Origin of the sequence: Brucella grignonensis, assembly GCF_002252505.1 — a bacterium.
Classification (GTDB): domain Bacteria; phylum Pseudomonadota; class Alphaproteobacteria; order Rhizobiales; family Rhizobiaceae; genus Brucella; species Brucella grignonensis.
In genome coordinates, this window is sequence record NZ_NNRL01000165.1 from 57,672 (window position 1) to 228,034 (window position 170,363).

A 170,363-nucleotide genomic window follows, 5' to 3' on the forward strand; every position below is an offset into this window, starting at 1 on the left:
TTAGGCATCGAAGATGCTTATCGCGATTATTTTATCTGCCTGCGGCCTGCTGCGCAAAGACATAGCTGTCATAGGTATATTCTGCGACACGGAACCACTCGAAGCCTTCGTCACGGAATTTTTTCCAGCTTGGGTAAATTTTGGCCCATGCTGGATTTTTCTCGTTGTACTCCGCGTAGAGTTCGAATGCGACCTTGTAGGCGGCATCCAGAACGTCTCGCGGAAGCGGTTGAAGCTTCACGCCCTTCGACACCAGCGAACGAATCGCAGCGGTGTTCTTCACGTCATAAAGCGAGATCATGTTCTGGGTCGCAGCTTCGGCAGCCGTATTCAGTGCAACCTTGTATGGCTCCGGCAGGCTTTCATATTGCTGCTTGTTGATGAAGAAGTGTACCGAAGCGCCGCCTTCCCAGAAGGCCGGGTAATAATAATATGGCGCGATCTGGTAGAAGCCGAGTTTCTCGTCATCATAAGGACCGACCCATTCGGCCGCATCGATGGTTCCGCGCTCCAGCGATGGATAAATGTCACCGCCCGGAAGCTGTTGCGGAACGACGCCGAGGCGCGACATGACCTCGCCAGCCACGCCCGCGATACGCATCTTCAGGCCCTTCAGATCCGCAAGGCTTTTGATTTCCTTGCGATACCAGCCGCCCATCTGGGCCGCCGTGTTGCCGCCGACGATACCGACAATGCCATAATCGGCAAGGAAAGCATTATAAAGCTCGTTGCCACCGCCATGATAGAGCCATGCATTCTGCAGGCGTGTGTTCATGCCGAAGGGAATAGCCGTCCCAATGGCGAAGGCCGGGTTCTTGCCGGTGAAATAATAGCCGCACGTATGCGCCATTTCGACCGTGTTGGCCTGAACCGCATCGATGGCCTGCGGGCCAGGCACGATTTCACCGGCCTGGAATACCTGAATCTGGAACTTGCCTTCTGTCATCTTTGAAACGGCATTGGCCATATAGACTGCACCGCCGTAGATCGTATCCAGATTGTTCGGGAAGCCCGAAGTCAGACGCCAGCGCAGCGTCGGCAACTCCTGCGCGATTGCCGGTGTTGCGAGTGCCGCTCCACTTGTGGCAGCGGCAGCGCCGATTGCGGCACCCTTCGTCAGAAATGTGCGACGGCTCAAATCCTGTTTCATGTGTTTCCTCCTAAGATTGTTCTGGTTTATCAGGACTTACGCAATGCTCGTTTTCCCCTCATTGCGCAGGTTTTTGCTGTTGGTCTTTGTCCTGTCCGAAGCTCGGCTGCGGAGAACCGAAAGACGGCGCGGGCAGAGGCTCAGTTGACGGCGAAGGCGCTCCGAAAGGTGCGGGTGCTGCGCCGAACGGATTGCCGCCGCCAGCATCTGGCATTGGCACATTGATCTGGATCGATGCCGGATCGGCCTGCGGATGGCCGCTCTTGTAGTGGGTGACGATGCCCGGGAAGCTGATGATGATGCCGACCATAACAAGCTGGATCAAAAGGAACGGGATCGATCCCATGTAGATTTGGCCCGACGTCACCGGCTGGATAGTCGCGCCTGTGACCTTGTCCTTATAGGGGCGGGATGGAGCGACCGAACGCAGATAGAAGAGCGAAAAGCCGAAAGGCGGATGCATGAACGATGTCTGCATATTGACCGCCAGCATGACGCCAAACCACACCAGATCGATGCCGAGACTGTCGGCCACCGGCGCCAGAAGCGGGATGATGATGAAGGCCAGCTCGAAATAATCGAGGAAGAAGGCCAGAAAGAACACCAAAAGATTGGCGACAATCAGGAAGCCGACTTCACCGCCGGGAATGGACGTCATCAGGTGTTCGACCCAGATGTGACCGTTGACGCCATAGAAGGTGAGCGAGAAAACGCGTGCACCGAGCAAAATGAAGATAACAAATGACGAGAGTTTCGCAGTCGCGTAGAGAGCGGAAGTCAGCATCGGTAAGTTAAGGCGGCGGTTGATGATAGCGAGAAGCAGCGCGCCGACCGCCCCCATCGCGCCACCTTCTGTCGGCGTTGCCAGGCCAATAAAGATTGTTCCAAGGACAAGAAAGATCAACACAAGCGGCGGTACCAATGAGAACACGACACGCTGAACGAGCTTCCAGCCCCTCAATGTACGAGCGTGCACCGGTAGCGCGGGAACAGTATTGGGTCGCAAGATCGACATGCCGACGACGAAGGCGCAGTAAAAGCCGACAAGCAACAGTCCTGGGACGAGCGCGCCCTTGTACATATCGCCTACCGAACGTCCAAGCTGGTCGGCGAGAACAATGAGGACAAGGCTGGGAGGGATGATCTGCGCCAAGGTTCCGGACGCTGCAATTGTCCCGGCCGCGACTTTCCGGTCATAGCCATAGCGCAGCATGATCGGCAGGGAAATGAGACCCATGGAAATGACAGAGGCTGCAACCACGCCGGTCGTTGCTGCCAGCAACGCACCGACAATAACCACTGCAAATGCGAGCCCCCCGCGTACAGGTCCGAAAAGTTGTCCGATCGTATCGAGCAAATCTTCCGCCATGCCGCTTCGTTCCAGAACAAGCCCCATAAAAGTGAAGAATGGAATGGCAAGCAATGTCTCGTTCGACATCTGCCCAAAGATGCGATCGGGAATTGCGCCGAACAGATTGACCGGCAGCAGGCCCAGTTCGATGCCGATGAAACCGAAGACGAAGCCGACAAAGGCAAGGGCAAACGCGACGGGATAGCCCAACAGGAGCACGGCTACCAGCGAGAGAAACATGAGGGGAGCGAGATTTTCCGCAAGAAATGCAATCATGTCCATTCCCCTCAGAGCGACTGCGCTTCGGCATCTTCAACGGCGACCTTGTCCGGGATCTGCCCTTGTAGGATGGCGATACGCTTGATGAGTTCGGATATGCCTTGTAGTGCCAGCAGGCCGAAGCCGATGGGAATTAGAATCCAGACCGGCCAAAGCACCAATCCGCCTGTATTGTTGGAGGTTTCTCCACTGGCCAGCTTCGCCTCAACGATTGGCCATGAGAGATAGATTGTGATGAGGCAGAATGGCAGAAGAAAGAAAACCGTACCGAATATCTCGACTAGCAACTGGGTTCGTCGTGAATAGCGACTGTAGAGAAGATCGACCTTGACGTGTTCGCTATGCAGCAGCGTGTAGCCTGCGGCAAGCAGAAAAACCGCGGAGAACAGATACCACTGCGCCTCGAGCCACGCATTGGAACTGACGTTGAAAAGTTTGCGAGAGACAGCATTGATGGCACTTATAAGAACCGCCACAAGTATTAACCAGGATGCTGATTTTCCGATGAAATTATTGGCCGCGTCAATGGCGCGCGACAACGCCAGCAAAACTGACATCGCTCCTCCCCTTCTTTTCCGCCTCCTCAAGCGGTTTTGGAGGATACTATGATCGAGGACTCATCGCGGCAAGACGACGATAGACCAAAGCAACAAAGCTATACCCACTAGTGGGTAAGCAAATTGTTGGTTGGGGATGATTAAAGCGACGAGAGGCTCAGTCTGTTTTCAATGACATAGCGTGTGAGACCAGCGGTGCTGGCAATTCCGAGCTTCTTCTTGATATTTTTGCGATGTGTTTCAACCGTTGCTTCTGAAATACCCAGTCTGGTCGCAATCTCACGATTGCTGCCACCTTCTGCAACCAGTACCAGCACATCGGCTTCGCGCGCGGACAGCCCTTCAGATTTTTTCTCGCCTCTTTCCAAAAGCGCTTCGGAAACGCCTGAAGAGAAATATGTGCCTCCAGATGCAACGGCATGAATTGCCGTGACAATTTCTGTTGTTGAGACATCTTTCAAAACATAGCCTGATGCACCACGCATAATAGACGTGGAAATGTATTCGCGGCTGTCATGCATGGACAACATGAGGATACGAATACCGGGCAGTTGCTTCTTGAACAGTTCGATCGCATCGATACCGTTGAGAAGTGGCATATTGATATCCATCAACACGACATCGGGATCAGCCGATGACGCAAGCTCCAGGGCGGCGCGAGCATTTGCAGCGGCACCAACTATTTCAATATCTTCATAGGTTTCAAGAACCGCACGTAAACCGTCCAGAACCAGAGGATGATTATCGACCAGCAATACGCGAATTTTACATTCGTTCGTCATGCGACTCCTGCTTCCGGCCTTTTTTCTGTGACCGATTTCGGCAACTGTGCAGTGAGTTGCGTACCATTTACGCCTGTTTCAACCAAGAGCACACCGCCAAAATGTGCCATACGTTCCTGCATATTTCGCAAACCCAATCCCGATAGTCCATCCTTCAGATCACGTGCGGTGAAACCGTTGCCGTTGTCGGTAATTGTCATTGTTATTTTACCTTTTAGGCCGCGAAGCCGGATGTCGACCTGGTTGGCACCTGAATGCCGCTCAATATTGGTAAGAGCTTCCTGTACAACCCGATAAAGCGCGGTGCTTGGTTCCGGTTTCACCATTTCGCTCAGGCCACTCGCTTCAAAATGTGTCTCTATACCGGTGCGTTCTGAAAAATGGTCGCAAAGTGCTCTCAAAGCGACCGTCAGTCCCAGGTCATCCAGAATACGCGGACGCAGATCATGAGAGAGACGGCGCACTTCTTTAATTGCTCCGTTGAGGGCGTCGGATGCTTTTTCGATTGCCTGTGGAGCTCCGCTACTCGCTGTTCCGACCTGACGACTTGCAAGATCGATGGCATAACGCACCCCTACGAGGTTCTGCGATATACCGTCATGTAGTTCGCGTGCCAGGCGTGCTCTTTCTTCTTCCTGTGTATCGATGATGCGCTGTGCCAGCTCTTTAAGTTTGGTGTCGGCCATTCGCCGTTCCCGCAAGTTAAGCAACATGCAGGTAGCGAAGACGAGCATCACTGCTGGGACTGCAATTAGGCTGACGACCAGGAATGTTGTGCGGATATTGGCCCGGAAATCCGCATTTGCTGCTGCGGTTTGTGCGTAGACGTCATCGAGATAGACGCCCGTTCCGAGCATCCATTTCCATTTATCCAGACCCACAGCGAAAGAAAGTTTATCGGCCACCTCGGCACTGGAGGGCTTTTCCCATTTATATTGATGCAGGCCACCTCCTTCTTTTGCTTTATCAATGAGATTGGCGATGACGCGATCGCCGTCCGGATCAACGAGATTGAGCCAGTTGTGCCCCGGACGAAACAATTGGCGCGGATGAACAACGTTGTTGCCGTCATAGTCATAAACGAAAAAATAGCCATCACGGCCATAGTCAAGCGATGTGAGGATCGCCCGCACTTTTTCCATTGCTTCTGTATCGTCAGGACCGGCGTCTTCATAGATTTTCTGAATGGACGACAGTGCGAGATTGGTAAGGTTCAGCAGCTCGGTTTCCTTGGCCTTCAGCATATTCTTCTCAAAAGTAGCAATGCTGCTTTGTACAAGCTTTGCTGACTGCCATGTGATGAAGGCAGTTACGGTGAGAATAGCCACGATAAGCGGCACGATTGCCAATGCAACGATCTGGTAACGTAGCGTCAAGTCTGAGCCTCCGACTTCATCGCAGATGACATTAGCTTTAGATTGCTGTCACGTTAAGCGAAAGAGGAGTAATACCAAAATTCATTGAATGAAACTCATGGACTTTGGTTAAGCCCGAGTGGCGCTTGAACTTTATCAAGGCGTGATGCGTTAGCATCTTAGCGCCTTGGTATAACTTGAGTATATTTTCCAAAAGTGAAAACTGGTTTTGGGACGAGGAGCGGTTGTCCGGTTGCGTCAATTTCAGTATCGCCGTTGGTAACACCGGCAAAGTATGTCGGCCACGCTGGGGCCAAACGTATGGATTGGCCCGCGATCCATACGCCTCTACTCGTGTAACTGCTCAGCAGTGAGCGTTGCGGAGCCAGTCGGCGAGTGAGCGGCGGCTGCCGGAGCGGCCGCGCATGGCTTCGGCCGCGCACATAGAGTTGAGTACGGCCTCCTGTGTAGATTCGGTTGCTGCACGAAACAGAATATCGATACGGTTTTCGTTAAGTGCTGTGAAACGAACGATATCATTTGGTTCATCATGGTCGAACGATACAGCCGTTGAAAATCCAACAGCTATGTCTCCGCTACCATGCCCCCAAAAGGCACCAAGCCGCGCCAGGCCAGCGCCGCAACGGCGCGTGACACGTTTTAACTGGCGATGTTCCAAGGGAACATCGGTTGCAAGAACGAGAATGACAGAGCCTTTTTCCGGTTGAGGCTGGGCTTTGGGGGAAGGCATGCGTCCGTCCGGTAGAACCAGATCACCTGCACGGCCAAAATTGGTGAGTGCCAATACACCCAGATGATAAGATTTACCGTCAAGTTCGAACTGGCGCGAAGATGTGCCAATGCCTCCCTTGAAACCAAAACAAGTCATGCCTGTTCCAGCCCCGACATTACCTTGAGTAACTTCGGAACCTGAATTTTTCAGCGCCAGACGCGCATGTTCTTCGGTAACCGCCATTGCCTGAATGTCGCTGAGAGGTCCGTCATTGCATTCAAGCACAACCGGATTGACGGTTGCTGTGGTGCGGCCAATATCGGGATTGATCGCAATTGCATCACGGATCAATGCATTAGCACAGGTCCCCACACCGAAGGTATTTGTGAGGAGGATTGGAGTTTCAAGAGTTCCCAATTCCTCGATTTGCAACAGACCCGTGCTTTTGCCGAAGCCATTGATAATATCGCAGGCAGCCAGCACCTTACGGCGATACATGTTCCCGCTATGCGGGATGATAGCAGTAACGCCTGTATTGATATCACCCTCGCGCAACGTATGATGGCCGACACGTACGCCCGGCACATCGGTGATGGCGTTGTTTGCACCTGTCGGCAAAATGCCACAAACGATGCCGAAGTCGCGTGCCATATCAGTCATTTTTGTTCCCGAATCTCGTCTTTTCCTAAAGGCGTCCAGCTTCTATAATGCGTTTGAGGAATGCCTGCGTACGTTCACCCTGCGGATTGCCGAAAATCTGCGAAGGTGGGCCTTCCTCATAGACTTTACCGCTTTGCAGGAAGCAGACCTTGTCTGCGACCTCGCGGGCAAAGCCCATCTCATGGGTGGCAAGCACCATGGTCATGCCTTTTTTGGCCAGATCACGCACGATATCAAGCACTTCTGATACGAGTTCAGGATCAAGTGCCGAAGTAATTTCATCCAGAAGCAGAAGTGTCGGATCCATCAGAAGGGCACGCACAATGGCCACACGTTGTTGCTGACCGCCAGAAAGACGGTCGGGGTATTCCTTCGCCTTGTGATCAAGGCCAATGCGGGCCAGCAATGCCAGCCCCTTTTCTTCGGCTTCTTTGAGGGGCATACCGAGAACTTTAGTCGGGGCCAGCGTCACATTTTCCATCACCGTCATATGAGGAAACAGGTTGTATCCCTGAAAAACGATGCCGATCTCGCGACGCAACAAGTCAAGATCGACGCCCGGACCCGTGACCCGGTCACCATGGAGACGAATTTCACCTTCATCGATCGTTTCCAATCTATTGATGCACCGCAGCAGAGTAGATTTTCCGCATCCGGAGGGACCAATCAGGCAAACCACCTGATGTTCCTCGATGTCGAGAGAAATGCCGGATAGCACTTCCAGTGTACCATAACGCTTATAGGCCTTATCAATTTCAATCAGTGCCATTTGTCTGGTCCTTTCTCACATGCTCGAACGTGTTTTCCGACGATCCCGTTCGATCAGACGATCGACGAAACGCGCCTGCGGGATGGTGATCAGGATGAACAGAATGGCCACCGTGGTGACGGCTGAGAGATTGAAATAGTTGCTGGCGATGATCTTGGACTGGTTGAAGGCGTCGATGGTGCCGATGATGGCCACCAATGCAGTATCTTTTTGCAGGCTGATACAGTTGTTCATAAGTGGAGGGATAATCCCACGCACTGCAAGTGGAATTACGACATAGCGCATCGTGCGCGTATAAGAGAGGCCAAGCGAACGGGCTGCCGCAATCTGGCTTGGGTGTACGCTTTCAATGCCTGCCCGGTAGACCTCCGACGTATAGGCGCCGTAGGTCAGCGTTAGCGCGATAATCGCATAGGAAATTGAAGACAGATCCCTGATGATCGGCAGTCCTGTCAGTGGGAGGCCGAACCCAATGAGATAGATGGTTATGATGGCGGGCAGACCGCGGAAAAGATCGCAATAGAATGTTGCAATCACGCGGATAGGTCTGCCAGCCTTACCCGGCAGCGTTCGTGCAATCGCTATGACCAATGCCCAGACAAGGATCAACAAGGCCGCAATGAAGAAGATAATGATATTCGTGCCAAAGGCCTTGAGCACAGTGCCAGAGGATTTCACTATAAGACTGACGTCGAAGAACGTGCGGCTGACGGCTGCGTCATTGGCGATGAGGAACCATGCGCTTGCGCTGATGATCAGCAATGCGACAGCATAGGAAATAGCTTGCCAGGATATATCCGATGCCTGAGCGCCGAACGCCCGTCCCTGATAGATATCGGTATTGTTTCCGGCCTTGCTGGATAGTTGAACGGCCCGCCAGGCAAACCAAAGGACGCCAAGCGGAGCAGTAAGAATAGCCAAGCTGGCCGCAATAACCGGTGTTGAAGACCAACCCTGGCTTATTGTGTAACTGGCAACACTATATGCGGTTTGTGCCATCGCCAGAAAGGTGAGGAACGAAAAGGCAAAAGCAAACAGAGATCGCCCACCATGGGTGCGGACCTTGTTGCGGTCGCGCCATTGTTGGGCGCGTTGCGCGCTGGCTTCAGGTGCCAGATGGGACATGACTTTACTCTCGATGAAACAGGTCAGGGCCTCGCTTTATTCACCGCCGGATATGCATCCCGAAGAGTAAGAAACGGCTTTCGGGATGCGTGTCAAAACGAACAGTTAGAACACTCATCTGATTCATTCAGATCAAAACATGCCCTATATGCGGTGTACGAAGCAGAAACCCTCACTTGACCAGGGTCGTATTTGAATATTGACCGGGCTGCAGCCCTAACGCCAAGTTGCAGCCCGAAAGATCGGTAGTTTACGGCTTCCAGAGTGGGATATTATCCGGAGATGTACCCCATGACGGTAGCAAGTAAGCTTCCTCAAGCTTCTTGAGCGTACCATCCTTGTGCATGTCTTCGATCAGCTGGTCGATGACTTTGCCGTTCGGCGAACCCTTTGGATAAATGCCCGCGGTCTCACCGCTCGATTCATATTTACCCACCACAGCGAGCCTGCCGTTGGAATTGTGTGCCTGGCCGAGCGTGATCGACAGATCGGTCATGACAGCATCGACCTTGCCTGCCGCGAGTGCGGTAAACATGGATGCGGTATCGTCAAAGACGTCAAGGCTTGCGACTTTGAGCGTGTCTTGTGCGAAAGGAACGAGTGTTGTTCCTGCTTGTGTACCCACCTTAACCGCTTTGATATCGGCTTCAGTCACAGGCTTATCGGCACGCGCCGCGACACCGTAGCCCGAATTCATGTAAGGCGCAGAAAAGTCTACAACTTTCTTGCGTGGCTCTGTAACGGAAATCAGCGCCAGAGCGATGTCATAGTCCTTATTCTGTCCTGCTACGATGGAGTCAAACGAAGCATTGACCAGTTTTACTTTATCGAGGCCCAGACGATGGGCAACATTAACCGCCATGCAGAATTCATAGCCATCTTTGATCGTATCCGGCGTGTCGCCATTAAACTGACCGACTGCAGGCAGATTGATGATGACCGTGAACTGGCCGGCTACTGCCGGCTCTATCTTCGCGGTGCCTTTTTCGCCGATCAGCGGACAGTCACCATACCCCTCAGTGGCGGCAGATGCCGTGCTGGCATAAGTTATGACGGCGGCACTTGCAAAAAGTGCTCCGTAAGCGGTTTGTTTGAAAAGTTTTTTTATTGTCATATTCCCCTCTTTTTATCCTTTGTTTGAAGGTTACTGTTGAAAAACAGGCTCACTCCCGGTGCGTGCGAGGTCCAGATAGACTTGCTGCAGACGACGTGTGATCGGCCCCGGTTCACCGTCTCCGATTGTATGATCTTGGATGCCAATGATCGGCGTTACAAAGCTCGAAGCGCTGGTCAGAAATGCTTCCTTTGCACCCTTCGCCTCATCGACTGTGAAAAGACGTTCTTCGATGCTGAGATGCTGTTCTTTGGCTATTTGCAAAACCGCCCGGCGGGTGCAGCCCGGCAAAATTGCATGCGAGTTTGGGCGGGTGATCAGCACATTCTCGTTGGTGATTATGAAAGCAGTCGACGAACCGCCTTCCGTGACGAAACCATCCTCAACTAGCCAGACCTCATGGTAGCCCTTGGTCTTGGCTTGCTTCTTGGCCAGCACCTGCGCCAAAAGCATCACGGTTTTGATGTCGCGGCGCGCCCAGCGCGTGTCGAGGGCAACGTCAACGCGCACACCATTGAGAACCGAAGGAGAGTTGGCGAGGTTTTTTGCCTGTGTCAACATGACGAAGTTCGGCTTCATGTTGTCGGCGTAAACGAAGTCGCGCTCGGCTTCGCCGCGTGTAACCTGCATATAAACGACGCCCTCATGCAGAGCGTTACGGCGGATCAGTTCTATTTGAGCTTTGCGAATGTCGTTGAGCGATGCAGGAAGCGGAATGCCTATCTCCTTCACCGAACGTTCAAGGCGTGCGAGATGCAGATCATTGTCTACCAGGCGCCCGTCGAGAACCGCACTGACTTCATAAATTCCGTCACCAAAGAGAAAGCCGCGATCAAAAACCGAAATTTTTGCCTCGCTCTCCTCTACGAAGGCTCCATTCAAATAAATTACCCTAGCCAAAACACGCCCTCGGACATTTCATTTTTTGTTGAGGGTGACGGTAAGTAAAAAGAATTTGGCAGGCCAATGCTATGTTTTGCAATCACTATGCAAAAACTGCATAACACATTTTAATGGCGATAGTTTGCTCAGAGATTTCTCTGTAGTGATGCTGTAAAGCCGAAACTTAAAGTGCGGGGCAGGTCGAAAATGGAACTGAAATGGCTTGAAGACTTTATCGCGCTTGCAAATACGTCGAGCTTTTCGCGCGCCGCTGATACACGCCATGTTACGCAATCTGCATTCTCGCGTCGTATCAAGCAGCTCGAACTCTGGCTTGGAGTGACGCTTGTCAATCGGGCAGTTTTTCCTGCAGAGCTTACAAAAGAAGGCAGGACCTTTCTGCCCATTGCGCAGGATGCCGTTCGGCAGTTTTACAACACACGCAAGGCGCTTCAGCCAAATCGTGAAGTCAAAAACCCGGTGATCACTTTCTCTGCTCTACACACATTGACGGTTACTTTCTTTCCGCAATGGCTCAAGCAGATCGACAAGGAAATTGGCACTGTACGCTCGCGGCTCAGTCCAGATCGGGGAGGGTTCGAAGATAACATCGCCACACTCACCGAAGGTGAGGTCGACTTTCTTCTCACCTATGCGCATCCGTCTGTGCCTATACTCATTGATCCTCAGCAATTTCCATCAATCGTGTTGGGTACTGACAGATTGATACCTGTTTCACCCCCTTCAGAATTTGGTCCAATGCTGGATCATGCAATCGCTAGCGGTGAGGCATTGCCTTATCTGAGTTACGGCGATTTTTCATTTTTCGGGGCGGCACTTTCACAAAAATTCCTGGTTGGACCCGATTTCAAACGACGGGTGATGCACGAGAACACGATCTCCATCGGGCTGAAGGCAATGGCGTTGGCGGGATGGGGAATGGCGTGGCTACCTGAAAGCCTGATTTATGACGAGATGCAACGTGGAGAACTGGTGCGTGCTTCCACGGATTCCTACTGGGACCTCACCGTTGAAATCCGCATCTATCGTCACGATACTCCCCTTCAAAATCACGCTGAAAGCTTCTGGGAATTCCTGTGCGCAAAACGTAAGTTTATTTCAGAGCAGGGAACTTGATACGCAGCACCCGGATGTTTGGCAAAAGACCTCTAAGGTTCGGATAGTGGGTGATCGTAAGTCCAGCGTGTCGCAGAATTTCGGTTTCAAACCAGCTTTAGTCTCAGATCTCGGCTGAATTGTTAATGATCGATTGTCGAAGTCAGCTTCGCATTGACCCTTCATAGCGTTGTCATCTAAGCAACGCTGCGTTCCTCTGGGGATGGCTGGTGCTGGGGCGCAAACTGATCATACTTGTCCGAAAGCGCGTATGAAGAAACCACAAGGAGAGCCGCGTGAAGGGGAATAACGTATTTGCTTTGCGACATATCTGGTTGCATGCATTTGTGCTGCTGATCATTTCTATTTCAGAACTGATAGGCATCCAAAAATTATCCATCGGTATTGGTGCTGTCATCTTTTTGCCTATGCTTTACGCATTTGCTTTAGGTGTCGTCTTTAATCCCAATATTCTTAAGGCAACCGGCAAAGTCCTGAAGTCGGATTCGGTTAAGCTTTCCGGCACAATGATCACCATTGCCATCATGCCGTTTATTGCCAAGTTTGGCACAACGGTTGGCCCGCAGATTGAAAACATCATCGCTGCCGGTCCTGCTCTGGTTTTGCAGGAAATTGGTAATTTGGGCACCATCGCGTTGGCGTTCCCGATAGCGGTGTTTGTGCTGCGTATGGGACGTGAAACCGTCGGCGCAACCTATTCCATCGATCGTGAGCCAAATCTGGCTTTGATTGCCGATAAATACGGACTTGATAGTCCTGAAGGTGCCGGTGTGATGGGTGTTTATGCGACCGGTACTTTGATTGGTACATTCGTTTTCGCTCTGCTACCACCAATCGTTCACAGCTTCGGACTGTTCGATTTCCGCGCGCTTGCCATGTCATGCGGCGTGGGTTCAGGCAGTATGCTCGCCGCCTGTACTGGCGGGTTGGTCAGCGTAATTCCGGAACAGAAGGATCTGATCCTGGCTTTGGCCGCAGCCAGCAATATTCTTACTTATGCGACGGGTCTCTATGTGGGCTTGTTCGTGGCGCTGCCTTTGACGGAATGGCTCTATAAGAAGTGCCGTCCTGAAGAATATCGCGATGCTGCATAAGGGGACGAGAATATGACTTCCGATTCTATGAAAAACAAAATCGACACTCTGACCCTGTCCGTTGAGACGACTGATGAGCGTAAGATTGATATCGTCGAAAATGCACTGCTGCTGATAATCGCCTGTTTTCTCGGGTTGGTTGCCAACTGGATTGGCACCGGTGTTACACCGGTACAGGCTCTGCCTGGCATGGCGATTCTTTATGCAGCGTCCATCTTTGGTTTGATGCTGGCCCGCTTCATGCCATTTTATCTGCCAAGCGTTGCATGGGTTTCGCTGATTGCCATCATCATCACCATTCCGGGTGTGCCGGGAGCTGATTACGTTGTGGCCAAAGTCGCTGACCTGAACTTCCTGGCATTGGCGACGCCTGCGCTTGCCTATGGCGGTCTGGCACTGACCCGCAACGAGTTTGAGATCGCCCGCCGCTCGGGCTGGAAGATCGTTATCGTTGCCATCTGCGTGATGATCGGTACTTATCTCGGCTCAGTTATTGTCGCGGATCTGACATTGCGTATAACGGGATAAAAGGTTTCCGGGGCAGGTTCATGAACCTGCCCCGGTTAGATGTCTCACATAGGGAATATTCATATGGCTGTTTTTCTGTCAGAAGCCGATGTCGCGGAGGCGCTTGCATGGCGGCATGATTTACACCGTCATCCTGAATTGGGTTTTGAGGAAAATCGTACAGCCGGCTTTATTGCTGAAAAGCTCGTGCAATGGGGCTTTGCCGTCAGGACGGGCTATGCCCGAACGGGTGTCATTGGTAGTTTGACGCGTGGTACATCCAAGCGCTCCATTGGTATCCGTGCTGATATGGATGCATTGCCGATTGTCGAGAAAAGCGGCGTGACCTATGCCTCGCAGACGACAGGAAAGATGCACGCCTGTGGGCATGACGGGCATGTAACAATGGCTCTTGCCGCCGCGAAAGCAATCAGTCAGCTCGAATTTGACGGCACAGTGCATTTCATCTTTCAGCCAGCGGAAGAAAACGAGGGTGGCGGCCGCGAAATGGTTCGTGAGGGGCTGTTCACAGATTTTCCCGTTGATGCGATCTATGGTCTGCACAATTGGCCAGCGCTTGATGTGGGGACATGTGTGGCACGCGACGATGCCATGATGGCGGCGTTTGGCACGTTTGAGATCGAAGTCACAGGCAAGGGTGCTCATGGAGCCATGCCACATGAAGGGGCTGACCCTGTGGTTGCAGCAGCTCAGATCGTTACTGCTTTGCAGACCATCGCCAGCCGTAACGTATCACCGCTTGAATCCGCTGTTGTTTCCGTGACGCAGATACATGGTGGCGACGCCTGGAATGTCATCCCTGAGAGTATGACGATCCGTGGCACTTCACGCTGGTTTTCCTCTGAAGTCGGGGCCACGATTTCTCGCCGTATGCAAACGCTGGCAGCATCGATTGCAGAAGGTTTCGGCTGTCGCGCGCGTCTCACATACGAAGAACGCTATCCATCGACAATCAATACAGCAGAGAATGCCCGCAAGATACGTGAACTGGCTGCTTCGCCGGGCCTCGGTCTTAAGGTACTTGATGTGGCACCAAGCATGGCTGCGGAAGATTTCGCGTTTATGCTCCAGGAAAGCCCGGGATGCTATTTCTGGCTTGGCAGCCGCCGTGATGGAGATAATCCGGGCCTGCATTCACCTTATTACGATTTCAACGATGCGCTTTTGCCAATAGGTGCCAATTTCTGGATCAAGCTGGTCGCAACTGAACTGTCTCCGGAGTAATGATCGTGTTGCGATATCCGGGATGCGTGTTGACCAATGGTGGCTGCTGAGCAACATACCGGTATGGAAACGCTCGACGCTAAAGAATTACGTATGTTCATAGCGGTGGTCCGGATCGGTTCGATCCGGGGTGCCGCCGAACACATGAACGTCGCGCCTTCGGTGGTGAGCCGCCAGATTGCGGATACAGAACGCAATATCGGCTTGCCGTTGTTTGAACGCAACGCGCGCGGCATGGCTTTGACCGAAGCGGGTGAACTAGTTCTGGAACATAGCAGGCGGGTTCTTGAAGAAAGCAGTCTTTTGACGGAGCAATTGGGGCTCCTCAAAGGCGTACAGCAGCGGCGTGTCCGTATTCTGTGTGGAGAGGGCTTTCTGGCTGATGTACTTGAGTATGGACTTGGCTCTTTTGTAAAAGTTTACCCCGACGTTCAGTACGATCTGCAACTTGGCAGTACCGAAAGTGTTCTTGATGGTATTGCCAATGGCGATGCGGATATTGGTATTGCTTATAATCCGCTGATGGATACGCGGGTTCGTTCTCTGGCTATTTCACGACAGCCGCTGTGTGTAGTGACGCCGCCTGAGCACCCATTGCTGAAAAAAGACCAGCTGCGTCTCGCTGACTGTGCGGGCTTGCCCAATGCGCTTTTGCGCCCGGGGCATGGCATCACGCAATTGGTCACGCGTGTTGCCGCTGATCGCGGTTTTGCTATTGCCCCCTTGGTGGAAACGACATCAATCGATGTTCTGCGACGGTTTGTGATTGCTGGCCTTGGCATATCTTTTCTGCCTCGCTTTGCAGTATCCACCGAGCTTGCGCGTGGCGCGGTCGGAATACGCGAACTGTCGGACCCGCCATTAGCTGAAGCGAGTGCACATTTGATGGTGCGCGCACGCCGCCGCCTGCCGCTTTCGGTTGAACGCCTTAGCGGTTTCCTTGCTGGTAGCATGGCGGCGTTCAAGTAAAATATCCGATCGACTGTTGCTTGCGATGGGACGCTGCGTTGTTCGCAATCCGGCTATGCGCTGCCCCCCATAGGTGCGAGCTTTCCTCCATTGAATTTTGACTGGCCCCGGCCGGTTTGATAAAAATGGAGATGCGGAATGTCGCTACAAGAAAAACCGGTGATTGGCGTTGTGGGCCTCGGCAGTATGGGGCTGGGCATGGCGCAGACGCTTGCGGCGAAAGGGTTTGCGACGCTGGGTTTTGATTTGTCTGCCGAACGTAAGGTACTAGCGGAAAAGGCGGGCGTAACGCCGTCAGACACGCTTGATCTCCTGTTTGAGAAGTCGAACTTTCTTGTGTTCTCCCTGCCAACGGCACGCGATGTTGAAAACGTCGTCAATGCGCATAGTCATCTGTTGGCAAGTGCCGATCGCGGTCGCGTGATCATTATCGACACGTCCACATCCGAACCCGATGTAAGCCGCGCGCTTGCGGCCAAGCTTGATGCCATGGGACATGGGTTCCTTGATGCGCCCGTCAGCGGTGGACCGGCTGGTGCGGCCTCAGGTAAATTGACCATGATGATTGGTGGCAGCGATGCCGATCTGGCGCTCGCCCAGCCCGTGATCGAAACCATGGCCGCCAAAGCACTGCATGTCGGCCCAAGCGGTGCCGGTAATGTCGCAAAACTCGTCAATAATCTGTTGGCGGCTGCGCATATGGTGACCACCAGCGAGGGGCTGAAACTGGCACTTGCTGCCGGAATAAGCCCGGAATCCGCATTGCGCGTGCTGAATGCTGCCTCAGGAAAGTCCATGATAAGCGAGGTCCATTTCCCGACCTGGGTAATGAACGGCCGGTTCGATAGCGGCTTTTCGATGGGGCTGATGCGCAAGGATGTTCGTCTTGCCCAGGAAATGGCCGTGCGCACTGGTGCGGAAAACCCGCTGACATCGGTTGTAGCAAAGCTTTGGGCCGGTGCCGATCACCTTAAAGACAGTGATGATTTCACCCGCATGGGTGCGTTTCAGCCTGAATCCTCCAAATAATGAGCAATATGATGACCCAACCAATTGACCCACAGGTACAGGCCGCCCGCATCTCCGAGATTTTCAAAGGCTTCTTTCCAAAGGGTGAAATAGGCAGTTTCGTAAACGGCGCAATAATCGCAGGTAGTGGTGCTGATCAGTACCTCACCGATCCCGCGACCGGCAAGATCTTCGCTTCGTTTAAGGACGCAGACCAGTCGATCATCAATGCCGCTATGGATAGCGCTTCCCGTGCTCAAAAAGAATGGATGTCGCTAACCGCGTCAGCGCGCGGTCGTGTGATGAACGAAATCGCCCGGCGTATCCGCGAACATGCCCCTTTGATTGCCGAAATTGAAAGCCGCTCCGCAGGTCGTCCGATCCGTGACATTCGTGGCGAGGCCGTACGTGTCGCCGAAATGTTTGAATATTATGCCGGTTGGTGCGACAAGCTTTACGGCGATGTTATTCCTGTTCCGAGCAGTCATCTCAATTACACTCGGCACGAGCCAATTGGCGTTGTCACACAGATTACGCCGTGGAACGCGCCACTTTTCACCGGCGGTTGGCAGATTGCGCCGGCAATCTGTGCAGGCAATGGCGTCGTGATCAAACCATCTGAACTAACGCCTCTTTCCACGCTCATTCTTGGCTTGATGTGCGAGGAGGGTGGGGCGCCGCGTGGGTTGGTCAACGTTATCGCGGGTCAGGGACCAACTGCGGGTCAGGCTGCAGTTTCGCATCCGCGCACCGGTCTCGTCGTTTTTGTTGGCTCGGCACAGGCAGGTTCAGCCATCGCAGCAACGGCCGCCAAAAATGTTGTTCCCTGCATTCTCGAGCTCGGTGGTAAGTCTGGGAATATCGTATTTCCGGACGCCAATATTGAGCGCGCAGTTATTGGCGCACAGTCGGCAATCTTCAGCGGTGCCGGGCAGAGCTGCGTTTCGGGCTCACGCTTGTTAGTGCATCGTTCTATCCATCAGCAGTTTGTAGAGCGCTATGCCGATGCGGCAAACCGGATCGTTGTCGGTAATCCATATGACGACAATTCACATATCGGTCCGATTAACAACGAACGCCAATGGTCAAAGATCGATCAGATGGTGCGTGACGGCGTATCCGACGGTGCTGTTCTTGCAGCAGGTGGTAAAAAGCCTGAACAGCTCGAGGAAACAGGTGGCTATTATTACGCCCCCACGATCCTCGACCAAGTTGATCCGGCAATGACGATCGCAAAGGAAGAAGTGTTCGGGCCGGTTGTTGCTGTGATGCCTTTCGATGATGAAGCAGAAGCGATTGCTCTTGCCAATGACAATCCTTATGGGCTTGCTGGTGCCGTATGGACAGAAAATGTAGCGCGCGCCCATCGGGTGGCTGCAAATGTGCGGGCAGGCACCTTTTGGATCAATGGCTACAAAACCATTTCGGTGATGTCCCCATTTGGTGGTTTCGGGCGTAGCGGTTACGGGCGCTCAAGTGGCAAGGATGCGTTGATGGCCTATACGCAGGCCAAGAGCATCTGGGTTGAAACGGCAGAAAATCCTGCCGTGACTTTTGGTTATTCGCCCGAAGCTTAAAGCGCATATGCTTGCGTTCAATTAACAGAAAAGGTGATGATAAAGAGTATCGGAGCAACACAGTACGCTTTATCATCATCCGAAATCTGATCTTTATTGTGTTATAAACTCCTCATTTTGTGCCGTATACATTTGTCCTGTGAACATGAGATTCAGCTGGTCACCGACTTGAGATAAGTTCAGTTGCTTTCTCTGCGATCATAAGGACCGGTGAGTTGGAATTTCATGACACACTCTTTGGTTTGATGGATACATCGACAACGCACGGCCGCTCATAGCCCCGTTTAATGTTCTCATACATACGCTTTTAATGGGGAGTATTGCTTCTTAGCTTCTGCTCCGCATAAACGAAGGCTGCATTGATCAGAACCGCAAGTGCCGCCACGATGAAGCCACCTTGCAGAACGAATGCCGTATTGCCGGATAGAAGTCCTGCAACGATGACTTCGCCAAGTGTGCTTGCCGCAACGGTTGAACCAATGGTTGCGGTAGAGAGCGAAATAATCGCAGTGAGGCGTATACCCGACAAAATCACTGGTAGTGCAAGCGGCAGCTCAACATTGAACAATAATTGCCGATCGGTCATGCCCATGCCGCGACCTGCATCGATCACAGATGGTTCAAGCTCAGTGAGACCAGTCAGTGTATTTTCAAAAATAGGTAGCAGGCCATAGAGTAATAGAGCGATGAAAGTCGGAACTGAACCAAAGCCGAAGATCGGCACGGCGATGGCCAGAACGGCGACAGGCGGAAAGGTCTGTCCGATATTGGCGATGGCGCGCGACAGTGGCAGGAATTCGCGTCCGCTGGGCCGGGTGGTCAAAATGCCGAGCGTTACTGCAATGATCGTCGCCGTCAACGTTGTGATCCCGACCAATGCCAGATGGTTGATGGTGAGTGTCAAGAGTGAATTCTGCGTGTAGATGGCCGGTGCATTATCACGGGTAAACGGTGCCAGCCAGCTCTGAAACCATTCAGACTTTAAAATGAAAATGCAAAGAATTCCCAGCAGTCCGGTTTTCAGAACTGTTCCCAGTTTCATGCGACCCTCCGGGCACGGTTTTCAATTGCTGTGCGGGTGATGCAGCCAACGATCTCACCGTTGCGGCTAACGGGCAGTGCAGGGCGACCTGACCACAGGCTGGTGCCAAGTGCTTCGCGCAGCGATGTGTCGCTGGATATTGCTTCGCCTTCGGCTTGACCCGGTTCAATGAGACCATCGACTGTTTCAAGCGATAACAGCCGGAATATGCGGTCGCTGCCACCACCGAGCAGGGCATGAACAAACTCTGTTGTAGGCTGGGTGATAATTTCTTCCGGTGTCGCATATTGCAGCAATTTACCCTCATCCATCACGGCAATGCGCGAGCCAAGCCGGATCGCCTCTTCCATATCGTGGGTTACGAGAACAATGGTGGTACCGTAATGCTTCTGGATGGCCAGCAGATCTTCCTGCGCCTTGTCACGGATTATTGGGTCGAGCGCACCGAATGGCTCATCCATCAAAAGGATGGCTGGATTGGATGCCAAGGCGCGGGCGACACCGATGCGTTGCTGCTGACCACCTGAAAGCTCATGCGGCATGCGATCACGATAGATAGCCGGGTCGAGATGAAACAGCGATAGCAATTCATCGACACGAGCAGAGGTTTTGGCCTTGCCCCATCCGAGGAGATTGGGGACAGTTGCGATATTCTCGGCGATGGTGCGGTGTGGAAACAGTCCGTGATCCTGAATGGCATAGCCGATACCACGGCGTAGAATATGAGGTGGCAGTTCGCGGTTGTCTTTGCCGTCGATCTTGATAACGCCACGGCTTGGTTCAACAAGGCGGTTGATCATGCGCATCAGCGTTGTCTTGCCCGCTCCGGACGTGCCTACAATGACCGCCACATCGCCTGCTTCGATTGCCAGTGAGACATTGTCGACGGCAATTTGTGTGCCGTAGACACGTGTAATGTTTGAAATCTCGATCATCGGACGGGTTCCAAATTCTGGTGGCCGCGGCTGATTTCAATCAGCGCGTCTAGCAAGATGGCGGCGAAGGATGCCATTGCAACGGTTGGCAGAGCTCCGAGCAGCACCAGATCGGTGGCTGTCTGGGCGATCCCCTGAAAGACGAACATGCCAAGACCACCGCCACCGACGAGACCTGCAATGACCGCAAGACCGATATTCTGCACGAGCACTATACGGATACCGGTAAGGATCACGGGGAAGGCCAGTGGTAATTCTACTGAGAACAGGCGTTGACGGCAGGTCATACCCATACCACGGGCTGCGTCCACGATGGACGGCGATACACGATCGAGACCTGTAACGGTTGCTGAGACGATGGGCAAAAGCGCATAAGCGACAAGCGCAATAAATGCGGGTGTGGGACCGATGCCGGCAATGCCGAGCGCAGCCGCGCCTGGCATATTAGCGCCAACCCATGCAAGGGGGGCGATCAGCGCGCCAAATAGCGCCATCGAGGGAACGGTTTGGATTACATTGAAAAAAGACAAAACCACATCGCGGATTCGTTTAACGCGATGGATTACGATGCCGATGGGAGTGGCAATGATGAAGGCAGCGATCAGCGAGCCCACCGCCAGAAAAGCATGAGTACTTAGTGCGCGCATGAATGTGCTACGGCGGGAAGCATATTCCTTGAAAATGGAAACATCGTTCCAGACGCCGCTATAGAGCAACACACCGAGCAAAAGAACGAAGATACCGAGTGCTACCAGCCGTGACGGGGGCCTTAAATGTAACCGCACAAGCGTGTCACCGATGGCAAGTGCCAGAGCAAAGACCATCAGCCATAAGCTGCCGCCAGGCGAAACACGGGCGTAATTATTGCCAGTTGGTGTAAGATAGGTCGCGCTCCAGCCAATGGAGATGGCCAGCATGATGAGAGTGATGACCAGAATTCCAAGCCGGACGCCAGACTTCGACCGCAGCGCCATGATGAGGGCTGTACCGAGTGCCAGCACGATTAAGACAAGCGCCTGCAACAAAGGCAAGGCATTCCATATATAGACCGGCGCAGTTGCTGCGATGCGATTGGGACGCACGAGAGCAAAAGGTTGGATGAATATTGCAGCAATGATGATGAGCGCAATAACCAATCCCAGCCTGTCGAAGACAAAACTTGATGGAGAAGCGGTGGCATGGTCTGCGGTGAATTGCATGATGCGTCCTGTTCGCCAGGAGTTCTGCTGGCTTAACGTCCGGATATGCGCGGCGCCGGTCCAGCAAGCCGTATGCGAATAGACCCTGCCGGAAATTCTAAAACATCCGGCAGGAGAAGGGATTACCTGATGAAGCCTTTGGAGGTCAGGTACTCGCGAGCAACGTCAGTTGCAGGCTCGCCACCGACCTGGACGCGACCGTTGAGTTCCTGAAGGTTCTCAAGAGAGAAGGACTCAAATACCGGTTTTAGCAGTTCAGCAATTTGCGGATTTTCCTTCAGCACTGCTTCGCGAATAATTGGGGTCGGTAAATAGACGGGCTGCACACCCTTGTCGTCTTCCAGCACCGTAAGATTAGCAGTTTCGATGCCGCCATCGGTGCCATAGACCATGGCCGCATTGGCGCCTGAGGTTTGCTGTGCAGCTGCAGCGATTGTCGCTGCCGTGTCACCCCCAGAAAGCGTGATCAACTGATCAGGTTTGAGGGTGAAACTATATGCCGTCTGGAAGGCGGGCAAGGCCGTAGCTGAACTTACAAATTCTGACGATGCTGCAAGCTTTACCTCACCGCCAGCGTTCACATATTTACCGAAATCAGTCAGGGACTTCAGATTGTTCTTTTCTGCTACATCGTGGCGCACAGCAATTGCCCATGTATTGTTGGCATTGGCAGGCGTTAGCCATACAATCTTGTTAGCATCATAATCGAGCTTCTTGGCTTCTTCATATCCTGCTTCAGCCTTGTTCCACACAGGCAGGTCGCCTTTGTTGAAGAAGAAAGCAGCATTACCGGTATATTCAGGATAAATGTCGATTTGGCCTTGCAGAATAGCTTCGCGCACGATCGGCGTCGCACCAAGCTGGATCTTGTCGACAACAGGTATGTTGTTCGCCTTAAGAACCAGCAAGATAATGTTTCCCAACACGCCGCCTTCGGTGTCGATTTTGGAGCCGACAACAACGTCGGCAGCCAAAGCAGAGTTGGCAACAGTCACCATGCCGGCAAGTATGCCGACTATCATCAGTGATTTTCTCATGGTTATGTTCTCCCACACAGTCAGACACTGTTTGAGGTTCAGGCTAGTTTAAAACACTGGGAAGGGATATACCCATGTTCCGAACTAAGGTTGTCTCAACAAGCGCCTGATTGTCAGAATACGTCAATTGCTTCGTCTACTCACTCTGAAACGTGGGAAAATTTCCATTGTGAGATAGTCTTCATTGAAACTCGAAATATGCACCAGAGCGGGACGGTTGAGGAATTCAACGGTATTGTTTCGGAAGGTCAGCAAATCATCGCTGCGCAATTCACGCAGCATTCTATTAATATGTATCGGCGTGAGTCCAAGAGCATCGCCCAGCTCGGATTGCGTGAGGGGACAGAAAAAACGTTCCTCATTTCCTGTTCCGTTCAGTCGCGCACGATGGCCCAGCTCCAGCAGGAGATGGGCCACCCGAACAAGAGCGCTGCGCCGTCCGATACTGATAATATGTTCCACAAGGATGGCGCGTTGCCGAGCCATCAGTTCCATGAAGGTCATGGCGAGGCGCGGCGATTTTGCGAGAGATTCTGTGAGATGGTCGAGAGAAAGCTCAAAGACTGCGAGTTCAGTGACTGAGATTAAAGTATAATAGTTAAATCCGATTCCGGTTCTAAAGCCGAGAAAGTCGCCTTTCATCGGAAAGTCGAGGATCTGACGATCACCATCTGCGAGATCACGATAGATGCAGCCCCATCCGCCTCTGATGACGTGGAGAGAGTTTGCCCAGTCGCCCTGGCTGCTGACAACCGTATGCGGCGCGTAAGTTTTCATGGACACTGGAAGTGCGCTAAGGATGCCGAAATCGTTCTCCTCAAAGACTGCACCAATTGGCGGGTTTTCGAGGAAATGGCGAAATGTTTTTGCGTCGTCAATCATGACCGCCATTGGCACATATCCGCAGAAGTGATGGTTTGCCTGATTCTCGCGCCTTCCGATTTCGTAAGGGGCGGGCGTTCTGGCGTTCTATAGATAAGTGTCGGGGAGCATATCTGTTTTGGCAAGGTAGTAATCTCTACCACTAATTGCGTAGATGTCAGAGCTTTTACTAAACCATATTTCCCACAAGTGCTTAATCTAGGTTAATGACATTGTGATAAAATTAGGGCACTCTTTTAATCAATAAAAGCAAAAATAAGAATTGATTACGGGGTTAATAATATATCTCGCTGAAATCAAAAACAGGCGGCCGTTGCGCTTCAGTCATCGTGACGCGAATACGAAAGAGCTGTGCGCATAATTCGGATTTGAGGGCGAAAAAATGAACGTTTCTCCGCATTTCAATGGTGTAAACAGTGAAATAAGAAATAGTAGTCAGGTTGTATCTAAAGATGTATCAGTTAAGTCGGAAGATTCTTTCGATAGTTTGCTGCCATTACTTGTAATAATCGACAACCGTGCGTTGGATCGCGAATGTCTGGCGCATGGACTAACCAACCATAGCATCGAAATGTCGATCGCGACATTCAGTTCCTTCGAACAGTGGCAGCATCAACGTCGCGGACGTACTGTTAGTGCTGTGCTCTTCAATATAGGTGGCCAGAAAGTTTCGGATCCTGCCGTGGGCAATTATTTGAACCGCATTGTCAACGATTGTGCACCGGCGCCGGTCATCATTTTGGCGGACAAGGAGGAAATTTCTCAGGTCCTCAAGGCACTCGATCATGGTGTACGGGGCTATATTCCAACATCCGTCAATGTGAATGTATGTGTGGAGGCTTTGCGGCTGGCAATGGCCGGCGGAACCTTTGTTCCAGCAAGCAGTGTGCTTGCTCTTCGACACGCGACAGATCCGAATTCGCATCGGCTTCAGCCTTTGGGGGGAATGTTTACCCAGCGCCAGGCGGAGGTTGTTAATGCGTTACGTCGCGGCAAGGCGAACAAGATCATCGCCTATGAACTCAAACTTCGGGAAAGCACAGTTAAGGTTCATATTCGTAACATCATGAAGAAACTGAAGGCGTCTAATCGCACAGAAGTTGCCTGCATTATCAACGAACTGTTCCCGTCGGAAACATCCTTTTCCGACATCCAATAATTCCTCACGAATTTGGGAAAACAGTTTCGTCACAACGCAGAGCCTTTTCTCATAAAGGAGACTTTTTGTGATTATCTCCGACGTTTCATCAGGAAACGCGCGGCAGCCATTGGCTGACCTGCTCGAAACCATAAAACGCAGAAAAACATTGCTTATTGTACCGGTCGTAGCAGGGGCTTGCATTGGGTTTGCAGGCTACCTGACTGCGCCTGTCAGTTATGTTTCGGAATCTGTGCTGGTGCTTGATATGCGACGCGTGCAGGCGCTTCCAAATGAGAGTGCTATCACCCCCCTACCTCAAGACAGCCCAGTTCTTCGTTCTGAACTCGACATCATCAGCTCACGCATGATGGCCCGCAAGGTCATCGATATTCTGCAAGCCGATAACATCGTCGTGCCGACGGAGTTCCGTTCGCGCACTGTGCTTTCTTCTGTATCCGATAGTGTGACGCGGGAGCGCGAAGCACGCGATGTTGACCCCGCAGCACGTGAACGTCAGCGGATCGATCTTTTGCTTTCGCGGTTACGCGTGAATAACGACGGTCGATCATACACGATATTCATTTCATATCGTGCCTCCGACCCTGTTTATGCGGCAAAGGTCGCCAATGCATTCGTTACGGCCTATCTTGAACATCAGATCGATGTGCAGCAATCGGCAGCACGTCGCGTTAGTGAATGGCTTGGTGAGAAGCTCGTTACGTTGCGTAGTGGTCTTGAAGACGCTGAGCGTGCTGCCGAAGATTTCAGACAAAAGTCGCGCCTCGCTGGAGAACCAGGACAGATTAGTTTTCAGGCGCAACGTGTTGCCGCATTAAACACTGAAATTGTTGCGGCAACTGGTGCGGTATCGCTCGCGGAGGCAAGGCTTCGCACGGCGGAGTCTTTGAAAACAAATAATGAAGCGCCGGCAATGACCGAAGTGTTGGCTTCACCAGCGATCCAGACACTTCGCAATGAACAAGCGCGTGTCGAGCGCCAGCTTGATGAACTGAGATCCAATGGTGCTTTGAAAAGTGCGGAAATTCCTGTTCTCACCGCTGAGCGGGAAGCGCTCAAGCAACAGATCTCAGCGCAGGTTGATGAAATCACAAAGAGTCTCAGTAATGAAATCCAAATTGCCCGACAACGCAGGATAGGGCTTGAAGAAGCCCTCAAAGCTGCAGAAGCTGAACTTGGAGACGCCAATCAAGCTCAAGTCAAAGCTGTGCAACTTGACCGTGAAGCCAATGCCAGCAGAACAGTCTATGAGAGCTATCTAACCCGCTATAAGCAGCTTATTGAACAAGACGGGATCGCTGCGCCTGAAGCGCAAATGATCTCTGCTGCAGAGCCAGCAATGGCCAAAGCGAGTCCTAATCTGGCAAATTGGCTGTTGCTCGGTTTGGGGCTGGGTGGACTGGTCTCGATCCTGGGCACGGTTTTGAGAGAAACATTCGATAAAATTCGTCCTGCTCAGACGGCATCATTCATTCTTCCGGGAATTCCTGCAGCGACCCTGCTTCCATTGGCGCGCCAACTTACAGTGCCAATGCTCGTCAATCGTGGGCTCGATCCAGCCAGCGCTTTCGGACGCGCTATCAAGTCAATTCACGATCGATTGCGGTTACTGACACGTGGGCGGGATTCCCTTGCTCTTTCGGTCGTGTCGCTGACCGATACTGAAGGAAAAACCCTGCTTATTACAGCATTGGCACAACAGTTCGCCGCATCGGGAGTGGCTGTCGCTGTCATTGATGCAACAAACCGGCAGTCAAGGCTTTCAGAGGCATTCGGACTTCCTGAAAGTGAATATGGTATTGCGTCTTTGGGTCGGGTTCTGCCGGGTGCATCTCTCATACACGATCACAGTTCAGGAATAGATATCATAACTCCGGGAAAGCAGTTGCAAGAGGGGGAATGGCTTGCAGACCTCATTGCCCAACTTCGTGTTGATCATAAAATTATACTCGTAGATCTACCAGCAGTGCTGGAGGACAAGCGCTCGCTTCTTTTATCCCGAGCCACTGATACCGCACTTTTAGTGGTTCAACCGGATCGGAAGGATCAGCATGCAAACCTGGCGCTTATACAAACAATGGCGTCTTTCGGACGCAAGCCAGCGCTTGCAGTCGTCAACCAGGTTTCGACCTCCTATCGCAACTGGATCAATCTCGCTGTCGCGTTTTGTCGTTCGAGTGCCGGAAAAGCCAGCAGGTTGCTGCGAGCGGTAACTGCGCGACGCAATCAAACCGTGACTGACAAAGCGCAAGATCAGGCGTGAGGCAATAAAATGGTTTACCGGCATAATCACTTCCGTTTGAGTTACCACTTTAAAGCAGCGATGTTGTCAGGATTGATCGCTGTTGGGGTGGCGAATGGGGCCTTGGCACAAGGGCAGGCTTATCTCGTCAGTCCCAATGATGTTTTGCAGGTCACAGTTTATGGTCAACCATCCCTGACGGGCCTTTATCCGGTCGATGTGGATGGCAATATTGGCTATCCAGTGGTGGGCAACATCAATGTCGGCGGTCTGACACCGCCGCAAATCAGCGAAAAGATTGCCAGCTCGCTGTCAGAACATATACCAGGTCTGACTGTGACTGCCGTGATTAATCAGTATGCGCCCGTATTTATTGTCGGCGATGTAAAAGCACCCGGCAAGTATGAGTTTCGCCCGGGAATGGTGGCACTTGAGCTCATGGCTTTGGGCGGAGGAGCCGGAAAAGGTGAGGCGCCAGCAGTCACAGCCGGTATGCAATTAATTTCTGCGCAACAAGAATATGCTGATCTGCAAATGCAGATCACGACGACGAATATCCGTAGGGTCCGTCTCCAGGCTGAACTTAATGGAACGGAATTCAAGTATGAGTTACCGGATTCCACACCGGCGAATAAACAGGCTGCAGCGCTCAGTCAGCATATGTTAGAGGGCGAAAAGACACTTTTCGATGTTCGTCGTAATAATCTTGCTGCCGAACGTCAGGCACTGGAAGCGCAGTCAGCAAGCTATGGAGATGAAATCCAGACACTCCAGCAGAGCATCAAACTTCATGATACTGAAATCCAGCTTCTGCAGGAGAATGTCGATTCAAGTAAGTCACTTGTCGACCGTGGGCTGGCTGCAAAGTCCAATCTTCGTGATATGGAGCGCGATCTTTCTGCAACACGGCGTGATGCGCTGGAATTGGGATCGTTTCTGGCGCGGGCAAGGCAGAATCAACTCGCCGTACAACAGCGTATTGCCAATCTTGAGGAGGTTCGCAAAAGCGAAGCCGCTGGAAGTTTGCAGGAGCTCGATCTCAATATTGCCCGTATGGAGTTGCGCAGCAATGCCCAACTTCAAACAATGGCCGAAATCGCCAAATCTTCAGGCAATATTTCTTCATCTGATATGCGTCAGAAACTGGTTTTCACAATCAGTCGGAATGTAAATGGTACATTTGAAGACATTGTCGGTAACGAACGCACGGAGATCAAGCCCGGCGATATTTTACGTATCGAGTTGGACATGAGTAAAATAACGGGTTCACCTTCGTAAGTGTAGCCTACCAAAGATCCCAAATAAGAAGGGCGCCTCCCATAAACTGGAGGCGCCCTCTAATTGTTGTAACCACGGTTGAGCGTCGTTGCTCAAGCTGCCACTGGTGCAGTAATGTTTTGAACCCAGTTCCGATAAACCTCCCTTATGCCATCATGGAGACGGATACGTGGTTTCCAGCCAAGCGAATGCATCAGTGAGGTATCGAGGAGCTTACGCGGTGTTCCATCTGGTTTGCTTAGATCATGTACGAATGTGCCTTCAAATCCGACGACGTTCGCGATCGTCAGAGCGAGTTCTTTGATCGATATTTCTTCGCCGGTACCGATATTTACCGGTTCAATGCTCTCGCTGAAGCGCAACAGATGTACACAGGCATCAGCAAGGTCATCGACATGCAAGAATTCGCGCAATGGGGTACCACTTCCCCACAGCATGATATGATCATTGCCATTGATTTTCGCTTCGTGAATGCGACGCATCAGTGCTGGCAATACATGGGATGTATGAGGATCAAAGTTGTCGTTGGGCCCATAGAGGTTTGTCGGCATGGCGGTCATAAATCGATTACCGAATTGACGAGAACACGCCTGAGCGTATTTGAGGGCCGCGATCTTCGCGATTGCATAGGCTTCATTGGTTGGCTCTAATGGTCCAGTCAACAATGCTTGCTCATGCAAGGGTTGAGGAGCATCCCGGGGATATATGCAACTCGACCCCAGCCAAAGCAGGCGTTCGACATTTGATAGATGTGCGGCGCGAATAACGTTTATGCCAATGGTCAGATTGTCGTAGAGAAAGTCTGCCGGGTATTGTGAATTGGCCAGAATTCCACCAACACGAGCTGCGGCCACAATAACGACATCGGGTTTATGATGGGCGATATATTGCTCTGTCGGACTTTGTCGTGTGAGATCAAGATCGCTATGGGCTATACTGATGACCTCACAGTCTATAGATTGAAGTCTTCGCAATATTGCCGACCCCACCATGCCGGTATGGCCGGCAACGAAAACTTTCTTTCCCAAAAGCGAGTAGACTGCACGAGGCGTTTGATCAGCCGTAGAAGTCATTGCGTCCAGCCTCCCGCATAATATTGCGCAAATCCCAGTCGACCATTTCGGTGACAAGATTTCCAAATCCCGTCGTATGTTTCCAGCCAAGCCTGTTCTGCGCTTTGGATGCATCGCCTAACAGGAAATCAACTTCGTTGGGACGAAAATAGCGGGGATCTATTTCGATCAGACATTTACCCGATTTTCGATCGATTCCGATTTCATTGACTCCGTCACCGTTCCATTCGATCTGTTTATCGACAGCATTAAATGCCAGCTCGACGAATTCTCGCACGGTGTGTGTTTCCCCCGTGGCAAGAACATAATCGTCGGCTACATCTTCCTGCAAAATCCGCCACATTCCCTCGACATAATCGCGCGCATGACCCCAGTCACGACGAGCGTTAAGATTGCCAAGCCGTAGCTTCTCCTGAAGCCCTCGTTCGATTGCTGCAACTGCGCGCGTGATCTTGCGCGTGACGAAGGTTTCCCCGCGCAGAGGACTTTCATGGTTGAATAAAATGCCATTGGAGGCATGAAAACCATATGCCTGACGATAGTTGACTGTTGTCCAGTAGGCAAAAAGCTTTGCAGTCGCATATGGGCTTTGTGGGGCGAATGGCGTTTGTTCACTTTGTGCGTATGGTGAGCTGTTTCCAAACAGTTCTGATGTTGAAGCCTGATAAAAGCGACATGTGTTGCCAAACCCCAGAATGCGTATCGATTCAAGCAATCTCAATGTGCCGAGCGCATCTGTATTCGCGGTATATTCGGGCGTTTCAAAACTGACCTGAACGTGGCTTTGTGCACCGAGATTATAAATCTCGTCGGGGCGGACTTCCTGAATAACGCGGCAGAGATTGGTCGCATCTGTCAAGTCGCCAAAATGCAGGCGAAAGCGGATATCCTCTTCATGCGGGTCCTGATAAAGATGGTCGATGCGTGCCGTATTGAATGAAGAAGACCGCCGCTTGAGGCCGTGTACCCGATAGCCTTTGTTGAGCAGTAGCTCACTTAAATAGGCGCCATCCTGTCCTGTCACGCCAATGATGAGAGCTGTCTTTTCCTGCAAGGTCTTCCCTCCGGCCAGAATTGAATACAGCCATGATAGCGATTTAGATGTCCAACTAAACGGCTTCAAAACGGTAATGCAGACACCAAGTATCCCACTTCGGATAAGCATCAATTCGCATTGAACATGCCCTGTTTAGACAAAAGAGGTAGGCCTCTCGCCCGCTGTCTGTGTTCCCTATGCCATTGGGCTCCTTGCGACATTGGAGATGGTGTTGCCATCCTGATCAAAACCCGATCGAGCTATGGGAAATCAAGATCATGCGTGTGGTTCTGGCAAACAGGTACTTCTATCCCGATCAATCCGCGACGAGCCGGATGGTGACGAGCCTGGCACATGAACTGGTGCGCGAAGGTGTAGAGACCACCGTGGTTGCCAGCCGCAACTACCACGAAAATGGCAAACCTGTTTTACCCGCGCGCGAAACAATCGAGGGTGTCGATGTCCACAGAATATGGACGTCTGGCTTCGGTCGTAAGAAACTTGCAGGTCGGGCAATTGATTATGCAACGTTTCACCTCTCGGCTGCTGCATGGTTTGCTGCCAACGCAAAAAAGGACGATATATGCGTGGTCTGTACTGATCCGCCACTCCTTTCCGTTTCTGCCGCACTACCTGTTCGGTTTCGACGTGCGCACCTCGTAAACTGGGTTATGGATCTGTTCCCCGAAACAGCCATCGAACTGGGACTGATGAAACACCAAAATGTATCCGGCAGACTGGCTGTTGCATTACGCAACTGGTCGATGCGCCAATCCGCACTTACGATTTGCCCGATAGACAAGATGGCGCGTTATTTGTCTGAAAAAGGCATACCTTCTGACAGTCTGGCAGTGGTTCATCACTGGGCAGATAAAAACGAAATCCTGCCCGTGAACCGTGAAGAGAATGCGTTGCGCAACTTATGGGGACTGGGTGAAAAGTTTGTCATTGGTTATTCCGGTAATTTTGGTCGAGCGCACGAGTTCTGCACCGTGCTTGATGCGGCAGAACAGCTTCAAACGAATTCGGATATCGTTTTTTTGATGATTGGTGAGGGACAACAGCGTGCCTATGTCGAACAAGAAGTAAAGCGACGCAAGCTATCGAATGTCGTCATGAAGCCTTTCCAACCGGTGGAGCAGCTTTCAGAAAGTCTGGGAGCTGCAGATGCTCATTTGGTGTCACTGAAACCTGAACTTGAACATTGTATCGTGCCGAGCAAATTCTACGGTGTTTTAGCAGCTGCGCGCCCGACAATTTTTATTGGCGATCCTGACGGCGAGATAGCAACCGTTGTACGTGATTTTCACTGCGGCTTGTCGATATGTCCGGGTGAGGTCGAGATGCTGATTAGCTCGATCCTTTTGTTGCGAAACTCACAGCTCAATCGCAACACGATGGGAAACAATGCGCGTTATCTTATGGAAACCGCCTATTCGCGCGAATTTGGTGCGGCCGTCTGGCAGTCAGCAATAGGCCGAATAGTAAGGAAAGGCCAGCTCTCGGCAATGCCCGTTCTCGACCGGCAGTTTCATGTGGAGAAAATGTGATGGAAGGCTCTTTTGTCGTAAGCCAATTGGGCGCGCGAATGCATTATGCGGTGCCTCGCATATTCGCAGATCATCAGAGGCTCGCACATTTTTATACTGATATTTGCGCCTTGCAGGGATGGCCGAATGGGCGGGTGAGACCTTTGGTAAGCTGGTCGCCGCCAAGGGCTTTCATGGTGCAAGCGGGGTCTATGCGTTCAGTGGAGAAGCACTTGAGCTTTTGAGCGCGGCAAAAAAACAGGGTCTTTGGACAGCGGTTGAACAAATGATTGCGCCGCGTGGCGTTGTCGATCAGTTGGCCTGTGAAGAGGAAGTTCTAAATCCAGGCTGGCAAGTATCGGCTACTGACGATGTGAATGCCGTAGCCTTTGCCGCAAGGGAAAAGGCTGAATGGCAGATTGCAGATGCCGTGATATGTCCGTCGGATTTTGTTGCAAAACACGTGATAGAAGCAGGCTGTGCGGTCGAAAAAGTGGTCGTAGTGCCCTATGGTGTCGATGATCGCTTTTCGATCTGTCCGAGGGCACGTAAGCCGGGACCATTGAGGGTTTTAACCGTTGGAGCGGTGGGGCTTAGAAAAGGCTCACCCTATGTCGGCGAGGTCGCGCGAAAGCTCAATGGACAGGTTCAGTTCCGCATGGTTGGGCCAGTCGATATTCAGCCAGAAGCGTATGAACAGCTTAAAAAAGCTGTCGAGCTGACAGGTCCAATACCGCGCAGCGAAATGCGATCGCAGTTTGAATGGGCGGACGTCTTCTATCTTCCCTCATTGTGCGAAGGATCGGCAACTGCCTGTTACGAGGCTCTCGCCGCAGGTCTTCCAGTGATCTGTACTGAGAATACCGGGAGCGTTGTTCGCCACGGAATCGACGGATACATCGTCCCGATCCGTGATGTTGATGAAACCGTCGAAATCCTTCGCTGGTTTTCGGATAGTCCTACGACACTGTTCAGGATGAGTGAGAATGCACGTGAAAGAGCGAGCGATTTCACCGTTTTGCGCTACGGCGAACGATTGGTCAAAGCCTTGTCACAACTCTCGATGGGTGAAACATCATGAAGATCGTCCACGTTATTGGGTCATTCGACCCGGCTAAAGGCGGACCACAAGCGGTCGTCGTTCGTCTTGCTGCAGCTCAGGCATCTCTCGGGCATGACGTGACTATAGTCAGTTATAGTGATGATGAGATCAATTATCGTGCTGTGAAAGCCACGGCTGCGATACCCGGTTTCGGTAGGGTGCGGACATTACTGCTTGCAATGCCCGATATGCGTGAGAAATTTTTGGGTAGTCGCGCCGCAAAAGCAATGTCCCCCCTTATACGCTCGGCAGATTTTGTACACATTCATGGTGTGTGGGAAACCAATTTGCTGAGAGCGGCAATGCTCTGTCGTCGCTATTGTGTTGCTTACTGCATATGCTGTTGTGGCATGCTCGATGTTTGGAGTATGCAACAAAAGGCCTGGAAAAAGAAACTCGCATTGAAGCTTGGTTTCCGCAAAATGCTTGATGGAGCAGCGTTTATCCAGGCGCTCAATCAAGATGAGATTGAGCTGATGCGACCGTTGGGCTTGAAGCCTCCATCAATTATCATCCCAAACGGAATATTTCTCAGTGAAATAGAGGGAAGTGAGGGTATCAGAACTGGCTTACCCGATCGTCCTTATGTGCTTTTCTTGTCTCGATTGCATTATAAAAAGGGCCTCGACATTCTGGCCGATGCATTTCGACAGATTGCTTCCCTGTTCCCCGAAGTGGATCTCGTGGTAGCAGGGCCCGATGGTGGGGCGGAAACAGAGTTTCTAAAAACCATTCGTGAGGCTGGTCTTGAAGATCGTGTGCACGTGACGGGTGGTCTTTATGGCGATGCTAAGATCAAGGCGTTGAAGAACGCTGCCTGTTTCTGTCTGCCCAGTCGTCAGGAGGGCTTTAGCGTTGCAATTACTGAAGCGCTTGCCTGTGGTGTTCCAGTTGTCATCACTGACGCTTGCCATTTTCCTGAAGTCGCTGATGCGAATGCCGGTGTCGTATGCACCCTATCTCCGGGAGCAGTCGCAGCGGGGCTCATTCATATACTGGAAGATCCTGAGCGTGCCGGTCAAATGGGCATTGCCGGGGCGCGTTTGGTACGTGAGAATTACACTTGGCCACGAATTGCCCTTCAAACTGTCGATGCCTATCAGACATGGCAACGTCCTGGGGCTGGGGTGGTCTCCGTTCAGGATGCTCTGAAAACGATCACTGTGACTTGAGAGCTCTTTCCGGCATTCAGGGCGCCAAATTGAAGAAACTGGCGCTCCGATCCATATTCTCGCTTCTTGGAATGCGCTCTAAATATTTGTTTTAACGCGCATCTTTGTCCGAAAACCGTTTCACACTTTTCGGGATACGCTCTAAGCTAGTTTTCGTCTTGGACGTATTGGTGTCGCTGGATTGCCAGCATAAACCATCCATGGTTCCATATTTCGGAAATTGACTGCCCTTGCCCCCAATACGGCACCTTCCCCCACATTTACCCCAGGTCCGACAAAAGCTTCTGCAGCTATCCACGCACAAGGCCCGATGACAATCGGAGCTGCAGTGAGCGGGAAGTCGTGCTGATCGATATTGTGGCCTGCGGTGCACAGATGGGCACGTTGCGAGACGATGGCATAAGGAGCCAGTGTGACTTGCGCAACGTTATAACAAAGAACCCCCGGGCCAAGTGACGAATGGGCGTCCATGACAAGGTTTCCTGGCCACCATATCCGGGCGCTACCGCGAACAATGGCGGTTTTGTGAATTTGGGCACCGAATGCCCGCAATATCATCGCTCGCCAGCGCCACAGGAAAGAAGGTGTCCATGCCGCCAGAGAAAACCATGTCAGCTGCCAGAAGAGACGCTGAAGACGGTGTGTTAATGTGAAGGTTGCTCCGCCCTCCATTGGACGGGAGGAGCCCTTCCGTCCATTTATGGTGATGTGAGAATCTGATCGCGATGTAATAGACATCATTCCCATCCTTTACATAAATTGAGGGATGCGCGGATTGCGTTGCAACGGTGTCGGCAGACCCACTGACTGATTGCGTATGCGGCAAAGCGATAGAACAGGTACCAGGAAAATCGCCATATGAATCCAGACCGGAATAACCCAGTCGGTTTGATGCGATATTGCATGCATGGCTGGCACGATCGATAATATATAGACCAGTTGCCCCAGCATTTCGCCAGCCATCGCAGTTTCCCAAAGCCTACGCATTATCCACGCAAGAAGCAGAAACTTGAAAGCGCCAAAGTACCAGAATGAAGCAAATGCATCGACCAGTCCGGTTTCGGTCGTGCCTGTCGAAGGATTATAGTCACGGCTTGGTTTGGGCGTGTTGAACTGAAGTGAATCCTTCAATTTCGAGCCGACGAGCTGCGCTGGGACAAAAGTGAAGATCACGCGGTTCCAGTGAAATTTGCCGTAATCAAACTCCAGTCGTCTGTCGATTTCATCGATACGCTGTACCGCATTACGCATTTCGAGACCGCCGCGCTCCAGCGTTTCATTGAAATTTTCTGCATAATCGATCTGCATAATGTCATCGAGTACAAAGCCTGAAGCTGCGCGCGTAATCTGGCGATAGTCGCCCATGCTTGTCATCAGAAATGTCCCCGCGAGAATGCCAAGCGACATGAGAATACGCGGCACAACAAACCGACGATAGAACCAGAAAGCGAGCAATATCATAAGCAAAAGCTGAATTGCCTCTGCACGCTTTCCCGTTACGAGAATGCGGTCGAGATAAAAAACCAGATCAAAAGCGATAATCGCCAACACGGTCCATGAAGGCCGGCGTGCAAAGCACAAAAGGGCGATTGCGAGGCCATAGGGCATAAGCTGTGCAAAGAAGAGATAGACAACGGGAATGCCTGTCATCTGCATTCCGATTGAAACATCACCGGGCAGGCGACTTAAAAGAAAATAGAAGATTGCACCAAATGCCGATAATCCTGCTGCAGCCCAGATTAGGCGGCGTTCACTAAAGCTCATGCTAAGAAAGCCGATCGGCTTCCTGGTCATACGCCAACCAAGTGCCAGCATTGCGAGCGATAGAATTCCCATAAACATTGTCTTGGCGTAAGCACCCGATGGTAGAAACTGGTCATGCACCAAAGCCGGGATCTGTGGCAGCAGGAAACCAAATGTCATTACGCCAGCAAGAAAAGGAAACTGGTACATACGTTCTGCGCGAAACAGCAGCCCGCCTGCCAGAAAGCATCCCACAAGGCCGACAAAAATCCAGGTGAGCGAAATGTTCATGGGCTTTTACCATAAGGCGCGCAAACGCTGGAGAGGGTAGGGGAGGAATTGTCCGGAACCAGATCCCATGGGAAAATGCGGCCAGACACCAGATACCAGCCTAGTTTCACATATTCTTTTGCCACAAGCTCGATATCAGCAGGGGTTGTAGGAAAGCCTGTTTGTTTGCCATCACCCCCAATGGGCGAAGAACTGAAATGCATTTGCGGGCAGGCTGCGCGAAAGCTCGCTATTGCACGACGCGAATGATACCAGTTCGTAACAATCAACGCTTTTCTTGCCTGAATTTCACGCATGACAGGCACGGAATAATAAGCGTTTTGCCAGGTGCTGCCCGATTGGCATTCTACGAGGATTGCGGATGGATTCACGCCGTCACGAACCATTATCTGCTTATTGAAAAGGCAATCGCCATCGCCAGTAATCAGAATAAGTGGTGAGCGGCCTTCTTTCCAGAGGCGCGCTGCCTGCGCTGCCCGTGGTGGTCCATCGCCACCGGGAACAACAATAACATCAGCTTTAGTGCCATCATCCTGCAATGTCAGAACAGGTTCTGAATAAAACATTGCAGCCAACCCGAAGAGAACGGCACAGGGCAGGAAGATCAATAACATCATACCATATGCCGCTCTGGTTCTTTATTCTCCAGCCCATGGCGAACCGGTGCGCTGTCCAACTCGACGCTTTGATTGCGACGCCGCTCTTCCATCTTGATAACGATCATGAATTCATAAGCAGCGAGAAGTCGGCAATAAAGATAACCGGGCTTTCCATCAAGGAATCCTCCACGCACCAGATACATGTAAAGAAAGCGCAGGGATGGCCTGAATGGCATGTGATAGGAAAGGGATTTTAGCGCTCGTCTGCGCCTCTCTGGCGCAGAGGATATTATGCCACCCCAGTCAATCTTTCGTTCAAGCAGACGGCTGGACGAAAGATCAGCTTCGGCCGAAGAGTAACGATTGTGCTTGTCGTACCAGGCCTCGAGGCCTTTATTGAAACTGTAGTGAATGAAATGCGACTGTAGAGCGCCTTCTGGGCCACCGCTTGCACGCGAATGTACTGAGCGTTCAAATCGAACGCGATCGGGACGCACCAAACGAGTGATCCATGTGGGATAAAGGCTCGCATGTTTTATCCAGCGCCCCATGAACATGTTTTTGTAGCGTGCTTTAAAGAAAACTTCGGGCCGGGTTGGATCTGATGCTATTGCCAGCATTTCATCACGCAGATCCTCAGGTGTTATCTCATCGGCATCCGGAGTGTAGACCCAATCGTGTTTAAACTTTATTTCAGTTAGTCCATACATTCGCTGTCGGTCTTCGGTATCGTAAGGCCGCTGAAACACACGCGCGCCTGCAGCTTTTGCGAGCTCGACCGTGCGGTCGTCACTGAATGAATCGAGTACGACGATATCGTCACACCAATCCAGCGAGGCCAGGCAGGCTGGTAGATTGATCTCTTCATTCCATGTCATGATAAGAACTGATACGTTCATGAAGTTGCCCCTGGTAGAGTCACGTTTGCTTTTGGTGCTTGAGCTGGCTCTGCTGCTGTTGCTTTAACAACAGGACGCAAACCTCTGTTGGTGTGCAGGACGAACAGCGTGTGTGCAATTGCCGGGATGACGAGTGCTATAAGCATTGACCAGGCGGGTATTCCCAGTCGTATCGCAATATAGGCTATGGCGCCTGCCAGGAAATTGAGTGCCATAATGGCCACGGCGGTTTGGCCTGCAGATAATCCCACGTCGATGAACAGATGATGCAAATGCTGCCTATCAGGAGAGAACGGGCTTCGACGTGCTGCAAGGCGACGCACGATGAGGCTGAGTGTGTCGATCACTGGAACAACAACTACCCACAGCACGATCGGAAAGGCTATTTCAGCATGCGTATTTGTGAGAATTAGGATTATTCCGGCAAGTGCCGCACCAAGAAAAGTGCTGCCACCGTCACCGAGAAAGAGGCTGGCTTTTGCACGCCAGCGATGCCGCATGTTGAACAGGAGAAAACCGCTGCATGCGGCAGCCAGAGCCAGTGTCTGTAAACCTATACGGTTTTCGCCAACCCAGAAGCAGATAGCTGCCAGCCAAAAAAAAGCCGCGGCACTCGCTGAACCCGCAAGACCGTCAACGCCATCACTCATATTGATGGCATTCACGAGGCCGACCACGAAAGCGAGCGCGATAAGCAGGAAAAGAGGCCCCACCAGAACTTCCCCTGGAATTTCGGTTGCTGGGAGGAGTGTGCTTTGTGTTTCACCTACAACAAGACTGAGATGGATCTGTGTTAATCCAGCAATGCCGATAATCAGGAATGCAGCAATCACTTGCATTGCAAGGCGCGGCGCGACGGGAAGATCAAATCTGTCATCCAGAACACCGGTTGCAAGGATCAGGAACAGGCCTGGCAACAAAGCTATGGCATTCGCTGAACCTGCCAAAGATGGGGTCAAAGCAACCGCGACTAAGAATGACAGAAAAACCGCGATCCCCCCACAAAGAGGGACATTCCCATCATGTCTCTTTCGGGCGTCGGGGATGTCGACAAGATACCACTCGCGAGCGAGCCCGCGAAACCCTAAGCAGAATAATACTGATAAGGTGAAAGCCAGAAGCGTGATGCAGAAAAGACTGATCATGTCTCCTCCCAGGCGCGGGTAAAAATTAGAACTTGCTAGATTTTTACCGGCTCACGCACGCACCGACGACTTGGCTATAGAGCGTGCACCATACTCCTTTCAGGTCAGGACCTAACACCAACGTTGACGTTTCCCGTTGGCTGCAAACGGTTATCCTTACATATTAGAATGAAACGCGGCCCATTGCCGTTCTGTTCAGGTTGTCCGGGGGGATAAAATATCTTGAAAGAACACAAGCAGCTTACGACACAGTCCGAAACACTTAACACGGTATCGGATCGAAACACGCTTTGCCTGAACTCCCGAAGAGGAGCAGATGATGAGCGGTAGCCGACGAGGCATTCTTATGGCCGCGCTGGAGCAGTATGCTGGCCTGCTGTTTAATTTCCTGACAGTCATTGCAGTCTCCCGCTTTCTCGGCCCGGCAGAAACAGGTGCGGGTGTAGTAGGGCTGAGTATCGCGGCAATTGTCTTTTCTTTACGGGAGTTTGCCAGCCCTGAATTTCTGATCCGGATTGAAAAAGTCCAGGACCACGACATCAGGACTTCGATGACCTTCCTCATGATTGTAACACTGCTGCTCTCGGCCGGACTTTATCTGGCACGAGAGTATTTTGCGGCATCTTATCATGATCCGTTGTTACTGATGTTCCTCGATATCACCATCATCGCGGCAATCGTCGAAAGCATCTCATTACCGGTCGTTGCATTGTTGCGACGTGAAATGGCATTTGGCATGCTCGCCAGAATTCGCACCGCCGGATCTGGTTTTGGAGCGGCTGTAACGATTGCAATGGCTACCTGTGGCTTTGGGCACATGTGTTTTGCTTACGGGTTGCTTGCCAGTGCGTTGATGACAACGGGTTTGGCGATGACAATCTACCCACTTGGACGCCTGTTGCGTCCCTCTTTCGCCAGCTTTGGTGTAGCCTGGAAGTTTGGAATTTATCTCGGCGGCAATGCGGGGCTGAACAAGATATGCGAAACGTTTCCTCAACTGATGCTTGGGCGTTTCATGCCGATTGCATCTGTTGGCATATATAATCGTGCAAACACTGTAAGCGGATTGCCTGATCGCGTTTTTCTTTCTGCGGTCTTCACTGTGGCATTTCCCATGCTTTCGGCGCATGTTCGTGCAGGCGGTGATATCAGCCGCGCCTATATTCGTGCTTTGTCTTATATTTCAGTCGTTTACTGGCCTGCACAGGCCTTACTGGCACTTTTGGCCTATCCCGCTGTTCATATCATTTTGGGGCCGGGATGGTCTGAAGCAGCGCTCATTGTTGCCATCACAAGCCTTGCAAGCCTGTTCTGGTTTCCGGTCATTCTGACCTATCCCCTTCTCATGGCGCTTGGTGCGAACCGCGAGGCTTTCGTTTCCAATTTCATTTCAAGATCGGTCGCCACGATTATCTTGTGTCTTGCGGCATTTCACGGATTGCTTGCTGTGGCGTTGAGCCAGTTCATCAGTCTGCCTTTTCAGATGATTGTGGCCATTCTTTATGTGCGAAAGCACGTGAATTTTTCCTATCGGGTGCTGACCAAGGAACTGATGAAGAGTGCGCTTGTTACTATATTTGCGCTTGCAGGCCCGCTTATCATGGTGGCCGCGGATGGATTTAATCTTGATATGCACTGGATGAGGGCGGTTATCACTGGGGTAGTGGCTGTCGCTGGCTGGCTCTTGGCGTTGTTTGTAGTCCGTCACCCGTTCAGGGAAGAGCTTATTCCGATTTTCAGATGGTTTTTTAGTAAGTTCGCACGCAGTCTTGGTTGGTCGCGACTGCCGCGATCAAACCTATCCGAACCAGCGGAATGAGACAGGTTATGCAGACGCGCTTTACCGATCAGCCAACTGTCGACGTTATGATACCCAACTATAATTACGGTCATTATCTGCTCGAATGCGCAGATAGCGTGCTATCGCAAACAGGTATCAACGTCCGTTTGCTCATCATCGACAACGCATCTAAAGACAATAGCGCAGCTATAGCGCGTGATCTTGCTGCGCACGACAAGCGCGTCGAACTGTTACTAAGATCAAAAAATGCTGGGCCGCATGCGTCTTTTAATGAAGGTATTGATTGGGCGCGGTCCGAGTATTTTCTTATACTATGCGCTGATGATTTGCTTGCACATGGAGCATTATCTCGAGCCGTCCATGTGCTTGAGCAATGCCGTGACGCGCATCTTGCATATGGGGCAACCCAAAAAATCTCAAAAGATGAAAAGCGTCCCCAAAGACCCACGATTGCAGGCGATGGGCGATGGAGTATCAGCTCTGGCACTGATTTTATTGAACTTGCATGCAAACATGCTTTCAATCCGGTTGCCGGGCCGACGGCGGTCGTTCGCACATCGGCTCAGAAACAGGCCGGATATTATCGCCGAACACTGCCGCATACCGATGATCTTGAGATGTGGTTGCGTCTGGCGTTGCTTGGGAATGTTACTTCGACTGAAAGCGTTCAAGCTTATGCCCGCGTTCATTCGAACAATCAGTCGGCCACGGTGGCAGGAGTCATGCACTGGAATCGGGAGTTTGAAGCTGGATTTCGCTCATTCTTTGAGAATGATGGCCGCGATATGCCACAGGCCAAACAATATCTCGCGGCAGCGTGTGATTGCCTTACCAAACGCGCTTATTGGTCAGCATGGTCAAATCTTGTCAGACGCGAAGAAGGATCTGTATCCCTGATGGCCTTTGCGCTTAGGAGGCATCCCCTGATGGCCTTGATGCCACCTTTCGACTATTTGTTTCAGCGCCGCCGCCGACTTTCCCCGTAATGGCCTGTAGAAGTTGAGATCAGCTTATTTTCTGGAGAAGATGGACGCGTAAGACTTCTTCTTGTTTAGCAAGTCGCTCGCGATAGATCTCCACACCAGCTTTAACGGCTTTGACGAGTTCTTCTCTGCGAGAAAACATACTATCGATCTGAGTGAGTAATGTTTGCGGGTTAAAGCTCTCAATGTGATGACAAAATTCACCCAGGCCGGTATCATTTAAAAGCGCATCGTTCTTACGGGCATAACCAACTGAAATTGAAGGCCTGCCCATAGAGAGAGAGCAAACGATGTTATGATATCGGCTGGCAACCACGATATCCGTTTTTGCAATTTGCTCCATGAGGTTCTTCAGAGAAGCAACGGGCTCGAAAATAACATTCCTTAAATTGGGCGCGCGTATACGTTTTTGCAGATCATAAACGGCTTCAAGATCGCCCATATCACCGGTGAGAAGGCGCACCTGTCGTCCCTCCAGAACGAGTTCGTCGATCAGCTCGGTCATCTTGTTGAGATAACTATTGTAAATCGCGGCACCATCGGCAGCCCGCTTTTTCCAGCCTTTATATGTCATAATGCCCAGACCGATCCGCTGATCGCCACTGTTGCGTAATTCATCTTCAACAACAGGAAGCGCAAACGCGATATCCGCACTGACAACGTCCTTTGCAACGTCCATGTGCAAGGATTTCATAAAATCGTATGAAACCTGATCGCGATAGGAACGGTAAACGGCCATCATCGACGCTTTGCGAACGAAAAAGCGACTGAGTGGATGGGTGACAGGTCCTGCGCCAATGGAAATGAAAGCAAAACGCGCGCCCGTCAATCTTGCCGCTACAGACCAACGCAGAACTGCGAATGGCCAGCCAAACGGATCCTCGTTGAAGTCATCAAGAATACCGGTGCCAGGAACGATGATGAGATCAATTCCTTGAGCAAGTGACATAGCACCCAAAAAGCCGGTAAGGCGGCGCGGAAACTGTAAGAGAACTTTATTGATCAGCCTGATGAACGCATTGTCCGATGCAGGCTGCCCAACCGGAACCGCGTCTATTTGGAATCTCTCACTAACGATTTCAGGTCTGGCGCATATACAGATGAGTTGGGCGCCAGGGCATGTGCGTTTCAATAGTTGCAGCATTGCTTCAAGGGATCCGTCATTGCCGGTATTGCCAGAACCGAACTGACCGAAAAGACCTATTCTCATACAAGTGTCTCCAGCTGCATTCACAAGCTAAGCCGGTATATGTTTTTATGAAAATTGGCAGAAGGGTGAACACCATCCTCTAATGTATGAAGGGATATACCCCTCATAGACAAATGCGCTGCCGAGCAATTTCGTTACACTGGCAAGCGGTATATCAAACGCCCCCCGATATACCGGAATAAGGCTTCGAGGGATTTTTCCCTCGAAGTCTTGGCCTTTGGGCAGCGGGGTTGTGATCATGAAATGTGCTTACTTTGTCCGTCCACATATCGGCGGGACCTACTCTGTATTCACGCGCCTGTGCTCGTCACTTCGACAGTCCGGGATTGAATTGCGGTGGCTGGCTGCAGGAGCGGCAGGAGAAACGATCAGTTTTCCACCTGCGGGTCAGGGGCTAAGTGATGCGCTGCGAAAAGGCGATGCAATTGATCCGATGGGTGTGCTGGATGAGGAAACACGTGCCAGGCGGATGATTGCGTTTTTACGTGAGAACAAATTCAACGCGGTGTTTGTAAACGTCCTGTCCAGTCGCTTTGAAACAAACCTGGTGCGATATCTGCCAGATGACATTTTGCGTGTTATGATCGTGCACAATATCACTCCGGGAACTTATGCAGCCGCTCGCGCAATTCGCGATCATGTTCATGCGACGGTCGGCGTATCAAAACGTTGCCGGGATGATCTGATCAACCATTATGGCTTTGATGCCGCGCATACGATGGTTATCCCGCATGGCCTGAGCAAGGATATTCTTGCCCCGCAGATCGTCCCGCAGCGGGATGAAAATGCGCCTTTACGTCTGCTTTATTTGGGGCGTATCGAGGACAATTCAAAAGGTGTGTTCTGGTTGCCCAATATTCTGCGTGAGCTAAAATGCGACTATCATCTGACTGTCGCGGGTGACGGTCCGGATTTGGTTCAACTGCGCCATCGACTTGAAAGTTTCCGTGAGAAAGTAAGTTTTACGAGTTGGGTCGCACCATCAGATGTTCCTCGGCTTGTCAGTCAGCACGACGTTATGGTTATGCCATCGCGTTTTGAGGGATTTGGCCTTACTTTAATTGAAGCAATGAGCCAGGGTTGCCCTGCAGTCGTTTCGAAGATCGCGGGCGTGACCGATACAATTGTCACGGATGGTGAAGATGGTCTTTTGTTTCCCGTTGGAGATTTCAGACAAGCCGCCCGTCATATAGATCTTCTTGCAGACAATAAGCAGTTGAGATTGGAAATGGCTCAGGCTGCTGTCCGTAAAGTCGCGGTAGCATTCAATAATGATCTGGCAGGGCAGGCTTATGCAGGGCTTCTCGAAAACCTGATGCAGAACCGGCCTGCCATCGCACAACCTTTAGCGCTCTCGCAATGGAAAATGCCGAACGCTTTACATTCAAGCCTGCGAAGTCGGCTTCCCAAACCAGTCAAGAACTGGCTCCGACAGATGCGAGAGCGCCTCAACACAGCCTGGTCCACAGTGTGATCGTCAAAACTGGTAATTAGCAAAGGGACAAGGTCATGAACCTTTTCACATCCCGGTTTCGCAATTCGCAATTGCTCAGAAGTAAGGCCCATACCCTCATACCGGGCGGATGTCATACCTATGCCAAAGGTGATGATCAGTATCCGGTCTTGGCGCCGGGTTTCATACAGCGTGGTTCCGGCTCGCATGTATTCGATGTCGATGGAAATCAATATATTGAGTACGGAATGGGCAACCGTGCCGTAGGGCTCGGACATGCCTATCCGCCGGTGCTGCATGCGGCGCGTGATGCGTTGCAGGACGGTTGCAACTTTACACGCCCCAGCGCAATTGAAATTGAATGTGCGGAGAGTTTCCTCGAGCTGATCGAGGGCGCCGAAATGGTGAAATTCTGCAAGGACGGATCGGATGCCACCTCTGGAGCTGTGCGTCTGGCGCGCGCTTATACCGGCCGCGATATGATAGCATGTTGTGCGGATCACCCGTTTTTCTCAACTGACGACTGGTTCATCGGAACGACGAAAATGAATGCGGGTATTCCTGCATCGGTGTCAGCTTTGACGACCACTTTTCGCTACAATGACATTGCGAGCGTAAAAGCGTTGTTCGAAAATTATCCGGGTATGATTGCAGCGCTAATTCTTGAACCCGCGCGGATGGATGAACCTCAAGATAACTTTCTGCATGAGGCAAAACGGATTGCCCATGAAAATGGTGCTCTCTTTATCCTCGATGAGATGATAACGGGCTTTCGCTGGCATATGCGCGGCGCTCAGAAGCTTTATGACATCGAACCTGATCTATCTTGCTTTGGCAAAGCTTTGGGAAATGGCTTCGCAATCTCGGCACTTGCGGGGAAAGCTGAATATATGCAGCTCGGCGGGCTTACCCAAACCGACTATGCCCGCGTATTTTTGCTTTCAACCACGCATGGGGCCGAAACGCACGCTATGGCGGCTGCAATTGCCACCATGAAAGTCTATCGCGATGAGCCTGTCATTGAACGGCTTTACGAGCAGGGTCGAAAGCTTGTCGAAGGGGTCAATACGGCGATTTCAGTCCATGGATTAGAAAACAATGTTCGCTTGGTCGGACGCCCTTGCTGCCTGGCTTACGCTACTCTCGACGAGAATGGACAATCCTCTCAGGCGTTGCGGACACTTTTCCTTCAGGAGACCATCCGGCGCGGTGTTTTGATGCCGTCTCTGGTTGTAAGCTACACGCACAGTGATACGGACATTGCACGTACAATCGACGCAATTGATGGAGCGCTTGGCGTTTATGTTCGAGCTCTCAATGATGGCGTCGACAATTATCTCACTGGCCGCCCGTCGCAGGTGGTGTATCGCCGATTTAACGATGCGCCATCATATCCACCAGCAACGCGATGATGCTGTCGCGATTAGGCTTAATCTTGGGTTTTCTGCTGCTTCTGACAGGAATGGTTCGAGCCGAAAATGCTTTTCCGATCAGAGTAAGCCAGGATCATCGTATTTTTGAAGATGCTCAAGGTCGGCCGTTTTTGTTGCAGGGTGACACGGCATGGTCGTTGATCGCGGAGCTGAAGCGAGGCGATGTCGAAACTTATCTGGCTGATCGCAGCAAGCGCGGCTTTAATGCTATTCTGGTCAATCTGATTGAACATCAGTTTTCAAGCAATCCGCCAAGGAATGCCTATGGGGAATTGCCTTTCGCAAATGAGGCCTTTGGTGCGCTTAACCCGAAATATTTTGATCATGCTGCCTGGACAATTGAACAGGCCCAAAAGCTTGGGCTGGTGGTCTTTCTTGCTCCTGCATATCTTGGGGTAAACGGTGGTGATCAGGGCTGGTTCGCTAAAGCACAAGCTGCGGGCCCTGACAAAATGGAAGCTTATGGCAAAGCCATCGCGCAACGGTTCTCTAAATTCCCCAATATCGTTTGGGTGTTGGGCGGCGATTTTGATGCGCCGGATCGAGCACTGGTATCAAAACTTGCAGACGGAATCGCAGCAATTTCTCCCCAGGCGCCGCAGACCGTTCATTCGGGCCGCGATACAAACACGAATGAGATCTGGAAAGATCAGCCTTGGTTTGCGATCGACACGGTCTATACATATAATGACGTTCACAAAACGATCCTGGATCGCAGTAAATCAGACACGATGCCCATAATCCTCCTTGAAGGGGCCTATGAGTATGAGCGTGAGACGACTGCGCGTATGATACGCCGGAATGCCTATGGTGCGCTTTTAGGCGGTGCAGCCGGGCAATTTTTTGGAAATAACCCCATCTGGCATTTTTCAGGCCCGGGCGTCTTCACCTCGGATCAAAGCTGGCAAGAAGCACTGGCCAGTCCCGGAGCGCAGTCTATGTCAGTCATGAAGGCTTTTTTCGATAAGATACCATGGTCACAACTGAAGCCAGATCGAGATAATGAAATTTCCGACGTTGCGCAAAGCTATGCGGCAGCTTTGCCAGATCACAGTCTGATCGTCATCTATGGTGATGCTGACGGATTTAAAGTGAACCGAAGTGTTATTGGCAATGGTCAAATGGCTTTATGGGTTGATCCTGCGTCTGGTAAATTTCTCCCGTCAAAGGCACCAGAATTCGACCCAGAATTCGACAATGAGTTTGGCATTTTTCCGGCACCGGCGGACCGCAAAAATGTAAACAACAGCGACTGGATTTTATTGATCGGTGGTTCCGAACAGTTGCAGATCATTCAAAAGAAGTAGCCTCCACTACTTTTCGCTTCCTCATTCAACGCTTGTCCGAAGCAAACATGCCTTCGTTTAACTCGCCGCTTCCGATGAGGCCCGTTACCTTGAAACCATCATTCAGCTGAGGAACCGGACATGAAGGTACTTGTTACAGGGCATCAGGGCTATATTGGATCGGTGATGGTGCCGACACTGGTTAATTTGGGGCATGATGTTTCAGGCTATGACGTTGGCCTATATCAGCATTGTCATTTCGAAGAAGGCGGCACGATTATCAATGTGCCGACGATCCGCAAGGATGTGCGTGATGTGTCTCCACGCGATCTGGAGGGTTTCGATGCTGTTATTCATCTGGCGGCGCTGTCCAATGATCCGCTTGGCAATCTCAATGAAGAGCTTACCTATGAGATCAACCATCATGCCAGTGTGGCTATGGCGAAAGCGGCAAAATCAGCTGGTGTTGCCAGGTTCTTATTTGCATCATCGTGCAGCAATTACGGCATCAGTGACGCAGATTTAATTGATGAAACCGGAGAGCTTAAACCCGTCACTGCTTACGGACGCTCCAAAGTCAGGGCCGAGCAAGAGATACGAGCATTGGCAGATGCCAGTTTTTGCCCGGTATATCTGCGACCGGCGACCGCCTACGGCGTTTCGCCGTTCCTGCGTTTCGACATTGTGCTGAACAATCTGGTTGCCTGGGCAGTTACCAAGGGGCTTATCTACCTTAAATCCGACGGTACACCTTGGCGGCCGATTGTGCATATTCGCGATATCTCGCGTGCGTTTAATGCGGCAATGGAAGCACCGCGTGAAAAGGTCTTCAATGAATCTTTCAATGTGGGTTCGACAGAACATAATTACCGCATCCGCGATATCGCTGGCATTGTTGCAGACAATGTTCCTGATTGTCGGATCGAGTATGCAGACGATGCAGGCCCCGATACGCGTTCGTACCGGGTTAGCTTTGAAAAACTGGCGCGCGTTTTGCCGGAGGCCAAGCCGCAATGGGATGCGGTCGCAGGGGCACAGGAGCTTCTGGCTGCGTATAGTCGGTCTTCATTGACATTGGAGGAATTCGAGGGGCCGCGGTTTCAGCGTATTGCCCATATTCGCAAGCTAATTGCCCAAGGTGTGCTGGATGCCAATCTGCGTCGGGTAGATGAACAGCCGCAACCGCTTCTGGCAACTGCATAATGGACAACAGGTTGGGCAGCCCGCAAATTGAAGATTCTCAGGTGCATTCTTCCTCTGGAAGGAGCATTTATGATCTCGCTTCACGGCTCTTCCCAATTTGCCGTAGTCTCACTGGTGATGGCGTGCGCGAAACGCTCGCCATCGTCGGTGAGCATTTGCCTTTAAAAATTCATAGAATTCCAACTGGTACGCAACTTTTCGATTGGCAGGCACCGCAGGAGTGGGTGATCCGGGACGCCTACATTATGGATTCTGCCGGTCGGCGCGTTGTAGACTTTGCAGAGCACAATCTGCACGTAGTCAATTTCAGTACGCCGGTGCGCAAGAAGCTTACGCTCAACGAACTAAAAGAACACATACACACACTGCCTGATCAGCCCGATCTAATCCCCTACCGCACCTGTTATCATACGGAAGCTTGGGGTTTCTGCATGACGCATAATGCGCTTATGCAGATGAAGGAACCGACCTATGAGGTGGTGATTGATGCAGAACGGCGCGACGGTTCTCTCATTTTTGGTGAATTCATCCATCAAGGCGAATCCGAAGAAACCTTCTTGCTTTCAACTCATCTTTGCCATCCTTCCCTTGCCAACGATAACTGTTCAGGAATAGCGCTGCTTACCCGCTTGGGTGAAGCATTGAAGTCGCGAAAGACACGTTTCACATACCGGCTTTTATTCGGCCCTGCGACTTTCGGGGCGCTTGCTTGGCTCAAACAGAACGATGAGAATCTGGACCTTGTGAAGCATGGCATCGTATTGTCGTGCGTTGGCGACGGCGGCGGCCCCAACTATAAGCGCAGCCGCAGTGGCAATTCGGAAATCGATCGCATCATGACGCAAGTTTTGGAAGGTTCTGAACTTCCTGAAGCAAAACTGCATGATTTCTGGCCATACGGATATGACGAGCGTCAGTTTTGTTCTCCGGGTTTCAATCTGCCGGTTGGTTTGTTTCAGCGCAGTCTTTATGGGGAGTTTCCTGAATATCATACCTCAGCCGACAATCTTGATTTCATCAAACCCGAATATCTGGAGCAGTCTTATAATCTTATTATTCAAGCGATTGAGGTTGCAGAGCGTAACTGGACGCCGCTCAATATGTCACCAAAGGGTGAGCCGCAACTTGGTCGTCGAGGCCTTTACGGTAATACCGGAGGGGATCGAAATGCGGCTAAGAATGCGATGGCTATGTTATGGGTGCTCAATCTGGCCGACGGCGATCATTCGATCCTTGATATGGCTGAACGTTCCGGGTTGCCATTTGCACAATTAGCCGATGCTGCAGAACGGCTTCGTGATGCCGGTCTATTGACGGCAATTTAAGTTCAAAATGTTTGAATCAAATTTGGCGGTTAGAGGAGAGGCCAGTTTCTGTCTTTTTCCGATATGACACTTGGCTTATCGGGCCATGGAATCCCTAGAGCTGGGTCATCATGTCGTAATCCTGTTGCGAAATCAGGTGCGTAGGGACGAGATATCATGTAGCGAAGCAGCACATCGTCTGTGAGCGTTTGAAAGCCATGGGCACAACCTTCAGGAATGTAGAGCTGTACGCCATTTTCCGACGATAACTCCAATCCGGCCCAACGTCGATAGGTAGGTGAATTCGGTCGCAAATCGACAAGAACATCCCAGATTACACCTTGTAAACATGTCACAAGCTTGGTCTCAGAGTGTGGTTCATTTTGATAGTGCAGGCCGCGTAAAGTTCCTTTTTCCCGGGAGAAAGAGAGACTGTGTTGTGGGAAATCTGTTTCCATTTCCCGTTCGGCAAATGCGCTCTCGCAATAGACGCGCGTGAACCACCCCCGCTCATCTTCGAGCTTCTCTGGTTCAACGGACCATGCACCGTCTATATTAAGCGGGGTAAATCGCATCACGCGCCTCATATCACTGCATATGGCCATTCTGACAGTTCCATGTTTGGGGAATAGTATCGTTTTCGGGGCAGCGGACCGGCCCTAAGATTAAGGTCCAGCTACCTAAAAGGCGTAGTGATGTACCCCATCATCGACATTGGGTGAGGTTAGGGGGATTGTCCGGGATCAATTGACGGATGGTGGGGGCGCTCAATGGTATGTATGGCTCGCCCCTCATTACAGTCTCGGAAATACTGATCAAACTTAGTAATTTTGATCATCCGGCATTGAGCGGAATTCAAACCCACATACCCGTAAGGGACCGAGCAGGGCGAGGTATATCGTATGACCATCCAAACGCCGGGCATATCGCGGAGTGCAGGCATGGCTCGAGAGCAGGCAGGTTGCCGTTTGTGCGGGACACTTCTCAAACACACATTTGTGGACCTAGGCATGTCTCCGCCTTGTGAGAGTTTTCTCACTGTGGAACAACTTGATCACATGGAGCCGTATTATCCGCTATATGCTTTTGTGTGCGACCATTGTTATTTGGTTCAGCTAAAAGAATATTTCAGTCCTGCCGATATTTTCACCGAATATGCCTATTTTTCTTCTTACGCTACAAGCTGGGTCAATCATGCCCGGATCTATTGTGATGAAATTACTGAAAAACTGGGCCTCAATGGAAATAGCTTCGTTGTTGAGATTGCAAGTAACGACGGCTATCTGCTTCAGCATTTTCTACCCAAGGGTATTCCAATTCTGGGCATTGAACCCGCTGCCAATGTAGCCAAAGCCGCGATTTCCAAAGGCGTGCCCACCCGTATTGACTTCTTTGGCTCGGCTCTTGCAGCGCAAATGGTTGGGGAAGGCGGAAAGGCTGATCTCATCATCGGAAATAATGTTCTGGCACAGGTGCCAGACCTCAATGATTTTGTTCGGGGTATGCAGCTTCTGCTAAAGCCCGAAGGTGTTATTACGCTTGAGTTCCCACATCTCGCCAATCTGATCGAACAAAACCAGTTCGATACCATATATCACGAACACTTCTCGTATTTTTCACTTCTGACGATCCGCTATATGGCCCATCGTCACCATCTCAAGGTAATTGACGTTGAAGAGGTGCCGACGCACGGCGGTTCACTCCGTGTTTATCTCGCTCATAATGCCAGCAAACGAAAGGCGGGACCACGCGTTGCAGCACTTTTGAAACGCGAACAGACATTCGGTCTCAATGAAATTTCCACATATGAACAATTCTCGGAAAAAACACGTCGTACAAAACGGGATCTGCTGTCGTTTCTGATCGCTGCAAAAAATGCGGGTAAACGTATCTGTGGTTACGGAGCGCCTGGGAAGGGCAATACGCTCCTTAACTACTGTGGAATAGGAACTGATTTTCTGGATTTCACAGTTGATCGCAACCCGTACAAACACGGTCGTTTCACTCCCGGTATGCATATTCCAATCTATGATACCTCAATGATTGATAGCTATAAGCCTGATTACATTCTGATCCTGCCCTGGAACTTCAAGGATGAGATTATTCGTCAGATGCAGCACGTGGTCGAATGGGGTGGAAAGTTCATCATACCCATCCCGCATGTCACATTGATCGATCCAGCATTACTCACAGAGGAGCGCTAGATTATGAAGGTCGTTCTTTTCTGCGGTGGCCTTGGTACGCGAATAAGGGAATACTCAGAAAGTGTTCCCAAGCCGATGATCCCGCTTGGTCACCAGCCGATCCTCCATCATGTCATGGAGTATTATTCCGACTACGGTCATAACGACTTTGTTTTGTGCCTCGGATACAAGGCAAATGTGGTCAAAGACTTTTTCCTTAACATACGGCCGCAAACATTTGCGGATTGTGTGGTTTCCGATGGTGGGCGTAATGTTCGCTTGCTCGAAGAGGTCGATCGCGACTGGAGCGTGACTTTGCTCGATACGGGTATCTGGCGCAACATCGGTGAAAGATTGTGGAGTGCACGATCACATGTCGAAGGCGAGGATATGTTCCTCGCAAACTATAGCGACGGCCTCAGTGATGTCGACCTCGACGATATGACCGATCGTTTTCGAAAGAGTGGTAAACTGGCATGTTTTCTGGCTGTCCGCCCGCCGTTGACATACCATCTTGCCGACATTGCAGAAGGTGGCGATGTCCGCGCTTTTAGAACTTCCAACACGTCTGATATCTGGATAAATGGCGGTTATTTCCTTTTCCGCAAAGAGATCTTTGATTACATGCGCGAGGGTGAGGAACTTGTGTTGGAGCCGTTCAGCCGCCTGATCGCCGATAATCAGCTTATGGCCTATAAATATGAGGGTTTCTGGCGTTCGATGGACACGCTACGAGATTGGCAGACTCTCGAAGATATGGTCGAGAAAGGGGACATGCCTTGGAAAAAGCACAAGACAGAAATTAGGGCAGCCAACATCGCGATCGCATTATGATTGATCTGTGTTCCCTGACGCAACTTGGCAGACCGCTCAGACTGCTTTGTTTGGGCGCGCATTCAGACGATATCGAGATTGGATGCGGAGGAACGCTCCTTAACTTGATCGAGATGGGAATCCCTTTAGAGGTAGACTGGTGCGTTTTGTCGGGAGGAGGAGATCGGCGCGCAGAAGCGGAAGCTTCAGCGGATGATTTTCTTGTTGGGGTACAAAGAAAAAGAATTCACTTGAAGGATTTTGAAGACAGTTACTTTCCTGCTCAAAGCAGAGCCATCAAAGAATGGTTGATAGGGTTGCGCAGCACAAACCAGCCGGATCTTGTTTTTACACATAGCCATGGGGATGCTCATCAGGATCACCGCATGGTCCGTGAGCTCACATGGAATATTTTCCGTGACCAATTAATTCTGGAGTATGAAATTCCCAAATGGGACGGCGATTTGGGGCGACCAAATGCTTATGTTGCATTGTCAGCAGCGGTACTGGAAAAGAAGGTTGAGCTGCTGATAAAAAACTTTGGCACTCAACGATCCAAAGACTGGTTTGATCGGGAAACTTTTCGCGGAATTGCGCGTTTGCGTGGGATGGAATGCCGCGCCCCTGAAGCATATGCGGAAGCATTCTATGCGCCAAAGGTCAAAATCTTTTAAGATCAATGAGATTGAGCATGAGTTTTGCCATGCGGTCGGGCTTTGATGGAACACGAATGATCGTGACAGGCTACGCAGTCTTCAATCGCTTAAAGATCAGTTCTCCAATGGGGATGGCTGATGTGGCGGCCGGTGAAGGCGCATTGCACACATGCAAGCTGCGTTTCGTTTGCAAAAATTTGAAGTCGTGAATGAGATGCCCTGAATTGGACACCGCCTGCGCTCTTATACCTGCTCGGTAAGGAAGCAGGTCATTGGCTTGAAGTGCAGGGCAATATTTTCGACATTTATCAAGATAGCTTGATTTAAAGACGCTATCCTTCACTTCCTGAATGCCGGACCGCAGATTTTGCGAGATGACTTTCCAAAATCCGGGGAAGCGCGTGTAAGTCATGATGTCATTTAAACTGGCCGAAAATTTCGCATAGCCTTCCCGTGAAAGCCCGAGGACGGCGTTTGGTCCCACGGTCAGGCTCCCGTCCATCATTGGAGTGAGATGGATTCCAAGAAACGGCATTGACGGATCAGGCACTGGATAAATCATCCGTTCGACCAAATTATTCAGCTCCGGTTTGAGCGCATAGTATTCACCCCGAAACGGTACAATTTGAAAGTCGATTTTCAAACCAGAACGCTGCGCCAGGCGATCGGCCTGAAGCCCGGCGCAGGCAACGATGTATCGGCTTTCCCAGACACCTTTGTTGGTATGAACACGTATGCAATCGCTGCGTTCTTCTACAAAACTGACATCTGTGCCCAAAATGATTGTAGCGCCGCGCGCTTTAATCAGTTCGCCCATTGCTCTGGAAACAGCCCGATAATCAACGATGCCGCTTTGTTCAACCAAAAGAGCTTTTAGCCCGGTGACGGCCGGCTCCATTTCGATTAGTTCGGATTGACTGAGCATCCGACAATTTATTTTGTTGGCTCCGGCATTTGCCTCAAGCCCATTGAGGCGTTGCAGCTCAATGTCATTGGTCGCCACGACCAACTTGCCCGGTGTTCGATACGGGATATCATGGGCCTCGCAAAATTGTTTTGTTGCTCGTTCCCCGGCCCGACAAAGTTCAGCCTTCAGGCTACCGGGCTGATAATAAATGCCCGCATGAATGACACCACTATTGTGCCCGGTTTGGTGAGAGGCGAGAGAGAGCTCTTTTTCAAGGAGGAGAATGCGTGCGTTTGGTTCACTCCCGGTGATTGCCAGAGCGGTTGCCAGGCCAACTATTCCACCCCCAACAATACAGTAATCGAACATATTCAAGCTCAATATTATTGCCACACGAAACTCACGTGATTAGTCACACAACCACTCCGAAGCGTCAACTGAACTTCTGCTTTACTTCAATATGCCTGTTTACCTCGTTGGTATAAAGGCGTGAGTGGTTCTGCTTTCTCAAGTACTCTTTCGTCGATAATCCAAGGCACGTGCAGATTTTCTTGCGACCCAGCGTGACGGTGGAGCACCCAACGAGCTTGCACGACGCTGCATTGAAGAATTTGGAGCCTGACATGCGACTTTCTTCAAAAACCAGTCTAATCCTTCAATGGGAAAGTGAAAGGTATGGTGCTTGCAGATGGTCACAAACAGGAACGATCTTTCTGATCTCTCGGTATTTCTGCTGATTGTGAGATATCGGAGTTTCCGAAAAGCTGCCGATCAACTGGATTTATCCGTATCTGCACTTAGTCATCGAATGAAGGCGCTTGAAGCGCGTCTTGGAGTAAGATTGCTTAACCGGACCAGTCGGAGCGTTGCTCCGACTGCGGCAGGTGCGGTATTGGCCGATAAAGTTGCCGCCGGCCTTGATATTATTAACGGCGGTATCGAAGAACTGCAGGGACAATTCAGTGGCATCGCGGGGAGCGTGCGCATTAACGTGCTCAAGGACGCTGTTCCGCTGTTGCTTCAATCTGTCTTGCCCGTTTTCCGTGAACGTTATCCAAACATTGAGCTGGAAATTGCCGCTGATGATAACTTTCTTGATGTTACAGCGGAAGGTTTTGATGCTGGGCTCAGATATGCTGGCTCTATCCCCGAGGATATGATCGCGGTTGCGATCAGTGAACCGTTAAATTGGGTTGCGGTGGCCTCCCCAGCCTATCTGACGCGTGCTGGACATCCCAAACATCCGGCTGAGCTAATGAGCCACAACTGCATCAGGATAAGAACGGGGCGAGGTCAGATTTTTCACTGGGAATTTGATCGCGGGGACGAGAGTTTACAGATTGATGTTCCTGGCTCGCTGATTTCCGGTTCAACAGATGTCTCTATGGCTGCTGCTCTGTCCGGGACCGGCATTGCGTATTGTCTGGAAAAACTGGTTGAACCATATGTGAAAACGGCACAGCTACAAATAATTCTGCCCGAATGGGCCTCTCTTGGTCCTCCACTGGCCTTCTATTATTCCAGCCGCCGCCAGTTGCCCTATGGCCTTCAGATGTTGATCAAAACAATTCGGGAATTACGCCCGATTGATCGTTGAGATAAACTAAATGATCCATTGAATTGACCATGATTGATTCAACCATCAGCGCCCCGTACTTATGCTGATGGAAGATGGGCAAGCAAGCGCATATGAATTCGTATGGAGACGACATGTATATTCCCAATGCAGACCGATATGAAGGTGTCGACTATCGCCGCACTGGCCGTTCGGGCCTGAGGTTGCCGCCGATCTCACTTGGTCTGTGGCAGAATTTTGGAGGCGCTGATGTATTTGAAACAGGCCGCGCCATTATTCGCCGGGCTTTTGATCGCGGTGTTACGCATTTTGACCTCGCCAATAATTATGGCCCTCCATATGGATCAGCAGAAGAGAACTTCGGCAACGTTCTGAAGAAAGATTTCCGCGATCACCGCGACGAACTGGTAATTTCTACGAAAGCCGGTTGGGATATGTGGTCCGGGCCTTATGGTCGGGGTGGTTCTCGCAAGCATGTGCTGGCTTCCCTTGATCAGAGCCTTCGGCGCATGGGGCTGGATTATGTTGATATTTTCTATTCGCATCGCCCAACCAACGACGTGCCACTTGAGGAAACTGTTGGCGCCCTTGTTCAGATGGTTCGCCAGGGCAAAGCGCTTTATATTGGTGTTTCTTCTTACAATCCGGAACGTACGCGTGAAACTGAAGCTCTTTTGCGGGCCGAAGGCATCCCGCTATTGATCCATCAGCCATCCTATTCGATGCTCAATCGCTGGATTGAGGAAGAACTTCTTGGAACACTGGATGCGTTAGGCGCGGGTTGTATTGCGTTCTCACCACTGGCGCAGGGGCTTCTGACCTCGAAATATCTTGGCGACGTACCAAAAGACGCGCGTGTTGCCAGAGGTGGCTCTTTCAACGAGCGACTGCTTAGTGAAGATAACCTTGCACGCGTTCGTGCGCTTGATGCGATTGCAAAGAAGCGTGGCCAGTCACTGGCTCAGATGGCGATCGCCTGGGTCTTGCGCGACCCTCGTATAACGTCTGCGCTCATCGGTGCACGCACAGTTGAGCAGCTTGATGATTCCCTCGATGCACTCAAAAACCTGAGTTTCAGCAAAGAAGAGCTTAAGGAAATCGATAGCCATGCTGGCGAGGGTAGCGTCGACCTCTGGCGCAATGTGATGCAGCAGAACTAAACGGTTTTAGAACCAGGAAGTGCTCAGGCAAATGAATAGCGCGCCGATCCTTTTCAATTGGGCCGGTGCACTAATTTCTTGCCCCTAGATAGGATCGTTCAAAGAGGCATTTTTTGTTTTCAGTGCCTGCCGAAGTCGGTGTAAATATCGGCGCGCGTTTGCGGCACTGCTGAGATCCCGCGCCTACGTTTTGAGGCCAGGGTCTGATTGATTTGAACTGTCCCTCGTTCAAACGCCAATGCACAGCCCGCCAGATAAAGCACCCAAAGGCGTGCCTTTGGATAGCCAATTTCCTCGATGGCCTTGTCGAAATTTGCATAGAGCCGTTCACACCATAAACGGCACGTCCGGCCATAATGTTCGCGCAGATTCTCTACATCATGAACTTCAAAGCCGTGACCTTCGAGATTTTCAACGGTCATGCCGAGATGATCCAATTCTCCGCCTGGGAAAATATACTTCACCAATGCGAGATGTTCGGCACTTTTACGATTAAAGGCTTTCTTGCTTTTCTTCATGCGACGGGTGATCGCGTGATGCATATAAAGACCGCCGGGACGCAAAAGCCGGTTCACTGCAGTGAAATAGCCATCGTAATTTTCGATGCCTACGTGTTCGAACATTCCCACCGACGATATCTTATCAAACTGGCCGTCCAGCTCAGTGTAAGATTTGATGTGGATCGTGATCTTATCTTCAAGACCCGCCGCTTTGATCCGCTCTCGTGCAAGCGCTGTCTGCGCTTCGGACAGGGAAACACCCGTGCCGGTGACACCAAAATTCTGTGCCGCATAAATCAGCAGGGCCCCCCAGCCACAGCCGATATCCAGAAGACGATCTCCAGGTTGAAGTCGGAGCTTTCGGCAAATCAGCTCAAGTTTGTCTGTCTGTGCCTGATCAATGTCATTTTCCCAGTTTGTGAAATAGCCACATGTATAGACCATGCGCTCATCGAGAAACAGCTTATAGAATTCATTCGACACATCGTAATGATGCGTGATTGCTTCTTTGTTCGATCCACTGACAAAAGGGGCTTTGCCATCGACGGCGGCCCGCGCTGCAGATTTGCCCGCGAACACAAGTGCTGGAAGATCCTTCAATAACTGCCATTTTGGCAGTTCTTTAAGTCTTTCCTTGAGTTTGCCATCTATTTTGGCGTTTGCCAGATCGAAGATCGTACCATTTTTGATGTCGACCCGACCGGATACCCAGATATCGATCAATGAATCATAATTCGGTTTGAGTATGAGCTGTCGAACAATTGTGGGATCATTGATTACAAGCGAGGCACCCTCGAAATTTCCTATTCGCGTGCCGTCCCAAAGTTCGACGTTGAATTGCGGGCGAAGTGTTTCAATAACCGTCCGTATGATACGCACTGACTTGGTTTCTGCAGTCATTCAACGCCCCTCGATGTTTCACAGGCATACGCTCTTCAAACAAGCTTAGCCTAAAGCGTTTATCGAGTGAATGGCCATAAAATTCTATGACTTACCCTCAAATTCTTGTGTTTTCACGTCGAACTCGTACACGGACAAACAAACCAGGCTCGCCTCAATTTTCGCGAGCTGGTTCATTAATTTCTCATATTATCCGAGCTCGACTGCGTCTGACCTTCGCCACTCAGCATTGTGATCCGGGTTTGTACGATCTGTTGAATGAAGTTTCGCGCTGATGGTGCACTCTCTTCCGCTCGAAACAGAACGGCAATTTCAGAGGTAATCGGCTTTCCGGCTATGGAACGAAACTCAATATTGGGAAGCCTGACAACGTTTCTTACAGAACTCGGAATGACTGACACGCCTGCACCGAGTGAAACCTGTGTGAGAACAGAAAGAAGGCTGCCAGGTTTTGCCACAACGTCCAACGGAAAGCGACCCCGACGGGCGACTTCATAGGTGCCAAGCTCTTGTTCTGGCATTATAAATCTGAGTCCTGCAAGTTCACGCGGTGGCAACGGTGCTTCCTGTTTCGCTTTGGGATGGCCGCAATAAAAAGCGATACAAAATACGTCTTTGAGAAGTGTATGTGATCGAAGTGAGGAGGGATAAATCATTGGCAGTCGCACAAAACCCAGATCGAGCTGCCCCTCTTCGATTAATTTTGGCAAGTCCTCCATAGGATATTCGCGCGCGCGAATGTCGACACCCGGCCATTGATCCGTGAACTGAGAGATTTGCTCTTGCAGGACGCCAGCATAGGCAGCAGACCCGACGTAACCTATCTCAATCCGCCCTATTTCACCCCGTCCGGCTCGCCGTCCAGCACTTTCCGCCTTTGCGTATTGATCTAGGACGAGACGAGCTTCATCAAGAAAAACCTTGCCCGCTGATGTCAGCATGACTGAGCGCTTGGTCCGCGTGAATAAACGCGCAGAAAGAACGCGTTCGATTTCCTGGATCTGGACAGTCAGGGTCGGAGCAGCAATGTTCAAACGCTCAGCTGCGCGAGCAAAATGCAATTCTTCGGCGACGGTAATGAAATAACGAAGGTGCCGAAGTTCCATTTGTAGTTCCCTCAATAATTAGCTTTTACCTAATAAATAGAAAAAACAGCAAGAATGAAACAAATTATGAAACCAGCTTAGGTAACACAGAAATTTTAGAAAGCGTTTCCAATGTCATCACGCATCGTTTTAGCCGTGCCTACCACAATTGACGGAACTGGTGTGGGCGCAATCGGTGTCTTGGCAGATACATCGGACCATGATGAACAGATAGCGAAGGCCGGCGTTGCCGCGTTAAGAAAATGACCTTGGACATTGCAGTTGCTCGTCGACAAGCGAATACATCCCTCACGCTTCTGACCGCCTCTATCGGCTGCGCCATGACAGTGTTGGATACGAATGTCGTTGCTGTGGTCCTACCAACAATAGCGCGTGATTTCGGTGCGTCTTTCGCCGAAGTTGAATGGGTCATCAGTACCTATGTGTTGTGTTTTGCGTCCTTGCTTCTGCCTGCAGGAGCAATTGCTGATCGCTTTGGCCGCCGTTTGGTCTTTTTGATTGGCATTGGAGCATTTGCATTGTCCTCTTGGCTATGTGGTGCTGCTCCTTCAGCAGCAGCGCTTTATCTGGCACGTGCGGCGCAGGGCATGAGTGCGGCCTTTATGCTGGCACCCGCACTTGCCATTATCGGGCATACCTTCCACCGGGAAGAGGAACGAAATCGCGCCTGGGCGATGTGGGGCGCAATCATGGGCCTCACGATGGTTCTGTCACCAATTCTGGGCGGATTGATCGCCTACGCCTTGGGATGGCGGTGGGCTTTTTACATCAATGTGCCCATCTGTATCGCGCTCGCACTCGCCGCCCTGCGACTGATCGAAGAATCACGAGACATTAACGCTCGGCGGCTGGACCCTTTTGGTTTCATTACTTTTTCTGCTGCGATGTTTGGAATTACGTGGGGGCTGATCAATGGGCAGGCCCATGGATGGCTATCTTTCGTTGCACTGAGCGGATTTGCGGCGGGTAGTGTGACGCTTGTCATTTTTGTGATCGTCGAGATCGTCCAAAGCCGCCCGATGCTCGACCTGAGCCTGTTTCGTAATCCGCGCTTTGTCGGCGGAGTATGGGCAATGTTTGCCTATGCGGCCTGCGCTCAGGTTATGGCTTCCATGCTGCCGTTATTTCTTCAGAACGGTCTTGGGCGAACAGCTTTGCAAGCGGGCTTTGCTATGTTTCCATTCGCCATTGCAATGCTGATTTTCCCCAATGTCGGTCGTCTTCTCAGCAAGTGGTTTGGTTCCAGAGAAATCCTTTCACTCGGTCTTCTGATTGTCGGTATGGGAAGCTTATTGACTGCCTGGGGTGCCAGGGATGGAGCGTGGTCCACTGTGATGTGCGGCATGCTGGTTCTTGGCAGCGGCGGCGGTCTTCTCAATGGTGAAACGCAAAAAGCAATTATGTCGGTGGTTCCAAGGGAAAGAGCTGGTATGGCATCGGGCATTAGTACCACATCCCGGTTCTCAGGAATTCTCTTAGGGTTTGCAGTGTTGAGCGGTATACTTGCAAGTGTCGTACGAGGTGCGCTTATTCAGATTGATTGTGCGGACCCGACTTGCACACCCGCTTTTGCAGAGGCGATTGTAGCGGGTGATTTGCCAGCCGCGCTTTCTGGAATTGCGCCTTCCGCACGCGATGCAGCGACCATCATCGCCATGAAAGGATACTCGACGGGCTTTTCAGCGGCACTCACTGTTTCGGCAATCACGGCGATAGTGTCGGCTCTGCTGGTTTATGCCCTTATGCGCCGCGAAAGGCGTGCGTAGCTGCCCCGGGCGATACCGCACAAATGATTGAAAGCCGGTCTTGCTGGCTGTAAGGAATGCGGAAATACGGGGGATACTGGGTTTGGCTGTTGCGGGGAGAGACGACCGAACGTCTCTTCCCTCACACGCCCGACCTGCAGCGGCGGGCGTGTGAGGGCATTGTCCGCCAAAAGCGGTCCGCTTTCTGCAAGAGGGATCGACACCGACAAGCCGAGACAGGCTTTGCCTGGGAGCTATGGCGCGCACGCGATGAAGTGTGACCGAAAGCGATCGAGCCGAATGTTGTGATAGGCCTATTCACCCATCACGGTTCGCCCGGACTGAATTGCCGCGACAGCTTCCATGTGAAACTATGCTGTAGTGCGCCGTTGGTCGTTCCAATCTGGGTGCTGTAGTCGAGGCCAAGGGACCAGTTTCTGCCAATCTGATTGTCAACTCCCGCCCCTGTTTTGAAGCTGTCACGGTATGATGCGTCGACTTCAATTGCATAAGGCATAAAGCCGCCGATATCCGCATAACCTATTCTTGCCTGACTGGCGCCAGCAAAATCGTGCGAATATTCCAGGCGTCCACGCAGTTTCAGTACCCCCCAATCCATTGGAACAGAATATTCGGAACGAATGCCGATCGTTGTAGAGAGGAGATCCACGGTCTGCTTGTCGAATGCGAGATTGAAGATGCCTGCGCCTGTTTCATCAAACGCGTCCAGTCTTGTATGTGCCACATCGAGACGCGCGTAAGGAGAGAGCAGCCACGCGTCATTGCGATGCTCGTATCCCAACGTAACGGACCCGAAGACTTGCTTGCCGAGACGCTGGCCGCTTGCGGTTTCACCCGTTGCGGTAACATAGCGATTGCTGTCGAATTGCAGCCAGCCATAACCCAGCACCCCGTCAAGAAACATGTTTTGGTACGGACGGAAGCTGCCGTAAAGCGCAGTGCTGAACATATCGCCGTCGTTTCGTGTGCCTCGTTCTCCTATGTCAGTAACGACACGCCCATATCCAAAGCCGATTCCGCCCGTGAATGACGGCGAAAAGCGATAATCGATGCCGCCGCTTATGCTAGTGCCGGAATTCTTCTGCTTTGCGCCGTTATCATCGTCATTTTTACCGTAAACCAGCGCGCCATTCGTCCACACTGAAAAACGACGCTGAAACGACGAACAAGTGTCGTTCAAGCCAGCATTCCGCAATTTGCCGAGAACATTTAAGTCCGGATGCAATTGCTGGCCATCAAGGCTTAAATTGATTCCAACAGAGTTCGCGCGGCATTCACCTTCACTGTGCAATTGTTCCAGCCGTTGATTGAAGTTCTTCAATTGCGTTTTGGCCAATTGGTTCGCAGTATCAACCTGTGCGCGCACAAGTCCAATGACTTCCTCGTCCTTGGATGGATCCGGACGTGCAACCACATCAATCGTTACATCTGCCGGGGCAGACACCCCACGGGCGTTTGCAAGCGAATAGGTCAATTTCGTGCCACCGGAGAACGTTGCTGAAGCAGCGAAATAAAGGAAATACGCTTTTCCTTCACGTTTGATCCAGGTGTGACCTGCAGACCGTTCTGGCGTGGTTATAATTCGTGCATCGGTGAAAGGCCCTTCGGTTGCTCCCTGCGTCAGATCCAGGGACGCCGTGGTACCTGCCATCACCCTCATTGAATGGGATTGCGCAACTGGTAATGCTTCCGCGACAACCAGTGTATAAGTCTTCTCGCCCTTGTAGCCTTCACTGTCGGTCGCGGTCACGGTCACGTCGAAGCTACCTGCTTTTATGGGCATGCCTGTGATCTTGTCTCCGGTGCGGCTCAAGCCCTCTGGCAGGCCGCTGGCCTCAAAGGTGTAAGGCGCCGTGCCGCCACTGGCGGATAAGGTGGTCTCGGTATAGGCGAGATTGACCTTGCCAGCCGGAAGCGTTTCCGGCGCAATGGCAATGGGAGGTAAGACAAATACGGTGTAATATACATGGTCGTCCACGAAAACTCCGGTATTCGTACAAGTAAAATTATATTTACCCTCCTTTTCTGGCGTTCCATTAACATATAAAGTCCTATAATTATTTGTATAATACCTTATTCCAGGAATATTATCTCCATTACTGCAAGTCCATTGAGGGGATGCACCGAGTGTGTTAGGAAAACTTAACTCACGATTTTCATGCACTCCAACCATGAGATTTAAGCTCTTTTCAAATTTCTCCGCATAAGCATTTCCATTAAAGAATAATGATAATAATATTATTATAATTATAGAGTAAATTACATCTAATATATAACAATATGATGAATGGTAATTTCTTTTTATTAAAAAATAATCTGAAAACAAATTTATTCTGTACAATAGAAGAATCCCTATAATAATATATAATACTAAATAGAAACGAAAAATTATTCATTATATTGTTATTTAATAAATTTAGATATCCATGGTATATCTTCGATAAAAATGCATTAATAAGTTTTTATCCTATATGTACCAAATAATTTTTTTTTATAACTCCAATAAATTGGATAAGCCCTACACGTGTCCGATTGGGTAAATGGCATAGACAGAAGGACTTAAGCACAGCCTATGTCCATCGACATACTAAGAGCCTGAATCAAAAGACGGCATGTGTGTGAAAATGCGTGCTGTCACATTGTTTAATGTAGACGCGTGCTGAAGTGTGCGAGTGGATTTTAAGCAAGCTTATGCGCGACGGTGTTCCATTCTGCGATAGCGTTTTTGCGATGCGCTCTGATCAGCCCCGCTGAACCGTTGGAACTTGCTTGAACAAAATGGTTTCGGATAGCTGAGAAGATGGTTCTGTTGCAATGTGCCTCTGAGTGCGCAAATTTGATTAGGCGATCAGCATGGCGGATATTATCACGGCCAGCAGCGATAAAGCTGCGTTAACAGGCCGGACATATGACTGCACCGCCCCATGGAGCACATACGCAAAAGTACCTCGCAATCAGGGCCGTTCCACATATGTAATAGAGCCGTCTAACAATCTGGTGTTTCGGCCAATGGTTTTTGGCATTGGTCGAGGTGCCGCACTGGACACCTCGTACCCCTTGAGCCAGCTTCAATGATCAGAGGTTCTCTTTGTAGAACGGGATGAGCTTTGCGAGCGCTTGTCCGACCGGCTCCGGCTTGTCGTAGAGGTCATAGTGAGACCAGCCTTCGACGATCACCAGCTCTTTCTTCTTCGAGACCGCACGTTCAACAATCTCACAGCCATCACGATAGGCGCCGAAAGCTCCAACCTGATCGCCGACGACCACGCATAGCGGTTGGGTCAGAAGCACTTCTGCCAGATGGAAGGCGTCCCAACCGACTGCTGCGGCCTGGTGTGACAGAAGCGAACGGTTCAGTCCGTTTGGCTTCTGACCGCGAGGTGTGCGATAATAATCCGTCGCTTCCAAAGCGTCTCGGTCGGTGACACCGGCTGCCCGCGCTTCATCGACAGAATTGGCCAGTAGATTGTCGACATGGAGAGTTCCACCGCGGGCCTCGACAGTCCGCTGTCTGGCCGCCGCTTCCAGTGCGCCGATCGGGTTGAGGCCCGTGAAGTTGCCCCGCATCAGTCGTCCGTAGTTGACGCCGGTGACCGTGCCAACCGCCTTGATGCGCCGTTCGGTCATGGCCGCGTTGATCGAATAGCCGCCGCCTCCACAGATGCCGAGAACGCCGATACGGTCTTCATCGACATAGGGGAGCGTCACGAGATAATCGACGACATGGCGAAAGTCTTCGACAGTCAGCGTCGGATCTTCAATGAATCGGGGCTCGCCACCGCTTGCTCCTTGAAAGCTTCTGTCAAAGGCGATGACGACAAAACCTTCCTTAGCCAGCGCCGCGCCGTAAACATTGCCGGAGGTCTGCTCCTTACAGCTTCCAATCGGGTGCGCACTGATAATGGCCGGATATTTCTTTGACTTATCAAAGTTCGGCGGAAAGTAGATATCAGCGGCGATATCCCAATACATGTCGTAATTGCGGATCTTAACGGTTTCCATGACGCAATCTCCTGTGGTTTCGAGGTTGAGCACACTGTCACTGGCCGATAGGTCGGCTCATTCACATAAATGCGGGCTTGTCGCCATCGGTGTTCGGCTTGTTGATGCCAATGTTGCGGTTGCCGAGCGCATTCGGCACTTCGACCAGCTTCACAACAAGGTCAGCGACGCTCTTGCGTGAAACTTCGGTGCCCTTGAAGGGTTCATTGCGCTCGCTCGTTTCATAGTCGATTTCATTTGCATCGGTCAGCCATGCTGGACGCAGCACGGCATAATCCAGTCCAGAAGCCTCGATGAGATCAGCCGCTTCGCGATAAGGCGGGAGATAATTCCCAATCTCCCGGTTGTTCCATTTGCCGAATCTTCCAGGAACTTCATCGTAAATGCCGAGCGTAGTACAGAAGATCAGCTTGCGAACACTGGTGTCGTGCATGGCTGCAATAATGGCTTGCGCCTGAACATCGACGTTACCGGCCAGATTTGCATAGACGACATCCTGATCGGAAATGGCCTCTTTGAGCTTGACGGCATCGAGAACGTTGCCCTCGACAATGCGGGCATTAGCCGGAACATCGCGGTCCAACTTCGCCGCATCACGTAAGAACAGGGTCAATTCAATGTTGCCGCGATCCGCCAGCATAGCAATCACATGACGGGCGATCTGTCCGCTTGCGCCGAGGATTACAATTTTAGTCATGTTTTGCTCCGTACGCGTTATTCATGAGACCAATATAATGCTATAGACGTTGTCAGGAAACGGGGGCATACTTCAATGACTTTGAAGCTGTATTTCATAATTAGTGTTCATGGATCGTAATATTCTGCCCGCCATCGCCGCCTTTGTCGAAGTCGCACGTGAGGGAAGCTATACCCGTGCCGCAGGCCGGATCGGCATTTCTCCTTCGGGTCTGTCGCAGGCAATTCGGACTCTGGAACAGCAACTCGGAGCCCGTCTTCTCAATCGGTCGACGCGCTCTGTGTCGCTGACCGATGAGGGTAGAAAGTTGCTATCACAAGTTGAGCCTGGCCTTGCTATGATCTCGCATGCTATCGTGGCGGTCGGTGATGCGCGCGAGAAGCCAAGCGGTGAGATCCGGCTGAATGCCCCACGCGTGGTCTCGCAACATTTCATAGAACCACATCTCGGAGAGTTCACTCGCCGGTATCCAGAGGTGCGCGTCGAAATATTCATTGATGATGGGGTGGGTGATATCGTCAGAGAAGGCTGCGACGCGGGTATTCGCCTGCGCGAGAGCGTGACCGACACGATGATTGCAGTACCGATCACGCCACCGGTCTCTCTGGCTGTCGTCGGTTCTCCAGCCTATTTCGCGTCCAATCCTCCGCCGAAGCTGTTTGAGGATCTGGCGCGCCATAATTGCTTGGGCTTTCGCCAATCAAGCAGTGGGGCCATTTTCCGTTGGGAGCTGACCGATCCAAAATCACGTGAAGAGCGACTGTTCCAGCCTGTTGGAACATTTGCAACCAATAACGACGATGTCTTGTTAAACGCTGCGCTTCAGGGGGTTGGCCTGATAATGCATCTCGACTTTGCATTGCATCAATATCTGGCCTCCGGAAACCTGATCAAAGTGATGGAAGATTGGTGTCCACCCTTCGATGGCTTCAACATCTATGTGCCGTCTCGGGACCAGATGCCAGCCAAACTGCGCGCCTTCATTGATTTCCTTGTCGAAAAAAGACGGCAGTTGGAGCAATAGACTTAGCGTGAAATTTGCCTGTTGCCGCAAATGGCCCTGAATTTGACATCCCGTCAAACGTGATTGGCTGTTAAATTTCTGTCATCAAACCATGTTAGCTAACCATTAAAATGGACCTCAGAATCAAGATATACTTTTTGTATCGTGATACGAATCAGTATTTATTATTACATGAATAATTTTATACATATTTATAAAATATATAGTTTGTAAACATAAAATAATTTCATGAAAAATACACATTATATTTATTGATTTAGTTATTTTATATTTTATAAGCCCTCGCGTCACACCTCGCTTATGGAGTCATTTTATGAGGGTTAAGAATTTTCTCTGCGCTTCGGCTGCAGTATTCTCGTTCGCGTCGACTGCACAGGCTGCTGATGCGATCGTTGCACCAGAGCCAGAAGCCGTAGAATATGTCCGCGTTTGCGACGCTTACGGCGCAGGCTATTTCTACATCCCAGGCACCGAAACCTGCCTGCGTATTCACGGCTATCTTCGTTATGACGTTAAAGGGGGCGATAACGTCTACGCCAAGCGTTTGTCGCAGCTGGAACGCGACACCTATGACATGAAGTCTCGCTTTGAGCTTCGTTTTTCTACTGCGTCCGAGACGGATCTGGGCACACTTAAGACCTATGCCGACGCACGCTATGATTGGAACAACGGTGAAAATGGCGCAAGCGGCCAGCTCCGCTTCGCCTATATCGAACTTGGCGGCCTTCGTCTTGGTCTCGATGAATCGAAGTTCGTAACCTTTACCGGCTACCTCGGCGATGTCATGAACGACGACGTCATTCTTGCCGGCGGCACACGTACCAACGCCATCAGCTACAGCTTCAAGGGCGGCAACGGCTTCTCAGCTGTAATTGCTCTCGAACAGGGCGGCAACGGCGACTCGGACGTCAACGTCACAATCGATGACTACACACCGCATGTCGTTGGTGGTTTGAAATTTGCTCAGTCGTGGGGTTCGATCGCCGGTGTTGCAGCTTATGACGCGCTCAACGAAGAGTGGGCTGGTAAGGTTCGCCTCGATGTGAACGTAACCGAACAGTTCTCGGTCTGGGTACAGGGTACATACAAGTCGAACGATGACAACTACACGGTTACACAGCGCTTTGCTGACGGCAGCTGGCGCGGTGTTCGTCGCATCGACAGCTTCTACGGCACCTGGGGTGGCGATTGGGCCGTTTGGGGTGGCGCTAAGTTCAAGGCAACCAAGCAGGCAACGATCAACGTTCAGGCAGCTTATGAAGATGCCGGCCGTTTCGCAGCCACTGCAAACGTAGCTTACACCCTGGTGCCAGGCTTCACTGTAACGCCTGAAATTTCTTACACCAAGTGGTCGGATGATCGTTCGGAACTTAAGGGCGAAAAGGCCTGGCAGGGCATGGTTCGCTTCCAGCGTTCGTTCTAATCTGATCGTTCGTTCAGATTTGATAACCTCCAGTCAGATTTGAAACGACAGGGTAGCGGCTTGAAAAAGCCGCTACTTTTTCTCTGGTCATTCAAGCGATTTTTGGCCGCAAGTCTTTGAGTTATTGCAGAAAACTCCGCAAGCTCTCCAACTCGACAGGGCGAATTTCATGCCCGCCCGGAGCAATCAGTGCCTCAATATGCGCCCCCTGCGCTTGAAACCAGTCGATCAGAGATTGCGAGAGCTTCAGCGGCGAAATCGGATCGGCTTGACCCGCAGTGATGAGGACACGTTTACCGGATAGCGCAGGCTGCGGAGCCGGTGTCCAAGGGATCAGTGGATGCATTAGAGCTGCCCGATCAAACAAACTCGGATCGTTAAACAGCATTGATGCCAGAATATTTGCTCCGTTCGAATATCCGAGTGCATAAATGTCGCGGTCGGGGTTCTGATCGCGGACATCTTTTACAAACTCCAGCATTTTCTGGGTGCGAAAGCCCAGATCGTTCATATCATAGATACCTTCTCCCGTTCGTCGGAAGAAGCGATTGGCACCGAATTCAGAAACATCGCCGCGCGGAGCGACGATGCCTGCATCGGGAAGCATCTGGTCAATCAGGCCGGTGAACTGGTGTTCATCACCGCCCGTTCCATGAAATGCGATGACGACTGGCGAACCGGCCACGCCTTCGCGACGGAAACTCTGATAATCATTTCTGGTCATGATAATCCTCCCTGGGCGGGCACCCCCGGTTGGGCCGGAGGCAACCAATTACTTTTCGGTGAGTGGTATAAGATTGGCTTCGATGCGATCACGATAAGCTTCAAAGCGGCTTGGTAGTTTGAGTGCCTCGCCCAGGTGGGCAGTGTCTTCGTCACGATCAAAACCGGGTTCGTTTGTGGCGATCTCAAACAGCACGCCGCCTGGGGTGCGGAAGTAGATCGCCCAAAAGTAGTCGCGATCGATCACCGGCGTGACGTGATAGCCTGTGTCCATCAACGCTTTGCGTACTTCAAGTTGCGCCGCACGGTCCGGTACGGCAAATGCGATGTGATGGACGGAGCCTGCTCCCTGACGTGCGGCTTGTGCCGAAGGCAGAGCCTCAAGGTCGATCGTATCGGCACCATTGCCATTCGGAATGATGAAGCGGCTGACATTACCTTCGGTTTCAGCGCGCTCGTAACCCATGAATTTAAGAAGTTCGGCACTCGCGTCGATGTCGTGAAGCCGCATGCGTGCACCGCTGAAGCCGCGGATAGCAACATCTTCGGACACGCCATCAACAATCCATGGCGCACGCTTGTCTTCCGCGGTTTCAACGAGTGCAAAACCATCCCCATCCGGGCCGTTAAACCGCAGGCGCTCGACGCCAAACACGCGATCCGCTTCAAGGCCAGATGCGCCTTTTGCGATCAGACGATCTTTCCAGAAGTCAAGCGAACCTTTCGGCACGGCAAAGTCAGTTTCGCCAACTTCACCAACACCGGGGCGACCTCGCACGATGTTCGGGAATGGGAAGTAGGTCATGACCGAGCCAGGCGTGCCGACTTCGTCGCCATAATAGAGGTGATAAACACTTGGCTCGTCGAAGTTCACCGTCTTTTTCACGCGACGCAGACCAAGCGTGTCGGTGAAAAAGCTGTTGTTCTGGCGTGCATCAGCTGCCATCGACGTGACGTGATGAAGACCTTTGATCTGGTTCAACATGATGTTTGCCTTTCTGCGGTATGACCGCTCCACAATCTTGTTGAAGCCAATCTAATGGCGCATATAATTGATAACAATTGACGCGAATATTGCGATTATGTTGCGTCAAATGCAATAATTCGATCCGAATAGAAGCTTAGGTTTGGGACAAATCGTAGTTCTTGCTGGGATGTCTGTCGGTGCTTATGCGTGCTGGAACCGGGGTCTATGGCTTGGAATTAGACTGGGTATCGAGTTTTTCTTCGGCGTCTTAATGATCGCCACAGGGTCCCCGCTGTGCTGGTGGGCAACACGCCGGACGGCATCATGATGATCGCAATTCCCGAATAGAGAATTCGATTGACCATTTCATCTGCCAACGAATAGTCCAATATGGGTATCGGCAGTATTACACCTGCGCGGAAACTGAAATTAGCTGCGTAAGTACTGCAGCTGAACCCGTTTAAAAGGTGGTATCAGGACATGCTGTCAGCATCACTTTTTCAAGCAACCCACGACAGGACTTCTCCAAAATCCGTCAATGATGGCTCACCCCTGAAAGTTGACAGCAAGCCATCGTGAATGATCAAAGCAAATTTGTGTGGCTCTGATGTCGTCAGAGGGAATTTGAGAACTGGAGGAAATAGATGCGTTTGAAGGCTATTGCACTGTGTCTGATGGCAGGATTTTGTACATCAGCTTTCGCACAGGACAGCACACATGTCTTGGAGCAGGCCTTAAAACAAATACCGCAAAAGACACTTTTAAAACCCGAAGGGATGCAGATATTCTTCCTGGACACGCAAGCTTGGCGGGGATTGGAAAAAGCGGGGCCATCAGCTAACGGAATGCAGAGGCTGGCTCTATCGCAACCAATTCGTTCGCTTGAATCGATCGGATATGGGCTGGATGCCTGGTCGAAGAATGCAAAGATCTCGTTCGACGATATCACATATTTCGCTGCTTTTGGTCAGGCCCCGGGTAACGTCACCTATTGGGGACTGCAGAATGAGCAGGCCAGTCAATCTTTGATCAAGGCGCTTAAAGACACTGATTTTGCTGATGTAGACAGTGACGTTTCTGGGCTCATCGCAAATGGCGAAGCCAACAAGCTTGATTTTACGAAAGCGAATGCTGGAAATCCTTGGCGCGGAGCAACCGGCGCAACGAGCTTCGTTTTGCCTCTTGATGCCGCTTTGGTTCAAACCTCGTCTGTAACTGACATAAAGACATTGGCGCAACCCACACCGTCGGTGGCGGAGAGTGAAATCATTGCTACAGCTCTTGACGGACTGAAGAATGCAATTCCGTCTGGGAACAGTCAGATTGTGCAGGCAGCGATTATATCGCCCATTTTTGGTCTGGACGGCGTTGATCCGGCAAAAATATTGCCGTCTTCGCCAGATGATATTGAAGCCGCAAAGCAGAACTTCAAGGACAATGTGGCGGTAAATAGTCGCGGAATTCCTCCCTATTTTGCGGGATTTATCGCCGATGCCCAAATCGATAATGCACCCGCTGTTGTCATTTCACTTTCGTATCCCGAGTGTTCAACAGCTGAGCAGGCAGTCAACGGCGTCCTGGCCGCTTGGAAGGAAACAGCAGCTGGAACGATGGAAAGCGACGTTTCCGGGCAAACCGTCCAAGCAGGTAAACTTTGTGCAGGCGTGGTTAGCATTGTCGCTCCAAAAGCGGAGACCGCTGCAAATCCAATCTTGTCAGACGTGATGAACCGCTATCTGCAGCGCGACTTCACAGCCTTACAAATTGGCTCGTCGCTCTAATCTTAATCCACAATTTTCAAATTTTGGCACAGCCGCTCCCTTTTTGGGTGAGGGCGGTTGTGCATTGCGCGCAAGAAGATACAATAAGTCAAAATTATAAGAGAGGAACCAAATCATTGGCGCAAAAAGCCCGTTCCCAAGAAGCAGCTTCTGATAAGCCAGTCCTTCTCAGCGGTGGAAATCCGCAAATATCAAAAGCTGACGGCAATGAACCTGTGCAGGCTTATATCGCTGCAATGCCCGGTTGGAAACGAGATGTGGGGCAAAAGCTGGACGCCATTATCGAGCATCTGGTGCCAAATGTTTCGAAAAAGGTTCGCTGGAATACTCCATTTTATGGAGTAGGGGACGGTACATCTTTTACTGCGTTCCACTGCATGACGAAGTATATAAAAATAACCTTCTTTAAGGGCGCAGATCTGATACCAATGCCACCCGAACAGTCAAAGCAAGCCAACGTGCGGTATTTTCATATTTATGAATCCGGAGCGTTTGATGAAACACTGTTCGCGGACTGGATTAAACAAGCCTCCGTCTTACCCGGCGAGAAGATTTAACGCCGCTTATATGCTTTTACATACAATGAATCCTTTGTTTCATACGCTTTAAGTTGTTTTTCTATTCCAGTCTGCATCTCCATGTTTGTTGCTGACGATGCGACGCATATATAGGTGAATACTATTATTTGTGTTTTAACTCATAATATTCAATATATAATTCCTGTTTCTATAAACTAATATTAAAAATAATTAACATTTAATAGAAATTGCATCAAACAGATTTTGATATATTAATATTACATTATAACTGTTTTATTAATCATGAGAACCGATATAAATGTATTTTAATATTGATCCCAATAACTTAAATTATGTCACAACCCTTTCGCTTCTTGGTTTATCTCTAATCCTCGCAGGTTGTGATGGACGCGAGGCCAAGCCAATTGCAGCAACGCATCCAGCCGATAACACCTTTGATTGTGCGGGAATTTCACGTGAGTTTGCCGCTAACGAGCGCCAGATACTGGCTACTCTGAAAGAGCGTTCACAGGCTCAGGGTAAGAATATCATTCTGGGGGCCACTGGAGCGGTCCTGTTCTTCCCGGCGCTGTTTTTCATGAATCCCAAATCGCCTGAGAAAGTTGAAATTGATGCCTTGCGTAACCGCAACAGGGTGCTTGAAGATATAGCAAGGATGAAGAGGTGCTCTGCACCAGTTTCCCAACTGACAGATGCCTATAGCAAACTCGATCAACGTGGAGTTCAGCAACCTACGAAGATAAGAGATTGAACGAACATTCAAAGATACCTGTAGCGGATTGCCAATTCGCCACATCCACACAGTTATGCGGTGAAAACCACACAAAGTTCTGACAAATGTAGGATAGTCAAGCGAATAGCGAGTTAGAGCGGGTTCGGGATGCACCCGAGGTAATATATGAGTAATGTAAGTCTTTCATGCAACTTCTTGCTATCAACACACAGTGATGGACGTGTTTTCAGTAAACAATCATTTTGTTTCGGCTCAAAAACATACAAGCAATCTCAGCTTACATATGTGTTTGGGGATAATGTCGTTCTACCATACGGAAGTCGCGATTGGTGCCAATAGTGTTTTAAACCGCTTTCCAATATCTATTGTATAGCCCGATATTTCAGGATTCCCTTTTGACGAAACATCTCGCCCGCCTGACCGTCCTGACCAGTTTTCTACCTCTGATGGCAGCTTGTGTTGCTGTAGGGCCAGATTATCAAAAGCCGAAAGTCATTACACCGAAAAGCTGGAACAGCAATGCCGGTATGAGGGCACCTGTACTGGCGGAATGGTGGAATAATCTGAATGATCCGGTACTTAATCAACTGATTGCCGAGGGTATTTCAGGAAGTTCCGACGTTGCAACCGCCAAGGCCAAAATTCGTCAGGCCCGAGCAAATTTCACTTCTGCTGGAGGCGCGCTTTATCCGCCCCTTAACGGGGAAGGCAATTATACACGCTCCGACAACGATCGATCAACTGTGTCAAACCAGTTTGGTTTTCAATTTAAAACGCAATGGGAGCTTGATCTCTTTGGCGGCAATCGCCGCGGAGTTGAAGCCGCTTACTACAATGTTGAATCGGCGAATGAGCAACTGCGGGCTGCTCTTGTCACTTTGATCGGAGATATTGCCACAAATTACGTGCAACTGCGAGGCGCGCAAGCCGACATTGCCATTGCGCAGCGCAACTCTGCTTCGCAGGAACGCACCGTCACTCTGACGCGCAGCCAGCTTGAAGCCGGTCAAATATCGCAGGTTGATCTGTTAAGCGCACAGACACAGGCTGCTAATACGGAGTCCCAAATACCTGGTCTGCGGATAAGGTATGCAAGCTATCTGAACAATCTTACCGTGCTCACCGGGCGTTCCGCTATCGCGCTCGCCGCCAGTCTCGACAAATCTGCCCCTGTGCCCAATGTACCGAAAAAAATATCGGCCGGGTTGCCCGCCGATGTCTTGTTCAATCGTCCTGACCTGCGCGCAGCTGAGCGCGATTATGCAAGTTCTACAGCAAGTATTGGCCAAAAGCAGGCAGCGCTCTATCCAAGCATCTCACTGACTGGAAATATCAGTACGGGTGGAGCCAGCCTTGGTGATCTCGCCAAACTCTCGACCATTGGCTGGAGTTTCGGACCCATGCTCAGCGTACCAATCTTCAACGGCGGAAAGCTGAATGCGGATGTTGACGCTGCAAAAGCTGCTCGCGATCAGTCATTTATTGCCTATCGAAAGGCAATTCTGACTGCATTAAGCGAAGTGGAAAATGCGAGCGTCTCGCTCAACCAGAATCGTGTACGTGCCACTCAGCTACAAAAAATTGTCATAAACAGTCGCAAAATAAATGAGCTCACCCTTGAGCAATTCAAAGCCGGCAATAAGAGCTTCATCGAAGTATTAAACGCTCAAAGAGACGTTTTGAATTCTGAAACAAACCTCAATCAGGTTCGCACAGATCTCGTGGTCAATTACATCGCTCTACAAAAAGCTTTAGGTGGTGGCTGGAGTGGCCAAATTGACGTGAATAAACCAGAAGTCGTAGACGGCTACACTGGTCCGCATATCGTTAAATCATTCGTACCGGCTTCGCCGGCAATCAGCGCGAGGCGTCCATGAAACCTAAGTCCAAACGTCGTTTTAGATGGCGCCTTTGGCTGGCTATCCTGATTGCGATGCTGATCGTTGGCTATCTGGTAATTCGGCAATCAACGCAGCAAACTCCATTACCAGCAACCTCAATTGTTCACCGCGGAAACCTGGAAAGCTCTGTTCTCGCGACCGGTGTCCTGAAGCCCAAGAGCCTTGTTGCTATTGGTGCTCAAGCAACTGGTCGAATCCTATCGCTGAAAGTCAAAGCGGGACAACGCGTCAAGAAGGACGACATTGTCGCTCTCATTGACTCCACCTCTCAGCAGAACCAATTGCAAAAAGCACGGGCCACATTACGCCAGAATGAGGCGACACGCGACCAGAACCTTGCACAGTTGGAATTAGCCAAGCTGGATCTTGCACGTAACGAGGCGATGATTGGCAAGAACGCAGTTGCCCGTTCAGAATATGACAAAGCCGTCAGCGCCGTCAAAGAGAGGCAAGGGCAACTGGCCTATAGTGAGGCTACCATTGCGGCTGCTCAGGTCGAAGTGAAGATTGCTGAGACCGATCTTGCCTATACACGTATAACCGCGCCAATGGACGGAACAGTGCTTGCGACTGTGGTTCAAGAGGGGCAGACGGTTAACGCAGCCCAATCAGCCCCTACCATCGCTATTCTGGGTCAACTCGATACCATGACAGTCGAAGCCGATATTTCGGAAGCCGATATCACACTGGTTCGAGAAGGATTGCCGCTTTATTTTACGATTTCGGGCCAAAACACCAAGCGCTATGAAGCGAAACTTGAGACGATTGATCCGGCTCCAGACACTATCGTAAATGATAAAAGCTTCGCTGCCACCAGCGCATCCACGTCGGCGACTACCGCGTCGGCTGTCTATTATAAAGGTATTTTCAGCGTCCCAAACGTGGAAGGATTCCTCAAAACCTATATGACTGCTGAGATTCATATTCTCCTGGCCGAAGAAAGAGATATTCTTTTGGCCCCGGTTTCTGCTCTGCGTAGTTCCAGTGAGCCTAATAAGGCGACCGTACGTCTTGTGAACAGTGATGAGTCGATTGTCGAACGAACTGTTGAGATCGGCATTTCCGACAAAATCAATACAGAAATCCGTTCAGGACTGAACGAAGGAGACAGGATCGTAACTGACAATCAAGCTGCCGATCCGAACCTTGATTCAGGCTCGGTAAGCGTGGGATTCTGATATGAGTGAAGTGCCATTGATTTCGCTGAAGGGCGTCTGTCGTCGTTATCCTTCCGGGGATGATTTTACGACAGTCCTCAACCATATCGATCTTACCATTCATCATGGGGAGATGGTTGCAATCGTTGGCGCTTCCGGGTCTGGCAAATCGACGTTAATGAATATTCTTGGTTGCCTGGATAGCCCCTCAGAAGGCGCATATCTGATTTCAGGGCGCGAAACATCAGAGCTAGATCCTGATGAACTGGCTCAGTTAAGACGTGAACATTTTGGTTTCATCTTCCAACGTTACCATCTTCTCGGTGAACTCGATGCCGTAGGTAATGTTGAAATACCGGCCATATATGCGGGACGAAATCGTGAAGAACGACGCGTGCGCGCAACCGAAATATTAGAGCGCTTGGGAATGGGGGGCAGAACACACCATCGACCCAATCAGCTTTCAGGTGGGCAACAACAGCGCGTTTCAATCGCGCGTGCTCTGATCAACGGAGCAGATGTTATCCTCGCTGACGAACCGACTGGAGCGCTTGACAGCCATAGTGGTGAAGAAGTTCTTGGTATTTTGCAGGAGCTTAACCGCGAAGGCCATACAATTATCATTGTTACCCATGATCGCAAAGTTGCGGAACGTGCCAAACGGATCATTGAAATCAGCGATGGCGAGATCATTGCCGATGACATGACCGACACCTCTCAAGATGTCGGTGAAGTTTTTAACGAGGCAGACAATCAGAAGCGGGAGAAACCCCGCTTTTTCAACGGCTTGAGAGATCGCTTTGCGGAAGCCTTTTCGATGGCCCTTCGTTCAATGAATGCGCATCGGATGCGTACTTTTCTTACCATGCTCGGCATCATTATTGGCACGGCATCGGTCGTTTGTGTGGTGGCACTTGGGCAAGGCTCACAGAAGAAAATTCTGGAGCAGATAAGCGATCTTGGCACCAACACGCTTTACGTCAGCCCGGGACGCGGATTTGGTGATCTGAAAGCCGCACAAATAACGACCCTCAATATCAATGATGCGCACGAGCTCGCCAAAATGCCTTATGTCATAGCCGCAACTCCGTCAGTATCGACCACGTCGACGGTTCGGGTAGGCAGCAAAGAAGTGAGCGTTTCGGTCAGCGGTGTAGGGGAGCAATATTTTATAACGCGAAACAGCAAGCTCGTTGAAGGGCGGTTCTTTGATCGCAAGGGCGTGAGCGACTTGGCGCAGGACGCTTTGCTTGATGAAAACGCAAAGAAAACTCTATTTCCTTACGAGACCGGGTCTGTTGTTGGGAAAACTGTCCTTCTAAAAGATGTTCCCGTCCGGATTGTCGGTGTCGTCAAAACCGAGGAGCAGGGCATGGGTTCGGCCCAGAATCTCGAGATTTACTTGCCCTACACAACAGTGCAAACCCGTATGACGGGCTCTCGTTCTCTGCAATCCATCATTGTGCGCGTCGCAGACACGATGGATCCATCGGAAGCCGAGAAGTTGGTCACTGCATTTCTAACTCTGAGGCATGGTGAAAAGGACTTTTTTATCTTCAATACCAGCAGTTTACAGAAAACTATTGAAGCGACGACTGCAACCCTCGCGCTTCTTGTTGCAAGCATTGCTGGCATATCACTCTTCGTAGGTGGTATTGGTGTCATGAATATCATGCTTGTATCCGTTTCTGAACGGATCAACGAGATTGGTGTCCGCATGGCAATTGGCGCACGCCAGAGCGACATACTTCAGCAGTTTCTGATTGAATCTGTTCTTGTTTGCTTGATCGGCGGCTTGACCGGTATTCTTATAGCGGTTGGTTTCGGCGTTTTGTTCGCGCAGTTCAACAGCATGTTCGAGCTGATTTATTCACCGACCTCCATAGTGGTCGCGCTACTATGTTCAAGCCTGATCGGAGTGGGATTTGGTTTCATCCCTGCCCGCAACGCGTCAAAACTGGATCCAGTCGTAGCGCTGGCGCGCGACTGATCCAAACCGGATTGTATGCCGTCAAAATGGTCCAGAAATTCACCGGCACAGGCGACATGATTGAAGTCCGACAACATCCTTGAACAGGATCGCCGCTTTATCAAACAGATCATCAAGCCAATGGTGGGATTCTAAGCGTTCCGCTCTGCCTCAGCCAACGTTGCGGGTATCAAAGTGGCGCATATGATCCGCAAGAACCAGTTCGCTAACGATGATGCTCAATAATGCCATGTCGATCACTCCAAAGCCCTCGTTATCCTCTGCTGTTGTGAGTAGACGAACAAAATACCAAAACTCAAACGGAATCGCTTGACTCGATCAAAACGATCATTAATGTTCATTGTAGGGAGCAGGAAATGAGTGAACCCAGGACGAGATTTCCGCAGGAACGACATCGGCAGATGATGGACGTCATCGCTGATGCGAGGCGTATCGGCACTTCGGAGCTCGCAGGTATCATGGGGGTCTCGCTGCCGACGTTACGCCGTGATCTGATTACGCTTGAACAAGCCGGACTGATATTACGGACGCATGGCGGTGTTGTTGCTCGCGGTGCAGGCGAGGGTGTAGCCGAACCCATGTTTCTCGAAAAGCTGCGTATTAGCCAGAGCGCCAAGGCGCGGATCGGCGAAGCGGCTGCAGCTCATGTTGCTAACAATTCCACCGTTATCCTGGATTCGGGTACGACAGCACTTTCTGTGGCCCGGGCGCTTGCGGGGAGAGCGATAACGCTTGTAACAATGGATCTTAAGATTGCTGAAGCGGCAGCAGTTGGCGCCACCGAAGTTCATATTGTTGGTGGTCGTGTCAGAAACGACTACTATTCGCTCATCGGGGCTTGGGCAACGGAAACCTTGCGTCACATACGCGCCGATTGCTTCTTTCTGACAGCCGATTGCGTTGATCTCGACGGTGTTTCGACGTCCACTGTTGAAGAAGCAGAAGTAAAGCGCATGGCGATCACTATCGCACAGAAGACAATACTCGTCGCTGATCAGCGTAAGCTCGGACGCCGTAGTTTTACCCCGGTTTGCGGACTGAACGCTTTAAGTGGATTTATCACCGATGCTGGGTTCGATGGTTCGTTGCAGCCTTATCGGGACCAGCTGCCTTTTCTGGAAGCCGTTTAACAGCACCTTGGAGAGGAACTGAATGTCTATCGCCAAACACGTTTTCGCCCGCTAGGCGGGCCAAGGCAACCAGCGCAGGGGAGAGCGCCAATGGATGCAAGACAGGATACGACCGGCAACTATCTGAAAGGACTGGCCATTCTGGCCGTGGCCATTTTTGCTCTACTTAGTCTGCTCGCAACGGGCTTTCTGACTGCTGCGAACCTCAATTCCATGGGATTTCAGTTTCCTGAATTCGGTTTGCTTTCGCTAGCTGTCCTGCCAACAATGATATCTGGCGGAATTGACCTTTCCGTCGTTGCGACAGCCAATCTCGCCGCTATCGTCGCGGCGGTGATGATGCGCGCAGGGCCGGAACTGGCATTGCTCGCCATCCCGGTCGCACTTCTTATCGGTGTGTGCTGTGGTCTCCTCAACGGTTTTCTCATTGCCTATCTGCGTCTGCCGCCAATTCTGGCAACACTTGGCACGATGCAGCTCTTTTCTGGATTGGGCATCGTCATTACCGGCGGTCCAGCCATTACCGGTCTTCCTCAGTGGTACACGTCATTCGGAAACTGGTCGCTTGGAGGCGTGGTGCCGCTGCCGCTTCTCCTGTTTGTGACCACGGCTCTTCTTCTGGGATTTCTTCTCAAACGCACACCTGTGGGTATCCGTCTCCGCCTCTATGGTGCAAACCCTGTCGCATCGCATTTTGCGGGCATCCGTGAAAAAGGGCTTGTGCTTCGCATTTACGCCATCGCCGGTCTTATCGCATCTATTGCCGGACTTGTGGTACTGGCACGCGTGAATTCTGCCAATGCCGATTACGGCAGCTCCTATCTACTCCTCGTCATTCTCATCAATATTCTGGCAGGTGTATCGCCAGCCGGTGGGTTCGGAACAGTGACGGGAGTGGCGCTTGCCGTGATCTGTCTTCAGTTCATATCGAGCGGACTGAACTTCCTGTCATTCAGTGCGTTCTCACGCGATTTGTTCTTTGGCGGCCTGCTTGTGGTTGTCATGTCGGTGCGTGTTCTTGCAGGCCGGTTTGGCCTTGCGTCCATTTTTCAGAGAAAGGCCAAAATGGCATGAAAGATCGACTACGTTCAACGCTGGAAGTATTGATGCTGACACCCGGTCTTTCAGGCCATGAAGACCGGGTGCGACGCCTCATCGCGCGCGATCTGGCGGATTTGCCGCTCGAATTTGTCACAGATCGTCTGGGTAATCTGATCGCAACGATGAAAGGGGATGAAAGTGCGCCTTCCGTGATGCTTTTCGCGCATACGGATCAGCTCGGTTTCATCGTTCGCAAGATTGAGGAAAATGGTCTGATCCGCATCGAACGGCTCGGTGGCATTCCGGAAAAGGCGTTGCCTGCGCAGGCGGTACTTTTTTGTGTTGGCGAAGGGCGGGACGTTCATGGTGTCATCGCTAACAAAAGCCACCACGCGACGCCCGCCGAAGAGAAATACAAGGTCACGCCTTATGCTGAACTCTTCATTGATGTTGGTGCGGAAAGTGCCGAGGACGTAAAAGCACTTGGTATCGAAATCGGTACGCCGGTGGTCTATGCGCCGCGTGTTATTCATCTCAACGAAAACCGCGTCATTGGCACTTCGGTCGATGATCGAGCGGGTTGCGCCGTTGTGATGGAAGTCGCCCGCCAGCTTGCAAAAAATGGTGCACGACCGACCGTTCATTTCGTTTTTGCGGTTCTGGAAGAGTTCAATTTGCGCGGTGCCATGGTCGCTGCACAAGCAATCAAACCGGATATCGCAATCCAGCTCGATATCGGTCTTAACGCCGATACGCCGGATATGACGCACCGTGGTGAAATCCAGCTTGGCGGCGGTCCGGCCATTAGCCTCTATTCGTTCCATGGACGTGGCACGCTCAATGGCACGATCCCCCATCCGGCGCTTCCGAAGCTCTTCACTGATGCGGCTGCCAGTAAGGCGATCTCGTTGCAACGTACGGCTCATACAGGTGCATTGACGGATTCGTCCTATGTACAGCTCGTCAATCAGGGGGTGGCGTGTATCGATGTCTGCTTCCCTTGCCGCTACACGCATACGGCTCTCGAAATGTGCGATCTGCGCGACCTTGAAGGGCTCACGACGCTTTTGGTTGAGGCGATCAGCAGGATCGATAGTGAATTCAATCTCGACAGGGACTTATATACCTGATGCGCTATTATCTGGGCGTCGATATTGGCACGTTTGAATCGAAGGGCATTCTTTCAGATGAGGAAGGGCGCATTATCGCTTCTTCCGCACGTCCGCATCGCATGCTGGTCCCGCAGCCGGGCTGGGCAGAACATGATGCGGAACAGAACTGGTGGGGGGAATTTTGTTCGATCAGCCGTGAACTGATAGAACAAAGCTCGGTTACTGCGAGTGATATCAGGGCGGTTGGCGCAAGTGGTATCGGTCCGTGCATGCTACCGGTTGATGAATACGGCGCCCCGCTCATGAATGCTGTTCTTTATGGCGTGGATACGCGTGCGGCAGTTGAGATTGAAGAACTGACAGCGGAAATAGGTCTTGAGCGGCTGATGCGCGAGGGTGGCAATGCCCTTACTTCGCAGTCGGTCGGTCCAAAAATTCTCTGGTTGAAGAAGAAACATCCCGAGATTTTCGACTGCACACACAAGTTTCTCAACTCGTCCTCGTTTCTCGTTCATAGGCTGACGGGAAACTATACAATTGATCATTATTCGGCAGCCGGATTTTCTCCGCTCTATGATGTTGAAAGACAAGATTGGAGCGATGATTTTGCCCACCGCATTGTGTCGCGTGAGAGGCTTCCGAAGATCCTCTGGACGACGGATATAGCGGGTACGGTGACGTCGGAAGCCGCGGACGTGACCGGCCTTGCCGTTGGAACACCCGTTATTGCGGGGACCATCGACGCGGCTGCCGAGGCTGTCAGCGTCGGAGTACAGAAGTCAGGCGAGATGATGGTCATGTATGGTTCAACCATGTTCATTATCCTGGTGACAGATCAGCGTATAGCCGATAGCCGGTTGTGGTATGCGCCCTGGCTTTTCCGCGGAGAACATGCCTGCATGTCGGGAACGTCGACAAGCGGTACGCTGACACGATGGTTTCAGGAGCAGTTTGCCCGCGAGGTTCCCGCCGCCAGCGCTTTGCAAACGCTGGCGGAAGAAGCGGCATCTTCGCCACCCGGGGCGAAAGGGCTTTTTGTGCTGCCCTATTTTTCCGGTGAAAGGACCCCGGTTCACGATCCGGCTGCGCGGGGTATGATTTTTGGTCTCGATCTCACCCATAAACGCGCTGATATCTATCGTGCCCTTCTTGAAGGTGTCGCCTATGGTGTCAACGATATCTTCAAAACCTATCATGAAGCAGGTGCACCGCTTGAGCGAATAGCTGCCGTGGGAGGCGGCACCAGAAATACAGTCTGGTCGCAGGCTATTTCCGACGTCAGCGAAAAGCTTCAACTTGTAAGAAGCAAGACCATTGGGGCTGCCTATGGCAACTGTTTTCTGGCTGCGGTCGCTGTGGGGGATCTGGCTAAGGCCGATATCGAAAAATGGAACCCGGTGGAAAGACGTATCGTGCCTGATGAGGAGACGTCGCGTCTTTATCAGCATGGCTTCCACACGTTCAAAAAACTCTACGAGCGGACGGCCGATCTGATGCGGATCGCGCCCGCCTGAGAAAAAACCGGGCTCCTGAGAGCCCGGACAAGAATTGGTGAAAGCCGCAGAAGCTTCGCCAAAACTTAGCCTGACTGATTGCCGGGGAGGCAAACAGGGGTTAACCAACGGAGGGAACAACAATGAATATCAGCTTGAAGAAAATGGCAGCCGGGCTTGCCGTCAGCGCGGCCATTGTGGCCGGTGGTGCCTTTTACGCCAATGCCCAGGACGCCAAACATACGATTGTCACGGTCGTCAAACTTTCCGGTATCGCCTGGTTCAACCGCATGGAAACCGGCGTTAAGGAATATGCGCAGGAAAGCGGAAACAATGCCACGCAGATCGGACCGGCGTCAGCTGACGCCGCACTGCAGGTTCAGTTGATCGAGGATTTGATCGCTAAGAAGGTCGACGCGATAACGGTTGTTCCGAATTCTCCTGAAGCGTTGGAGCCCGTGCTTGGCAAGGCACTGCAGGCGGGCATCAAAGTGATCGGTCATGAGGCATCGAGCATGAAGAACGTCACCTATGACGTTGAAGCGTTCGACAATGCCGCCTATGGCGAACATCTGATGAAAGCGCTTGCTGAAGCTATGGGAGAAGAGGGCGAGTATGCAGTCTTCGTCGGTCATTTGACGGCAAAGACCCACAATGAATGGGTGGATGCCGCCATCGCCTATCAGAAGGAACACTACCCCAAGATGAAGCTCGCGACCGACAAGGTCGAGAGCAACGAACAGCAGCAGACGGCCTATGCGAAGACCAAGGAACTGCTGAGGACTTACCCAAATCTCAAGGGCATTCAGGGTTCGGCAGGCGAGGATGTCGCCGGTGCGGCTCTGGCTGTGGAGGAAGCGGGTCTTGAAGGCAAGGTCAAGATCGTCGGCACGAGCCTCGTTTCTGTTTCAGGTCCATATCTTGAAAGCGGCACGATCAATATGATCTCGTTCTGGGATCCGGCCAAGGCTGGCATTGCCATGAACAAGCTTGCTGTCATGGCTATCGATGGCAAGGAAGTGACCGACGGCATGGACCTCGGTGTCGAGGGTTACAACAAGGTTCAGCTCAAGGACAAAGTTGTTTACGGGCAGGCCTGGGTCGACGTGACCAAGGAAAATATGAACGACTACGACTTCTGATCCATGGACGACGAGCCGCCGGTGTGAACCGGCGGCCTCTATGGGAGAGCTGCATGAGTACTAAGCAGAGATCCGGCGAATTCATCCTGGAAATGCAGGCTATTGCCAAGTCCTACGGCTCCGTCCGGGTGCTGGAAGATGTTGGGTTGAGCCTGCGTCCGGGGGAGGTGCGCTGTCTTGCCGGTGAAAACGGATCCGGTAAATCGACTTTGATAAAAATACTGTCTGGTGTCGTCCGTGCAGACGCCGGGACAGTTAGAATTGGCGACAGATTCATTGAAAATGACGCACAGGCTGCGATTGCGACCGGGCTTTCGGTCATCTATCAGGATTTTGCGCTTTTTCCCAATCTGACGGTCTGGGAAAATGTGGGCTTCCTGGCCGCCGTTACCGAAAACAACTACATCCATAATCGCTTTTCGGGACGTCGACGCGCGCTTGAAATGCTTGCTAGAATGAAGGTCGATATCGATCCTGACATACTGGTGGAAAGGTTGCCGGTCGCGTCGAAGCAGTTGGTTGCCATTGCACGCGCGCTTGCTAATGACGCGCGTATCATCGTTATGGATGAGCCTACGACGGCTTTGACCCGCAGCGAGGTTGCCAAACTTCTCGATATTGTCTTTGCGTTGAAAGCGGAGGGGGTCGCCTTTCTGTTCGTCAGCCACAAGATCGAGGAGGTGTTCGCTGTTTGTGACAGCGTGACCGTCCTCCGCGACGGCCATGTCGTCGTCGCCGGTCTTATTGACGAATTTGATCCGGCAAAGCTCATCGAAGCGATGTCCGGACGATCGATCGACAGCCAGAGACTGGCGCGGGCGACGGCATCTCCTTCGGGAGTGATGTTCAAAGTTCGCGATCTTGGACGGCGCGGCCAATTCGCTTCGATAGATCTGGATCTTCGTGCGGGTGAAATTATATCTGTTGTGGGTCTTCTGGGATCAGGACGTACCGAACTCGCATTGGCGTTGTTTGGATGTCTTGCGCCGGACGAGGGCCGGATCGAGGATGAGAGTGGTCCATTGCATCTTGCTGCGCCCGCCGACGCCATGGCGCACGGAATTGCCTACGTGCCAGAAGATCGCCTGACGGAGGGCCTGTTTCTCAATCAGCCTATCCGTGAAAATATCGTTGTCTCAAGTCTTGAAGTCGATACCAAAGGCGGTGTCGTGAAAGCGACCAGCCTTACGGAGCGGGCGCGAGATGCGGTCAAGAGATTGCGTATTAAGACACCAAGTGTCTTTCCATCCGTCGTAACGCTCTCGGGCGGTAATCAGCAGCGTGTTGTCCTGGCACGCTGGATGGAACGAAAGCCAAAACTGCTCATCCTGAACGGCCCGACTGTTGGTGTGGATGTCGGATCAAAGCGAGAAATCCATGAGTTGCTTCTCGCATTGAGCCGTTCCGGTACAGCAATTCTGGTGGTGACGGATGATATCGGCGAAGCCATTGCGCTTTCCGATACGATCAAGGTTATGGTGAAGGGGCGAATTGTAGCGAGCTTCGATGCCGGTAATATTGACGAGGAAGCGCTTTATCAGGAAGTCATTCGGGAGGACCGTTCATGACCAATTCACTCATCCGGGTGCTCTCGACGCCACAGGGTGTGGTTTTCCTGACTGCCATTGTCTTTGCCATCGTCCTGAGTATTCTCAATCCGGCGTTCTTTTCGCCCGCAACGCTTATCGATCTGGCGCGCAATTCACTGGTGACCGGCATCTTCGCTCTCGGCGTCATGATAGTACTGGCATCTGGAGGTATTGATGTTTCGTGTACGGCAATTGGAGCTTTTGCCATGTATGCGACGGTCAAGATCGTCATGGGAATTGATATTCATGTACCGATCATTGCTTATTTCGGGCTGGCGGCGCTGATCGGCGCGGGTCTCGGTCTCATCAACGGGATATTGGTTGGCGGACTTGGTCTACCGACGCTGATCGTTACCCTTGGCACGATGAGCCTTTTCCGGGGTGCGCTGCTCACCTTCGTCGGTACGGTCTACATCACATCAGTACCGCGCGAAGTGATCAGTTTCGCGCGCAGTATTCTTGTGAGGATGGAAAACGCGCTCGGTCAGATGGTATCACTTCCAATGTCATTCTTCGTTTTGGTCGGTGTTGCCCTGTTCGTCGCCTTCCTCATGAATTTCACGCTGTTCGGACGTAAGATCTACGCCATTGGCGGTTCCGAGGAGGCGGCAAGCCGCATCGGCATTCGTGTCGGGCGGGTCAAGGTGCTGATCTATATCCTGGCGGGTGCGATCGCGGGTCTGGCCGGTATGACGCATATGACCTTGTCACGTATGGCAAATCCGTTCGATCTGGTCGGTATGGAATTGAATGTCATCGCCGCCGTCGTCCTTGGTGGGGCGCGGATAACGGGTGGGCATGGTACGGTGCTCGGTACGCTTCTCGGTGTGTTCGTAATCACGATGATCAATACGACACTTTTGATGGCGGGCGTGCCGTCCTATTGGCAGAAAGTTGTTATTGGCTGTCTGATCGTGGTGGGTACTGGATTGCCGATACTGATTGAACGATTGAGCCTGCATCGGGCGCGTCTGGCACAGCCCTTGGGCGCATGAAGGCTATTAGAGCGCGTTTCGATCTGGTTCAATCTGATTGAAACGCGCTCTAAGTGATTGTTTTGACGCGTATCTTGCCCGAAGGCCGTTTTACACCTTTTGGGATGTGCTTTAATCCGGGAGGAAAACCATGAAAAAGATTCTGAACGATCCCGCAAATTATGTCGATGAAATGCTCGAGGGAATGATTGCTGCGCATCCGCAATTCTATGCCCAGCCAATCCGACGGGTCATTACCAGAGCATCGGGGGCAATAAAGGGAAAGGTTGGCATCGTGACGGGCGGTGGCTCCGGTCACCTGCCGATTTTCACCGGCTATGTCGGCACAGGGCTTCTCGACGCCTGCGCTATCGGGGATGTTTTCGCGAGTCCGTCTGCAGAGCAAATGGCTGACGCAATCCGGTTCGCCGATGGTGGAAAAGGGGTCCTCAGACTCTATGGCAACTACGGCGGTGACGTCATGAATTTCGACATGGCTGGCGAAATGGTCGAAATGGAGAATGACATCAGAACAACGACGGTTCTGCTTGCCGATGATGTGGTGTCAGCTTCGAAAGAAGAGGCTGAAAAGCGTCGTGGCGTTGCGGGCATGGTCTATGCATTCAAGATCGCCGGTGCTCACGCGGAGACCAGCGCAGATCTGGATGAGGTGACGCGTGTTGCGCAGAAGACGGCAGACGCCGTGCGCTCCATCGGCATGGCGTTGACACCTTGCACCATACCGCAAGCTGGCAAGCCGACATTTACGCTTGGTGAGCACGAGATGGAGATGGGCATGGGCATCCATGGTGAGCCCGGCATCTGGCGGGATGCAATCAAGTCGGCTGATGCGATTACGGACGAGATGATGGATCGCCTTCTGGACGATCAACCACTTGCCAAGGGTGACAGGATTTCCATTCTCGTCAATTCTCTGGGTGCTACGCCTGCTGAAGAACTCTATATCATGTACCGTAAGGCCAAGGGTAGGCTGGATGCACTTGGTGTGGAAGTTGTCATGCCGCTGATCGGCCGATACGCAACCTCAATGGAAATGACCGGCGCAACCATTACGATCCTTAAACTTGACGACGAGCTTGAAACGCTCCTGAAAGCACCTGCCAATTGTGCCTTTTGGACCGTATGAGGTAGAAGCATGACGATCAATTCCAAGGCCATCCATGCGGCTCTGGTCCGCATTGCAGATTATACAGCGGGCGCGAGCGCGGAATTGTGCGAAGCCGATGGCGCGTTGGGCGACGGTGATCTTGGCATTACCGTTGCTAAGGGATTCGCCGAAGCTTCTGCAGCAAACTTGCCAGAAGATGTAGGCATGGCCTTGCTTGAAGCAGCAAAGGCGTTCCAGCGCGTTTCAGCCTCCTCATATGGAACACTGGTCGCGACTGCCTTCATGAGCGCTGCCAAATCGTTGAAAGGCAACACGGAAATTCCAATGCGCGATATTCCGACGCTGATAGCTAGTGCCCGCGATGCAATGATTGCACGTGGCAAAGGCGCCCTGGGAGACAAAACTGTTCTAGACAGCATGGACGCCATCTCGATAGCAATTTCGGACGTTGATACTCAAAAGATGCTTGAGGCAGCTATCCGGGCGGCCGATGATACGGTTAAAAATTTCCGCGATAAACCGAACAAGCTGGGACGCGCTCGCATGTTCGGCGAAAAAAGCATCGGCTTGCCGGACCCCGGTCAGCTTGCGCTTCTGCGAATTGTCGAAGGATTGCGATAAACGCGTCTGGTGCGAATTTTTGTTGGTTGTCGGCAGGTCGTCAATCGCGCGCGGCGAGCTTTCTCCACGCGCGATTTTTGTTTTTAGTCTTTGCGCGCTTTCTTCACGATGCTCATGAATTCCTTGGCGCGTTCAGGATCGACAGGATTCCATGTATTGCCGTCGATCTTGAGTGATGAACCGACAATGCAGCCATCAGCAATTTTGAGAATATCGGCGACTGTTGTGTGACGCACACCTGTATTGGCGAGAACGGCCGTAGTGGGAAGAACGCGCTTCACCGCTTCGAGATCCGATACATTGGCAGCTTCACCGGTGATGGTACCGGAAACCAGAACGGCATCGGGGATGGAGGAGAAGACGGCCGAACGTGCACGGTCGGGCAGAGAACGGCGGTCGAGTGAATCTGCGAATTCGGCTGAAACGTTATCGAGCATGACCAGATCCGAACGGCCAAGGCGATTGCGATAGCGCATCGTTTCGCCGGCATTGGGCGTCCATGGCCCCATGTCGGATGCGTAGGTCCCTGTCAGGATTTCGCGCATAAATGAAGCACCGGTCGCGGTGGCCAATGCCACGGAACTTTTAGGATCCCAGAGAACATTCACACCGAATGGCTTTGCAATTTCACTCCGCAGCCTACCGATGACATAGGCCATGGTTGCTGTGGAAGCGACATCAACGGCCAACTCGTATGGACGGTCGTTTTCATTGCCGAACATGACTGCGTCGACGTCGGCGTCTTGCAATGCTTTAAGATCGCGGCGAGCGGCTTCGACGATTCCCTCGATACCTGCATCCGCATCATAGAGCGGGGTACCCGGCATCGGGTTCAGGTGTACCATCGCAATGATGGGCTTCTTTGTAGGGAACAAATCAAAAAACTTACTCATAGAGAACCCCTCTTGTTGTATTCGTCTGCGGGACGATCCGGAGACGACGGTAATTATGTGCTCTTCTTCCGACCTCCGGCCGTGTGATCTTCATGCGATCTGGTCGCTCACATATATCCGCGCAATATTGCTGGCAGCTCTGTGTAGCGGATCAGGTAATGGTCGATGGAGGAATGTCCGGTTTCAGCGGTCAGCCCGTAGCCGACGACCTTCATGCCGGCAGCGTGTGCCGAAATTGCTCCAGTCAGACTGTCTTCGATCGCGATTATTTCTGCTGGAGCGAGCTGTAATTGTTCGGCTGCAGTGAGATAGGGCTCCGGATCTGGCTTACCGTTCCGCACATCATTGATGCTTATGGAAAAGCGCAGCTTGTCGGCAATTCCGAGTGCCGCGATATTCGCGTCGACTATATTGCGACCGGAATTGGAAACGCATACTTGCAGCAGACCATAGTCCGCTGCGGCGTTCATTGCCGCCAGCACGCCCTCAATAGGCTGAAGTTCGCCTGCGTTGGCGATGTAATGATTGCGGATAGGTTCAATCCATCGCTCAAAGCCCAGCCTTGCAGGTAAGCGCGACTTAACCTCTTCAAAGACGGCATCCATGTGAACACCGCGAAAGCGGTCTTCGGGAATATCGCTCAGATCGGTGCCAAAATGCGCGGTGCCTGCCAGCAGTGCCTGATGATGCAGTGGCTCGCTATCGACAAGCGTACCGTCAATATCCCATGCGATGGCTTTGATCGTCATCGTCGTTGTTACCCTTTGTAAAGAGGCTTGAGATCAGCGTAGATTTCCCGGAAGCGCTGATACCCTCTGTCGTAAATCTCTGCATTTTCCGGCCTTGGCGCGATAAGCTCGCCATTTTCAATGAATGCACTTATGCCCGACCAGTCTGTTGCGGCTCCAGTGCCAATGGCTGCGGTCCAGGCTGCTCCCAGCGATGAGCCTGGATGGCCTTTCAACTGGCGGACGGGTGCCTGAAGAATATCAGCTACAATCTGCATCCACGCGCGGCTGTTAGCGCCGCCATCGGATGCCAGATAATGAAGGGGGCGATGTCCCATGTCTTGGAGTACTTCGATATGGTGGCGAGCGGCATAACCATAGGATTCCAGCAACGCACGCCACACATGCCCGATCTTGTGGTTGAGGCTAAGTCCCGTAATCGTGCCTCGGGCAAAAGGATCGTGGATCGGCGTCTTTTCTCCCAGAAAATAAGGGACGATTGCCACACCATCGGCACCAGCGTCGATTTTCTCGGCAAGCGTATCGAGGTACTGGTGCAAGGTAAGGCCGGTATCACTAGCCGCCTGCTTTTCACCGCCCGCAAAATTCTCGACAAACCAGTTAAGGCCCGATCCGCCTGTCGACATGCAGCCATTCGGCATGTAGAGGCCCGGGACTAGATGATAGTCGAGGAACATTCTGGGGTCGGGCGCAGCATTTGCCGTCGCAACGAGAACATCAAGAGCGCCTCCGAACTTCAGAAGGACCTGACCCTCCTTGGATATTCCGGCCGCAAGTGCCGACGCGATCATGTCTGCCGCGCCGCCTACAACCGGTGTCCCTTCGGTAAGACCTGTGGCAGCTGCGGCTTCTCGCGATACTGCTCCCAGGATTTCATGAGACGAAACCTTCGCCGGGACTGCTGTGAGAGGAAGATGGGCGAGGGCGATGAGTTCCGGCGAAAGTTCATTTGTTGCAATATCGACGAACCCGGCTTCGAGAGCCCAGTTCTGCTCGATGCGTCGTTCCCCGGTCAGCCGCCAGTTTATGTAATCGTAGGAACCGAACACGGTCGCGATCCTTACAAAGACGTCCGGCTCATGGCGCTCGATCCAGCGCATTTTCGTGGCGACCAGCTGCTGATTTATGCCGTTGCCTGCCTTGGTGATGAAGTCGAACTCCTCAATCTCTTCACGCAGTTCAATGACTTCCGCTGCAACCCGGCCATCACTTTGCTGGATGCTTGGCCTGAGAAGCTCCCCATCCTCGTCCAGAAGAACAACCGCCGGAAGCATTCCGGTCACACCAACGCCGACAATTTCAGATGCCGAGATGTCTGCATTTCCAATTAATTCGCGGATGATTACGCAGCAATTGCTCCACCATTGCTTGGGGTCTTCTTCAGCCCAACCGGGCTGGTGCGACGTAAGGGTTACCGGTCGCGATGCAAGGCCGAGAACCTCGTCGGGAAGGCGTACGAGAATGCCGATCGTTGAAGTGGTGCCAATGTCGAGACCTAGAACGCAGCTCATGGGATTTTCCGGTCAGATGCTTGCAACAGGCGGTGCGATAACGATCCCGACGTTCGCTCTGGAAAGTGCACTGGCAATGTTGGGCGGCGGTGGGGCGTCGGTAATCAGAAGGTCGATTTCGTTGAGATCGGCTATCCTGATCAGCGACATGTGATTGAACTTGGCGCTGTGGCAGAGAAGAACCTTGCGATTGGCGCGACGCAGATAAACACGTTTCAGGTCGCTATCTTCAGGTGAATAATCGAACAGCCCATCTGAAGTGATGCCGGACACACCGATGAAGGCGATGTCGAACCATAGACGTTCGAACTCATCACAAGCCGATTTGCCGCAGATGGAAAGTTCTTCGCCGCGGATCTGTCCGGCAGGGACATAGACTTCGCGTCGAGCCCCACCGAGAAGTTGCGCTGTTCGAAGACTTGATGTGAAAAATTTGACGCCGACAGTGTCACGTAGTGCTTCTGCCAGAAGATAAGTCGTGGATCCCACGTCGAGTGCTACACTCATGCGCCGTTCTACGAGTTCCGATGCCTTGGCAACGATGCTCATTTTTTCCGGATTGTACTCACGCAAGCGGGCTGAAAAAGCAGGCTCTTCTCGGTCGAGGAACGTCTCTGGCACAGCTTCCTCATCGATAACCGCTCCACCATGGGTGCGAACAAGAAGGCCACCACGTTCGAGTTCAACAAGATCTCGCCGGATCGTCATTTCCGAAACGCCAATTTCTGCAGCTATATCAGTGACCTGTAGGAATCCGCGCTTACGGGCGGCATCAACAAGGTGGGCATGACGAACACGGGCAGGCAGCCGTTTTGCTTCGGCTGGCTGGGAATCCTTTAGCTTGTCCGTCATATCTTCCTCCGGCGAACTGACCAGGCGTTCAATTCTTTCATTAGGAGAAGGGTCGAACAAAAGCAATCGCAAAAAAACATAAACGAACATAAATTTTTATATTGCCAACATAATCAAACAGTGAATATGCTTTTTTGTGATCGAATACATTCGTTTCGAGGGTGAACAAAAATGATAAACGCTGAAGTGCCAGGAAAACTGGCCAGCGAACTGATGGACAAGCGTGCGATTGTTACGGGCGCCGCCACGGGTATCGGCAATGCGATAGCGCGCGCTTTGGCACGTCATGGTGTTCGGGTCGCGATTGCTGATATTGATGGTGAAGCTGCACAAAGGGCCGCAAACGATCTTGGTAGTGATGCCGTTGGACTGGCAATGGATGTCAGTCAACGTGGTTCCGTGGAAGCAGGGTTCCAATCCCTTATTTCACAATGGGGCGGTCTCGATATCGTGGCAGCAAATGCCGGCGTTTCGACGATGAATCGTGCCGTTGACCTCACAGACAAGGAATGGGACTTCAATTTTGACGTCAATGCGCGCGGCGTGTTTCTGACTAATCAGATCGCCGCCCGTTATTTTCTTTCCAGCGGAACCAAGGGCGTGATCGTCAATACAGCGTCACTTGCCGCCAAGATCGGCGCTCCGTTGCTGGCGCATTATTCTGCAAGCAAGTTTGCCGTCTTGGGCTGGACACAGGCATTGGCACGCGAGCTTGCTCCCAATGGAATTCGCGTCAATGCGGTTTGTCCCGGCTTCGTCAAAACCTCCATGCAGTCGCGCGAAGTCGAATGGGAAGCAAAACTACGCGGTATTACACCGGCGCAGGTAATTGCCGATTATGTATCGCAAACGCCGCTCGGGCGTCTGGAGGAACCCGAAGACGTGGCGGAAGTGGTCGTCTTCCTTTGCTCGGATGGTGCCCGCTTCATGACAGGGCAGGGTATCAACGTGACGGGTGGTGTTTATACAACGTAATCCAAAAGTGCATCACATGCGACGTGACGTGCTCAATAAACAAAAATGACCGAAAAAATGCGGTCGGCTCAGGGGACTAGCGGCGATCGGTCGGGAAAAGGCCAGCTATCGCTGATCGTGCGGAAGGGTAGATCTGAATGGCGTCGATCGAACTGGAACACGTATCCAAACTATACGCCAACGGCGCCTATGGGGTGCGTGATGTCGATCTGAAGATCGATGATGGCGAGTTTGTCATCTTTCTCGGCCCATCTGGCTGCGGAAAGTCGACGACATTACGCATGATTGCTGGGCTCGAAGGCATTACTTCCGGAGATTTGCGTATTGGTGGAAAATCGGTGATACGGCTACCGCCCAAGGATCGCAACGTCGCGGTTGTTTTTCAGTCCTACGCGCTCTATCCGCATATGACCGTACGGCAGAACATGGGGTTCGGCCTTAAAATGCGTGGTGTTCCGGCGGCTGAAATAGCGGCGAAAGTCAGCGAGGCTGCCAACATGCTGGGGCTGAACAAATATATTGATCGCAAGCCCGCTGCCCTTTCCGGTGGACAGCGTCAGCGCGTGGCACTTGGTCGTGCGATCGTACGCGAGCCAAACGCCTTTCTGCTCGATGAACCGCTTTCGAATCTTGACGCGCAACTGCGCGCAGAAATGCGGCTTGAACTCGTGAAACTGCATCGCAGGCTGGGCAAGACCATCATTCATGTAACGCATGATCAGGTCGAAGCCATGACGATGGGAGACCGCATCTGCATCATGCGTGATGGTGTTATGGTCCAAGTGGGCAAACCACTCGAAGTTTATGCAAATCCGGCGGATACATTTGTTGCGAAATTCCTGGCAACACCGCCGATGAATCTCATTCCTGTACGACTTGCTCTGTCCGGTAACGACGAGTTGCTGGTACATGGTGATGGAGTCGATATCTGCGTGCCCGCTATGCACAGGTCTCACTATGATGCGAGTACTAAGAAACCGCTTCTGCTCGGCATCAGACCTGAGGATATCTATGAGGCGCAGAACAATCCAGACTGGCAACCGATCGACCTGACGGTGGTCGCTGTCGAGAAGCTTGGCGTCGAGACGGTAGTCATCGGCCAGATCGGAAACGACCAACCGCTTGAACTCAATGCCCGCGTAAGCCGTTATTTCACGGCGAGTATCGGGGAAAAGGTTCGATTGTTCATCGATGCAAGACCGATGCATCTTTTCGATGCCGAGACCGAAAAAGTTATCAGTCGACCACCGCTAGTGCCTGGTCTGGTGAAGGTTTAGGAGATAGCGATGCGCAAGCTGCTCATCCATGCTGGTCTCGTCACCGTTTCGCTGGTGATACTGGTGCCATTGCTCTGGACCCTCCGCATAAGCTTTGTACCGGAACAGATGGCTTATTCCACCGAATTGATGCCGCAGTTCACGTTCCAGAATTATGTGGATTTGTTCACCCAAAAGCGTTTCGGCGTCTATTACGTTAACAGTCTGATCGTGGCGACAGGATCAGTTCTGCTCGCATTGCCCTTCGCGGCAATGACGGGCTATGCGTTTGCGCGGTTCAAGACCGGTGGGCCGCTGGCGCGCTTCACCGTTCTGGCAACACAGATGCTGCCGCCGGTTGCGATCGTATTGCCAGCCTTCATGCTATTTCGCTCGGTGGGGATGACCAATTCGGTTCTTGGTCTGACAATTGCCTATGCAGCGATCAATCTGCCGTTTCTAATCTGGATTCTCATGGGTTTTTTCGAGGGTATTCCTGTCGACCTGGAATGGGCGGCACAGACCGATGGGGCCAGTGCATGGGGAGCATTCTGGCGCATCGTCGTGCCGGTTTCTCTGCCGGGTATTGCCGCGGCAGGTGTGCTTGGCTTCATTTTAGCCTGGAACGAGTTCCTGTTCGCACTGGTCCTGAGCGGCCCGACAACAGCGACAGTGCCTGTCGGACTTGCATCTCTGCAGACCTCGAACGGTGTTCAGATCGCCAAAGTGGCGGCGGGCGTTATCCTGGCCATTTTACCACTCGTGATAGCGTCGCGTTTCATCCAGCGTTTCATCGTACAGGGGCTCACATTCGGCAGCGTCAAGTGACGCAAAGACTAAGTGCATGCGAATAACCATAACAAAGGGAACCACGAAAATGCTTAGGTCTGGAAAAAAACTGATGGCGGGTGTCAGCCTGCTTCTTCTAGCGGGAATGGGATCAGCTTACGCGGAAACCGTTACGCTGCGTGCTCTGATGGAAGATGTGCCTGAAACACATATCATTGAAAAACTGCTGCCGGATTTCGAAAAGGAAACCGGCATCAAGGTTGAATTCGAGAAGATTGGCTATGGTGATATGCATGACAAGCTCGCCACGCAGCTCGTCTCGCCGGAAAGCTATTACAATCTGCTCGAGGTGGATTTTCTTTGGGCAGGTGAATTTCCCGCGGCCGACTGGCTCACCGATCTGAAGCCCCTCGCTGAACGCGATAAGCTCGATCTTTCGGAATTCATTCCATCAACGTTGGACTTGCTCGGTCGGACTGAGGAGGCCATGCCGATCCTGCCGATGTATAATTATTCGATGGGCCTGCTTTATCGAAAGGACCTTCTTGAGGACGCTAAGCTCAAAGAAGCTTACAAGAACGAGTTCAATGCTGAACTGAAGAAGCCCGAAACGCTGGAAGAGTATGTGCAAATCGCCAAGTTCATGAAGGCGAAGGCAAATGTCGCCGGAGCCGCAATGCAAGGGCAACGGGGCGATCCGAACAGTATGGAGTTTTCCAACTATCTGTTCTCTGCAGGGGGGGCCTATCTTGACATGGAACGCAAGGTCACGCTCGACAGTCCGGAAGCTGTCAAGGCGCTGACGCTTTATGTCGATTCTATCCAGAATGCGGCTCAACAAGGTGCGCTGTCGGCTACGCTCGATGATACCATGCGCCTGATGTGCAGTGGCGAAGCGTTCAGCATGGTCACCTATTGGTGGATGCTCCCGCAGATGGATAATGCCGAAAAGTGTCCGAAAGTCGCGGGTAAGGTTGGGCTTTCCGTCATGCCGGGCGGCCATGGCGAAAGCGGCGGCTGGGGCTGGGGCATTCCCAAGAACACATCACCAGAATCTCAGGAGGCCGCATGGACCTTCATCAAGTGGGTCCAGAGCAAGAAGATCGGTGTGGCCCGGGCCCTGGAAGGCCACGCACCAGTAAGCGAAGCGGTCTATAAAGACCCTGAGGTCCTCAAGAAATATCCGTTCTACGAACAGGCGCTCGACGTCGTGGCATCTGGAAAATCATTCCCGATATTCGCTTATTCAGCACAATATGAAGATGTGCTCGGCACGCAGATCTCGCGGGCTGCTGGCGGCGAAGTCAAGCCGGAAGCGGCGATAAAAGCTGCTGCTTCGGGACTGGATGATCTTCTGAAGAAATAAAACGCCTGCCGCCCTCTCGACATTCGGAAGGGCGGCAGAGGTTTCCAACTGTATATCTGCTGGCATTCTCCGGAGCGGCCGCATGTCCAACGCCACTACAGCAATTGATCGTACCTGGAAAACTGGCTGGGCATTTTCCCTGCCGGGGCTATCGACCCTTGCGATCGTCATGGGGTTGCCGCTCCTATATGCCGTTCTAATGTCGATCTCCTCCATGACCCTCTTGCGGCCATCGCTATTTCCACTCACGGGCTTCGAAAACTATGCACGTATCATGAGCAGTGCACAATTCTGGAGTTCCCTCTGGCTGACTGTCAAATATTCGATCGTGACTGTGATGGCCGAGTTTATACTTGGGCTGGGCATCGCGCTGATGTTGAACGCGGTTGTTAAAACCAAGCCGATCTACTTCGCGATCCTGACCATTCCAATGGCCATGTCACCCGTCAGCGTCGCCCTTATATGGCGCATGTTGCTACAACCCAATCTGGGCATCATAAACCATATGATGGAAACCGTCGGTTTGCCTAGGCTTGATTGGCTCGGATCGTCCGATCTCGCAATCTGGTCGATGGCCGCTATCGATATCTGGCAGCAGACATCCTTTGTCGTCCTTATACTCGCCGCGGGGCTGGCATCGCTGCCGCGTGATCCTTACGAGGCCGCGGAAGTGGATGGGGCGGGGAAGATCCAGCAGTTCTGGTTTCTGACTTTGCCTATGCTCAGACCCGTGGCTGCTATCGCAATTATCATCCAGCTCATCAATGAATTCCGCACCTATGATTTGACGTATGTGTTAACCAAAGGTGGGCCGGGCACCTCAACCGAGGTGTTGAGTTTCTTTGCTTACAGACAGGCGTTTCTTGGACTTTCGCTGAACGAAGGCTCGGCAGCCGCATTTGTCCTGCTGTTGATCGTGCTCGTTATTACAATTGTTTTCTTCTGGATACTCGAAAATAGACGGTTTCGAGATGTGGGGTGATACCCGATCAAGGCAGTCCGTTCACGTTGCACGGACCACTTCCTTTGACCAACTTTGGCTTAGGAGAAAATGTAAACCTGCCGCGGGCTTCTTGCGAAATAGAGAGCGGAAAAGTGAAGAAAGCGGTTCCGAGGCGGCGCATCGGCGCTACGACAAGTGACTGGAAAACGACCTCGCGGCTGTCAAGTTCGTTGCGGCCAGAATCTAGTGCAGGAATTTATGAGACCACACTCTAGGGTCTGTGGGGAATTAGGTTTTGAGCGTGGCGTGAGACGCATTCAGAGAGAAAATCCGCCACGTCCTAAAGGGATATGGTGAAAATGGCCCAGCTTTGCTCCTAAACCTGTGCTATTTTCATCCATATCACGCTGCAAAACGAATTCCCCACAGACCCTAGATTATTTATCAATTTCCTTGAGATAAGGATGTTTAACTGTAATAGAAATTCCTAAACCAGTATTTGGTCTGAAAGGAGATACCGATGCTTCTGAGCGCGCTTGCGGCCGATATTGCGCTACCTGCACCGGTGCTTCTCGTTGAAGATGATATGGTGGTGCGACGCAGGCTCGAAATGCTGCTGCTTCAGTTTGGCTACCAACTGGAGGCCATTATATTTGCTGCGTCACTGGCCGAAGCACGCGCCTGTATGACGGATCAGCCGGTTGCACTTGCTTTGGTCGATATTGGTTTGCCTGATGGCAGTGGAATTGATCTAATCTCGGAGTTTCATGCTTCAGATCCGGGCTTGGCTATACTGGTCATTTCGGCGTGGTGCACACAGGATGTTATTCTTTCTGCCTTGCGGGCAGGCGCTGTAGGGTATGTTCTTAAAGAACGAGACGATCTGGAAGTTGCTATCGCAATACGCAGTGTTTTACGCGGCGGGGCACCCATCGATCCGTTTGTCGCAAAGCGAATTATCGAGGAACTGCCTGCTCAATCGCCAGAGCCAACGACCGATGACGGTATGCAAGCACTGACCGCACGGGAGAGTCAGATATTGCTTTTGGTGGCCGAAGGGCTTGGTAATAGGGATATTGCAGAGCGCCTCTGCCTGTCGCGGTACACGGTGGAGTGCCATATCAAACGGATTTATCGCAAGCTTGCAGTTTCCTCTCGGACGCGAGCAATCCATACCGCGAGACAGCGCGGATTGTTGGCGTGAGGTGGCTGCTATTTCTGTGCTTGTGCATTTTTTCTGTGCCTGCGTGGGCGCAAACGAATTCTGCTTCGTCAACTTGTGCAGTGCGCATAATCGACGTGAAAGCAGCTGCAGCCACTCCTGACGGTGGCAGAGCAGACGACGCGCAATGGGAACATGTGACCCTTCCAGATGACTGGAATTGGAGACATTCTCAGGGAACCAATAAGGTCTGGTATCGTATTGACTGGCAACAAAGTTGTCCCGCCGACGGCAGAGAGCCTGTGGCTTTGTTGTTGCGATCCGTCGTTATGGCTGGAGAAGTTTATGTCAACGACCACCATCTCTGGAGTGATGAGCAATTAACGGAACCGCTTTCCCGCAGTTGGAATATGCCCCGCTACTGGCTTTTGCATAATTCGTGGTTGTATGAGGGTGTAAATACGCTCTGGGTCAGAGTTGTCGGCATAGAAGGGCAGACCCTTGGACTTGGACCTGTCGCCGTTGGTGAGCCCAGACAAGTTTATGAGCAATACGAAAATTTGTGGTGGCGCAACCGCACATTATATGTCGCAAACATCATCGTATCGGGCGTTATCGGCATTTTATTCTTTTGTATCTGGATCGTTCGCAGAGACCAGACCGCATACGGATGGTATGCATTTTCGTCCTTATTCTGGGTCGTTTTTATATCAAATATTCTTGTCACGAAGCCCTGGCCTTTTCCGGATACTCTGACGGCAGCCAAAATAAACGCAATTGCCTTGTTGTTATGCGTGGCCTGTTTTTGCTTGTTTACGCTGCGTTTCGGCGAAAGGCGATTGAAGCGCTACGAGTGTATTCTGTGGGGCACGACAGCATGCCTGATTGTAGCGCTCATTATCGCGCCGGTTTACGTTATCGTTTATATTCAGATACTTAGCTTTTTGTTGGCGACCTTGGCGTTTCTGGCGAATTGTCTGCAGTTTCCTCTCTATGCTCTGCATACGCGCCAGCGTGAACATTTGATGCTCGCTCTTTGTCTGCTGGTTCTATTCGTGACAAGCCTGCATGACTTTTTTCTGATTTCAAAACTCATCCCTGGCGAGTTTTCGATCCTGCCTTACGCGAATATCGCGATTACTCTCTGTCTATCCGGCATCTTGGGATTGCGTCATGCACACAATGTTCGAAGAATAGAACAGTTCAATGTTGAGCTGGCGGACAACGTGGCCAAGGCGCGTGCTGAACTCGCAACGACCCTTGAGCGCGAGTATGCTCTGGCGCTGTCCAATACCAGACTTAGAGACCGGTTGGATATTGCACATGACCTTCACGATGGCATAGGCGGATCACTCGTGCACATGATGGCCTCGGTGGAGCAAGGTAACGGTCCCGTCAACCGACCGCAAGTCGTCTCGATGCTTAAGCTGATCCGCGACGATCTACGTCAAACCATTGACAGCAATTCCAGCCCCAGCATCAAGGTTCCGGCCACACCGTTGGAATGGATAGCCCCTTTGCGACACCGGTTCACGGCACTTTTCGATGAACTTGGCATAAAGTCTGAATGGGTGTTTCCAGATCAGTGGCTTAATCCGCCCAATACGTTACAGTGCTATGCGCTGACCCGAATTGTAGAGGAAGCATTGACCAATGTCATAAAGCACAGCCGCGCAAAAATAGTGACATTGTCATTGGTCCAGAGTTCTCGTGACACACTCATCCTGCATGTCAAAGACAATGGCATTGGCTTCGATGTTGAGGCCGTGCACCGAGCCAATATCAGTATTGGTATGCGCAGCATGTCTACACGTATGGCGCGCGTTGGGGGAAGGGTCGAGTTTGCGTCAAAACCGGGTCAAACGCTCTTGAGCGCGGTGCTCACAATTGAACCTTGATGAAAAGAAATGCGGATGACACGATTAGTGCTGCTTGGGCCCGGATCGTGATCTCCATGCCAATAAGAATACGAATGGTTGCTAAAAGACCATAATTGTTTCACATAAATTGTGGTTTGAATGTTCTGCTTCGAAAAAAATGGGGTGCAGGTTGTTACGCAAGAAGTTCGGTTTTCTCTTCCTTTTCCTTGCAATTATTGCGTCGCCCTCAAACGCTTTTGAAGCAGGATCTCCGCCGGAATTAAAGCCGTTGCCGCAACAGGTTCAGGCAGCTCGTTTGACGGCAGAGTTCCTTTCGCGCTTTCATTATAAGCCAGTTCCCTTGGATGATGCTCTGTCCGTCAAGATCATGAATCGCTATATCGATTCCCTTGATCCTGATCGGCTGATTTTCCTGCAGTCAGATATTGATAGCTTCAAAACCAGCAGCAAAGAAATCGATGACGCCATCGACCAGGAAGATCTGAGCATCCCGTTTGCCATTTTCAATATTTATGGGCAGCGTGTGGTTGACCGCATGACTTATGCACGTAGCCTGCTCAATCAGAAATTCGACTTCAGTGTTCAGGAAGACTATCCGATTGTTCGCGATAAAGCGGCTTGGCCACAATCGGACGCAGAACGCAACGACTTATGGCGTAAACGCGTCAAAAATGACTGGCTGCGTTTGAAACTGGCTGGCAAAGATGATGCCACCATTCGCGAGACACTGGGCAAGCGCTATGAAAACACACTCGCGCGCGCATACAAGTCGAAAGCCGACGATGTTTTCCAGATATTCATGGCCGCATATACAACCTCCGTCGATCCTCATACCGATTATTTTGGTGCGAATGCTTCGGCAGAGTTTGATATAGCTATGAAGCTTTCCCTTGTGGGCATCGGCGCCGTTTTGCAGGAACGAGATGATTACACCACGATCCGCGAGCTTGTCGCTGGCGGTCCTGCTCAATCCTCAGGCAAGCTTGCCGTTGGCGATCGTATTATTGGTGTCGGTCAAGACGAAAACGGGCCGATAAAAGAAGTCGTCGGATTGCGTCTTGATGAAGTTGTGCAACTGATACGCGGTGCCAAAGGGTCGATTGTGCGTCTGGATATCTTGCCAGCGGATGCCGGACCGGATGGTGCGCATCACGTCGTTCGCCTGGTTCGCGACAAGATCAGCCTCGAAAAGCAAGCGGCCCAAAAGACAGTGCTGTCAGTAAAAGATGGAACTGCCACGCGAAAGATAGGCGTAATCACACTTCCTGCATTTTATGAGGATATCGAGGCCCGCCGAAAAGGTGACAAGGATTATCGAAGCGCCAGCCGCGATGTCGCCAAACTTGTAACGGAATTGAAGCAGGACAAAGTCGATGGTGTTCTCATTGATCTTCGCAACAATGGCGGCGGCTCGTTGACCGAAGCCATTGACCTGACCGGCCTATTTGTCGGCAAAGGCCCTGTGGTCCAGCAACGCAATGCAAAAGGTGAAGTGAAAGTGGAGAGCGATGATCTTCCGGCCCCGATCTGGAATGGACCGCTCGGCGTTCTCATAAATCGCGGGTCGGCGTCCGCTTCAGAGATTTTTGCTGCGGCAATTCAGGATTACGGACGAGGTGTCATTATCGGTGAGCCTAGTTTCGGCAAAGGAACAGTGCAGACCGTTATCAATCTTGATGAGGTGGTGCAGAATCCAGAACCGAAATTCGGTGAATTGAAGTTGACGGTTGCGCAGTTTTTCCGTGTGAATGGCGGCACAACGCAATTACGCGGCGTGACACCTGATATCAACTTGCCCGGAACGTTTAATATCAAGACCACCGGTGAGTCGAGTTTCGACAATGCCCTGCCCTGGAGTGAGGTGAAGCCAGCGAAGTATAAGTCGTATGGCGATATGGCGGCGACTATATCGCAGCTGCAAGAAAAGCATGATAACCGGGTAAAGAGTGAACCCGAATTTCAGCGGTTTGTGGAAGATATTGTGGCCTTGAAGGCACAGCGCGAAAAGACAACCATATCCCTCAACGAAACCACGCGTCGTGATGAAATCTCGGCCGAAACAAATCGCCTTAAGGCGCGTGGTGAGAACAAAGATGAAGTCAACGCGGATAAGGATGATGGTTTACAGTCCAATGAGCGGAGCTTGAGCGCTGAAATTGCCATCGAAAAAGCCCGTACGAGCGCAAAAGATGTTCTGCAAAATGAAGCAGCGACCATCGTTGGTAATTTGGCAGATTTACAAAGAGAAGCATCGAAATAGTCGCTATGTAACTGAAAGCTGGTGGTCGGCCATCATGTACGGATTCAAGGGGGCTATTCAGGTACCACTGAACACACACCGAATTTTCGTGTAAGTCCCCTTGTTCGACCAATAATGTCGATGTCACGGCATTATGCTAGCAATATAAATCACGAGCACCGCTTGGCCGGATAATGCGCAGAACAGAGCCAGCCAGTAATTGGCCCTGTTCACTAAATCCAACTTCAAATCCTTGTTAAGACTTTGCCGAAATCGCACTCAATTCCTCAAGGTCGAGATCGCGCTCCAGTTCATGTAGGGTCTCATCATCAATGTCCCCGATCCTGTGAAGGCGGAGCAGCTCCCCGCGGCCAGCCGCCACAATCTCGAGGACGGCGTCGAAATGAGCATGAAGCATCGGCATGTATTCTTCTGTGCGTTCGGCATAGTCTATGATCGCCGTTGCCCTTTTTTGATATCGGGCGAGTAGCTGCGGATGAACGAGATTTCCCGCTTCGTCGTAAGCCAGAGCTTCAATGGTTGTCAGTTGTACCTGGGCCATTGCCGCTTCGGCTTGGCTCATGGTGAGTTTAGCTCGTTCTGACTCCGTCTCGGGTAGTTTCACCCATGTGATAATGCGGCCGAGAGTGGTTCCCTGCACAAGCACGGTTCCAGCGATGACCGCGAATGCCGTTACAAGAATGAGGTCACGTGACGGGAAAGCCGCTGGCAAGCTTAGCGCAAGAGCGAGCGTTACAACACCACGAACCCCCGCCCAACTCACGACAACTGCGCCACCCAAGCCAATCGGTCTTGCACCATTAAAGCCGAGCATGTTGCAGAGCCTGATGATATAGTCACATGCGAACACCCACACGAACCGCGACACAATCAGTGCGATAAGGATGAGAAATACCGGCAGTCCCATTGTTTCGACAACAGTGCCGAAACCGCCGGCACGCTCCACAACGTCCCGCAAGGACAATCCGATTAGGATGAACACCGAAGCCTCCATCATAAAGATCAGCACAGTCCAGAACGACGTTCCGCGCATGCGTATTGCAGCATTAAACACTGTGTGCTGATACCAACTGGCGATCAGGCCCGTTGTGACCGTGGCGATGACACCGGAGACATGAAAGAATTCGCCCAGCAGATACGATATCCAGGCGAGTAAGATCGAGGAGGCGATCATAAGATAGTCGTCGCCGAGGCGTCGTACGAATTTGACCCATACCGGGGTCAGAACAAGAGCTGCTCGAAATCGTACGCTAAGACCGAACGGAGCGGGAACGTCATGCAGCGCGGAGGATTCTTCCAGGAAGTCGCAATGGCCTGAAGCCTTCGGGCATCTGCTGCTCGGTGTCCCAGGAATAGATGCCGGTGAGATTTATGTGCTCCCAGCTGAGTGGCGAGACATGCTTGAGCAATATGTCGGGGATAGTTCGACCACTTTGACGCAGATGGGCTACGGCACGGCTGAGATAAACGGTATTCCAGTGGACGATGGCGCTGACGACAAGGTTGAGGCCCGAGGCACGGAATGCCTGACTTTCGAACGATCGGTCGCGGATTTCGCCGCGCTCATGGAAGAAAACGGCCCGCTTGAGCTTGTGGGCGGATTCTCCTTTGTTAAGACCGGCTTGACATCGCCGGCGAAGTGCCGGGTTGGAATACCATTCGATCATAAACAGGGATCGCTCGATGCGCCCGAGCTCACGCAGGGCTTTCGCCAACTGGCTCGGTTTCGAGGATGCCGCCAGCTTTTTGAGGATCATTGAGGGCGCAACAGAGCGTGTCGTGATTGATGCCGCCAGATGGAGAAGGTCATCCCAGTGTTCCAGAATGAGGGCGGTATTGATCGGCGCGCCGATATGGTTGGCCAGTGCTGGATATGAGTCGGCCTTTTCGAAAGTATGGAACTTCCGGTCCTTGAGATTGCGCAGCCGAGGCGCAAAACGCTTTCCGATCAGAGTGAAGAGGGCAAATACATGATCGCTCGCACCTCCGGTATCGGTAAAGTGCTCCTCGATCTCCAGGATGGTGTCGTGGTCGAACAGGCCGTCGAGAACATAGGCTGCCTCGCTCTCGGTCGGGCTGATCGGCAGAATGCTGAAATAGCCGTACTGATCGGAAAGGTGGCTGTAAAATTTCGAGCCTGGCTCGCTGCCATAATGCAGGTTGATATCACCGCGTTTGGCGGCACGATCACTGGCCCGGAAGAACTGACCATCAGATGATGCGGTCGTCCCTGTTCCCCAGAGCTGGGCGTGGGGATGACGCGCATGGGCGTCGGTCACACATGCCTGCGCTGCGCGATAGGTTTCCGTGCGGGCATGGAACATGCGCATCCATCCGATCTGATGGGCGCTGATCCCCTTGGAGGCTCCGGCCATACGTTTCGGGCCAAGATTGGTGGCGTCCGCGAGCGTGCCGGCGAGCATGGCCGGAATGTTTTGCGGTGAATCGCCCGTTCGAACATGGGTGAACTGGTCGGCAAAGCCGGTCCACTCATGCACGTCTCTTAAGAGATCCGGCACTTCGACAAGCGGATACATTTCGCTGAGTTCGATATTTAGTTCATCGGCTGCAGCGGGCACTTCGCTCGCCAGCGGTGTTACAATCAGGGTTCCGGCATCGAGACGGACGCCTTCAAGTTTGCCGTTGCGGGCGCGATGGGCGAGACGTTTCAGATTGAAGTCCAGCAATTGTTGCATTTCGGTGAGCCAAGCCACCCCGTCGCGCTGCACACCGAGCCCAAGCTGGTCAGTTTCCTTCAGCTTGGTAAAAGTAGGGCGGGGCATGAAATTTTCATTTATCGGCCGGAACGCCCTGCTGCCTTCGACCCAGATGTCGGCCGAACGAAGCCGCTCGCGCAACGCTGCCAGTGTTGCAATCTCATAGAGACGGCGATCGGCCTTTGCCTGCCCGAAGATCAGTTTACGCTCCGCCGCGCCGAGATGAGCGATCGGGACACGTTCGGGAAGCACGCGCCTTCCTTCCGCGTAAAGGGATCTGAGTGTTTCGATCGCTGCCAGCAAAGGATCATACCGACGACTTGAATGGAATGTGAAGGTCAGGAGGAACCGGCCTGCATAATTGCGAACATTGGCATATTGCTCAGCTGCAATAAGCAAGGGTGAGGCGTCATTGTCTTCCACCATCGCCGCAAGCGTCGGCTTTGCCTGCACCAAGCGATGCCAGCCGACGTGGCGGTCGAGCGTTTCAATTGCATCTTCATCATTGTCATTGGCGCACTGAAGAGCCGATATCGTGTCGAGAAACAGCCGTAGTGCCTTAGCCGTCTCCATCCGGGTGTTCACATGGCGCTGCTTCTTGCGGTTATTCGCCTGCGAAAACAGCCTGCCGATCAGCTTGATGAACATGGTGACTGCGGCGTCGGTGAGCTTTTGCCCAAGCTTGATGATCTGCGCGATGATCGTCGCGCGCCGCCGACTGGCGTTGAAGTCGGCGGCAAGCCATGCCGGTGTCACATCGCCCTCCCGGACCATCTGCTCCCAGCGACCGGAGTGGATGCGGGCTTGTAGTCGGGGATCGATATCGAGCGCGCGGATGAAAGCGATCCTGTCGGTCAGCGTGACCAGGTTGGTTGCTCCCGGAGCATCTGGCGCAGATCGCAGCCAATGGAATCGCGTCTGTCGTATCTCGGGATCAACCGTCAAAAGATCATCGAGGGATTGGAGCTTTTCGGCTGAAAGGCCCGATATCAGGGCAGCCTCGGCGCGACGGCGGGCTATTACGCGGCCGGCAAAGCCGATCCGCTCTATTGTGTCAGGTGCGGGAAGTAACACCTTCCGCTCCCGCAGCGTGGTGACAATAGCTTGGGCAATAGAATGGCCCTTGTCCGTTGCGGTCGCCGTTTCGACGGCGGATAGTAAGGCGGCGCGCCGGTCCTGTGCTGTTGCTGTTCGTTTTCCAAAATAGGAAAGCAAATGCGCGATATGCTCGCGGCGAGTTTCCTCCCGCCTGGCATAGGAACGGAAACTCTCCGGATCAGCATCCAATTGTTCGGCTATATAATTGAGCATCGCCCTCGGCGGAATTTCGTGCACCATGAGAGCCCGGCCCGGATGCCGCATCATGCAAAGCTGGACAGCAAAGCCGAGCTGGTTATGTTTTCGCCTGCGGACTTCGATCTCCAGCCGGTCCGATGGAGATAGAGTGTAGTGACGGATCAGACTATCCTCATCGGTCGGTACGCCGAACAGCTCCTGTTGATCCTGAATTTTGAGAAACTTCCGCCGCGCCATTTTTTACTCCATACAAACTTGCGTCGATGGTTCCGGGCATGTCCGGAAACGGTCGTTTGAGTACAGGCCTAAATCACCCTGTCCACAAATTATCTTGACTTATTTGTGGACAGGCATCACCTTTCGGACAACCTATTCGGACGAAATTGAACCTTATGCCACGCACCTTTGCCTATGTCCGTGTCTCCACGACCGGACAGACCACCGAAAACCAGATTCAGGAAATCGAAGCGGCCGGCTTCCACGTCGAGCCACGCCGTATAGTCACCGAGACCATCTCGGGCAGCGTCGCCATTGCGCAGCGCCGGGGTTTCTCGCGACTGATGGATAAACTCGAAGCCGGGGACGTGCTCATCGTCACCAAGCTCGATCGGCTCGGCCGAGATGCGATCGATGTCAGTACGACGGTCAGGAAACTGGAGGAGCTGGGCGTGCGGGTCCATTGTCTGGCCCTCGGCGGCGTCGATCTGGCGAGTTCCGCCGGGAAGATGACGATGAGCGTCATCAATGCCGTCGCTCAGTTCGAGCGTGATCTGCTGATCGAACGCACGCAGTCGGGCCTCAAACGAGCCAAGTCGGAAGGCAAGACCCTCGGCCGTCCCGCTCGGCTCAATGAGAAGCAGAAATTGGATGTTCTCTCGGATTTGGCGGGCGGGATGAGCGTTTCCGCACTCGCCAGAAAATTTGACACCAGCCGCCAGACCATCATGCGTGTCAGGATCGAGGGCGACCGCTCCGTTTAAGCCGTGACTTGAGTAGGCACCCGTTTCCCTTTCGCCTCACCCCGCGCAGCAGGACAGTTTTTTCACATCCCTGTCGAAGGTCTGAGCCGCAAGCTTCAAACCTTCGACAGTCGTCAGATATGGAAAGATCGTCTCCGAGAGATCATCGATCGTCAGGCCGCAGCGGATGGCCAAGGCTGCCGTCTGAATGCTGTCAGCACCCTCTGGTGCAAGGATGTGAGCGCCAAGGAGTTTCCGGGTTGACCCGTCGGCGACCAGCTTGATCAGGCCGCGCGTGTCGCGCGCCGCCAGCGCCCGCGGCACATTGTCGAGGGAAAGGACGGAGGTGCGAACCGAATGTCCGGCAGCCCGCGCCTGCGCTTCGGTCATGCCGACGCTCGCCACCTGCGGATCGGTAAAGACCACGGCGGGCATTGCGGTGTTGTCGTAACTCAGGCTGTTGCCGTTCAATGCGTTCTTGGCGGCGAGCTTTGCGCCATAGGCGGCCATGTAGACGAACTGATCTTTTCCGGTTACATCGCCGGCGGCATAGACGCCCGCCTTCGAGGTGCGCATGCGATCATCAACGATGATGGCCCCGGCCGGTGTCAGGTCTATACCGGTTTCAGCAAGCCCAAGGGCTTCAGTGTTCGAGCGGCGTCCCGTCGCCACAAGAATCCGCTCGGCAGTCAAGATTTCCGGACGTCCGTCCCGCGCGATGGCGAGGGCAACACCACCATCATCGGTCTTGCGGGCGGACTCGTAGGTAATGCCGCTGACGATTTTAATCCCCTCATCGGCCAGATAGGTGGCAAGCGCAGCGCCGATTTCGGGTTCAGCCTCCGGCAGAAGCCGGCTGCGGAACACGAGTGTCACTTCGACACCGGCCCGTGCGAAAGTCTGGGCAAGCTCCACGCCGATGTAGCCGCCGCCAAGCACTATCATCGAGCGTGGCAGCTCGGTCAGGGCGAGCGCTGTCGTGCTGTCGAGCGGCGATACGTCAGCGATCCCCGGAATCCCCGGCAACGCCGGACGCGCACCGGTGGTGATGATAATTCGCTCGGAGCCGATGTGCTGGCCCGCGACCTGGACACCGCCGTCAACGAGGCGGGCCGGACCTTCGTGGTAGACCACATTGTTGTACTCCGGCAGCAGATCAGCGTATTTCGCCTGTCGCAGACCGGCAACCAAAGCGTCTTTCTGGGCGATCTGAGCGGCCCAATCAACCACGCGCGCGCCGCTTTCGATCCCATCAAACCGGGCAGCCGCATCGTTGGCGTGACGTACAGCCTCCGTGGCCCGGATCAGGGCTTTCGAGGGCACGCAGCCGATGTTGACGCATGTACCGCCGATCGTGCCATGCCCGACAAGAGCCACTTGGGCGCCTAGTTCGGCGGCCGTGATCGCGGCGGAGAAACCGGCCGAGCCAGCTCCGACGACCACAAGATCATAACGGCCGTTGCCTTTGTTGGAAGTTGGAACGTCGCAAGCTTCACACATTCAATTCACCTTTGTTGTCTTGTTATTCATCGAGCAGCAATTGGCATCCGCTGATGAGGCGGAACGCCGACGCCGGTAAAGATAAAGTGCGGACGCCCCAATCGCGGCGAGAGCGATCGGGATCAGCACATAGCCGGCCGCTGCGAACCATGCGGAAAAGCCAAAAGAGCCAGCGGCGACCAAAAGAAATGGCGCGGCGCAACAGATGACGGCGAGAAACCCGACTCCGCCAAGGCCGATGAACTTTCCATCTGTCATGCTGAACCTCCTTACTGCGAAACGCCGGACGGATAGCCAGCATTGGTGGTTGCGGTGATCAGCGCGGCGACATTCGTCTGGCTGTCGTCAAAGCGCACCTTCGCGATCGCCGCGCCGGTCGCCTCCGATACATCAACATCGAGCACGCCTGGAACGTTGCTGAGCGCCCGCTTCACAATCGGGCCGCAGAGTTCGCAGGTGGCATTGGCAACATTCAAGGTTACGGTCTGCTCGGCGGCAAAAGCGTGACCACCCGTCAGCAGGGACGCAGTAAGGGCAATGAGGGGCAGGATTTTCATGAGATTCTCCTTGGGATTAAGCATCGAGGACAAGGCGGGCGGCGTAGGGAAAGCCCACGGCGATAATGATCAAGACAGTTGCGACCCAAAGGCCGATCTTGGCGTTCCGATGGGATGATGGACGCGCGCAGTAGGAACCCTCGGCGCATTCAGCCGCCTTCGGCCTGCGATAGACGAGATAGAAACCGTAGCCGAGGCAGGCGAGCGCGATCGTGATAAACACAGGCTGGTAGGGTTCGAACGCGGTCAAATTGCCGATCCACGCGCCGCTGATGCCAGCGAAGAACAAGGCAAAGGGCAGCACGCAACAGGTTGCTGCGCCCAGTGCCGCAACGATGCCGCCGACCGACAGCAATGCTGCCCGATCAAAACCCTTTTCGGCTGGCTCTGTGACTGTATTTGCCAGCGTCCGTGTTTCATCCTGCATCATCGTTCACATGCTCCCGCAATTGATCTATCGTGACCCTAGTGCCTGTAGCGACTACAGGGTCAAGCGAGAAATTTTCACGGATTTGTGCGAGCTATGTGATGACACAGAATGATGAATTTTCGATCGGCGTGCTGTCCGAGCGCAGCGGCGTCAACATAGAGACGATCCGCTATTACGAGAAAATCGGCGTCATGCCGAAGCCCGCCCGCAGCGCAGCGGGTTATCGTATCTACACAACTGAACACGCAAGGCGGCTGCATTTCGTGCGGCGCGGCCGTGAACTCGGCTTCAGCCTGGACGAGTTGCGCGGCCTGCTTCGCCTGGTCGATGGGCATACCTACACCTGCCGGGAGGTCCATGCGCTCACCATCGAACATTTGAAAGATATCCGTCAGAAAATCGCCGATCTGCGGCGTCTGGAGCGGGCCATGTCGAATATGGCGGCGCAATGCACCGGCGATCAGGTTCCAGAATGTCCGGTCATAGATGCCCTTTTTGAAATGCGGTCAATCAAGCGTTCCCGCTCCGTTCAAGCTTAGCGTACGATTTCGAGCAGCTCTTGTTCTGACCCCCTTACACGCTGGTCACGACACGGACCTTCCTGTCACGCTTCGGGTTAGGGACTTTGCGCGACCTGCCGAACCTCGAATTGCTCGAAGATGCCGGCCTGCTGAGCAGGGACAGGAGGTTCGATGGCGACATGCCGATCGCATCGGACGAACAGGACGAACAAGCCGACTTCGAGGACGACAGCAGCGAGGACTACCAGGCTTCGGATCGCTGACCATTCACAGGCTTTGCCCGGATCCGGGAAAGGGGATTCAGGTTGAGAATCTAGATCTACGGGTATTGACCCTGCAGTGGCTACAGGCCGTAGCACCCTTTCTTCATGCGAATCAGGGCTCGGACTAAAATGATCGAGGCAATACTCCACCGGCTCGGGCCGCTCGTCTTGTTTGTGCTGCTTGTCGCCGGACTTAACGGCTGTACCACCATGAGCCTCGACGATATCGGCGATCCGTCGCCGAAAATTCCGGTCAAACTCGTCGGAGAGATGGCAAAGAAAGGGATGACGCCGGAGAGCCCAGTGCTGATACGGATCTTCAAACAAGAAAGCGAGCTCGAGATTTGGAAGCAGGATCGGACCGGTCGCTACGCACTTTTGAAGGTGTATCCGATGTGCCGATGGTCAGGAAAACTCGGCCCGAAAACCCGGACCGGCGATCGGCAGGCGCCCGAAGGATTTTATCATGTCTCCACAGGCATGCTGAATCCCAAGTCGCAATTTTATCTATCGTTCAACCTTGGCTATCCGAACCGCCTCGAGGCGGCACTGAATTACACCGGCGAAGCTCTGATGGTCCACGGCGCTTGTTCTTCGTCGGGATGCTACGCGATGACCGACCAAGGTGTCGGCGAAATCTACGCCCTCGTGCACAGCGCACTCGCCGGTGGCCAAGACAAGTTTCAGGTGCAGGCATATCCGTTTCGCATGACCGTGGAGAATATGGTGGCCAATCGCAGCGATCCGAACTTCGCGTTCTGGAAAAACCTGAAAGAAGGTTACGACGCCTTCGAATTTTCCAAGCGGCAGCCAAAAGTCGCGGCGTGCAATCGTCGATATGTTTTCAACGCCGATTTCGACAGGGACCCTACCAACCCCCTTGCTGCCTGTCCCCCTCTTAAACAGGCTATAGATCCGACCCTTTCCGCCAAAGTTCAACAAGAGGATCAGAAACTGACCGCGCTGCTCGACAAGGATTCTCCTGCGACCGTGACCGCCTATGCTGACGGTGGGATGCACTCCAGCTTCCGCGAACTGCTGAAGCAAAACGGCGCCGACAAGCTTGCCCAGAAAATCTCGACCATTAAGTACCCGATCAGCCGTCCAGACGCGGCCTTGGCGGACCCTTACCAGGGCGAGCCTTGGAAACCGGCGCTTAGCCGTTCCGAAAAGGACAGAGACGCCGATTGATGGGGCAGTTCTTCACCTGAAGTTCAATTTGCGCGAGCATGGAACGCGCTCAACGAGGGAACGATTGTCTTTTATCTCGGCTACGCTGGCTCTTCACGTTTGTGGCGCGGTTTCGTCTAGGCGTATTTTCTTGCCCAGGTGATATCCATCAGGTCCTCGACCGGGACGGGGAAGTTCTTCAAGGCTGAATGTAAACGCTCCACATCGCCAGCATGTTCTTTAGTCACGCTTCGGCAAATTGGCGATTGACCCTGTAGCCGCTACAGGCTGTAGACCTAAGCTCGAACGAATCTGACGAAGGAAGCCTATCCAAGAGATGCGGCGGGGTCCCATTTCGCGGCATTCAGTCCGTCGAGCAATCTTTGTTTGGCGCCAGCCGAGAAGCGGGACTAACTGCAGCGACGGCGCGGGGCGACATCGGCGCGCGGTGTGGGCGCCTCGCGCTCGACTTCCACTAACGATCAGGCCCAGCCAATGAGGGGAAATCATATTGCCGACTAGTTCCGTTAGACATCGAACCGTCTGGATTGCGATCGCTTTTGTCCTCGCGCTTCTTTTCGACATCGCGACAAAGTGGCTGATCGTTAACGTCGTCATGGTCCCGCCGCGGACGATTGAGCTTGTGAGCTACTTCAACCTGACACTGGGTTTCAATACCGGCGTCAGTTTCGGAATGTTCAGCGATATCTTCTTTGAGCGTCCGTTATTGCTGGCCACCATAAAGACCGTCATAACCATCGGGCTGATCGTCTGGGCAATGCGAGCGGATCGGACGTTGGAAGCGACTGCGCTCGGTTTGATTGCCGGTGGGGCGGCCGGAAATATTCTTGATCGCGTGTGGCATGGCGCCGTCACCGACTTTCTCGATTTTCATATCGGGACTTGGCATTGGCCCGCTTTCAACATGGCAGATGTCGCGATCACCATCGGGGCAGCGCTGCTTATCGCAGGCTCGATCTTTTCTTTTGAGCCCGCACGCACACCCGGACCGTCCAGTACCGAGAAGCGCTGAATGAAGACGTTGTCGGGTTTCAGCCGCACGCGACGCTGGACCAGTGCATCGGCTTTCTATGTGCAGAAATAATGGGAAAACTTGAATGAGCGAGAAACACCGCGAGGACGAAATACGGCTCGACGCGAGAAATGCCTCCGAGCGAACGACGCTTGTCTGGGTCCTTGCCATCAATCTGTTGCAAGTGATCGTCGCCGGCGTCGTTGGCGTCTTCGCTGACTCGACCGGTCTTCTGGGAGCAGCCCTCGATAATATGGGCGACGCTGGCGTTTATGCCATCAGCCTTTACGCCGTCGGTCGGACGGTAGTGGCAAAGGTGCGTGTTGCGCGCCTGTCCGGAATCCTGCTGATCGCCCTGGGTCTGGCACTTTTCGTCGAGGTAGGGCGTCGGTTTTTCGTAGGCGCCGAGCCGATTGGCTTGGCCATGATCATTACCGCCTTCATCAATGCCGCGCTGAATGTCATTTGCCTGAAGCTTCTTCGATCGCATCGCGATCAGGGCGTTCATCTGAAGGCGTCGTGGATTTTCACGACGAACGATATGATCGCCAATGCCGGCATTGTCGTTTCGGGCGCAGCGGTTATGTTCTTCGCTTCTCCTTATCCGGATCTGGTTATCGGGGTGTTGGTTGCAGGCATCGTCCTGCGGGGTGGCTGGGAAATCCTGGAAGAGGCGAAGGACGCATCTTAGCGGCCTGCAATGTAGGAGATCGGCGTTCATTGCAGTTCACGACGCTGGTCGGCAATTCGCCTGCCGCCACAGACGCATTGGAACGAGGGCCTCAAACAGTCGAATGCGCTCTCTGCCTGCGCCGGCCACCCACTTCCCAGCCGCCGCTTTACATCAAAGCGGCTTTTGAATCTGTGTTGGCCCCTAATGCTTCGGCGAAAGAGAATCGATGATGCGGCAGTCGGCGACCGTTCCACAACTACACTGGTCGATAATACTGTCTAGTTCCGCCTTCAACGCCTGCAGGTCGCGGATCTTGCGCTCGACCTCGGCGCGATGCTCGTTGGCAATTTCGTCGACCGCCATGCATGACTGGTCACGGTCGTCACTCAGCCTCAGAAGACCGCGTACCTGATCGAGGGAAAATCCAAGGTCGCGCGCGCGACGGATGAAGCTCAGTCGATTCAGGTGCGCATGGTCATAGGCGCGGTAGTTGCCCTCGGTGCGGCCCGGTTCGGGCAGCAAACCGTTCTTTTCATAAAAGCGGATCGTTTCAACCTTGGTGCCGGTTTTCTTGGCAAGATACCCGATTGTCAGAATGTTTGGCGACATGGCTTGACCCTGTAGTTGCTACAGGCCTCATGTAAGGCGCCAGTTCGTAATTGTCGAGGTGACGTCATGGCTTCCAGCGCGTTGAAATTGAAGATCAAGGGCATGGATTGCGCTGCCTGCGCAATGAAGATTGAAAACGCGATGAAGCGCTTGCCAGGCGTCAGCGACATCAATGTCAATTACAGTCAGGAAAGCATGGTCATCATGCTGGATAAGGACAGGACCTCGCCGCAGACTGTCGAGGACAAGATCAAAGGGCTCGGCTTCACCCCAATTTCAGCGGGCGCGGACAATCAAGCTGGTGCCAGCCAGCTCCCGGACTACCACGACCAGGCATGGTGGAAGGGTAAGAAGGGGCGTCTCGTCATCTTCACTGGCGCGATGTTTGCAGTTGCCTGGAGCATCGCCCACGTATCTCCGGACTGGGGTCAGATCGCTTACTCGGTAGCGGCGCTGATCGCCATCGTTCCGTTCGCAAGACGTGCCTTCGTCGGTGCTGTCTCCGGAACGCCGTTTAGCATCGAAACGCTGATGACGGTTGCCGCGCTCGGGGCGTTGCTGATTGGGGCCGCCGAGGAGTCGGCGGTCGTAATCCTGCTGTTTGCCGTTGGCGAGCTTCTCGAAACCATCGCGGCCGGCCGCGCCCGGGCTGGTATCAAGGCATTGATCGATCTTGTCCCAAGGACTGCCTTTCGCGAGCGCGATGGCGTGGTCGAGAAGGTTGCAGTAGAGGAACTGGCGATCGACGACATAGTCGTCGTGCGGCCCGGCGATCGTGTTCCCTCCGATGGCAAAGTCACGCAGGGCTTTTCCGAACTCAACGAGGCTCCGGTGACAGGTGAGTCCGTTCCGGTCGCCAAGAACGTCGGCGACAAGGTCTATGCCGGCAGCATCAACACCAATGGCGAGCTTCGGGTGGCGATCAGTCATGTCGCGGCCGACAATACAATCTCGCGCATCATTCATATGGTCGAGGAAGCGCAGTCGTCGAAGGCACCAATGGCACGGCTGATCGATCGCTTCAGCGCCTGGTATACGCCGGCGGCTATGGTGGTGGCGGCGCTGGTCATCGTCGTGCCGCCGATCTTCTTCGGCGGCGAGTGGGCGACGTGGATCTACCGTGGCCTCTCCACGCTCCTGATCGCCTGCCCCTGTGCGCTGGTCATCTCCACGCCGGCGGCCATAGCGTCCGGACTTGCGGCCGGCGCTCGCAAGGGTCTGCTTATCAAGGGCGGCGCGGCACTTGAGACGCTCGGAAAGGTCAAGACCGTCGCCTTCGACAAGACAGGAACGCTGACCCGCGGCCGACCGCAGGTCACGGATGTGTTGGCAATTGTCGGGACAGAGGCCGATGTGCTGGCCCGCGCGGCCGCCGTCGAACGGAACAGCAGCCATCCGCTAGGCGTCGCGATTGGTGAAGCGGCGGTCGCAAAAGGCTTATCTGTGCCGGCAAGCTTCGGCGGTGCCAAGGCAACGCCCGGAAAAGCGGTTACTGCGCGGTTGAAGAACGGCTTCGTCTCCGTCGGGTCTCCCCGATTTGCCGCCGAGCAGGCCGTACTCGATGACGAATTTGCCCGGCGGATCACCTACCTTGAGGAAGAAGGAAAGACGGTCGTCGTTCTGATGATGAACGGCAAGATTGAGGGCCTGATCGCGCTCAGGGACGAGCCGCGGGACGACGCCGCAACTGCCATCCGGCATCTGCAGGATATCGGCGTCAAAACTATCATGCTCACCGGCGACAATCAGCGCACGGCAATAGCGATAGGATCGGCGCTCGGACTGGACGTGAAGGCGGAACTACTTCCGGACGCCAAGCTTGCCGAGATCTCGCGCCTCAAGACGCAAGCGCCCATCGCCATGATCGGCGACGGTATCAATGACGCTCCGGCGCTCGCCACCGCTTCGGTCGGGGTGGCAATGGGCGGAGGAACCGATGTCGCGCTGGAAACCGCCGACGCCGCGCTGCTTCGCGACAAGGTTATGGGAGTGGCCGATCTCATTGCCCTCTCAAAGGCGACGCTTGGCAACATCTGGCAAAATATCGGGCTCGCTCTTGGTCTCAAGGTCATTTTCCTCGGCACGACGCTTTTCGGTGTTACCACGCTTTGGATGGCGATTCTGGCTGATACGGGGGCGACGGTCCTGGTAACAGCCAATGCACTTCGCCTTCTTCGCCATCGCCGCCGTGATATCGAGTAGGAGCAACTGGAAAGGAGGCCGATGCCCTGCTTTCCGGATCTACAGCGCTTTCCGAGAAATTCGAAATTCATCAATCGACCCTCGTTAAGGGGGTCGCCAAAATGCGTCAGTTCGAAGATGCGATCGAAATAATGCCGGGAGAAACCCTAGCTTTGAGGGCGGGCGCATCGCACATCATGTTTGCGAAGCTTAGGAAGCAACTGGCGGCAGGGGAGCGCTTCGCCGTCAGTCTCAACTTCAAGAACGCTGGCTCGACAACCGTGGACTTGGCTGTCCAGGGGCTCGGGGTTTCCAAGCCCGCCAAAGCCCATGACGACGCAGGCCGAAGGCTGACTGACCGTGCTGAAGATTGTCCGCACCGCTGCTTAGTTGCCGGCGCGATTCCTGTCGCGATCTTAATCGGCGCCTGGCCCTGATGCCGCCGCCCGCGGGGCGGGAGCGTGCAACCTGCGATCGCCACAGGTCTCCAGGTGCTCTTATCCTCTCGACGGCCTGTCTGTCAGGTCAGGAACTCGCAATAGAACCAATTCGTGCTGAGCGAGGTCGAAACCGAGAGACAGCCGCGGTGTCAGGCCGGATGTAGAAGAGGTCGACCGGCCTGACGGAGACGTCGGGGCGCTCAGTTCGAGACCGTGTATCCGAGGTCCACAACCGTCTCCTGCAGTATGTCGGCGCCGATGATCTCGGGATCGATCTGAACGATCGCCCTAGTGCTATCGAGTGAAACGTTGACGTCCAGCACGCCGGGAAGCGCGCGTAGGCCCTTCTCGACCTTTGCGACACAGCTCGCGCAGTCCATTCCGACCACATTCATTTCTACAGTTTCCATCTGAAATCCTTTCAGGACTAAGCTGACGTGAGTTAAGTTTCCCAACGCGTCAAAACTTTGCACCCTGTAGCGGCTGCAGGGTCAACCCAAAGGGCTCACGGTTCCTAGAAATTTTTGGGCCCTTCGATCATTTGCCGCCAAGCCAATGTCCGGGAGGCATCCGCAGCCAATGAAGCGCCGTTGATCCAGTACCACTCTGCATCGTGCTACGTACCGAGTTAAAAACCTAGGAACGCAGATCAGAGCTATAAAGCCCCAGATTGAGGTGTTTAGCAGGGCCTCTGCCCTGCACGCTTAATCAGATGGTGGTGGAACCGGGTCACGCTTCATACCTGATGCTATGCGATATGTTTGCCGGCGGGCATTGTGATTACTCTGGTGTGACCGGCAGTGCTCGCTTGTGTGCGGTCGCTGTGTACATGGTGAGGATTCGCTCGCGAGCTGGTTCCGTGATCACCTTACCCTCGAGAAAATCGTCAATCTCGTCGTAGGTGACGCCGTAAGCCTCCTCGTCAGGACGCAGCGGCGCATCGCTTTCTAGGTCGGCGGTCGGCACCTTGTCGATCAGTTCCTGTGGCGCTCCGACGTGCTTTGCAATTGCACGGACGCGGCGCTTGGTAAGACCCGAAAGTGGAAGGATATCCGCAGCGCCGTCTCCGAATTTCGTGAAGAACCCCATCAGCGCCTCGGCGGCGTGATCCGTACCGATCACCAAGCCGCCGACGGCGCCCGCCAACGCGTATTGCGCAATCATGCGCTGACGTGCCTTGATATTGCCGAGGTGGAAATCGACCCTCTCTACCTCAAACAATTCTCCTGCCTGACGACGGATCTCTGCAAGCATGGCATCGGCAGCCGGTTTGATGTCGATGGTGACGGTTCGATCGGGACGGATCGCCGCTAAGGCTTTCTGCGCATCGGCTTCATCAGCCTGAACGCCATACGGGAGCCGCACTGCGACGAATTCCGCTTTGTGGCCGTGCTCGCGCAGGCGGTTTGAAGCGGTCTGGGCCAGGATGGCGGCGGTCAGGGAATCCACGCCGCCGCTGATGCCAAGGACAAAGGCCCGTAATGCCCTAGTGCGAAGGTAATCGGCCAGAAACGCGATCCGACGTTCTGTCTCTGCTGCTGCATCGAAGCTCGGTGCGACGCCGAGTGCGTGGATGATATCGGCCTGTTGATGCAGCAAGGTCGTTCCTTCGTTTGACGAACGCATCAATAGCTAAGCCCAGGCGCGGTGACGTCAAGGCCTTTCATAGGGGCTGATCAATTCCCTCGATGTCGGTCATCTGTTTCGCGTTCGTCAGTTGGGCTGGAAGGCGTCTACCCGGGAAGCGGCAAGCTTACAGCGGAAAGTTGCCTGTTGCAGCGCGTGGTCGTGGCTTAATTTGTGTGACCAATGGCCGAGGCCGTCGTGAGGATCCGGCCATTAGGTCATTCAGCAGCCTGCAGACTGCGCCTCTGGTTCTCGGTTACAGCATGATCCGCTTCGGATGCGGCTGGCAGTCGCCATCCCTTGATCAGCCCATAGACGGCCGGAATGACGACCAGCGTCAGCAGCGTCGACGACACCATGCCGCCGATCATCGGTACGGCGATCCGTTGCATGATCTCCGATCCCGTGCCGGTCCTCCACAGGATCGGCACGAGGCCGGCCATGATGGCGGCGACGGTCATCATCTTCGGTCGGACGCGCTCGACCGCGCCGACCATGATCGCCCGATTGAGGTCCGGCTTCGAGAAGGAACGACCCTCCTGTTCGCAGGCTTCGCGTTGCTCCTTCAGGGCGTGGTCGAGATAGATCAACATGATCACCCCGGTTTCCGCCGCCACGCCTGCAAGGGCAATGAAGCCGACGGCGACCGCCACCGAGGCGTTGAAGCCCATCCACCACATCAGCCAGATGCCGCCGACCAGCGCGAACGGCAGCGACAGCATTACGATGACAGTCTCCGTCAGCGCCTTGAAGTTCAGGTAGAGCAGCAGGAAGATCAGGGCCAGGGTCAGGGGAACGACGACGGCCAGTCGTGCTTCGGCCCGTTGGAGATATTCGAACTGACCGCTCCAGGCGACGGAATAGCCTGGAGGCATCGTCACGCTCCTTGCCACTGCCTGCTGGGCTTCGGCGACATAGCCGCCGAGATCGCGGTTGGCGATGTCGACGTAGATGTAGACGGCGAGCTGGCCGTTTTCGGTGCGGATGGTTGTCGCTCCGCGCGTCAGCTTGACGTCCGCGACCTCGCCGAGAGGAACCGTCCCGCCGCCCGGCAGGGATATCTGCACGTCCCTGGCGATCGACTGCGGATCGCTTCGCGAGGCCCGTGGATACCGTATTGCCACGCCATATCGTTCCCGGCCTTCGACCGTCTGGGTAACGACCTCGGAGCCCAGCGCCATGCCGACAACGTCCTGGACATCGTTGATGGTCAGCCCGTAACGGCCGAGCGCCGTTCGATCGGGAACGATGTCGAGGTAGTAGCCGCCGATCACCCGCTCGGCATAGGCGCTCGACGTACCGGGGATTGTCTTCAGCACGCTTTCGATTTGGCGAGCGACTTTTTCCATCTCGCCGAGATCTGTACCGTAGACTTTAACCCCGACGGGCGTTCTGATCCCGGTCGACAGCATATCGATGCGGGCGCGGATCGGCATGGTCCAGGCATTGGAGACGCCGGGGAACTGCAGGGCGGCGTCCATCTCCTGTTTCAGGCTGTCGGTGGTGACCCCCGGCCGCCATTCCGACTTCGGCTTCAGGGTGATGATCGTCTCGAACATCTCCGTCGGCGCCGGGTCGGTGGCGGTCAGCGCCCGCCCGGCCTTGCCAAAGACGGTTTGGACTTCCGGGAAGGACTTGATGATGCGGTCCTGCGTCTGCATCAGCTCGGCCGCCTTGGTGACCGATATGCCGGGCAAGGTGGTCGGCATGTACATCAGCGTGCCCTCGTCGAGATTGGGCATGAACTCGCTACCGATATGCTGGACGGGCCAGGCAGTGACCCCGAGGATGACGAGCGCCGCCAGAATCGTCAATGTCTTGACCCGCAACACCCCAGCAATGACGGGGCGGTAGATCCAGATCAGGAACCGATTGAGAGGGTTCTTGTGCTCGGGAACGATATAGCCCCGAACGAAGAGGATCATCAGTGCAGGCACAAGCGTCACCGATAGCAGGGCGGCAGCAGCCATCGAGAAAGTCTTGGTGAAGGCGAGCGGCCCGAACAGCCGGCCTTCCTGCGATTCCAGTGTAAAGATCGGCAGGAACGACACGGTGATGATCAGCAGGCTGAAGAACAGCGCCGGCCCGACCTCGCTCGCCGCCTCTATGAGGATTTCCACCCGTGGCTTGTCAGGCGGCGCACGCTCGAGATGCTTATGGGCATTCTCGATCATGACGATCGCCGCGTCGATCATCGCGCCGATGGCGATAGCGATGCCGCCGAGGCTCATGATGTTTGCACCGATCCCGGTTCGGGCAGAGGTCGCGGACCTGTCCATGCTGTCGGCGCACGCCGACGCAAACGAGCTGATGCGCTGGCTGTCCGGCTTCCGTCGGCCGCCGTCCCGCGTGTTCATCGTGCATGGTGAAGACGATGCCTCCGAAGCGCTGCGCGTGCGGATCGACCGCGAGCTTGGATGGAACGCAGTCGTCTCACGCCAGAATCAGGCTTTCGACCTATGACGATCAACAACGTCGAACCCGAGGTTCCTTCTCAGCCGACGCTACGCGTGCGGCGCCTGCGGCTGCACACTCAGCACCAGGCCGTGGTGGTGATGCGCACCGATTGCCATGTCTGCCGCTCGGAGGGTCTGTCCGCGCGCACCCAGGTCCTCGTCTCGATCGGCGCGAGACAGGTACAGGCAACGCTCTTTCAGGTCGAAGGAGATGCATTGCTCGCTCAGGATGAAGTCGGTCTTTCTGAAACAGCCTGGCAGATCCTCGGCGTTAGCGAGAATGACAATGTGACGGTGACCCATCCTCCGGCCGTGGAGTCTCTGACGAGCGTGCGCCGTCGCATATATGGCAATCGCCTCGACGCGCACGCCTTTGCCGAAATCGTGAGCGACGTGGTCGCAGGCCGCTATACCGAGGTCCATCTCGCCGCCTTTCTGACCGCCAGTGCCGCGCTTCCTCTCGACGAGAGCGAGACTGTTGACCTCACGCGCGCCATGGTCGATGTCGGCGACCGGATGAGCTGGAATGCTCCGATCGTTGTGGACAAGCACTGTGTCGGCGGGTTGCCGGGCAATCGAACCACGCCGATCGTCGTCGCGATCGTGGCCGCCAATGGCCTTGTCATGCCGAAGACGTCTTCGCGCGCGATTACCTCGCCAGCCGGCACCGCCGACACAATGGAAACGCTTGCCCCTGTCGACCTCAGCATCGAAACCCTTCGACGCGTCGTGGAAGCAGAAGGCGGATGCATCGCCTGGGGCGGGGCGGTGCATCTCAGCCCCGCCGACGACATTTTCGTCCGGATCGAACGCGAACTCGACGTGGATACCGAGGGACAGCTTGTCGCTTCCGTCCTTTCAAAAAAAATCGCCGCTGGCTCGACGCATGTGGTTATCGACATCCCGGTTGGGGCAACCGCCAAGGTGCGCAGCGAAGCGGCCGCCGATCAGCTCGCCAGTCGCCTCAGCGCCGTCGCTGCCCGTTTCGATCTGGCCCTGACCTGCGTCCAGACCGACGGTTCGCAACCCGTCGGGCGCGGCATCGGCCCAGGTCTAGAAGCCTTCGACGTCCTGGCGGTTCTTCAAAACGCGCCGGATGCGCCGGACGATCTGCGACGCCGCGCGATCCTGTTGGCGGGCGCCGCGCTTGAGATCGGTGGAAAGGCCGCAAAGGGGAAAGGTGAAGCGCTTGCGTTGGCGACCTTGGTCGACGGTCGTGCCTGGTCGAAGTTCATGGCGATCTGCGAGGCGCAAGGCGGACTTCGTGAGCCACCGAAGGCCGCACAGGTTCATCCGTTGATCGCGTCGCGCGCCGGCCGCGTCGTCCATATCAACAATCGCAAAATCGCCCGACTCGCCAAGCTCGCCGGAGCGCCGGAGTCGAAGGCGGCAGGCGTCCAAATGGCCGTCCGCCTCGGCGACGAGATCGCCAGCGGCCAGCCGCTTTTGCACGTTCACGCCGAGACGGCTGGTGAACTTGGCTACGCACTGGACTATGCCGCGCATGCAGGCGACCTTTTCGAGGTCGAAAGTTGACGTGGCGGCTGTCCATTTGGATACGCCGGCACCGTTCGGCCGGCGCATTCTCGATCTACCAGCGCTTGATGCACTGGATGGTCCTTATCCTGTGTATCATCCAGGTCCCCACGGCCTGGGCGATCCAACGCACGCACATGGCGCACCTTTTCTTGAAACCTAAACCCTTCGACCTTTTCCTGCATCAGGTTCACGCCTGGAGCGGATGGCTGATTATGGCGCTGGCGCTCAGTCAACTTATTCTGCGCTTCACATATGGCCGACCACCTCCGATCCAGGGCATGTCGGTGCTTGAGCGCATGATCGCAGGGGTCACTCATGCGGTGCTCTACGGCCTATTGCTCGCACTGCCGATCACAGGCACGATCGCTATGTACGTGACGTTCCGCATCGCTTCTCTGCACAGCCTGCTGAGCTGGATGCTTCTGGTCGTTGCGACCACTCACGCCCTCGCTGCTCTGTGGCATCACTTCTGGCGTCGCGACGACGTGCTGCGGCGAATGATCAGGAACACGAAATAGCGCGCCGGACAGTCAGCCCACGGGTAAATTCTATCTAGTCGAGCGCGCTTCTCCGCGCGAGCAGCACACTCATTTGCGGAGATTGGCGCGCAGGTCGTTTCGGTGAGCGGCCTCGCAAGCATTGATCCCTACGTGTTTGATGCAGCGCAAAGTGATCATTCTGGATCTGCGCTAGATTTGCCCCCAGTTTCTACATTCAAGCAAACCGAAGGATGAGCCGTGGTGGCCGCCGGCGTGACAATGGTCAAGGCGTTCAGAAGGTCGCATAATTGGGCGACCGCCTTGCGGCGCGGGTTTATCCTTTTCTTCGCCATCGCGTTCGGGCTTACGGCGTTTCTCACAGATGGCGGGCATCAAGCGCGTGCTGCTTCAAGGGAGGGCATCCCGGCGCTCATGACTCAAGCTGGGGATTGTGCCGACCTCCTCGTGCGCATGCCCTGCGACAACGATACCCAACGCGGCGCCGAGCACCCGTGCGACAGCGGTCACTGCCTGTCGAGCCTCGGGTGCTTCCTCTGCGCTCCGCTGAACACGGCCTGGAGCTGGCGCACGTTGAACGCCGAGACAGTCTCGCCGGCTGCATCGCCCGTGCCCTCATCCGCGGAGTTGCGTCGTCAGAAGCGACCTCCGCGATCCATCTTGGTCATCTGAGCACCTTCGGCCTGTTCTGTCCGTGTGCTCCAGCCGACCCGAGGACTGGCACAATGCCTTAGTCTTCCGACCGTGCGCGTCCCAGGCCGCCCAACGATACGGCCGAGGAGACGAGCCGTTCTGCGTGACGCCGACGTGACATAGCCTCCAATCGTCGGCTGCCGGCGAGCCAGAAAGGGCCATGCACGGACCTTGCCGAAATCGGTAGGCAGCGGCACGCGAGGAAGTCTTCGGTATCCGCACGCCGGGCCACTTTTCAAACTCACCTCAAGATGTGCTCGAGCAGCCCGCAAGGCTGCGAGCCGAGGAGCTGAATACCATGTTAAAGACCCACTCGACCCGTTCGATTTCCATCACCGCGGCAGTCCTGACAGCAACCGCGATTCGCAGACGTGCGGCCATGCTGGCCTTCGCGACGGCATCGGCCCTGGTGCTTGCTATTCCGTTCGCCGCCACCGTCCGAGCGGAGCCTGCTGCAACCGGCTTCGTCTATACGGCCGATGAATTTGGCAACACCGTTAGCCGCATCGACCTTGCCACGGAAAAGATCGACATCGTTCCGGTCCCGATCACGCCCCACAACGTGCAGTTCGTATCGGGAAAAGATTTGGTGCTGGCGGTGGGCCTGCCGGTCGCCGGCAAAGCTGAAGACGCTCATGCGTCCAATGGGGCTGGCCATGGCGGCGACGGACATGGTGATGCCGCTGTCGCAGGCCAATTGATCGTCCTCGACGCGGCCGATATTTCCTCCGGCGTGAAGGCGTCGATCCCCGTGGGTGGGCATCCTGCGCATGTGATCGCAGACGCGCAAGGCAATCGCGCCTACGTCTCGAATTCCGAAGACGACAGCTTGTCGGTCGTTGATCTTGCCAAGGGCGAGGTCGTCGCCACGGTCGGCACCGGCGACTACCCCCACGGCCTGCGGATGAGCCCGGATGGAAGCGCCATCTATGTCGCGAATGTCCAGGACGGTACTGTTTCGGTTATCGACACAACGGCGCTTTCGGAAGTTGCCAGGATCAAGGTAGGCGTTGCGCCCGTCCAGGTCGGCTTCACACCTGACGGAAAGCGGGTCTATGTCTCGCTGCGCGATGAAAACAAGGTCGCCGTTATCGACACGCAGTCGCGCGAGGTGATCGCACGCATCAATGTCGGCCGTTCGCCCATCCAGGTTTACGCCACGCCTGATGGCCGGCTGGTTTACGTCGCGAACCAGGGAACCGAAACGGAGCCGGATGAGACGGTCTCGGTTATCGATGTCGTAGGCGGGAATGTCGTGAAGACCATCCAGACGGACAAGGGCGCTCACGGCGTGACGGTCGTTGCCGACGGAGCCTTTGTCTTCGTCACCAACATCGTGGCCGGGACCGTTTCCCAGATCGACGTCGGCAGCCAGTCCGTGGTCAAGACATATGCTGTCGGCAAGGGACCGAACGGCGTCACCTATCAGGCGCAGTGATGCAACGTCGGGGCGGCGCTTCGCCGCCCCGCACGACCTAAGCCTCAAACCTATGAGCAGGACGGCCGGCATGCAGGCTTCATCAATGGACAAAGGGTCGGCGAGGCTCTATTCTTTGCCCATGCTTCGCGCGTTGCTTATCATTGTTACAACCATCTCGCTTGCCGCTGCTTCTTTTGCCGTTCAAGCACACGAGACCCGCATGTCCGGGATGTTGGAACGCGCCGCGCTGACGCAGCACATGGAGCAAGCCTCTTCTTCGATGGCCGCTTGCAGCGAAGGGAAATCCTGCAAAGCAGATGCCGGATTGTGCACCTTCGCCTGCGCCGGAATATCGGCCTGGCTTCCGGTTGTGCGTACTTCGGCAAAGCAAATCAGCTCGCGGCAAAAATATCCCTTCCCGCCGGATGCCGTCTTCGTTGCGGCAGCTCCCGGCCGGAATGATCGCCCTCCTATATCGCGCCTCCTCTGAGCCTGCGGCGGGGCTGATCCCGCTGCGATCCATTTGGACCTTTCAGGCGGGACAGATCGTCCCGAGGTGACGAATATGACGACCTTTTCACGACGCGGCTTCCTCGCCGCCAGCGCAGCCATGCTTGCTGCATCCCATTTCCCCATCAGGGCCTACGGCCAGGACGCGGCTGCGATCCGCCTGGCCGCCACCAGCCGCACGCTCGATATAGACAATCGACCGGCCACCGTTTTCGGACTTGCTGGTCCCAACGGGCAGGGGCTGCTCCTCGATCCGGGCGAGCGATTTCGGGTGGATCTGACCAACGATCTCGCCGAGTCCACGATCATTCATTGGCACGGCCAGATTCCCCCGAACGCTCAGGACGGCGTCCCGGATATGCCGCAGCCGCTTCTTCAGCCCAGTGAAACGCGCAGCTTCGATTTCGTGCCCCAGCCCGGAACGCACTGGATGCACAGCCATGTGCCGATCCAGGAAATGCGATTGCTCGCCGCGCCGCTGATCGTCCGGAGGGCAGAAGACCTATCCGCCGATCGGCAGGAAGTCGTCCTGTTCCTGCACGACTTCGCGTTCAAGACACCGGAAGAAGTGCTGGAAGAGATCACCAGCGCAAGCGCTGATGGACATGGCGCTGCCGGCATGTCACGCGCGATGCAAGGCATGAACCATGGCGGCATGCCTGGAATGAACCAGGGCGAGGCCGGGGGAATGGGCTCGATGGCCATGGATATGGGTAACATGGCGATGGATCTCAACGACTACGACTGGGATGCCTATCTCGCCAATGACCGAACCCTGTCCGATCCCGATGTCGTTCAGGTCGAACGCGGCGGCCGGGTTCGCCTCCGTGTCATCAACGCAGCCGCAGCCACCGTTTTCTGGATCGACACGGGCGAAGCACAAGCCCGGCTCGTCGCCGTCGACGGGCATGAGGTCCAGCCGGTCGCGGGTTCGCGGTTCGGGCTGGCCATGGGGCAGCGTCTCGACCTGGAGATCGACCTTCCAAATGAGACCCGCGCATGGCCGATTCTGGCGCTCAGGGAGGGCGAACGTGAAAGGACCGGCATTATTCTCGCCCCCGCGGGCGCCACGATCGACAGGATCGATTCCCTTTCAGCGAATGACGCCCCGGCCTTCGACACGGACTTGTCTCAGGAGTCACGGCTGGTCGCTGTCGACACGCTTGCCGCCCGTCCGGTGGATCGAAGCCACATGATCATGCTCGGCGGCTCGATGCAGCCCTATGTCTGGACCATCGACGGAGCAACATGGGGCAAGCATCGGCCGGTTGCCGCAACGAGCGGCGATCGGGTGGAACTGATGTTCCACAATATGTCGATGATGGGGCACCCGATGCATCTGCATGGGCATGCATTCCAGGTTGTTGGCATCAACAGGCGACGCTTCGAAGGTGCGCGCCGCGATACCGTGTACATACCGCCGATGTCGATGGTCACTGTTGCCCTTGATGCCGGCGAGGCCGCGAGCTGGATGTTGCATTGCCATCATATGCCGCATCTGGCCACCGGGATGATGACCGAGTTCAGGATCGCTGCATGAAACCGCTCTGGATCGCGGTCGCCGCAACTCTCCTGGCGGCGGCCGGTGCGATCTTGGTCGGAAAGGGACGGTCCGGTCAGGAGGCGAGCGATCGCATCGCCCTTGGCCGGGCAGTCTATCTAGCGAACTGTGCGAGCTGTCACGGCACGAAACTCGAAGGCCAGCCCGACTGGCGCAGCCCGGGCACGAGCGGCCGCCTTCCGGCGCCGCCGCATGACGAGACCGGTCACACCTGGCATCATTCGGACAGGCAGCTCCTCGCAATCATCACCGATGGGACCGCCGCGGTGGTTGGCGGTGGCTACGAGAGTGACATGCCCAGCTTTCGGGAGGCTCTGACCTCCGCCGAGATCGAGGCTGTCCTCGACTACATCAAGAGTACCTGGCCGCAGCGAGAGGCAGACTACCAACGCCGCATCTCGAACGGCTGACACGCCGGAGGCCACGAAAACAATTTCGTGGCCCCACATCGCCATCGCGCGCCGCCCCACCACCACATTCATGCCGACGGGTTCGGCAGTTGATGGCGGCAGAGAGGGTGTTCGGCGGCCTAAAGACATAAGGATTCACAAATGAACAAGAGAAACGTCTTCGCTCTGCTCGTCGCCGCGGCAGCGGTTGCGGGCTTTGCGCTTTGGAATCGAACCGGATCGGAAGACGAAGCCAGAAGAGGAGTATCGGGCCAGGGGACGGCATTGTCGGTTGTCGTGCCTTCGTCATTGTCCGACACCGCAAAGATGGGAGAACGAGCTTTCAACGCCGTCTGTGCAGCGTGCCACGGCAAGAACGCGGCCGGAACCGATGCCGGCCCGCCGCTCATCCATCGGATATACGAACCTTCTCACCACGGAGACTACGCCTTTGAAATGGCCGTCGCCAACGGCGTGCGCGCGCATCACTGGAAATTCGGAAACATGCCTCCTCAGCCGGGTCTGACGAGGGCCGACGTCGCTACGATCGTGGCCTATGTGCGCGAGCTTCAGCGGGCGAACGGCATCAATTGAGGAGCATTGGCGGCGAGATACCCTGCCAGACCTGTCGAGGCGGGTTTGAGGAAATCGGGCGGCTGCGAGTGGAGTTGTGGTGTGATAGGATGAGGCGGCCAAGTCGCCTATGGGAGGGGTGTGCAATGCGAACTGGCATAACATGCGCATTTGTCGTTCTGGCTTTGCTGGTGTCGGCGTCAAATGCCCAAGAGGATCAGCCGTTTCATACGTCTTATTTCGCGGATGAAACGACCATCAGCCTGTCCGTGACCGTCGCGGCAACCTCTCTTGACCCGGAATATAATTTCGATGTGCAAGTCGCGCTCACGGAGCGCGGACCCGAGGGTCAGATCAGATTCATCGACCACAGCGCCCACCTTGCAAAGGTACGATGCGCCGCGCCGAAGGCCGTCATGATCGGCCAATCAGAGTTTATGCTGTCGGATTCGCCCGAGCCGGGGGATTGGAAGCAGGATCTCTGGCGCACCTTCTGCCTCCTGCCGGTCTCATGAGGAACGGGGCCGCGCTGCATCCAGCGCGGCCCTGTGCTTCACTTGACCTGGGTGACAGTCAGCTTTCCGTTGACGCGCTCGGCAACGAACTGGACCTTTGCGCCGACCTTGAGCTTTTCCAGCATCGCGTCATCAGCGACCTGGAATACCATCGTCATGGCCGGCATCTCGAGGTTCTTCAGCTCTTCATGGATGAGCGTGACCTTCTTCGCCTTCTCGTCCAGCTTCTTGACCGTGCCGCTGGTGAATTCCTGCGCGAAGGCGGCGGTGCCGAAGGCGAAGGCGACGGCGCCGGCGAGTGTGATTCTTGTGATAGCTTTCATCGTCATTTCTGTTGCTCCTTATTTCTTCGCGACCGTGACGTCGCCGTGCATGCCGGAATCGTAGTGACCGGGAACGAGGCAGGCGATCTTGAACACGCCGTCGTTGGTGAACTTCCAGACGATCTCGCCGGATTTTCCGGGCGCGAGGCGAATGGCGTTCGGATCCTCGTGTTCCATTTCCGGGAATTTCTCCATCACGGCTTTGTGCTCCATGATCTTGTCTTCCTGGTCGAGCACGAATTCATGATCGACCTCGCCCGCATTCTTGATCGCGAAGCGAACGGTCTGGCCCTGGCGGACCTTGAAGGTGCTTGGTGTGAAGATCATCTTGCCGTCATCCGTTTCCTTCATCGTGACACGGATGGTCTGGGACGCCTTGGCCTTTTCACCGGGTTCGCCAACGGCCATTTCGCCATGACCGCCCTCATGCGAACCGGATGCAAAAGCAGCGGTGGCAAACGTTGAGAGTAGCAGACCAACTAGAATGCGTTTCATAATCGTTTCCTTTGTCGTTTCTGGGAGGAAGTTAACCGTGATTGGAATGGCCAGACGGAAGTTGTGTCTTGGCATCTTTCGCTTTGACAGGCTCGGGCAAGCTCCCGGTCCATTCCCACGCCTGCGTGCCGGGAGGGTTCTCGTACCAACCCGGATCGCTGTAGTCGTCCGCTGAGATACCCTCGCGGACCTTCACCACGGAGAACATGCCGCCCATTTCGATCGGGCCGTGGGGACCCCACCCGGTCATCATGGGGACGGTGTTCTCCGGTATTTCCATCGACATTTCGCCCATATCCGCCATGCCGGCCGTCCCCATGGGCATGTATTCGGGACGGATCTGCCTGATCTTTTTTGCAACCTCCTTCTTGTCGACCCCGATGAATGTCGGGATCTCGTGACCCATGGCATTCATGGTGTGATGCGACTTGTGGCAATGGATCGCCCAGTCGCCGACGTACTTCGCGTCGAACTCGTAGGCGCGCATCGCACCGACAGGGATGTCGATGCTGACCTCGGGCCAGCGCGCCTCCGGCCTGACGCAGCCGCCATCGGTGCAGGTCACCTCGAAATCGTAGCCGTGCATGTGGATTGGATGGTTCGTCATCGTCAGGTTACCGACGCGAACACGAACCCTGTCGTTCTTGGAAACGACGAGCGGATCGATCCCTGGAAAGACGCGCGTGTTGAACGTCCAGAGGTTGAAGTCGGTCATTTCCATGATCCGGGGCACGTATGTTCCCGGATCGATGTCATAGGCGCTGAGCAGGAAGACGAAATCCCGATCCACCGGCATGAACTTCGGGTCCCGGGGATGGATGACGAAGAAGCCCATCATCCCCATCGCCATCTGTACCATCTCGTCCGAGTGCGGGTGGTACATGAAGGTGCCGGATTTCACGAGATCGAACTCGTAAACGAAGGTCTTGCCAGAGGGGATGTGAGGCTGCGACAGCCCGCCAACACCATCCATCCCCGACGGCAGGATCATACCGTGCCAATGAATGGTCGTGTGCTCCGGCAGCTTGTTGGTCACGAAAATGCGAACCCGGTCGCCTTCGACTGCTTCGATGGTCGGACCCGGTGACTGGCCGTTGTACCCCCAAAGATATGCGGTCATGCCTTCGGCCATCTCCCGCTCCACCGGCTCGGCAACGAGGTGGAATTCCTTCACCCCGTTGTTCATTCGGAACGGCAAGGTCCAACCGTTGAGGGTGACGACCGGATTGTAATCTGGGCCGACCGTCGGCTTTACCGGGGTTTGCGTGGCCGCCGAGTCCATGAGAGCGGCTTCCGGCAAGCCCATGTTGGACGTTTGCGCCCAGGTCTTACGATAACGCTGCAATGGTGGCAACTAAACCACATATGTGCTAATGTGGGTCCGTCACTTCGGGAGTATGTGAAATGAGCCGCTTGACGATCGACATAACGGACAAACAACATCAAAGCCTCAAAGCGCTAGCCGCTCTGCAGGGCAAGACAATCAAGCAGTACGCACTTGAGCGCCTGTTTCCTGGCGACGTCGAGGGAGAACTGGCCTGGGAAGAGTTAAAGACGTTGATGAATACGCGCATCAGTGAGGGGCTCGCCGGAAAACTGTCGACCAAAACCGTAGGTGAGATCCTCGACGAGGAGATCGCCGAAGGTCGCGCTTGACGGCTTACATCCTGACCGCAGAGGCAGAATCCGATCTTCGCTCGGTAATCCGTTACACACGGACACAATGGAGTGCCGCCCAGGTACGTCACTACGTCTCGGCTTTGGAGCGAGGAATGGAGGACATTGCCGCGGGCAAAGTTCCCTTCAAGGATCTGAGCGCACTCTATCCGGCGCTGCGGATGGCGCGATGCCAGCACCACTACTTCTTCTGTCTGCCTCGAGAACATGCGCCCGCTCTCATCGTAGCGATTCTTCACGAACGAATGGATCTCATGAGGCGTTGGCTGACCGTCTAAACGAGTGATGTTTTCACGACGGGAGGAACTCCTGCGCGCGTGCTAGATAAGCCCTTGTCTTCGAGCGATCAAAAAGGTGTCGTCGGTTCGGATCCCTTCAAGAGCAGCGAATCTGACGCTTCGAGTGGCGTGATGAGATTTTTTAAGAGATTACCCGATGGCAAATGGCTCGAAACGCAAGGGCATGCCCCGTTCTAGGGTTACGAGCTCCGGTGGCAGGATTGCCAGACCGTCGGCATGGGCCATGGGCAACAGGCTTCCCGACGATCCGCGGCCCAGCATTGCAAGCAGGGGAGTGCCAGAAGCGTCGCGACTCTGAAGGCGGACGGCGACGAATTCCGTTCGGCCCTCCTTCTTGCGCAACCCAAAGTCGGAGATCGCCGGCATCCAGACGGGATCCAAACGCTCGATCCCGGCCACAGCCCTGATCGCCGGCAGCGCAATCTTGTCAAGTGTCACGGCGGCGGCCATGGGATTCCCAGGAAGCCCGATAAAGAGCGCCGACCCCAGCGTGCCGAAGGAAACCGGCTTACCCGGCCGCATGGCGACATCAAGCACGCCGAGCGACCCGCCGCTGCGTGTTAGCGCGTCCCGCACATGATCCTCGCCACCCTTGGACATCCCGCCTGACGTCACGACGATATCGTGCTCCGTAGCAGCGCTGTGAATGATATCGGTGGTCGCCTCAATCGTGTCCGGCGTCGCCCCGAGATCGCGGACTTCAAGCCAGGGATGCGACAGCATGGAGGCGAGAAGGTAGCGGTTGGAATTGTAGATCTGGCCAGCTGCCAGGTGCTCACCCGGCTCTTTCAGTTCAGAGCCTGTTGTGATGAACCCGAGTCGGATCTTTCTAACGATGGAAATCCGAGACAAGCCTGCGGCCGCGAGCAGCGCAATCCGGTGTGCTGTCAGAACCGTCCCGGCCTTGAACAGCAGAGAGTTTTGGTCGACGTCTTCGCCCGCCCTGCGGATGTTCTCGCCTGGGCGGGGCCGGTAGGCGGTGGTGAACTCGCGATCGTGCCGCGAGCATTTTTCACGGATGATCACGGCGTCGAAACCGGCCGGGATCATCGCGCCGGTGAAGATTTCCACGGCCTCAGCACTTTCGAAACTGCGGCTGCTGGCCTGATCTCCGGCTGCCACTCTGTCTGCGACCAGAAAGGTCCAGGGACCACTGCCGGAAAAATCTGCCGAGCGGACCGCAAACCCATCCATCGCCGAATGATCAAAGCGCGGCAAGGCACAGGGCGAGCGGATGTCGGCGGCCACAACTCTTCCCGCAGCAGAGAACAGTTCTAGATTTTCGCTGGCGGTCACGGGCCGACAGAGGCTGATGGCGCGGCTCACCGCATCGGCAACCGACAGCATGGGGCGAGCAGCGTAGGCTTGCCCGCAGTCGAGCGCAGCGCGGTCGAACAACGCGGCGCGGTCCGTTAGAATAAAATTCATTGAGGCCTCCCAGCAAAGATCACGGGCACAGCTGTGGAGATCGCGACCTCTTTTTCCGAGGTCGCGACACCAGAGCTTCACTGGGTGCTGAATGTCTTCAGATAGGCGATGAGGTCGGCCACATCCTCAGGCTTCTTCAGGCCGGCGAAGGCCATCTTGGTTCCCTTGATATAGGCCTTGGGATTGGCGAGATATTCGGTTAGGTGAGCCTCGTCCCAGGTCCAGCCTTCTTCGGCCTTCGCCTTGAAGGCGGGCGAATAGTTGAAGCCCTCGACGCCTGCGACCTTGCGGCCGATGATGCCATTCAGTTCAGGACCGACCTTGTTGGCCGCACCCTCGCCGACAGCATGGCAGGCGGTGCACTTCTTGAAAACGACCGCGCCTTTTTCCGCTTCGCCCTCGGCCATGGCCGGGGATGTTGCAATCAGACACAATGAGACTATCGAAAACAGTTTCCGCATTTGAATTGTCCATATGTTTTGAAGGAGTGGGCGGCGCTAGTGGCCGCCCACGTCTGGAGGGAAGAGTGGCAGGGGCCACTCGCTGGTGTCCTCAAGCCGACTGGTATTCCTTCGACTTGAAGGTCAGGTGAGCCACGTTCCGCGGAGCATCCGAAATCTTGCGGATATCGCCCCAGGTCTGCTTGTAGTTCGGGATGACCAGCTCGTTCGTCCCGGCACTGGTCACATTGCCCTGTACGCCGGTCGGGAAACCGAACAGCATAAAGGTTTCTCCGCGACGGGCTGTCGGTGTCGGATAGGCCATGGCCTGGGTCGCGCCGGCATCATTGTAAATTTCGACGAGATCGCCCTCCTTGAGCCCCGCTTCCGCCATGTCGGCCGGGTTCATCTCGATGAACGGATAGGGGAAACGATCCATGACGAAGTCGTTTTCCTGGTCGAGATAGGCGGATTGCCAGACGACATTGGCGCGTCCGTTGTTGATCAGGTACTTGTAATTGTCCTTCTGCTGCTGCTTGCCCGGTGCCTGCAGTCCGCGCCACGGCGCATCCATAAAGCGCGCCTTCCCGTCATCGGTCGAGAACACGCCATCGGTATAGAGCCGCTGCGTGCCCTCGATCTTGGCGTCTGCAAAACGGGTGGCCGGCTCCTGGAAGCCGTTGGTGCCCATGGCGCTCAAGCGCTCATAGGTGACGAACTCGCCGCCATGGGCGTGTCTGTTGTAGCCGTCCATGAAGGCGTCTTCTTCTGTCCGCCAGTCGAAGCCCTTGAACTGGCCGGCATAGGTGGTGTCACCCATCTCGGTCAGTACGCGTTCCATGGTGTTGGCAAGCCGCGCGGCAATCAGGCAGTCCGGCATGGATTGACCGGGCGGGTCCATGTAGCGCTCGGTCAGCCGCATACGCCGCTCACCGTTCATCGAGGTGAGGTTCATCTCGCCTGACGTGGCCGCCGGCAGGATGACATGACAGGCTTCGCCGATCTTGGTCGGAATGATATCCACGTTGACGGCGAACAGACCACCCTGGTTGATGGCGCCGACGATGGCATCCACCATGGCCTCGCGGTCGCCATAGGGCGCAGCGCTCATGGCGTCCTTCACCATGTCCGTGCGCTTCTTGTAGACCCGCTTGAACTCATGCGCGTTCAGCGTGGTCTTGTAGTGGTCGCAGCCCCAGATGTGATGGACGCCGCCCTGACCGCCGATCAGCAGCTGATCGACATAGGCCGCCGGCCGACCGACATGGGCGTCGGAGGGGCGCACGTAACCTTCCTGGTGCCCGCCGAGGCGAACGACGCCGCCGCCGGGACGGCCGATATTACCGGTGGCGAGTGCCAGGTTCACCAGCGCGCCGTTGGTGCGGTAATTGTCGTTGCCCCAGATCAGGCCTTTCTCGTAGCCGAACATGACGCGTCGACGCTTGCCGCCTTCCTTCGGCATGGCAATCCATTCGGCGGCTTTGATGATCTGGGCTTGGTCCAGCCCCGTGATTTTTGCGGCTTCCTCCATGGATATGCGGCATCCTTCGACGGCATCCTCGAAGTTGGACAAATGTCCAGGCTTGCTGTCCGATCCGCCTCGCGCGGGATAAAGCGGCGGCCGTGCTACACTTTCCCGCAAGGTCGATTTGTCGATGAATTCGCGGTCAACCCAGCCTTTGTCGGCGATGTATGTAAACAGGGCATTGAATAGAGCCAGGTCGCTGCCGGATTTGATCGCGAGATGCAGGACGTTGTCCTTGCCAGCCGTTTCCTCGCTCGCATTGACGGTCACCGTGCGGCGCGGATCGACAATGATAATCCGGCCCGCTTCATGCGGCTCGTCCGGCATGATCTGCTTTTTCTTCTCGAGACTTTCGCCGCGCAGGTTCGGGATCCAGTGATTGAGGAAATAGTTTGTCTGGGTCTCCAGTGCATTGGTGCCGACCGCGACGATCGTGTCGGCCAGTTCGGCATCCTCGTAGCAGTTGTTCAACTCGCCGACGCCCATATCGCGGGTACCGTGGACTTCCGAGTTATAGGCCGGGCGGTTGTGGATACGGATGTTCTTGACCTTCATGGCCTCGAAATAGAGCTTGCCCGTGCCCCAGGTGTTTTCGTAGCCGCCTCCGGCGCCGCCATGATCGAAGGCCGAAACGATCAGAGCGTCCTCACCCTTCTCCTTGATGATCTTCGCCGTCACGCGGGCAACAAGATCGAGCGCATCGTCCCAGCTCGTCGGCTGCATCTGTCCGTAGCGCCAGACGAGGGGATCCGTCAGGCGCTGTTGCTGGGTGTTGCGAGCTTCGGAAAAGCTCGTTTCGGCCATTCTGGCTCCGCGAACGGAACCGAGGCCGGAGTTCACCACGCATTCGTGGTCCGGCTTGATGACGACATGAACGTCGCGGCCATCCTGCTTTACGACATTGTACATGGACGGCGAATACCAGGCATCGGTTTCCGCCTGCTGTTGCTCGGACAGATCGACGCCGAAGACGTTGTTCTGCGGATCCGTGCCGCCCTGTTTGTTGATCGGCCAGGTATAGGCGTGATAGCCGCAGCCGACTATGCAGAAGTGGCAGGTGACATTGTGCTTCTTGGCGTCCGCGGGAATGATCGGCAGACGGTCAATGTGACGTTTGAAGGCCATGATCTTCTTCCCTTATAGAACGTTGGACAGACGGCCGTAGATGAGCTCATCGACGCCTTCGGCAAAGATGTCGCCATTGTCGGCGATGCGGAGCACGTATTGCGGCAGGTTCTGCGTCGCTTGGCCCCAGACCTGCTGGCCCCCCTTTTCAGGATCGAACACCGAGAAATGGCCGGGACAGTTGAATGTCTTGTTGTCGGCGGAATAGCTCAGCGGAAAGCCCTTGTGGGGACAGATGGTAGAAAAGCCGACGATGTCGCCATCGGGACCGACCCCGCCTTCAACGCGCGTCCCGAGTTTGAGAAGAACGCCCGAGGCATCTTCATCGGGATAGGCAACGTCGAAAGGTTCGTTCAGCTTGAGGTCCGAGATGTTGGCGAGACGATTGGCGGGATAGTCCACGCCGGCCGCAGCGGTAGCGGCTCTTGCCTGTGGCGCGCCGACGCCCGTGACGACCACACTAGCGCCCGCGGCGGCCAATGCCCCTCCGCGCAGGAACTGGCGTCGACCGATATCGACCATGTTTCGACAGCGTGACATGCGATCCTCCTCCATTGAATGTCGAAGGGAGCGTTGCAATAGCTGTGCCAACAAGTAGAGGGCTGATTTAGCGCGCCTTTTTCGCGTATCTTCCACGTGGGGGTTCGGTTTTCCAAACGGCCAGTAACCACGGCTGTTCAGTTGGCCGAACGTTCACTAGCTTCTATTCCGAAACGCGTCATTTTCTCCCAGAGAGTTGTACGAGAAATGCCGAGATGTCCTGCGGCCTGAGAAATCTGTCCGCCGGTTGCGCTTAGCGCCCGCAGGATCTGTCGGCGCTCCGCGGCGTCCCGCGCATCGGAGAGTGTTCCGATCCGCGGCGTATCAGATACTTTGGCAACTTCGGGGAATAGATCCGCCGGCATCACGAGCAGATTTTCCGACAGAGCAGCGGCGCGTTCCAGCCGATTGCGGAGCTCGCGGGCATTCCCGGGCCAACAGTGTTCAAGCATTGCGTCCTCGGCAAGCGTACTGATGCCCCGAACGCAGGTCTCCCTGATCTGCATGATCTCCTCGAGAAAGCGCTGAGCGAGCCACAGGATGTCTTCCTGTCGCTCACGCAGTGGTGCAAGCATGACTGGAAGGGCGGAAAGACGAAAGAACAAGTCCTTTCGAAAGGAACTGCCGTCGCTGCCAATCTCCTGATGGGTGGCACAGACAATGCGTGCCTTGAACGGGATGGATGTTTCGCTGCCGACCCGATGAAACCAACCATCCTCGATGAGACGAAGAAGTTTCGCCTGCAGAACAGGCGGCATATCACCGATCTCGTCGAGGAAGAGAATACCTTCGCCGGCACGTTCCGCGTAGCCGCGATGAAGTTGGTGAGCACCCGTAAATGCTCCTTTCTCGTGGCCGAAAAGCTCGCTTTCCAGCAGTTCGGCTGGAATGGCTGCGCAGTTTACGGCGATGAAAGGGGCGAGCGCACGCTTTGATAACTGATGCAGAAACCTGGCGCTGACTTCCTTGCCAGTGCCGGTCTCTCCCTGAATGAGAACGGGGAGGGGATGAGAGGCATAACGCCGCAACATCTGTTCGGCCTCGCGCATGGCGCGGGAGATGCCGAGGGAGCTATTGGGCTCATCCTGCCGCTTGCTCCTTAAGCTTGATGAGACGCGATCGAGGAAAGCCGTCATGTCGAACGGTTTGGTGATGAAGTCGACCGCACCACTGCGCATCAGACGCACCGCCTGATCTATATCGGCGTAGCCAGACATGAATAAAAAGGGTGTTGCGGTATCGCGGCTGGCCTGGCGGAAAACCTCTTCACCATTCATGTCTGGAAGGCGGATGTCGCAAACGACGAGGTCGAACGGTTCTGATCCGCTGGCGAGCTCGCGCATAGCCTGCTCTCCCTTCGTCCACCATTTCACCTTGTGGCCCTCAAGCGAAAGTCGCTGGATGAGCGACTCTCCCATGATGGGATCGTCCTCGAGTATGGCGATGCGCCCTCTTTCACGCTGCATGGCTAGTTTCCTCCCCAGGAATCAATATCGGCAAGTGTAATTCAATGACGGTCAGGCCGGCTTCGGTCCTCGACAAACGGATATGTCCGCCGGCTTCATCCACCAGCTTCCGGACCATCCACAGGCCAAGCCCTCCAGCTGACTGAGCGGCGGGCCATGGATCTGGCGATGTAAGGACATTGGTTGCGGCCTTCGGCAGGCCCGGCCCCGTATCGGCAACGGAGAGGATCAACGTCGAGCCGTCTTCCTTGAGGCATGTCTCCACAAAAATCGTGCCGTCATCGCCCGCGGCGGCGCTTGCATTTAGCACGAGGTTCAAAAGTGCTTGCCGCACAGTCGAGCCGGGCAGGGCAGATAGGGTGAGATTGGATGGGCTGCTCACCCAGTGCATCGTTTGTCTACGGCTCAAAATGACGGGGCCAGCCAGTAGGCGCACATCTTCCAGATCCTGTAGGACGAGAGGCTTTCCGGAGCGGTCCGGCCGGTATGTTGCCAGTGCTGCCTGTACAACATCGCGAATACCGCCGAGACCACGTTCCAGAAGGGACACACTGGTGCTCCGTACGCCTTCGTTTGCCCCATGTCGCTTCAACGTGTCGATGGAGTTGAACAGTCCTCCGAGCGGATTATTGATCTCGTGGGCCATGCTGGATGCGAGCCGTCCTAAACTGGCAAGCTTCTCCTCCTCGGCCAATCGACGCGTGAGTGCGCTGCGCTGCTGCTCGGCTTGTACCAAAGCGTTGAAGCCATGAAACAGATCGGCGAGTTCACCCGCGCGATACGGAAATTCTTCAGCTGGAATGGTATAGGGCTGTCCGGCCGCACCAGAGCGCATGTGTTGTGCCAATGTCGCCACCGGCCTGACCATACGTCTGGTCAAGACGTATCCAACTGCGGCAAACACGAATGCCAAGACAGCATTCGTCGCAAGAAGCGTCTGGAGAACCTGGCGCCTTTCCGCGACAAGATGGGTGATGTCGAAAGAGGCGTGTACGGTCCCGATCGACTTTCCCTGATAAAGGAGCTGCCTGATCCCGAACCCGGTGTTCGACTGCCATTCGATGCGGATTTCATCGTCATTGCCTCGGTCAGCGAAGGCCGGGGGAACTTCGGAAAGTACCGGAATAGCGTGCGGATCGCTGGAAGCCAGTACCATGCCATCACGTCCAGTCACGACCGTCTCGATCGGAGACACGGCCGCAAACATCGTACGGGTGCGGTCGAGCAGGTCATAGGTTTCCCATACGTCCTGCCGCAAAACAGCCGGGATAAGAGCGGTAGACAAGCCATCGAAATAGGTTCCCACGACGCCGTTCAGATGCTGTTCCTGCATGTCATGAAGGCGAGCCAATACGCGTTCAGAGATGATGAGGCTGACGACGATCATCAGGGATGCCACCATTACCGGGACCCGAACCGTCAAGGGAATGCCGCGAACGCGCTCGATGAGGCTCACCCCAGCCTCCGAACTCGTTCCATGTTGACCGCGATACTTTCGTAGCTTTCGGGTGGAACCTGAGTGAACCCGTCAAGCTGGAGGCGCTCAAGCACCGTTCGGCCCAGCTCGTCGCTGTGCATTTGCAGGAGCGCGTTTCTTATTCTGGCAACCGGCTGGCTTTCCCGCTGTCGTGCGGCGGCTGCGATGGGCGGGAAGCCGTGCCAGTCAGACTTCACCAGCACCCTCGTTTTCGAGAGCAGTTCCGGTTCGGTCTGTTCCATGACTTCCCAGACGTACCCATCAACGCTCCCGGAATCGGCAAGGCCGGAAGCCACTGCCCGGATCACATTGCGGTGGCCGTAGGTAAAAAATGACTTGCGAAAGAAGCCTTCCTCGGAGACGCCGCGTTCGGCCAGATAGGTTTTCGTGACGAGGTAGCCGGAATTGGAATCGGGGTCGGAGAACGCATGAATATCCCCACGACAGTCATCAAAGGCCTGGATGTCACGATGTCGACCAACGATGAGGTAGGATTGGTAAAGCGGCTTATCACGCCACAATGGCGTGGCAACCAGCTCCAGCTCCTCCCGGAACTTCATGAACGGGTAGCCGCAAATCCAGGCGGCCTCAAGATTCCCCGAGACCAGGAGGGCAGTGACTTCCTGGTAGGTACGCTGTGTGACAAGTTGTACTTCTTGACCGACAGCGCGGACTAGGTAGGCCTGTAGTTCGTCCAGCACTTCCAGGTCATTCGATAGAAAGACGGGTGTCAACCCAAACCGGATCACACCAGGTCGCGGCGGCACGGACAGCAACTCGCTTCCCGCAGGCGATCCGGCGAAGCATATCGCGGACAAAGCTCCGCCTATCGCCATACGGCGCGAGATACGACACTTGTCGGCGTACCGACCGCGCGTGTGGTCTCGATTTGACACCGACGACCTCCCTCAGCTCTCCTCCAGAGCCTAAATCAATTGTACTGTCATCAGACAGATTGTCCAACCGCTCCTCCGGGATTGAGGTGCTGGTTGCATGGATCTCAGGATTTCGCTCGCTACCACCTTTTTGCAACTATCCGGGACGGGTGCAGACACAGACCGGGAGCGGTGAAATTTTAATTCAAACCTGTATCCATTGAATAACCGGCGCCTCTGACGGTCCGGATCAGGTCTGGCTTGTTGGCAAAGTTAAGGGCTTTTCTGAGCCGGCCGACATGAACGTCGACCGTTCTTTCGTCTACATAGAGATCGTGACCCCAAACGCCGTCAAGGAGCTGTGCTCGGGAGAAGACGCGCCCCGGCGACGCCATGAGAAAATCGAGGAGACGGAACTCGGTCGGACCGAGCCTGACTTCACGGCGCTCGCGATGGACACGATGGCTTTCCCGGTCAAGCTCGATGTCAGCATAGCGCAAAATGGACGAGATCAATGCTGGTTTGGAACGCCTCAGCAGAGCTCTCACCCTGGCCATAAGTTCCGGAGTCGAGAATGGCTTCACCAGATAGTCATCCGCACCTGTCGCCAATCCCCGCACACGCTCTGTCTCCTCCCCCCGTGCCGTCAGCATAATGACGGGGAGCCGCTCCGTGTTTGGTCTGGCGCGTAGACGGCGGCAAAGTTCGATTCCGGATACACCGGGAAGCATCCAATCCAGAATTAGCAGATCCGGCACGCTTTCCTGAAGAACTATGTCAGCCTCTTCGCCGTGGCCGATTGTCTCGACAAGGTATCCTTCGGCCTCGAGGTTGTAGCGGAGCAGAACACTCAGCGCTTCCTCGTCTTCGACGATCATGACCTTTGGGGACATCAGCTTCGCTCCTTAGTTTCGCGGCTGTCAGGCGATTTATTACAGTGACGCTTCAGTTTTGTGACAAACGCAAAATATCTAGAAATCTGGAAATATGATTGTCATCGTGAGGATTTCGGGATATCCTGCAAACCTCTCGCCATCATGGGTGCATCATGAGCGACGCATCTCTACGGTTAAATTCAGGATAATCTTTCGTCAAATCATGTGTTAATCAAGTAAAAACCTTCCAGCTCAAATATCAATCTATCTAGATATACCATACTATACTTGATTGACATAAAACTGTCATCCAACAATACTATGACCGCCCTGCGTTCGCGGATGTCGCGTTCAGCTTTTCTGAATTCACAGAGGGTCGTCATGACACACAACACGAAAACCTTTCGCCCGGCGCGCGCCGCCTTCGCCTCTTCCGCAGCTTCGATCGTTACTCTCAGCCTCCTCGTTGCCCCGTCTTTTGCGCAGCAGGCGCCGACAGTGCTGATCGACGGCTCGAGCACCGTATTCCCCATTTCCGAAGCCATGGCTGAAGAGTTCCAGAAGGCTCAAGCCGGCAAGACGCTGGTGACCGTCGGGTCTTCTGGCACGGGCGGTGGCTTCAAGAAGTTCTGCCGCGGCGAAACCGACATCACCGGCGCTTCCCGTCCGATCAAGTCCGACGAGATCGAGCTGTGCAAGCAGAACGGCGTGGAATTCATCGAGCTGCCTGTCGCAATCGATGCTCTCGCAACGATCGTAAACCCGGCGAACGACTGGGCGACGTGCATGACCGTCGAGGAACTGAAGAAGATTTGGGAACCCGAAGCACAGGGGAAGGTCACGAACTGGAACCAGGTCCGCGGCGAATTCCCTGACGCCAAGCTCGGCCTCTTCGGCGCCGGCACGGATTCCGGAACCTACGACTACTACACGTTCGCCATTAACGGCAAAGAGCATGCCAGCCGCGGTGATTATACCGCGACAGAGGACGACAACATCACGATCCAGGGCGTCGGCGGCGACAAGAATGCGATCGGCTTCCTGGGTCTCGCCTATCTGACCGAGAATGCTGGCAAGGTGAAGGCTGTCGAAATCAAGCAGGCCGACGGTTCGTGTGTAGCGCCGTCGATCGAGACAGCAACCGATGGCACCTACCAGCCGCTTACCCGTCCGCTGTTCTACTACGCTTCCAAGAAGGCGGCCGACGAGAAGGAACATGTGCGCGCATTCGCCGAGTTCCTGTTCGACGCCAAGAACCAGGAAGAACTGGTCAGCGAGGTCGGCTACGTCGCCCTGCCTGCCGAAGCAGCTGGCCTTGCTCTGAAGAAGTTCGAAAAGCGCGTCACCGGCAGCCACTTCGAAGGTGGGTCCAAGGTTGGCGTCACCGTTACCGATCTCGTCGCAGACGCAGCGAACTAATCCCGATCGTTCCAGCAGCCGCGCGCAATCGCGGCTGCTGATTCCGGAGAACAAGATGTCAACGACGCTCGACGCCTATCATCCAAGCGAAGCATTTCTGAAACGCCGACGTTTCATCGACCTGACGATGCGCGTCTTGCTTTTCTTGTCCGCCGCACTCTCGGTGTTTGTGACCGCGGCAATCATTTACGTGCTCGTAAGTGAGTCCTGGAATTTCTTCACTGAAGTGTCCTTGTGGACCTTCCTCACGGATACGGAATGGACGCCGGTCTTTTCGCAGCCGCGATATGGCATTTTGCCGCTTCTTACAGCGACACTCTGGGCCGCGGGGATCGCGATCCTGATTGCCATCCCCTTGGGAACTAGCCTCGCCGTCTACCTCAGTGAGTATGCGCGCCCGGCCGTCCGCGAAACCGTAAAGCCGGTGCTGGAATTGCTTGGTGGCGTCCCGACTGTCGTCTTCGGTTACTTTGCTCTTTTGTTTATCACGCCGCTCCTCCAGACGTTCATACCCGGGCTGACGGGTTTCAATCTCCTTGCTCCGGGGATCGTGCTCGGCATCATGATCATGCCCTACATCGTCTCGATCAGCGAAGATGCCATGCGAGCGGTTCCTGCTTCGCTGAGGGAAGGGGCCTATGCCTTGGGCATGACAAGGCTGCAGACCTCTTTCAAGGTGATCATTCCAGGAGCCTTCTCCGGCATAACTGCCGCATATCTTCTGGGCATGTCACGGGCGGTTGGCGAAACAATGGTTCTTGCTATCGCTGCAGGTCAGAATCCGAATCTGACGGCCGATCCTCGTGAAGGTGCAGCGACAATTACATCATACATCGTGCAGATGAGTCTCGGTGACCTGCCTCACGGCTCGCTAGCCTACCAAACCATTTTCGCAGCAGGCCTCGCACTCTTCGTCCTGACGCTGTTCTTCAACATCATCGGCTTCTTTCTTCGCCGTCGCTTCCGGGAGGCTTACTGATGACTATCAGCGCCGACAGCCCTATCGTACTTCAGGACAAGGATCCGCAGGCTCTACTTGTCAGTCGCGCAAGGCGAAACGACCTTGTCTTTGCCAGCATGGGCCTAGTCATCCTGTTCGTGGTGATGGCATTTTTGATCGCGCTCATCGCCGATCTCTTTTATGATGGCCTTGGACGCATCGACTACGCCTTCCTGACGGAGTTTCCGTCGCGGCGCCCGGCAAGCGCAGGCATTCTTTCGGCTTGGGTCGGGACATGCCTCGTCATGTTCGTCACGGCGCTACTGGCAATTCCGCTCGGTGTGGGTGCGGGCCTCTATCTGGAAGAGTACGCCAGGAAGAACTGGCTGACTGACGTCATCGAGATCAACGTCACGAATCTCGCCGGCGTGCCGTCGATTATCTACGGTTTGCTCGCACTTGGCTTCTTCGTCTATCTCGCGGATCTCGGCCGTACGGTGCTTGTCGCCGGTATGGTGCTGGCATTGCTGATCCTCCCGATCGTCATCGTTGCAACGAGAGAAGCCATCCGGGCGATACCGCAGACAATCCGCGAAGGTGCCTTCGGCCTCGGGGCCGACAAATGGCAGACGATGTGGCACTACATTCTACCGGCTGCAAGACCTGGGATTCTAACTGGTGCAATCGTCGGATTGTCTCGCGCTATCGGGGAAACCGCACCGATCATAACGATCGGCGCCCTTACATTTATCGCCTTCCTGCCGCCTTCTCCCGTCGGCGCAAGCTTTCCCTTCATCAACTTTGACTGGCTCAATGCGCCATTCACCGTGATGCCCATCCAGATGTTCAATTGGATATCGCGGCCGCAGGCAGCGTTCCACGTCAACGCGGCGGCCACTGGCGTGGTGCTCATGTTCATGACGCTTGGCATGAATGCCATCGCCATCTGGATACGCTTCCGGCTTCGACGCAAGCTCGGCCTTTAACTGAGATCGGACAAAAAATGAACGATACAACCACTGCCGTGAGGCCTGCGAAAGCGGGACTGCAATCCAGCTCCAAGCGCAACATATTGATCCATCCAGAACGACTGCGCGCTGAGGTGAGGGATCTGGATTTCTGGTACGGGGACTTTCACGCTCTAAAGAAGGTTAACCTTCCGATCGCCGACAAGCAGGTGACCGCCTTGATCGGGCCGTCCGGTTGCGGCAAGAGCACATTGCTGCGATCGTTCAATCGCATGCACGATCTTTATCCGGGCAACCGGTATGAAGGTGCGATCGAACTGCTGCCAGAAAAACAAAATCTGGTCTCGACCGGAATCGATCCGATCCTGATCCGGTTGCGCATCGGGATGGTTTTCCAGAAACCGAACCCCTTTCCAAAGTCAATTTACGAGAACGTGGCGGCGGGTCTGCGGGTTCGCGGTATCGCAAAGAAAGCCCTGCTTGATGAGCGGGTTGAGCAGGCTCTCCAGGGTGCCGCTCTCTGGAATGAAGTAAAGGACCGCCTCCATCAATCGGCTTATGGTCTGTCCGGCGGTCAGCAGCAGCGTCTGTGCATCGCTCGTACGCTTGCCCCCAACCCAGAGATCATTCTCTTCGACGAACCGACATCGGCCCTTGACCCGATCGCCACCGCAAAAATCGAGGAGCTTATCGCTGAATTGCGAGACCAGTACACGATCGTCATCGTCACGCACAACATGCAGCAGGCAGCGCGGATATCGACATACACCGCCTACATGCACCTCGGCGAGATGACCGAGTACAACGCGACGAATGAGTTCTTCACAAATCCGCAGAATGAGAAAACGCAGCAGTACATCACCGGACGCTTCGGTTGAGGGGGAAACATGACGATGGATCACACTATTCGAGCTTTCGACGAAGAACTACAGGACCTGACCGGACAAGTATCCGATATGGGGCGAATTGCTGCCGCGCTCCTCGACAAGTCCGTCAATGCTCTCATCGGCAATGACAAGACACTGGCAGATGAGGTCGTAAGAGCCGACCTTCAACTCGATGCGATGCAGAGAACCGCCGAAACGGCGGCTGTGCAAATCATTGCTCGGCGCCAACCCGTCGCGAACGACCTGAGACGGATCGTCGGCGCGATGCGCATGGTATCAAACCTGGAGCGTGTAGGCGATCTCGCGAAGAACATCGCCAAGCGCGCAGCAATCATGGATGCCTCACTTAACAGGGGCGTTGTCTCTGCCGGGTTCAGCACACTAGCCGAAGCCGCCAAAATGCAGCTGGCTGGCGCGCTCGATGCTTTCCAGAACAACGACGCGAAGACGGCATCTCAAGTCCGCCTCCAGGACGAGCACATCGATGTACTCTATAACGGCCTCTTTCGAGAACTCCTGACATACATGATGGAAGACCAGCGCTCGATCACATTGTGCGCTCACCTCCTTTTCTGCGCCAAGAACCTCGAGCGGGTCGGAGATCATGCTACCAATCTCGCTGAGACCGTCGAGTACATCGTGACGGGCGATGATGTTTCGATTGATCGCCCTCGCGCCGAAACTGTTGTTGCGATGGAGTAGGCTTCATGCCGAGCGTCGTTATCGTACAGGAAGATATTGGCGTTGGCTCGATCCTGGAAGCAAGCTTCCGCGAGGAAGGTTATATCGCCGGGGTATGTGGACTGGCCGAGCAGTGTGAACGTATGGTCGCGGAGAGACAACCAGATCTGGTCGTCGTCGATTCGGTAAGCCGTGCGACCAATCTCCGTCAGTCGTTTATGAAAATGCGAGCCCATGTGCGAAGAAGGCAGTTGGCGATTATTGTCTTGGGCGGAGAGGCGCTGCCCAAGCCCCTTTTTGATGCCGGAGCCGACGATTACTTGCCGCGCCCCTTTTCCGTTCAGGAACTTCTGGCTCGCAGCAATGCGCTCCTTGAGCGTTCATGCTCGAAGACGACCAGGATCTTGAACCATCGCGAGATATCCCTGAACCTCGAAACGCACAGGGTTTCGCGTAAGGGACGGGAGATTCACCTTGGTCCGACGGAATATCGTCTCCTGCAGACGATGCTGACAGAACCGTCTCGGCTCTTTTCGCGGCGCGAAATTCTCGAGATGGTATGGAACGACACGAGCCGGGACGAACGCATCGTTGATGTCAGCATCAAAAGATTGCGGAAGTCCTTGAACATCGGAAGCAAGGGAGACGCAATCCGTACTGTGCGCGGCTGCGGCTACGGCCTGCAGTAATAGCGATCAGCGTGGACTGTTTCCGATTGCCTTCAACTGCGTCTGAAGGGACATCCTGTCGATCGACTCAATCGGAAGTGCCGTGAAGACTGAGAGCCTGTTGGCGATAGCGTCTGCTGCCCGGCGAAAGGCGGCAAGCCTTTGCAGTTCAGTTCCCTCAGCAAGCGCAGGATCGTCGATAGCCCAGTGCGCTGTAAAAGGCTGACCGGGCCAGGAGGGGCATTGCTCCCCCGTCAGTGTGTCGCAAACGGTGAAGACGAAATCCATAGAGACACGGTTAAGACCCTTGAACTCGTCCCAGCTTTTGGGTTTTAGGTTCTCGACCGGACAGTCCATCTTCCGGAGTGTTGCGAGTGTCATTGGATGCACCGCATTTGCGGGAAGATTTCCCGCAGAGAACGCCGCAAACCGCATTGGCGCCATCTTGCGTAGAATGGCCTCCGCCATGATCGATCTGGCAGAATTTGCGCGGCATAGGAAAAGCACATTAAATATTCTTGGGACCTGTTGGTCTGGCTCGATTCTCGTCAAAGAGGTTCTGCCAGCCAACGGGGTGAAGTCAGTCGCCAAAAACTCGACAAGCCTCCAGACAAGTTCGGTATTCGGCCGATAAATTATCGTGGTGCCAACGCGTTGGGTTTGGACCAGTCCGGCGCGCTTCAACACGTTAAGATGAGACGACATCGTATTTTGAGGTATGTCGAGCAGTCTTCCGATGTCGCCTGAGGGCAATCCCTCCGGCGAATGATCCAGAAGAAGACGCAGTGCATCAAGTCGGGTGGTTTGCGCGATGGCTGCAAACGCCTCTACGATAGCTGATTTTTCCATAAGTCTGGATATATAGATTTTCGTTCAGTTGAGCAAGTTGCGTTCCCTTGGCGGGCGCCAATAAATCCGTATTTCTGGAAATGTGCAGTTCTGTCATATTTCTGTAGCGCAAGTGCCGAATAAGCGGGTGTCTGTTTTGGATCGATGGAGAACCTGATGAAAAAGCTCGTGGCCGCACTGGCGATATCCGTAGCATTTGCAATGCCTGCCCAGGCGGATTTCAAACTCGACGCTCGTTACGCGGACGCCGACGGCGATATGGTCGCCGACATTCCGACCGATGCCAGCCAGCTTGTGGACCCGGATACGCTGGTATTCGCCTACACCCCGGTCGAAGACCCGGCCGTTTACGCCGATGTCTGGAAAGGCTTCCTCGATCACCTCGCGGAAAAGACAGGCAAGAAGGTTCAGTTCTTCCCGGTTCAGGAAAATGCGGCTCAGATCGAAGCCATGCGCGCCGGTCGCCTGCACGTTTCCGGCTTCAATACTGGCTCGAATCCGATCGCTGTCGCCTGCGCCGGGTTCCGGCCGTTCGCGATGATGGCTTCGAAGGACGGCGCCTTCGGCTATGAAATGGAGATCATCACCTATCCAGGCTCTGGGGTTGAGAAGATCGAAGACGTGAAGGGCAAGAAACTGGCCTTCACCGCTGAGACGTCCAATTCTGGTTTCAAGGCACCCTCGGCATTGTTGAAGTCCGAGTACAAGCTCGAGGCAGGTAAGGATTTTGAGCCGGTGTTCTCCGGCAAGCACGACAATTCGGTCCTCGGCGTCGCCAACAAGGACTACCCGGCTGCGGCTGTCGCCAATTCCGTCATGAAGCGCATGATCGCCCGTGATGTCGTCAAGGCAGACCATATTGTCTCAATCTTCAAGTCGCAGACGTTTCCGACCACGGGTTATGGCGTGGCCCACAATCTGACCCCGGAACTGCAGGAAAAGATCAAGGATGCCTTCTTCTCCTATGACTGGGAAGGTTCGGCGCTCTTGAAGGAGTTCCAGACCTCGGAGCCGCCGCAGGAAAGCTTCATTCCGATCTCCTTCAAGGAAAACTGGTCTGTCGTTCGTCAGATCGATGAAGCCAACGGCGTCACCTACGAGTGCAAATAAGCACGTTTGACCAATAGGCGCCGGGTCGTATTCGCGACCCGGCGCTTACTCATGTGTGAAGGCGGGGAACGATCATGCTCAGGATTACGGGGCTCACGAAAACCTACAAAACAGGTGACAAGGCGCTGAACGGGATTAACTTGCAGATTCCTGCCGGCCAGGTCGTGGGGCTGATCGGTCCCTCAGGCGCCGGTAAGTCAAGCCTCATCCGCTGCGTGAACCGTCTTATCGAACCAACGGCCGGCAAAATCTTTCTTGGCGAACGCGATGTTACCGCGTTGTCGCGGTCTGATCTCAGGGTCGCTCGCCGTCGTATTGGCATGATCTTCCAGGAATATGCTCTGGTTGAGCGGCTGACCGTGATGGAAAACGTGCTCTCCGGTCGGCTCGGCTATGTGCCCTTCTGGCGCAGCTTTTTACGTCGCTACCCCGCCGACTACGTACAGAACGCATTTGCGCTTCTGGATCGCGTTGGTTTGACGGCTCACGCCGACAAGCGCGCCGATGCTCTTTCAGGCGGTCAGCGTCAGCGCGTCGGGATTGCACGAGCGTTGGAGCAAGACCCCGAGCTGCTTCTTGTCGATGAGCCGACAGCTTCGCTTGACCCCAAGACCTCACGGCAGATCATGCGGCTGATCGTCGAGATTTGCCGGGAGCGCAATTTGCCGGCCGTCATCAACATACACGACGTTCTGCTGGCCCAGGCGTTCGTGCAACGGATCGTCGGCCTGCGCGCCGGTGAAGTGGTCTTCGACGGCACGCCTGATCAACTCGACACAGCTGCACTCACCCGCATCTACGGCGAAGAGGACTGGGTTGCCATGCAAAAGCAAGCTCAGGATGACGCCGAAGACGAGCGTCTGGCCTTGGTTGAACGCGAACGGGCGGAAGAGCGCTTGGCAGGAGCCTTGTGATGGCCCATGTACTCTCGACGAGCTATCCTTCGGTGTGGCGGCGGCCACCACTGTTCATCAGGTCGGCGGTTTTGCGCTGGCTGATCTATGGGGGCGCGCTGATTTATATCATCGTTGCCGTTGCGACCATCGATGTAAACTGGGCGCGTGCCTACGAAGGGCTCGATCGCGGCTGGCGTTTCCTTCAAGGCTTTCTGGTCCCAAACTTTACCACGCGCTGGCGTGATATCGCACAGGGACTTGAAGAGAGCCTGACGATGACGTTGACTTCGACTATCGTCGGTATCCTCGTTTCCATCCCGATTGGCATCGGAGGGGCGCGCAATCTTGCGCCAGCGCCCGTCTACTACGTGTGCCGCTCAATCATTGCCATTTCGCGTGCCTTCCAGGAGATCATCATTGCGATCCTGCTCGTTGCAATGTTCGGTTTCGGCCCGTTCGCGGGTTTCCTGACGCTCACCTTCGCAACGATTGGCTTTATCGCCAAGCTCCTCGCTGACGCTATCGAAGAAATCGATGAAAAGCAGGCAGAGGCCATCCGTGCCACCGGCGCGTCTTGGCTGCAACTCGTCAACTATGCAGTCCAACCGCAGGTGATGCCGCGGCTGATCGGACTTTCGCTCTACCGGTTTGACATCAATTTCCGTGAATCGGCCGTCATCGGCATCGTCGGGGCAGGGGGTATCGGTGCGACGCTCAACACGTCGATCGACCGATACGAGTACGACAGCGCGGGTGCTGTGTTGATCCTCATTATCGTCATCGTCATGCTCGCCGAATACGGCTCGAGCCTTATTCGCAAGCGGGTTCAATAATGCCAGTTTCAAATTCCCTCGATGGCCACAAAACATGGTGTAAGCTCACGCCGAGCCGCGAGCTCATCCAGTGGATCGGTTGGCTGCTACTTGTCGCCTTCTTCGTGTTCTGCTGGCAGATCATGACAAAAGATACGATCTGGGCGTTTATCTACGATGCGCCCCGGCAAGGCGGCGACATTCTCAGCCGCGCCTTCCCGCCACGCCTGTCCTATTTGAGCGAGCTTGTCGTTCCTCTTTGGGACACGCTCAATATGGCAACGCTTGGGACGCTTGCCGGCACTGTGCTGGCAGTACCTATAGCTTTCCTTGCCGCTCGCAACACCACGCCCAGCCTGCTTGTCCTTCGTCCGATCGCACTTTTCCTGATCGTGGCATCACGCTCCATCAACTCGCTGATCTGGGCATTGCTTCTCGTCTCGATCCTGGGACCTGGACTGCTCGCCGGCATCATTGCGATCGCCCTGCGGTCAATTGGCTTCGTCGGCAAGCTCCTTTACGAAACGATTGAGGAGATTGACCAGAAGCAGGTCGAAGCTGTCTCATCGACCGGGGCGAGCCGCATGCAGGTCATCGATTACGCGATTGTGCCGCAGGTCCTGCCTTCGTTCCTGGGAATTACCATGTTCCGTTGGGATATCAATATTCGGGAATCGGCGATCCTTGGCCTGGTGGGTGCAGGCGGGCTCGGCCTGAAGCTTCAGTCCTCTTTGAACATGTTGGCATGGCCCCAGGTGACGACGATCTTCATCGTCATTCTGGCCACGGTCATCCTGGCCGAGTGGGTCTCGGCAGCCGTACGCAAAGCGCTCGTGTGAGCCTTTTGACGTCAAGGCTTTCGGGTTCGCCGCCCGACCGCCAGCATTATTGCTGTTGATTCCGTGTAAGTCGTCATGGAAAGCCGGGGGTAGGAGCTATTGAACAAACGTGTTGACTTCGTCCATAATTCCAGTAATCTGGATATATGGAACAGGAACAAGCAATTCTCGCTCTCGCAGCGCTCGCTCAACCAACCCGACTCGAGACGTTTCGGCTGCTCGTCAAGCATGCGCCGGAAGGACTGCCGGCCGGCGATATAGCGCGTGCGCTTGTGGTGCCGCAAAATACGATGTCGGCGCATTTGAACATTCTGTCGCGGGCAGGGCTCGTAACCTCGCAACGGCACAGCAGGATCATCATGTACCGCGCTGAGCTCGAACAGCTTCGCGATATGACGCTATTCCTTCTGAAGGACTGTTGCGGTGGATCCGCTGAATTGTGTGCGCCACTCATCGCTGAACTGACACCGTGCTGTGTCCCGACCCCGCAGGAAAGTCTGGCATGAGTGCGCTCAGGGTAGAACGATTAGACGGGAGCGATCTCGAATCAGGCAGCGACATGTTCCTTGCTACCAAGAGGGCATCGCCGCTTTTTGCCTGCCTCGTGTTCATCGAAGTTTGACGGGAAAATCTGCCAGCCGCAGTGCTTGCCACACGGCAGCTGTCCTCTCTGCCCATCATCGGCGACGATCATGAAATCTACCCGACCACTAACTTAACACACGGATCACAGACATGACCGAAAAGACCTATAACGTGCTCTTCCTGTGCACGGGCAATTCCGCACGCTCCATTCTTGCCGAAGCCATCCTCAACAAGGAAGGCGGCGGTCGCTTCAAGGCTTACTCCGCTGGCAGTCAGCCGAAGGGCGAAGTCAATCCGCACGCGCTCAAGGAACTCGCGGCGCTCGGTTACGCCTCAACAGGCTTCTCGTCCAAGAGCTGGGATGTGTTTGCCGAGCCGGGTGCGCCACAGATGGATTTCATCTTCACCGTTTGTGACAGTGCAGCGGGTGAAGCTTGCCCGGTATGGATCGGTCACCCGATGACAGCCCATTGGGGCGTCGAGGATCCTGCATCTGTCAACGGAACCGAAGTCGAAATTCAGCGGGCATTCGCGCAGGCGGCGCGGTTTCTGAAAAATCGTATCACGGCATTCCTGAGCCTTCCGCTCGAATCCATTGATCGCCTGGCCCTCGAAACACGGCTACGGCAGATCGGAACGATGGAAGGAACGACCGGTGTTCGGGAAGCGACCAATTAAAGCCAGATGACGGATTCGGCCGAAGTGAAGAAACGCGCGCCGTTAATTCGTCGGCCCTCGACCTCCATACTTTCTCTCCAGTCAAACAAAAGGCCCGACGTCGCATGACCAACCCCGTCGATATCGTCATCTACCACAACCCGGACTGCGGAACTTCGCGCAACACGCTTGCGATGATCCGCAACGCCGGCATCGAACCCCATGTGGTCGAGTATCTCAAGACCCCGCCTTCGCGCGCGCTGCTGGAGCAGTTGATCGACCGGATGGGAATTTCTGCGCGTGACCTTCTTCGCGAAAAGGGAACACCGTTTTCCGAACTCGGTCTGGGCGACACATCCTTGTCGGATGAGCAACTGGTTGATGCAATGATGGAACATCCCATCCTCATCAACCGCCCGATCGTCGTCACGCCTGCCGGTGTCAAGCTGTGCCGACCATCGGAAGTGGTGCTGGATATCCTTCCAGCCGATCAGCAGGCTGCGTTTACCAAGGAAGATGGCGAAGTCGTCGTCGACCAGACCGGTCGTCGCGTGGTCTAACGTAAGTCAATTCAAGCTGAACGCGTGTGACCGCAGTCTTCGTTGCAAGGCTGCGGACGATGTTTATCTGCCAAGGAGAGCGCCAATGCGTCCCGAAGAACCAACACTGCGCCTGTCGTTTCTCGACCGCTATCTGACCGTCTGGATTTTTGCCGCCATGGCACTGGGTGTGCTGCTCGGTACCGTCTTTACCGGCCTGCCTGCAGCGCTCGACAGCCTTTCCGTCGGCACCACCAATATTCCGATTGCCATCGGCCTCATCCTGATGATGTATCCGCCTCTGGCGAAAGTGCGCTTCGAGGAATTGCCGCAGGTGTTTGCCGACAAGCGGGTTCTGGCGATTTCTCTCCTGCAGAACTGGATAATCGGTCCGGTGCTGATGTTTGCACTGGCGGTGATTTTTCTGCGGGACTATCCGGAATATATGACCGGTTTGATCCTGATCGGTCTCGCCCGCTGCATTGCCATGGTTCTCGTCTGGAACCAGCTTGCAAGGGGCGACAACCAGTATGTCGCGGGCCTCGTTGCCTTCAATTCGATCTTCCAGATCCTGTTTTTCAGCGTCTATGCGTGGTTCTTCCTGTCCTTCCTGCCTCCGCTGTTTGGCCTTGAAGGCAGTGTGATCGACGTCTCGTTCTGGACGATTGCGGAAGCGGTGCTGATCTATCTCGGTATTCCGTTCCTCGCCGGTTACCTCACGCGCCGCTTGCTGACTGCGAAAAAGAGCAGGGATTGGTACGAGAACGTCTTCCTGCCGAAGGTCAGCCCGATGACGCTGGCAGCCCTTCTGTTCACGATCGTCGCCATGTTCAGCCTGAAGGGTGGGGATGTGGTCCGCCTGCCGGGCGATGTGGTGATGATCGCCATTCCGCTGACGATCTACTTTCTCATCATGTTTCTTGTCAGCTTCTGGATGGCGAAGTCCGTCGGCACGGATTATCCGCGCACGACAGCCGTTGCCTTTACGGCGGCCGGCAACAACTTCGAGCTTGCCATTGCGGTTGCCATTGCTGCTTTTGGTTTGGCCTCGCCGGTCGCATTTGCCGCGGTGATTGGCCCCTTGGTCGAAGTTCCGGTGCTGATCTTGCTGGTGCAACTGGCACTCTGGATGGGCCGCAAGTATTTTACAAAGTCGGCCGGAAACCCGGCTGCGTAAAAAGTAAGGAAGCGCAATGTCTTCGGACATTTTCGATGTCGTCGTGATCGGTGCGGGCCAGGCTGGCCTCGCATCGGCTTACTATCTGCGGCGTGCCGACGTCAGATTCGTGATCCTTGATGCTGAAGAAGGGCCCGGTGGTGCATGGCGACATGCGTGGAATTCACTCCATTTGTTTTCACCGGCATCCTTTAGCTCGCTGCCGGGATGGATGATGCCGGCGAAGACCGAGGCGGCCTATCCGTCAAGGAATGAGGTGGTCGATTATCTGGCGCGCTACGAGGAGCGGTATCATTTTCCCATAGAACGCCCGGTCGCAGTGATGTCGGTCCGCAACGTCGAAGGCGCTCTGGAGGTCGTCGCCGATAGCAGACAGTGGCGAGCGCGTGCCGTTCTGAGCACGACCGGCACTTGGCGACATCCTTTCGTTCCGGACTATGCCGGTGCCTCTGGCTTCAAGGGCGTGCAGATTCATTCGGCGGATTATGTCTCGGCTGATCCCTTTGTGGGCCAGCGGGTCGCCATCGTTGGCGGCGGAAATTCCGGGGCGCAGATACTTGCCGAAGTATCAAGGGTCGCCGAAACCATCTGGGTCACGCCTCAGGAACCGGTGTTTTTGCCCGATGAAGTCGATGGACACGTGCTGTTTCAGCGCGCTACCGCACGGGTGCTTGGCGGGGAGAGTGGCCCAGCAGTTGGCAGCCTTGGTGATATTGTCATGGTTCCCCCGGTCCGGGACGCACGGGATCGCGGCGTGCTGGGTTCGGTGCGGCCATTCTCAAACTTTGATCGGGATGGCGTCGTCTGGCAGGACGATACTAGAAGCGATCTTGACGCCGTCATCTGGTGCACCGGGTTTCGGCCAGCGCTCGATCATCTCCAGGATCTCGGCGTGATCACGGACGATGGCAGGGTTGATGTGGATGAGGGGCGCTCGATTAAGCAGCCACGCCTTTGGCTTGCCGGGTATGGGAATTGGACCGGGGCTGCCTCGGCGACGCTTCTGGGGTCAGGCCGGACGGCCCGCGAGATGATCCCGAGACTTGTCGCGGCGCTCTAACCGCGCAATCGCGAGGAAGGCGACAATCGCACAGGCGCCAAGCGCCGTTGTGATGGTGAGCGACCACGTCGTGCCGATATGGGCGATCGCAAACGCCAGCGCAAAAGGTGCGGTGGCCGACACGATCAACCGTGCGGCCATGACCTTGCCTTGAAGCCGGCCGTAGCCATCGCTGCCAAAAAGCATCAACGGCAAGGTACCGGTGACGATGCTGAAAAGACCGCTGCCCAAACCGAAGACAACGGCAAAAGCCATGGCTCCTGCCACCGACGGCGCGCTGATGGTCAGGATCATCATGCCAACGGGGATCAATGTGGCGGCAATCGTTGCCAAGGCGAGCGGCGGCAGATTACCGCCGAGCACCATGTTGGCGAACCGGCTCAGCACCTGCGACGGACCAAACAGCGTGCCGACAATGGCCGCGGTGGCCCCAAGTCCGAGACCCGACAACAGCGGCACCATATGCACCAGGATCGCTGCACTGACGAGAGATTGCAGCGAGAACCCCACCACCATCAGCTTGAACCCGAACTGCCGGACATCCGGGCTGAGACTTCCCTCGACGATCTGCGCCGTGCCGGCTTGTTTCTGTGCTCTGCCCTTGGCAAGTCCATAAGACAACCATGCGTGGAGCGGCAGGCAGACGAGCAAATTGAGACCGGCGAATACCAGGTAGACATTCTGCCATGACAGATGGGCATGCAATGCCGTGGTGAGGGGCCAGAAGATCGTTGAGGCGAAGCCGGCGATCAGGGTCAGATAGGTGATGCTGCGCTGGGCGGTGTGGGGGCTTGCCTGCACCAGCAGCGCAAAGGCAGCCCCATATTGCACGAGATTGGCGGCGATCTCGATCACGATCAGGGCGGCGACGAAGCCGCTTTTGCCCGGCGCATAGGCACAGGCGATCAGCGCCGCCGCGGCAATCGCGGAGCCGGCCGTCATGACCCGTCCCGCGCCAAAATGATCAATGGCCCGGCCAAGCCAGGGTGCAGTCAAGCCGCCCAGAAGAAGAGCCGCGGAAAGTGCGGCGAATATCCACTCCGTAGACCAGTTCAGGCCTCGCGCCATATCGGGCGCGAGGATGCTGAAGCTGTAATAGAGGGTTCCATAGCCGATGATCTGGGTGAGGCCCAGGGCAAGGATAGTGCCGACCGGCGCGCGCTCGCTCATATCGATTTCAGATCCACGCGCTGTTCGAGCTTTGCGGCCTCTTCCTTCCTCTCGCTATAGCGGTCTGTCAGGTAGTCGGACGCATCTCGGGTCAGCAGTGTGAATTTGACCAGTTCCTCGCAGACATCGACGACGCGATCGTAATAGGCCGAGGGCTTCATGCGGCCATCCGTGTCGAATTCCTGCCATGCCTTGGCGACCGAAGACTGGTTCGGAATGGTGATCATCCGCATCCAGCGACCGAGAATGCGCAACTGATTGACCGCGTTGAAGGATTGCGAGCCACCGGAGACCTGCATGACGGCGAGCGTCTTGCCCTGCGTCGGTCGCACCGAACCGGTCGTGAGGGGGATCCAGTCTATCTGCGCCTTGATTATGCCGGTCATCGCACCGTGCCGCTCGGGGCTGACCCAGACATGGCCTTCCGACCAGAGAGACAGCGCGCGCAATTCCTGAACCTTGGGATCGGTATCCGGCGCACCATCGGGAAGGGGCAAACCTTCGGGATTGAAGATCTTCACTTCGCATCCGAAATGCGCAAGAAGCCGTGCAGCTTCTTCCGCCAAAAGACGACTGAACGAAATCTTCCGCAGCGATCCATAGAGGATCAAAATTCGCGGCTTATGCTGCGAATATGCTGGACGAAGCGCATCAAGGTCGGGCTGGGAAATGAGATCAAGCGAGGCGGCTGGCAGATCGGCCATCGGGGTACTCCATCGTATAGGATTAGAACGTTCGCATTCAGGGGCGGCTAAGAACCTGATCCGGCGAATTCCAAGGGCACGTCACCGGAGTCAGATTGTTCCGAACAACAGTTCTCCATCAAGAAATGAGCGAGGCCGTTGAGGGTCTCGAAATTGGCGCTGTAGACGATGGAGCGTGATTGTCGTTCGGCGCTGATCAGGCCAGCATGTTCCATCTCTTTGAGATGAAAGGAAATGTTGGAAGGCGACACGTTCACAGCTTCGGCAATCGTACCCGCCGCTAATCCGTTCGGACCGGCGATGACCAGCTTCCGAATGACCTGAAGTCGGGTCTGCTGTGAGAGCGCGCGAAACGCATCCAAGACTTGCCTTTCGTTCATCAGATCAATCCTCGTTCAATGCATGGCGAGAAACAAAGCACCTGCGCCTGCTCAAACACGCGAAGCCGCAAGTTAGTTTGACGTTTCAATAATTATTGAATAATGGGAATTTTTTGTGTCAGGTCAAGGCACCTTATTATGTTGTTTCAATCTTTGTTGCCTGCCCATATTTGATCTATCGAAGGACGTTGGTGTATCTAGGCGTTTTGGTTGCACGCGATATACGCTAGCTGGTGATAGCCCAACAGTTTCACAGGAATGGCAAGCCGGACGGAATTCAAGTGTTTCGTGAATGGCAATACTTATCCGAGGTATAGCAAAATCGGATTGCGTGTCGGCGGTTCGTTATGGTTCAAGGCGCCGGCAACCCTCTCTCGACTCATTTTTTCAGAGTGGCTTTTGGCTTCGGTTGATAAAGCCGCCGTTTGACGTTCGCCCGCAAAGCATTGCGAAGATCTTTGTCGGTCATCGAAAGGTCGAACCATTCAGGATCAAAGTGGCCACCGCACCACCGAATGGTTTCGGCGTATTCGGGATCCTCCCGGTCGGCGATAATCTCCAGGAACCGCTCGTAACCCGAAACACCGCCGACATCCTCGGGCGGCCGCGCTCTCTTTCCATCGACGCAGGTCCCGTTCCGGGGTGAGGTAGAGAGCGCTAAGAATTCCTCGATGGTGACTGTGTGCCGCCAGCCATCACCGAAATCGTAATGGTAGCTGAAGACGGCGCCTTGCTCGAAGTCCAGCAATCGAACCTCTGTTTGATCGAAAACCCTAGGATCGTCGTCGGTCGCATCCTCTGTCAGGATCTCAACTTCGCCGTACCTCAGGCCACCAATTCGGAACTCAAAGAGATGATAGTTCCACCAATTGAATGCGGCCTGAATGCCTAAATGAAGTTGCTCCAGGTTCCAATGGACCGGCAGGATAAGACGGCGCCAGATGTCCGGCTCGATTTCATCGATGGAAACTCTGACCTGTACAGCGTTTGCTTCGAACATTGCCTGATGAACAAGGTTGGTGGAGGATTGCTGAGAGTAGCCCCGAAACATGCCCGGTTTCAAGCTACTGGGGTTCAGACCATAGGGAAGGTCGCGACAGCAGCATCAGTCGATAATGATCCTGCTTGACATGGGCCGCCTACGCTAGGAGCCTGCCATGAAACCACACGGACGGAGAGAAGGCATGGTTCAGTCGATCGTCGAATTGCGGAATGTCGTGGGGACGGAAGCCGCAGTTGGTTGGGCCGGAGGCCATACCATCGTGGTCGATAGGCCGGAAGGCAAGGCCGGTGGTTCGGGCCTCGGCTTCAACGGAGGGCAGTTACTCGCTTTGGCGGTCGGCGGTTGCTACTGTAACGACCTTCGATATGTTGCCCATGGTCTCGGCGTCGAGATCGGAGAAATAGCCGTAACAGTACAGCTGGAACTGGACGGTGCGCCTCTTGTCGCCACCAGCGCCGTACTGTCCGTGAGATGCACAACATTGGATGGGTCCGACCCAAAGACCTTGATCGATCAAGCCTGGTCGATCTGCACAGTAGCCAATTCTCTCAATCGTGGCATACCGACCGCGGTGAAGGTGGTCTGATTGCTGGAGCGGCTTAAATGGCGTCCTTCCTGTGACCGCTCGGCAAGCAGGAAAGATGCTCTCGGCGACGCCCTTCTTTTAAACGATCGCGGCCGGGTCTTTGACGAGACCCTTCGCACGAGAGACCTCCTTGACCACGCCAGCACACCGACGCGCACTTTCCTTCGAAATCGGTCCAGACGTCATTTTGTCCTCCAGAAACGGCCCGCCCCGGTGGATGGGACGGGCCGCACTCGTCTGTTTAGAAGTCCATGCCCGGGCCGGCGGGCAGGGCTGGAGCGGCGTCCTTCTTCGGCTTCTCTGCGATCATCGCTTCTGTCGTGACCAGCAGGCCGGCGACCGAGGCAGCGTCCTGCAGTGCGGTTCGCACCACCTTGGCCGGGTCAATGACGCCCTGAGCGTAGAGATCACCATACTCACCTGTCTGGGCGTTCCAGCCGAAGGAAAGGTCAGTCTTTTCGCGCAGCTTGCCGACGACGATCGAACCTTCGGCCCCTGCATTCTCGGCGATCTGGCGAACGGGCGCCTCGATCGCCCGGCGGACGATGTCGATCCCAACCCGCTGATCGTCGTTGGATGTCGGCAGACCGTCCAAGGCCTTCACCGCGCGCAGCAGGGCAACACCGCCGCCCGGCAGGATTCCTTCCTCGACAGCGGCACGGGTCGCATGTAGGGCGTCATCGACGCGATCTTTCTTCTCCTTCACCTCGACTTCGGTCGATCCGCCGACACGGATGACAGCAACGCCGCCGGCGAGCTTGGCAAGACGTTCCTGCAGCTTGTCACGGTCGTAGTCTGAGGTGGTCTCCTCGATCTGGGCGCGGATCTGCGCGACGCGGCTATCGATCTCGCCCTTGGAGCCGACCCCATCGATGATGGTGGTGTTTTCCTTCTCGATCGCTACCTTCTTGGCGCGACCAAGCATCTCGAGAGTGACATTCTCGAGCTTGATGCCGACGTCTTCGGAAATCACCGTGCCACCGGTGAGGATGGCGATGTCTTCCAGCATGGCCTTGCGGCGGTCGCCGAAGCCAGGAGCCTTGACGGCGGCGATCTTCAGGCCGCCACGCAGCTTGTTGACGACAAGGGTTGCGAGAGCTTCGCCTTCGACGTCTTCAGCGATGATGAGGAGCGGTTTGCCCGACTTCACCACAGCCTCCAGCACCGGCAGCATTGCCTGCAGATTGGAGAGCTTCTTCTCGTGGATGAGGATATACGGCTCCTCGAGCTCGACCCGCATCTTGTCCTGGTTGGTGACGAAATAGGGGCTTAGATAACCGCGGTCAAACTGCATGCCTTCGACGACTTCGAGTTCGGTTTCGGCGGTCTTGGCTTCCTCGACAGTGATGACGCCTTCGTTGCCGACCTTTTCCATCGCTTCGGCCAGATACTTGCCGATCTCCTCGTCGCCATTGGCCGAGATGGTTCCGACCTGGGCGATTTCGGAGTTGCTGGTGATCTTGCGGGCGTTGGCCTTCAGTTCCTTGACCACCGCATCGACGGCAATGTCGATCCCGCGCTTCAGGTCCATCGGGTTCATGCCGGAGGCAACAGCCTTGGCACCTTCTTTGACGATCGCCTGGGCAAGAACGGTCGCCGTGGTGGTGCCGTCGCCGGCAAGGTCATTGGTCTTCGATGCCACTTCGCGCAGCATCTGGGCGCCCATGTTCTCGAACTTGTCTTCCAGCTCGATTTCCTTGGCAACCGACACACCGTCCTTGGTAATGCGCGGCGCGCCGAACGACTTGTCGATTACGACGTTGCGGCCCTTGGGGCCGAGCGTGACCTTCACGGCGTTGGCGAGAACGTCGACCCCACGCAGCATGCGTTCACGGGCATCGGTGTTGAATTTGACTTCTTTCGCAGCCATTTGTTCACTCCTTCAATAGGCAGCTTTTTGACTGATGTACGCGCGGCCTTACGCGGCCCGCTTCTGCTCGGCCTGGGCTTCGATGATACCCATCACGTCACTTTCCTTCATGATCAGCAGGTCTTCGCCGTTGATCTTGATCTCGGTACCGGACCATTTGCCGAACAGGATGCGATCGCCGGCCTTGACGTCGAGCGCCTGGACCTGGCCAACGTCGTTCCGGGCGCCGGAGCCGACGGCGATGACTTCACCTTCCTGCGGCTTTTCCTTGGCGGTATCAGGGATGATAATCCCGCCCTTGGTCTTTTCTTCGGATTCGAGCCGGCGGACGAGAATGCGATCATGTAGCGGTCTAAACGACATGTTTTCCTCCATGGACAAACAATGGTGACTTAGCTCTCCTGGCCGGATCGGATTGCCGCATCCGGCAGGATGCGAAACCTCCTTGAGCGTTTCGCGCGAAAAATTTATTTTCGAGATTTTCCGATTTCAAGAGGGTCTTGCAGGAAAATTAGCACTCGCGTGAGGCGGCTGCTAACATGCTGTAAAGGAACAATAAACGGCATTCGAAGTTGAAAAATGATTGATGCCGCAGCAGAGCTGCGTCATTCTTATGCCTGTCATGAAAAGGAGATGAAGCATGCAGTTTTCGTCGGATCTTGAGCGGCAGCTCAACGGTTATGGCCTTACCACAGCGCATATCCTCTATCGCATTCCCGACTTCGAAACCGTCCTCCAGACCTATGTCTGGCAGGACTACGACCTCGCTCCGGATTTCCCTGAAATGCGCAAATTCCTCGATTTCTGGCAGTCGTCCCTGGATGGGCCGCTGCATTCGGTTCGCTACAGTCATCAGCGGCTGATCGGGCCGAACGAATGGCGGTGTGTCGATGGTGAATTCAAGCTGCACTGAGGCTTGAATCTGATTTTGCCACTTCCTAGCTCACCCGGCGATCGGGGCTTGACGAGCCCGGTCGCTTGACCACGTCTGTATGGAGTGAGACCCGAATGGAAGAGAACATCAAAATCATCAAGAGTGCGAGCGTCCCGGAAAGGGAGGAGATCATCGTGGATTTCGCCCGGTGGCTTGAGACCGCCTCACAGGAAGCGCTCGTCTATGGCGAAGGACGCTTTGCCGTGATGTCTGCGAACATGGCAGAAGCAATACGGGTCAATGCAGACGAACTTGCACGTGACAATCCGGAGGCGGCCGAGCGTGTCCTGCAGCAGGCCTGCGCCATGATATCGCAGTTCAAAGCTGCCTACCCTCATCGGATTCTCAGTCGGTCAATCCATTAAATCGAGGCACCAGGCGGATGGACTTCTCATGCTTCGCACCAATCATGCAAGCGCCTGGCCAAAGGCGATCGCTATGTCGTAGATGGGGGCTCTTCTCATCGGTACCTGGAGATCATGCGTTCACGGCGCCAATAGCGAGCGAGTGGTAAAAACGCCACTTTGACCTTGCCGCGCGATAGAATGTTGAAGCGCTGGTACGGCTTCGAAAAGGGTGTGAATTTTTTCTGTCGCGGCTCTTGAATCCGAAATTCCTTAAAACCAAATCGAATGCCGCCAGCCGCTGACGAAGGGCTGGCCTCGCTGGAAGGGCCGCTTTCGGCGTTTCTATACCCATGTTGCTTCAAGGAGGATATGGCTATGGCAACATCTTACGACTACGCACCTCTCTTCCGGTCCAGCGTCGGCTTCGACCGGGTCTTCAATCTTCTGGAAAACGCCCAGCGCGCGCGCTCGATCAGCGACTGGCCGCCCTATGACATCGTCAAGACCGGCAATGACAGCTACCGGATTTCCATTGCGGTGGCTGGCTTTTCCCAGGACGATCTCGACATCACCTTCCAGTCCAATCTGCTGACTGTCACCGGCAAGAAGCAGGAGACTCCAACGGATGGCTACCTGCATCGTGGCATTGCCGGGCGTCCGTTCGAGCACCGCTTCGAACTTGCCGACCATGTCCGCGTGAATGGGGCGGATCTGAACAACGGGCTCCTGTCGATCGAGCTGATCCGTGAGATCCCTGAGGCTTTGAAACCGCGGAAGATCACGATCCAGAGCACACCCGTTTTGACCTCGGTCGCTCCAGCGCAGATCGAGGAGCAAAAGGCGGCTTGATATCTACAATGATCCGCAAAATCAGGGTGCCACTGGTACGGCGCCCGTCAACATTCGGGGTTGGAAAGGAGAGAGCAATGAAACCCGATATGTTCAGACAACCTGTCAGCATTCTCGTCGGTTTGGGCTTCCCTGCGGAAGTTCATAGCGTCATGGACGCCTACCGACACCTTGTCGAGTGGCCGACCTCGGTCAGAGACACCGCACACACCATTGCCCTGAAAGCATGCCAGGCGGCGCTTCGCGGCGAGATCGAAGCGGAGACCGCGCGCGGCCTGTTCGCAGCCTTCGCGGAAAAACATGAGATACTCGCCCCTGAGACGCCCGCGATCGCGGCTTCTCACATGCGGGGCGACCGCGGTCCCCACGTGCATTGAGGTGGTCTCAGTGAGAGACATCCGGTTGCAGCAGGTGGTCGACAGTGCAGTGACAATGGGGCCGACGGTTCTGATGCGAGGCATGCAGCTTCGACGGCCGATCGATGTTGTGAAAGCGCCATCTCTGTCGATCGATGATAAACGGACCATCCTTGCCGCATGGGCTTCCGACTTCTATGCGGTCGACTCGGAGCCGGCGCTTCGGCAATTGCCCGGAACGCCAGAGCCTGTCCCGATCGACGAGGTCCAGTCAGCCCTTGTCGAACTTGATGGGCGCTGAGCCGAAGATGTTTCGCGTTGGCTCGTGACATTCTTCCTCGGTCGAAGGAAACGGGCCTCCCAGTTCAGGGATCCACTTGTCGGGTAATCACTAGGGTACTGAAATCTTACGTCGCTGCTTTGCGATGATCAAATAAAGCGGCAAGGGAACAATTTCGCACCCTTGCGCGTTTGTATGTCAAATCGCGACACATTCGCGCGCAAAATGGGCGATGGTGATTTCAGCAGACAATTTGAACCTCCCCCAAGCTTCGGAATCAAGACGGCGCGTGTTGATCGCCGAGGATGAAATCCTTATCCGGATGGACATCGCAGACACGCTTCGTGAGCAAGGCTGGGAGGTCGTAGAAGCCGGAACGGCGGATGATGCCCTTGCCGTTCTGGCGCGCGATCAACAGCTCGAAATGGTGCTGACCGATGTTCATATGCCCGGTTCCCACACGGGCCTCGACCTGGCAAGGATGGTGAAACAGTCCTATCGGCACATCAAGGTTGCCGTCATGTCAGGACAGCATCGACCATCCGATGATGACCGAAATCTGTTTGACCTGTTTCTGCAAAAGCCTGTTCCGAACATCGTAAGCGCGTTATCTCCGCTGGCAGACAACATCGATGACTGAGGCGATAGCATTCGAAACGATCCTTCTGGTCGATGCCGATCCTCTCCAGCGCTCGACGGTCGGCCAATATTTGAGGGACTGTGGATACAGGGTCATTGAAGCGACTGATGCCGCAGAGGCAATCACTGCCCTGTCCCATCAAGGTATCGAGATTTTGGTGACAGACATAGCTTTGCGGGATGAGTCCGGGTTTCAGCTTTCCGCTAAAGCCAGAGAAATTCGACCAGATCTCAAGGTGGTGGTGACACACTCGGCCGAGAGAACGGCCAAGATCGCGGGCGACCTTTGCGAAGACGGTCCGCTGGATCATCCCTATCACCCCCAACAGCTTGTCGAGCGCATCAAGCGATTGCGACGATCCTGACGGGGCAAGTGCCATAGCGTCAAATCTGCTAATGAATATGGTCTTGGTCGCTCCATTCCGTGTCGAGCGGTGCGGCGATCATGCAGTGGACGCCCAAAACATCATAGTTGAGATCGGCGTGACCCCGAAGATGACCAGATGACAGGGCTTCGATCAACCGGGATCCGAAGCCTTTGCGGCTCGGAGGCTGGACTTGTGGCCCCCCGGTTTCTTTCCACGACAGAGTGAGTTGCGCCTCTGTGGCCGAGACGTCCCATAACACTGTCACCTTTCCGGAAGTCACTCCCAAGGCACCGTATTTTGCGGCATTCGTGGCAAGCTCGTGCAATATCAGCGTTAGGGCGACAACGGCCTTGGGCGAGACGTCGACATCGGGGCCGCTGATCTCGAACTGTTCGGGCCGATAGGGAGCCAGCGCCCCGGTAACCGCCGCGCGAAGGCTGGCGGCTTCCCATCTTCCTCTCGTCAGCAGGTCGTGCGCTCTGGCCAGGCTTTGCAAGCGGGCGTCAAAGGCTGTCCTTGCTGGTTCGATGTCCGGCACGCCGGCAAAAGTTTGACGAGCGATCGCGGCGACCGTCGCAAGGATATTCTTGACACGATGGTTCAGTTCGCCGATCAGAAGGTCCTGAACGCGCTCAGCTTCTTTTCGGGCTGTGATATCGCGGGCAATCTTTGAAGCCCCGACGATCCTGCCGTCTGCGTCATAGATGGGTGAAACAGTCAAAGAAACGTCCAGGAGCCGTCCGCTGCGATGCCGCCGGACGGTCTCGTGGGTTTCCACCCGCTCTCCCGCCTTGATGCGGGCGATGATGCGAGCCTCCTCGTCGATGCGGTCGTCTGGAACGAGGAGGGTAACAGACCTACCCACGATTTCCTCGGCGCAAAATCCATAGAGCTTTTCGGCGCCACTGTTCCAATCGGTAACCGTCATGGCGAGGTCGATTCCGAGAATTGCATCTTCCGACGAGGCGATGATTGACGCCAGGCGCTTGAGTTTTGCCTCGTAGCCAACCCGTTCCGTGGTTTCATTGACGATGCAGAGCACGGCGAGCATCTGACCGTGTTCGTCGGAAACGGGCGAATAGGAAATGTCGAAGTAGACTGTTTCCGGTCGCCCATGCCGCTCGATATAAAACGGCCTGTCCTTGGCAACGATCGTCTCGCCACCTTCCCGAACTTTCAGCAAAAGCGGTTCCAGGTCGTCCCAAAGCTCGGCCCAGTTTTCCTTCGCCGGTCGCCCCAGCGCCGTGGGGTGCTTAGTCCCGATCGATGGGGCGTAGGCATCATTATAGATGGCAGTGAAATCATCACCGCAAAACATGACGATCTGGGCACCCGACGGAATGGCAATGTCAACCGCACACTTCAATTGGGGCGGCCACGACGACATGGGTCCGAGACTGGTGCTTGCCCAGTCGTGGTTGCGAATAATGTCAGCCATCGAGCCGTGATCGGGGGTGGCCGGACCGTGATTGTGCATTGAAAGCCCTCTCGCCCGCTATTTATTTGAAAGCTTCCGATCAGCAAGTCAACGCATTTCACGACAATTTTTTTGGCAGTTTCGAGCGTAAATCCCATTTGCTACATGGTGTTAGCTCAACAGACCGTCCGGGTGACGGATCGGGGATTGGATTACGCTCAGGCCATGGGTTGGATGGAGAACACTCGGCTCGCGGACCACATCCCTCAACACTCCTGGTCCGAAAACAATGGCACTGGCACGCGCAATATTCTCGTCAGACAGAAAACAGGCCGCCGAGGTTATTTGCGGGCGCTACAGCGCTTTAGACCCGATCGTATGTGAACGATGTCATGAGGCTTGTGACGAAATTGCTCGCCTTCTCTTTGACGAAAACCTCGTTCCACTCGTCGGTTCCCCGCAACATCAGCCCGGTGTAGATACTGTCGACGGCAGCCTAGCCGGGACGCCGGCACAACGATCGCGCTGTACCTGCATGAGCTGATCACGAACGCCATATAGTATGGCGCGCTTTCGCACCCGGATGGGCACGTTGAACTTCTGTGGTCTTTTGCCACAAACTGCAATTCCGAGTTCTCTCTGAGCTGGACGGAAGTCGGGGGACCGTCTGTCCAAGAACCGACGCGGCAGGGTTATGGTACGCGATATGTGCGCTCCGCCCTGGGATCACTATTCGGCACGGTTCCGGAAATTATCTTCGCGCCAGGTGGCTTTCGTTTGTCGGTGAGCGGGTCGCTGACTTGCGTTATAGCACGACAACAGTTTGCGAGATCCGTCAATCATGGATTGAAATCGCCCTTACGTAACACCTTGAGAGATAAAACAGTTCTCTTTGGATCGATCTGTCTTTCTGCGCGTTCATCAGGTTCACATATTAAAAAAAGACACATGCGCGAGCGTCAATTGCAGAGAGTGTGAAGGATGACGCAAAAGGGGACCACGGTGATTGTTGTCGAGGACGAGTCCCTCGTCCGACTGGATATAGTTATGTCGCTCGAGGACGAGGGGTTCATTGTAATCGAGGCCTCAAATGCCGACGAGGCCATCGCCCATCTCAACGCCCATCCGGAGATCCGATTGATGTTCACCGATATCGACATGCCGGGCAGCATGGACGGCCTGAAGCTGGCTGCTGCTGTTCGCGACAGGTGGCCTCCGGTCAAGATCATCGTGGCTTCTGGCCACCGTCAATTGAGCGACAGGCTTTTACCGGTTGAGGGAAAATTTTTCAGCAAACCGTACGATCACGGCCGCGTCATCGCGACCATGAGGGAAATGCTAGCCGCAGCCTAAGCCTCACTTCAGGAGAGTCTGGCCTTCCCGAGGCTTTTACAGATGAATGCCTGAAACTGCCCGCCGGATCCTTGTTTCTATGAATAGATGAATGAAATTGACTGGCCGTCTGTTCGAAACCTTTCAAGGCGACGAGGAGCCAGATGTTGGCGCCCGCCTCTCTATCAGGTGCGGACGGATGGTACGGAGGGGCGGGCGAGCCTACGCCTGCTCGGCATATCGGTCGATATTTGTGTCGAGAAGTTCCCGCAACTGGTCGCGTCCGGGATCACGAACAGCTTTTGCCCAGGCCGCGGCAAGAGGCAGTTTCCGCAGTGAAATGCCGCCAACCGTCATGAGGGGAACGAAAGTCACCCCGGATACCGCGAGTTTCGCGGTCCAGCGGGGGACGATGGCAGATCCGATTCCTGCCGCAACGAGGTTGATAATCGTTTGTTTCTCGTCAGCAATCTGGGCGATGCGCGGGTGTAGTCCGGCGTCCTCGAAGAGTTTCATGGTCAGGTCATAGCTGTGGGGGCGAGAGCGACGCTCTGGCACGATGAGGGGCTCGTCGCGCAGTTCATCGACGGAGATCCGCTCGCGGTTCGCGAGCGGATGCGTGACAGGCAGCGCAATGACGGGTGTTTCCTGCGTGAGGGTGCGAACGACCAGGTTCCGGTTCAGTCCGTCTCGAGGTCGAATAAAGACGATATCCAGACGCCCGGCAATCAGTTTTGGAATGAGACGTATCGACTTGTCTTCGACAAGTTGCGTGATGATCCCGGGGAATCGCTCCCGAAAATCATGCAGCAGCGGCGGTATAAGACCTGCTGCAGCGCTGTCTATCGCACCTATGCGGAGCACGGACGCCTGCTGAGTTTTCCTTGATCGAAACTCTTCCGCAAGTGTCTGGAGACGATGAAGAAGGGGCCTCACCTCCTCTAGCAGGGCGAATCCATCTTCGGTCAAGGCGACACTTCGAGTTGTCCGGGACATGAGGCGAGTGCCGAGGGACTCCTCCAACAGTCTTAAATGCCGTCCCAGCGATGCCGGTAGCATTCCCATTTTCTGTGCAGCCCTACCGAAATGCAGTTCTTCGGCCGCAGCGACGAAGCATTTTAGTTGTTCCAGTTCCATGACATGCCTTTATATCATTTAATTATATAATTAAAGCATTGTCGCTTGGGAGGAAAGTACGAATTAACGTCTTTCCCGAAGGCGCAGGAGGTGCGCCCAACGGATCATTGGGAGGAGTTCGCTATGAACAGCGACCTGGAGACGCGCGTTCTGCGCAAAATTACTCTGCGCATTGTGCCATTTATCATGCTGCTTTATTTTGTAGCGTTCCTGGACCGGGTGAATATCGGTTTCGCCGCACTGACCATGAACGAGGACCTTGGATTTTCCTCGACCGTCTTCGGTATCGGTGCGGGCATCTTCTTCGTCGGCTACTTCCTGTTCGAAGTTCCGTCCAACCTCATTCTCAACAAAGTCGGTGCGCGCATCTGGATTGCCCGCGTCATGATCACCTGGGGGATCGTGTCCGGCCTCATGGCGTTTGTGCAGGGAACAACCAGTTTCTATGCGTTACGCTTCCTGCTCGGCGTCGCCGAGGCAGGCTTTTTCCCCGGGATTATCCTTTACCTGAGCTTCTGGTTCCCGGCTCGCCGACGTGCGGCAGTGACAGCGATTTTCATGGCGGCGGCCCCGCTGTCGACCGTGCTCGGTTCGCCGATCTCCGGAGCGCTCATGGAAATGCACGGTTTCCTCGGTCTCGCCGGCTGGCAGTGGATGTTCCTGATTGAAGCAGCTCCCGCAGTCATCCTCGGCGTCGTCGTCCTCTTTTACCTGACCGACCGTCCGGAAAAAGCCAAGTGGCTCTCGGAAGACGAGCGCAACTGGCTTGTGAAGACGATGAACGCAGAGCAGGCCGCAAAGGGTAAGGCCAGCCACAGCATTCTTGCAGGGCTCGCCGACATCCGGGTCATCGCGCTCGCCCTTGTCTATTTCGGCACGTCCGCCGGCCTTTACACCCTCGGCATCTGGGCGCCGCAGATCATCAAGGAGTTCGGCCTGTCATCCCTTCAGGTCGGCTTCATCAACGCAGTACCGGGCATTTTCGCAGTTGTTGCAATGGTTCTCTGGGCACGTCATTCCGACAAGACCGGTGAACGGACCTGGCATGTGGTTGGCGCTTGTCTGCTTGCCGCCGTCGGGCTTGCCTTTGCCACGGGTGCGACAAGCGTCTTCACCGTCCTTATTGCGCTGACGCTGGTTAACATCGGCATCAGCTGCTCGAAGCCGCCGCTTTGGAGCATGCCCACGCTCTTCCTGTCAGGACCAGCGGCCGCAGCCGGTATCGCTACCATCAACTCAATCGGTAACCTGGGCGGCTTCGTTGGTCCTTCGATGATCGGCTGGATCAAAGACACTACGGGCAGCTTTGCGGGCGGGCTCTACTTCGTCGCCGGTCTGCTGGTCGTATCCGCTATCGTGACGCTCGTGTTGTCGCGTACCGCACCGGAAAACGGGGGCAAAGTCGCCCCAGTCCAACATCGTTAAATCTCAAAGTGGAGAAAAGACATGCGAGAATACAAGATTGCGGCGATCCCTGCGGATGGGATTGGTCCTGAGGTTATAGCTGCGGGTCTTCAGGTTCTGGAGGCG

158 protein-coding genes and 7 pseudogenes are annotated in these 170,363 nt (G+C 54.3%); 97 read left to right on the forward strand and 68 right to left on the reverse strand.

Features of this window, described 5'->3' with window-relative positions; genetic code table 11:
* Positions 1-31 precede the first annotated feature (31 nt).
* From CEV33_RS19885 to CEV33_RS19930, 10 genes are all read right to left on the reverse strand, one after another.
* Positions 32-1,150: a TRAP transporter substrate-binding protein gene (locus CEV33_RS19885; RefSeq protein WP_094542130.1), complete on the reverse strand. Its 1,119-nt coding sequence runs from the start codon at positions 1,148-1,150 to the stop codon at positions 32-34.
* A 58-nt stretch (positions 1,151-1,208) separates the two neighbouring features.
* Positions 1,209-2,777, reverse strand: a complete 1,569-nt coding sequence (locus CEV33_RS19890; RefSeq protein WP_094542233.1) for a TRAP transporter large permease — start codon at positions 2,775-2,777, stop codon at positions 1,209-1,211.
* 11 nt (positions 2,778-2,788) lie between these two features.
* On the reverse strand, positions 2,789-3,337 hold the full coding sequence (locus tag CEV33_RS19895; protein ID WP_094542131.1) for a TRAP transporter small permease subunit: 549 nt from the start codon (positions 3,335-3,337) through the stop codon (positions 2,789-2,791).
* A gap of 140 nt (positions 3,338-3,477) precedes the next feature.
* Positions 3,478-4,119, reverse strand: a complete 642-nt coding sequence (mctR, locus tag CEV33_RS19900) for a two-component system response regulator MctR (RefSeq protein ID WP_094542132.1) — start codon at positions 4,117-4,119, stop codon at positions 3,478-3,480.
* Positions 4,116-5,495, reverse strand: coding sequence for a two-component system sensor histidine kinase MctS (gene mctS / locus CEV33_RS19905; protein ID WP_094542133.1), 1,380 nt, complete (start codon positions 5,493-5,495; stop codon positions 4,116-4,118). The genes mctR and mctS overlap by 4 nt, the downstream gene beginning before the upstream one ends.
* Positions 5,496-5,838: 343 nt before the next feature.
* Entirely contained in the window at positions 5,839-6,867 is a 1,029-nt protein-coding gene (locus CEV33_RS19910; protein ID WP_094542134.1) for a DmpA family aminopeptidase, read from the reverse strand.
* Positions 6,868-6,892: 25 nt separating this feature from the next.
* A complete protein-coding gene (locus CEV33_RS19915; protein WP_094542135.1) occupies positions 6,893-7,636 on the reverse strand; it encodes an amino acid ABC transporter ATP-binding protein in 744 nt (247 codons plus the stop codon).
* Positions 7,637-7,651: 15 nt separating this feature from the next.
* Positions 7,652-8,761, reverse strand: coding sequence for an amino acid ABC transporter permease (locus tag CEV33_RS19920; protein WP_094542136.1), 1,110 nt, complete (start codon positions 8,759-8,761; stop codon positions 7,652-7,654).
* A 250-nt stretch (positions 8,762-9,011) separates the two neighbouring features.
* Entirely contained in the window at positions 9,012-9,875 is an 864-nt protein-coding gene (locus CEV33_RS19925) for an ABC transporter substrate-binding protein (protein WP_094542137.1), read from the reverse strand.
* A 30-nt stretch (positions 9,876-9,905) separates the two neighbouring features.
* Positions 9,906-10,757 (reverse strand): D-amino-acid transaminase, encoded by an 852-nt coding sequence (locus tag CEV33_RS19930; protein WP_094542138.1) that lies wholly within the window; start codon positions 10,755-10,757, stop codon positions 9,906-9,908.
* 207 nt (positions 10,758-10,964) lie between these two features.
* Between CEV33_RS19930 and CEV33_RS19935 the strand changes: the two genes are divergently transcribed.
* The 7 genes from CEV33_RS19935 to CEV33_RS19965 all read left to right on the forward strand — a co-directional run bounded on the left by CEV33_RS19935 (position 10,965) and on the right by CEV33_RS19965 (position 18,294).
* Positions 10,965-11,894: a LysR family transcriptional regulator gene (locus tag CEV33_RS19935; RefSeq protein ID WP_094542139.1), complete on the forward strand. Its 930-nt coding sequence runs from the start codon at positions 10,965-10,967 to the stop codon at positions 11,892-11,894.
* A 275-nt stretch (positions 11,895-12,169) separates the two neighbouring features.
* Positions 12,170-12,988, forward strand: coding sequence for a DUF3100 domain-containing protein (locus tag CEV33_RS19940; RefSeq protein WP_094542140.1), 819 nt, complete (start codon positions 12,170-12,172; stop codon positions 12,986-12,988).
* Positions 12,989-13,000: 12 nt separating this feature from the next.
* Complete coding sequence (locus CEV33_RS19945; protein ID WP_094542141.1) at positions 13,001-13,516, forward strand: hypothetical protein; 516 nt, start codon at positions 13,001-13,003, stop codon at positions 13,514-13,516.
* 63 nt (positions 13,517-13,579) lie between these two features.
* Positions 13,580-14,740 carry a M20 aminoacylase family protein gene (locus CEV33_RS19950; protein ID WP_094542142.1) on the forward strand — a complete coding sequence of 387 codons (1,161 nt, stop codon included), beginning with the start codon at positions 13,580-13,582 and terminating at the stop codon, positions 14,738-14,740.
* 36 nt (positions 14,741-14,776) lie between these two features.
* Positions 14,777-15,709 (forward strand): LysR family transcriptional regulator, encoded by a 933-nt coding sequence (locus CEV33_RS19955; RefSeq protein WP_235818467.1) that lies wholly within the window; start codon positions 14,777-14,779, stop codon positions 15,707-15,709.
* 138 nt (positions 15,710-15,847) lie between these two features.
* Positions 15,848-16,738, forward strand: coding sequence for an NAD(P)-dependent oxidoreductase (locus tag CEV33_RS19960; protein ID WP_094542144.1), 891 nt, complete (start codon positions 15,848-15,850; stop codon positions 16,736-16,738).
* 11 nt (positions 16,739-16,749) lie between these two features.
* Positions 16,750-18,294, forward strand: a complete 1,545-nt coding sequence (locus tag CEV33_RS19965; protein WP_094542234.1) for an aldehyde dehydrogenase family protein — start codon at positions 16,750-16,752, stop codon at positions 18,292-18,294.
* Between the two features lie 307 nt (positions 18,295-18,601).
* Here the strand turns inward: CEV33_RS19965 and CEV33_RS19970 are convergent, their stop codons facing one another.
* The 5 genes from CEV33_RS19970 to CEV33_RS19990 form a co-directional block, all read right to left on the reverse strand.
* Entirely contained in the window at positions 18,602-19,336 is a 735-nt protein-coding gene (locus CEV33_RS19970; RefSeq protein ID WP_094542145.1) for an ABC transporter permease, read from the reverse strand.
* A complete protein-coding gene (locus CEV33_RS19975) occupies positions 19,333-20,271 on the reverse strand; it encodes an ABC transporter ATP-binding protein (RefSeq protein WP_094542146.1) in 939 nt (312 codons plus the stop codon). Before CEV33_RS19975 ends, CEV33_RS19970 begins: the two co-directional genes overlap by 4 nt.
* On the reverse strand, positions 20,268-21,470 hold the full coding sequence (locus CEV33_RS19980) for an ABC transporter permease (protein WP_094542147.1): 1,203 nt from the start codon (positions 21,468-21,470) through the stop codon (positions 20,268-20,270). Before CEV33_RS19980 ends, CEV33_RS19975 begins: the two co-directional genes overlap by 4 nt.
* 122 nt (positions 21,471-21,592) lie before the next feature.
* Positions 21,593-22,507, reverse strand: coding sequence for a glycine betaine ABC transporter substrate-binding protein OsmF (gene osmF / locus CEV33_RS19985; protein WP_094542148.1), 915 nt, complete (start codon positions 22,505-22,507; stop codon positions 21,593-21,595).
* A 123-nt stretch (positions 22,508-22,630) separates the two neighbouring features.
* Complete coding sequence (locus CEV33_RS19990; RefSeq protein WP_094542149.1) at positions 22,631-23,398, reverse strand: Crp/Fnr family transcriptional regulator; 768 nt, start codon at positions 23,396-23,398, stop codon at positions 22,631-22,633.
* A 373-nt stretch (positions 23,399-23,771) separates the two neighbouring features.
* On the opposite strand from CEV33_RS19990, the gene CEV33_RS19995 reads away from it, so the two are divergent.
* The 3 genes from CEV33_RS19995 to CEV33_RS20005 all read left to right on the forward strand — a co-directional run bounded on the left by CEV33_RS19995 (position 23,772) and on the right by CEV33_RS20005 (position 28,068).
* Positions 23,772-24,548 carry a response regulator transcription factor gene (locus CEV33_RS19995; RefSeq protein ID WP_094542150.1) on the forward strand — a complete coding sequence of 259 codons (777 nt, stop codon included), beginning with the start codon at positions 23,772-23,774 and terminating at the stop codon, positions 24,546-24,548.
* A 67-nt stretch (positions 24,549-24,615) separates the two neighbouring features.
* Positions 24,616-26,811: a GumC family protein gene (locus CEV33_RS20000; RefSeq protein WP_094542151.1), complete on the forward strand. Its 2,196-nt coding sequence runs from the start codon at positions 24,616-24,618 to the stop codon at positions 26,809-26,811.
* Positions 26,812-26,820: 9 nt separating this feature from the next.
* Positions 26,821-28,068 carry a polysaccharide biosynthesis/export family protein gene (locus CEV33_RS20005; RefSeq protein WP_094542152.1) on the forward strand — a complete coding sequence of 416 codons (1,248 nt, stop codon included), beginning with the start codon at positions 26,821-26,823 and terminating at the stop codon, positions 28,066-28,068.
* 92 nt (positions 28,069-28,160) lie between these two features.
* On the opposite strand, the gene CEV33_RS20010 is transcribed toward CEV33_RS20005, so the two are convergent.
* Positions 28,161-29,141, reverse strand: coding sequence for a GDP-L-fucose synthase family protein (locus tag CEV33_RS20010; protein WP_094542153.1), 981 nt, complete (start codon positions 29,139-29,141; stop codon positions 28,161-28,163).
* The gene (gmd, locus tag CEV33_RS20015) at positions 29,125-30,195 is read right to left on the reverse strand and encodes a GDP-mannose 4,6-dehydratase (RefSeq protein WP_094542154.1); all 1,071 of its coding nucleotides are present in this window, start codon (positions 30,193-30,195) and stop codon (positions 29,125-29,127) included. The genes CEV33_RS20010 and gmd overlap by 17 nt, the downstream gene beginning before the upstream one ends.
* Before the next feature lie 260 nt (positions 30,196-30,455).
* On the opposite strand from gmd, the gene CEV33_RS20020 reads away from it, so the two are divergent.
* The 3 genes and pseudogenes from CEV33_RS20020 to CEV33_RS20030 all read left to right on the forward strand — a co-directional run bounded on the left by CEV33_RS20020 (position 30,456) and on the right by CEV33_RS20030 (position 33,980).
* Positions 30,456-31,727 (forward strand): glycosyltransferase family 4 protein, encoded by a 1,272-nt coding sequence (locus CEV33_RS20020; protein WP_094542155.1) that lies wholly within the window; start codon positions 30,456-30,458, stop codon positions 31,725-31,727.
* A pseudogene (locus CEV33_RS20025) lies at positions 31,727-32,787 on the forward strand (glycosyltransferase family 4 protein). Before CEV33_RS20020 ends, CEV33_RS20025 begins: the two are co-directional and overlap by 1 nt.
* Positions 32,784-33,980, forward strand: a complete 1,197-nt coding sequence (locus tag CEV33_RS20030; protein ID WP_094542156.1) for a glycosyltransferase — start codon at positions 32,784-32,786, stop codon at positions 33,978-33,980. Before CEV33_RS20025 ends, CEV33_RS20030 begins: the two are co-directional and overlap by 4 nt.
* Before the next feature lie 141 nt (positions 33,981-34,121).
* Here the strand turns inward: CEV33_RS20030 and CEV33_RS20035 are convergent, their stop codons facing one another.
* Genes CEV33_RS20035 through CEV33_RS20055 form a run of 5 tightly spaced genes read right to left on the reverse strand, consistent with a single transcriptional unit; the run spans position 34,122 to position 38,657 of the window.
* Complete coding sequence (locus tag CEV33_RS20035) at positions 34,122-34,718, reverse strand: LbetaH domain-containing protein (protein WP_094542235.1); 597 nt, start codon at positions 34,716-34,718, stop codon at positions 34,122-34,124.
* Between the two features lie 12 nt (positions 34,719-34,730).
* Positions 34,731-36,014 (reverse strand): hypothetical protein, encoded by a 1,284-nt coding sequence (locus tag CEV33_RS20040; protein ID WP_094542157.1) that lies wholly within the window; start codon positions 36,012-36,014, stop codon positions 34,731-34,733.
* Positions 36,011-36,628, reverse strand: a complete 618-nt coding sequence (locus CEV33_RS20045) for a YdcF family protein (protein WP_374817360.1) — start codon at positions 36,626-36,628, stop codon at positions 36,011-36,013. The genes CEV33_RS20040 and CEV33_RS20045 overlap by 4 nt, the downstream gene beginning before the upstream one ends.
* Positions 36,628-37,512, reverse strand: coding sequence for a glycosyltransferase family 2 protein (locus CEV33_RS20050; protein ID WP_094542159.1), 885 nt, complete (start codon positions 37,510-37,512; stop codon positions 36,628-36,630). Before CEV33_RS20050 ends, CEV33_RS20045 begins: the two co-directional genes overlap by 1 nt.
* Positions 37,509-38,657, reverse strand: a complete 1,149-nt coding sequence (locus tag CEV33_RS20055; protein ID WP_094542160.1) for an MraY family glycosyltransferase — start codon at positions 38,655-38,657, stop codon at positions 37,509-37,511. The genes CEV33_RS20050 and CEV33_RS20055 overlap by 4 nt, the downstream gene beginning before the upstream one ends.
* A gap of 319 nt (positions 38,658-38,976) precedes the next feature.
* On the opposite strand from CEV33_RS20055, the gene CEV33_RS20060 reads away from it, so the two are divergent.
* The gene (locus CEV33_RS20060) at positions 38,977-40,476 is read left to right on the forward strand and encodes an oligosaccharide flippase family protein (RefSeq protein WP_094542161.1); all 1,500 of its coding nucleotides are present in this window, start codon (positions 38,977-38,979) and stop codon (positions 40,474-40,476) included.
* 8 nt (positions 40,477-40,484) lie between these two features.
* Positions 40,485-41,444: a glycosyltransferase gene (locus CEV33_RS20065; protein ID WP_094542162.1), complete on the forward strand. Its 960-nt coding sequence runs from the start codon at positions 40,485-40,487 to the stop codon at positions 41,442-41,444.
* A gap of 19 nt (positions 41,445-41,463) precedes the next feature.
* On the opposite strand, the gene CEV33_RS20070 is transcribed toward CEV33_RS20065, so the two are convergent.
* Positions 41,464-42,651 carry a polysaccharide pyruvyl transferase family protein gene (locus tag CEV33_RS20070; protein ID WP_094542163.1) on the reverse strand — a complete coding sequence of 396 codons (1,188 nt, stop codon included), beginning with the start codon at positions 42,649-42,651 and terminating at the stop codon, positions 41,464-41,466.
* Between the two features lie 238 nt (positions 42,652-42,889).
* Here CEV33_RS20070 and CEV33_RS20075 point away from each other — a divergent pair, with 238 nt between their 5' ends.
* The 5 genes from CEV33_RS20075 to CEV33_RS20095 all read left to right on the forward strand — a co-directional run bounded on the left by CEV33_RS20075 (position 42,890) and on the right by CEV33_RS20095 (position 49,351).
* Positions 42,890-44,125: a glycosyltransferase family 4 protein gene (locus CEV33_RS20075; RefSeq protein WP_094542164.1), complete on the forward strand. Its 1,236-nt coding sequence runs from the start codon at positions 42,890-42,892 to the stop codon at positions 44,123-44,125.
* Positions 44,126-44,160: 35 nt separating this feature from the next.
* Entirely contained in the window at positions 44,161-45,516 is a 1,356-nt protein-coding gene (locus CEV33_RS20080; protein WP_094542165.1) for a glutamate-1-semialdehyde 2,1-aminomutase, read from the forward strand.
* Positions 45,517-45,539: 23 nt separating this feature from the next.
* Positions 45,540-46,844, forward strand: a complete 1,305-nt coding sequence (locus tag CEV33_RS20085) for an apiosidase-like domain-containing protein (protein WP_235818468.1) — start codon at positions 45,540-45,542, stop codon at positions 46,842-46,844.
* A gap of 120 nt (positions 46,845-46,964) precedes the next feature.
* On the forward strand, positions 46,965-48,026 hold the full coding sequence (locus CEV33_RS20090; RefSeq protein ID WP_094542167.1) for an NAD-dependent epimerase/dehydratase family protein: 1,062 nt from the start codon (positions 46,965-46,967) through the stop codon (positions 48,024-48,026).
* Positions 48,026-49,351 (forward strand): DUF4910 domain-containing protein, encoded by a 1,326-nt coding sequence (locus tag CEV33_RS20095; RefSeq protein ID WP_094542168.1) that lies wholly within the window; start codon positions 48,026-48,028, stop codon positions 49,349-49,351. Before CEV33_RS20090 ends, CEV33_RS20095 begins: the two co-directional genes overlap by 1 nt.
* A gap of 29 nt (positions 49,352-49,380) precedes the next feature.
* Here CEV33_RS20095 and rfbC read toward each other — a convergent pair whose 3' ends face one another.
* Positions 49,381-49,905: a dTDP-4-dehydrorhamnose 3,5-epimerase gene (rfbC, locus tag CEV33_RS20100; protein ID WP_094542236.1), complete on the reverse strand. Its 525-nt coding sequence runs from the start codon at positions 49,903-49,905 to the stop codon at positions 49,381-49,383.
* 327 nt (positions 49,906-50,232) lie between these two features.
* On the opposite strand from rfbC, the gene CEV33_RS20105 reads away from it, so the two are divergent.
* From CEV33_RS20105 to CEV33_RS20115, 3 genes are read left to right on the forward strand one after another with little or no spacing between them, the layout of a single operon-like run.
* Positions 50,233-51,534: a class I SAM-dependent methyltransferase gene (locus CEV33_RS20105; protein ID WP_094542169.1), complete on the forward strand. Its 1,302-nt coding sequence runs from the start codon at positions 50,233-50,235 to the stop codon at positions 51,532-51,534.
* 3 nt (positions 51,535-51,537) lie between these two features.
* Positions 51,538-52,347: a sugar phosphate nucleotidyltransferase gene (locus CEV33_RS20110; RefSeq protein ID WP_094542170.1), complete on the forward strand. Its 810-nt coding sequence runs from the start codon at positions 51,538-51,540 to the stop codon at positions 52,345-52,347.
* Complete coding sequence (locus CEV33_RS20115) at positions 52,344-53,000, forward strand: PIG-L deacetylase family protein (RefSeq protein WP_094542171.1); 657 nt, start codon at positions 52,344-52,346, stop codon at positions 52,998-53,000. The genes CEV33_RS20110 and CEV33_RS20115 overlap by 4 nt, the downstream gene beginning before the upstream one ends.
* A 70-nt stretch (positions 53,001-53,070) precedes the next feature.
* Here CEV33_RS20115 and lhgO read toward each other — a convergent pair whose 3' ends face one another.
* Positions 53,071-54,258 (reverse strand): L-2-hydroxyglutarate oxidase, encoded by a 1,188-nt coding sequence (gene lhgO / locus CEV33_RS20120; RefSeq protein ID WP_094542172.1) that lies wholly within the window; start codon positions 54,256-54,258, stop codon positions 53,071-53,073.
* A gap of 319 nt (positions 54,259-54,577) precedes the next feature.
* Between lhgO and CEV33_RS20125 the strand changes: the two genes are divergently transcribed.
* A complete protein-coding gene (locus CEV33_RS20125; RefSeq protein ID WP_094542173.1) occupies positions 54,578-55,486 on the forward strand; it encodes a LysR family transcriptional regulator in 909 nt (302 codons plus the stop codon).
* A 113-nt stretch (positions 55,487-55,599) separates the two neighbouring features.
* On the forward strand, positions 55,600-56,625 hold the full coding sequence (mgrA, locus tag CEV33_RS20130; protein WP_094542174.1) for an L-glyceraldehyde 3-phosphate reductase: 1,026 nt from the start codon (positions 55,600-55,602) through the stop codon (positions 56,623-56,625).
* Between the two features lie 119 nt (positions 56,626-56,744).
* On the opposite strand, the gene CEV33_RS20135 is transcribed toward mgrA, so the two are convergent.
* Positions 56,745-58,025, reverse strand: a complete 1,281-nt coding sequence (locus tag CEV33_RS20135; RefSeq protein WP_094542175.1) for an SAM-dependent methyltransferase — start codon at positions 58,023-58,025, stop codon at positions 56,745-56,747.
* A 176-nt stretch (positions 58,026-58,201) separates the two neighbouring features.
* Positions 58,202-59,131: a LysR family transcriptional regulator gene (locus CEV33_RS20140; RefSeq protein ID WP_094542176.1), complete on the reverse strand. Its 930-nt coding sequence runs from the start codon at positions 59,129-59,131 to the stop codon at positions 58,202-58,204.
* Positions 59,132-59,379: 248 nt separating this feature from the next.
* Between CEV33_RS20140 and CEV33_RS20150 the strand changes: the two genes are divergently transcribed.
* Entirely contained in the window at positions 59,380-60,897 is a 1,518-nt protein-coding gene (locus tag CEV33_RS20150; RefSeq protein ID WP_374817287.1) for an MFS transporter, read from the forward strand.
* A gap of 304 nt (positions 60,898-61,201) precedes the next feature.
* Here CEV33_RS20150 and CEV33_RS20155 read toward each other — a convergent pair whose 3' ends face one another.
* The 3 genes from CEV33_RS20155 to CEV33_RS20165 all read right to left on the reverse strand — a co-directional run bounded on the left by CEV33_RS20155 (position 61,202) and on the right by CEV33_RS20165 (position 65,596).
* Positions 61,202-62,875, reverse strand: coding sequence for an autotransporter domain-containing protein (locus CEV33_RS20155; protein WP_167388194.1), 1,674 nt, complete (start codon positions 62,873-62,875; stop codon positions 61,202-61,204).
* 1,097 nt (positions 62,876-63,972) lie between these two features.
* A complete protein-coding gene (locus tag CEV33_RS20160; protein WP_094542179.1) occupies positions 63,973-64,899 on the reverse strand; it encodes an alpha/beta hydrolase in 927 nt (308 codons plus the stop codon).
* 61 nt (positions 64,900-64,960) lie between these two features.
* Positions 64,961-65,596 (reverse strand): SDR family oxidoreductase, encoded by a 636-nt coding sequence (locus CEV33_RS20165; RefSeq protein ID WP_094542180.1) that lies wholly within the window; start codon positions 65,594-65,596, stop codon positions 64,961-64,963.
* A gap of 109 nt (positions 65,597-65,705) precedes the next feature.
* Here CEV33_RS20165 and CEV33_RS20170 point away from each other — a divergent pair, with 109 nt between their 5' ends.
* Entirely contained in the window at positions 65,706-66,620 is a 915-nt protein-coding gene (locus tag CEV33_RS20170; protein ID WP_094542181.1) for a LysR family transcriptional regulator, read from the forward strand.
* 313 nt (positions 66,621-66,933) lie between these two features.
* Positions 66,934-68,043: a porin gene (locus CEV33_RS20175; RefSeq protein WP_094542182.1), complete on the forward strand. Its 1,110-nt coding sequence runs from the start codon at positions 66,934-66,936 to the stop codon at positions 68,041-68,043.
* 121 nt (positions 68,044-68,164) lie between these two features.
* Here the strand turns inward: CEV33_RS20175 and CEV33_RS20180 are convergent, their stop codons facing one another.
* On the reverse strand, positions 68,165-68,767 hold the full coding sequence (locus CEV33_RS20180) for an alpha/beta hydrolase (RefSeq protein ID WP_094542183.1): 603 nt from the start codon (positions 68,765-68,767) through the stop codon (positions 68,165-68,167).
* Positions 68,768-68,815: 48 nt separating this feature from the next.
* Positions 68,816-69,751, reverse strand: a complete 936-nt coding sequence (locus CEV33_RS20185; protein ID WP_094542184.1) for a VOC family protein — start codon at positions 69,749-69,751, stop codon at positions 68,816-68,818.
* A gap of 626 nt (positions 69,752-70,377) precedes the next feature.
* Between CEV33_RS20185 and CEV33_RS20190 the strand changes: the two genes are divergently transcribed.
* The 16 genes and pseudogenes from CEV33_RS20190 (at position 70,378) to CEV33_RS20265 (ending at position 88,065) form a co-directional block, all read left to right on the forward strand.
* Positions 70,378-71,514 carry a hypothetical protein gene (locus tag CEV33_RS20190; RefSeq protein ID WP_094542185.1) on the forward strand — a complete coding sequence of 379 codons (1,137 nt, stop codon included), beginning with the start codon at positions 70,378-70,380 and terminating at the stop codon, positions 71,512-71,514.
* A 116-nt stretch (positions 71,515-71,630) separates the two neighbouring features.
* On the forward strand, positions 71,631-72,071 hold the full coding sequence (locus tag CEV33_RS20195; RefSeq protein ID WP_235818470.1) for a DUF1801 domain-containing protein: 441 nt from the start codon (positions 71,631-71,633) through the stop codon (positions 72,069-72,071).
* Between the two features lie 280 nt (positions 72,072-72,351).
* On the forward strand, positions 72,352-72,804 hold the full coding sequence (locus CEV33_RS20200; RefSeq protein WP_094542186.1) for a hypothetical protein: 453 nt from the start codon (positions 72,352-72,354) through the stop codon (positions 72,802-72,804).
* Positions 72,805-73,181: 377 nt separating this feature from the next.
* The gene (locus CEV33_RS20205) at positions 73,182-74,663 is read left to right on the forward strand and encodes an efflux transporter outer membrane subunit (RefSeq protein ID WP_235818471.1); all 1,482 of its coding nucleotides are present in this window, start codon (positions 73,182-73,184) and stop codon (positions 74,661-74,663) included.
* Entirely contained in the window at positions 74,660-75,865 is a 1,206-nt protein-coding gene (locus CEV33_RS20210) for an efflux RND transporter periplasmic adaptor subunit (RefSeq protein WP_094542187.1), read from the forward strand. The genes CEV33_RS20205 and CEV33_RS20210 overlap by 4 nt, the downstream gene beginning before the upstream one ends.
* A gap of 1 nt (position 75,866) precedes the next feature.
* On the forward strand, positions 75,867-77,834 hold the full coding sequence (locus CEV33_RS20215; RefSeq protein WP_094542188.1) for a MacB family efflux pump subunit: 1,968 nt from the start codon (positions 75,867-75,869) through the stop codon (positions 77,832-77,834).
* A pseudogene (locus tag CEV33_RS20220) lies at positions 77,819-78,059 on the forward strand (IS6 family transposase); the annotation flags it as partial. The gene CEV33_RS20215 and the pseudogene CEV33_RS20220, both read left to right, overlap by 16 nt.
* Before the next feature lie 131 nt (positions 78,060-78,190).
* Entirely contained in the window at positions 78,191-78,964 is a 774-nt protein-coding gene (locus CEV33_RS20225; RefSeq protein WP_094542189.1) for a DeoR/GlpR family DNA-binding transcription regulator, read from the forward strand.
* Between the two features lie 90 nt (positions 78,965-79,054).
* Positions 79,055-80,038, forward strand: a complete 984-nt coding sequence (locus CEV33_RS20230; RefSeq protein ID WP_094542190.1) for an ABC transporter permease — start codon at positions 79,055-79,057, stop codon at positions 80,036-80,038.
* A complete protein-coding gene (locus CEV33_RS20235; protein ID WP_094542191.1) occupies positions 80,035-81,135 on the forward strand; it encodes a M42 family metallopeptidase in 1,101 nt (366 codons plus the stop codon). The genes CEV33_RS20230 and CEV33_RS20235 overlap by 4 nt, the downstream gene beginning before the upstream one ends.
* Complete coding sequence (locus CEV33_RS20240; protein ID WP_094542192.1) at positions 81,135-82,631, forward strand: FGGY-family carbohydrate kinase; 1,497 nt, start codon at positions 81,135-81,137, stop codon at positions 82,629-82,631. Before CEV33_RS20235 ends, CEV33_RS20240 begins: the two co-directional genes overlap by 1 nt.
* 122 nt (positions 82,632-82,753) lie before the next feature.
* Positions 82,754-83,752, forward strand: a complete 999-nt coding sequence (locus tag CEV33_RS20245) for an autoinducer 2 ABC transporter substrate-binding protein (protein ID WP_208620227.1) — start codon at positions 82,754-82,756, stop codon at positions 83,750-83,752.
* Between the two features lie 53 nt (positions 83,753-83,805).
* Positions 83,806-85,320 carry a sugar ABC transporter ATP-binding protein gene (locus CEV33_RS20250; RefSeq protein WP_094542193.1) on the forward strand — a complete coding sequence of 505 codons (1,515 nt, stop codon included), beginning with the start codon at positions 83,806-83,808 and terminating at the stop codon, positions 85,318-85,320.
* Positions 85,317-86,336 (forward strand): ABC transporter permease, encoded by a 1,020-nt coding sequence (locus CEV33_RS20255; RefSeq protein WP_235818472.1) that lies wholly within the window; start codon positions 85,317-85,319, stop codon positions 86,334-86,336. The genes CEV33_RS20250 and CEV33_RS20255 overlap by 4 nt, the downstream gene beginning before the upstream one ends.
* Before the next feature lie 130 nt (positions 86,337-86,466).
* A complete protein-coding gene (locus tag CEV33_RS20260) occupies positions 86,467-87,462 on the forward strand; it encodes a dihydroxyacetone kinase subunit DhaK (RefSeq protein WP_094542194.1) in 996 nt (331 codons plus the stop codon).
* A gap of 9 nt (positions 87,463-87,471) precedes the next feature.
* Positions 87,472-88,065 carry a dihydroxyacetone kinase subunit L gene (locus CEV33_RS20265; RefSeq protein ID WP_094542195.1) on the forward strand — a complete coding sequence of 198 codons (594 nt, stop codon included), beginning with the start codon at positions 87,472-87,474 and terminating at the stop codon, positions 88,063-88,065.
* A gap of 83 nt (positions 88,066-88,148) precedes the next feature.
* On the opposite strand, the gene CEV33_RS20270 is transcribed toward CEV33_RS20265, so the two are convergent.
* The 4 genes from CEV33_RS20270 to CEV33_RS20285 all read right to left on the reverse strand — a co-directional run bounded on the left by CEV33_RS20270 (position 88,149) and on the right by CEV33_RS20285 (position 92,070).
* Complete coding sequence (locus CEV33_RS20270; RefSeq protein WP_094542196.1) at positions 88,149-88,958, reverse strand: BtpA/SgcQ family protein; 810 nt, start codon at positions 88,956-88,958, stop codon at positions 88,149-88,151.
* Positions 88,959-89,065: 107 nt separating this feature from the next.
* Positions 89,066-89,707 (reverse strand): HAD family hydrolase, encoded by a 642-nt coding sequence (locus CEV33_RS20275; RefSeq protein ID WP_094542197.1) that lies wholly within the window; start codon positions 89,705-89,707, stop codon positions 89,066-89,068.
* 8 nt (positions 89,708-89,715) lie between these two features.
* The gene (locus CEV33_RS20280) at positions 89,716-91,218 is read right to left on the reverse strand and encodes an FGGY-family carbohydrate kinase (protein WP_094542198.1); all 1,503 of its coding nucleotides are present in this window, start codon (positions 91,216-91,218) and stop codon (positions 89,716-89,718) included.
* Between the two features lie 12 nt (positions 91,219-91,230).
* A complete protein-coding gene (locus CEV33_RS20285) occupies positions 91,231-92,070 on the reverse strand; it encodes a DeoR/GlpR family DNA-binding transcription regulator (RefSeq protein ID WP_094542241.1) in 840 nt (279 codons plus the stop codon).
* A 171-nt stretch (positions 92,071-92,241) separates the two neighbouring features.
* Between CEV33_RS20285 and CEV33_RS20290 the strand changes: the two genes are divergently transcribed.
* From CEV33_RS20290 to CEV33_RS20325, 8 genes are all read left to right on the forward strand, one after another.
* The gene (locus tag CEV33_RS20290; RefSeq protein WP_094542199.1) at positions 92,242-93,045 is read left to right on the forward strand and encodes an SDR family NAD(P)-dependent oxidoreductase; all 804 of its coding nucleotides are present in this window, start codon (positions 92,242-92,244) and stop codon (positions 93,043-93,045) included.
* Positions 93,046-93,182: 137 nt separating this feature from the next.
* Positions 93,183-94,322 (forward strand): ABC transporter ATP-binding protein, encoded by a 1,140-nt coding sequence (locus tag CEV33_RS20295; RefSeq protein WP_094542200.1) that lies wholly within the window; start codon positions 93,183-93,185, stop codon positions 94,320-94,322.
* A 9-nt stretch (positions 94,323-94,331) separates the two neighbouring features.
* Positions 94,332-95,129 carry a carbohydrate ABC transporter permease gene (locus CEV33_RS20300; RefSeq protein ID WP_094542201.1) on the forward strand — a complete coding sequence of 266 codons (798 nt, stop codon included), beginning with the start codon at positions 94,332-94,334 and terminating at the stop codon, positions 95,127-95,129.
* Positions 95,130-95,202: 73 nt separating this feature from the next.
* A complete protein-coding gene (locus tag CEV33_RS20305; RefSeq protein WP_235818473.1) occupies positions 95,203-96,456 on the forward strand; it encodes an ABC transporter substrate-binding protein in 1,254 nt (417 codons plus the stop codon).
* An 82-nt stretch (positions 96,457-96,538) separates the two neighbouring features.
* Positions 96,539-97,438 carry a carbohydrate ABC transporter permease gene (locus tag CEV33_RS20310; protein ID WP_094542203.1) on the forward strand — a complete coding sequence of 300 codons (900 nt, stop codon included), beginning with the start codon at positions 96,539-96,541 and terminating at the stop codon, positions 97,436-97,438.
* A gap of 481 nt (positions 97,439-97,919) precedes the next feature.
* On the forward strand, positions 97,920-98,603 hold the full coding sequence (locus CEV33_RS20315; protein ID WP_094542204.1) for a response regulator transcription factor: 684 nt from the start codon (positions 97,920-97,922) through the stop codon (positions 98,601-98,603).
* A 95-nt stretch (positions 98,604-98,698) separates the two neighbouring features.
* Positions 98,699-100,459, forward strand: a complete 1,761-nt coding sequence (locus tag CEV33_RS20320) for a sensor histidine kinase (RefSeq protein WP_235818474.1) — start codon at positions 98,699-98,701, stop codon at positions 100,457-100,459.
* 139 nt (positions 100,460-100,598) lie between these two features.
* Entirely contained in the window at positions 100,599-102,701 is a 2,103-nt protein-coding gene (locus CEV33_RS20325) for a carboxy terminal-processing peptidase (RefSeq protein WP_094542206.1), read from the forward strand.
* Between the two features lie 235 nt (positions 102,702-102,936).
* Here the strand turns inward: CEV33_RS20325 and CEV33_RS20330 are convergent.
* Positions 102,937-103,920, reverse strand: a pseudogene (locus tag CEV33_RS20330) (cation:proton antiporter domain-containing protein); the annotation flags it as partial.
* Positions 103,921-103,975: 55 nt separating this feature from the next.
* Positions 103,976-106,951, reverse strand: a complete 2,976-nt coding sequence (locus CEV33_RS20335) for a Tn3 family transposase (protein WP_003501082.1) — start codon at positions 106,949-106,951, stop codon at positions 103,976-103,978.
* Between the two features lie 155 nt (positions 106,952-107,106).
* Between CEV33_RS20335 and CEV33_RS20340 the strand changes: the two genes are divergently transcribed.
* Entirely contained in the window at positions 107,107-107,694 is a 588-nt protein-coding gene (locus CEV33_RS20340) for a recombinase family protein (protein WP_003501080.1), read from the forward strand.
* A gap of 36 nt (positions 107,695-107,730) precedes the next feature.
* Here the strand turns inward: CEV33_RS20340 and merA are convergent, their stop codons facing one another.
* Genes merA through CEV33_RS20360 form a run of 4 tightly spaced genes read right to left on the reverse strand, consistent with a single transcriptional unit; the run spans position 107,731 to position 110,160 of the window.
* Complete coding sequence (gene merA, locus CEV33_RS20345) at positions 107,731-109,173, reverse strand: mercury(II) reductase (RefSeq protein ID WP_003501078.1); 1,443 nt, start codon at positions 109,171-109,173, stop codon at positions 107,731-107,733.
* Positions 109,174-109,431, reverse strand: a complete 258-nt coding sequence (locus tag CEV33_RS20350) for a hypothetical protein (protein ID WP_003501076.1) — start codon at positions 109,429-109,431, stop codon at positions 109,174-109,176.
* An 11-nt stretch (positions 109,432-109,442) separates the two neighbouring features.
* Complete coding sequence (locus CEV33_RS20355; RefSeq protein ID WP_010661778.1) at positions 109,443-109,730, reverse strand: cation transporter; 288 nt, start codon at positions 109,728-109,730, stop codon at positions 109,443-109,445.
* Positions 109,731-109,746: 16 nt separating this feature from the next.
* A complete protein-coding gene (locus CEV33_RS20360; RefSeq protein ID WP_003501072.1) occupies positions 109,747-110,160 on the reverse strand; it encodes a mercuric transporter MerT family protein in 414 nt (137 codons plus the stop codon).
* 98 nt (positions 110,161-110,258) lie between these two features.
* On the opposite strand from CEV33_RS20360, the gene CEV33_RS20365 reads away from it, so the two are divergent.
* The 5 genes from CEV33_RS20365 to CEV33_RS20385 all read left to right on the forward strand — a co-directional run bounded on the left by CEV33_RS20365 (position 110,259) and on the right by CEV33_RS20385 (position 113,838).
* Positions 110,259-110,699: a MerR family transcriptional regulator gene (locus CEV33_RS20365; protein WP_023517540.1), complete on the forward strand. Its 441-nt coding sequence runs from the start codon at positions 110,259-110,261 to the stop codon at positions 110,697-110,699.
* Positions 110,700-110,785: 86 nt separating this feature from the next.
* Entirely contained in the window at positions 110,786-110,944 is a 159-nt protein-coding gene (locus tag CEV33_RS20370) for a hypothetical protein (RefSeq protein ID WP_234190672.1), read from the forward strand.
* A 129-nt stretch (positions 110,945-111,073) separates the two neighbouring features.
* Positions 111,074-112,135, forward strand: coding sequence for a L,D-transpeptidase family protein (locus tag CEV33_RS20375; protein ID WP_167388195.1), 1,062 nt, complete (start codon positions 111,074-111,076; stop codon positions 112,133-112,135).
* A 490-nt stretch (positions 112,136-112,625) separates the two neighbouring features.
* Positions 112,626-113,147, forward strand: a complete 522-nt coding sequence (gene lspA / locus CEV33_RS20380) for a signal peptidase II (protein WP_094542208.1) — start codon at positions 112,626-112,628, stop codon at positions 113,145-113,147.
* 85 nt (positions 113,148-113,232) lie between these two features.
* A complete protein-coding gene (locus CEV33_RS20385; RefSeq protein WP_094542209.1) occupies positions 113,233-113,838 on the forward strand; it encodes a cation transporter in 606 nt (201 codons plus the stop codon).
* A gap of 183 nt (positions 113,839-114,021) precedes the next feature.
* Here the strand turns inward: CEV33_RS20385 and CEV33_RS20390 are convergent, their stop codons facing one another.
* On the reverse strand, positions 114,022-114,429 hold the full coding sequence (locus CEV33_RS20390; RefSeq protein ID WP_094542210.1) for a MerR family transcriptional regulator: 408 nt from the start codon (positions 114,427-114,429) through the stop codon (positions 114,022-114,024).
* A 66-nt stretch (positions 114,430-114,495) separates the two neighbouring features.
* Between CEV33_RS20390 and CEV33_RS20395 the strand changes: the two genes are divergently transcribed.
* Positions 114,496-116,631, forward strand: a complete 2,136-nt coding sequence (locus CEV33_RS20395) for a heavy metal translocating P-type ATPase (protein WP_208620228.1) — start codon at positions 114,496-114,498, stop codon at positions 116,629-116,631.
* Between the two features lie 14 nt (positions 116,632-116,645).
* Positions 116,646-117,047 (forward strand): annotated as a pseudogene (locus CEV33_RS20400) (copper chaperone PCu(A)C); the annotation flags it as partial.
* A gap of 203 nt (positions 117,048-117,250) precedes the next feature.
* On the opposite strand, the gene CEV33_RS20405 reads toward CEV33_RS20400, so the two are convergent.
* The 3 genes and pseudogenes from CEV33_RS20405 to CEV33_RS20415 all read right to left on the reverse strand — a co-directional run.
* A complete protein-coding gene (locus CEV33_RS20405) occupies positions 117,251-117,460 on the reverse strand; it encodes a heavy-metal-associated domain-containing protein (RefSeq protein ID WP_094542212.1) in 210 nt (69 codons plus the stop codon).
* Positions 117,461-117,830: 370 nt separating this feature from the next.
* Entirely contained in the window at positions 117,831-118,676 is an 846-nt protein-coding gene (gene nadE, locus CEV33_RS20410; RefSeq protein WP_094542213.1) for an ammonia-dependent NAD(+) synthetase, read from the reverse strand.
* Positions 118,677-118,894: 218 nt separating this feature from the next.
* Positions 118,895-120,925, reverse strand: a pseudogene (locus CEV33_RS20415) (efflux RND transporter permease subunit); the annotation flags it as partial.
* A gap of 28 nt (positions 120,926-120,953) precedes the next feature.
* On the opposite strand from CEV33_RS20415, the gene CEV33_RS20420 reads away from it, so the two are divergent.
* From CEV33_RS20420 to CEV33_RS20430, 3 genes are read left to right on the forward strand one after another with little or no spacing between them, the layout of a single operon-like run.
* Positions 120,954-121,139 carry an MBL fold metallo-hydrolase RNA specificity domain-containing protein gene (locus tag CEV33_RS20420; protein WP_407923796.1) on the forward strand — a complete coding sequence of 62 codons (186 nt, stop codon included), beginning with the start codon at positions 120,954-120,956 and terminating at the stop codon, positions 121,137-121,139.
* On the forward strand, positions 121,136-122,668 hold the full coding sequence (locus CEV33_RS20425) for a thymidine phosphorylase family protein (RefSeq protein WP_080843324.1): 1,533 nt from the start codon (positions 121,136-121,138) through the stop codon (positions 122,666-122,668). The genes CEV33_RS20420 and CEV33_RS20425 overlap by 4 nt, the downstream gene beginning before the upstream one ends.
* On the forward strand, positions 122,665-123,189 hold the full coding sequence (locus CEV33_RS20430) for a cytochrome b (protein WP_052114352.1): 525 nt from the start codon (positions 122,665-122,667) through the stop codon (positions 123,187-123,189). Before CEV33_RS20425 ends, CEV33_RS20430 begins: the two co-directional genes overlap by 4 nt.
* 614 nt (positions 123,190-123,803) lie before the next feature.
* On the opposite strand, the gene CEV33_RS23805 is transcribed toward CEV33_RS20430, so the two are convergent.
* Positions 123,804-124,058 (reverse strand): hypothetical protein, encoded by a 255-nt coding sequence (locus CEV33_RS23805; protein ID WP_141211610.1) that lies wholly within the window; start codon positions 124,056-124,058, stop codon positions 123,804-123,806.
* A 101-nt stretch (positions 124,059-124,159) separates the two neighbouring features.
* Between CEV33_RS23805 and CEV33_RS20440 the strand changes: the two genes are divergently transcribed.
* The 6 genes from CEV33_RS20440 to CEV33_RS20465 all read left to right on the forward strand — a co-directional run bounded on the left by CEV33_RS20440 (position 124,160) and on the right by CEV33_RS20465 (position 128,829).
* Positions 124,160-125,299 carry a YVTN family beta-propeller repeat protein gene (locus tag CEV33_RS20440; protein ID WP_234190684.1) on the forward strand — a complete coding sequence of 380 codons (1,140 nt, stop codon included), beginning with the start codon at positions 124,160-124,162 and terminating at the stop codon, positions 125,297-125,299.
* Between the two features lie 70 nt (positions 125,300-125,369).
* Positions 125,370-125,771, forward strand: coding sequence for a hypothetical protein (locus CEV33_RS20445; protein ID WP_094542215.1), 402 nt, complete (start codon positions 125,370-125,372; stop codon positions 125,769-125,771).
* A 75-nt stretch (positions 125,772-125,846) separates the two neighbouring features.
* On the forward strand, positions 125,847-127,331 hold the full coding sequence (locus tag CEV33_RS20450) for a multicopper oxidase family protein (protein WP_094542245.1): 1,485 nt from the start codon (positions 125,847-125,849) through the stop codon (positions 127,329-127,331).
* A complete protein-coding gene (locus CEV33_RS20455) occupies positions 127,328-127,762 on the forward strand; it encodes a c-type cytochrome (RefSeq protein WP_037094846.1) in 435 nt (144 codons plus the stop codon). The genes CEV33_RS20450 and CEV33_RS20455 overlap by 4 nt, the downstream gene beginning before the upstream one ends.
* 141 nt (positions 127,763-127,903) lie before the next feature.
* Complete coding sequence (locus CEV33_RS20460; RefSeq protein WP_037094849.1) at positions 127,904-128,335, forward strand: c-type cytochrome; 432 nt, start codon at positions 127,904-127,906, stop codon at positions 128,333-128,335.
* A gap of 125 nt (positions 128,336-128,460) precedes the next feature.
* Positions 128,461-128,829 (forward strand): hypothetical protein, encoded by a 369-nt coding sequence (locus CEV33_RS20465; RefSeq protein ID WP_052821447.1) that lies wholly within the window; start codon positions 128,461-128,463, stop codon positions 128,827-128,829.
* A 38-nt stretch (positions 128,830-128,867) separates the two neighbouring features.
* Here the strand turns inward: CEV33_RS20465 and CEV33_RS20470 are convergent, their stop codons facing one another.
* From CEV33_RS20470 to CEV33_RS20480, 3 genes are read right to left on the reverse strand one after another with little or no spacing between them, the layout of a single operon-like run.
* Positions 128,868-129,152, reverse strand: coding sequence for a copper-binding protein (locus tag CEV33_RS20470; RefSeq protein ID WP_077546222.1), 285 nt, complete (start codon positions 129,150-129,152; stop codon positions 128,868-128,870).
* A gap of 18 nt (positions 129,153-129,170) precedes the next feature.
* Complete coding sequence (locus CEV33_RS20475) at positions 129,171-129,647, reverse strand: cupredoxin domain-containing protein (protein WP_077546209.1); 477 nt, start codon at positions 129,645-129,647, stop codon at positions 129,171-129,173.
* Positions 129,648-129,678: 31 nt separating this feature from the next.
* Positions 129,679-131,001: a multicopper oxidase family protein gene (locus tag CEV33_RS20480; RefSeq protein WP_094542216.1), complete on the reverse strand. Its 1,323-nt coding sequence runs from the start codon at positions 130,999-131,001 to the stop codon at positions 129,679-129,681.
* Positions 131,002-131,051: 50 nt separating this feature from the next.
* On the opposite strand from CEV33_RS20480, the gene CEV33_RS20485 reads away from it, so the two are divergent.
* Both CEV33_RS20485 and CEV33_RS20490 read left to right on the forward strand, forming a co-directional pair.
* Positions 131,052-131,303, forward strand: a complete 252-nt coding sequence (locus CEV33_RS20485) for an antitoxin (RefSeq protein ID WP_094542217.1) — start codon at positions 131,052-131,054, stop codon at positions 131,301-131,303.
* A complete protein-coding gene (locus tag CEV33_RS20490; RefSeq protein WP_094542218.1) occupies positions 131,300-131,602 on the forward strand; it encodes a type II toxin-antitoxin system RelE/ParE family toxin in 303 nt (100 codons plus the stop codon). The genes CEV33_RS20485 and CEV33_RS20490 overlap by 4 nt, the downstream gene beginning before the upstream one ends.
* Positions 131,603-131,752: 150 nt before the next feature.
* Here the strand turns inward: CEV33_RS20490 and CEV33_RS20495 are convergent, their stop codons facing one another.
* The 8 genes from CEV33_RS20495 to phoB form a co-directional block, all read right to left on the reverse strand.
* Positions 131,753-133,051 (reverse strand): molybdopterin molybdotransferase MoeA, encoded by a 1,299-nt coding sequence (locus CEV33_RS20495; RefSeq protein WP_094542219.1) that lies wholly within the window; start codon positions 133,049-133,051, stop codon positions 131,753-131,755.
* Positions 133,052-133,128: 77 nt separating this feature from the next.
* Positions 133,129-133,512 carry a c-type cytochrome gene (locus CEV33_RS20500; RefSeq protein WP_094542220.1) on the reverse strand — a complete coding sequence of 128 codons (384 nt, stop codon included), beginning with the start codon at positions 133,510-133,512 and terminating at the stop codon, positions 133,129-133,131.
* A 91-nt stretch (positions 133,513-133,603) separates the two neighbouring features.
* Entirely contained in the window at positions 133,604-136,141 is a 2,538-nt protein-coding gene (locus CEV33_RS20505; RefSeq protein WP_094542221.1) for an arsenate reductase (azurin) large subunit, read from the reverse strand.
* Positions 136,142-136,153: 12 nt separating this feature from the next.
* Positions 136,154-136,663 carry an arsenate reductase (azurin) small subunit gene (locus CEV33_RS20510; protein WP_094542222.1) on the reverse strand — a complete coding sequence of 170 codons (510 nt, stop codon included), beginning with the start codon at positions 136,661-136,663 and terminating at the stop codon, positions 136,154-136,156.
* A 155-nt stretch (positions 136,664-136,818) separates the two neighbouring features.
* A complete protein-coding gene (gene aioR, locus CEV33_RS20515) occupies positions 136,819-138,147 on the reverse strand; it encodes an arsenic response regulator transcription factor AioR (protein WP_094542223.1) in 1,329 nt (442 codons plus the stop codon).
* Entirely contained in the window at positions 138,137-139,603 is a 1,467-nt protein-coding gene (gene aioS / locus CEV33_RS20520) for an arsenic sensor histidine kinase AioS (protein ID WP_094542224.1), read from the reverse strand. Before aioS ends, aioR begins: the two co-directional genes overlap by 11 nt.
* Positions 139,600-140,460 (reverse strand): periplasmic arsenite-binding protein AioX, encoded by an 861-nt coding sequence (gene aioX, locus CEV33_RS20525; RefSeq protein WP_046802483.1) that lies wholly within the window; start codon positions 140,458-140,460, stop codon positions 139,600-139,602. Before aioX ends, aioS begins: the two co-directional genes overlap by 4 nt.
* A gap of 239 nt (positions 140,461-140,699) precedes the next feature.
* Positions 140,700-141,392, reverse strand: coding sequence for a phosphate regulon transcriptional regulator PhoB (phoB, locus tag CEV33_RS20530; RefSeq protein WP_046802482.1), 693 nt, complete (start codon positions 141,390-141,392; stop codon positions 140,700-140,702).
* 363 nt (positions 141,393-141,755) lie between these two features.
* On the opposite strand from phoB, the gene CEV33_RS20535 reads away from it, so the two are divergent.
* Genes CEV33_RS20535 through CEV33_RS20560 form a run of 6 tightly spaced genes read left to right on the forward strand, consistent with a single transcriptional unit; the run spans position 141,756 to position 146,958 of the window.
* Positions 141,756-142,793, forward strand: coding sequence for a PstS family phosphate ABC transporter substrate-binding protein (locus CEV33_RS20535; protein ID WP_094542225.1), 1,038 nt, complete (start codon positions 141,756-141,758; stop codon positions 142,791-142,793).
* A gap of 55 nt (positions 142,794-142,848) precedes the next feature.
* Positions 142,849-143,772, forward strand: coding sequence for a phosphate ABC transporter permease subunit PstC (gene pstC, locus CEV33_RS20540; protein ID WP_046802480.1), 924 nt, complete (start codon positions 142,849-142,851; stop codon positions 143,770-143,772).
* On the forward strand, positions 143,772-144,719 hold the full coding sequence (pstA, locus tag CEV33_RS20545) for a phosphate ABC transporter permease PstA (RefSeq protein WP_046802479.1): 948 nt from the start codon (positions 143,772-143,774) through the stop codon (positions 144,717-144,719). Before pstC ends, pstA begins: the two co-directional genes overlap by 1 nt.
* A gap of 17 nt (positions 144,720-144,736) precedes the next feature.
* A complete protein-coding gene (gene pstB / locus CEV33_RS20550) occupies positions 144,737-145,579 on the forward strand; it encodes a phosphate ABC transporter ATP-binding protein PstB (protein WP_082129097.1) in 843 nt (280 codons plus the stop codon).
* Positions 145,580-145,588: 9 nt separating this feature from the next.
* Positions 145,589-146,290: a phosphate signaling complex protein PhoU gene (phoU, locus tag CEV33_RS20555; RefSeq protein ID WP_046802478.1), complete on the forward strand. Its 702-nt coding sequence runs from the start codon at positions 145,589-145,591 to the stop codon at positions 146,288-146,290.
* 5 nt (positions 146,291-146,295) lie between these two features.
* Complete coding sequence (locus CEV33_RS20560) at positions 146,296-146,958, forward strand: winged helix-turn-helix domain-containing protein (RefSeq protein ID WP_046802477.1); 663 nt, start codon at positions 146,296-146,298, stop codon at positions 146,956-146,958.
* Positions 146,959-146,964: 6 nt separating this feature from the next.
* Here CEV33_RS20560 and CEV33_RS24515 read toward each other — a convergent pair whose 3' ends face one another.
* Positions 146,965-147,444, reverse strand: coding sequence for an arsenate reductase ArsC (locus tag CEV33_RS24515; RefSeq protein ID WP_268875819.1), 480 nt, complete (start codon positions 147,442-147,444; stop codon positions 146,965-146,967).
* 108 nt (positions 147,445-147,552) lie between these two features.
* A pseudogene (locus tag CEV33_RS24520) lies at positions 147,553-147,786 on the reverse strand (ArsR/SmtB family transcription factor); the annotation flags it as partial.
* Between the two features lie 156 nt (positions 147,787-147,942).
* Here CEV33_RS24520 and phnD point away from each other — a divergent pair.
* The 9 genes from phnD (at position 147,943) to CEV33_RS20610 (ending at position 155,461) form a co-directional block, all read left to right on the forward strand.
* Positions 147,943-148,896 (forward strand): phosphate/phosphite/phosphonate ABC transporter substrate-binding protein, encoded by a 954-nt coding sequence (phnD, locus tag CEV33_RS20570; RefSeq protein WP_046802475.1) that lies wholly within the window; start codon positions 147,943-147,945, stop codon positions 148,894-148,896.
* A 74-nt stretch (positions 148,897-148,970) separates the two neighbouring features.
* Entirely contained in the window at positions 148,971-149,810 is an 840-nt protein-coding gene (gene phnC, locus CEV33_RS20575; RefSeq protein ID WP_046802474.1) for a phosphonate ABC transporter ATP-binding protein, read from the forward strand.
* Positions 149,810-150,625, forward strand: a complete 816-nt coding sequence (gene phnE / locus CEV33_RS20580) for a phosphonate ABC transporter, permease protein PhnE (protein WP_015647707.1) — start codon at positions 149,810-149,812, stop codon at positions 150,623-150,625. Before phnC ends, phnE (CEV33_RS20580) begins: the two co-directional genes overlap by 1 nt.
* Entirely contained in the window at positions 150,625-151,443 is an 819-nt protein-coding gene (gene phnE / locus CEV33_RS20585; protein WP_094542226.1) for a phosphonate ABC transporter, permease protein PhnE, read from the forward strand. The genes phnE (CEV33_RS20580) and phnE (CEV33_RS20585) overlap by 1 nt, the downstream gene beginning before the upstream one ends.
* Positions 151,444-151,589: 146 nt before the next feature.
* The gene (locus tag CEV33_RS20590; protein WP_046802495.1) at positions 151,590-151,949 is read left to right on the forward strand and encodes an ArsR/SmtB family transcription factor; all 360 of its coding nucleotides are present in this window, start codon (positions 151,590-151,592) and stop codon (positions 151,947-151,949) included.
* 229 nt (positions 151,950-152,178) lie between these two features.
* Positions 152,179-152,706 (forward strand): arsenate reductase ArsC, encoded by a 528-nt coding sequence (locus CEV33_RS20595; RefSeq protein WP_015647710.1) that lies wholly within the window; start codon positions 152,179-152,181, stop codon positions 152,704-152,706.
* Positions 152,707-152,810: 104 nt separating this feature from the next.
* On the forward strand, positions 152,811-153,245 hold the full coding sequence (arsC, locus tag CEV33_RS20600; RefSeq protein WP_015647711.1) for an arsenate reductase (glutaredoxin): 435 nt from the start codon (positions 152,811-152,813) through the stop codon (positions 153,243-153,245).
* A gap of 85 nt (positions 153,246-153,330) precedes the next feature.
* Positions 153,331-154,401 carry an ACR3 family arsenite efflux transporter gene (gene arsB, locus CEV33_RS20605; RefSeq protein WP_094542227.1) on the forward strand — a complete coding sequence of 357 codons (1,071 nt, stop codon included), beginning with the start codon at positions 153,331-153,333 and terminating at the stop codon, positions 154,399-154,401.
* Between the two features lie 16 nt (positions 154,402-154,417).
* A complete protein-coding gene (locus CEV33_RS20610; RefSeq protein WP_062653477.1) occupies positions 154,418-155,461 on the forward strand; it encodes an ArsO family NAD(P)H-dependent flavin-containing monooxygenase in 1,044 nt (347 codons plus the stop codon).
* Here CEV33_RS20610 and arsK read toward each other — a convergent pair.
* The 4 genes from arsK to CEV33_RS20630 all read right to left on the reverse strand — a co-directional run bounded on the left by arsK (position 155,411) and on the right by CEV33_RS20630 (position 158,715).
* Entirely contained in the window at positions 155,411-156,631 is a 1,221-nt protein-coding gene (gene arsK / locus CEV33_RS20615) for an arsenite efflux MFS transporter ArsK (protein ID WP_046802361.1), read from the reverse strand. The genes CEV33_RS20610 and arsK overlap by 51 nt on opposite strands.
* Positions 156,628-157,335 carry an arsenical resistance protein ArsH gene (arsH, locus tag CEV33_RS20620; protein WP_046802360.1) on the reverse strand — a complete coding sequence of 236 codons (708 nt, stop codon included), beginning with the start codon at positions 157,333-157,335 and terminating at the stop codon, positions 156,628-156,630. The genes arsK and arsH overlap by 4 nt, the downstream gene beginning before the upstream one ends.
* A gap of 47 nt (positions 157,336-157,382) precedes the next feature.
* A complete protein-coding gene (locus CEV33_RS20625) occupies positions 157,383-157,715 on the reverse strand; it encodes an ArsR/SmtB family transcription factor (protein WP_046802359.1) in 333 nt (110 codons plus the stop codon).
* 379 nt (positions 157,716-158,094) lie between these two features.
* Positions 158,095-158,715 carry a plasmid pRiA4b ORF-3 family protein gene (locus CEV33_RS20630; RefSeq protein ID WP_046802389.1) on the reverse strand — a complete coding sequence of 207 codons (621 nt, stop codon included), beginning with the start codon at positions 158,713-158,715 and terminating at the stop codon, positions 158,095-158,097.
* Positions 158,716-158,899: 184 nt separating this feature from the next.
* Here CEV33_RS20630 and CEV33_RS20635 point away from each other — a divergent pair, with 184 nt between their 5' ends.
* Complete coding sequence (locus tag CEV33_RS20635) at positions 158,900-159,304, forward strand: OsmC family protein (RefSeq protein ID WP_046802358.1); 405 nt, start codon at positions 158,900-158,902, stop codon at positions 159,302-159,304.
* A gap of 241 nt (positions 159,305-159,545) precedes the next feature.
* Here CEV33_RS20635 and groL read toward each other — a convergent pair whose 3' ends face one another.
* Positions 159,546-161,174 carry a chaperonin GroEL gene (gene groL, locus CEV33_RS20640; RefSeq protein ID WP_046802357.1) on the reverse strand — a complete coding sequence of 543 codons (1,629 nt, stop codon included), beginning with the start codon at positions 161,172-161,174 and terminating at the stop codon, positions 159,546-159,548.
* A gap of 48 nt (positions 161,175-161,222) precedes the next feature.
* Positions 161,223-161,537: a co-chaperone GroES gene (groES, locus tag CEV33_RS20645; protein WP_046802388.1), complete on the reverse strand. Its 315-nt coding sequence runs from the start codon at positions 161,535-161,537 to the stop codon at positions 161,223-161,225.
* Between the two features lie 277 nt (positions 161,538-161,814).
* On the opposite strand from groES, the gene CEV33_RS20650 reads away from it, so the two are divergent.
* The 7 genes from CEV33_RS20650 (at position 161,815) to CEV33_RS20680 (ending at position 164,944) form a co-directional block, all read left to right on the forward strand.
* Positions 161,815-162,087 (forward strand): usg protein, encoded by a 273-nt coding sequence (locus tag CEV33_RS20650; protein ID WP_013637244.1) that lies wholly within the window; start codon positions 161,815-161,817, stop codon positions 162,085-162,087.
* 95 nt (positions 162,088-162,182) lie between these two features.
* Entirely contained in the window at positions 162,183-162,473 is a 291-nt protein-coding gene (locus CEV33_RS20655) for a hypothetical protein (RefSeq protein ID WP_020808296.1), read from the forward strand.
* A gap of 357 nt (positions 162,474-162,830) precedes the next feature.
* On the forward strand, positions 162,831-163,304 hold the full coding sequence (locus CEV33_RS20660) for an Hsp20 family protein (RefSeq protein WP_046802356.1): 474 nt from the start codon (positions 162,831-162,833) through the stop codon (positions 163,302-163,304).
* Between the two features lie 77 nt (positions 163,305-163,381).
* Positions 163,382-163,681: a DUF982 domain-containing protein gene (locus tag CEV33_RS20665; protein WP_046802355.1), complete on the forward strand. Its 300-nt coding sequence runs from the start codon at positions 163,382-163,384 to the stop codon at positions 163,679-163,681.
* Positions 163,682-163,736: 55 nt separating this feature from the next.
* A complete protein-coding gene (locus CEV33_RS20670; protein WP_046802354.1) occupies positions 163,737-163,961 on the forward strand; it encodes a hypothetical protein in 225 nt (74 codons plus the stop codon).
* 232 nt (positions 163,962-164,193) lie between these two features.
* On the forward strand, positions 164,194-164,580 hold the full coding sequence (locus CEV33_RS20675) for a response regulator (RefSeq protein WP_235818475.1): 387 nt from the start codon (positions 164,194-164,196) through the stop codon (positions 164,578-164,580).
* The gene (locus CEV33_RS20680; protein ID WP_046802352.1) at positions 164,573-164,944 is read left to right on the forward strand and encodes a response regulator; all 372 of its coding nucleotides are present in this window, start codon (positions 164,573-164,575) and stop codon (positions 164,942-164,944) included. Before CEV33_RS20675 ends, CEV33_RS20680 begins: the two co-directional genes overlap by 8 nt.
* A 28-nt stretch (positions 164,945-164,972) precedes the next feature.
* Here CEV33_RS20680 and CEV33_RS20685 read toward each other — a convergent pair whose 3' ends face one another.
* A complete protein-coding gene (locus CEV33_RS20685) occupies positions 164,973-166,424 on the reverse strand; it encodes a sensor histidine kinase (protein ID WP_046802351.1) in 1,452 nt (483 codons plus the stop codon).
* Positions 166,425-166,868: 444 nt separating this feature from the next.
* Here CEV33_RS20685 and CEV33_RS24715 point away from each other — a divergent pair.
* Positions 166,869-167,183: pseudogene (locus CEV33_RS24715) on the forward strand (sensor histidine kinase); the annotation flags it as partial.
* A gap of 162 nt (positions 167,184-167,345) precedes the next feature.
* On the forward strand, positions 167,346-167,717 hold the full coding sequence (locus CEV33_RS20700) for a response regulator (protein ID WP_046802350.1): 372 nt from the start codon (positions 167,346-167,348) through the stop codon (positions 167,715-167,717).
* Positions 167,718-167,918: 201 nt separating this feature from the next.
* On the opposite strand, the gene CEV33_RS20705 is transcribed toward CEV33_RS20700, so the two are convergent.
* Positions 167,919-168,833, reverse strand: a complete 915-nt coding sequence (locus CEV33_RS20705; protein ID WP_046802349.1) for a LysR family transcriptional regulator — start codon at positions 168,831-168,833, stop codon at positions 167,919-167,921.
* 123 nt (positions 168,834-168,956) lie between these two features.
* Here CEV33_RS20705 and CEV33_RS20710 point away from each other — a divergent pair, with 123 nt between their 5' ends.
* Complete coding sequence (locus CEV33_RS20710; protein WP_046802348.1) at positions 168,957-170,258, forward strand: MFS transporter; 1,302 nt, start codon at positions 168,957-168,959, stop codon at positions 170,256-170,258.
* Positions 170,259-170,363: the final 105 nt, after the last annotated feature.

Excerpts from the sequence above, each read along its gene's own strand:
- CEV33_RS20225 (WP_094542189.1), top strand. The coding sequence starts at position 78,191 with ATGAGTGAACCCAGGACGAGATTTCCGCAGGAACGACATCGGCAGATG.
- CEV33_RS20140 (WP_094542176.1), bottom strand. The coding sequence starts at position 59,131 with ATGGAACTTCGGCACCTTCGTTATTTCATTACCGTCGCCGAAGAATTG.
- CEV33_RS20610 (WP_062653477.1), top strand. The coding sequence starts at position 154,418 with ATGTCTTCGGACATTTTCGATGTCGTCGTGATCGGTGCGGGCCAGGCT.
- CEV33_RS20235 (WP_094542191.1), top strand. The coding sequence starts at position 80,035 with ATGAAAGATCGACTACGTTCAACGCTGGAAGTATTGATGCTGACACCC.
- CEV33_RS20655 (WP_020808296.1), top strand. The coding sequence starts at position 162,183 with ATGGAAGAGAACATCAAAATCATCAAGAGTGCGAGCGTCCCGGAAAGG.
- CEV33_RS20260 (WP_094542194.1), top strand. The coding sequence starts at position 86,467 with ATGAAAAAGATTCTGAACGATCCCGCAAATTATGTCGATGAAATGCTC.
- CEV33_RS20230 (WP_094542190.1), top strand. The coding sequence starts at position 79,055 with ATGGATGCAAGACAGGATACGACCGGCAACTATCTGAAAGGACTGGCC.
- arsH (WP_046802360.1), bottom strand. The coding sequence starts at position 157,335 with ATGGCCGATCTGCCAGCCGCCTCGCTTGATCTCATTTCCCAGCCCGAC.
- CEV33_RS20180 (WP_094542183.1), bottom strand. The coding sequence starts at position 68,767 with ATGACCAGAAATGATTATCAGAGTTTCCGTCGCGAAGGCGTGGCCGGT.
- CEV33_RS20395 (WP_208620228.1), top strand. The coding sequence starts at position 114,496 with ATGGCTTCCAGCGCGTTGAAATTGAAGATCAAGGGCATGGATTGCGCT.
- CEV33_RS20595 (WP_015647710.1), top strand. The coding sequence starts at position 152,179 with ATGACCGAAAAGACCTATAACGTGCTCTTCCTGTGCACGGGCAATTCC.
- CEV33_RS20670 (WP_046802354.1), top strand. The coding sequence starts at position 163,737 with ATGGGGCCGACGGTTCTGATGCGAGGCATGCAGCTTCGACGGCCGATC.
- phnE (WP_015647707.1), top strand. The coding sequence starts at position 149,810 with ATGGCCCATGTACTCTCGACGAGCTATCCTTCGGTGTGGCGGCGGCCA.
- lhgO (WP_094542172.1), bottom strand. The coding sequence starts at position 54,258 with ATGTTCGATTACTGTATTGTTGGGGGTGGAATAGTTGGCCTGGCAACC.
- CEV33_RS20080 (WP_094542165.1), top strand. The coding sequence starts at position 44,161 with ATGAACCTTTTCACATCCCGGTTTCGCAATTCGCAATTGCTCAGAAGT.
- CEV33_RS19890 (WP_094542233.1), bottom strand. The coding sequence starts at position 2,777 with ATGATTGCATTTCTTGCGGAAAATCTCGCTCCCCTCATGTTTCTCTCG.
- mctR (WP_094542132.1), bottom strand. The coding sequence starts at position 4,119 with ATGACGAACGAATGTAAAATTCGCGTATTGCTGGTCGATAATCATCCT.
- CEV33_RS20255 (WP_235818472.1), top strand. The coding sequence starts at position 85,317 with ATGACCAATTCACTCATCCGGGTGCTCTCGACGCCACAGGGTGTGGTT.
- CEV33_RS20030 (WP_094542156.1), top strand. The coding sequence starts at position 32,784 with ATGAAGATCGTCCACGTTATTGGGTCATTCGACCCGGCTAAAGGCGGA.
- CEV33_RS20115 (WP_094542171.1), top strand. The coding sequence starts at position 52,344 with ATGATTGATCTGTGTTCCCTGACGCAACTTGGCAGACCGCTCAGACTG.
- CEV33_RS20275 (WP_094542197.1), bottom strand. The coding sequence starts at position 89,707 with ATGACGATCAAAGCCATCGCATGGGATATTGACGGTACGCTTGTCGAT.
- CEV33_RS19965 (WP_094542234.1), top strand. The coding sequence starts at position 16,750 with ATGACCCAACCAATTGACCCACAGGTACAGGCCGCCCGCATCTCCGAG.
- CEV33_RS20500 (WP_094542220.1), bottom strand. The coding sequence starts at position 133,512 with ATGCGGAAACTGTTTTCGATAGTCTCATTGTGTCTGATTGCAACATCC.
- CEV33_RS20505 (WP_094542221.1), bottom strand. The coding sequence starts at position 136,141 with ATGGCCTTCAAACGTCACATTGACCGTCTGCCGATCATTCCCGCGGAC.
- CEV33_RS20045 (WP_374817360.1), bottom strand. The coding sequence starts at position 36,628 with ATGTTATTGATCTTCCTGCCCTGTGCCGTTCTCTTCGGGTTGGCTGCA.
- CEV33_RS20390 (WP_094542210.1), bottom strand. The coding sequence starts at position 114,429 with ATGTCGCCAAACATTCTGACAATCGGGTATCTTGCCAAGAAAACCGGC.
- CEV33_RS20010 (WP_094542153.1), bottom strand. The coding sequence starts at position 29,141 with ATGACTTCTACGGCTGATCAAACGCCTCGTGCAGTCTACTCGCTTTTG.
- CEV33_RS20305 (WP_235818473.1), top strand. The coding sequence starts at position 95,203 with ATGGCGGGTGTCAGCCTGCTTCTTCTAGCGGGAATGGGATCAGCTTAC.
- CEV33_RS19915 (WP_094542135.1), bottom strand. The coding sequence starts at position 7,636 with ATGGCACTGATTGAAATTGATAAGGCCTATAAGCGTTATGGTACACTG.
- CEV33_RS20685 (WP_046802351.1), bottom strand. The coding sequence starts at position 166,424 with ATGCACAATCACGGTCCGGCCACCCCCGATCACGGCTCGATGGCTGAC.
- CEV33_RS19945 (WP_094542141.1), top strand. The coding sequence starts at position 13,001 with ATGACTTCCGATTCTATGAAAAACAAAATCGACACTCTGACCCTGTCC.
- CEV33_RS20440 (WP_234190684.1), top strand. The coding sequence starts at position 124,160 with ATGTTAAAGACCCACTCGACCCGTTCGATTTCCATCACCGCGGCAGTC.
- arsC (WP_015647711.1), top strand. The coding sequence starts at position 152,811 with ATGACCAACCCCGTCGATATCGTCATCTACCACAACCCGGACTGCGGA.
- CEV33_RS20360 (WP_003501072.1), bottom strand. The coding sequence starts at position 110,160 with ATGATGCAGGATGAAACACGGACGCTGGCAAATACAGTCACAGAGCCA.
- CEV33_RS20070 (WP_094542163.1), bottom strand. The coding sequence starts at position 42,651 with ATGAGAATAGGTCTTTTCGGTCAGTTCGGTTCTGGCAATACCGGCAAT.
- CEV33_RS20455 (WP_037094846.1), top strand. The coding sequence starts at position 127,328 with ATGAAACCGCTCTGGATCGCGGTCGCCGCAACTCTCCTGGCGGCGGCC.
- CEV33_RS20710 (WP_046802348.1), top strand. The coding sequence starts at position 168,957 with ATGAACAGCGACCTGGAGACGCGCGTTCTGCGCAAAATTACTCTGCGC.
- pstA (WP_046802479.1), top strand. The coding sequence starts at position 143,772 with ATGACTATCAGCGCCGACAGCCCTATCGTACTTCAGGACAAGGATCCG.
- CEV33_RS20665 (WP_046802355.1), top strand. The coding sequence starts at position 163,382 with ATGAAACCCGATATGTTCAGACAACCTGTCAGCATTCTCGTCGGTTTG.
- CEV33_RS20340 (WP_003501080.1), top strand. The coding sequence starts at position 107,107 with ATGCCACGCACCTTTGCCTATGTCCGTGTCTCCACGACCGGACAGACC.
- CEV33_RS19975 (WP_094542146.1), bottom strand. The coding sequence starts at position 20,271 with ATGATCGAGATTTCAAACATTACACGTGTCTACGGCACACAAATTGCC.
- CEV33_RS20350 (WP_003501076.1), bottom strand. The coding sequence starts at position 109,431 with ATGACAGATGGAAAGTTCATCGGCCTTGGCGGAGTCGGGTTTCTCGCC.
- CEV33_RS20245 (WP_208620227.1), top strand. The coding sequence starts at position 82,754 with ATGAATATCAGCTTGAAGAAAATGGCAGCCGGGCTTGCCGTCAGCGCG.
- CEV33_RS20055 (WP_094542160.1), bottom strand. The coding sequence starts at position 38,657 with ATGATCAGTCTTTTCTGCATCACGCTTCTGGCTTTCACCTTATCAGTA.
- CEV33_RS20215 (WP_094542188.1), top strand. The coding sequence starts at position 75,867 with ATGAGTGAAGTGCCATTGATTTCGCTGAAGGGCGTCTGTCGTCGTTAT.
- CEV33_RS20510 (WP_094542222.1), bottom strand. The coding sequence starts at position 136,663 with ATGGTCGATATCGGTCGACGCCAGTTCCTGCGCGGAGGGGCATTGGCC.
- CEV33_RS20445 (WP_094542215.1), top strand. The coding sequence starts at position 125,370 with ATGCAGGCTTCATCAATGGACAAAGGGTCGGCGAGGCTCTATTCTTTG.
- CEV33_RS20065 (WP_094542162.1), top strand. The coding sequence starts at position 40,485 with ATGCAGACGCGCTTTACCGATCAGCCAACTGTCGACGTTATGATACCC.
- aioX (WP_046802483.1), bottom strand. The coding sequence starts at position 140,460 with ATGGCGATAGGCGGAGCTTTGTCCGCGATATGCTTCGCCGGATCGCCT.
- CEV33_RS20460 (WP_037094849.1), top strand. The coding sequence starts at position 127,904 with ATGAACAAGAGAAACGTCTTCGCTCTGCTCGTCGCCGCGGCAGCGGTT.
- CEV33_RS20190 (WP_094542185.1), top strand. The coding sequence starts at position 70,378 with ATGCGTTTGAAGGCTATTGCACTGTGTCTGATGGCAGGATTTTGTACA.
- CEV33_RS19970 (WP_094542145.1), bottom strand. The coding sequence starts at position 19,336 with ATGAAACTGGGAACAGTTCTGAAAACCGGACTGCTGGGAATTCTTTGC.
- CEV33_RS20485 (WP_094542217.1), top strand. The coding sequence starts at position 131,052 with ATGAGCCGCTTGACGATCGACATAACGGACAAACAACATCAAAGCCTC.
- CEV33_RS20420 (WP_407923796.1), top strand. The coding sequence starts at position 120,954 with ATGCTGTCGGCGCACGCCGACGCAAACGAGCTGATGCGCTGGCTGTCC.
- CEV33_RS20060 (WP_094542161.1), top strand. The coding sequence starts at position 38,977 with ATGAGCGGTAGCCGACGAGGCATTCTTATGGCCGCGCTGGAGCAGTAT.
- CEV33_RS20560 (WP_046802477.1), top strand. The coding sequence starts at position 146,296 with ATGCCGAGCGTCGTTATCGTACAGGAAGATATTGGCGTTGGCTCGATC.
- CEV33_RS20160 (WP_094542179.1), bottom strand. The coding sequence starts at position 64,899 with ATGGAAACCGTTAAGATCCGCAATTACGACATGTATTGGGATATCGCC.
- CEV33_RS20465 (WP_052821447.1), top strand. The coding sequence starts at position 128,461 with ATGCGAACTGGCATAACATGCGCATTTGTCGTTCTGGCTTTGCTGGTG.
- CEV33_RS19895 (WP_094542131.1), bottom strand. The coding sequence starts at position 3,337 with ATGTCAGTTTTGCTGGCGTTGTCGCGCGCCATTGACGCGGCCAATAAT.
- CEV33_RS20035 (WP_094542235.1), bottom strand. The coding sequence starts at position 34,718 with ATGTCTATTACATCGCGATCAGATTCTCACATCACCATAAATGGACGG.
- CEV33_RS20705 (WP_046802349.1), bottom strand. The coding sequence starts at position 168,833 with ATGGAACTGGAACAACTAAAATGCTTCGTCGCTGCGGCCGAAGAACTG.
- phoU (WP_046802478.1), top strand. The coding sequence starts at position 145,589 with ATGACGATGGATCACACTATTCGAGCTTTCGACGAAGAACTACAGGAC.
- CEV33_RS20375 (WP_167388195.1), top strand. The coding sequence starts at position 111,074 with ATGATCGAGGCAATACTCCACCGGCTCGGGCCGCTCGTCTTGTTTGTG.
- mgrA (WP_094542174.1), top strand. The coding sequence starts at position 55,600 with ATGTATATTCCCAATGCAGACCGATATGAAGGTGTCGACTATCGCCGC.
- CEV33_RS20265 (WP_094542195.1), top strand. The coding sequence starts at position 87,472 with ATGACGATCAATTCCAAGGCCATCCATGCGGCTCTGGTCCGCATTGCA.
- CEV33_RS20495 (WP_094542219.1), bottom strand. The coding sequence starts at position 133,051 with ATGAATTTTATTCTAACGGACCGCGCCGCGTTGTTCGACCGCGCTGCG.
- groES (WP_046802388.1), bottom strand. The coding sequence starts at position 161,537 with ATGTCGTTTAGACCGCTACATGATCGCATTCTCGTCCGCCGGCTCGAA.
- CEV33_RS19885 (WP_094542130.1), bottom strand. The coding sequence starts at position 1,150 with ATGAAACAGGATTTGAGCCGTCGCACATTTCTGACGAAGGGTGCCGCA.
- CEV33_RS19960 (WP_094542144.1), top strand. The coding sequence starts at position 15,848 with ATGTCGCTACAAGAAAAACCGGTGATTGGCGTTGTGGGCCTCGGCAGT.
- osmF (WP_094542148.1), bottom strand. The coding sequence starts at position 22,507 with ATGAGAAAATCACTGATGATAGTCGGCATACTTGCCGGCATGGTGACT.
- CEV33_RS20630 (WP_046802389.1), bottom strand. The coding sequence starts at position 158,715 with ATGTTCGAAGCAAACGCTGTACAGGTCAGAGTTTCCATCGATGAAATC.
- CEV33_RS20280 (WP_094542198.1), bottom strand. The coding sequence starts at position 91,218 with ATGAGCTGCGTTCTAGGTCTCGACATTGGCACCACTTCAACGATCGGC.
- CEV33_RS20295 (WP_094542200.1), top strand. The coding sequence starts at position 93,183 with ATGGCGTCGATCGAACTGGAACACGTATCCAAACTATACGCCAACGGC.
- CEV33_RS19990 (WP_094542149.1), bottom strand. The coding sequence starts at position 23,398 with ATGGCGGTCATGATTGACGACGCAAAAACATTTCGCCATTTCCTCGAA.
- rfbC (WP_094542236.1), bottom strand. The coding sequence starts at position 49,905 with ATGCGATTTACCCCGCTTAATATAGACGGTGCATGGTCCGTTGAACCA.
- CEV33_RS20300 (WP_094542201.1), top strand. The coding sequence starts at position 94,332 with ATGCGCAAGCTGCTCATCCATGCTGGTCTCGTCACCGTTTCGCTGGTG.
- CEV33_RS20040 (WP_094542157.1), bottom strand. The coding sequence starts at position 36,014 with ATGAACATTTCGCTCACCTGGATTTTTGTCGGCCTTGTGGGATGCTTT.
- CEV33_RS20385 (WP_094542209.1), top strand. The coding sequence starts at position 113,233 with ATGAGCGAGAAACACCGCGAGGACGAAATACGGCTCGACGCGAGAAAT.
- CEV33_RS20105 (WP_094542169.1), top strand. The coding sequence starts at position 50,233 with ATGACCATCCAAACGCCGGGCATATCGCGGAGTGCAGGCATGGCTCGA.
- phoB (WP_046802482.1), bottom strand. The coding sequence starts at position 141,392 with ATGTCCCCAAAGGTCATGATCGTCGAAGACGAGGAAGCGCTGAGTGTT.
- CEV33_RS20075 (WP_094542164.1), top strand. The coding sequence starts at position 42,890 with ATGAAATGTGCTTACTTTGTCCGTCCACATATCGGCGGGACCTACTCT.
- arsK (WP_046802361.1), bottom strand. The coding sequence starts at position 156,631 with ATGAGCGAGCGCGCGCCGGTCGGCACTATCCTTGCCCTGGGCCTCACC.
- CEV33_RS20170 (WP_094542181.1), top strand. The coding sequence starts at position 65,706 with ATGGATCGTAATATTCTGCCCGCCATCGCCGCCTTTGTCGAAGTCGCA.
- groL (WP_046802357.1), bottom strand. The coding sequence starts at position 161,174 with ATGGCTGCGAAAGAAGTCAAATTCAACACCGATGCCCGTGAACGCATG.
- CEV33_RS20700 (WP_046802350.1), top strand. The coding sequence starts at position 167,346 with ATGACGCAAAAGGGGACCACGGTGATTGTTGTCGAGGACGAGTCCCTC.
- CEV33_RS19920 (WP_094542136.1), bottom strand. The coding sequence starts at position 8,761 with ATGTCCCATCTGGCACCTGAAGCCAGCGCGCAACGCGCCCAACAATGG.
- CEV33_RS20310 (WP_094542203.1), top strand. The coding sequence starts at position 96,539 with ATGTCCAACGCCACTACAGCAATTGATCGTACCTGGAAAACTGGCTGG.
- CEV33_RS20250 (WP_094542193.1), top strand. The coding sequence starts at position 83,806 with ATGAGTACTAAGCAGAGATCCGGCGAATTCATCCTGGAAATGCAGGCT.
- CEV33_RS20210 (WP_094542187.1), top strand. The coding sequence starts at position 74,660 with ATGAAACCTAAGTCCAAACGTCGTTTTAGATGGCGCCTTTGGCTGGCT.
- CEV33_RS20660 (WP_046802356.1), top strand. The coding sequence starts at position 162,831 with ATGGCAACATCTTACGACTACGCACCTCTCTTCCGGTCCAGCGTCGGC.
- pstC (WP_046802480.1), top strand. The coding sequence starts at position 142,849 with ATGTCAACGACGCTCGACGCCTATCATCCAAGCGAAGCATTTCTGAAA.
- CEV33_RS20470 (WP_077546222.1), bottom strand. The coding sequence starts at position 129,152 with ATGAAAGCTATCACAAGAATCACACTCGCCGGCGCCGTCGCCTTCGCC.
- aioR (WP_094542223.1), bottom strand. The coding sequence starts at position 138,147 with ATGCAGCGTGAAAGAGGGCGCATCGCCATACTCGAGGACGATCCCATC.
- CEV33_RS20005 (WP_094542152.1), top strand. The coding sequence starts at position 26,821 with ATGGTTTACCGGCATAATCACTTCCGTTTGAGTTACCACTTTAAAGCA.
- CEV33_RS20050 (WP_094542159.1), bottom strand. The coding sequence starts at position 37,512 with ATGAACGTATCAGTTCTTATCATGACATGGAATGAAGAGATCAATCTA.
- CEV33_RS20095 (WP_094542168.1), top strand. The coding sequence starts at position 48,026 with ATGGACAACAGGTTGGGCAGCCCGCAAATTGAAGATTCTCAGGTGCAT.
- CEV33_RS20325 (WP_094542206.1), top strand. The coding sequence starts at position 100,599 with ATGGGGTGCAGGTTGTTACGCAAGAAGTTCGGTTTTCTCTTCCTTTTC.
- CEV33_RS20650 (WP_013637244.1), top strand. The coding sequence starts at position 161,815 with ATGCAGTTTTCGTCGGATCTTGAGCGGCAGCTCAACGGTTATGGCCTT.
- CEV33_RS19935 (WP_094542139.1), top strand. The coding sequence starts at position 10,965 with ATGGAACTGAAATGGCTTGAAGACTTTATCGCGCTTGCAAATACGTCG.
- CEV33_RS20285 (WP_094542241.1), bottom strand. The coding sequence starts at position 92,070 with ATGACGGACAAGCTAAAGGATTCCCAGCCAGCCGAAGCAAAACGGCTG.
- CEV33_RS20125 (WP_094542173.1), top strand. The coding sequence starts at position 54,578 with ATGGTCACAAACAGGAACGATCTTTCTGATCTCTCGGTATTTCTGCTG.
- nadE (WP_094542213.1), bottom strand. The coding sequence starts at position 118,676 with ATGCGTTCGTCAAACGAAGGAACGACCTTGCTGCATCAACAGGCCGAT.
- CEV33_RS20425 (WP_080843324.1), top strand. The coding sequence starts at position 121,136 with ATGACGATCAACAACGTCGAACCCGAGGTTCCTTCTCAGCCGACGCTA.
- CEV33_RS20535 (WP_094542225.1), top strand. The coding sequence starts at position 141,756 with ATGACACACAACACGAAAACCTTTCGCCCGGCGCGCGCCGCCTTCGCC.
- CEV33_RS20175 (WP_094542182.1), top strand. The coding sequence starts at position 66,934 with ATGAGGGTTAAGAATTTTCTCTGCGCTTCGGCTGCAGTATTCTCGTTC.
- CEV33_RS20365 (WP_023517540.1), top strand. The coding sequence starts at position 110,259 with ATGACACAGAATGATGAATTTTCGATCGGCGTGCTGTCCGAGCGCAGC.
- CEV33_RS19950 (WP_094542142.1), top strand. The coding sequence starts at position 13,580 with ATGGCTGTTTTTCTGTCAGAAGCCGATGTCGCGGAGGCGCTTGCATGG.
- CEV33_RS19955 (WP_235818467.1), top strand. The coding sequence starts at position 14,777 with ATGGTGGCTGCTGAGCAACATACCGGTATGGAAACGCTCGACGCTAAA.
- CEV33_RS20240 (WP_094542192.1), top strand. The coding sequence starts at position 81,135 with ATGCGCTATTATCTGGGCGTCGATATTGGCACGTTTGAATCGAAGGGC.
- CEV33_RS20450 (WP_094542245.1), top strand. The coding sequence starts at position 125,847 with ATGACGACCTTTTCACGACGCGGCTTCCTCGCCGCCAGCGCAGCCATG.
- CEV33_RS19925 (WP_094542137.1), bottom strand. The coding sequence starts at position 9,875 with ATGACAATAAAAAAACTTTTCAAACAAACCGCTTACGGAGCACTTTTT.
- CEV33_RS20185 (WP_094542184.1), bottom strand. The coding sequence starts at position 69,751 with ATGTTGAACCAGATCAAAGGTCTTCATCACGTCACGTCGATGGCAGCT.
- CEV33_RS20315 (WP_094542204.1), top strand. The coding sequence starts at position 97,920 with ATGCTTCTGAGCGCGCTTGCGGCCGATATTGCGCTACCTGCACCGGTG.
- CEV33_RS19980 (WP_094542147.1), bottom strand. The coding sequence starts at position 21,470 with ATGCAATTCACCGCAGACCATGCCACCGCTTCTCCATCAAGTTTTGTC.
- phnE (WP_094542226.1), top strand. The coding sequence starts at position 150,625 with ATGCCAGTTTCAAATTCCCTCGATGGCCACAAAACATGGTGTAAGCTC.
- CEV33_RS20135 (WP_094542175.1), bottom strand. The coding sequence starts at position 58,025 with ATGACTGCAGAAACCAAGTCAGTGCGTATCATACGGACGGTTATTGAA.
- CEV33_RS20335 (WP_003501082.1), bottom strand. The coding sequence starts at position 106,951 with ATGGCGCGGCGGAAGTTTCTCAAAATTCAGGATCAACAGGAGCTGTTC.
- phnC (WP_046802474.1), top strand. The coding sequence starts at position 148,971 with ATGCTCAGGATTACGGGGCTCACGAAAACCTACAAAACAGGTGACAAG.
- CEV33_RS20290 (WP_094542199.1), top strand. The coding sequence starts at position 92,242 with ATGATAAACGCTGAAGTGCCAGGAAAACTGGCCAGCGAACTGATGGAC.
- pstB (WP_082129097.1), top strand. The coding sequence starts at position 144,737 with ATGAACGATACAACCACTGCCGTGAGGCCTGCGAAAGCGGGACTGCAA.
- CEV33_RS20475 (WP_077546209.1), bottom strand. The coding sequence starts at position 129,647 with ATGAAACGCATTCTAGTTGGTCTGCTACTCTCAACGTTTGCCACCGCT.
- CEV33_RS19910 (WP_094542134.1), bottom strand. The coding sequence starts at position 6,867 with ATGACTGATATGGCACGCGACTTCGGCATCGTTTGTGGCATTTTGCCG.
- CEV33_RS20405 (WP_094542212.1), bottom strand. The coding sequence starts at position 117,460 with ATGGAAACTGTAGAAATGAATGTGGTCGGAATGGACTGCGCGAGCTGT.
- CEV33_RS19995 (WP_094542150.1), top strand. The coding sequence starts at position 23,772 with ATGAACGTTTCTCCGCATTTCAATGGTGTAAACAGTGAAATAAGAAAT.
- CEV33_RS20020 (WP_094542155.1), top strand. The coding sequence starts at position 30,456 with ATGCGTGTGGTTCTGGCAAACAGGTACTTCTATCCCGATCAATCCGCG.
- CEV33_RS20165 (WP_094542180.1), bottom strand. The coding sequence starts at position 65,596 with ATGACTAAAATTGTAATCCTCGGCGCAAGCGGACAGATCGCCCGTCAT.
- phnD (WP_046802475.1), top strand. The coding sequence starts at position 147,943 with ATGAAAAAGCTCGTGGCCGCACTGGCGATATCCGTAGCATTTGCAATG.
- CEV33_RS20200 (WP_094542186.1), top strand. The coding sequence starts at position 72,352 with ATGTATTTTAATATTGATCCCAATAACTTAAATTATGTCACAACCCTT.
- CEV33_RS20635 (WP_046802358.1), top strand. The coding sequence starts at position 158,900 with ATGGTTCAGTCGATCGTCGAATTGCGGAATGTCGTGGGGACGGAAGCC.
- CEV33_RS20110 (WP_094542170.1), top strand. The coding sequence starts at position 51,538 with ATGAAGGTCGTTCTTTTCTGCGGTGGCCTTGGTACGCGAATAAGGGAA.
- CEV33_RS20270 (WP_094542196.1), bottom strand. The coding sequence starts at position 88,958 with ATGAGTAAGTTTTTTGATTTGTTCCCTACAAAGAAGCCCATCATTGCG.
- CEV33_RS20355 (WP_010661778.1), bottom strand. The coding sequence starts at position 109,730 with ATGAAAATCCTGCCCCTCATTGCCCTTACTGCGTCCCTGCTGACGGGT.
- CEV33_RS20625 (WP_046802359.1), bottom strand. The coding sequence starts at position 157,715 with ATGAACGAAAGGCAAGTCTTGGATGCGTTTCGCGCGCTCTCACAGCAG.
- CEV33_RS20090 (WP_094542167.1), top strand. The coding sequence starts at position 46,965 with ATGAAGGTACTTGTTACAGGGCATCAGGGCTATATTGGATCGGTGATG.
- arsB (WP_094542227.1), top strand. The coding sequence starts at position 153,331 with ATGCGTCCCGAAGAACCAACACTGCGCCTGTCGTTTCTCGACCGCTAT.
- merA (WP_003501078.1), bottom strand. The coding sequence starts at position 109,173 with ATGTGTGAAGCTTGCGACGTTCCAACTTCCAACAAAGGCAACGGCCGT.
- CEV33_RS20680 (WP_046802352.1), top strand. The coding sequence starts at position 164,573 with ATGACTGAGGCGATAGCATTCGAAACGATCCTTCTGGTCGATGCCGAT.
- CEV33_RS20590 (WP_046802495.1), top strand. The coding sequence starts at position 151,590 with ATGGAACAGGAACAAGCAATTCTCGCTCTCGCAGCGCTCGCTCAACCA.